Raw genomic sequence first — 222,726 nt, forward strand, 5'->3', positions numbered from 1 at the left:
GGCGCCGATTCTCGCCGCGAAAGATCGCTCGTCACGGGGCCGTGGCACCGGCCGTGAAGCGTTTAGGGGGTCGCCGCGGGGGAAGCGCCACTAGACTCTGGCTGTCCCTGGCCGTGGCCTCGCCCCGGCCTTTCCGTAAGCGAGCTGGACGGAACCGCATGTCTGGGTATGACCGCGTAGTGCAACCCGCGGCCGGTGACGAGGCCCTGGAGAACCACCTGGGTGGGGACGAGGCCAAGAACTACCGGCAGTACGAGCTCGACATGGTCGCCCCGCACGTGGGCCGGTCCATGCTGGAGATCGGCTCCGGGCTTGGCCACTTCGCCGAGTCCTTCCTGCCCCGCCTCGACCGGCTGGTGGTCAGCGATTTCGACCCATACTGCGTGGAACAGCTGCGGAAGCGTTTCGAAGGCCGCGACGACATCGACGTGCTCCAGTTCGGCCTGCCGACCGAGATCCCGATCGGCGAGAAGGTCGACACCGTCGTGATGATGAACGTCCTGGAGCACATCGAGGACGACGTCGAGGCCCTGCGCTCGCTCGCCAAAGTCACCCTCCCCGGCGGCCGGATCGTGATCTGGGTGCCCGGCTACATGCAGCTGTACGGAGACTTCGACCGCAAGGTCGGCCACGTCACCCGCTACACCCCCGCCACCCTGCGCAACACGGTCTCCAAGGCGGGCCTGGACATCGACGTGCTCAAGCCGATCAACTTCCTGGGCGGCATCGCCTGGTGGGCCGCCGTCCGCCGCGGAGGCGTCGGCTACCCCGACCCCCGCCTGGTCAAGATCTACGACCGTACGGTGGTGCCCCTCACCCGTTTCATCGAGCGCTTCGTCCGCCCGCCGTTCGGACAGACCGTCTTCTGCGTCGCCCGCGTTCCCAAGTAACCCCCCGCTCGAACAGCCCGCGATCCCGTGCGGTGCCGCTCCCGGACTTCCGGGGCGGCACCGCACGCGGTTTTTAATGGGTTGCACGCCTCGGCGACAGCACCGTATGTTCGTCCGCATGTGGATCAACTCCTAAGAGCCGGCGTCGATCAGCCTTCGCTGATCCGCCCGCACTCAGCCCTCTGGCCCCGTTCGTCCGACGTGGCAGCTGAGTTGTCCGACCCGGGATCGCGCCGCGTCGTCACATTCTTCGAGGAGTCCTCATATGCGAATTCATCCTGCCCAGAAGGTCGCCCAGAAGCGTGGCGGGAAGTCCAAGACCGCCAAAACTCCCAAGCCTCGCACCCCGCTCCCCGAGCACGTCGTGCCCGCGGCTCCGCGGTACATGCCGCTGCCTCCGATGCCGACGAGGCCGACCCGGCAGCCGCGCCGGATCCCGGGCAAGGGTGGCCGCTGACCCGCGGGCCCTTTCGAGAAAAGCCCCGGTCCCGGGAGGTTCCCTCCCGGGACCGGGGCTTTCCCCGGACCTCATGGGCGCCCCACGGACGCCCCTTCGGTGAACCAGGTCGTCACAGACGCTCGATGATCGTGACGTTGGCCTGGCCGCCGCCCTCGCACATCGTCTGCAACCCGTACCGGCCGCCGGTCCGCTCCAGCTCGTGCAGGAGCTTGGTCATCAGGATCGCGCCGGTGCCGCCCAGCGGGTGGCCCAGGGCGATGGCGCCGCCGTTCGGGTTCACCTTGGCCGGGTCGGCGCCCAGGTCGTTGATCCACGCCAGCGGGACGGGGGCGAACGCCTCGTTGATCTCGGTGACGTCGATGTCCTCGATGGACAGGCCGGCCTTCTTCAGCGCCTTCCGCGTCGCGGGGATCGGCGCGGTCAGCATGTAGACCGGGTCGTCGCCGGTGAGCGCGAGGGTGACGATGCGCGCCCTGGGGGTGAGGTCGTGGTCGCGGACGGCCTGCTCGGAGGCGATCAGGAGCGCTCCCGAGCCGTCGGAGATCTGCGAGGAGGTGGCGGCCGTGATCACGCCGTCCTCCTTCAGCGTCTTCAGCGACGCCATCTTCTCCAGCGTGGTGTCCGGGCGCGGGCCCTCGTCGTCCTCGACACCGTTGATCGGAGCGATCTGGTCCTTGAAACAGCCGTTCGCGATGGCCTTCGAGGCCCGCTGGTGGCTCTCGTACGCGAACCGCTCCAGTTCCTCGCGCTTGAGGCCCCACTTCTGGCACATGAGCTCCGCGCCGCGGAACTGGGAGATCTCCTGCTTGCCGTAGCGCTCCACCCACTTGTCCCCGAAGGGGAAGGGCATGCCCTTCTCCAGGGCGGCGGTGATGCTCGACCCCATGGGGACGATGCTCATGGATTCCACCCCGGCCGCCACGACGAGGTCCTGGGTGCCGGAGAGCACGCCCTGTGCCGCGAAGTGGATCGACTGCTGGGAGGAGCCGCACTGCCGGTCGATGGTCACACCGGCGACGTTCTCCGGGAGGCCCGCCGACAGCCACGCGTTGCGCGCGATGTCCATGCTCTGCGGGCCGAACTGCATGACACAGCCCATGATCACGTCTTCGACCGCGGACGGGTCGACGCCCGTACGCTCGATGAGCGCGCCGAGGGTGTGCGCGGCCAGATCGGTGGGATGGACGGTGGACAGACCGCCCTTCTTCTTGCCGACGGGGGTGCGGACCGCCCCGACGATGTACGCCTCTGCCACAGTGCCTCCTGCTCGCGAACCCGAGCCGCCTACGAAACCGAGCAACATTCGGTTGATAGGAGGTTACAACAGAACCTTCGTCCGTGCCCTGAACGGGAACCGCCCGCGCGACAGCGAGGCCGCACCTTTCGGCACAGGGGAAGGGGCCCGCTCAGGCTCTCCTGCTGCTCGTCATGGTCGCGTAGGCGATGACGTTGTCGGTGTAGTGACCGGTCGCGCGGTTGTAGGTGCCGCCGCACGTGATCAGGTGCAGCTGAGGGGTCGACGACCGGCCGTACACCCGCTCCGTCGGGAACACCGCCTTCTCCGCCTGCTCCAGCCCGCCCACGGTGTAGACGGCGATGATCCCGTCCTTGCGGTGCACCTCGATGACGTCGCCGTTGCGGATCTCGTCGAGACGGCTGAACACCGCGCTTCCGGCGCGCGTGTCCTTGTGCCCGAGCATCACAGCGGGGCCCGCCTCACCGGGAGTGGGGCCCGAGCGGTACCAGCCGACCAGGTTCGGGTCGCCGACCGGCGGCACCTCGATGGCGCCCTCCTTGTCGAGCCCGACGGACTTCACCGGCGCGTTGACCCCGAGCCGCGGGATGACGAGGCGCACCGGGGACGAGGGCTGCATGGCCGGTGCCGCGGGCAGGCTGGGCAGGGGCGGCGGCACGGTCGGTGGCGCCTGGAAGTAGGGGTTCGCCGGCGCCGCGGCCAGGTCGCGGGGCGGCAGCGTGGTGCGCTGGTCGGCCAGGCCGTACTCCTCGGGCGCGGCCAGCATGTAGAGCAGGCCCACCAGCACCGTGACCACCCCGGCGATCCCGGCCAGGATGAGCACCGACCGCATCATCCGTCCGCCGGCGAGAGGCTCCTGTCCGGGCGGCCATCCCTCGTACGGCGAGCCGTACGGAGGGGGGCCGGGCTGCGGGTACGGCGGCTGGACGGGAGGAACCGGCCGATAGTGGGGAACCGGCCCCTGAGAATGCCCGGAGGGCGGCCAGCCGCCCGGAGGTGGGGTGGTCATCCGGCCACCCCGATCAGCCGCGACCGACGGTGCGACGTCGCAGCACGAGCCCGCCGATCCCGGCGAGCGCCACCATCAGCACACCGCTGAACATGATCATCCGAGCGTCGGGGCCGGCGTCGCCGCCGCCGCCGGTGGAGGCGGCGCCCTTGGGAGTCTCGTCGATCTGCTCGTTGGGATCGGAGGACGGCTCGGCGGTCTGGGTCCGGGTGACGGTGAGCGTCGGCCTGGGGGTCGTCGGGGTGGCCGAAGGGGTCGCCGACGGCGAAGGGGTCGCCGACGGACTCGCCGAAGGGCTGGGAGAGCCCGTTCCCACGGTCACCCGCAGCGCGGCGGCGGACGCCTGGGCGGCGTCGGGAAGGTTGCAGTCGAGCAGTTCGACCTCGTCCGCGGTGCCCGTCCCGGCGCCGGTCTTGAGGAGCAGGGTGAACGCGCCGGGCTCGAAGGCGACGACACCCGTCGCGAGGGGGGTCACCGTGACGAGGACGGGAGGCGCGGTGATCGCCTGCCCGGCGACGGGGGGCGCGGCGGTGACCAGGACCTGGCGGAGCTCGGTGGGGAGCGCCAGAACTCCGGTGGGACTCGCACTGATCCGCACCTCCGCGTCGGCGATGAGGCTCGCGCCCGCCGGTGCGGGCGCGGACGGGGTGAGGGTGGGGATGGTGGCCGGCTGGCCGATCTTCCAGGTCGCCACGAGGGGGGCGTTCGTCACCGCCGACGTCGGGCCGGTCAACTCCATCTGGAACGTGTGCGTCGCCGACGGTGTCACCGCACCGGCGAGCGTGCAGGTGTAGGCGACCGGTTTGGGAGCGGCGTACATGGAGGCGAGCGCGGGGAACGCACCGAAGACGCCCGCGCCCACCGTAGCGATCACGGCTGTCTTGGCCGCGACACGCAGCCGCGTCCTGGACTTCAGCACGGTTTCTCCCCGTTCCAGATCGATCGGTCGGCGCACCGGCCGTCCAAGGCTTACAGATTGTGGTCAAGGTTCGGCATAGATCCTACGAACAGAGACCGGGACACGCGAGCAAGTCGGCTAAACGGACACAAATTCCCATCTATCCCACAGCAAACGACACCGTACATGGGTAAAGCGCCCGACGGGGGATCGGACGGGCGCCTACCAGGTGCCGGACGGGGGCGAAGAAGCCTCCCGGGGTCCGACCGAGACACCTGCCTCGCACCCGGCCATCCGATGGGACGGCGGTCCGGCATCGGCAATCAGCGGCTGGATATACAGAAAAGACCAGGTCAAGACTGGTGATATCAGGCCTGAAGATCACCATCCGTGGAGCGTCATCGGGCAGGCTGGAACCTGCGGGAGATCCAATTCGGACGCCCGGAATCACCTCTTGGGGTGCGGAAATATTCCATCAATTCGGACACGGCGATCATCGACCCCTACCGCCCCGCGCCCCGCGCGGGGCGGGCTGGAACAGCATCCGGCGAATCGACCGGCTCCCGTTCGGAGAGGAGCGGACGGATCAGTGATCTCCCCGAGTTCTTCTCCCCACCGGAAGGATTGAGATGAGCACCCCGGTCGCACCGCGGGCGCGTCGCGGGCAGGTGTCCCGTCGGCGGATCCCGACGAGATGGGTCGCCCTCGCCCTCGCGGTGGCCGTCCTGGTCGCCGTCGGGCTCAGCACGCGGTACCGCTCGGTGGAGTCGGTCGCGGCCTCGGGTCCCGGCCCGTTCGACGCGGCCGCGTACGGAGCACGGACCTACGAGGCCATGGTCGTGCCCGTGATCAGGAGGAAGGCCGTCGAACTGCCCGTACTGGTGAAGGCGATGACCACCGACGCGGAGGGGGCCGGGAAGCTGTACGGCGTCCGGCAGGGCAACGGCCCCTACACCTTCACGGTCAAGGGCACCGGCACGGCCGGGGCGGTGAGGTCCGGGCTGATGCCCGTGACCGTACCGGGGCTGCCCCCGGGCACCCGGGTGTCGCTGCAGGTCGGTCCGGTCATCGATGGCACGGCGCTGCGGGACGCGGTCGGATTCATCACCTTCGGACAGTTCCTCAACCAGGTGGAGTACGCCGACGCCGCCACCGCGCTGAACAACCAGGTGCGGGAGAGGCTGCTCAGGCACCTGGACGCACCGCGGCTGAAGGGCAGGAAGATCTCCTTCGTCGGGGCCTTCAGCTTCCTCACCCCCTCCGTCGTGACCATCACCCCGGTCTCGATCAAGGAGGTCTCGTGAAGACCTCCGTCGCCACCGTCCTGAGCGCCCGCGACGTCACCAAGCTCTACGGGGACACGCCCGCGCTCAAGGGAGTCGACTTCGACGTCGCCGCCGGCCGGGTGACCGCGCTGTTCGGCGAGAACGGGGCCGGCAAGTCGACCCTGATGAGGATCCTGTCCGGGAGCGAGCACCCCACCTCCGGCCATGTCGAGCTCGACGGCGAGCCCGTCAGGTTCGCGTCGCCCCGTGAGGCGGCCGACCAGGGCGTCTCGATCGTCCACCAGGGGCTCAGTCTCTGCCCCAACCTGAGCATCCAGGACAATCTCTTCCTGGCCAGGGAGATCTGCGGAGGGGCGTGGGTGATCGACCGCTCGTCCCAGCGGGCCACCACCACGGCGATTCTCCACAGCCTGAAGGAGTATCCGGATCCCGACCTGCCTGTCGGCGACCTGATGCCGGGCGAGCAGCAGATCGTCGAGATCGCGCGGGCGCTCCTCCAGGAGGCCCGAGTTCTGATCATGGACGAGCCCACCTCGGCCCTCACCACCCCTGAGATCGAGGTCCTGTTCCGGGTCATCAAGGAGCTGACCGCGAACGGGGTGGCGGTCGTCTACGTCTCCTCGCACCTGGAGGAGGCGTTGAAGATCGCCGACGACGTCGTCGTCCTGCGTGACGGGCGACTCGTCGCCACGGCGAACGCCGAGAGCGTCTCCGTCCGGTGGCTCCTGGAGCACATGACCGACCGCGACCGGGACGACCTTTTCCCGTACCACGCGCCGGTCAGCGGGCAGGAGGTGCTGAGCCTGCGCGGCCTCGTGGTGGCCGACCCGGCCAATCCCGGCCGTCTCGCGATCGACGACCTCTCCCTCACCGTCAGGGAGGGCGAGATCGTGGGGATCTACGGCCTGACGGGCTCCGGCCGCACCGAGTTGCTGGAGGCGCTCGCCGGCCTGATCCCCTCGCAGTCGGGCGAGATCCTGCTCGGTGGCGTCCCGCTGGAACACGCGGGGATCCGCGACCGCATCGCCCAGGGCGTGGTCCTGGTCCCCGAGAACCGGTGGCGCGACGGCCTCGTCCCGACGATGTCGGTCGGGGAGAACCTCTCCCTGGCCCGGCTGGGCACCTTCGTCCACCGGTTGTTCGTCTCCCGTGCCCGCGAACGGGAGGTCGTCAACCGGATGATCACCGACATCGACGTCGGGAGGGAGGACGCGCGGGCGGCCGTCGCGTCCCTGAGCGGCGGCGACCAGCAGAAGGTGATCATCGGCAGGGCTCTGCTGACCGCCCCCCGGGTACTCCTGCTGGACGAGCCCTCGCGCGGCGTCGGCACCGATGTCAGGGCTGAGATCTTCGAGCTCCTGGCGGCACACGCGGAGCGCGGCCTGGCCGTCGTCTTCACCACGTCGGACGCCGAGGAGGCCCTGCGCGTCCCCGACCGGTTGCTGGTGCTCGCCCGCGGCGTCCTCGCCGGTGAGTTCCGGCGCGGCGAGACGGCCAGGGAGGAGCTGATGAGGGTGTCGGACGGCGCCGCCGTCGACACGGGCGAGGAGACGGCGGAGTGACGTCTCGGGAAACGTCTTCCACGTCGGAGTCCCCGGACCACTCCCCGCCCGAGGCGGTCACGGCCGAGGCACGTCGCTTGTCGCTGGTGAACAACCTGTTCGAGTTACGGGCGCTCATCGCGCTCGCGGTCGTGGTGGCGGTCTTCGGCCTGCTGTCCGACTCCTTCCTCACGGTGCCGAACCTCGTCATGATGACCAAGCATGTCGCGATCACCGCGATCATCGCGCTCGGCATGCTGCTCGTCATCGTCAAGGGCGGCATCGACCTGTCGGTGGGCTCGATCGCCGGGCTCTCCGGCGTCGTCGCCGGCGAGTTGCTCGGAGGGCTCGGCCTCGGGTTCGCCGACGTGGTCGCCTACCCGCCCGTGTGGGGTGTGATCGTGCTCTGCGTCACGGTCGGCATGCTCGTCGGCCTGGTGAACGGCATCGTCATCACCCGCTTCGACGTGGCGCCGTTCATCGCGACGTTCGGCATGCTGTACGTGGCGCGGGGAATCGCGCTGCTGATCTCCAATGGCTCGACCTACCCCGATCTGGACGGCGACCCGCGGCTCGGCAACACCGGCTTCCACGTTCTCGGCAACGGGCGCGCGCTCGGCCTCCCGACGAGCCTGTGGATCATGATCTTCCTCGCCGTCGCCGTCACGCTCGTGCTCGGCAGGACGCCGTTCGGGCGATGGCTGTACGCCGTGGGCGGCAACGAGCGTGCCGCGGAGCTCTCCGGGGTCCCGATCAGGTGCGTCAAGACGGCCGTGTACGTGATCTCCGGCGCCTGCGCCGCGCTCGCGGGCCTGATCATCGCCTCGGAGCTCACCTCGGCGGCACCGCTCGCCGGTGAGATGTACGAGCTCAACGCGATCACCGCGGTGATCCTCGGCGGCGCCGCGCTGAGCGGCGGGCGCGGCACGGTGCGAGGCACCCTCATCGGAGCCTTCACCATCGGCCTCCTCTCCGACGGCATGGTGCTCGTGGGCGTGTCGACGTTCTGGCAGATCATCGTGAAGGGGGTCGTGCTCGTTCTCGCCGTGATTCTGGACCGGGAGCAACAGCGGATCCAACGGCGCGGGGCCACCGTGTCGGCGATGGCCGCCGACAGACGAGCGGGCTGATCCGCCGAGCTCACCCGATCTCGGGAGCCCCGAGCGGGATCGGCGCCGATCTTGGCCCCTCCTTGGCTCCCCGGTGATTCTCGAAGCGACAGGATTGCCGCTTCTTTGGGAATTTCAGATTGGCAGGAAATCCGCCCCTCATCGGGGAATTGACAGGATAAACGCATGGCAGTCGAAGCGTTCGGCAGCGATATCACGCTGCGTATCAACGGTGCCGACCACCCCGTCTCTCTGGACAACCGGGTGACCCTCCTGGACGCGCTACGGGAGCGTCTCGGACTGACCGGGACGAAGAAGGGGTGCGACCACGGGCAGTGCGGGGCATGCACGGTTCTGCTGGACGGCCGCCGGGTGAACAGTTGCCTCACGCTCGCCGTCGCGGTCGCCGGGCAGGAGATCGTCACCATCGAGGGGGTGGCCGCCCTCGCCCCCGGGAGTGATCTGCACCCCGTACAGCAGGCGTTCCTCGACCACGACGGTTTCCAGTGCGGCTACTGCACGCCGGGCCAGATCTGCTCCGCCATCGGCGCGCTCGGCGAGGCGGAACAGGGCTGGCCGAGCCATGTCACCGAGGACGTCGCCGCCGGTGTCGCCTCCAGCCGCGCCCTGGACGCCGAGGAGGTCCGCGAGCGGATGAGCGGCAACCTCTGCCGCTGCGGGGCCTACGCCGGAATCGTCGAAGCCGTCCTCGACGCGGCCGGCGGTGAGAACCGGGAGCCGGTTCTCACCGGGCGGAGCTCAGGGGACGCGCGATGAGACCCTTCACCTACGAGCGCGCCACCGACCCCGATGCCGCCGTCACCGCCCTCCTGGACGGCACCGACGCGATGTTCCTCGCCGGCGGTACCAACCTCGTGGACCTGATGAGGCTCGGCGTGGCGAGGCCCGCGACGCTGGTGGACGTCACGCGACTGCCGTACGACCGCATCGAGCACCGGGCCGACGGGAGCGTGCTCATCGGCGCGATGGTGCGCAACAGCGATCTGTCCGGCGATCGGGGCATCAGGGAGCGTTTCCCCGCGGTCTCCCAGGCGGTGCTGGCCGGGGCCTCGGGGCAGCTGCGGTCGATGGCCACCACCGGCGGTAACCTGCTGCAACGCACACGCTGCCCGTACTTCCAGGACATCACCAAGCCGTGCAACAAGCGCGAACCGGATACCGGCTGTTCGGCGATCGGCGGTGCCGACCACCGCGACCTGGGGGTGATCGGCACCTCCGTCGCGTGTGTGGCCACCCACCCCTCCGACATGGCGGTGGCGATGGCCGCCCTCGACGCCGTGGTGCACATCAGACTCGCGGGAGGCGAGGAGCGGGCGGTGCCGCTCTCCCGTTTCTACCTGCTGCCCGGCGACACCCCTGACCGGGAGACCGTGCTCGACCCCGGTGACCTGATCACCGGGGTCGAGTTGCCACCGCCCGTGGCCGGCGCGGTCATGCTGTACCGCAAGGTCCGCGACCGCTGGTCCTACGCGTTCGCGGTGGTCTCGATCGCGGCGGTGGTCGCGACGGAGGCCGGCGGGTCGCTGCGGGAGATCCGGCTCGCGCTGGGCGGGGTGGCCCCCGTGCCGTGGCGGGCCAGGGAAGCCGAAGGGATGCTGACCGGCCACAGGCCGACCAGGGCACTGCTGCTCGCTGCGGCGGAGGCGGAGTTCGCGGCGGCGCGCCCCCTCCCCGGGAACGAGTTCAAGATCGACCTCGCCGGCGACCTGATCGCGGCGAGCGTGCGCGATCTCACGAGACCGGCGGGGTCCGCGGGGAGCTTCACACGGGAGGAGCGGGGATGACCGTCGACAAGGTGCTCGACAAGGTGGTGGGCGGGGCACCGGCCAGGATCGAGGGACGCGACAAGGTCACCGGCGCGGCCCGTTACGCGTACGAGTACCCCGTGCCGAACGCCGTCTACGTCTGGCCGGTGCAGTCCACGATCGTCCGGGGGCGGGTGCGCTCCGTCGACGGCGCCGCCGCGCTCGCCCTGCCCGGGGTGATCGCCGTACTGGACAGTGGCAACGTCTTTCGGCTGCGTCCCGCGCAGGACGCCGAGCTGGCCGTTCTGCAGTCGGCCGACGTCGCCTACCGGGGGCAGATCGTCGCCGCCGTGGTCGCGACCACCCTGGAGGGCGCCCGCGAGGCGGCGTCGGCGGTGCGCGTGGACTACGAGGAGGACGAGGAGTACGACGTCGAACTGGATCCCGGCGACCCGCGGATCTTCTCTCCGGAGACGGTCAACGCGGGCCTCGCGGGGACGGTCGACCGGGGTGACGCCGAGGGCGCCCTCGCGTCGGCACCGGTCCGCGTGGACGCCGTCTACACGACCCCGACCGAGCACGCCAGCCCGATCGAGCCGCACGCCACGATCGCGTTCTGGGAGGGCGAGACCCTCACGCTCTACAACGCCGACCAGGCACCGTGGAAGTCGGCGACCACGATCGCCCGGCTGTTCGGTCTTCCCGAGAGCGCGGTGAGCGTCGTCGCCGACCACACCGGCGGTGGTTTCGGGTCGAAGGCGGCGCCCCGCCCGCCGACCGTGCTGGCGGCGCTGGCCGCGCGCGCCGTGAGACGACCGGTCAAGGTGGCGATGACCCGGCAGCAGATGTTCGCGCTCGTCAGCTACCGGACGCCCACCGTGCAGCGCGTACGCCTGGGAGCCGAGCGGGACGGCAGGCTGACCGCGGTGTGGCACGAGGCGCTCCAGCAGAGTTCGAAGCTCGTCGAGTACACCGAGCAGACGGTCGCGGCCGGCCGCGTGATGTACGCGGCGCCCAGCAGCCACACCGCTCACCGGCTGCTGCAGCTGGACGTGCCGACCCCCTCGTGGATGCGTGCCCCCGGTGAGGCTCCGGGGATGTTCGCCCTGGAGTCGGCGATGGACGAGCTGGCGTACGTCCTCGGGATGGACCCCGTCCAGTTGCGGATCGTCAACGAGCCTTCGGCCGACCCCGAGTCGGGACTCCCGTTCAGCAGCCGCAACCTGATCGCCTGCCTGCGTGAGGGTGCGGCGCGCTTCGGCTGGGCCGGGCGCGACCCCACGCCCGGCGTCCGCGAGGAAGGCGACCGGCTCCTCGGGACCGGCGTCGCGTCGTCGACCTACCCCGTCTTCACCATGGCCTCCACCGCGACCGCCTACGCCGAGCCCACCGGCAGGTTCGTGCTCGAGATCGCCGCGGCCGACATCGGCACCGGCGCCCGCACCGCGCTGACCCAGGTGGCCGCCGACGAGCTCGGCGTGCCGATGGACCTGGTCACGGTGAGGGTGGGCCGTAGCGTCTTCGGTCCCGCGCCTCTCGCCGGGGGGTCCATGGGCACCTCCTCGTGGAGCTGGGCGGTGAGCAAGGCGTGCCGTGCGCTGGTGAAGGAGCTCGACGAGCGGTCCGGCGTCGTCCCTCCCGAGGGACTGGAGGTGCGGGCGGACACCACCGAGGATCTCGCCGCCGCCAAGCGCCTCTCACGCCACTCGTTCGGGGCACAGTTCGCCGAGGTCAGCGTGAACGTCGACAGCGGACAGGTCCGTGTCGAGCGGCTGCTGGGAGTCTTCGCGGCCGGCCGGATCGTGAACGCCAGGACGGCGCGCTCGCAGTTCCTGGGCGGCATGACGATGGGGATATCCATGGCCCTGCACGAGGCCCTGCGGATGGACCCCCGGTTCGGTGACTTCGTCAACCACGACCTGGCCGGATACCACATCGCGGCGAACGCCGACGTCCGCGGGATCGAGGCCCACTGGATCGACGAGCAGGACGACGAGCTCAACCCGGTCGGTGTGAAGGGAATCGGCGAGGTGGGGATCGTCGGCACCGCCGCGGCGATCGCGAACGCCGTCTTCCACGCGACCGGCTTCCGGCAGCGCGACCTGCCGATCACTCTTGATCGGGTACGGGCGGCCATGCGCGCCGGCTGACGGAAGACCGCACCGAGCGAACCCACCCGCGCGCCGACACCCGGCGCGCGACACCCGACCTGCCGCGCGTCAGCCTCCGCCGCGCAGCTGGTCCCGTATGGCGCGTGCCAGCCCGGGGTCGTCGGCGATGACTCCGTCCACGTTGAGCCTGTACAGGCGCTGCAGCCACCTCTTCACCCCTTCGGCGGCGCGCCCACCGGAGGCGCCGCTCCCGAGATCCGCCCGAAGCCGCGCGAGCCTGCGAACCGTCGTGGCGTGGACGAGGAGCCCTTCCCTCTGTGCGTTCCTGACGAGCGTGACGGGTGACACCGATCTTCCGCTGAGACCTGCGGGACCGATCCGCTTGGTGACCAGACCGATGCCGTCGGCGTACTTGGCGACCTCCCGCAGTCCTGCCGGGGTGACCATGTCGTCGTAGGTGAGCGGGTCACCCGCGCTCGCGAGGTCGTACGGGGCGCCGGTCGCGCCGACGAACTGGATGAGCCGCAGCCGGGTGAGGGAACGCAGGCGCCTGAGATTCCCCGCCTCGAAGGACTGGATGAACGCCGGGTCCCGCTCGTCGTCCCATCCGTAGCGCGCGAAGGTCTCCAGGAGAGGCTCCTCCAGGGGCAGCCCGATCGAGGCGAAGTAGGTGGGGAACTTGGTCTCCGCGTAGACGCCCACCCCGTGTTTCTGCGCGAGCTGGACCACCTCGTCGAGTGTCGGGATGCGTTCCATCCCGTCGTACGCGGTGTTCTCCCGCCGCTCCTTGGAGAAGCGCTCCCTGGCACGGAGGGTACGCAACTCCTCCAGGGTGAAGTCCTCGGTGAACCAGCCCGTGTGCCGGATGCCGTTGATGACCTTGGAGGTCATGCGGTCGGCGAACTCGGGGTGTCCGGCGATGTCGGTGGTCGCCGAGAGCTCGTTCTCATGCCGTGCGACCAGCACGTGGTCCTTGGTCGAGACGAGGTCCGGCTCGATGTAGTCGGCACCCATCGAGATGGCGACCGTGTAGGCGAGAAGCGTGTGCTCGGGCCGGAAGGCACTGGCTCCGCGATGCGCGATGATGATCGGCGCGATCTCGTGGCGGCCGAAATGCCGCGCCTCCGGGTTCGCCGGGGAGCTCACGGACCGCCCGTCCGCGGAACTCGCGGAACTCACGGGCCGCTCGGCCACCGAGTCACCGGATCGCCCGTCCGCGGGGCTCACGGACCGCGTGCCCGTCGAATCGACGTGGTGAAGGGCGCCGATCACGGTCATCCCTATGAATACGGCCAGCACACCGGCCCGCGCCTTGTTCACCCGCGTACACCCCCCGCTCCGGTTCAGCAGGGGGACACATCCGCATAAGCGGCTATACCCGGACTGGAGATGCAATTAACGATCAGAAGCGATTTCTAGCCGAGATAACACCACATGAGCACTTCCTAGGACATTTCACCACATATATCCCGATATTGCTGTCCACAAAAAAAGAGTGAGCGATTGATCACTCACTCCTCGACGAAGAGAAACGCGGGTCGGTTGACGGCTCGGCCTTCCGAGCCCCGACCTCGGATCACCACTCGCCCCGTGACCCGTCTCGCCGGCCCTGTCCCTGCCGATACCCGTACCTGTGCCGATGCCGCCTCATGCCGTGCCCGGCCCACACCGGTCACCCCAACTCCCGGCCCCTGTGCCGCCAGGCACCCGCCCCCTGCCGTCCGCCCCCATGGCCCTCTCGCCATCCGGCCTGCGGACCTCGACGCCGAGACTCCCGCGCCCCCGGTCGCTCCCGGTCCCAGTCGCCGCCGCCCTCGGCGTCCGGGCCCGACCGCGGGGAATCCCGGTCTCCACGGCTCCCGAACCCTCGCCCCTCGCCGCGTTCGCCCTCCGGGCCTCGACGCCAGAAACCGCGATTACTTCGGTGTTTCCACCCCGGATACCGCCGACCGGTCTCCCACGCCCTGTGCCGTCCGCCGTCCGAGTGTCTCGGCCGCCCGAATCCCCAGTTTCCCCTGCGTTCGACGGTCGTCCTCGAACGCTCGGCCGTCCGCCCGCCGTTGCCCCAGTTCTTGGTCGTCCAGCCCCCGGCGTGCTTCGGCGCCGAATGCGCGAAACGTTTGCCACCCCACCCCGTGCGATCGTGCCCCTTCGGGTGTTGTACCGCGCCAAGAGCGGCCACCCCTATGAGTACGGCTACGACCCCGGCCCGCACGATGCTCACCTGGGCACACCCCCACCTTCTGATCATTCGGGGGGATGCCTCTTATCGAACAACTTCCTACCCGGATTGACGGGGAGGCTAACGAGCGGCGAAAACGTCGTGACCCACGGATTCGCGGTGTATCGCGCCCGATCTGGAAAACACCGCGCCCGGACCGCGGGCCGGACACGGTGGACTCAGGCGCGCCGGGTCTTCGACAGGGTCGCGTAGACGATGATGTTGTCGGTGTAGTGGCCGGTCGCGCGGTTGTAGACACCGCCGCAGGTGATCAGCCGCAGCGTCGCCTCACCGGTGTTGCCGTAGACCCGCTTGGACGGAAAGGCCGTCTTGCTGACCTGTTCCACACCGTCGACCGTGAACTCCGCGAGACTTCCGTCGGACCGGGAGACCTTGATCTTGTCCCCTCGGCTGATCTCCTTCAACCTGCTGAAGACGGCGGCGCCCTTCTTGGTGTTCACGTGCCCGAGGACCACCGAGGGCCCCTGCTGCCCGGGGGTCGGGCCGTGCTTGTACCAGCCCGCCTGGTTGGGCCTGCTCAGCGGAGGCGTCTGGATCTCCCGCTTGGAGTCGACACCCAGTGCCATCAGCGGGGCGAGCACGCCGATCTTCGGGATGGCGATCCGCCGGGGCTGCACGCCGTCGCTCTTCAGCGGCTCCGGAGGCATGGTCACCGGCAGTGGCGGCGCCGCCGTGGGCGCGGCCGCCGTGAGCGGGGCGTCCAGCCCGCCCGGCCCCACCGAGGACGGCGTCACTCCCACGGGCTGCTGTCCGGCGGCAGGGACCTCCTGGATCTGGATGTTGCTGTCCGCCGCCTGCGGCACGGGCGGCCCGTACGGCGCGTCCTCTATCGCGGGGGGCAGGTATGCGAGGAGCCCCGCCATGATCGCGGCCACCCCGCCGAGCGACCCCGCCACGAGGAGCCCGGCCATCAGCATGCTCCCCTTGGGCTTGGGAGCGGGGCCGGTGCCGTGATAGGGGTCGGGGCCGCCCTGACCAGGTCCTTGATACATCCGGCGCCTCCTTCAGCTGTCCCTCTGGCCGCGCGCGTGTGCCGCCCGCCGCCTCATCAAGGCCACACCGCCCAGTGCGCTTCCCGTCACCATCGCCGTGCCCGCGCTGAGAAGCCCCAGCCCGGAGCCGCCCTCGGGAGCCTCACCCGTCTGCGCCCCGCCGCTGGGCGTGATGACCACCTGCGGCGCGGTGGGGGTGGGCCTGGTGGGGGTGACGGTGGCGGTCACGGTGAGGGTCGGCTTGGGCGTCGAGGTGGTGGTGCTCCTGGTGGTGTTGTTCGGCCCGGGCGTCTGGTTGCCGGCCCCGGTCTGGGTGCCCGTCGGGGTGGGGGTGGCCGTGCCCGTCGGGGTGCCCGTCGGGGTGCCCGTCGGAGTGGCCGTGGGGCTGCCCGTGGGCGTAGTGCTGGGGGTGACGCTGGGGTCCGGGGAGCCCGTCCCGCTGGGTGAGGGGGACACGCCCCGCTCGGAGATGGTGACGTCCACCGAGACCGGCGCGCTGACGAGCGCGCACGTGGCCCGGTAGTCGGCCGGCGGGTTCTGCAACTGCTTCGTGATCACCCGGAAGGCGTCTACCTGCGCGAACTTACCGGCCTCCAGGTTCGTGACCTGGATGGTGTGCTCGCCGTACTTGAGGCCGTTGAACCTCCACAGCGTGAGCCCGCCCCGGTGCGCGGCGTTCGTCGGCGTGCCGTCGGCGTCCTTCGAGGCGTCGATGAAGGCCGGCGTGGCGTCCTGGCCGTCGATCTTGAAGCCGACCTGCCCCGCCTCCGTGCTGCGCCGGGCGATGTACTCGATCCCGGTGCCGGTGAACGTGAAGGTGGCGAAGGAGTTCACCCTGTCGGTGCGGTGCAGGTCGCGGCCGTAGTCGCCGATGCTGAGCGCCTCGTCGTTCAGCTCGTACCAGTCGGCCGCCGCGTGGTACTTCACCCGGGGGTCGTCGTTGTTGACCATGATCTCGCCGGCCGGGGGCATGAAGTCCACGAACAGCTTCCGGGGAGAGACCTTGAGCGTGCCCGCCTGGTCGGTGTGGGCGGCGTCGGAGATCCCCTCGGGGAGCTTCAGGATGCTGCCCGGCTGCAGCTTGCCCGGCTGGTCGACGACACCCTTCGGCTGCAGTACGCCGATCCAGCTCCCGGACATCTGCACGTTCCCGGTGACCAGGACCTTGCCTCCGGGGCCGAAGTAGTCCGGCGAGCCGAACCTGGCCGGGTCGCCGTTCCTGTAGTTGAGGTCCCAGCCGATGTTGAGCGGCTCCCCGACGGTGAGCGTCGTGGGAATCGACACCTTGGTCCGGAGGTTCACCGTGCTGCCTCCCAGGGCGATCCCCCCGGTGCAGCTGTAGTCGACCACGAGTTCGGCGATGCCGGAGCCGGACGCACCGGAGGCGCCGGAGGGTAGTGCGACAAGCGCGCCACCGAAAAGGCACAGGGCCGAAACCGCGAGGGACCTACGGAGCCCAGATCGCCACCGAACCACCACATACTCCGATCACGAAGGCTGCCGCCAACAGGCATACCCATAGCACACCGAGGGTAGATCGTACGGTTTGAACCATCTTCGGCGCAGCGAGATCGTGGGTGGATTCGAAGACCGTGGCGTACTTGTGATCTGGATATACCTCTACATACCACAGCAAGCCACGCTAACAGCACGATATCGACTGTACCTGCTAGTAACAGAATTGTATTCTGTATCACGAGCCGTCGCGAGTCGCCACGAGTCCCAAGGAGGCACACCATGCAGCGAGACCTCTTCGAGGAGGAGCACCAACTCTTCCGAGAGACCGTGCGCGAGTTCCTGGCCCGCGAGGTCGCGCCTCACCACGAACAGTGGGAGAAGGACGGCATCGTCCCGCGCGAGGTGTGGAAGAGGGCCGGAGAGATCGGGATGTTCGGCTTCGGGGTGCCCGAGGAGTTCGGCGGTGCGGGAATCACGGACTTCCGCTACAACGCCGTGATCGTCGAGGAGGTGATGGCGATCGGCGCGACCGGCCTGGGCTACTCGCTGCACAACGACGTGATGGCCCCGTACTTCGTGGACCTCACCAACGACGAGCAGAAGGCCCGCTGGCTGCCCGGGTTCGCCTCCGGTGAGCTGATCACGGCGGTCGCGATGAGCGAGCCCGGCGCGGGCAGCGACCTGCAGGGCATCAGGACGACCGCGGTACGCGACGGCGATCACTACGTGGTCAACGGCCAGAAGACCTTCATCACCAACGGCATCAACTCGGACCTGGTCGTCGTCGTGGCGAAGACCGACCCGGACGCGGGCGCGCGGGGGATCTCCCTGCTCGTCGTCGAGCGGGGCATGGAGGGCTTCAGCAGGGGCCGCAACCTGGAGAAGATCGGCATGCACGCCCAGGACACGGCGGAGCTGTTCTTCGACAACGTCCGGGTCCCCGCGGCCAACCTGCTGGGCCCGCAGGAAGGGCAGGGCTTCTTCCAGCTCATGGCCAACCTGCCGCAGGAACGCCTCTCGATCGCGGTGATGGCGGTGGCGGCGGCGGAGACGGTCCTGCGGACGACGATCGAGTACTGCAAGAACCGTACGGCCTTCGGCCGGAGTATCGGCGGCTTCCAGAACACCCGTTTCGTCCTGGCCGAGCTGGACACCGAGGTGGACATCGCCCGCCTCTATGTGGACAGGTGCATCCTCGCCCTCAACGCAGGGGAACTCACCGCCGTGGACGCCGCCAAGGCGAAGTGGTGGACCACGGAGCTGCAGACCAAGGTCATCGACCGCTGCCTCCAGCTGCACGGCGGTTACGGCTACATGATGGAGTACCCCGTCGCCAAGGCCTGGATGGACAGCCGCGTCCAGACCATCTACGGCGGCACCACCGAGATCATGAAGGAGATCATCGGTCGCTCCTTCGGCTTCTGAGACCGGCCTCGGCACCCGATCGGAGAGGCCGGGCGCGCAGCCCTGGCTTCGGCCACGCAGGTGAGGCCCGACGCGGGAAGACGATCCAGGACCGGCTCTTCCCGCTCACGGGCCACTCCGGCTCAAGGACACCCGGCTCCTGAGACACCCCGGAACGCCCGGCGAAGAGCCGCAGTCCACGCCCTCGCGGGACTGCGGCTCCCCGCGACCGGCCGGGCCCTCACCCCTCGGTGATGTCCTCGACCTGGGTGGCCACCCCGTCCTTGATCGTCACCTTGGCGAACAGTGCGCCCCTCTTCTTGATCGCCGCCTGCAACTGCTCCATCGAGCAGCTGTACGGGGCCTGTCCCTCCCTGCAGACCAGCCCCCGCGCGTCGCGCACGACCGTGAACGGCAGCAGGAGGGCTTTCACCTCCCGGTCGCTCTCCGAGGTCACGGTGATCCCGTCCGCCCCGCGCAGGGCGATCTTCCCTCTTATCGTGGCGTCGACGTCCCGGCTCCCGGGAACGCTCACGGACGGCAACGGCGTGACGGAATCGTCGGGATCCGTCGACGCGGAGGCGGCCGGGGTCGGCGCGGGGGACGGGGAGAGCGTGGCGGAGGCCACGGGAGACGGAGTGACCGAGGCGGTCACGATAACGGTGGCTGTGACGGTCGCCGGCGTGCCGGAGGCCCCACTCCCACCGGAACATGCGGAAAGGGCTGCGGCCAGGGCTGCTACCAGCAGGGCACGCGTCGCCTTCGAGGTCCTGTTCACGAAAGGTAACGATCCCATGGGTTGGGGATTGCGTTTACCAACCGCGAAGACGGCTTCGGCGCCGCATACTGGTCAACGGAGACTCCCCGAGGTGGTGACGATGGACAGCGGACTGATTCTGCTGATCTTCCTGGCGTTCCTGTTCGCCTGGGGCCTGAACCGGGTGCGGCGTGCCTTCCGGCTCGGCCCGGTCGCGTACATCGGCGTCATGGCCGTGTTCGTCATCGCGATGCTCGCCATCTGGGGACAGACCGTCCGCTGATCTCTCCCCCGGCCCCGGGCGCCTCTCGGACGCCCTCCCGAGCCGTGAATCCTCGAAAGCCCCGTTTACCGGGAGCCCTCCAGCAGCACGCTCGCGACCAGCTCGGGGTCGTCGGTCATCGGCAGGTGTCCGCACCCCTTGAGCAGCTTCACCCGCTGCCCCGACCATCTGGCCGCGCGGACGGCCTGCCGGCGCGGGAGCAGGCGGTCGCGCTCGCCCCAGGCGATCGTGACCGGCACCTTCGGTGGCGCGGGAGGCATCAGCCCCGCGAACGAGGCGAGGGTCTCGTCGAAACCGGAGGCGTCCCCCAGCGCCTGGAACCCGGCGAGCAGCGCCTCGGACGAGATCCTTCTCGGATGGGCGACCATCACACCGGCGCAGAGAAGGCGGCCCAGCGGATCTTCCACGAGGGCGGCGGCCCGCCGGGGAGAAAGGTCGCGAACCGAGGCCCTGCCGGCGCGGAGGACGGCTCGCGCGTACATGAGCTCGCTGCGGTTCCAGAATCCGGCCGGAGAGAGCGCGGTGGCCGAACGGACCACCCCGCGTGAGGCGAGTTCGAGAGCGACGTAACCCCCCAGGGAACTACCCGCCACATGAGGGTCGCGCAGGCCGAGCACATCGAAGAAGGATTCGATCGCGTCCGCCAGGCTTTCCGCCGTGTACGGCGTACCGGGCGGCAGCGGCGGCGAGATGCCGAAACCGGGGAAGTCGACCGCGATCACGTCCCGTTCGGCGGCGAGTCTGTCGAGCATCGGCAACCATGCCTGCCAGTGATGCCCGATGCCGTGCAGCAGGACGAGGGGAGGACCTGTCCCGCGCCGTTCGAACGCCAGCTCCATGCTCCCGAGTCAACCATCGATCGGGAACGGGTGCCAGTCGTGCCGCTTGCGGCTCAGCGCGACCTGGTGGGGATCTCGAACCAGACGGCCTTGCCCTCCTTGGTGGGGCGGGAGCCCCAGCGCCTGGCGAGCTGGTCGACGAGGTAGAGACCCCGCCCGCCCTCGTCGTTCTCCCCCGCGCTGCGGATGCGTGGCAGCCGAAGGTCCTGGTCGAAGACCTCGACCCAGACGGACTCCCTGCCCCGGCGGATCCTGAGCGTGAACTCCTTCTCGTTGACGATCTCGTCTTCGAAGCCCGGAACGTCCCAGGACTCGTCGAACGGCAGCGGGGGGCCGTCCATCGTCAGCTCCCTGCGCGGGATGCTGGCGGTGGCGGCGTGCAGCACGACGTTGGTGACGACCTCGGAGACGAGCAGGCAGGCGAGCTCGGCGCGCTCCTCGGGGACGTTCCAGCCGATGAACGCCTCCGAGGCCATCCGGCGCGCCTCCCCGACCATGATCGGCTGAGCGGGGAAGGTACGCTCCTCGACGGCCAGGTCCTCGGAGGCGGACCTGAGGACGAGGATGGCCATGTCGTCGTCGATCTCACCGGGTACCGCGACGGTGGCGGCGTCGGCGATCTCCTCGACGGAGGCGTCACTGATCTTGATCAGCTTGCCGCAGAGCTGCGCCAGCGCCTCCTCGACGTTGGGCGGCCTGCCGTCGGCGTCGCGGATGGGGCGGCGGTCGACGAGCCCGTCGGTGTAGAGGAGCAACGAGGCCCCGGGGGGCAGCGTCCGCGTCTCCTCCTTGTAGACCAGGTCGGCGTGCATGCCCTTGGCCCGCACTCCCAGCGGCTGGCCGACCTCGCGGATGTCCAGCTCGGTGCAGGTGTCGCCGATCAGCAGCAGCGGAGGGGCGTGACCGGCGTTGGCGAACGACAGCTGCCGCGACCAGGCGTCGTACACGAGGTACTGGCAGGTGACGATGGGCGGGACGCTGATGTCGGTGCCGCTCTCGTCCTGCTCGGGGGTCGCGATGATGCGCGTCCACTCGTCGAGCCTGGCGAGGATCTCCGCGGGCGGCTTGTCGTCCTGGGCGAACGCCCGCAGGGCCGCCCGCAGCTGTCCCATCACCGCCGCGGCCTTGGCGCCCCGGCCCTCGACGTCGCCGATGACGATGCCGACCCGGCCCGCCGAGAGCGGGATGACGTCGTACCAGTCGCCGCCGACCTGGGTCTGGATGCCCTGCCCGTGGCTGACCAGAGGGGCGGCGGGGAAGTAGCGGACCGCGATCTCCAGACCGTCGAGCTGCGGCAGCGCACGGGGCAGCAGGTGCTTCTGGAAGGACTCCGCGGTGTGCCGCTCCTCCTCGAACAGCAGGGCGTTGTCGACGGCGAGGGCGACCCTGGTGGCGATGGCCCCCACGAAGTCGCGGTCGAAGGCGTCGTAGTGCGGGCTGCGCCGGTCGGTCAGATTGGACAGCCCCAGATAGATGAGCCCGAGGGTCTCTCCACGCACGCACAGCGGCGCGACGATGGCCGAGGTCATGCCGATCTCGGCGGCGAGGCGGGTGTTGGCCTCGCCCGGACTGGGATAGTTGGTCTGGGAGAAGTCCTCGACGAGGATCGTCTCCTGGCGGCGCAGCGCGATCTCGGCGTAGTGCCCCACCGGGTAGTGGATCTCCGCCCCGAGCGGCGCCCAGGTGTTGGGCGGCGGGCTCCAGCCCTGGACGTGGGTGGAGACCCTCCGGGTGAGCCGCCCCTCCTCCACCAACTCGATGAAGCAGTGGTCGGCGAACTGCGGGACGAGCATCTCCGCGACGCGCTTGAGCGTCTCCTCGACGTAGAGCGATCCGGCGAGGCGCTCGCCGATCCGCTCCAGCAGGCCGAAGCGGTCCTTCTCCCGCTCGTTGCTGCGCATCGCCTCGCGGGCGGTGATGACGATGCCCGTCACCGCTCCCGAGGGATGCCGCAGCGGCACGGCCTGTGCCCGTACGTAGATGATCGTCCCGTCACCGCGCCTGACGTCGAACGTGCCCTCCCAGACGCCGCCCTTGAGGACGTGCTTGGAGAGCTCGACGGCGAGCGGGTGGTCCTTCTCCATGATGCCCAGGGAGAGCGACTGGTCACGGGGTCCCGAGGTGCCGGGGCGCCCGAACAGCCTTTCGGCGAACGGGTTCCAGTAGAGAAGGTTGCTGAACCTGTCGGTGACCACCACCGCCATCTCGGCGAGATCCAGGACGGAGCCGGCCGTGAGATGATCAGCGGCGTCCTGGGAGACATCCCCCCACCGCTTCATCCGGTGACCGCCCCTCGTGGGCGGGTGTGTGCAAAGCGAACCACGGTTGCTCCTGCAGTCTCGGCCTGGGAGCGGAGGGACTCCCGAACGGGATCCAACCGAGCTAGGGGGCCTCGGTCAGCGTGTGGAGACGAAAACGTGCGCGGCAATCTCTCGCGGGAGATCCGCAAGAAAATTGTCCGCCTCGTCGTCACCTGTCACCCGCACACCGTCGTCGCTCGCCGCGAGCGTCACCTCGCGTCCGGGTTGTATCCCAACTTGCTTGAGTTTAAGCATCACAGCCGGATCGCTTTGCACTTGTTCGCTAATTCGCCGCACGACAACGGGTATATCTCTGGGTCCGGCCATCGCGGCCATCGACGGCAGCGACTCCAGCCTCCCCCCGGGATGGCCGACGACACCGAGCTCCTCAAGGCCCGGGATCGGATTGCCGTGCGGGTCCTCCGTGGGATTGTTGAGCAGACTGATCAGCCTGGCCTCCACGGATTCGGACATGACGTGCTCCCAGCGGCACGCCTCGATGTGCACCTCTTCCCAGGGCAGACCGATCACCTGGGTGAGCAGGCATTCCGCGAGGCGGTGTTTGCGCATGACACGGGTCGCGAGGGTGCGTCCCAGATCGGTCATGGTCAGATGGCGGTCGCCCTCGACGCGAACCAGGCCGTCGCGCTCCATCCGGGCGACCGTCTGGCTGACGGTGGGACCGCTCTGCTGGAGACGCTCGGCGATACGCGCGCGTAGGGGGACGATGCCCTCCTCCTCCAGCTCGAAGATCGTACGAAGGTACATCTCCGTCGTGTCGATCAGGCCGTGTGCGGTCAAGGTTCCTCCCGTCCTCTCTCGATGCTACGTCCATCGCGCGGTGTTCCCGGGAGGGCGGCGCGGGACCTCGGAAGTCTGAGAAGACGACCCTATTGGGAGAACAGCCCACGATGACAAAGAAGGGCAACGCCCGAGGACGCCAAATCCTTCCCTAGCTGCTCAAACGCTGCGCGCGAGCGGACGATATTTTCTGAAGGCCGGGACGGCCAGCCCCACCGCGAGCACGGCCACCGCGCAGGCGATCCCGCCGCCCACCCAGGCCCACGTGGCGCCGAACCACGAGGCGGTGCCGCCGGCCCGCAGATCGCCCAGCCGGGGACCTCCCGCGACCACCACCAAGAACACCCCCTGCATCCTCCCGCGCATGTCGTCGGGTGCGTGGGTCTGCAGGATCGTCTGCCGCCACACCGCGGAGACCAGGTCGGCGGCCCCGCCGAACGCGAGCAGGGCGACCATCAACCACAACTGGTCGGCGAGCCCTGCCGCGGCGACGGTGAGCCCCCACGCGGCGATCACGTACGTGAGCGCCAGTCCCTGGCGCTGGACCCGGCCCACCCAGCCCGACAGCAGGCCACCGAGCACCGAGCCGATCGCGATACTGGCCGACAGCCAGCCGAACGCGATCAGAGAGCCGCCGAACCGCTCGTCCACGATCTCCGGGAACAGCGCCCTGGGCAGCGCGAACGCCATGGCGATGAGGTCGACGACGAACGACATCAGCACGACCGGATGCCCGGAGATGTAGCGCAGACCGTCCACGACCGACCGCAGACCCGGGCGGGTCACCTCTCCGATCGGTTCGAGTTTCGGCAGCCTCAGCGCGGCGTAGAAACCGGCGCCGAACAGCAGCGCGTCGATCAGGTAGGCGGCGGCGAAGCCGCTTCGCGCGAGCACCGCCCCGCCGAGCAGTGGCCCGATGACCGTGCCGAGGCCGCCCGCCAGGAAGTTGAGGGTGTTGGCCGCGGGGATCAGGTCGACGGGGACCAGCCTGGGGATGATCGCGCCTCTGGTCGGCCCGGTGATGGCGAATCCGGTGGCGTGCACGGCCACGGTGGCCAGCAGCAGGCCGACGCTCGTCGAGCCCAGTGCCGCCTGGACGAGGAGCGCGAGCGTCCCCGACCAGGCGATCAGCGCGCCGACGATGAGGAGTCTGCGCCGGTCGACCGCGTCGGCGATCGCGCCTCCCCAGAGTCCGAAGACGATCAGGGGGATCAGGTTGGCCGGACCGAGCATGCCGACCCAGAAGGACGACTTCGTGATGTCGTAGATCTGGGCGCTGACGGCCACCGAGGTGAGCTGGAAGCCGATGAACGACACACCCTGACCGGCCCAGAGCCTCCGGTAGGCGGGTATGGCGAGCGGGCGCGTATCAGCCGCATGCCTACCAACGAAGTTCCCGAAACCCACCCCAACACCCCTCAACCGACACACATGGATATATCAGCACAAAGCGGGGAGGGTGTTCAGGGGGCCAGACGTTCGACGACCCAGGTGGCGCCGGAGCGCCGGTAACGGAGGCGGTCATGCATGCGGTCGGTGCGACCTTGCCAGAACTCCACCTCGGACGGCACCACGCGCAGCCCGCCCCAGAAATCAGGGACGGGCGGATCCTCGGGCCAGCGCTCCGCCAACTCCTCGTAACGGGCGTCCAGCTCGTCCCTGGAGTGCACGACCGCCGACTGCCTCGACGCCCACGCGCCGATCCGCGACCCGTAGGGCCGGGACCTGAAATAGGTGGCCGACTCCTCGCGCGGCAGCCGTACCACCGACCCCTCCACCCGCACCTGGCGACGGATGGAGTGCCAGGGGAACAGCAGGGCGGCACGCGGGTTCTCCGCCATGTCCCGGCCCTTGCGCGACTCGTAGTTGGTGTAGAAGACGAACCCGTTCTCGTCGTAGCCCTTGAGCAGAACCGTCCTCGCCGTCGGCCGCCCACCCGCCGAGGCGGTCGCGAGCACGGTCGCGTTCGGCTCGGGAAGCCCGGCGTCCACGGCGTCGCCGAACCACAGGGCGAACTGGGAGAAGGGGTCGGGGGCGAGATCTGCCTCGATCAGGGGCAGCCCCTGGTACGTGCGGCGAAGGCCCGCCATCGAAGGCGGTCGCGATGTGGCATCCACGGGAAGGTATTCTCCCGTGCCGAGCAGGAAGCCCGCGCGGCGCCCCCCACCTGGGGCGATCGCGTTCCGGCGGGTCCGGCGGCACACCGCCTCGGCCCAGGGGGTTGAATATGACCCGCCGGTATCTCGACATCAAGGCTTTGACTTCAAGAAAGGGAGGCAGCCGAGAATGTCCGACTTCAAACCCGGGCTCGAAGGCGTGGTGGCTTTCGAGACGGAGATCGCGGAACCGGACAAAGAAGGGGGCGCCCTTCGCTACCGGGGCGTCGACATCGAAGAGTTGGTCGGTCGCGTCTCTTTCGGACACGTGTGGGGCCTGCTTGTCGACAACAAGTTCCAGCCGGGCCTGGCCCCGGCGGAGCCCTTCCCCATTCCTGTCCACTCCGGTGACATCCGCGTCGACGTGCAGAGCGCGCTGGCCATGCTGGCCCCCGCGTACGGTTTCAAGCCGCTGCACGACATCGACGACGAACAGGCCCGTGCCGACCTGGCCCGCGCCAGCGTGAACGCCCTGAGCTTCGTCGCGCAGTCCTCGCGCGGCCTGGGGAAGCCGATGGTTCCCCAGAGCGAGGTCGACAAGGGGGAAAGCATCGTCGAGCGGTTCATGATCCGCTGGCAGGGTGAGCCCGACCCCAAGCACGTCAAGGCCATCGACGCCTACTGGACGTCCGCCGCCGAGCACGGCATGAACGCCTCCACCTTCACCGCCAGGGTGATCGCCTCCACCGGAGCCGACGTCGCCGCGGCGCTGAGCGGTGCGGTCGGCGCCATGTCCGGACCGCTCCACGGCGGTGCGCCCGCGCGCGTGCTGCACATGATCGAGGGCGTCGAGCAGCTCGGCGACGCCAGGAAGTACGTCCAGTCGGAGCTCGACAAGGGGCAGCGCCTCATGGGCTTCGGTCATCGCGTCTACCGTGCCGAGGACCCCCGGGCACGCGTGCTCCGCCGCACCGCCAAGGAACTCGACGCGCCGCGTTACGAGGTCGCCGCGGCGCTGGAGAAGGCCGCGCTGGAAGAACTGCACGCCCGCAAGCCCGACCGGGTGCTCGCCACCAACGTCGAGTACTGGGCGGCGGTCATCCTGGACTTCGCCAAGGTCCCCTCCTCGATGTTCACCTCGATGTTCACCTGCGCACGCACCGCGGGCTGGGCCGCCCACATCCTGGAACAGAAGCGCACGGGCAGGCTCGTCCGCCCCAGCGCCGACTACGTGGGTCCGTCCCAGCGCTCGGTCCAGGACGTCCCCGGAGCCGCCGAGGTCATCCACCCCTTCTGAAGTCCCCCTCCTGTACGGCTGTCGCGCGACGTCTCGCGCGGCAGCCGTTGCCGGTCCCGGGTCCCCGAAGAACCCACGGCACACGGCTGCGCCCCCCGGAGCTCACCGGACGTGTCGAGCGCCCCGGAACCCCGAAGAACCCGCGGCACCCCGCGTGATCGTCCCGCCCTGCCCAAAACCCTTCAACGGCTCGTCTCGAAATCCGGACCACGTCCTGGATCGATCCCCGGGCTCAGTAGGCTGGTCAGGTGGCTGACATCGTGATTCCCTCTGACATCAAGCCCGCCGACGGCCGTTTCGGCTGCGGGCCCTCGAAGGTGCGCCCCGAGCAACTCTCGGCTCTCGCGGCCTCCGGGTCCAGTCTCCTGGGCACCTCTCACCGGCAGAAGCCCGTCAAGGCGCTGGTCGGGCGCGTTCGCGCGGGGCTTTCCGAGCTGTTCTCCCTCCCTGCGGGGTACGAGGTCGTCCTGGGCAACGGCGGCACCACCGCGTTCTGGGACATCGCCGCCTTCGGACTGATCCGTGACAGGTCCCAGCACCTGCACTTCGGTGAGTTCTCCTCGAAGTTCGCCTCCGTGGCGGCCAAGGCCCCGTGGCTGGGCGACCCGACCGTGATCAAGTCGGAGGTCGGCACTCACCCCGAGGCCCGCCTGGAGGAGGGCGTCGACGTCTACGCGCTCACCCACAACGAGACCTCGACCGGCGTCGCGATGCCGATCAGGCGCGTGGGTGAGGAGGGCTCGCTCGTGCTGGTCGACGCCACCTCCGGCGCCGGCGGCCTGCCCGTCGAGGCGAGCGAGTTCGACGTCTACTACTTCGCGCCGCAGAAGAGCTTCGCCTCCGACGGCGGCCTCTGGATCGCCCTGATGTCCCCGGCCGCGCTGGCCAGGGTCGACGAGATCGCCTCCAGCGGGCGCTACGTCCCCGAGTTCTTCAGCCTCCCGGTGGCGATCGACAACTCCTCCAAGGACCAGACGTACAACACCCCGTCGGTCGCCACCCTCTTCCTGCTCGCCGAGCAGATCGAGTGGATGAACGGCAACGGCGGCCTCGCCTGGACGACCGCCCGCACGGCCGACTCGGCCCGGCGCCTGTACACCTGGGCGGAGAAGACCTCCTACACCACCCCGTTCGCAGCTCCCGAGTTCCGCTCCAACGTGGTGGGCACGATCGACTTCTCCGACGACGTCGACGCCTCCGCGATCGCGAAGGTCCTGCGGGCCAACGGCATCGTCGACACCGAGCCCTACCGCAAGCTCGGCCGCAACCAGCTGCGCGTCGCGATGTTCCCCTCCATCGACCCCGACGACGTCGAGGCCCTGACCACCTGCGTCGACTACGTCGTCGAGCGCCTGTAGTCCCCGCTTCACCGAGGTCGGGCATCCGTCCTCGTCGGCCCGGCGAGGACGGTCCGCGAGGACTCGCTCCCCTTCTCCCGCCCCGGAAGCCGGATCACCGGCTCCCGGGGCGGGAGCCTAGGGCAGCGCGCTCGGGGTCCCGCCCGCCGAGGCGTGCGCCCGCTCGCCCGCGAGCCGCGCCAGCTCGTGCAGCAGGCGCAGGGCGTCGTCCGGATCCACCCCCTCCGCGAACCGCGAGAGTACGGGAGCCCGATCGGGACTGTTCGCCAGTGCCGCGAGCATCAGCCCCGCCACGTGTTCGTCCCGTGAGCGGCTCGCGGTGTAGCGAAAGGCGTTGCGCACGGGCGCCCTTTCCAGGAGGCCCTTCCTGACGAGGCGCTCGGCGACGGTCTGCACCGTGGTGTAGGCCAGGCTCCGTTCGGCATTCTGGTTCAGCATGTCCTGCACCTGGCGAACCAGCATCGGCTGCTTGCAGCCCCACAGCACGTCCATGATCGCGCGTTCCAGGGATCCCAGGTTCACCCGCGGCCACCTTTCGAGGGTCGCGCCCGGCTGTGATGGCCCTGGAACATGTACGGGCACGCGGCCAGGCAGGTTCACACATGAAATTTTGTCACATTGTCACTTAAATCAACCGATGCTTCCATAGCTGATGAATTACAGCAGAATCTTCTGTTGCGCGTTCACGGAAAAAACTCCCCGGGAATGCGGCCGAAAAGAACTCGCCGCCACCGGGTCCGGCCATCCCGGATGCCGGCCGCGTCCCCGGACAGTCATCGCCCCGCCGACGGACGACCCCCGGAGCGGCTTTATTCGCCCCCGGAGGCCACGAACCACCCCGCCCGGTCCATGAGACCCCCAAGGCGCTACCAAGCGCCACATAGCGCCCACAGCCCCGTACAGCACCCTTCCTCGGTAAAGCCCTCGAAAGTCGGTCGAACAACCCGTCTCCGAGACAGGCCCGATACCTGGAGGTTCGGTAGACGGAGGTGCGGCTTTCCTGAGGTGACTTTCCGGGGAGGCTCCCGAAGCCGGACGCGGCGCGCCTTTGAAAGGTCTGTGTCTCTCAGTAGGCCGGAGTGACGGCCCTGGGGCGCCTGCGGCGCATCACCCAGGCCGCGATGATGCCGCCGATCAGCCCGAACAGGTGCCCCTGCCAGGAAATGCCGTCCTCACCGGGAAGCACGCCCCAGATGATCGAGTAGTAGGCGATCGCCACACCGACACCGATCACGATGTCGAGGGCCCGGCGGTCGAACAGCCCTCGGGCGACGACAAGACCGAAGTACCCGAAGACCAGGCCGCTCGCACCGACCGTGACCGCATACGGCGAGCTGGTGAACCAGACACCAAGCCCGCTGACCAGCACGATGATCAGGCTGGCCCCCAGGAAACGGGCGATCCCGCGCAGCGCGGCGAGGAACCCGAGAATCAGCAGGGGAAGCGAGTTGGCCATCAGGTGGCCGAATCCGGCGTGCAGAAAGGGGGCGAGGAAGATGCCGCCCAGACTGTCGGGATTCCAGGCCCGGATGCCGTAAACGTCGAACTCCCCCGGCAGGACGTAGTCGGCGATCTCGACCACCCACATGACACCGACCAGGAGGACGTTGACGATCGCGGCGCCCAGCGCGCCCGCGGCCAGATCTCCCGCCCTGCGCTTCAGAAGATCGCCGGAGGATCGGCCGGTGGGGGTCGTTCCGGTCGCGTGGTCGTTCATGCACTCTCCTGGCCTTTGGAGCGTCGGCGTGAATGTCAAGTGCCCTCGCCACACCTGTCCACACCTTTACCGTACGCACTCCTGGCCGTGAATGCGCCGGGCGCGACCCCTCGGATCGCGCCCGGCACACGGTTTCCCTTCGATTCCCGCCGCCCCCTGCGCTACTCGCCCTTCCACCGGGGAGCGCGCTTCTCGGCGAAGGCCGCCGCTCCCTCCATCGCGTCCTTGGACGCGAACACCGGGTTGATGATCTCTCCCTGCTTCGCGAACATCTCGTCACGGCTCCAGTCCGCCGACTCCACGATCACGCGCTTGGTCGCGGCGAGCGCCAGCGGGGCGTTGGCGGCGATCCTCCTCGCGAGCTCGACGGCCGTGGCCAGGGCCTCGCCTACGGGCGTGACGTGGTTGACCAGGCCGAGCTCGTACAGCCGGGAGGCGGGAAAGTGGTCGCCGGTCAGGGCGATCTCCATCGCGATGTGGTACGGGATGCGCCGCGGCAGCCGCATCACGCCGCCCGCCGCCGCGACCAGGCCTCGCTTGGGTTCGGGGAGCCCGAACTTCGCCTCCTCGGAGGCGATGATGATGTCGCAGGCCAGCGCGAGCTCGCAGCCTCCGGCCAGGGCGTAGCCCTCGACGGCGGCGATGAGCGGCTTCTTCGGCGGCGCCTCGGCGATACCGCCGAACCCCCTGCCCTCCAGGACCGGGAAGTCCCCGGTCAGGAACCCCTTCAGGTCCATGCCCGAGCAGAACGTTCCGCCCGCGCCGGTGAGGACGTAGGCCGCCACGTCCTTTCGTTCCTCCAGCTCGTCCATCGCGGCCGCGAGGCCCCGAGCCACGGCGCCGTTGACCGCGTTCCTGGCTTTGGGGCGGTTGATCGTGATGACGGCCACGCCGCCGTCGACTTCGACCAGAACCTCGTCAGACACCGGATGACTCCTACTTGGGCTGGAAGCGGATACCACCGTCGAAACGGATCGTCTCGGCGTTCATGTAGTCGTTCTCGATCAACGAGCGGACCAGGTGCGCGAACTCGGAGGCGAGCCCCATGCGCTTGGGGAAGACCACCGGGGCCACGAGCTTGGCCTTGAACTCATCGGCGTTGGGCGAGAAACCGTAGATCGGGGTGTCGATGATGCCGGGGCAGACGGTGTTGACGCGCACGCCGATCGCGGCGAGGTCACGCGCGGCAGGGACGGTCATACCGACGATGCCCCCCTTGGACGCCGAGTAGGCGACCTGGCCGATCTGTCCCTCCAGCGCCGCCACCGAGGCGGTGTTGATCACTACGCCGCGCTGGCCGTCCGCGTCGACCGGCTCGGTCTTCGCGATCGCGGCGGCGCCGATGCGCATGAGGTTGAAGGTGCCGATCAGGTTGACCTCGATGACCTTGCGGTACGAAGCCAGGTCGTGGGGCGAGCCGTCACGGCCCACGGTCCGGCTCGCCCAGCCGATGCCCGCGCTGTTCACCACGACACGCAGCGGCCTGCCGGTCGCCACGGCCGCGTCCACAGCCGCCTGCACCTGGTTCTCGTCCGACACGTCGGTCTTGACGAAGACGCCACCGAGTTCGTCGGCCAGTGACTTGCCGCGCTCCTCGTTGAGGTCGGCGATGACGACGAGGGCACCCTGCGCGGCGAGGTCGCGGGCCGTGGCCTCGCCGAGACCGCTGGCACCGCCCGAGATGATTGCTGCTGCTCCGTTCACGTCCATGTGCGGACCTTAACGCGCAGACCGAATGAAGTTCTACTCGGGGTAGGGTAAAACTCGCCGACGCTAGATCTCCCCAACGGCGCTGCTCACGTCGGGATAGACCTTGATCCGCCGGTCGAGGCCCGTCGTGCGGAGGATCCGGGCCACCGGAGGCTGAGGTGCCGCCAAACAGACCCCGCCGCCCTCGCCCGTGGCCAGCCGCCATGCCTCGATCAGCACGGACAGGCCGCTGGAGTCCATGAAGGACAAGGCGGTGAGATCGAGGACGAGCCGCGCGCCATCCAGCTTGATCGCGTCGCGGACCTCGTCTCGCAGGAAGGGAGCGGTGAACAGGTCGAGCTCGCCCTCGACAGCCACCACCACGGCGTCACCGACGGCGCGGCGAGCCAGCCGTAGCTTCATCAGTCCTCCTCGCGCCCGAAGGGCAGATCCACTTTACTTCGCCCTCACTCCACGCGAGGTCATGCGCGATTGTTCACAGGAAGTTGATGTGACACGAGCCCCGGAGCCGAAGGCGTCGGAGTCAGGGGGCGGCGAAACCGTACGGCAGTTCGAGCCGGTGGGCGGCGAGGAGGCTCGCGTCGGCGAGGATCTCGCGGGTCGGCCCGTCCGCGGCGATCACGCCCCCGGAGAGGATGAGCGAGCGTTCGCACAACTCCAGCGCGTACGGCAGGTCGTGGGTGACCATCAGGACGGTCACGTCGAGCCCTCGCAGGATCTCGGCCAGCTCGCGCCGGGAGGCCGGATCCAGGTTGGAGGAGGGCTCGTCGAGCACCAGGATCTCCGGCTCCATCGCCAGCACCGTCGCCACCGCAACCCGGCGGCGCTGGCCGAAGGACAGGTGGTGCGGTGGCCTGTCGATCGTCTCCAGCATGCCCACGCGCTCCAGCGCGTCCTTGACCCTCCGCTCCAGCTCCTCGCCCGCGACGCCCATGTTCGCCGGACCGAAGGCCACGTCCTCGCGGACGGTCGGCATGAAGAGCTGGTCGTCGGGGTCCTGGAAGACGAGCCCGACCCGCCTGCGGATCTCCCTGAGCGACTCCTTGGCGACCGGCAGTCCCGCCACGGCCACCGTGCCGTGCCCGGCGGTCAGGATGCCGTTGAGGTGCATCACCAGCGTGGTCTTGCCCGCGCCGTTCGGCCCGAGCAGCGCGACCCGCTCACCGCGCTCCACCCGAAGGTCCACGCCGAACAACGCCTGCGTGCCGTCCGGGTACGCGTACGCCAGGCGGCTCACCTCAAGCGAGAGCGGCGCGGGCGGCGGGGACGAGGCCGGCACGGGCCGCGAGGACGGCACTGTCAAACGAACCCCCAGCTCCCGAGTAACACGGCGAGTGCCGCACCCGGCAACATACCGGCGACGAGCCACTGCCGCGAGGCGGCGGAGAGGTCCTGGATCACCGGCATCGCACCGGTGTAGCCCCGGCTGAGCATCGCGAGGTGCACCCGCTCGCCCCGCTCGTACGAGCGGATGAACAGCGCCCCCGCCGACCTGGCGATCACCGGGATGTGCCGCACGTCCCTGGCCACGAACCCGCGCGACTCCCTCGCCACCCGCATCCGGCGCATCTCGTCCAGGATCACGTCCATGTAGCGGAGCATGAACATCGCGATCTGCACCAGCAGCGGCGGCAGCCTCAGGCGCTGGGCGCCAAGCAGTATCAGCCGCGGCTCGGTGGTGGCCGCGAGCAGCACGCTCGCGACCACGCCCAGGGTCGCCTTGGCCAGGATGTTCCAGGCGGCCCACAGGCCGGCGACGCTGAGCGAGAGTCCCATGAAGGTCACCCTCTCGCCGAACCCGATGAACGGGATGGCCAGCGCGAACACCACGAACGGGACCTCGACCACCATCCGCCGCAGCACGAACCCCACCGGGATCCGGGCGAGGGCCGCCACGACGGCCAGGAGCGCGGCGTACAGCCCGAAGGCCCAGAACCACTCGCGCGGAGTGGCGACCACCACCAGGGCGAACCCGGCCACCGCCGCCAGCTTGCACTGGGGCGGCAGCCGGTGCACGAGCGTGTCACCCGGCCGGTGGAGCTGGTGGTGGTGGCCCGATCCCACTAGGCGGACACCTTCTTGTCGCTGTCGTCGGAGCCGGTGCCGTCACCGTGGTCACCCCGGCGGCGCACAGCGTAGAACACCCCGCCGCCGACGGCGAGCGTCACCCCGACGCCGATCACTCCCGCCACGCCCACCGGGATGCCGCCCACGTCCCCGTAGTCGGCGAGCGGCTGCTCACCCAGCGAGTGGTCGGTCGCCTGGTCGCTGAAGCCCTTGTCCTCGGCGACCCACTCCAGGCCGTCGGGCGAGGAGGAGGCGTAGAAGCTGACGACGCCCGCCAACAGCGCCGCCACCGCGATTCCCGCGGGCAGGAACCAGCCGGGACGGCGGGCGGCGACAGGCGCCTTCCGGGTCTCCGAGGTGACGATCACGTCGCCGTCCGCGCCACGCAGAACGAGCGGCGCGACGATCCCGCGGGCGCCGTAGACCAGGTCGGGCCGGATCGCGAGCACGGTGCTGACGGTGACCGCGGTGATCAGGCCCTCCCCCACGCCGATGAGCAGGTGCACGCCGCCCATCGCCGCGGCGACCGTGCCGATCTCGATGGGCGCGGTGCCGCCGATCCAGAACAGCAGGGTGAACGCGAGCGCCGAGGCGGGCACCGAGAGCAGCGCCGCGACGAACGAGGCCACCACCACGACGCCCCTGTTCCGAACGCTCCGGGTGATCAGGAGGAAGACGCCCCACCCGACCAGCACGGCGACGAGGCCCATCAGGGTGATGTTGACGCCCAGCGCGGTCAGTCCGCCGTCCGCGAAGAAGAACGCCTGCACCAGGAGGACGACGGCCACGCACAACACCGCTGTGTAGGGGCCGACGAGTATCGCGGCCAGCGCACCGCCGAGAAGGTGCCCGCTGGTGCCCGCGGCGACCGGGAAGTTGAGCATCTGGACCGCGAAGACGAAGGCGGCGACCAGCCCGGCCATCGGAGCGGTGCGGTCGTCGAGCTCGCGACGGGCGCCGCGCAGGCATACGGCCACACCGGCGGCGGCCACCGCCCCCGCCGACACCGAGACGGCGGCGTTGAAAAAGCCATCGGGTACGTGCACTACAAGCCTCCGAAATGCGGATTTGCCCCTAACTTTAGGCCATGAGCTTGTAGTTGCAAGAAGGTGGCATTAACGCACGATACGTCTGATGAAAGTTCTGGGGCCGAGGGTCCGGACCACCGTGCTGAGCCTGCCCTTCCCCGCCGTGGCGTAGGGCCTGACACTCCACCTGACCGCGCCACGCCACCACGTGCGCGGATGCTCGATCACCTCGGGCACCGCCTCGATCCTGAAGCGCGCGGGCGGCCCACCCAGGGCGAGCTCCAGGTAGGCGTCCCAGGTGCCGGGCCCCAGTCGCCCCATCGCCTGGGAGGCCGTGAACATACCGCCCTCGCCGACCGTGACCGGCTCGCGCCGCTCCCGGCTCGACTCCCGCTCCCGCCAGACCAGAAAGCGCACCGCGTCCGCCGCCGGGGCCTCCGCGCCCACGCTGACCTCACCGTCGAGCACCAGCCGGTGCCCGGCGGCCCAGCGGGCGCGCACCAGCCTCACGCTCCCCGGCACCGAGACCACGTGCCCGCCGATGTCGAGGCTGAGGTTGCCGTACGGGTGGGTGAAGTACGGAAGGGCGACGACGGCGACGACATCGCCCACCACGCGAGGCGCGGGCGGCGCGATCGGCCCCTCCCCTTCGGTGCCCAGACGTGCGAGCCGGGGCACGCCCTCGAAGACGACGCTCACGTGGACGTCCCAGATGCCGGAGGACAGGGTGGTGACGTCGACAGTCCCGGTGAACCCCGCGCAGTCACCGGTCACCGGGACCACGACCTCGTCACAGGGGCCGGCTCCCGTGTGCCGGCGCCGCAGCACCAGGGCGAGATCCCCGCCGGTGATCTCCGGGCAGCCGTAGCGCTCCAACGTGCTCAGCGCCACCTTGCCCGAGATCGCCAGCCGCCCCTCCCGTTCCCGCTCCCAGCGCAGGGCGGTGAGCTCCCGGCGGACCGAGGCCGACTCGATGTGCGCCAGCCGCACCAGGCGGTCGATGTCCTGCAGGGCGGCGATCCGGCTCCGGTCGATCGCCGGGAGCCGCTCACGGACCCCGTCGGTCAGCCACCGCTCGCACATGTCGGCCACCTCGGCGACGATCTCCTTGCGCGCGACCTCCCCGGCGTCCAGGAAGGGCCTGCCGAGGTTGCCGAAGGCGTCCATACGGAAGTGACGCCGTAGAAGGTGGTCACGGAGATCTCCCGGGCGCACGTGGGCGAGCATCAGCTCGACCGGCCGTTTGATCATCCGCAGCCAGGAGACCGGATCGCGGCTCCCCTGCCGCTGCATGATGCTGGTGCCGTCCGGCCGGGCGACCAGGTGGTAGCAGTCGTAGTCGGCGACCACCGAGATCACCTCCGCGTGACAGTAGGCGTGGGTGGTGAAGACGACGTCCTCCCCCACCAGGAGCGTCTCGTCGAAACGGATGGCGTGCCGCTCCAGCATCTCCCTGCGGAAGAGCTTGAAGCAGCTCAGGCTGTTGTAGACCGCGCTGTCGCCGAGCGGCACCCGTTCGGCGTTCTCCTTGAACATCGAGATCGGCACCTTGCGGTCATGCCCGACGATCTTCCCGAGCACGATGTCGGAACCGTTGCGGTCGGCCATCGCGAGCATCCGCTCCAGCGCCTGAGGGCCGAGGTAGTCGTCCGCGTCGCAGAAGAAGACGTATCTGCCGCGCGCATGGGAGAGCCCGACGTTGCGCGGGCGCCCGGCGCCGCCCGACGCCTCCTGTCTGACGACGCGGATCACACCGCGGTGGCAGGAGGCGTAGAGGTCGAGCAGCGCGACACCCCCGTCGGTGGAACCGTCGTCGACGACCACCACCTCCAGGGCGACGCGCTGGATCAGCAGCGAGGTCAGGCATCTGTCGAGATAGGGACCGCAGTTGTGAAGGGGAACGATCACGGTGACGTCGATGTCGGACCGGAGCGCCTCCTCGCTCGTGATGTCATGGCCGCCCCGCTCCATACCCGTGATGTCACAGCCACCCCGCCCCGTGCGGACTCGCTGGAGGATCGTTACTGTCACCGCCGCGCCCCTCGTCGGTCACTCTCCGCTTATCTAGCGTCTCAGTATGTGATGGAGGGCCGTCCGTACGGAGCGAATCCCCAGGGTTGCCCTCCCGATCTGCCGGCGCTGCAGACCCCTGGGGAGCGAAACACCCTTTTCGTGCACCTTGTGCCGCCGCTAGACCTCACTGGACCTCGACGCCGCCCCTGCGGAATTCTCGCGACCGACCCCGGCAGGGTCCTCACGGCCGTCCCCGGCGAGGTCGTCATCTCCCGGGCCTGAATCGTCGTCGTCCTCCCGGGCATGGTCGTCACGACCGCGCGAAGCTCGAACCGCCGCGGACACCCACGCTCGGACCCGACGACGCGGCAGCCAGGCGAGGACATACAGGGCCACCGCCACCACGAACAGCACCCCGAGGAGACGGAGCGGAAGGATGATCAGCACGGTGCTTTGAGTGGAGGTCCAGCCGATACCCGAGATCGACACCGTCGCGCGGCAGACGCACATGAACGGCGGATTCGCCCACCTCGCGGTGACGGTCCTGCTGGCCCCGCGAGGCAGGGTGAAGTCCGGGAACGGCACGTCGTACCCGTTCACGGCGACCTTCAGGCCCCGGGGGGCGAAGAAATCGCGGTGGACGGTCCCGACATTGTCGACGGTGACGGTGAAGTCGACAGGACCACCCGTCGCGAGGCCGCCGGAGGTGGCGAGGTCGCCGAGCCGCACGGACGTGTCGATCGGCCCTGGAACCGTGAGATAGATGGGCGTTCCGATCACCCGGTCGAGTTTGATGTCCTTCCCGCCGGAATCAGCAGGAACAGCAAAGAGCAGGGCCACCTGGTGCCCGCCGTGCTCGGGCCTGGGCGGGGGATCGATCCGTACGGTGACGCTCCGCTCCGCCCCGGGGGCGAGACGGAAGGCCGCCGGCGTGACCCTGAGCCAACCGGCGGCGGAGCGGGGGGTGTCACGCTCGAAGACCATCCTGCCGGTTCGGTCCACCGCGAAGCTCGCCCTGTCGACGACCACCTCGACCGGCGACCGCCCCTTGTTGGCCACATGGAACGACTGGGGCTTGCCGATCTCCTCCGGCCCGACCACCAGGCGTGCCGGGCTCACCGTCAGCGAGAAGTCCGGGGCCGAGCCGGACGTCCCGGAAGCCACGGAACCCATCGCCGACGCCATGTCGCCCGCCAGGAGAAACGCGACGATCACGCACTGAAGTCTTCCGGCCACCGCACATCCCCCTACCGTCGTGGAACGCCACCGGAGTCCGCTCGGGCGGCCATGCCCGCCACCGCACTTACCGTCATCGCGCCCACGAGCACCGCCGGGCCCCCGAACCCCCCGCACCCAAAGGGCACATCAAGATCCTTTTTGAGAATAGTAGTCGTTTGACCACAGATAGCGCAGGCTCCGGGAGGACGTGTCTTTCTCGTGCCCACGGGCACCCCGGCCATCGCGCGACGCGTTTCAGGGTCGCGTTTCAAGGTGAGACCGTGAGCCGAGGGACACACCCCGCCGCCGACGCCGACCTGGCGAAACCTACGAGATCGAATTCCTCGCCGACAATCCGGAGGTTTGGGTGGACCACTGCCACGACCTCGGCCACGCGGCCGACGGCATGACCTACGAGGGGGTCTCCACCTCCTACGAGATCGGCCACAGGACCCCCGACCAGCCGGAATGATCAGGTCGCGGGGATCGAAAGGGGCGCCCCCATCAACCGTCCGGTGGATTCCGAAGGTGCCGCCCACCGATGATTCTCGGAACATGACAGTCATCGAGATCGACGGCCTGCAAAAGAGCTATGGGGGCGGCAAGGCGGTGGACGGTGTCTCCCTGAAGGTGGAGCACGGCGAGATCTTCGGAATAGCCGGTCCCAACGGAGCGGGGAAGAGCACGACCGTGGAGTGCGCGTCGGGGCTGCGGCGGCGGGACGGCGGCACCCTGCGCGTACTGGGGCTGGACCCGGATCGCGACCGGCGCGCGCTGCTGCAACGCGTCGGCGTCCAGCTGCAGGAGGCCGCCCTGCCCGACGCGATCAAGGTCGGCGAGGCGCTGCGGATGTACGCCTCCTTCTACGACAAGCCCGCCGACTGGCGGAAGCTCATGGACGAGTGGGGGCTGGCGGACAGGAGGAGCACCCGCTTCGCGGGCCTGTCCGGCGGCTGGAAACAGCGGCTGTTCATCGCGCTGGCCCTGGTCGGCAACCCGGAAGTCGTCTTCCTCGACGAGCTGACCACGGGCCTGGACCCCTCCGCCCGCCGTACGACCTGGGGCCTGATCCGCGACATGCGCGAGCGCGGGGTCACCGTCGTTCTCGTCACCCATTTCATGGACGAGGCCGAGGCCCTGTGCGACCGCATCGCGATCATCGACCGGGGCCGCGTCGTCGCCGAGGGCGGCCCACGCGAACTGATCGCGAAGGGACGCTCCGATTCACTGGAGGACGCGTACTTCGCTCTGACCGGAGGGGAAACGACGTGAAAGGCATCACACGAGTCATCGCGGTCGAACTCAAACTGATCGTGCGTGATCCGATGTCGGGGTTCTTCGCCCTCGCCTTCCCGGCCATCATGTTGTGGGTCAAGACGCGTACCGGCAAGACCCTTCCCGGCGGGCTGCCGGTCATCGACGCCACGGTGCCGATGCTGAGCGTCTTCGTTATCGGCCTGGCCGGGCTGGTCGTCCTCCCTGCCACGCTGGCGCAGTACAGGGAACGCCGCGTCCTGAAGCGGCTGCGTGCCACCCCCGCCTCGCCCGCGATGCTGGTCGGGGCACAGTGGGCCGCTCACACGCTGCTGGCCGCGATCGGGACGGTGTTGTTGATCGCCATCGGACTGGCCGCCCTCGGACTGTCGGTGCCGGCCGACGCCATGGGCTTTCTTCTGGCGTGGACACTCGGCGCACTGAGCCTTGGCGCCATCGGCCTCTTCATCGGCGCTCTCGTCCCGAACGGCCGCGCCGCGACCGTGATCGGGCTGAGCGTGTTCTTCCCGATGGTATTCCTCTCCGGTGCCATGATCCCCCGCGAGACCATGTCCGGCTCGATGCGCGCCATCGGCGACCTCACCCCCATGGCCCCCGTGGTCGAGGCGATCCGCGCCGCGTGGGAGGGCGATGCGATCGCCCCGGTCACCCTGGGGCTCATGGTGGCGACGGCCCTCGTCATCGGCGGCATCGCCGTCAGGGCCTTCCGGTGGTGACCGGCACCGACCTCGACACCTCACGCTGGGATCGCGCCCGGCTCGCCCTGCCATACGTGTTTCTCCTGCTTCCGACGGTCTTCTCCCTGCTGCGGGACTGGAGGCCGGAGGTGCTGGCACTCGCGGTGCTCGCCGGAGCCTGGCACTGGTTCATGGTGACCTCGCACCCCGCCTGGACCGAACGGCCGATCGCGATGGCCGTCCACTTCGCCGTGACGCTCGGTGCCATCGGGACGTTGATCGGAATCGACACGATGTTCACGGTGACAGGCGTGGGGGCGTTCATCCAGGCCTTCGCCCTGCTGCCCGGCCGGTGGGCGTACGCGGGTGTGGCCGCGACGGCCGGCGTGCTGGTCACCGTCACCCCTCGCCCCGGACGCTCCCCGGCCGAGATGCTCTACGCCTTCCTCGTCGCGACGCTGGTCGCCTCCGCGATCGGCCTGCTGACCCGGATCGTCTCCGACCAGAACGACCAGCGCAAAGCGATGATCCTCCAGTTGAGGAAGACCGGCGCCGCGCTCGCCGCGCTCGCGGAGGAGAACGCGGACCTGCAGGCCCGGCTCCTGACCAGCGCTCGTGAGGCCGGCGTGCTCGGGGAGCGGCAGCGGATGGCCAGGGAGATCCACGACACCATCGCGCAGGGCCTGACCGGCATCCTCACCCAGCTCGAAGCCGCCGACGACGTGCTCGACGACATACCGGCCGTTCGCGCGCGCCTGCACACGGCACGCACCCTGGCCAGGGAGAGCCTGAACGAGGCACGGCGATCGGTCCAGGGGTTGCGTCCGGCACCGCTGGACGAGGCCCAGCTCGCCACCGCCCTTCACGATGTCACTACCAAATGGTCACGAACCACCGGCAAACCCGCCTCCGTGTCGGTCACCGGAGACCCCCGGCCGCTGCACGCGGAGGTGGAGACCACCTTGCTGCGGGTGGCGCAGGAGGCGCTGGCCAACGTTTCGCAACACGCTGCCTCGGCCACCCGGGTCGGACTCACCCTGTCGTACATGGAGGATGTCGTGGTGCTGGACGTGCGCGACGACGGATGCGGCTTCACCCCCGGGGCGGCGGACACCTCGACCGCGAGCGGTTTCGGCCTCATCGCGATGCGCCAGCGAGTCACCCGGCTGGCCGGCGAGTTCGTGATCGAGACGGCCCCCGGCCAGGGAACGGGCATCTCGGCGACCGTCCCCGCCATTCCTCCCGCCGACACGGACGCGGACACAGACGCCGGCGCGGATGCAAACACGGACGCAGACACGGGCCCCGGCTCGTTCGGCCACCGCAGAAACCACCGAAACCACGGAAACGCGGTCTGAGACATGCCGATTCGTATGATCATCGTCGATGACCACCCCGTCGTCCGCGACGGGCTGCGCGGAATCTTCACCGGCGACGACGCCTTCGAGGTCGTCGGCGAGGCGGCCGACGGGCCGGAGGCCCTCGCCGTCGCGCTGCGGACGAACCCCGATGTCGTGCTCATGGACCTGCGCATGCCGAAGATGAGCGGCGCCGAGATCATCCGCCGGTTGCGTGAACAGACGCCCGGCATCCACGTGCTGGTCCTGACCACCTTCGACGACGACGCCGACGTCCTGCCCGCGATCGAGCAGGGCGCCACCGGCTACCTGCTCAAGGACACCCCGCGCGCCGAGCTGCGTGATGCCGTACGGGCGGCGGCCCGCGGCGAGACGGTGCTGTCCCCCTCGGTGGCCGGCGTGCTGGCGCACAGGGTGCGCACGCCGAAGCAACGGGTGCTGAGCCGCAGGGAGATCGAGGTGCTCGGCCTCATCACCCGTGGCGCGACCAACCGCGAGGTGGCCGCGAAACTGTTCATCACCGAGGCGACGGTGAAGACGCATCTGCTGCACATCTTCGCCAAGCTCGGCGTCAACGACCGGGCGGCCGCGGTCGCGGCGGCCTACGAGACCGGCCTGCTCAAACCGGCCGTTTCAGAGTGAGCGTCGATTCCCGACTCCGAGGTTTCGCGACCGAAGGCCGGCCTCGAGGAGCCATCGGGTCATGCGCTGCCCGGTCCGAGGACCCGTCTGGCCGATCTCCATCCCAGCTCCAACACTCACCGACCGATCGCCACCCGGCACGCTACCGAACACCCGCCCCATGACCGCGTAACCGGCCTTTGAGGAGAATCGGCACCACCTTCGCTCCCAAGTGATCACTCCCAAGCCTGAGGCCTGATCGTCGCCCTCCGGCGGAACCCACTCGGACACGAGGTCGTTGCATTCCTTGGTGACCCCGCTGTGGCAGCTCTCATGAAGGAGTCGGACGATCATGAGCTTCTTTAAATCCAAGGACAAGGGACAGGAAATCACCGAGACCATCGAGCAGGCTCGGCAGGCGCACGCGGAAGGACGCAAGGTCTTCGTGTCCCGCCTTCGGATCGACTACAGCGGTTCCGGGGCTTCCACAAGCCCTGAGGCGGCCGATCTGATCGAGGGGATCGAACGTGAGGGGTGGACGCTCAGTCACGTGTCGGAGAGCGTGTACGCGGACTCCATCACACAGATGACCTGCATCTTCCACCACGGACAGCCGTAGAGCTCTGTACGGCGGGCCGACTGGGGGCGATGCACGGCGGCCCGATTCTCGCCGCCGTCCGGTGGCGTTCCTCCACTCGGGCCGATCTACCAGCACGCCGGCCCGCGCTGCGACAGGGGCATCACGGACGTTCGAGGTGGCCATGAAGAAGTCCGGTGGCGATCGCGCGACGCGTTCCACGCCTCGCGCTTTAAGGTGAGACCGTGAGCCGAGGGACGAACCCTGCCGACGCCGGCCTGGCGGTGCTCGTCGGGGTCCTGGTGGGCGTCGCGATGAGCGTGGCGACCAAGCCCGTCCCCGGGTCGCGGCCCCCGACGTGATCGCCTACGGTCTCGCGGCCGTCATCGGCGGCCACGCTGGAGGTATTCGATGATTCACCCTCCCGGTCCGCACCTCGCGCCCCGGCGTACCCCTCTCGACTCAGAGGAGAGTGCCCGGGCCGAGGCGAACTTTGCTTCCCTGGTCGTTCAGAACCTCGTCGCCAACGGGCGGTTCAGGATAACCGCCGACACCCCGGAGATGGTGGAGTTGTGGCAGAGGGTCGCCCGCCACGCGGGTGACATGCTCCAACGGCCCGTGGTCAGCTACGCCAACGGCAGAGACATCGTGATCACCTTCGACCAGGAGGAGACCCCACCGACCGGGATGTCCGCCCGGCACACGAGCGACCACCGGACGTCGTCCACGTAGCCGATCACCCCTGAACGGTGGAAGGTCACCACCGACATCGACCGGGCGGACGTTCGATCACCGTCAACCGCTCGGTGATCAGCCACAGCGCGATCGCGATCTGTACGGCTGTGATGGCTGCCCCATGGCCAGGGTCAGACCAGGCCCTGGTCGGTCCAGACGACGCCCTTGTTGCGGCACAGGCAGAAGGGGTGGCCGATCGGGTCGGTGTAGACCCGCCAGCCATAGCCGTTGGGGCCGATGAAGTCCTGCCGCAGCGTCGCGCCGAGGTCGAGGACGCGGCGCTGCTCGGACTCGATCTCGTCCACTTCGAAGTCGAGGTGGAACTGCTTGGGGTGCTCGCTGTCGGGCCACTGCGGAGCGCGGTAGTCGTCCACCCGGATGAAGGCCAGCTCGACCTCGCCGAACTTGATGCCGGCCCAGTTCTCGTCGCTGTCTTCCTTGATCGGGCGGCCCGTCACCTCAGAGTAGAAGGCTGCCAGCTTCATCGTGTCCGGGCAGTCGATGATGAAATCGGTGAGTTGCAGCATCCCGCGATTTTGCCACAAGCCAGGACCGCGACAAGGCCATCGCGGAGGCCCTGGGCAAGGCACTCAAAGTCGCACGCAAGACGTCCACGAAGAAGACCAGGGGCACGCGGGTGGCACGAAAAGGCAAAAAGTCCGCTTAACGATCAAAGGGCCAGGTCACCGTATGCCGGTTGACCTGGCCCTTTACTGCGAGCCGACGAGGGGAATCGAACCCCTGACCTACAGTTTACAAGACTGTTGCTCTGCCGATTGAGCTACGTCGGCACGGTCGCCAGTCGAGTGTAGTCGGCTCGCTCCCCGTACGTCACCGAGGTATGCCCCGCCGATTGCGAACCGTTAGGAACGGCGGTGGCGGGCGACCTCGTAGAGGGCGATACCCGCGGCTACGCCGGCGTTGAGGGACTCGGCGGCGGCCCGCATCGGGATGCGGACGACCAGGTCACACGCCTCGCGGACCAGTCGGGACAGGCCCTTGCCCTCGGAGCCCACCACGACGACCAGCGGGCCGTCGAGGAGGTTGGCCTCGCCGATGTCGACCGTGCCCTCGCCGTCCAGGCCGATCACGAACAGGCCCGCCTCGCGGTACTCCCGCAGGGTGGCGGTGAGGTTGGCGGCGCGGGCGACCGGCAGGGTGGCCAGCGTGCCGGCCGAGGTCTTCCAGGCCCCGCCGGTGACCCCGGCCGAGCGGCGGGAGGGGATGACCAGACCGTGGGCGCCGAAGGCGGTGGCCGAGCGGGCGATGGCGCCCAGGTTGCGGGGGTCGGTGACGCTGTCGAGAGCGACGATCAGCGGGACCTCCGCACCTTCCTGGGCGATGCGGACCAGGTCGTCGGGGTGGGCGTAGTCGTACGGGGGGATCTGCAGGGCGATGCCCTGATGGATCCCCCCCTCGGTGAGGCGGTCGAGCTTCTCCCTGCCGACCTCCAGCATCGCGATGCCCCGGGTGGCGGCGATGCGGACCGATTCCTTGACGCGGTCGTCGTTGTCGATGCGCAGGGCCACATAGAGCGTGCTGGCCGGGACTCCGGCCCGCAACGCCTCCACGACGGGGTTGCGCCCGCCGATGTGCTCGGGCGCGTCGTCGCTACGCCGGGTGCGGACCGGGGTGCGCGGGGAGGGAGACCTGCCGGTCCTCTCCTCGCGCTCGACCCGCTCGGTGCGCGCCTTGTCCTTGTGCCAGTGCCGCATGTGCGCCGGCGGGGTGGCTCCCCTGCCCTCCAAGCCTCGGCGGACGTTACCGCCCGTGCCCTTGGTCGGACTCTTCTTCTTCGCGGGTCGCCCGGACCCTTTACCCCCACCAGCCATGGTCTATAGCGTACGGCCTGGTTTCACCGCGAGAGTTCCCAGCGCGGGCCCTGAGGGGTGTCCTCGACGTGGATTCCCGCGTGGGAAAGCTGGTCACGGATGCCGTCGGCCGCCGAGAAGTCCTTGCGCGCCCGCGCCGCCTGCCGCTGCTCCAGCGCGACGGCGACCAGCGCGTCGACGGTCGCCCGCATGCCGGTCTCGCCGCCCGAGGAGCGCCACTGCTCCGAGCGCGGGTCGAGGCCGAGGACGTCGAGCATGTTCTGCGTCTCGGCGAGCAGCCTGGCGACCTGCTCCTTGTTGCCCTGGGCCAGCGCGACGTTGCCCTCGCGGACCACCTCGTGCACCACGGCGAGCGCCTGGGGGGTGCCCAGATCGTCGTCGAGGGCGTCGGAGAACGCCTGGGGAAGCGGCGCGTGCGCGTCGACGTCGTGGATGACCTCGGCCGCGCGGGTGACGAAGCCCTCGATCCGCTGGTAGGCCGAGGCGGCCTCGAACAGCGCCTCCTCCGAGTATTCGATCGAGGATCGGTAGTGCGGAGCCGCCAGGTAGTAACGGAGCTCGACCGGGCGAACCTTCTTGGTGACCTCGGGGACGAGCAGGGAGTTGCCGAGCGACTTGCTCATCTTCTCCGCGCCGATCTTGAGCATGCCGTTGTGCATCCAGTAGCGGGCGAAGCCGTCGCCCGCCGCCTGGGACTGGGTCAGCTCGTTCTCGTGGTGCGGGAAGATCAGGTCGACGCCGCCGCCGTGGATGTCGAAGGTGGCGCCGAGATACTTGGTCGCCATGGCGGAGCACTCCAGGTGCCAGCCGGGACGGCCCCGGCCCCACGGGGTCGGCCAGGTCGGCTCCCCCGGCTTCTCGCCCTTCCAGAGCGCGAAGTCGCGCGGGTCTCGCTTGCAGGAGTCGGTCTCGGTGTCGCCCGCGGCTCGCATGTTCTGGAGCTTCTGGTTGGACAGCGAGCCGTATCGGTCGGCGTAGGACATGACGTCGAAGTAGACGTCACCGCCGGAGGCGTAGGCGTGACCGGCGGCGATCAGCCGGTCCATCAGCTCGATCATCTCGGGCACGTGACCGGTGGCACGCGGCTCGACGGTCGGGGGCAGGCAACCCAGCACCTCGTAGGCCCAGGTGAAGGCCCTCTGGTTACGCTCGGCGACGGCGAACCACGGCACGTTCTCGGCTGCGGCGACCCTAATGATCTTGTCGTCGATGTCGGTGACGTTGCGGCAGAAGGTCACCTCGTACCCAGACCTGATCATCCAGCGACGGAGCACGTCGAAGTTGACGCCCGAGCGGATGTGCCCGATGTGCGGGGGAGCCTGCACGGTGGCACCACACAGGTAGATCGAGGCCCGGCCGGGTTCTACCGGGACGAATTCGCGGACGGTGCGTACGCTGGTGTCGTATAGCTGCAGGCTCACGAAGGCAAGGCTAATGCCTCACCTCGCCTCACAAACCGAGTTGCGGGACGTTGAAGACACTCAGCAGAGTGTTTTATGACCACTAGCGGTGAATGTCGCCCGACTAGTCCGTCGAAACAGCACCGTGATAGACCACGCGTTCAGGGACGATCCTGGCGATCAGCCTCTCCACCTCAGGCTTCTCCTCGACCCAGTCCTCACCGCGGTATTTGTGCGACATCTCCTGGATGAGCGCCCCGTCGGGATCGTCGGCGAGGGTGACCGTCCCCCGCACCTCGACATAGCGGTACGGGTCGGCGGGATCGAACACCACGATGGCCGTGCGCGGGTCGCGCGCGAAGTTGAGGCTCTTGCGCCTGCCCCTGATCGTCGAGAACACCACGTCGTTCCCGTCCGTCTTCACCCAGACGACGCTCGCCTGCGGGCTCCCGTCTTCGTTGAGACTCGTCACGGTCGCGAAGTTCGCGGCGTCGAACATCTCGCGTACGGAATCGGACAGTTCTGCCATTTCTTCGCCTCGATCGTTCTCTGTCGCCCTCGGAAAACTTCCCCGATCATGCTAGATGTCGATTCTGTAGGCTCAAAGAGCCATGGACGCCAAATCCCCCGGGGCGACGGGCTCGATCTCCCGCCCGTCCCCGCCCCCGCCACTGACCATCGCCGCCCCCGAGCCGAGCCGGATGGCCGTCGCCCTGCGCCACGCCGGGATCGTCGTCACCGGAGTCGGCGTCGCCGCCCTCACCGCGGCGGCCTGCGTGCTCTCCTTCGAGGATCTACGGGCTCTCGCCGTCGCGGGCAGGGCGACCGCCGACCTCGCGTACCTCTACCCCGCGGCCTTCGACGCCCTGCTCGTCATCGCGATGATCGGCGTACTGCTGCTGAGGGGCGGCTGGTGGCCGGTGCGGCTGCAGGCGGGCGTGATCCTGACGCTGCTGCTCGCCGGCGCGGTCGCCGCCGAGGTGGCCACCGCCATGCGGATGGCGGTGGACGAAGGGCGAGCGGCCGTCGTGGTCGCCGTCGCCCCCTGGGTGATGCTGATCCTGGCCCTGTGGCTCTGGCTCCTGCTGATCAAACACGCCGCCGCCCGGAGGGCCGCGGCCGACGCGGCCCTTTCCGGCCTGTCGTCCGAGCGCGACATCGTGCCGTTCCCCGAGGCGAACCGGGCGGCCACGGAGCGTTCGGGCGCGCCCGACACCGGGGAACGGTGGCAGGGGCAGGCCCCGCCCGCCCATCCTGAGCAGCCTGCCCGCCCCGACCACGGAGGCCACCCGGGTCACCCTGGCCAGCTGGTGCACCACCCCGCGGCCGAGATCATGCTGGACCCGCACGCCGCGCCTCCCCTGGAGACCGCACCGCACCATGACCTTCCGGTGGGCGAGCCGGTGGTCGGCCCCACGGCGGCGCCGGAGACGCCCGAGGTCGCCGACATCCCACAGGACCCTCAGGGACCTGCGGCTCCCCGTCCCGGCAAGCCGATGCGCTGGGGCGACCTGGTCAGGCCCCGCCAGGGCGACCTGCTCGTCCACCCGCCTCGTCCCGCCGTACGGACACCGAGCGAGGAGCCGGAGAGCGAGGGCAGGGTCAGCGAGCGGGTGGAGACCTGGGACAGCGACGCCGACCTCCCACCTGAGCAGGCCGCGGAAACGGACGGTGCGGAGGAGTCCGGTACGGCCGGGACCGGCCCGCGCGCCACGGCACGGCGCGGCACGGACGAGGAGGGCGAGCGCGACGAGGACACCCAGCCGTTCCTCGCCGTGAAGGACCACGAGGGGGACCGGCAGGACCGGCAGGACCGTCCGGCGAATGTCGCCCCGAGGGCCGCGACGAGGACGACCGCGAGGAAAACCGCGGAGAAGGCCCCGGCGAAGGCCACCGAGAGGGCTACGAGGAAGGCCCGAGGGGCGAGCGCCGAGACGTCCGAGGAGACGGCCGTGCGGGCGCCTGTGGCGGCGCGAGAGGCGCGCACGAGCGGAAGAAAGGCAGGGGCGCCCGACCTCGCGCACGGCGCCGAGGCCGCCGAGGCCGGGGAGGAGGCCGCGGCGCGGTCCTACGATGACGAGAACGGCACCGCGGCACCGCCCTCCGGGCGGATGCGCAGCACGCCCGTACCACCGGGCGAGTGAGGAACAGTTAGGAACAGGGGCGGACGCGGGTCACCCGTCGTACGCCCGTCGGGTCAGCTCCGGGGCCTGGGAGGAGCTGACCCGGTCTTCGGGCCGTCGGCTCGGCCGGATCTCCCCCGCGGAGATCGTCGAGCTCGGCTACGTGGTCGGCGTCGTCTCGGTCCCGCCGTACGCGCTGGAGACCCAGACGTTCGAGAACCACGTCTTCGGATGGTGTCCGTTCAGGCCTCGCGGCCGGGCCGCGAGGCCTGAACTCACCCTTCGGATGGAACGAACGGCGCGGCCTTCGGCCAAGACCGCCGTTCGCCACCCGGTGTTGGACCGGCCCGCAGCTATTCGCTCACACATGTGTGAGCGGCGCCCCGCTGCGGACCGGCGATTTGCTCCCCTCCGGGCCCGTGTCCTGGATCGGCCGGAAGCCGATTCGGCACGTTGCCTCGAACCGGCCGGAAACGGCCGAGACCCGCTCGGCATGCCAGACGGAGCCGAGCGGGTCTTCTCCTGGAGCACGGTGACATCGTCGGCACCGTGAGCACCTCCGGACCGGAGGGGGTCCAGTCGAGCCTCGGCGAGGTCACCGGGATCTTCACCCGGGTGTTCGCCTAAACCCTGGAACGCTTGAGACCGGCGACCAGGCCGACACCGACGACAGCCAGACCCACCTGCATGACGAGCTCGATCCAGTCGATACCGCTCGTGGTGGCGACGCCGAGACCCTGGGCGATGGCGGTGCCGATAAGCGCGGCGATGATACCGACGACAACGGTCAGAACCACTCCGATCGCCTGCCTACCGGGAAGCAGGAGACGGCCGAGGGCTCCGATGACCGCGCCGATAACGATTGCCCCGAGAATGGACGCGATAGTCATTTCAACCTCCCAGTGAGGGTGAGACCTTCACTCTCATGGGGAGGTGGCTACCCCCTGGGTCACGGATATGCCTGTCGGCGGCAAAAAATCCGTCAGTGCGTCTTTCTCGCCTGCATCTGGACGACGAGGAGCACCCCCAGCACCGCGAGTGCCAACTGGATGATGTGCTCCCACCAGTTGATCCCGCGCGTGTGGATCAGGCCGAGCGCCCCGGCGATCGCGGTGCCGATAAGCGCGGCCACGATGCCGACGATGAGCGTCAGGCCGATGCTGATGTTCTGGCGTCCTGGAAGAATGAGTCGCGCCAGGGCGCCGATGATGGCGCCGATGATGATTGCGGAGACAATCGAGACGATCATGTCTGGCTCCCCCTGTTACGAGACACGGTCACCAAGGGGTTACCCAGAGCATTCACTGATCACGCTAAAGAAACGATCACGCTGTAAAAAGGGGTGGCCCGTACCGCGCCAGGAAACGGGCCACCGCCTCGATATGGATCGACGAGCATTCCGCGCCGCTCGCCGGAACGTTTTCCACGTTCCGTATAGGAGACGTCCGGCACCCGCTACAGGTTCACCACGATCGCGGTCGCGACGGCGGCCACCCCTTCGCCCCGTCCGGTGAGGCCCAGCCCGTCGGTCGTGGTGGCGCTGACGCTCACGGGAGCCCCCACGGCGGCGCTGAGGGCCTTCTCGGCCTCGACACGCCGGGGAGCGAGCTTGGGACGGTTGCCGATCACCTGAACGGCCACGTTGCCGATCTCGAAGCCCGCGGCGCGCACCTTGCGGGCGGTCTCCTCCAGCAGGGCCGCGCCCGAGGCGCCGGACCACCGGGGGTCGGACGTGCCGAACAGGCCGCCGAGGTCACCGAGACCCGCCGCGGAGAGCAGCGCGTCACAGGCGGCGTGGGCCGCGGCGTCACCGTCGGAGTGGCCGGCCAGGCCGGTCTCACCCGGCCAGTGCAGACCCGCGAGGTGAAGCTCGCGACCAGAAGCGAACGGGTGGACGTCGACCCCGACGCCCACCCGTGGAAATGTCTTGTTCAGGAGTTGAGAACCTCGTCCAGCAGGGCCTCGGCCTTGTCCTCGTTGGTCTTCTCCGCGAGCGCGAGCTCGCTGACGAGGATCTGCCTGGCCTTCGCCAGCATTCTCTTCTCTCCCGCGGAGAGTCCGCGCTCCCTGTCTCGCCGCCACAGGTCGCGAACGACCTCGGCAACCTTGTTGACGTCACCGGACGCCAGCTTCTCAAGGTTCGCCTTGTAGCGTCGTGACCAGTTCGTGGGCTCTTCGGTGTGAGGCATTCGAAGCACGTCGAAAACGCGCTCAAGGCCCTCTTGTCCGACGACATCGCGAACACCCACGAGCTCTGCGTTGTCTGCCGGCACCTGGACGGTAAGGTCGCCCTTGTCGACCTTAAGAACCAGGTAGGTCCTTTCCTCACCCTTGATGGTTCGGGTCGTGATCGCCTCGATCCGAGCAGCCCCGTGGTGGGGGTAGACGACAGTGTCGCCGACCTGGAAAGTCATGTGACAAGTACCCCTTCCGCTGTACTCAAGAGTACCACGTATCCACAGCCTCCCGGAACAGTGAAATCACCATAACTGCAGGTCAAAGCCGCATCTTATGACTTGACAAGTGGCCAAGTGTATGAATCAGAGGGACAAAAAGCGCTTATGACCTGCGCTCCCCGCCTTCGGATGATGAGGCGGGTCGGCGGGAAACCCGGTGAACGTCGCCGATAGGGTTGCCCTTGCCCTATCTCACGCGTGACAAGGAGAACTCGCACCGTGACCCGCAACATCCGCCACCGGGCGATCGTCGCCGCGGCGTTCCTCGCAGCCGCTTCGGCACTGGCCGGCTGCGGTGCCGGATCCGACGCGATCACCAACAAGCCCTACTCGCCGACCGAGGCCCTCACGGTCAAGACGAACGGCATCGACATCTCCCAGGCCTTCTTCCTGGGGCCCGACTCGGGCGCGACGCTGCCGGAGGGTGCGGCCACCCCGCTCTACCTGTCGTTGATCAACACCAACGCGGGCTCCGACCAGCTCGTCGGTCTCGGCGTCGACCCCGCCCTCGGTACGGCGAAGGTGAGCGCGCCCGTGCCGCTCCCTCACAACCAGCGGGTGAGCGTCGGCAAGCCGACCCCAACCATCCTGATCGAAGGGCTGAAGAAGCCGCTCAGGGGCGGCGAGGGCGTCAAGGTGCAGCTGCAGTTCGCCAACGCCGGGATCGTGCAGCTCACGATCCCGGTGATCACCCGCAGCCGCGAGTTCACCGCCTACCCGCAGGCTCCCGGCGCCTCCGCGGCGCCCACGCCGTCGCCCACCCCCTCGGCCACCGCCACCGGCGAGGAGCACTCCTCCGGACACTGATCGCCGCTCCCGGTGAGGGCCTCCGGACACGCCGAGGGGCCGTACGGCGCGGGCACGCCGTACGGCCCCTCGGATCGTCCGGAGGCGAGCGATCATCCCGATGCGGACGTCACCGAAGCCGTCGCCTTCGCGGAGGCGAGTGATCACCCCAAAGTCGGCGTCGCGGAAGCCGGTCGCCTTCGCGGAGGCGACCGATCGTCGCCGGACGGGCGCCTCCGAGGCCGCGGAGAGACTCAGATCTCAGCGGGGTCGAACTTGTACCCCAGCCCCCGGACGGTGAGAATGCAGCGCGGGTTGGACGGGTCGGACTCGACCTTGGCCCGCAGCCGCTTGACGTGCACATCCAGGGTCTTGGTGTCGCCCACGTAGTCGGCGCCCCAGACCCGGTCGATGAGCTGGCCCCGGGTGAGCACCCGCCCGGCGTTGCGCAGCAGCACCTCCAGCAGCTCGAACTCCTTCAGCGGCAGCTGCACCGCCTCACCCCGTACGGCGACGATGTGGCGATCGACGTCCATCCTGACCGGACCGGCGGCCAGCACCGCCGACTCCAGCTCCTCCACGTCGCCCTGGCGGCGCAGCACCGCGCGGATACGGGCCACCAGCTCCCTGGAGGAGAAGGGCTTGGTGACGTAGTCGTCGGCGCCGAGCTCCAGCCCGACGACCTTGTCGATCTCGCTGTCCTTCGCGGTGAGCATGATGACGGGCACGTTGGAGCGCTGGCGGAGCGAGCGGCAGACCTCGGTGCCGGGCAGGCCGGGAAGCATCAGGTCGAGCAGCACCAGGTCGGCGCCGTTGCGGTCGAAGGTCTCCAGCGCTTCCGGCCCGGTGGCGGCCACGGCCACCTCGAAGCCTTCCTTGCGCAGCATGTATGACAGGGCGTCGGAGAACGATTCCTCGTCCTCGACAACGAGCACGCGGGTCACTGCGCGGCCTCCAGGGGGATCGTGGTCGTAGCTGGTTCCGTAACCGCCATGCCGCCGAAGGCGGGCAGGCGGAGGGTGAATGTGGAACCGGAACCTTCCTTGCTCCACACCGTGACCGCCCCGTTGTGGGAGGCGGCCACGTGCTTGACGATGGCCAGGCCCAGGCCCGTGCCACCGGTCGCCCGCGAGCGTGCCGCGTCGACACGGAAGAACCGTTCGAAGATCCGCTCCTGGGCGCTCTCGGGGATGCCGATTCCCTGGTCGCTCACGCTGATCTCGACGGATTCGGTGTTGGGGCCCGCCGCGCGGGCGCTGACCACGACCCGGGTGTGCTCGGGGCTGTAGGCGACCGCGTTGTCGATGAGGTTGCGCAGGGCGGTGACGAGAAGCTCGTCGTCGCCCCATATCCGCAGGCCCTCGACCCCGCCGGCGACGAGGGTGATGTCCTTGGCCGCCGCGGTGGTGTTGCAGCGGTCGATGGCCTCGTGGACCGCCTCGTCGATCAGAACAGGGCCGGGGGTGGGGATGGGCTCGGCGCCCTGGATGCGGGAGAGGGTGATGAGGTCCTGGACCAGGTAGGTGAGCCGGGCCGCCTCGTGTTGCATGCGCCCCGCGAAGCGGGTGACGGCCTCGGGGTCGTCGGCGGCGTCCTGGATGGTCTCGGCCAGCAGCGAGAGCGCGCCCACCGGCGTCTTGAGCTCGTGGCTCACGTTGGCCACGAAGTCGCGGCGAACCGCCTCGACACGGCGGTGCTCGGTCTGGTCCTCGGCGAGGACGAGCACCTGGCCGTGGGAGCCGAGCGGGGCGACCCGCACCGCGAAGCTGGTCGACTCCTGGCCGAACTTGTGGCCGGCCACCTCGATCTCGCTCTCGCGGATCTCGCCGTCCCTGCGCACCTTCCTGGCCAGTGCGAGCAACTCGGCCGCCATGAGGTGATCTCCTTTGACCAGGCCGAACGCGCGGGCCGCCGAGCTGGCGCGCAGCACGCGGTCCTCCTTGTCGAGCACGACCGCCGAGGACGGCAGCACGGCCAGCACCGAGGCGACCCCCTGGGGCAACGCGCCGGGCTCGACGCCGTAAACCGGTGTCATCGCTCTCCGCTGTCCGTGGTTCTGGCGGACGACCATCACGGCCAGCGCTCCCACGACGAAACCGGCCAGTGCGGCCAGGCTCGCCATCAGCTCACTCACGTGGTCCTCCCGTAGGCTTCACGTCCTCGATGGTAGGTCGGGGTTTTCCCGTTGGGGACGGCTAAAGGGGCATGACCACGGGCTTTCCCATAAAGTTCACTTTACGGTCGAGGTTCGTTCACCGTTACCGCCCTACCGTGAGTGGCATGCGCGACGCCTACCACGAAGACCTCGACGCCCTCACCGGACGACTGGTCGAGATGACCCGACTCGTCAGGTCGGCGATATCGCGGGCCACCACGGCCCTCCTGGACGCCGACCTCCACCTCGCCGAGAGCGTCATCTCCCAGGACGAGGAGGTCAACCGGATCTTCGCGGAGGTCGAGGCCACGATCTTCGACCTGATGGCGCGGCAGCAGCCCGTGGCCGTGGACCTCAGAATGATCATCGCGGCGCTGCGGATGGGCACCGACCTGGAGCGGATGGGCGACCTCGCCGAGCATGTGGCCAAGATCGCCAGGCTGCGCCACCCCGACTCCGCGATCCCGCCCGAGGTCCGCTCCACCATCCTGGAGATGGGCCAGATCGCCGAACGTCTCGTCACCAAGACCGGCAGCTGCATCGCCTCGCGCGACGTGGAGTCGGCCCTGGAGCTGGAGTCCGACGACGACGCCATGGACAGGCTGCACCGGAGGCTGTTCAAGATCCTGATGGCCCCCGACTGGAAGTACGGCGTCGAGCCGGCCATCGACGTGACGCTGATCGGCCGCTACTACGAGCGCTACGCCGACCACGCGGTCCGCGTCGCGCACGACGTGGTCTATCTGGTGACGGGCTCCCGTCCCCAGGACACCTCTGTGCTCTGAGTCCCCCGTCGGCCGATCCCCGCCGGTCTTCACGAACGTCTTCATGGAAAAAGGGAAAGAGGGAGGGCCCGCCGGATCCGGCGGGCCCTCCCTCTTTTTACGCTTTTTTGGACTTTTCCGTATTTTTCAGGACATGAGGGCTATTTGCCCTGGTTGGCCACGGCCTCGATGGCGGCCTCGGCCGCGGCGGGGTCGAGATACTGTCCGCCCTTGGTGACCGGGTGGAAGTCGGCGTCCAGCTCGTACCTGAGCGGGATGCCGGTGGGGATGTTGAGCCCGGCGATCTCGTCGTCGCCTATCCCGTCCAGGTGCTTGACCAGCGCGCGGAGCGAGTTGCCGTGCGCGACGACCAGCACGCTCCTCCCCTGCGCGAGGTCGGGCACGATCTGGTCGTACCAGTACGGCAGCATGCGCTCGACGACGTCCTTGAGGCACTCGGTTCTCGGCATCAGCTCGCTCGGCAGGAGCGCGTAGCGTGCGTCACCAACCTGGGAGAACTCGTCGTCGTCGGCGATCGGGGGCGGCGGGACGTCGTAGGAGCGGCGCCAGAGCATGAACTGCTCGTCACCGAACTCGGCCCGCGTCTGCGCCTTGTCCTTGCCCTGCAGGGCGCCGTAGTGGCGCTCGTTGAGCCGCCAGGACCGGGAGACCGGCAGCCAGAGCAGGTCCGCGGCGCCCAGCGCGAGGTTCGCCGTCTGGATCGCCCTGCTCATCAGGGAGGTGTGCACAACATCGGGCCGCACCCCCGCGTCGAGCAGCAGCTGCCCGCCGCGCCGCGCCTCCTCCTCGCCCTTGGCCGAGAGCCCCGCGTCCACCCATCCGGTGAACAGACCCTTCGCGTTCCACTCACTCTCACCGTGCCGAAGCAGCACCAAAGTCGACATGCCGACAAGCTTAGTGGGCGCCTGCTGGACGTTTCCGGACACTCCACCCGCCCCGGGACCGCCCGACGTACCGGGCGACCCGTTCTCGGGACGGCGTCCTCAGCGTTCGGGGTCGGCGAAGCGGGCGAAGGCCTGGAGGTTGGCGAGCGACTCGCCGCGCTTGGCGCGCCACTCCCACTCGCGCCGGATCGAGGAGGCGAAGCCCAGCTCGAGCGCGCGGTCGAAGCCCTCGTCCGAGTAGGTGAGCACGCACCCGAGGAGGCGATCGACCTCCTCGTCGGTGACCGCGGCCAGCGGGACACGGCCCACGAGGTAGACGTCGCCGATCGGGTCGAGGGCGAAGTGCACCCCGTACATGGAGCCGTTCTTGGTGAGGAGCCAACGGTAGAACTCGGCGTGGTTCTCGTCGGGTTGACGGCAGAAGAACGCCTCCACGTGCAGGGCCTGGTCACCGACGATCAACCAGGTCATGGTGGCGAGCTTGTGCTGGCCGGGCAGCCTCACCAGGAAGGCCCCCGGCCTGGGCTGCTCGTAGGAGGCGTCCGCGCTCTTCAGCGCCGCCTCGATCACTTCACGCATGGGCCCAGCTTACGAGCGGCCCTCACGCGCGGGCCGTCCCCGTCTCACGAGCCCCTCGGACGATGTGCCGGCGTCCGGGTCACACCCGCCTCGTGAGCGGCGAGATCCGGAGGCCGCGCCACCCGCCTCGTGAGGCGGGATCCGGAGGCCGCGTCACCACCCTCGCAAGCGGAGTCCGGAGTTCGCGTCGACGGCCTCGCGAGTGGTCCTCACGAGTTGACCGCGACCGGGAGCCGGTGCAGGTTCGCCATCGCCCCGGCGTAGACGTCCGCCAGCCGGGCCGCGGTGGCCGACCAGCCGAAGGCCGCCGCGTGGGCCACCGAGCCCGCCGACAACGTCTCCCGCCACGCGGGCTCGTAGACGAACCTGGCGAGCACCCGCGCCCAGTCGTGGGGGTCGTGCCCCTCGACGAGCACCCCGGACACGCCGTCGCGTACGGCGGTGCGCAGCCCGCCTACGGACGCGGCGGCGACCGGGGTGCCACAGGCCTGGGACTCCAGGGCCACCAGGCCGAACGACTCGTTGTGGGAGGGGACGACGGTCACGTCGGACGCGCGGTACCAGTCGACCAGCTCATGCTGGGGCGCGGGGGGAACGATCCTCACCACGTCGGAGATCCCCAGCGAGGCGGCCACGTCGTTGAGGTAGGAGGGCCTGGCCAGGCCGTTGCCGCTGGGGCCACCGACACAGGCGACGACCAGCCTGGACCTGAGCGAGGGGTCGTCGATGAGCATCCTGGCCGCGGCGCGCAGCAGCACGTCCGGGGCCTTGAGCGGTTGCACCCTGCCCACGAACAGCAGCACGTGCGCGTCCTGCGGCAGCCCGAGCCGGCGCCGGGCCGCCCCCTGGGAGGCGGGCTGGAAGACTCTGAGGCTCACACCGGGGTTGACGACCTCCACACGGGCGGGGGCGGCGCCGTACAGCTGGACGAGCTCCTCGGCCTCGGTCGGGGTGTTGGCCACCAGGCGGTCGGCGATGTCCACGACCTGCTGCTCGCCCAGTACGCGGGCGGCGGGCTCCGGCCTGTCGTCGGCGGCGAGCAGGAGGTTCTTCACCCTGGCCATGGTGTGCATGGTGTGTACCAGCGGCAGGCCCCAGCGTTCCTTGGCCAGCCAGCCCACCTGGCCGGAGAGCCAGTAGTGGGAGTGGATGACGTCGTAGCGGCCCGGCTCGTACATGGCCTCGGCGCGCAGCACGCCCGACAGGAATGCGCAGAGCTGGCCGGGCAGGTCTCCCTTGTCCAGCTCCTCGTACGGTCCGGCGGTGACGTGGCGGACGGAGACACCTGGAACGATCTCCGCGACCGGTGGCAGATCCCGGGATGTCTGCCGGGTGAAGATCTCCACCTCCACCCCGAGTTCGGCCAGGCGTTTCGCCACCTCGACGATGTAGACGTTCATCCCGCCCGCGTCCCCGGTCCCCGGTTGATCCAGGGGAGACGTGTGCATGCTGATCGTCGCGACCCGGTTGACCCGCCGTCGCCTCACCGACACCACCTCCGAGAGGGCTCAACCACCGGATAATCCGCAACATTCCCGACACATGGCCTCTCCGAGTCCGGACGGATGGGTCCCGAGGGCTCCTGGCAGGATGAGGGGCCATGAAGAGGACAGCTGTGGTGACAGGGGCCAGTAGCGGAATCGGCGAGGCGACGGCCCGCAGACTCGCCGCCGAGGGCTTCGACGTGGTGGCCGCGGCGCGGCGCAGGGAGCGGCTCGACGAGCTGGCCGCCGAGGTGCCCGGCATCCGCCCGATCACCCTGGACGTGACGTCGCAGGAGTCGGTGGACGAGCTCGCCGCCTCGCTCGACCGCTGCGACGTGCTGGTCAACAACGCCGGTGGCGCGATCGGCCTGGAACCCGTGGCGAGCGGGAAGGTGGCCGACTGGCAGCGGATGTACGACGTCAACGTGCTCGGCACGCTCCGTGTCACCCAGGCCCTGCTGCCCAAGCTGGTCGCGTCGGGCGACGGCGTGCTGCTGATGCTGACCTCGGTGGCCGGGCTCGTCTCCTACGAGGGCGGCGGCGGATACAACGCGGCCAAGCACGCGCAGACCTCGATGACCGAGGTGCTGAGGCTGGAGCTGGTCGGACAGCCGGTCAGGATCGTCGAGGTCGCCCCCGGGATGGTCCACACCGAGGAGTTCTCGCTGAACCGCTTCCGCGGCGACTCCGCCGCCGCCGACCGGGTCTACGAGGGCGTGCCCGACCCGCTCTCCGCCGACGACGTGGCCGACGCCATCGCCTGGTGCGTGACCCGCCCGGCCCACGTGAACATCGACCGCCTCGTCATCCGCCCCCGGGCCCAGGCCGCCCAGCACAAGGTCCACCGCGTCTGACCGTGCCGAAGCCGATAGGAGAGATCACCAGGGGGACCACGGGGCACAACCGGCTGCGCCGGGCCGACCGCTGGATCGTCGCCGCGCACGGCCGCGCGCTGCGCTCCGCCGTCCGCCCTCTCGTGGTCGACCTCGGGTACGGGGCCTCGCACACCACGACCCTGGAGATGTTCCTGCGGCTGCGCGCGGTCTGCCCCTCGGTCGAGGTCGTCGGCGTCGAGATCGACCCGGCCCGGGTGGCGGCGGCCAAACCGTACGAGCGGCCGGGACTGTCCTTCGCGCTGGGCGGCTTCGAGCTGCCGGTGGCGAGGCCACCCCTGTTGATCAGGGCGTTCAACGTGCTGCGACAGTACGAGGAGGCGCAGGCGTGGGGATACTGGGCGATGCTGTCCGAACGGCTCGCGCCGGGCGGGATGATCGTCGAGGGCACCTGCTCGGAGGTGGGCCACCGCGCGGTCTGGGTGGGGCTCGACCGCTCGGGGCCGCGGACACTCACCATCTCGGCCCGTTTCGACTCCTTCGAGCGCCCCTCCGACCTGGCCGACCGGCTGCCCAAGACGCTCATTCACCGCAACGTCCCCGGTGAGCCCGTCCACGCCTTCCTGCGCGACTTCGACCGCGCCTGGGCGGTCAACGCCCCCCTGAGCTCGTACGGTTCCCGGCAGCGCTGGATCGCCGCCGCGGGAACGCTCGCCGGGACCTGGCCGCTCGCCGAGCGTCCCCCGCTGGGCGGCCGGTCGCGCTGGCGGCTCGGCGAGATCACCCTGCCCTGGTCCGCGGTCGCCCCGCGATGATCGCGAAGTGCGCCCCGGCGACGACGGGGGTGGGATAACACATGGTCAAACGCGTGTGACGCACATCACTCGACAACCCGTAGTACTACCCCTCGTGGTGCGGGAGTTAGGCTTGGATGCGTGAAGGGTCTCGGCGAGCTTGAACGCAGCATCATGGACATCATCTGGGCACAGCCATCCTCTGTGACGGCGCGGGAGGTCGGGCGTCTCATCGCCGACCGCGACCTGGCGCCCACCACTGTGATGACCGTGCTCGACCGACTCACCCGCAAGGGCTTCCTGCTCCGCACCCGCGACGGGCGCGCGTGGCGGTACGCACCGGCGGAGAGCCGCGACGCCTACATCGCGGAGCTTATGCTGGAAGCGCTGGATCTGACCGGTGACCGGTCGGCGGCCCTCACCCGGTTCGCCCAGGCCGTCACCGGCACCGAAGCCGACATCCTGCGCAGGGCCCTGACGGACCTGGAGGAGCTGGAGGAGCTGGAGGACGAGTAGATGACCGCGGCAGCGCTGGCGACGCTCGCCCTGGTCTGCGCGGTCGGCGCCTGGCGGTTCACCCGGGCTCGATGGACCTACCGCGCCCCGCACGTGGCCATCGTCCTGTGGCAGGCGCTCGGGGTCACCTGGGGCCTCGCCGGGACGGGCGCCCTGCTCGGTTACGCGCTCGAGCCCTACGGCGAGGGCGTGCTGCACGGCCTGCACGAGTTCGCGATCTCCGCGTTCGGCGCCGGGGAGGGGCTTCCCAGGCCGTACGACATGCCGAGGATCCTCGCGCTCGTCGCGGGACTGACCGCGCTCGCCGTGCTGATCCTGGTCCTCCTCGCCGCGGGCGCGCAGACGCTCCGCGCCCGCAGGCGCCATCGCACCCTGCTCGCCCTGATCGCGAGGGAGGATCCGGTGATCCCCGGCGTGCGGGTGCTCGACCACCCGGGTGCCACCGCCTACTGCGTGCCCGGCCTGCGCTCCCAGGTGGTGGTGAGCGAGGGGGCGCTGAAGCTGCTCTCCGCCGACGAGCTGAGCGCGGTGCTCGCCCACGAGGCCGCCCACGTGCGTGAGCGGCACGATCTGGTGCTGCTGCCGTTCGCCGCGCTGCGCAGGGCACTGCCCTGGTCGCGCGTGGTCAGGGACGCGCAGGGCGAGGTCGGGTTGCTCGTGGAGATGGCCGCCGACGACGTCGCCCGCCGCGGCTGCTCCGCACGCCGCCTCGCGACCGCCCTGCTGCGCTTCGGCACCGCGGGCGCCGTCCCGGCCCCGCACGGCGCGCTGGGCGCCACGAACTCCGCCGCCGCCGTGATGGCCAGGGTCGAGCGTCTGGTGAACCCGGTCCCGGTCCTGCCGCGCGGGGTGCGCTACGCCATCGTCGCCTTCTCCGTCGCCCTGACGTCCTCGGCGCCGCTCTTGTGGCTAGTCCCGTACTGAAGTCGGCGCCGCTGTTGTGGCCGGTCCCGCATCGAAGAACCCGCATCGGGCTCCTTACCGGGCGCGGCGACCGTCGCACGCACGGCACCGAGACCCCCGTACGAGTGCGGTCCCGCGTTGGGCCTCCGTGAAGGTACGACGGATCCGCATGCCGAAACCGGGGGCCGCCCTGGTGATGCGGCCGGTTTCATCCAGGTTTAACCAAGCTCACCCCAAAGTGCTTGCAAGTGTTAGCCAACCCGTTTGCAATTGCAAGCACCGTGCGGCAGACTCGAACCATGGCACTACCCAAGGTCGGTTCGATCGGTGAGTACATCCGCGAGCAACGCACGCACGCGAAGATCTCCCTTCGGCAGCTCGCCGCGGCGGCAGGGGTCTCCAACCCCTACCTGAGCCAGATCGAGCGCGGGCTGCGCAAGCCCAGCGCCGAGATCCTGAACCAGATCGCGAAGGGCCTGCACATCTCGTCGCAGGCGCTCTACGTCCAGGCGGGCCTCATCGAGGAGCGCGAGCCGGACAGCGACGTGCTGACCGCGATCAGGGCCGACCATCTCATCACCGAGCGCCAGCGCCAGGTGCTGATCGACATCTACGAGTCGTTCCGCAAGGAGAACCAACAGGCCGAGGCCCCGGACGACGACGCGCAGACCTCCCAGAAAGCGCCTCTCGCACCGGAGCCCCGGCGAGGTGACGCGGACTCCTCGTCTGACGACGAGGTGCCGCTCCCGAAGGAATACCTCACCGCGTTGAAGCCCTACGCGGCCCCTCCGAGCAACGGCCACATCACCAAGGAAACCAAGGAAGGTTAACCCATGCCCATCACCACCGAAGTCAAGAAGCTGGCCGAGTCCAAGCCGTTCTACGCCGTCGCCGGGGCCGGCGACTTCGCCGTCGAGAAGCTCCTTGAGCTCCCCGAGCAGATCCACAAGCTGCAGGGCCGCCGTGAGGAGATCCGCGAGGCCGCGAAGGACCTCCCGGAGAGGGCCAGGCAGCTCGCCGGAAAGGCCGAGGTCTACGCCAAGGACTTCCCCGTGAAGGCGCGCGACTACGCCGACCACATCGCGGGCAGGGCCAACGAGCTGTACGAGGAGTTCGCCAGCCGCGGCCGCAAGGTCGTCTCCAAGACCAGCGGCGAGATCGCCCTGGAGCTGGAGGAGGTCTCCGAGGCCGCCGAGCCCGCGATCGCCTCCGCCCGGACGCCCAGGAAGGGCACCCGCACCACGAAGTCGGGCACGTCGGGCACGACGAGGACCTCCAGGACGTCCGGCACGACCAAGAGCTGAGCGAGCCCTTCGCGAAACCTTCTGACCGGTCCGGCGGACCTCACGAAAACCCCAGACCGGCCCCCGCGGACTCGCCACCGCTTCGCGCGGCCGGGCCGTGCACGAGCTCGCGGCCGCCTCCACAAACCCCGTGAGGTGGCGACCGGACGACGCTCCGGTTCCAGGACCCGTTCCGGCACGGCCGGGGCGGGTCCTGTGGCGTCCTGGGACCGTGCCGGGGGCGAGCGAGATCGACGTGATGGGGCGCGAGAACGAACCACCGGCTCTGGCCGGTACGCGGACGCGGGGACGAGCCGTCCCGGCCGGCACGGGCAGGAAACGAGCCACCGGCCCCAGCCGGTAAGAGTCGAGGGCGGCGCGAACGGGACTTTCGGCATTAGGCTGAGGGAGACCGGCGAGGCGAACGTTCTGGAGAGACGATGATCGAAATCCACGGTGCTCTGGACCTGGTCTTCTGGATCCTGGCCGTCGGAGTGTTCGCACTGTCGGGCTGGGCGCTCATCCACGCGGCGAAGACCCCGGCGCGGGCGTTCGCGGCCACCGGCAAGCAGACCAAGAAGCTGTGGCTGGTCATCCTCGGGCTGGCGGCGCTGTTCGGCTTCGCCGCCGCGGTGCAGTATCTCAGCGTCCTGAGCATCTTCACGATCGCGTCCGTCATCGCCTCGGGCATCTACCTCGCCGACGTGCGTCCCGCCGTGGGGGAGATCGGCAGGGGCGGCGGCAACCAGGGGCCGTACGGACCCTGGTGACGCGGGGACGCGCCATGGTGCGGCTCGCACGGGGTCAGGCGACCGGAGTGCGTACCGACCCCGGTGACCGGACCGCGTCATCGGCGGCTTCCTCGACCGCGCCGTGCGACCGGGGTCCGTACGGACCCCGGTGGCCCACCCCCGAGCGGGGGTCCGTCGTGCCCTCGCGGGGAATCGGCTTGCCCGGCGGGATTCCTGCCGGTAGACACGCCGAATGATGTTCGCGCGCAAACCCACACTCCCCGGAGAGCATGTGACGCTCCGGCCGGTCGGCCCCGAGCACGTGGACGGCCTCTGGGAGCTGGTCAACGACCCCGAGACCGTCCGGCTGACCGGCTCGCACGGTAAGCCCGACTACGAAGGACTGAAGGCCTGGTACGGCTCGCGGGGCGACATCGACGACCGGCTGGACCTGGCGATCTGCACCGCCGGTGACGACGCCTACGTGGGCGAGATCGTGCTCAACCAGCTCGACGCCGACAATCTCTCCTGCAACCTGCGCATCGCGCTGATCGGCCCCCGGGCGTACGGGAGGGGCTACGGCAGCGAGGCGATCCGGCTCACCCTCGACCATGTCTTCCGCACCACGCCGCTGCATCGGGTGGGCCTGGAGGTTTACGCCTTCAACGAACGGGCCGCGCACGTCTACCGCAAGCTCGGGTTCGTCCAGGAGGGTGTCTGCCGTGACGCCCTGCACCTAAACGGGGAATGGTATGACTCCGTAATCATGTCGATACTTGCCCCTGACTGGGTTGTCAGGGAAATTTGACATACACAAGGTGATTTTTCGGAAACATCTTTTGACACTTCCGAAACAATGCTAGGTTCAATGGGAGCGCTCCCACCTGTGCGGAATCTTGGTGTGGAGGAAGTTATGACCGATCTACCCACACTTGCCCAGGTCGCAGCAGAGGCAGGGGTTTCCCCCGCCACGGCGTCCCGGGTACTCACCGGTTCAGTCAGAGTCAGCACGTCGGCTCGTAGGCAGGTGCATGACGCAATATCGCGTCTTGGTTACGTAAGGCATCGCGCTCCTCGTGGCGGCTCCGGCCGCCGATCCGACCAGGTCGTGGCCATCGTGGTCTGCGAACCCGCGCACCGGTTGTTCACCGAGCCGTTCTACGCGCGGATGATCACGGCTGCGGAGGAGGTCCTCACCGGGCACGGCGTACCCCTCGCCGTGATGACCGCCACGGCGGCCACCTCCACCATCGCCACGCCACCGCTCGTCGCAGGAGGCATCGACGGCGTCCTGTTGATCGCGGCCCGCGACAGGCATCCGCTCGTGGTGACCCTCGCCGCCTCGGGCATTCCCGTACGGAGTGCGGGCCGTCCCCCAGACGGCATCGACCTCCCCCACGTCGACATGGACAACCGCGACGGCGGTCGGCAGGCGGCGGAACACCTGCTGCTCGGCGGCCGGAAGTCCATCGGCGTGATCGCGGGCCCACCCGCCCTTCCGGCCGCTCGCGACCGGCTCGACGGGTTCCTGCAGACCCTCGCCCTGGCCGGGATGACCAGCGTGCCGGTCGCGTACGGCGACTTCAGCCACGCGTCGGGCGTGCACGGCATGCAGTGGCTGTTGCGCAGGATGCCGCACGTCGACGCGGTCTTCGCCGCCTCCGACGTGATGGCCGCCGCCGCGCTGCAGACCCTGCGGCGTGCCGGCCGCCGGGTGCCGGAGGATGTGGCCGTCATCGGGTTCGACGACTCCCCCACCGCCCGGCGGACCTCACCCACGCTCACCACCGTCCGCCAGCCGGTGGAGGAGTTCTCCGCACTCGCCACCCGGCTGTTGCTGCTCTCCATGGGCTCGGCCGGCTCTCCCCGCGACAATCCCGTACTCCCCACTGAGCTGGTGGTCCGTGAGTCCGCCTGACCAGCACGTCGGGCTTCGCGCGGGAGATGTGCTCACCCGCAGGTATCTGTTGCTGGAGCGCATCGCGTGGGGGGGCATGAGCGTCATTTGGCGTGCCTTCGACCAGTCGCTCCAGCGGATGGTCGCCGTCAAGCTGCTGGACGGCGAGCTGGGCCTCGACCGAGGGGAGCGCGAGCTGATCCGCAGGGAGGCGCGTGCCACCGCGCGCCTCATTCACCCCGACGCGATCGAGGTCTACGACTACGGGGAGACCGTGACCTCGCAGGGGCGCCTCGCCGCGTACGTGGTGATGCGCCTGCTGGACGGACGCCCGCTGGCGGACCGGGTCGCCGAGGGCCCGCTGCCGTGGACGGAGGCGGCGACGATCGCCGCCAGGCTGGCCACCGTGCTGGCCGCCGCCCACGAGCGGGGCATCGTGCACCGGGACGTCACCGCCGAGAACGTGCTGCTGACCTCGACCGGCGCCAAGCTGCTCGATTTCGGCATCGCCGCCTTCATCGGAGAGGACGGCGACGACTGGACCTCCGACTACGGGACGCCTCCCTACGTGGCTCCGGAGCGGCTCACCGGCACGGTCGCGGATCCGGCGAGCGACATCTACGCGCTGGGCGTACTGCTGTTCGAGATGCTCACCGGCGCTCCCCCGTACCCGGAACGGACCTGGGAGGAGATCGAGAACGTCCGCAGGGAGGGACCTCCGCCGCTGGCGGAGGTCCCGGGCATGCCCGCGCGGATCAGCGCGCTCTGCCAGGTCTGTCTGTCGCACCGGCCCGAGGCCAGACCCAAGGCCCATGAGGTGGCCGACGGCCTGACCGCGGCCCTCAGGACACCGGCCACCCCCCTGGCCCCGGCGCACTCGGCGGGCAGGGGTGGGCTGGTGCGCTGGGTGGTGGTCGCGACGGTGGCGGCTCTGCTCGCGGGACTCCTGCTGTGGAGCCGGATCTCCGGCTCGCACAACGAGCAGGTGGCCGGTCCGCAGGGTCGCGGGACGGCACCGCCCACGATGCTCGACCCCACAACCGCCTACCCGCAACCGGGCACGAATCCGCAGCCTTCTCCTACTTCTCCTACCCGAAAGTGGGGTGGGCAGATGGCGGAACCGGCGCCCGGGTCGGAGGCGATCCACTCCTACGCACCGAACCTCAACCAGAGTGTGCGGCACTTCAACGCCGTGCTCGCGAAGGGAGAGGACGAGGGCGAGATCCGCCCGGACGTGGCCCTGGACCTGCGGCAGGTGCTGGCCAACAGCGTCTGGGGCTCCGGCGACCTCGACCCGATCCGAAAAAAGATCGCCGAGCGCAACCGGGAGGGCTCGCTGCCAGACGACTTCCGTCACGCCCTGGAGGCCCAGTTGATGCTCGTGGCGGTCGCGTTGACAGGCTAGAAAACCAACCGGCAGGAAAGTCGAAAAACGCGCCCGGGTCCTCTCGGTTCTTGAATCGAGAGGACCCGGGCGCCGACTTTGGGAGCCTATCGAATTCGCCGTTTCCGACATCGCCGGTGAAACCTCGGGCGAACACCGACGCCCGATCGAGAGGGATTCCCGGCCACCTTTCATCCTTGACAGGATCGGCGCCGCCAAGCGGTCGCCGCCGTTTTCACCGGACGGTCGGAACGCGCTCCATTCGACGGCGGGTCGAGGTCGCACACGCCGAAGGGGATTCACCGACGGTGACCGCCGCCCTGGACGCCGGGTGTGGGAGAGGCGGTCCGGCACGGTGAAACTTTCACGGAACGACAGGTGCGCCGAGGTCGCACAGGGCGAGTTGGGACGGGGTGCGGGCGTGGCATCGGGGCGAACCGGTTCCCACGGTGGTTGACGGGAGCGGGGCGGGCGCCGAACCATGGCGATCGCGTCCGGCCGCACCTTTCGATCGCGAGGTTCCCACCCCGCGAACAGATCACGTCCTTGAAGGGCCCTTCCATGAAAGTCCTGCGTGTTCGCAGGTGGCCGGCGGCGCTCGCGGCGCTCGCGGTCACCTCGGCGCTGGCGGTCGCGCTCGGCTCCTCCCCGGCCGGTGCCGCGGGCGGGACCGGCACCGGCTACCTGCGCACCTCCGGCAACAAGATCGTCGACAGTACGGGGGCGACCGTCCGGCTGACCGGTATCAACTGGTTCGGCATGGAGACCGACAACAAGACCTTCCACGGGTTGTGGTCGAACAACCCGTGGAGAGGCCAGATCGACAAGATGGCCTCGCTCGGTTACAACACCCTCCGCGTACCGTTCTCCAACGACGCGCTCAAGCCCGGCGCGGTCGCCAGCGGCGTGAACGACTTCGTCAACCCCGACCTGGTCGGCAACAGCCCGCTGCAGATCCTCGACAAGGTCATCGCGTACGCCGGAAGCAAGGGCATGCGGATCATCCTCGACCGGCATCGGCCGACCGCCGCCGGGCAGTCGCCGCTGTGGTACGTGCCCGCGACGCCGGAGAGCACCTGGATCAACGACTGGAAGGCACTCGCCCAGCGGTACGCGGGCAACACCACCGTCATCGGCGCCGACCTGCACAACGAGCCGCACGCCGAGGGCACCAACCCGGCCGCGACCGGGGCGTGCTGGGGCTGTGGGGACACCGCCCGCGACTGGCGACTCGCCGCCGAGCGGGCGGGCAACGCGGTGCTCTCGGTCAACCCCAACTGGCTGATCTTCGTTGAGGGCGTGAGCTGCCCGAGCGGGGGCCTGTCCAACGTCTGGGACAACGACCCGAGCAACGACGAGGACTGCGGCTGGTGGGGCGGCAACCTGTCGAAGGCCGGGGAGTTCCCGGTGCGGCTGAACGTGGCGAACCGGCTGGTCTACTCGCCACACGACTACGCCACCTCGGTCTACCGCCAGGCGTGGTTCGACGCGCCGAACTATCCGGCGAACCTGCCCGCGGTCTGGGACAGGTACTGGGGCTACCTCTACAAGCAGAACATCGCCCCGATCATGCTCGGCGAGTTCGGGACCACCATGCAGGCGGCCGTGGACAAGGTCTGGCTCCAGGAGTTGATGAAGTACCTGGGCACCGGGGTGAACGGGATGTCGTTCACCTACTGGTCGTGGAACCCCAACTCGGGTGACACCGGTGGTATCGCCAAGGACGACTGGAGCTCGATCAACCAAGACAAGCAGGACATCCTCCAGCCGTACCTGATCGCACCGGTCGGCGGGGGCGGCACAGGTACACCCACACCGACCCCGACACCGACGCCGGGCTCCGCGGCCTGCGAGACGTCTTACGCGCTCACGAACTCCTGGTCGGGAGGTTTCCAGGCAGCGCTGACCGTGAAGAACACCGGAACCTCGGCCTGGAACAACTGGTCGGTGCGCTGGACCCTGCCGTCCGGGGTGACACTCGGCAGCGGCTGGAACGCCACCGTCACGCAGAGCGGGACCACCTTCACCGCGAAGGCCCCGAGCCACGCGACCAGTCTCGCGGCGGGCCAGTCCGTCGTCGTCGGATTCACCGCCAACGGACCCTCCACCCCCGGCGCGTCCGGCATCACCTGCACCTGACCGCGCACCTTTGATGCACCGTCGATCCCGCACCCGGTCCTGACGCGTCATCTCGTCGGACCATCGAGGGCGTGCCGCCGAGCGGCACGCCCTCTGTTCGTTTCACCCACCGGAGGGCAGCCCCGCCCCGGATCGAGATATTCCGGGAAACAACACGGCCATATCTCTCTAATATGAGCCGATAACCACGCAATAAAGCATCCCGCATGTCGTATAACAGGTACGACACCGCCGATCAGTAGGGTCAGAGAAAATGGCGCATCATCGGCAATGCGTCTGGACGGAGAAATACCAAAAAGAAAAGGAAAGCATTGTGACAAGAGTTGGTCACTCGCATACCGCTTCGCGAAATGCCGCTCGTTCCTGGCAGGCCGGATTCCTGACCGTCGCGTTCACACTGGGCTGTGTCGTCGCGACCCCGCACACGGCGAACGCGGCGACGCCGCCGCTCGGCACCGCCGCGAACTTCGCGGTCCTGGCGGGGACGGTGACCACCAACACCGGCCCCACCGTGGTCACCGGGGACCTCGGGGTGAGCCCGGGATCGGTGGTCACCGGCTTCCCGCCCGGCATCGTGGTCGGTGCCGTCCACGCCGCCGACGCCACCGCCGCGCAGGCCCAACTCGACCTGACCGCCGCCTACGACGACGCGGCGGGACAGCCCGTCGACGCCACCCTCCCGACGGAGCTCGGTGGGACCACCGTGACCCCCGGTGCCTACGACTCCGCCACGGGCGCCTTCGCGATCACCGGGGAGTTCACCCTCGACGGACAGAACGACCCGAACGCCGTCTTCATCCTCAAGACGACCTCCGACCTCGTCACCACCTCCGCCAGCACGGTGAACCTCGTCAACGGCGCCCAGGCATGCAACGTCTTCTGGCAGGTCGGCGGCTCGGCCACGCTCGGCCCCGGCTCCAGCTTCGCCGGAAACATCCTCGCGCTGATCTCGATCACCGTGGCCACCGGCGCGAACGTCGCCGGCCGTCTCCTCGCCCGCGAAGGCGCCGTCACCCTGGACACCGGCATCGTCACGACGGCCGACTGCGCGGTCTCACCACCGAGGGAGACCGCCACCACGCTGGCCACGGCGTGCTCGCGGAGGGGGGCGGGCCGGCTCGTCCTCACCGCGAACGTCATACCATCCGGGCCCACCGCACCCACGGGATCGGCCGAGTTCTTCTCCGACGGGGTGAGCCTGGGTACGGCCCCGATCGGAACGAACGGCCGCACCCTCCTGCCGGTGACCGGCATCGAACCGGGAACCCACCTGCTCGTGGCCGCCTTCCCCGGCAACACGGACCTGGATCCCAGCGCCTCGACACCGCAGCCCCTCGTCGTCGGCCGGAACGCTCTCTGCCCGGCCCAGGCTCAGGCGCAGACGACGGCGGCGGGGAACAGAAAGAACAAGGGTGGCCAGAGCATCAAAAACAGGCAGCACAGCGGCAACGCGATCAAGATAAGGGACCGTAAGCGTGAGCATCACCGCCACCGCTCGTGGGCCAGGTGCTGCCGCCACCCGCGTTAGCGCCCCGCGCCGGAAGCCCATCCGCCGCGTCCGGGCACCCCGTGTGTGTCGTCTCCCGGGCCGTGTCCGGGCACCCGGCGCATCTCGTCTCCCGGACCGTGTCCGGCCTTCCCGTGCCCCGGGACCATCGAGGGCGTGCCGCCTGACGGCACGCCCTCTCGTGATGAGCGGGGGCGTCCTACGGCGATCATTCGGCGCGGGAAATCGTCGGACGTGGACGCTCACGGCAGAGGTGCGAGGCCCACGGACGCCACAGCATTCCCTTGAATATCCACACAAACAATAACATGGCCGTATTTTCATGACGCTCATCGCGGGCAACGCGGCAAAACAATCCGCATGTCGTACGACGACCGCGACGCCAAAGGTCAGTAGTGTCGGAAAAACGGCGCATCATAGGCAATGCGCATGAACGGAGAAATACCAAAAAGAAAAGGAAAGCATTGTGACAAGAATTGGTCACTCACGTATTGTCGCTCGAACTACCGTCCGCTCCTGGCTGACAGGGGCACTCACCGTCGCGGTCACGCTGGGCTGTGTCGCCGCGACCCCGCACACGGCCCACGCGGCGAACACGACGCGTCAGACCGACCCGGTGCACACGGCGACCACAGCGCACCCGACGCCCGAGACGGACGCGATGGCACCGGTGCAGCTCGGCACGGCCACGAACTTCGCGATCCTGGCGGGAAAGACGGTCACCAACACCGGTTCCGGCGTCGTCACCGGCGAGCTGGGGGTGAGCCCGGGATCGGTGGCCACCGGCTTCCCGCCCGGCGTCATGGCCGGTGCCGTCTACACGGCCGACCCCGTCGCCGCACAGGCGCAGATCGACCTGACCACCGCCTACAAGAACGTGGCGGGGCGGCGCGGCACCGCCTCCCTCCCCGCGCAGCTCGGGGGGACCACCGTGAAGCCGGGCGTCTACAACTCCGTCTCGGGCGCTTTCCAGCTCGCCGGGGAGCTGACCCTCGACGGTCAGGGGAACCCGAACGCTCTCTTCGTCCTGCGAGCACCCGGCCTGATCACCGCGCCCGCCAGCACGGTGAGCCTCGTCAACGGCGCCCAGGCGTGCAACGTCTTCTGGCAGGTCGACGGCTCGGCCACACTGGGGGCCGGCTCCGGCTTCGTCGGAAACATCCTCGCGCTGACCTCGATCACCACGGCCGACGGCACGACCGTGAACGGCCGCCTTCTGGCCCGTGAGGGCAGCGTCAGCCTGGAAGACACCACCGTCACACGATCCGCCTGCACGGTCGTGCCGCCGAGGAAGACCTCCACCAAGCTGGCCGCGTTCTGTGATCCGGAAGCACCGGGTCACCTTACCCTCGTCGCGAGCGTCACGTCCTCGGGGCCGGTCCCTCCTGCCGGACCTGTCGAGTTCTTCGCCAACGGGGTGAGTCAGGACAGGACCCAGTCCGACGCCACCGGCCGCGCGACCCTGATCGTGTCCCAGGTACCGCAACGAACCCATGAGTTCGTGGCCGCCTTCGCGGGCACGAACCGACTCGATCCCAGTTCCTCGCCGGTCCTGACCATGGTCGTCGGCCCCAAGGGGGTCTGCCCGGCGTCAACGGTGAGTCCGGCCTCCACCGGCGCCGGCCCCCTCTCCTCGGGCGGCACGGGCAACGCGGGCGACGCGCGCGACGACAAGAAACGTAACCGGAGCACCATTACATATCCGCCCAGGAAAAAAATGTTCAAGGCAAAGAACCGGGAGCGCAACCGTCACCGGCACCCACGGTCCGGACACTATCGCCATCAGCGCTGAAAGACCGGAGGAGAACATGTTATCGACCCCCGAAGACGCCGGAGGATTTGGAGTCTTCGGATGCCTCCGAGAGTCGGAGACCCCTGAAAGGTGAAGCGATCGGCCGGGGTTCGAAAAATGGAGAATTCCCGAGGAGCGACGCCCGGGAATTCCCAGGAGGCACGAAAGCGCACTGCTTTTCCTGTCACGGCTCTTCCTCGTCGCTCGCCTTTCCCGGTCGCCGTCGCCGGCCGGGGTGAGGCCCCATGAGAGCCACCCGCCGCCCGGCGCCGGCGAAGCCGCCCCGCCGGCCGGTGAGGCGTAGCACTTGACGGAGGGAAGGGCAGGCCGTCGCACAGCCCGCCGCGTGCCACCGAACACACCGGACGCGCGGGCCGTCACGCGCCCGCCCGAGACGCCGGGACCCGTGTGGATCGGTGGCCGCCCTGGGCTGCGGGCCCGGGGGTGGAGACACCCGCACAAACAAGCACTCGGCTGGAAAGATCAACAGCTCTGAAACTTTCACGGTTCGGAAAAAAGGCCGACCGGATCACAGCAGCCTGGCGGCATGGGCCGTGAAACATCGACGTAACCGGAGGCACATGCCATTGACATCCCGTTCACCGTCTCCAGAATCCTTTATGGGAGCGCTCCCACCCCCTCTCTCCCTTGCTTGATCCGATGCGGTGTCACCACCAGCGGATTCGCATCGATCCACACTCACGGAGGCCCATTTCATGCATCTGTTCCCCATCAAAGCGGGAGCGCTCCCACGCTTCCGGAGACGGATCACCGCACTGGTGTTACTCAGCCTGGCGGCCGGGACGACCACCGCACTGGCGGCCTCCCCTGCCCTCGCGGCGGTCTCCTGCGATGTGACGTACGCCACCAACGACTGGCAGGGCGGCTTCACCGCCAACGTGACCGTCAAGAACCTGGGTGACCCGCTGACCGGCTGGACCCTCGGATTCGCCTTCCCGACGAGCACCCAGAGGATCTCCCAGGGCTGGAGCGCCACTTGGGCGCAGAGCGGTCAGAACGTCACCGCGAAGAACCTCGACTGGAACGGCAACCTGGCCACCGGCGCCTCGACCAGCATCGGCTTCAACGGCAGCTGGTCGGGTTCCAACCCCAAGCCGACCTCCTTCACGATCAACGGCACCACCTGTGGGGGGACCAACCCCGTCAACCAGCCGCCCACCGCGAGCATCACCAGCCCGGCGGCCGGCGCCACCTTCGCCGCACCCGCGACGGTGGCGATCGCCGCGAACGCGACCGACAGTGACGGCACCGTCTCCAAGGTCGACTTCTACAACGGCACCACGCTGCTGGGCACCGACACCACCGCGCCGTACACCTACAGCTGGGCGAACGTCGCCGCCGGAAGCTACTCCCTCACCGCGAGGGCGACCGACGACAAGGGGGCGACGACCACCTCCAACCCGGTGGGGATCACCGTCAGCGCCAACTCGGACCCCGCCGTGCTCGTCACCCCGGCCACGGTCGCCGTCCCCGAGGGCGGCAACGCCGACCTCGCGGTGAAGCTCTCCCGGGCCCCGTCCTCGAACGTCACCGTGACGACCGCGAGGACGAGCGGTGACACCGACCTCACGGTCGCCTCCGGCGCGTCGCTGACCTTCACCACCTCCAACTGGAACACGGCGCAGACGGTACGGCTCGCGGCGGCGGAAGACGCCGACCAGACCTCCGGCAGCGCGGTGTTCACCTCCAGCGCCACCGGCCACACCTCGGCCACGACGACCGCCACCGAGGTCGACAACGACTCGGGCGGCGGCGACAACGAGTACATCCAGCGCTTCATCACGATGTACAACAAGCTCAAGGATCCGGCGAACGGCTACTTCTCGCCGGAGGGCGTGCCCTACCACTCCGTCGAGACCTTCCTGGTCGAGGCTCCGGACCACGGGCACGAGACCACCTCCGAGGCCTACAGCTACTACCTGTGGCTGGAGGCGGCGTACGGCAAGGTGACCGGCGACTGGACCAAGTTCAACGCGGCCTGGGCCTCGATGGAGAAGTACATCATCCCGGCCACGGCCGACCAGCCGACCAACTCCACCTACAACCCGTCCAAGCCCGCCACGTACGCCGGCGAGTGGGACGACATCAAGCAGTACCCGTCCAAGCTGGACAGCGGCGTGAGCGTCGGCGTCGACCCGATCGCGAACGAGCTCAAGACGGCGTACGGCACCAGCGACATCTACGGCATGCACTGGCTGCTGGACGTGGACAACACCTACGGCTTCGGCCGCTGCGGTGACGGGACCACCAAGCCCGCGTACATCAACACCTACCAGCGCGGTCCTGAGGAGTCGGTCTTCGAGACCATTCCGCAGCCGTCCTGCGACACCTTCAAGCACGGCGGCACGAACGGGTTCCTGGACCTGTTCACCGGCGACAGCGCGTACGCCAAGCAGTGGAAGTACACCAACGCCCCCGACGCCGACGCCCGCGCCGTCCAGGTCGCCTACTGGGCGCACACCTGGGCCACGGAGCAGGGCAAGGCCTCGCAGGTCTCGTCCACGATCTCCAAGGCCGCGAAGATGGGCGACTACCTGCGCTACGCGATGTACGACAAGTACTTCAAGAAGCAGGGTTGCACCAGCACCGGATGCCCGGCCGGAACCGGCAAGGACAGCTCGGCCTACCTGCTGAGCTGGTACTACGCCTGGGGTGGCGCCTACGACACCTCCGCCGGTTGGTCCTGGCGGATCGGTTCCAGCCACAACCACTCCGGTTACCAGAACCCGATGGCCGCGTGGGTGCTGTCCAGCGTGGACGCGCTCAAGCCCAAGGGCGCGACCGCCGTTCAGGACTGGACCACCAGCACCAAGCGACAGATGGAGTTCTACCGCTGGCTCCAGTCGAGCGAGGGCGCGATCGCCGGTGGCGCCACCAACAGCTGGCAGGGCCACTACGCGGCCCCGCCGTCGACGCTGCCCACCTTCTACGGGATGGCCTACGACTGGCAGCCGGTCTACCACGACCCGCCGTCCAACCAGTGGTTCGGCTTCCAGGCGTGGTCGCTGGAGCGGGTCGCGGAGCTCTACTACGCGACCGGTAACGCCGACGCCAAGATCGTCCTGGACAAGTGGGTCAAGTGGGCCACCGACAACACCACGATCAACGCCGACGGGACCTACCAGATCCCCTCGACGCTGATCTGGACCGGCCAGCCCAACACCTGGAACCCGGACAACCCCACGGCCAACACCAACCTGCACGTGAGCATCAGGGACTACACGACCGACGTGGGCGTGGCGGGCTCGTACGCCAAGGTGCTGATGTACTACGCGGCCAAGTCCGGCAACGCCACGGCCAAGACCGTCGCCAAGGGTCTGCTCGACGGCATGTGGCGTAACAACCAGGACGCCAAGGGCGTCTCGGTCGTCGAGACCAAGGCCGACTACAACCGCCTCAACGACCCGGTCTACGTGCCCCCGGGCTGGACCGGCAAGATGCCCAACGGCGACGTGATCAACTCCAACTCGACCTTCCTGTCCATCCGGTCCTTCTACAAGAACGACCCGGACTGGCCGAAGGTGGACGCCTACCTGAAGGGCACGGGCCCCGCCCCGTCCTTCAACTACCACCGGTTCTGGGCGCAGGTGGACGTCGCCGTCGCCCTCGCCGAGTACGGCCGCCTCTTCCCCTGACCACCCGCCCCCCGGGTCCGGCTCTCCCCCGGGCCGGACCCGGGCTCTACCCCCTGAGACCTCGGGGCGTGACGGTACCCCTGACCTGCCGTCACGCCCCGAGCACCACCTCCGAGAGGCGCACCCCCCATGAAGAAGACCCTGGCGGCGCTCGCGCTGCTGGCGTTGGCGGCCGTGCCGGTGACGGTGTCCGCCACCGGCGCCCAGGCCGCGGCGCCCGCCTTCGCGTACGGCGAGGCGCTGCAGAAGTCCCTCTGGTTCTACGAGGCCCAGCAGTCGGGGCCGCTGCCGAGCTGGAACCGCGTCAGCTGGCGTGGCCCCTCCGGGCTCGGTGACGGCCAGGACGTCGGTCGTGACCTGACCGGTGGCTGGTACGACGCGGGCGACCACGTCAAGTTCGGCCTGCCGATGGCGGCCAGCGCGACGATGCTGGCCTGGGGCGCGGTGGAGTACCGCGACGCGTACGCCTCCTCGGGGCAACTCACCCACCTGCTGAACAACCTCAAGTTCGTCAACGACTACTTCATCAAGGCCCACCCGTCGGCGAACGTGCTGTACGGGCAGGTCGGCAACGGCGGCAAGGACCACGCCTGGTGGGGCCCCGCCGAGGCGATGCAGATGGAGCGGCCCTCTTACAAGATCGACGCCTCGTGCGGGGGGTCGGACCTGGCCGGCGAGACGGCGGCGGCGATGGCGGCCTCCTCGATCGTCTTCCGTCCGACGGATCCGACTTACGCCGACACGCTGGTGACGCACGCCAAGCAGCTCTACACCTTCGCCGACACCGTGCGGAAGAAGTACAGCGACTGCATCACCGACGCGTCGGGCTACTACCAGTCGTGGAGCGGCTACAACGACGAGCTGGTCTGGGGCGCGATCTGGCTGTACCGGGCCACCCAGGAGGCCTCCTACCTGGCCAAGGCGGAGTCGTACTACGACAACCTCGGCACCGAGCCGCAGTCCACCATCAAGTCCTACAAGTGGACGATCGCCTGGGACGACAAGTCCTACGGCGCCTACGTGCTGCTGAACAAGCTGACCGGCAAGCAGAAATACCTCGACGACGCCAACCGCTGGCTCGACTTCTGGACGGTCGGCGTGAACGGGCAGCGGGTGAAGTACTCCCCCGGCGGCCACGCGGTGCTCGACAGATGGGGGTCGTTGCGCTACGCGGCCAACACCTCGTTCGCCGCGCTCGTCCACTCCGACTCGATCACCGACGCGACGCGGAAGGCGCGGTACCACGACTTCGCGGTCAGGCAGATCAACTACGCCCTCGGTGACAACCCGCGCAACTCCTCGTACATGATCGGGTTCGGTGCGAACCCGCCGAAGAACCCGCACCACCGCACCGCGCACGGCTCGTGGACCGACCAGATGACCAACCCGGTCGAGACCCGGCACACCCTGTACGGTGCCCTCGTCGGCGGCCCGCCCGACCCCGACGACAAGTACACCGACAAGCGCGACGACTACGTGATGAACGAGGTCGCCACCGACTACAACGCGGGCTTCACCAGTGCCCTCGCCCGCCTGTACCGCGAGTACGGCGGAGCCCCGGCCGCGAACTTCCCCGTCGCCGAGACCCCCGACGGCCCCGAGATCTTCGTCGAGGCCGGGGTGAACGCCACGGGCTCGACGTTCACCGAGATCAAGGCGATCGTGAGGAACCAGTCGGCCTGGCCGGCGCGCGCGCTGACCAACGGCTCCTTCCGCTACTACTTCACCCTCGACGGCAGCACGACCGCGAGCCAGGTCTCCGTGACGTCCGCCTACAACCAGTGCAAGGCGCCGACCGGGCCGACCCTGCTGTCCGGGAAGACCTACTACGTCACCGTCGACTGTTCGAACACCTCGATCGCCCCCGCGGGCCAGTCGCAGCACCGGCGCGAGGTGCAGTTCCGCATCGCCAGCACCGGGACGTGGGACCCGTCCAACGACTGGTCGTACACCGGTATCCCCACCACGCCGGGCGCGACCCCGGTGCGGACGCAGAACATGACGGTCTACGCGGGAACGACGAAGATCTGGGGCAACCCGCCCGGTGACGAGCCTGCGGACACCGTGGCGCCGTCGCGGCCGGGCAAGCCCACCGTCTCCGCGATCACCGGCAGCGGTGCCACCCTGACCTGGACGGCCTCGACCGACAACGTGGGCGTCGTCGGCTACGACGTCTATCAGGGGACGACGAAGGTCGCCACCGCCACCACCACCACGTACGCCCTCACCGGCCTCACCCCCGCGACGGCCTACACCGTCTCCGTGGTGGCCAAGGACGCGGCCGGCAACTCCTCCACCGCCTCGGAAAGCACCGCCTTCACCACGACGACGGCCCCGGAGAACGACACCGAGGCGCCGTCGAGGCCGGGCAAGCCCACCGTCTCCGCGATCACCGGCAGCGGTGCCACCCTGACCTGGACGGCCTCGACCGACAACGTGGGCGTCGTCGGCTACGACGTCTACCGGGGAACGACGAAGGTCGCCACCGCCACCACCACCACGTACGCCCTCACCGGCCTCACCCCCGCGACGGCCTACACCGTCTCCGTGGTGGCCAAGGACGCGGCCGGCAACTCCTCCACCGCCTCGGAAAGCACCACGTTCACCACGACGACGGCCCCGGTGGGCGGCTGTACGGCCACGTACACGGTCACCAGCAGCTGGCAGGGCGCCTTCCAGGGAGACGTCACCGTCACGAACGCGGGCACTTCGGCGATCACCGGCTGGACGGTGACCTGGAAGTTCCCCAACGGTCAGACGATCAGCCAGCTCTGGAGCGGCACGCACACCCAGACGGGCGCGGACGTCTCCGTCAGGAACGCGGCCTGGAACGGGACCCTCGCTCCGAACGCCTCGACGTCCTTCGGGTTCACCGCGACCCAGAGCGGCACCAACGGCGTTCCCACCCCGGTGAACTGCACCACCGGCTGACCTTCGTTCCGACCACCCCCGCACCGACCTCCGACCGTCCGCACCGCGAACCGGCACCCCGATCCGACCGTCTCCACCACCCGCCGGCACCTCGCGCTGACCCCCGACCGTCCACACCGCGAACCGATTCCCGCTCCCTAGCAAGGCGTCCGTCTCTCCCCCACGGACGCCTCCTCGCCCCCGGCCGGGCGCGACGACCCCTCCGCCCGGCCGGGCACCCCCCCAATCGAGGTAGGTCATGCGAATCAAACTGGCGCTGCTCCTGGCGCTCCTTCTCCCGTTCGTCGTCTCCATACCGCCCGCCCACGCCGCCGTGGGCCTCCGCGTGAGCGGTACGCGGATCCTTGAGGCGAACGGCAACGCCTTCGTCATGCGGGGAACCAGCCACGCGCACACCTGGTACCCGACCCAGACCGGCTCGTTCGCGGGCATCAAGTCACTCGGCGCGAACACCGTCAGGGTGGTGCTCAGCGGCGGCCGGTGGACCGCGAACAGCGCCTCCGACGTGGCGAACGTCGTCTCGCTCTGCAAGCAGAACAAGCTCATCTGTGTCCTGGAAAATCATGACACCACCGGGTATGGCGAGCAGGCCGGCGCGTACACCCTCGACCAGGCCGTGGACTACTGGATCAGCGTCAAGAACTCGATCGTCGGCCAGGAGGACTACGTCGTCCTCAACATCGGCAACGAACCCATCGGCAACAACGCGACCACCCCGAACTGGACCCAGGCCACCTCGGCCGCGATCGCCCGGCTGCGGAGCAACGGGTTCCAGCACCTGATCATGGTTGACGCGCCGAACTGGGGCCAGGACTGGAGCTTCACCATGCGTGACAGCGCCTCCACGGTCTTCGCCGCCGACCCGCAGCGCAACACGGTCTTCTCCGTCCACATGTACGGGGTGTTCGACACGGCCGCCGAGGTCACCTCCTACATGCAGGCGTTCCAGACCGCGGGACTGCCGCTGGTGATCGGCGAGTTCGGCTTCGACCACTCCGACGGCAACCCGGACGAGGACACGATCATGGCCCAGGCCCAGGCCAGGGGCATCGGCTACCTCGGCTGGTCCTGGAGCGGCAACAGCGGCGGCGTCGAGTATCTCGACCAGGTGACCAACTTCAACGTCGCCAGCCTCACTCCCTGGGGACAGCGCCTGTTCAACGGGGCGAACGGCATCGCGCAGACCTCCGTCGAGGCCACGATCTACGGGGGCACCACCACCCCGGACACCCAGGCGCCGACCAGGCCCGGCACGCCCACCGCCTCGGACATCACCTCGACCGGTGCCCGGCTGTCCTGGACCGCCTCCACCGACAACCGCGCGGTCACCGGCTACGACGTCTTCCGGGGAACCACCAAGCTCGGTTCGTCCGCGACCAACTCGATCACCCTGACCGGGCTCACCCCGCAGACCGCCTACACCGTCACCGTCGTCGCCCGCGACGCGGCGGGGAACACCTCCACCGCCTCACCGGCGGCGACCTTCACGACCACCGCGACCCCGCCGAGCGGCTGCACCTCGACCTACCAGACGACCAACCACTGGCAGGGGGGCTTCCAGGGCGAGGTCACCATCCGCTGCACCTCGGCCGTCACCGGCTGGCGGACCGTCCTCACCTATCCCTCGGGCGTGAACATCAGCCAGGCGTGGAGCGCCACCCTCTCCGCCGCTCCCCCGGTCTTCACCTTCACCAACGCCGCCTGGAACGGATCCATCCCCGCGGGAGGGTCCACCACCTTCGGCTTCATCGGTAGCTGGTCGGGCACGGGCACCCCGCCCACCCCCGCCATCTCCTAGCCGTACCCCCAGGCGTCCCTGCCCGCGTCTGCGACTCCCGGCCGCAGACCGGACGATGAGACCACCGTCATCGGCGGTCTCACCGCGGCCCCGTGGCCGGTTCACACCGGCCACGGGGCTTTTCGCATCGCGCCCGGATCCGGGCGCGCATGCTCCCGAATCGGGAGGTCCGGTCAGTCGTCGAGCCCGAAGAAGCGGCCGCTACTGTTCCTGTTCGACAGGAAGTTGTGGTTGTTGTTCTGGTTGTTGATCCTTAGCTTGAAGCGCTGGTGGCCACCACCGTGCCGGCCCCAGCCCCCTCCCCAGCCGCCGCAACCGCCGCCGCCGCAACCGCAGCGGCGGCCACAGCCACCGCCCCCCCAGGTCGGGAAGGCCGCCGCGGTGACCGCGGCGGTCGACGCGGCGGCGCTCGCGGCGGCGGTCGCCGCCCCCACGCCGACGACCCCTCCGGTCAGCGCCACGGTGAAGGCGAGCCCGGTGATGACACTCTTGAACTTGGGCATTGCTTTTCCCCTCGAAAGGTTCAATTACCCCGATTACCGACATTTCTGGATCAGTCGGAAATCACCTAGAGATGGATGAATGCAAGCCATCCCGCTTGTCATACTTTCCTGCCATGTCTGCCCATAAACGGTATTTCAATCCTTTTGCACAGCGATTGTCCGCTTATGACAGTTATTAAACTCCGGCAGATGGTTTTATGGTGAAATGTCCTTTATGTTCCATGAGGGCCGACGCCCGTCTGCTACCAGACCTTCCGTCCCCGGTCGGCCGATCCCCGTCCCTCTCAGGAAGGACGCGCGTCGATGCCGTGCCTGTGCAGCGTGGAGACCATCCAGCGCGAGAGACGTACATGGCCGACGAGGGTGGGGTGAACGCCGTCGGGCAGCACCGCTCCGCGCCCCCAGCCCCGGCCGTGCGGGCCGAGGGCCTCGAACGGGTCGAGGAAGGACACCTCCTGCCGGTCGGCGGCGAGCGCGACGGCCTCCCGCACGCCGTAGGCCCACCGGGGTGCCTTCGTCATCCAGATCGGACCGACCAGCACGATCCTGGTGTGCGGCCACCTCCGCCTGGCCAGCTCCACCAGCCGGACGGCCGCGTTCTCGACCCTCGCGGCCTCGACCCGGCGGTCGTTGCGTCCTCCGGAGATGATGAGCATGTCGGGCTCGGGACGCCAGGAGAGCTCCTTGACGAAGGAGTCCTGGAAGGTCCGGCCCACCCTGCCGGGGTTGACGAAGCCCGTCCCCGCGGCGCCCGCGGTGATCAGCTGCCAGCCCAGCTCCCGCGCGACCCGGGCCGCGTAGCCGTCCCATCCTCGTACCGGCCCCGACCCGACCGTGAAGCTGTCACCGACGATCATGACGAGCGGGGCCCGGGACGGCCAGGCGGGCGGGGATTTCGTACCGGCGGTCATCGGCGTGGCCACACCGCTTCCAGTGCTACATCCCGAAATAAGGGAAGAAATCGCTACAAGGAATGCGGCCGCGAACGCCCACGGTCGGCTACGTACGGGCGCGCGCATACCACCTCAGGAAACGTCAGGCTCCCGACATGATTGCAGATGTCCACCGGTGGTGGGGAGGGGTCAGCTGACATCGGAAGGGCCGACGGACCAGGTGTTGCAGTAGGCGATCCTGGCGTACTTCCAGCCATGGTCGAGCCAGGCGGCGTAGCGCTCGCCGCTGCCGTGGTCGCGCCGGGCACCGCCGTTCTGGTCGTCACCGCGCCCGTACTCGGTGCGCAGGACCTCCTGCCAGCGGGCGTTGGTGACTCCCAGCGGGACCCGTACGGTGCGGGCGAAGGCTCCGGCGAGGCACTGCGCCTGGAGTTCGCTGCGGCGGGAGTGGGAGTCCTGGGCGGCACGGGACCTGTTGGAGACCTCCCACCACCAGGCTCCGCCGATACCCGCCATGCTCTGCACGTGGTGCGCGTACTCGTGGGCGAGCACGGTCATGTAGGGCACGTGGTTGGCGGCGGGGTCGAGGGCGCCGCTCTGCTCGATCACATGGCTCAGGCCGATGTACATGCCCCGGTTGGACGGGCAGTAGTAGGCGGAGGCGTTGGCGTCGGGGTATGTCCCGCAGGGTCCTCGCCCCTGACGGGACCAGTAGACCCTGCGCGCCGGGAGGAAGAGCGCGCCGGCCTGGGAGAACTTCGCCGACCACGCCCGGTCCAGGCAGTCGGTGACGGCGTTGAGATAGGAGAGCATCTCGCGGGGCCGGGTCGAGGGCCGCGGGGCACGGCACGAGGTGGGGCGCATCAGGCCCGTGCCGTACAGCGGGTTGCGCTTGAGCCGGGCCGCGGTGTCCGAACGCCGCATCTGGCGGAGGTCGACGGCGGCGCTCCTTCCCGCGGCGTTCCGTTTCGCGGCGACCGGCATGATCTCGGCGTCGCCCAGGGAGCCGAGGTTCAGCTTCTCCGGCGGGGTGAAGTCCGGCGTGGTGATCTCGCTGTCACCCGTCTGCTGGGGGACGGCGCTCCTCGTCGCAACCGGGGCGGTCCCCGGCCCGGCGGGAAGCTCGACATCCTTCTCACCGGCCAGGCTCGCGATCACCACGACCGCGGTGAACGCCGTGGCCAGCACGCCGAGCACGCCGAAGGCCAGCGGGTTCGCCCCCCGTGAGCGCATGCGACCGCCCCTCCAAAGAGTTGATCTACGGGCGGCAATCTAGCGGATATAACCACATATGGGTTTATAAGCGGGAAAAAATGGATACGAGGTGGGCCGTCACAGGTCGGTGGATCTCGCTAAGCTCCCGGCACATGGCGGCATCTTTCTCGCACCGAGCAGCCGGAACCCTGGCCACGACGGCCATCCTCGCGCTCACGCTCGGCACGTCCCTCGCCCTCGCGTCCCCCGCCCTGGCGAGCGGCCCGACCGGAGCGGAGTCCCCCCGGACCGGGCGGACCGGAGCGGAGCCCCCCAAGGCCGGGTGGACCGGGTCGGAGCCCCACTCCTCTCGGACCGGACGGAGCATCGTCCAGGCGGCACGCCCCGCGCAGGCCGTACGCTCCGCGCAGGACGGCAAGGTGACCAGCACGACCGTCCAGCTGGAGCTCCGGCAGGACGGCGTGCTCCACGTCAAGGAGGAGATCGTCTTCGAGGGTGACGCGCCGTCGCGCGACCTCGTCGCCCGGACCCGCTACGACGATCGCAGCGACCGCCTCTACCAGGTCACCGGCCTCAAGGGCGACGCCACGCTGACCGAGGGGACCATCACCCTGAAGGGATCGGGAAGCGCCACCCTGGAGTACGACGTCCAGGGCGCCGTCACACCGCTCGCCGACGCCCAGGAGCTGCGCTGGTACGCGGTGGGCGCCTGGTCCGTTCCCGTGGAGCAGGCCAGGGTCAGCGTGAGCGGGCCGGCCGCGACGCAGAACCTGTCGTGCTTCGCCGGCCCCCTCACCTCGGCGATCGCCTGCACCGAGGCGTCCATGGACCACACGGGCGTCGCCGCCGAGTTCGGGCAGCAGGACCTCGGCGCCGGTGAGGTGCTCACCGTGGTCGTCGGTTACCCCGCCGGCGCCACCAAGGGGGCACCGGTCCTGGAGCGCCGCTTCGAGCTGTCCAACGCCTTCACCCTGAACGCCGTCACCGGCGGCGCGCTGGCCGGCCTGCTCCTGCTGATGCTCGGCGGCCTCGGCCTCCTCTACTGGACCAGGGGCCGCGACGCCCGCGTGGTCGGCCACGAGTCGGGCTCGCTCAGCGGCGTCGAGAACGGCCACTTCGCCCCGCCGGACGGTGTCCGCCCCGGCCAGATCGGCACCCTCATGGACGAGCAGGCCGACGTGATCGACGTGACCGCCACGATCGTCGACCTGGCCGTGCGGGGCTACCTCAGGATCGACGAACAGCCCCGGCAGACGTACGAGACCCCCGACTGGCGGCTCGTGCGGATGCCCGCGGCCCAGGTCGACCCGCTGCTGCCCTACGAGCGGGAGCTCTACGACGCCATCTTCGACGGCCGTGACGCGGTGCTGCTCTCGGAGCTCCAGGGATCGTTCGGAGCCAAGCTGGGCAGGGTCCGCGAGGCGCTCTACCGCGACGTGGTCACGCAGGGCTGGTTCGCCCGCCGCCCCGACACCGTCCGCACCCGCTGGACGACCCTCGGGGTGGTCCTCACCGGGCTCGGCGTCCTCGCCACCGTCGGGCTGGCCTGGCTCACCACGTACGGGGTGCTCGGCCTGGCCCTGATCATCGCCGGTGCCGCCCTCGCCGTAGGCGGCCAGTACATGCCCGCCAAGACCGCGAAGGGCGCGGGCGCCCTCGCCCACACCCTCGGCTTCAGGGAGTATCTGTCCAGCGCCGACCTCGGCGCGGACGTCCCCGAGGCCCAGCGGGTGGAGCTGTTCTCCCGCTACCTGCCCTACGCCGTCATCTTCGACAACGTCGACCGCTGGGCCCGCGTGGTCTCCTCGGTCACCGGCAACGGCCAGCAGGCCGACAACCTGTACTGGTATCACGGCCCGGCCGAGTGGGACCTGTCCAGGTTCGCCGACTCGATGCGGACCTTCACCATGTCCACCTCGGGGGCGATCTCCACCACCCGCCAGTTCCGCTCCCTCTGAGAGCCGCCGCACGCGAACCCGCGGCGACTACCGCACGCGGACCTCGCCCACGGGACGCCCTCCGCCGAGCACGACCCCGGTGGCGAGTTCGTCGAGTCCCGGGGCCTCGAAGCCGAGGGCGGTCAGGGCCGCGACGGTGACCGGGACGCGGGCGCGCTGGCCACCGTCCTCGATCTTGACGGTTCCCGAGCGCCCGTCGGTGAAGACGAAGGCGTCGAAGGCCTCCGCGCCGGCCTTGACCAGCAGCCCAGGGACCGCCCGCATCAGCCTGGCCTCGGGGCGGGTGGTCCCCGACGTCCACTCGGGGTGGGCGCGGAACGCGTCGGCGACGCGACGCTCCGGGGAGTCGGGATCGGCGAGGACGAGGGCGCGGAACGCCCGGGTTACGCCCAGCATCGAGACGAAGAACAGTGGTGCGCCGCAACCGTCCACCCCGCTCGCGGCGACGCGCTCGCCGGTCAGCTCCTCGACCGTGGCGCGCACGGCCCGCTGCAGCGGATGCGCCGGGTCGAGGTAGCCCTCCGGGGGCCAGCCGTTGGCCACGCAGGTGGCGAGCATCGCCGCGTGCTTGCCCGAGCAGTTCATGTAGACCCTGGCCCGGCCCCCTCCTGAGCGCAGCACCTCCTCGCGGGAGGCGACGTCCTCCGGCAGGTCCGCAGGGCAGCCGAGCGCGCTCTCCTCCAGCCCCGCCCCGGCCAGGATCCTCCGTACCCCGTCCACGTGGAACGGCTCCCCCACGTGACTCGCGCACGCCAGCGCGAGCAACTCCCCCTCCAGGGGGAGCCCGGCGCGGACCATCGCGAGCACCTGCAGGGGCTTCATGGACGAACGCGGCGACACCAGGGCGTCCACCGCCCCGTGAACCCTCACCAGCGACCCGTCGGCGGCCACCGCGAGCATCCGCGCCCGATGGGTGGACTCCACGAACCCCGAGCGGACAACCTCGACGAACAATGACTCAGCAGACACCTTTGTCTCCTTTCGCCCGAAGTCTAGGGACGCCCGGGGACACGGGATGATGGGGGGATGCGTGCGGTCGTACAGCGGGTGAGTTCCGCGTCGGTGGTGGTGGACGGCGCGACGGTCGGGGCGATCGACGAACCGGGGCTGCTCGTCCTGGTCGGCGTGACCCATACCGACACGCGCGCCGAGGCGGCCAGGCTCGCCGCCAAGCTCTGGGGCCTGCGGATCCTCTCAGGCGAGAAGTCCTGCTCCGACATCGGCGCGCCACTGCTGGTGGTCAGCCAGTTCACCCTGTACGGCGACGCCCGCAAGGGCCGCCGCCCCACCTGGCAGGCCGCCGCCCCTGGGCCGGTCGCCGAACCGCTGGTGGAGGCGGTCTGCGCCGAACTGCGCGCGCTGGGCGCCCGCGTGGAGACCGGGGTGTTCGGTGCCGACATGAAGGTCGGACTGACCAACGACGGCCCGATCACCCTGATCCTGGACATCTGACCCCCGCGCCCCGAAGACCATGGCCGGGACGCGACGCCGTCAGATGTCGGGGGTCAGCGGATGCGGCGGCGCAGGCTCGGGTCGATCTGGACGTTGCGCCCGGCGTCCGGCGGCACGATGACCTCCTGGGACGCGGCCACTCCTGCGGCCTCCAGCGTGGCGTCCACCGGCACGGTCCGCTTGACCACGGCGAGCGCGACCGGCCCCAGCTCGTGATGGCGCGCCGAACTCCCCACGAAACCGACCTCCACCCCGTCCAGGGTGACCGGCGCACCGTGCTTGGGCAGGGTGTCGACACTGCCGTCCAAGTGCAGGAAGACCAGACGGCGGGGCGGATGGCCCAGGTTGTGGACTCGGGCCACGGTCTCCTGGCCCTTGTAGCAGCCCTTGTTGAGGTGCAGGGCCGAGCCGATCCAGCCCACCTCGTGCGGGATCGTCTTGTGGTCGGTCTCGAACCCCAGGCGGGGACGATGCCCCTCGATCCGCAACGCCTCGTACGCCCAGAGCCCGGCGAGCCCCAGCCCGAGCCGCCCTGCCAGCAGTTCGCGCGGGAGCAGGATGTCCTGCCCCACGGCGACGGCGCCCTCGGGCAGGTCTGGACGCGCCTGCCCCGCCACGGAGACCACGGCGTAGCGATCCGTCACGTCGGCGACCTCGACCCTCAGCATGAACCGCATCTTGTCGAGGAACGCGGCCACCTCCGCGCCGGTGCCCGGCTCGACGTGGGCCCACACCGCCTCGCCGTCGTCGACGAGGACGAGATGGTGCTCCACCCTGCCCTGGGCGTCCAGCAGGAGCGTCTCGGTGGGCTGACCGGGTTTCAGGTCGTCGAGTTTCTGCGAGCTGAGGCTGTTGAGCCAGCTCAGCCGGTCGGGTCCGAAGATCCGGACGACCTCGCGGTTGCTCCGGTCGACCATCGCCTCCCCGGCGAGCAGCGCGCGCTGCTCGGCGAACGGGTCGCCGTAGTGTCCGGCGACGTCGGCGTCGGGGGTCTCGGCCGCGACCGCGCCGGGAGTGTCCAGCAGAGGGCTTCGCATGAACACAGCCTACGAGGCTCCGCCAAAGAGGACGGCGGCGACTCTTCCCACAGACGGGTCCCTGCCTGCGCGACACACCCCGGCGGCTCGGCTCGGCGGCTCAGCGGCTCGGCGGCCGAAGCGCGACGAGTCCCGGCACCGGGGTCCCGCCGGTCCGGCGACGACCTCCTCTGCGGCTCAACGGCACTTGCGGCAGCGGCCGAAGACCGTCAGATGGTGCACATCGGTGAGGAACCCGAGCTTCTGGTCGAGGTTGGCGACGAAGCCCTCCACCAGCTCCGGACTGACCTCACTGATCTCCCCGCAACCACGGCAGACCAGATGCACATGATCGGCCTCGGACGTCAGGTGGTAGGTGGGGGCACCGTGCCCGAGATGGGAGTGGGTGACCATGCCGAGCTCCTCAAGGAGCTCAAGGGTCCGGTAGACGGTGGATATGTTCACCCCGCGAGCGGTCTCCCGCACCCGGTTGCAGATCTCCTCCGGAGTGGCGTGCTCACAGGCCTTGACCGCCTCAAGCACCAGCTGGCGCTGCGGAGTGACCCGGTAACCGCGCGCCCGAAGTTCCTCATGCCACGACGTCTCGGTCATACCAAGAGTCTATGAGGACCCCGGCTCCGCACGCCTACCCCTTCACAGCAAAGATCTTTACGGCACCGGGGGAGAAAAGCCCCCGCCGTTCACCGGATGAGCGGAGGCCCACTCGTGACCGGAGTCGATCAGCCGAACTCGTCGGCCTTCACACCGGCGACGAACGCACCCCACTGCGTGGAAGTGAAGCGAAGCACCGGCCCACTCGGGTCCTTACTGTCACGGACAGCCCTGCCGCCGTCGAACAGGTCTGCCACCTCGACGCAATTGCCGCCCTCGGCACTGCTGCGACGGGCCTTACGCCAGGTGAGCGTCTCAGACTGGGTGTGGTCCACGATCTCCCTCACTTCAGTTGTTCGACCAGGTCCGACAGGTACGACACCGAGGCATCCACTGAGAGCGCGCTCGCGCGTACATGGTCGTACTTGAGCGTATAGCGCTCTATCTCCTCCGGGGACTCGATATAGAGGTCTCCGTTCGCCCCGGTCTCTATGTACACCAATTCTGAATCATCAGGTGTCGCGTAGGCCAGAATCGCGAACGAGCCGGTCATCGCCGCGTGAGCGCCTACGACGTTCGGAAGGACCTGAATCCCGATGTTCGGCCTGGCAGCCATCTCGATCAGGTGATGAAGCTGCTCACGCATCGTCGCCGCACCGCCGACATACTTGGCCAGAGCGGCCTCGTCGATGACCGCCCAGAAGACGGGCGGCTGATCACGGTCCAGGATCCGCTGACGAGCGAGCCTTGCCTGGACGCGTCGTTCGATCATGACCTCATCGAGGACCATACCGCCCTTGAATATCGCCCGCGCGTAGTCGGCGGTCTGCAACAGGCCGGGGACCAGGAGCGCTTCGAATGTTCTGATCCGTGAGGCTTCGGTTTCGAACTCGACCAGGCTGCCACCCAGTTCGGCCTTCATCTCCCCCTCCCACCAGCCACGTTCACGCGCCTGCCGGGCGAGGGTGGTCATTGCCAGGCGTACGACTTCGTCCGTGACTCCGTAGATGTCGAGCAGATCGGTCACATCGCTGACCGTTGGCCGCCTCCACTCGTTCCGCTCGATACGCGTCACTTTGGAAGCGGGCCAACGCAGGAGCTTGGCTGCTGCATCAGCGGTGAGACCAGCCTCTTCCCTCGCCCGACGAAGAGCTGCGGACAGGCGACGACGTCTCACCGTAGGGCTGTAGGTCATGAATGCCTCCTGAAGGGAGAAATCGATCATACGCAAAACGAACATTTGGGTTTTGCTTGTTTTGGTCTTGCAAGTTTGAGTCTTGGGGGTGATTATAGAAGCACTCAACCGCTACGCGGAGTGTAGGACTCATGACTGTGCGAGTAATGCTGTCTGCGGACAGCGTGCGTGAAGCCCATCTCGATTGGCTGATCGGGCTTCTCGAAACGGGCTGCCGATGGACGACGGCCAAGCATTCGGCGCTAATGATCGGCAAGAAAATCTTGGACAGCCCTACCGAAGCCACAAAGAAGGTCACCCCATGACCCCCACGCCCGATCTTGCTGAGGCGACCGCTCACGACCTGCTCGCCGAGAAGTTTCCTCGCTGGACCATCTGGCGCAGCGACACCGAACGCTGGTGGGCCACCCGCCACGCCCCGCTCAGCAGGGCCGAGGAGCAGCAGCCCGGCATCGACCGCACGATCGATGCCGACACCCCGGCCGACCTGTGCCGGCAGCTAACCGAGCAGGCCGCGCTGACCGACAAGTGCAGCGGTTCCACCACCTGAGCCCCCGACTGCCGCTGCCACCGGATGTGCGGTAGTCGGGCCATTTCCCAGCCTGCCATGACAGGCCGGGAACCTCACGCGTCGTAGGGGCCCGTGAGGTGCGGTCCCGCCCCCAGCTTGGAGGGGTGAAAGGGCGGGGCCGCCCAATACGGGGTCGGCAGAGAAGCTCGTACTTCCCGCCCGGCCCCCGCCCGGAAGAAGTCCCACCTTCTACCGGGCCTGGTCTCCGTCCGCCCACGCTCGGGCGGAGACCTCCAGTCGTCCAACGGCAGGTGCCCCCGTGCCTGCCGTTGGATATCCGGTCCCCGCTCGCCCCACGTGCGAGCGGGGACCGGCCTCGACAAGAACGGATCGGCCGGGCGGGTGCCGAAGAGTAAGGCATCGCTCCGTAATCCGCACCCGCCAGGCAGCGAGGAGACCATCATGATCGAGCCGTACCCCGGTGACATCGTCTCGTCGGAGGCGACCGGCCGTCTGTGGTTCGTCCACGGCCACCCCGGCGTCGAACTGTTCCTCACCAGCGCTACCGGAACGTGCGTCGCCATGACCGACGCCATCCGCCTGTACGGCAGACTGATCATCCACTGTCGCCCGACCGAGCACGGTCCCATGACCCGATCGCGCCGGGCCCCCTGAACACGTCACGTCGGCCCCTCGCCGAGCCGCGTCAGGGCAGGTCAGATGACAGGTTCTGGAGAGCCGCGACGGGCCGGGAAAATTCATTTGCCCCGGGGGCGCGGAATTTCGTAACGTACAGGCACGCCGAAAGGAGGTGGTCCGAACGATGGTTGATCATAGTTGGGCTAGCGAGGTGGCTGTCCGCTAGGACGCCGCGACCGGACTCTGTCCGGGCGTCAGGCGACGTTCGGCGAATCCACGACAATCACCGGAACCCCGGGCCGCCGGAGGCGGGCGATCCCGCCTGTAGTCCACCGGCCCCCCTGCCGAGCAGGGGGAAGTGGCCCGGGGTTCTTCCCTTTCCAGGCTCTTCCTTCTCGATCGCCTCTCCCGTTCAGGAGGAGCCGGTGGGCGAGGTCCGACCGGCGCCACCTCGTACGGCGGGGATTCGCCGGTCGGCGCGGCCTCAGTGTTCCCTGACGTTCCCTCAGTGCTCGTTCCCTGACGTTCCCTCAGTGCTCGCCGCGGGCGGGGACGCCGAGGGCTGCGCAGGCGTCACGGTAGAGGCGGACGACCTCCGTGCGGACCTGGGCGCGTTCGGTCAGCGTGGTGCTCCAGGGCACCCGGACCGTGACGTCCCGCCCGCCGACCACGGCGGCGAACTCGATCGCCTCGGCGTCGACGCCGGTCGTCGTCGCACCGGTGGCCTCGGGTTGCCCGCCGAGGCCCTTGCAGATCAGCAGCGCGTCATCGGCGTGGTCGTCGTTCATGTGGCGCTTGATCGCCTCGACCACGTCGGGGGTGAAGGGAGTGCTCATGTCCCAGAGCGTAACCAGCGCCCCACCTCACCCGAGCGCGGGTGCCGGACACCCCGCCTCACCCGCCGTCGGGACGAACCCCACCGGGTGGACCCCATCGGGCCGGCCTCACACCTCGTCGGGTACGAAGTCGCCGACCCTCTTGAGCTCGGCCGAGATGTGGGACTGGAGCGGCTGCCCCATGGAGGCCATGTCGTACGCCCACATCAGGTTGCCGTTGACCAGGCCGTAGAGGCGGTGGCCCGCCGTGTACTCCTTCGCGGTCGCAGTGCGGGCCACTACGTCGGTCTGGAGCTCGATCTTGTTGAAGACCACCTCGCCGACGTAGATCTCCACGATGCCGGTGGGGTGTGACAGGCACACCTCAAGCTGGCGTCCGGGGAGCTGGCGCCAGAAACCGGTCTCGGTGCCCAGCGGGCGGACCTTGCCGCCCGCTTCGTCGAGCAGCCAGGTGCGGCTGCTGTAGGTCAGGAACGGCTTGCCGTTGTGACCGAAGACGATCTCCTGGCCGAAGTTGAAACTCTCGATCGTCGGATATCCCCCGACCCCGGCGCCTTCCCATCGACCCACGAGGAAGGCGATCGGCTCAAGATCGGGATGCAGTTCGGGAACGTCCATGGAAACGAGCCTAGAGCCGCTGCGATATGGTTCGCGCCGGTGACGCCGGGCCACATAGGCTGCGAACATGGCACGATCACTGGTGATCAAGGTTACCGCCGGCGAAGACTCACCTGAGCGCTGCAACCAGGCCTTCACGGTGGCCGCGGCGGCATTGGCGAGCGGGGTTCCCGTCTCGCTCTGGCTGACGGGCGAGTCCGCCTGGTTCGCCCTTCCCGGGAGGGCGAAGGAGTTCACCCTCCCGCACGCGGCCCAGCTCGGCGACCTGCTCGACGCGGTGCTCGCGGGTGGCAGGGTGACCCTGTGCACGCAGTGCGCGGCCCGGCGGGACATCACGGTCGACGACGTGATCGAGGGCGTACGCATCGCGGGCGCCCCCACCTTCGTGGAGGAGGTCCTGGGCGAGGGCGTCCAGGCTCTCGTTTACTGAGACCGCAGGAACGCCCCCACCGGAAGACCTCCGTCAGCGGGGCAGCACCGCCGCCAGGCGCTCCTCGCGAAGCCGGTCGAACCAGGCGTCGTCGATCGGTGGCAGCTGGGCGCCCACCGCCCAGGTGAGCAGCAGGTCGGCGAGGCCGGGGTTGCGGGCGAGCGCGGGACCGTGCAGGTAGGTGCCGACGATCTTGCCCGTGTAACAGCCCTCGGTGCCGTCGCCGTTTCCCGTACCGACCGCCGTACGCGCCAGCGGCCGGATCCCGGCCCCGAGCCTGGTGACACCCATGTGGTTCTCGAAGCCGGTGAGCGTGGAGATGCCCAGTGCCGGGTCCGCCTCCCCCGCCAACTCCCCGACGGCCCGGCCTTGGCCGCGCCCGCTGGAGATATCGATCAGGCCGATGCCGTCGACCGGCTGGCCCTCCTCACCACCGAACGTGGTGCCCATGATCTGGTAGCCCGCGCACACGGCGAGCAGGGCCGCGCCCCGCTGGATGGCCCGGTGCAGGCCGCCGTCGCGCCGGAGCCGCTCGGAGGCCAGGATCTGCGGCCGGTCCTCACCGCCACCGATGAGGTAGATGTCGCCGCTCTCGGGAACCGGGTCGGCCGAGCGCACGTGCACGGTCTCGACCGGGATGCCCCGGCGCTTGGCGCGCTGCTCCAGGACCAGGACGTTGCCCTGGTCGCCGTACGTGCTCAGTAGGTCCGGATAAATCCAGACAAGGCGCAGGGCGCTGTCAGACTGCACGACCGAACTCCGATCGGATCTGCTGGAAGGCGGTGTAGTTGGCGATCACGTCGACCTTGCCCGACGGTTGCGCGGCGAGCGCCTGCTCGAACGAGTTCGCCAGTTGGAACGGCACGTCGGCCACGTCCAGCCGGAGCGCGAGGTCGAGCCGCCGTTCGCCGGTCACGAAGACCGGCCTGCCGCGCAGCACGCGGTAGTCGACGTCCCACAGCCATGAGGTGTCGCGGCCGTCGGGCCCCTGGGCGTTCACCGAGAGGATCACCGGAAGCGAGGCGTCGAGCACGTCGAAAGCCTCCAGCCATCCGGCCGGGTTCTTGGCGAGCAGCAACCGGGCGTGCCGACCGTCGCGTTCCACCGTGGTGTATCGACCGGCGACCGACTTCACCTCGCGCAGCCGGGGCAGGGCCCGCTCGACCGGCAGGCCGAACACCTCCGCGGTGGCGAGCGCGATCGCCGCGTTGGCCCGGTTGGCGCGCCCGGGAAGCTGGATGTCGAGCACCCAGCGCTGCCCGCGCGGGTCGATCACCGCGTCGTCGTCGAGGACCCAGGACGGCTCGGGCCGCCGGAAGGTGCACTCGCGGCAGGCCCAGTCGTTCTCCCCCGCCGTCGAGGTGGCGCCGGCGCCGATGCTGCCGGGCGGGACGTACTCCATGCCCTTGCGGTCGAGGGGGCCGCCGCACTCGGGGCAGCACCAGGAGTCTTCCTTCCACGGCTGTCCCGCCGACACCCAGGTGACCGAGGCCGCGGTGGAGGCGCCCCAGGTCACCAGCGGATCGTCGGCGTTGGCGATCACGTGGGTGTTCTTGCCGGCGAGCGCCCGCCGCCACTTCTGGGCGAGCAGCCAGATCTCACCCGCCCGGTCCATCTGGTCGCGGCTGAGGTTCATCAGGCAGACGACCCCGGCCCCCGTGGTGTCGATCACCTCGGGCAGGTATTTCTCGTCGACCTCCAGCACGCCGTACGGGGCGTACTTGGCCGACGACAGCGCCGAGACGTGCCCGGCGGGCATGTTGGCGCCGAAGGCGTTGGTGGCGACGTCGCCGAGCTCCGACAGCGCGGAGGTGATCAGGCGGGTCGTCGTCGTCTTGCCGTTGGTCGCGCTCACCAGCGCGAGCTTGCGGTCGTGCGCGAGCTTGCGCAGAAGATCGGGCTCCAGGACCAGGCTGACCCTGCCCCCGATCACCGATCCGTCCCCACGCCCGGTGACCCGGGACAGGGTCGCGGCCGTCCGGCCGAGAGCGGTGGCGAGCTGCGCCCGCAGCGGAAGCTGAGTCATGCCGTCTCCTCGCTTGGCGACCCGTCACGGGACGACCCGGCGGCCGACCGGCCCGGCCGCGGGACCGGAATCACCGAATCGTTCATGCCGCAGATCTTAGCCCTGCTTCGGCACCGTCACCCCCGGAGGCACGTCACACGCGCCCCCCGGTGACGGTGAGATAGGGAAGCCTTCGCATCCGGTAAGAAAGAACCGAAAAAAGCCGACAGACAACACCGTCCTCACCCCTCGGTGAAGACGAGTTCCGCCGACTCCGGCGAATCCTCGTCGAAGGGCAGCACGAACCGGCGCGGCCACGACAGCACACTCTCCAGCCAGCCCGCCCCCATGGTCTGGGACACGTGCCGGAGCCGCTCCGCCGGGTCGAGGCCGATGGTGACCGTGAGAATGTCGCGCTCCACGCTCTCTCGCTCGTCATCACCGAGGATCACCCGCCAGGCCAGCTCCCGGTTCCTTTCCACCTCCATGGACAGCGGGTGGTGGCGCAGCGCCTTGGCCCGGTGACCGAGCAGCTCGGTGCCCCCGGCGGGACGGTTGAACAGGGCGTACTCCATGACCGGCGCGGAGCCGCGCGGGTTGGGCGCGGGCTGGCCGTGGGGGAAGAGCCTGTCCACCTCATGCAGCCACCGCACCTGCGGGATCACCCAGGCGGGTCCCGGCCGCTCGCCGGGGTCGCGGTCGGGGCCGAGCAGTCTGGTCGCGACCACGGCGACCTGCTCGGTCAACGTGGTCGGGTCGTTCACGGTCCGCAGCGACCACGCGCGACGGCCCACGCAGCGTTCCACCGCCGTGGCCAGCAGGCACTCGCGCCGTCGCGGCGGGAGATCCGCCCAGAGGCCGGCGAGCGCCCTGGGCACTCCCGGCAGCGGCCGGTTGGTGCAGAACGCCAGCACCAGCGTGTCGGCCCAGATCCGCAGCCAGGCCCACTCGGAGGCCGCGGCGAGCAGGTCCGCCTCGCGCAGCTCGACCAGCGTGCACGCCCGGCCGGTGCGGCACTCCTGCCCGCAGGCCGCCGAGCGACGGCCGCAGATGGGCGGCATCTGGCCGGGAACCGGACGCTCGCGATCCTCTCCCAGCGGCACCTGGACGCGCAACGGCCGGTCCATGCCGTCGGCGAAGACTGCGGCGACACCGGGAGGGAGCGAGACGACCTGCCGGGACTGCTCCTCGCTCAGGTTCGTCGCCGCGCCGACCAGCTGGCGGTCGTCCTCGGCGGGGAGCCGGTGGATCACCTTCAGCGCGGTGTTCTTCACCACGTCGGAGACGAGCTTCGTGGGGATCTGCTCGGCGACCACGATGCCCTCGCCGTACGCGCGGATCTCGGCGAGCATGCCCGCCAGGAGTTCGACGGCGTGCGTGCTGGCCCGCCCCGCGCCCCGGTCGCGCAGCAGCCGGTGCGCCTCCTCGATCACGATGACGTGCTTGAGCCCGCTGCTGCGCTCCTTCCTGGCCCGCATCCGCAGGTGCTCCACGATCCGGATGATCAAGGTGCCCATCAGGAACGCCTTGTCCTCGTCGTTCGCGACGTCCTCGATCGCGAGCACCACGTTGCGCTGGAGCAGGTCACCGATGTCGGCGGGGTGTCCACCCTCGAAGAAACGGCCCGCGGAGCCCACCCGCAGCGACCGCAGCCGCAGTGAGATGAAGCCCTCTACGTCGGCCTGGACCTCCTTGCCGTAGCCGATCTCCTTGATCACATCCATCGCGTGCTGCTGGAGCTGTTCGAGGGTCGGCACGGCAGGCCTGACGGCGGCACCGGGGGCGGCCCAGCCGGTGACCACGTCCCAGCCGTTGGCCTCGTACACCCGCTGCAGGGCGAGCGACATGATCTGCGGGAACGGCTCCTCGGCGTCGAAGGCCGCCATGAACAGGGCTCGGACCATGTCGATGTGGGCCTGGACCGGGTATCCGGGCTCGGGGGCGAGCGGGTTGACGCTGAACGGCACGCTCTCCGGTGCCGACGGATTGATCACGGTCACCGGGGCGAGGGGCTCGATCCTGCCGCCCATGGAGGCGTACTCGGACTTGGCGGGCTCGATCGCGAGCCACGGGATGCCCGCGCCGGTGAGCTGTTCCAGCAGGTGTCTGACGGTCTGCGACTTGCCGGAGCCGGTGGCACCGGTGATGAACGCGTGCCGGTTGAGGGTGGCCAGCGGGACCTTGAACGAGCCGACCGGCCTGTCCTGGCCGTCGAGAATGGATCCGAGCTCGACGGTGAGCTCGCCGGGCACGGTGTCCGCCTCGCTGGTCACGTCGAAGAAGCCCGCGTCGAGGACCCGTACTCCCGGCACCTCCCGGTGCGGCAACCCGGCGAGGGCGGCGAGCGCCCCGGCGGTGGCCGCGAACGGGGAGGCCGCGCCGTCCGCCGGGTCCTGCAGGGTGGTCGCGAGCGCCTCGGCGAAACCGTAGACGGGGCCGGACAGCGCGCTGCGCAGGCGGTAGGGGTGATGGCTCATCTCGGCGGAGCCGACGAGCACCGGGGCGATCTGGCGCAGCTCCTCGGGTCCGGCGGCCCCGGCGAGCACCCGGACGTTCCAGAGCCCGGCCTCGCGAAAGGCGTCCAGCTCCTGCATGCGCCGCTCGGCCCGCTCCGCGTCGTAGCGGGAACGCTCGGAGGCGTCACCGTACTGCCGCAGCACGTTGAGCTGGGTGCGCAGGTGCGCGACCTCGGCGTCGAGCAGGTCGGTCTGCTCGGCCACCACCAGCCAGGCGAACGGCCGGGACATGAGCGTGACCAGCGTCGACTCGAAAAGTGTGGGCCGCCTGATCTCATCGGCGTCCGGCTCTCGGCGTCCGCCGAGCGGAGGTGCCTGACGTCCCGGACAGACGGTCCAGGCGAGGTCGGACAGGTCGCGGAGCCACTCGTCGCCGATCCGGACGCCACGGGCACCGCTGGGGAAGAGCAGCGGTTCCGGACCGCCTGGGACCTGCTCGACCTCGGTGGCGGCCCTGCGGGGCGGGCGCGGCGGGGTGAGCGGCCCCGCGTTGGTGATCAGCTCCAGCGGGGCGCCCGACCCTCGCGAGAGCCAGCCGACCACGAAGGGACGGTTGCGCTGGGCCGTGGAGAGCACCGCGGGCAGGACGGTGACGAAGTCCCACTCGGCGGAGGAACTGCGCGAGGGCGCCGTGATCGCCTGGATTCTGTACCAGGGCCCTGTCAGGGCGTTGGGCGGACGGGAAACACTTGGCTGCATTTGGTCTCCACCCGGGGGACCCGGCTCCAGGCCGGAGGGTTGACGCTTCACGGATCGCTCCGTTGTACCGGCCGACGCATGATCGAGATCGAGGGTAGGTCACCCCCGCGACCACGGTCGAACCTGACTCGGGGCTCGCACCCTGGCATTGACCATCCCATTACGACATACGGACGCCTCGTTGACGCACCCTGCGAAAACGTCGCCGCTCGAACGATCCTCACCTTGAGTTCCCCCCTGAGCAGGCCCCTCGGCGTGGACCGGAATCTCATCAGCGACGGCGCCAGTCGAGCCTCGCCGGAGGCGGGCCGAGGTTGGGCGGCGCGTCCTCGAACGCGCTCGACGCGTGCGGCTCCGGCTTCTTCTCCTGCGCCTGTTCCAGCGCGGCCTCCTTGATCTCGTCGAACTCGCCCAGCGTCGTCTTGGGGAAGGTCAGGATGGCCGGGTTGGCGTCGGCGAGGCGGACCCTGCGGCCCTCGGCGGTGGCGTCGGTGACGATCACCGAGGTGGTGGGGAGCTGCTGGAGCTGATGGGGCTCGACGAGGAACTCCCTGGAGCGGTGCAACACCCGCTCGGTCTCCCCCATCGCCTTGGTCGCGCGGCGGCCCCACTCGGTGGAGGAGGTGATGTCCTCCTTGAGGTCCGTGTGGTTCACGTCGCGCTCCTCGTCGCCCTCCTCCGCCTGGCCGACCGTGGAGACGTAACCGCCGTCCATCCCCGCTCCCGCGGCACTGATCGTCTCGGTGAGCTGGGCGAGCTCCAGGCGGTGCTCGGTGCCGACGTGCTCGCTGGCGATCCGGGCGTCCTCGGCGTTGCCGAGCCGCATGAACGTCACCGCCGCGTGCCCGCGCCCGAGCCGCTCCCGTACGGTCGGGGTGAGCGCGCGGTAGGTGAGCACGAGGCCGGTCCTTGAGGTCTCGCAGGCGTCCATCAGCCGGTCGAGCACGTCGCCACGGAGTTTGTCCGCGCCGGCGACGATGATCGTGTGGTACCACGGCCGCTCGGAGGCGGGCGACTGGCGCAGGATGTGGGTGAGCGCGGTCGCGACGTACGTGCCGAGGACGCGGTTTCCGAACACGCCCGCCTGACGGTCCATCGACACGACCCGCAGGCGCGCGGGCGGCAGGCGCACCGCCTCGGAGCCGAGGGTCTCCAGCTTGCGCAACTGCGACTCCAGTGCCCACGCCCGCTCGATCACCACCCGGTCGCTCACGCCCCGGCCGAACAGCGTGCCGATCCGCTCCAGCTGGGTGGCGGTGATCAGGCCGAACCGCAGGTCCTCGCGGGGGTCGCCGACCTGGGCGAGGGCACGCAGGGCGGCGGTGACCTGGTTGATCGTGGCACTCTCGCCGAGGACCTCCAGGACCCGCTCCAGGATGGCGTTGTCGAACGACAGATCCCTCGTCGTACGGTGCTCCTCGCTCACGCTCACGACGTGGGCGAGAACGTCGGCGAAGGCCTCCGGGGCCAGCGTGGCGCCCAGGTCGAGCCGGGGCAGGTCGACCGGCAGCACCCAGACCAGCGGGTCGTCGCCACCCCTGCGCGCGAGTTCGATCAGGTCCTTGGCGATCGCGCCCTCGGACAGGTCGAGCACGGTCAGGTGGCCGCCGCTGTAGAGACGGGTCGCGCCGAGCAGGGTGATCAGCGCCGACCAGCCGGGCAGGGTGCCTCCGGCCACGTCGATCCGGTCGATCTCGTCGGGCACGGCCACGGCGTACCAGGTCAGCTGGCGGTCGTGACGCTCCTTCTTCTCCGCCCACTCCCGGTATCGGGCGGCGTGCTCCTCCTGGGCGAGGAAGAGCTCCCGGTCGCGTTCCTCCCGCAGCCGGTCACCCGCCATCTCGCGCTCCTTGATGCGCTGGCGTACCGCCCGGTCGCCCTGGTGGACGGCGTAGCTGCAGAACGCCGCGATGCCGCCGGCGGCGATCACCCCGACGGCGGCGAACGACCAGCTGAGCATCTCGGTGAGGCCGAGGACGAGGATCAGGGTGGCGAGCGCGGCCATGAACCCGCGGACGATCTTGACCGGCCGGTTCAGGAGGTCCTCGTTGAGGCGTTCCCTGCGCACCCACTCGGGGTCGAGCGGCTCGGGAGGATTCTCGACGGGCGAGGGTCGCTTAGGAGCCGGACCCGGATCAGGGTGCAACAAGGCGTACTGCCAGCCCAGGTAGATCCGGTCCGCCTGGAGCTGCGCATGCTCGGGATGCACGTCCGCCACGGAACCTCCGCCATCGGGCTCATCGAAAGCCTCGGAGACAGCGTAAGAGTTCGCCATCGTATTCGGGCAGCGTTCCCGTCAATCCGCTCCATTTTCCCCAGGTTTACCACTACTTAAGGGACAGGTGGGGCAGATGGGGCGGACATCAGCGTTTAACATCGTTTCTCATGACTGCCCCTCCCAAGGGTCCCACCGGACGGCGCCCCATCGCGGTCCCGCTCGTCGCTCTGGTGGCGGTCACCGGTCTGGCAGTCACCACCGTCCTCGGCGGCTTCGCCACGGCCTCGGAGAAGCCGCCCAAGCGGCTGGGCCAGGGCTCGACCGTGGATCAGGAACAGTTCACGACCACGTTCGTCGGATCCCGCACCGTGAGCGAGCCCGGCCTGTTCGGCGGCCCGGCCAAGCGTCTCCTGGAGATCGAGCTCCTCGTCGTCAACAAGGGCGAGGAGACCGCCGGCATGGGGGCGCCCTACCAGAAGGGCCTGGTCGGCGGATCCTTCGGGACGTCCCTGCTCAAAGTGACCCCGGAGATCAACGGCAAGTACGGCGCGTCGGTGTTCACCCCCACAGGAGGGGGCGAAAGCAGTCAACTGCACCCGGCCCTGCCGACCAGCGTCGTGGTCCGGTACGAACTGGAGGACGGGCAGCGGCCTCCCAGACAGCTCACGATCGACGTCGGCACGTACGAGTGGCGTGAAGGGATCACCCTCGCGCCGGGCTGGTTCCTGGTCACGGAGGACGACGAAGGCGACGAGGGCAGGGAGAAGCCCGTGGTGACGGCCCAGGTCACGCTGCCCGTCATGCCGGGGGGAGCGCGCTCGTGAACGTCTCCTCCCGTCCCCGCACCGCCGGTGCCGTACTGGCCGGGATCTCGCTCGCGGCCTCCGCCGTGGGACTGCAGGCCTTCGGCGCGGAGATCGCCGACCACGACGCGCCCCTCACCTCGACCGGCGCCTTCAACGAGGAGGTCACCGGCTCCCGGATCTCCGCGCGGGTCAAGGCGGTCTACGCGGCCAAGGCCATCGCGACCAGGAAGGCGAGCGGCGAGCAGGAACGCGTGACCGCCAAGGGGATCTTCATCATCGTCGAGGTGGGCGCCACCGCGACCTGGGAGCCGCAGCGGTTCGGGCCTCCCCGGCTGCTCACGGCCGGCGGGCGCCGTTACGTGGCCTCCGACAGGGTGGACCAGACGCTGACCATCACCCACCCTTACATCCAGCCGGGCTGGTGGACCGAGGGCGTGACGGTCTTCGAGATCCCGCCCGGGGAACTCCCGGACTCCCGGATCCTGCTCGCCCCCTCGTCGGGTTTCATCGTCGAGCCGAACGGACCCGAGATCGAGATAGACCTGGGCCTGGATGAGACGGCCGCGCGGCAACTCACCTCCACCGCGAAGGACGTCTACGAGTTGGCGAGCAGGAACTGATGGGGACGCCGCACCGGGGAGTCTCCGAGGACGATCAGGACCGCACCTGGTCCGCCTCGCGGGAGGAGCGGCCCGCACACGAGGAACGGCCCGTGCACGAGGAACGGCACGCGCGAGAAGATCGGCACGCGCGGGAGAACCCCTCGACGGGAAACCCGCCCATGATGGAGAACCGGCCCGCATGGGAGAACCGACTCGCGCCGAAGAACCGGCCCGTACGACAGGAACGGCCCGCCCAGGAAGGTCATACTTCCGCACCGCCTCACGATCCCTACCGAGGCAGCCCCTGGCCCACCGCCCTCGGCACCTGGCCGGTGCCTTCCACCGACCGGCAAACGCGTACCGGACAGACCCAGGAACCTCCGGCCGCACCCCCGGCCCCCGCCCGGAACCGTCCCACCCCACCTCAGCGTCGGCAACCTCCGGGCGGCCAGTGGACTCCCGCTCCCCTGCGGATATTTCCTGACGAACAGGTCTGGCCTCCCAAGCCGCCCGCGGAGGAGCCGGCGGAGGTCTCGACCCAGCCGTTCCCCTCCCTCTCCGCTCCCCCGCTTCCCCGCTCCTCCGCCACCCGAACGGGAACGGCTGCAGCCGTCGCCGTACCGGCCGACGGCGTGCCCGCCGGAGAACCGTCCGCACCGAAGACCCCGCCGAGGCGAGGCCGCCGTACGACACTGCGGGTCGGCGGGGCGATCGTGGCCGTCGGACTCGGCATCGTGGCCTCCACCTGGAGCGGTTACACCGTCTACAGGACCGGCAACCCCGCCGACAGGATCTACACCGTCGCCGCCGGGGGTGACATGACGCTGATGCACGTGTCGTGGAAGGCCTCGGTCGAGCAGGTGGACGACCTGCCCGGCCAGAAGCCCCTCCCGCCCGACCGCCAGTGGCTGAAGATCAAGGTGACGAGGACCGCGCTGGACGCCGAGGGCGTCAGCCTGCGTGGTGATCCCGAGGTCGAGGTGAGGCACTCCGACGGTCGCGTGTGGAAGGTCCTCCCCGAGAGCGACGACATCCCCGACGAGGTCAAGGACCACAGGGTCGGCACCGCCTACTCCTACGACATGATCAGCGTGGTGCCCAGGCATCTGGCCGGGCAGGTCGAGGTCCACGTCCGTCCCGCCACGTTCCACGTGGTGGAGAACCAACCCGTGGAGGACATCCTCAAGAAGGCGGCGACGGAGAAGGACCCCGTCCAGGACCAGGTGCTGCGCTTCAGGCGGTGAGCGTCTTCCCCGCCTCACGGCCGCGTGTGGCCGCGATGTCGAACGTGGCCGCCAGCAGGCAGACGGTCAGCGTCAGCACCACCAGCTCCCTGACGAACTCGACCGGCCCGGCCAGTGCCAACCAGACGAACGGGTCCTCGTTGCCGATCAGCATCCGCACACCCCGGTCCGCGTAGTCGGTCACCACGCGGATCGCGACATAACAGAGGCACAGGGCGCCGAACAGCACGGGACCACCCCTCGCCGCGAGCCGGAAGGCGTTCACCGGGGGAACCCAGCGCTCCTGGAATCCGGCCGTGGCGTGGGCCATCGTGCTCCGGGTGAGATCGTGGCTCCGCTCCACCCTGGTGGCCACGTTGTCGAGCCTGGTTCCCCGTACGACGGCCCGGGTGTCCTCGGCGAAGGCGCCGTAGACGAGCGAGGCGACCGTGAGCCAGGTGAGCGGGACGATCAGCCCGTCGACCACATGGGGCCAGGTGTCCCCGACCGCGTTCCAGAAGGGCTTCCACCACGGCAGTGCCTCACCCGCCGCCTCGGCCCATTCCTTGAACGTCACCACGACGACCCGCTGGTCCAGCCAGTCCGCCCGCGCCTCCGCGAAGGCGAGGAGGGCGTTGATGCTGTAGAAGGCGAAGGCCAGCTCGAAGAAGGTCGCGAACACGCCGCTGCCCCTGCCCTTGCCGTTGACGTGCCGCCGGCCGAACAGCACCCTGAGCAGGTACGCGACCACGGCGACCCCGATGGAGACCCGAACGTCCAGCGTGGAGAGCCCGGTGCCGCCCTCTATCTCGTTCCCCGCGAGGCTCGATGCGAAGTCCTGGTCGACCCGCCTCGCGGTGTCGACGGCGATGAACTCCCTGGCGTCCGCGGTGTGGAACCCCCAGGCGAGGTAGATGGTGGCGAAGAGCAGGGTGGCACGGTTCAGCGCGCCGAACATGCTCTCGTCCGCCTCGCCCGCCTCCCGCCGCACCCGGATCTCCCGGAGCGCACCGCGCACCGCGTGCAGCATGCCGACCATGACCACGAGTTCGTTCAGCACGATCAACGTGAAGACGAACATCGTGATGACGAGCCGCACCTGCCGGTGGTCACCGTGGGAGACCTCGCTGGCGGCCACCATCAGCAGTTCCCTGACCACCCTGCCCACCGAGAACCAGAGGATCAACGTGAGGGCACAGGCGCCGAAGATCTTGAGTGTGTGCATGGGCAGCGAGACCGCGGAGAGCGAGGCGGGCCTCCGGTCGACTGCCGGCGACTGTGTGGGTATGACAGGCGTTTCAGGCACCGACGCATGCTAACGACTCCCCTGAAGGAACGCAGCCCGGCCGACGAGGCCGAAACGCCGGTCGAATAAACGACCGCCCCCGTTTGTTGCAGCGGCAATGAAGCGCATGGAAGTCTGGGCCGACATGGCCTGCGCGTGGGCCTACATCGGCAAGCGACGCCTGGAGCAGGCGAAACTCGGCGAGGACGTGGAGATCGTCTGGCGCCCGTACGTCATCGATCCGATGGCTCCGGTGCCGTCGGAGCCGCTGGAGGAGGAGCTTCGCGACCAGGTCGCCGAGGGCGCCCTGCGAGCCCTGACCCCGCCCTCGAACCCGACCCCGCCCTCGCCCCTGACTTCGGCTTCCACCCCGACCGCGGTTCCGGCTTCCACTCCGGTCGCGACGACGGCTCCGGCCCTGGCGGGGAACCGGCCCGGTGACGGCGGGCGACGGGGCGCCGTGTGGCGGGCGAACACGTTCGACGCCCACCGGGTGATCGCCCTCGCCTACGAACAGGGCGGGGCCGCGCTCCAGGACACGGTCGTGGAGCGGATCCTGCGCGCCCACTTCGTCGAAGGTTCCGACATCGGGAACCGCGCCACCCTGGCGGCGCTCGCCGCCGAAGCCGGTCTGGACGGCATGGCCGAGGCTCTCGACCGCGGCGACGGCGCGGACGAGGTTCGTTCCTGGCTGCTGCGCGGAAAGGCCGAGGGCGTCACCACCTCGCCGACCTTCGTGGTCGGCGACACGGCCGTCACGGGCGCGCAGCCGCCGGAGGTCCTCGCCGATCTGGTACGGCACGCCGTTCCCCGGCGGGAACTCCCCGACGAGGTCAGGTGGCTGCGCCAGGCCGAGACCCTGCTGGATGCGCGGGACCCCCTCGGCGCCCTGCGAACGCTGCGCCCGCTACTGGCCGATCATGGCGACGACCCCGCCGTCCGGCTGCTGGCGGCCCGCGCCTACTTCGGCTCCGCCCAGTTGGGCAGGGCGAGGGAGACGCTGGAGGCGCTTCTGGAGCGCACCCCCGGTGACCACTACGCCCGGTTCCTGCTCGGCAGGACCCTCGAACGCGCCAACCGGCACCCCGAGGCCCTGCCGCACCTGCGTCTGGCTGCGGCCATGTCCCCGGATCCCGACTACGTCGACGCCGTCGACCGCGTCGAGAGCCGGCTCGCCGTCTGACGCGAGAAAGTGGAGGTTCGCCCTCTTCCCCGAGGGTGAACCTCCGGGAACAACCGCCTGACGCGACCCCCGGGGACTGACCTCCGGGAACATCGGCCCCGGAACGGGCGACCCTCCGGAACAGCCGGTCCGCGGAACCGGCGGACCGCCGTGGACGGCGAGCCTTCCGCGCGTCCGGCACAGCGAAAAGGACCGGCCCTCCCGAGGGAACGCCGGTCCTTTCAACGTGCTGGTTCTTACCGTTCTTGCCGGTCGAGCAACGTACCGGTTCTCGCTGTGGCGAGGTCGGCCCCGAAGGGTCAGACGGCCACGGCGAGCTGGGTGACCTCACCCAGGCGGGCCTGGGCCGGGATGTCCTTGGTGACCCCGCCGCCCGCGATGATGCGGACGGTCCAGTCACCGGGGGCGGCGAAGAAGCGGAAGACTCCCTCCTCGGACACCACGACCTCACCGGTGAACTCACCGGAGTGGTCGAGCAGACGGGCGTAGGCCGTGCCCGCGCCCGTTACCACGCCCTGGATGACGGCCTGGTTCGCAAGATCGATCCCGGCCGGAAGGGCAACCGTCTGTTCCGGAGCAGCGCATCCCTGAGTCATTATCGGGCCTCTCCCAGTTCGATCGGCACGCCGACCAGCGAGCCGTACTCAACCCATGAACCGTCGTAGTTCTTGACACCGGCCTGGTCGAGGAGCTCGTGCAGCACGAACCACGTGTGAGCCGAGCGCTCCCCGATGCGGCAGTAGGCGATGATGTCCTTGCCGAAGTCGACGCCCGCGCCCTCGTAGAGGGACTTGAGCTCCTCGTCGGACTTGAAGGTGCCGTCGTCGTTGGCAGCCTTGGACCACGGGATGTTGCGGGCGGTGGGTACGTGGCCGACACGCTGAGCCTGCTCCTGCGGAAGGTGCGCGGGGGCGAGCAGCTTGCCGGTGAACTCGTCGGGCGAGCGCACGTCGACCAGGCTGAGCTTGCCGATCGCGGCGACGACCTCGTCACGGGAGGCACGCAGGGACCGGTCCTGCTCCTTGGCCTTGTAGGTCGTGGCGGGGCGGCTGGGCACCTCCTTGACCAGCTCGCGGGACTCAAGCTCCCACTTCTTGCGGCCACCGTCGAGAAGCCTGATGTTCTCGTGGCCGTACAGCTTGAAGTACCAGTACGCGTAGGCGGCGAACCAGTTGTTGTTGCCACCGTAGAGAACCACGGTGTCGTCGTTCGCGATGCCACGGGCGGACAGCAGCGCCTCGAAGCCCTCGCGGTCGACGAAGTCACGGCGGACCGGGTCCTGCAGGTCCTGCTTCCAGTCGACCTTCACGGCGCCACGGATGTGGCCCTTGTCATATGCGCTGGCGTCCTCGTCCACTTCAACGAGGACGACACCGGGGGTGTCGAGGTTGGCCTCGACCCAGTCGGCGTCGACCAGGACGGCGGAGCGGCTCATGGTGATCCTCCAGGATCATCGTGCGGCGGGTAGTAAACGGCGAATGATCAAAAACATCTCGCAGCCGAGACAGAAACTAAAAGCGGCATTGAGAAAAGCGGCGAAAAGTGCCGCTGCGACGGCGCCGAGGGCCAACGGCGTGATCTGTGCGACGTATCCGACCAAGCCCACCAGTGCGAAAGCGAGTCCGACCCCCTGCGCGAAGCGCGGCGGGGCTGCGTCCTCGAGTTCCTTCGGCGGACTCTTCACTATCCCTTTGAAAATCATCCCGTACGGCGAGGTGCCGAGAACGCCCTGTGCGAACACGACGGCCTGCGCGACCAGCAGCCATGCGTTCCCCGTCACGAGGACGAGTGCGAGCACAACGGTGGTCACAACCGCGGAGAAACGGAGAGCTCGGGAATCAACCTGCATCGCTTGATGCTCCTGAAGGGTTGTGCAGATCGGTGCGGCTCGACGGCCGCTTGAGATCGCCCTTAGGAAATGCGACAGAGCGCGGTGGTCACGCGGCAGAAATCAACCGCGCGCCGCTTCGTGAGCAGCTCTGTCGTGGAGTTCATGTCCATGACATTACCCCGGCGTCCCGCCATCTGTCACATCCCTGTCCAATTTCTGAGACATGATCGTTCAATGGCCGATAGGGTGCCCCGCTCATTCGCCCACCGCCAGACCGAGGGCGCCGATGACGTCGGCTTTCCTGGGTTGGCCCGAGGCACGCTTGACGACCTGCCCGGACGCGTCGAGGACGAGGACGGTGGGGGTGCGCAGAATGTTCAGTGATCGGACCAGGTCGAGGCGGGACTCCGCGTCGATCTCCACGTGCGCGACGCCGGGCACCATCTCGGCCACCTCGCCGAGGATCCGCCGGGTCGCCCGGCACGGCTGGCAGAAGGAGGTGGAGAACTGCACGAGCGTGGCCCGCTCCCCCAGCTCCGCGTGGATGTCGCCGGACGTGAGCCGCTCCACCTCGTCCGTCACCTCTCGCGCCACGCCGTCTCGCCGCCGCATCGCCACCCCCGTGAGCGTGGCGAGGGCGATGGTGACGACCACCACCGTCGAACCTGTCACGGAACACGACAACAGGCGCACGTCCCAGGCCATTCCCTCGCCGCCCCAACGGTTTCGGCCGGTGGGAGCCGTGAGCACCGCCGCCCCGGCAGGCTCGGCGGACGGAAACCGCGAGCAGCACGTCAACGGGTTCAACGGCGACGGGGATCGCGAGCGCGACCCCCGGCAGGCTCAACGGGTGAAGATCCCGAACGCGACCCCCGACATGTTCAGCGGGTGGGGATCGTGAGCAGTACCCGTCCGCCGGCGGTGGTGATCTCGAAGGCCGTGATCCGTTCCGGCGGGATCGTGGTGGTGGCCGTGAAAGAGCCCGACCTGTCATAGGCGGCCCGGTTGACGACCCAGTTGCCCGCCGTCTCCCTCAGTCCGCCTTCCCCGATCACCTCCAGCCGACAGCGCGTGCCCTTGGCCACCCCGGTGAGCACGACCTTGACCGTGGTCGCCCCCTCGCCCGCGGACGCGGTCACCACCGCCCGGACCGTACCCGTGTCGTCCGCTCCCTCGAACCGCAGCTCGCTCGGGGCGAGCAGGATCTCCGGCGCTGGACTGGACACCGGGGAACGGGAGGCCTTCGCCCTGGCGTCGCCGTCGGGCGCGGCCGAGTCCGAGAAGGACCGGGTGCTCTCCTGACTGCCGGCGGCGTCGGCCGGAGCCCCGCCCTCGGTGTCCTCCTGGGCGTCACCGGCGTCCCCGGCGTCCTCGGCCGACGACCGGGGCGCCGACGCGGTGGTGGTCTCCGGAGGTGACTGGGTGACGGCCCACAGGGTCCCGCCGCCGAGCCCGACCACCAGGACCGAGGCGGCGAGCGAGAGCATCAGGCGGTTCGTACGGTGCCGCCTGACCTTGGCGCTGAGCAGCCGGTCGAGCACCACCGTGGGCGGGCTCGCCACCTGCGCCACGTCGCCCTCGGACACCCTGCCGAGGAACGTCACCACCCCGGACAGCTCCTCCAGCTCGGCCCGGCACTCGGCGCACTCGGCGAGATGGGCCTCGACGAGCACCCGCTCGTCCGCCTCCAGGGCACCGAGCGTGTAGACGCCGAGCGATATCCGTACTTCTTCACAGGTCATCATGGCGCGAGCCCCCGCTCCTCCAGCGCCAGCTTGAGCGCCCGAAGCGCGTAATACGTGCGCGATTTAACCGTCCCTGCGGGGATGCCGAGCGACTCGGCGGCCTCCTTCACGGATTTCCCCTGGTAGTAGACCTCGGCCAGTACCTCGCGGTGCTCGGGCCTCAGCGCGGCCAGCGCCTCGGCGATCGCCCACGACTCGACGGCCCGCTCCAGCTCGTCGTCGGCGGGCACCACGGCGAGCGCCTCGTCCCCCGTCTCCGGGGGGCGCGCCTTGCGCGCGCGATGCTGGTCGACGACGAGATTGCGTGCCACCGTGAACAGCCACGCGCGGATGGAGCGGCCGGCGAACGCGTCGGGATGGCGCCAGGCCCGCAACAGCGTTTCCTGCACGACATCCTCCGCTCTCCCCGAGTCGCCCGTCAGCCGCAGCACATAGCCGTACAGTGGCCCGCCGTGCTCGTCGAAGAGCGCCCTCACGAGTTGCTCGTCGGCGGTTCCGGCTTGGCTCACATCCTCACGACGTACGGCGGGACGATCCGGTTCAGGCACGGGCCACGTTCAGCCTCGGAGGGGTACGTCGGAGGCCTCGCCCGAGATGCGCAGCCCTTCCGGCACGGCCTTCACCTCGGTCAGCTTGAGGTTGTACGGCAGCTTCCCGATCGGGATGCGGTAGTTGATGAACCGCTCGGGGTTGGGGACGGGGATACCGCCGCCCAGGGTCACCTTCCCCGGGGTGAGTTGCAGGCCGCCCTCGGCGATCTCGACCTTGAGATCCGCCTTCACGGGCACCTTCTGCCCCAGCACGGTGATCTCCCCGCTGAGGTTGAGCGCGTCACCCGCGACCTCGACCTTGATCCCGCGAGGTGCCCTCTGGTTGATCGTCTCCACCGGGACGACCACCGCCCCCTCCACGCGCTCGGCGCGCATGTCCACCTGCCGTGGACGGAGCACCAGGTCTTCCAGCGGGGCCGTGACACCGCGCAGGGTGAAGTCGACGCTCGACAGGCGGATACCCGAGACGGTCATCGCGCCCGCGGCGACGTTGACCTCCTCGTAGCGCCCGGCGATCGCCTGAGTGAGGAAGGGGATGCCCTCGATCGTGACCTCGGGTGGGGCCGAGAGGTCGTACTTGGCCGTCGCCTGCGTGGCGATCTCGCGCTGGACACCAGCGACGGCGACCCTGTCGAGGATCACCACGAGAACGAGAAGTAGGAGGAGAAAACCGATCAGCTTGCGCATTCGACTCCCTTTTCGTTCTCCGGCCCAAGGGGTGCCATTGGCGTGACCTCCCCCGGCAATCCTGTCCGAAACGCCGCGCCGACGGTAGCTTCCACCCCCCTCAGCCGCCCGCGAACGGGGGAAGCACCTCGACCGTCGCCCCGTCCGTCAGGATGATCGTCTCGTGGGCCCTCCTGCCCACCGGATCCCCGTTCACCAGGAACGACGACAGGGTCAGCACGCGAGCCAGCCTGTCACGGTTCGATGTGATTTTCGTCATCAACTCGGCAAGGTTCGCGGCCTCCGAACGCTCCTCGGCGACCCCCGCCGCTTCCTTTGCCGCAGCCCAATATCTGACAACGACCAACGCCATCTGTGAATCAACTCCCCAAACACACGTAGGGTTACCGCACCATTACGGCGAATTCACCTGGAGAACGGGTGTTCACCAGGTGGACGTTCGCTGGACGCTACGGCCTTGTGGGTTATCCTCACCTACTACGGGACCTGGGCAACGTAGCCCCCGGGTCCTTACGTGTTTGTACGGCTATCGCCGACATGACGCGGGAAGGAGGCATCGTGAGCAATCTCCTGCTGCTCACCAACGCCCTTGAGCCCTCGACTGAGGTGCTTCCGGCGCTGGGGCTACTGCTGCACTCGGTACGGGTCGCGCCCGCGGAGGCATCCGCCCTGCTCGACGCCCCGCCCGCCGATGCGATTCTGGTGGACGCGCGCCGCGAGCTCGTCCAGGCCAAAAGCCTGTGCCGGCTGCTGCGCACCACGGGCGTCGCCTGCCCCCTGGTGGTGATCGTCACAGAGGGCGGTCTCGCCGGGCTGACCGCGGAGTGGGGCACCGACGACGTCATCCTCGACACCGCCGGACCCGCCGAGGTCGAGGCGCGGCTCAGGATGGCCGTGGGCAAGCTCAACCTGTCCGCCGCCGAGGAGGTGCCGGACGAGATCCGTAACGGTGACCTGTCGATCGACGAGGCCACCTACACCGCGAGGCTCCGCGGCCGCGCGCTGGACCTGACCTTCAAGGAGTTCGAGCTCCTGAAGTATCTGGCGCAGCACCCCGGCAGGGTCTTCACCCGCGCCCAGCTCCTCCAGGAGGTCTGGGGATACGACTACTTCGGCGGCACCCGCACCGTGGACGTCCACGTCCGGCGGCTCCGCGCCAAGCTCGGCGCCGAGTACGAGGCGCTGATCGGCACGGTACGCAACGTCGGCTACCGGTTCGTTCCCGAGCGCGGCAACGAGGCCGTCGAGGAGCGCGAGCCCGTCCGCCACTAGGGATCCCGTTCTCCCTGGAGCTCCCAGGACTTCCAGGAGTCACCGGGAACGGCCCTGGCACGTTCCCGCCCCCCCGCGACGGCTCTCGCGAGGGCGGGAGTCAGGTGCCCTCGCGCCCGGGCGTCCCGGCCTTGCCCGGTGTGACGAGTCCGGACTCGTAGGCGAAGGCGACGCGTGTCCAGCGGGCGCTCGGGGGACCCCGAACCGGACAGCCCGCCGTAGGTGCCCCCGACGATCCCGGCCAGCACCACGGCCGCTGTCAGCGCGTCGGTCCTCCTGGTCCTCACCCTGACACGGTAGGTCACCGCACCCGCCTCGCCGACCCCCGCGAGGAGGAGGTCACCCGTACATCCCCTGACGTACGCCGCCCCTCCACAGAAGTGCGGAATCTCGAAAGAGAGGCCCACCGGACGCGTCCGGTGGACCTCTGCCGCGTGTCACATCCTCACGGGTGCGTCACGCCTCACGACGTACCGCGACCTCCGCGGCGCGGCGCGCCTTTCGCCCGCGTTACGGTTCGCACCCGCGTCAGGGAACGATCGTGATGTGGTTGGGCACCGGCGGCGTGATCGACGGGTTCGCCGCGAAGTAGGCGGCGAAGGCGTCGATGTCCAGCGGGCCGCTCCACAGGTCGGTGCCGTCCCTGAAGGCGAGGAACGCGTCACCGCCGCCGACGAGGAAGTTGTTGGCCGCGACCCTGATCGTCTGGGTGTCCGTCACCGCGACACCGTCGATCTTCATGTCGGAGACCTTCGAACCCCACGGCGCGCTCGCGCTGTAGGTGTAGGTGAAGTTCGACGACGGCTGCAGGATCTTGGTGAACGCCTGGGCGTTGGGACCGCCGACGAACTGCTGCTCCAGAACGGTCTTGAGCTGCGCACCGGTGAGCGTGACCACCTGCATGAGGTTGTTGAACGGCTGGACGGTGAACGCCTCGCCATACGTCACCACGCCGTCTCCCTCACCGGCGGGCGAGCCCGCGTAGTTGAGGCTGGCCCGCACACCGCCCGGGTTCATCAGCGCGATCTCGGCGTTGCCGCCGGTCCTGGTCGAGACGAGCTGGGCGTCCGCGATGAGGTTGCCGAGGGAGGACTCCCCCGAGGCCACGGCGGTGTTGGTGATGTCCGCGGTGATCCTGCCGATCGGCCGGTTCGCCACCGTCGCGACGCGGTCCTTCCACGTCTGGACGAACGTGGCGATCTCCGCGTCGGGGGTGACGGTCCTGGTCACGACCTGGTTGTCGGCCACGACCGTGGAGCGCACGACGTCGCGGGTCTTGACGTCCACCTGGAAGTCGACCTTGGTGATGACCCGGCCGAAGGAGCCGCCCTGGCTGTAGAGACGGTTGCCGCCCCTGGGGTCGGCCACATTGCACAGGTACGCCTGGTGGGAGTGACCGCTGAGGATCATGTCGATCTCGGCGTCGACCTGCGTGGCGATCCGGTTGCCCGCGCCGGGCTGGGCGCTGCACGCGTCGGGCGACTGGCCCGCGGTGACCTGGTCGCCCTCGTGCACGAGCACGACCTGGGCCTTGACTCCGACGATCTGGAGAAGCTTGGACGCGACGTTCGCGGCCTTCACCTCGTCGATGAACTCAAGGTCCTTGATGCCCTCGGAGGTGACGATGTCCGGGGTGGTCTTGGTGACGAGGCCGATGAAGCCGATCGGCACGCCGTTCATCCAGCGGATCGCGACCGGGGGCAGCGCGGGGATGCCGTAGTCCTTGAGGAGGTTGCGCAGCGAGGCGCTGTTCGTCCCGCCCAGCGCCTCCAGCGCCTGCTTCTCCGCGCCCTTCGCCGGCCGCTTGAAGATGACGTTCGCGCCGATGTAGCTGTACTTCGCGCCCTTCCACCTACCGGCGGGCGAACAGCCGTCCACCGGGTGGCAGCCACCGTTCATGATGCGCCTGAGCTCGGCGTACCCCTCGTCGAACTCGTGGTTGCCCACGGCGGAGGCGGTGACGCCGACCTTGCCGAGGAACTCCACGGAAGGCTCGTCGTGATAGGCCGCGGAGATCAGGGGGGTGGCGCCGATCAGGTCGCCCTGGGCGACCTTCAACGTGTTCTTGTCGGAGAGCTGCTTGAGGTGGGTGGCGACGTACGCGGCACCGCCCGCGTCGACCGTCGCGCCGGTCTCGTCGACCATGCGGCCGGATGAACCGGTCGGTGGCTCAAGGTTGCCGTGGAAGTCGTTGAGGGAGAGCAGGCGGACCGGCACCGTCTTGGCGGGCTTGGCGGGCTTGTTGCCCGCCTCTGCCGGTCCAATCGCGAGCACGAGACTGGTCCCGGCGAGCACACCCGCCATGACCAACCGCTGGAAGGAACGAGACGTCATGGACCACGACACTAAAGGGACTATCTGTGCAGGGAATGGCCTAGAGGTAACGATTCCCCCGGCGAGCGCATGGCGCCTTTTGCCAGTCCCCGGTGAGCTCGGGAAGGACCTGCCCGCCTAGAGTCCACACCATGAACGTGCGTGTGGAGTACCGGGGAGCGCTCGGCGACCAGGAGGTGTCCGACGTTCTCGCGGTGGTGGAGGCGGCCACCGAGGCCGACAAGGTCAGACCGCTCAACGAACATGTCATGCTGCACCTGCGCTACGGCGGCGACGAGCGGGCCGGAGCCGTGCTGCTGTACGTCGGGGACGACCTCGCGGGCTACGCCCACGTCGACCCGACCGACCCCGTCGAGGGCCCCAGCGGGGAGCTGGTCGTCCACCCGGCGTTCCGCGGGAGGGGATACGGGCGCCGGCTGCTGGAGTCCGTGCTCGACCACACCGGCGGGCACCTGCGCCTGTGGGCGCACGGCGGGCATCCGGCCGCCGAGGCCCTCGCCCGGTCGGCGGGTTTCGACAGGATCAGGTCCCTGTGGCGGATGCGCCGCTCCCTGTCCTCCGACATCCCCGGCTTCGAGCTTCCCGAGGGGGTGCGGCTGCGCACGTTCGAGCCCGGCGCCTCCGACCGGGAGGCGTGGGTGGCGCTCAACGCCAGGGCGTTCGCCCAGCACCCCGAGCAGGGGGCGTGGACGATCGAGGATCTGGAGCGGCGTGAGCGGGAACCCTGGTTCGACCCGGCCGGATTCTTCCTCGCCGTACGTCCGACCGGCGACGGCGACCGGCTGGTGGGCTTTCACTGGACCAAGGTCCACGGCGACGGCGACCACGCGCACGATCCTCTCGGCGAGGTGTACGTCGTCGGAGTCGACCCCGCGGAGCGGGGAGGCGGCCTGGGCAGGTCGCTCACCCTCGCGGGCCTGGCCTACCTGCGGTCGCGGGGCCTGAGCCAGGTGATGCTGTACGTGGACGAGAGCAACCCCGCGGCGATCCGCCTGTACGAGGGGCTGGGCTTCACCCGCTGGGACGTCGACGTGATGTACCGGAAGTAGGGACATCCCTCGCGTGACACCCGGGGGGCGGAGGCGTCCCCCGGGCACCTGGGGTGCCCCCGAAGGCAGGACGCGCCGGACCGAGGGCACCCCGGTCCGGCGCGGTCGCCCGAGGACTACTCGATCATCCAGTGGAGCACGAAGTAGGACAGCGCGGCGACGAACGCGGAGGCCGGGATCGTGAGGACCCAGGCGGTCACGATGTTGCCCGCGACGCCCCAGCGCACGGCCGACAGGCGCTTGGTGGCGCCGACGCCCATGATCGCGCTGGTGATCGTGTGGGTGGTCGAGATCGGGGCGCCGAAGCCGATGGCCGCCGTGTAGAGCACGGTCGCGGCGGCCGCCTCCGCGGCGAACCCCTGCGGCGGGTCGAGCGCGATGATCCGGCGTCCCAGCGTCCGCATGATCCGCCAGCCGCCCGCGTACGTGCCGAGCGAGATGGCCGTGGCGGCGGCGAGGATGACCCACTGGGGAATCGGGTCACCGTCGTTCTGGTAGCCGCCGACCACGAGGGCGAGGAAGATGACCCCCATGGTCTTCTGCGCGTCCTGGAGGCCGTGCCCCAGCGCCATCGCCGCCGCGGACACGGTCTGCGCGTGCCGGAAGCCCCGGTTCGCCTTCGAGGGCTGGGCGCGCCGGAACCCCCACAGAATCCCGATCATGATCAGCCCGGCGAGGCTGAAGCCGACCAGCGGAGACAGGATCATCGGAATGACGACCTTCTCCACCACCCCGTCCCAGTGGACGACGCTCGCCGAGGCGAGCGCGGCACCGACGAGGCCGCCGATCAGCGCGTGACTGCTCGAGGAGGGAAGGCCGAAGTACCACGTGACCATGTTCCAGGTGATCGCACCGATCAGACCGGAACCGACGATGACGAGACCGTGGCTCCCCTGCGGAGCGTCGATGATGCCCTTGCCGACTGTCGCGGCCACCTGCGTACCGAGATGCGCACCCAGGAAGTTCATCGCCGCGGCCATGAACAGCGCGGCCCTCGGCGTCAGTGCGCGCGTCGAGACGGAGGTCGCGATCGCGTTCGCGGCGTCGTGAAAGCCGTTGGTGTAGTCGAACACCAACGCCACGACCACCACGCTGATGACGAGTGCGAGCGTGAGATCCACTTAGCTTTCCTTGACCGCGATCGACTCGATCGTGTTGGCCACGTGCTCGAAGGCGTCGGCGGCCATCTCAAGCTGATCGATGACCTCCTTCATCTTGAGGACGGTCAACGCGTCGTACTCCCCGCCGAAGAGCTTGGCGAGAAGGCGGCGGTAGACCTGGTCGGCCTGGTTCTCCAACCGGTTGATCTCGATCCAGTACTCGTTGAGGTTCTTCATCGAACGCAGCCGTGGCATCGCCTCGGCGGTGAGCTCCGCGGCGCGCTCCAGGACCTCGACCTGCCGGACGACCTCCTTGGGGAGGTGGTCGATCTGGTACAGGACGATGAGGTCGGCGGCCGCCTCCATGTAGTCCATGACGTCGTCGAGGTTCGAGGCGAGGCGATAGATGTCCTCACGGTCGAAGGGGGTGATGAAGCTCTCGTTGAGTCGATTCATGATCGCGTGAGTACGCTCGTCGCCGGCGTGCTCACATGCGCGCATCTTCTCAGCCAGGGCTTCCCTGTCCGATCCGTCACTGATGATCTCTACCAGCAGGCGGGACGCTGTGACGAGGTTGTTCGCCGAGTCGGCGAACAAGTCGTAGTAGCTGTCCTCACTAGGTGTGAGACGCAGACGCACGTCGTTCTCCAGATGTGCGGGGATGGTCCGCAGAGAAGGGTAAGGGTTACCAGCGGAAATACGAACTTCACCCGCTAGACATGCACTCTTCCCGATGTCGCTACCCAGTGACACACGGCTTGAGGCAGCCTTGAGGGCATCTTTCCGATGACCGTTTTTGCTGGTTTTCGGCCACAGTATGACGAAGACAGGCCAAGTATGGGACTTCTTCGCCCCTGAACGCCATCCGGCATCTTCCCCAGGTTCACGTCGGAAACCTCCGCCTCTGACGTACTTCCCGGGCGGTTCACCGAGATCACCAGAGGCCGTCGCCCCGTCGAGAAACCTCGGAGTGATTTCCGTCACGGCCACCCGCCGAACCGCGTTGTCGCTGCTCACAGCAGCCCTGACCGCAGGACTGCCCCCTCGGCCTCTCGCCCTCACGAGCCCCGGGACACTCCCGCTCTCCAGTGGATTCATCCCGTCAAAACAGCCCGTCCCGACAGGAAAGTTCACTTTGAATTCACTGTCAGTTCATCTTTGTCGGGAGCCCGCTCCGGAGTCCTCAGATCGGTGTCCGGTGGAAGTTGAGGTAGGAACGACTCGGCGTCGGGCCCCGCTGCCCTTGGTAGCGGGATCCGTACTTCTCCGAACCGTAGGGATACTCGGCCGGAGAGCTGAGCCTGAACATGCAGAGCTGACCGATCTTCATACCGGGCCAGAGCTTGATCGGCAGTGTCGCGACATTGGAGAGCTCCAGCGTGACGTGCCCGCTGAACCCCGGATCGATGAACCCGGCCGTCGAGTGCGTCAGCAGCCCGAGCCTGCCCAGCGAGCTCTTGCCCTCCAGCCGCGAGGCGATGTCGTCCGGCAGCGTGACGACCTCGTACGTGCTCGCCAGCACGAACTCCCCCGGATGCAGGATGAACGGCTCACCCTTGTCCGGCTCGACCATCCGCGTCAGATCGGGCTGCTCGACCGCCGGATCGATGTGAGGGTATCGATGGTTCTCGAAGACCCGGAAGTAGCGGTCCAGGCGCACGTCGACGCTGGACGGCTGGATCATCTCCGGCTGGAAGGGATCGATCCTCACCCTCCCGGCCTTGATCTCAGCGGTGATGTCACGATCGGAAAGCAGCACGTGTTGGAACCTACCAACTCGGAACCCGCCGACGCCGAAGCCGTGAAGCCCGTCCTGCGAATCTTGCTTCCCTTCAGGGGCGAGAGCCGCCCAACTTTCCGCTAGAGTGGTGACGCGCGGTACGCCGCACGCGGGTGTAGTTCAATGGCAGAACATCAGCTTCCCAAGCTGACAGCGCGGGTTCGATTCCCGTCACCCGCTCCAAGACTGAAGGCCCAGGTCAGGATGCAAATCCGAACCGGGGCCTTAGTTGTTTTCGGAGCGCTTTCGATCTTCCGTGCCCGTTACGTGCCCGATGCCGGTGGATCTTCTTTCTTGAGAGCGGCTTCGGCGAGCTTTCCCATGCCGTCGGCGATCATCTGATCCCGTCCGTTCTCGGTGTGCAGATAGATCAGCGCGGCCCGCGTGGTCGAGTGCCCCATCCGGTTCATCAACTCCCGCAGCGTCGCACCCGACTGCGAGGCGAACGTGTTGCCCGTATGGCGAAGGTCGTGGAAGTGGACGCCGGAGAGGTTCGCCCCCTTCAGCGCCTTGGCCCAGATCCGGCTGAAGGCCGGCCGCCGCAGCATCGCGCCCTTCGCGCCGAGGAAGACGAACGCCTCGTCATGCTCGTCGGTGTACGTGTCGAGGTGCGCGCGAAGCTCCGAGACCACCACCTCGGGAAGAGCGACCGTCCGCGTACCGGCCACGGACTTGGGCAGGCCGACGGTCACCGATCCGTCCTTGAGTTCGGTGGTGGAGGCCACCACCCGGACCGTCCGGGCGTCCAGGTCGAGGTTCTTGCGCCGGAGCGCCGCCAGCTCACCCCACCGCAGACTGCCGAACGTCGCCAGGAGCACCAGCGCCCGGAACCGCGGTTCGATCGCACCGGCCAGCGTGAAGACCTGTTCCATGGTGAGCGTCGGACGCTCGGGCGACTCCTCCTTACCGCCGCTCTTGATCTGGCACGGGTTCGACTTGATCATCTTGTCCTCCACCGCCGTGTTCATGATCGCCTTGAGCAGCCGGTACGCCTTGGCGACGGTGACCGGTCCGACTCCCTCGTCCAGGAGCGTCTTGCGCCACTTGCGCACGTGAGCCGCCTTGATCTCACTCACGGCCAGGTTGCCGAAAGTCGGGACCAGGTGCAGGCGGAGCAGGCCCTCATAGAGCTGGACCGTCTTGGGCCGCAGGCCGGGACGTTCGTTCACCCAGTCGGAGCCGTACTCCTTGAAGGCCACCTTGCCGAGGTCCGGATTGCTCCAGTCCCCCGCGAGGATCTCGGCCTCCTTCTTGGTCAGCCAGACCTCAGCGTCGCGCTTGGTCGCGAAGGTCTCCGGAGCCGCCCTGTCGATGTCATCCGGTCCCCGGTAACGAGCCTGGAACCGACCGGAGGGCAGTTGCCGAACGCGCCCGAAACGCCTCTTTGTCGGTTTGCGCCGGGGACCTTCCCCGGGAGCGGCAACAGCGGTCTTGACCATTACGCGGCCCTCCTGCGTCGTGTGGTGGTGATCGGTTCGACCAGCCCGGCAGCGATGAACGCCTCAAGAGCCGCTTCGGGGATGCGGACGTTGCGCCCGACGTGGATGAAGGCGATCCGGCGTTCCTCGATCAGGCGACGGGGGAAGCGGACCGAGGTGTTCAGCCGTTCGGCGACCTCTTCGACGGTGAGCAACCGACCTTGAGCGAGTTCCGGGAGAGGCGAGGCGGGCTCTTGCCCTGTCTTCCTGGTCATGCCGCCACCTCCAGTCCCGGAGTTGCCGAAAGATCTGGAACAGAGATGCCGTCCGCTCTGGCTTGGAGTTCGATCAGGCGTGCGCGGGTGCGCTGGCGATTGGCGACCTCACGCAGCAGCCGTTTGGCCAGCGGGGTCCGGTTGGGATCCTTGGGCGAGACCGGCCGCCAGACGTAGCGGTGCGGGTCGGTCACCGTCTCGTCGGGCAGGCCGAGCATGTCGAGCACCCAGGCCCGGCGATCCTGCTTGTGCTCGCGCAGGGTCTTGTTCGACCACTTACGGGAGACCAGGACGCGACGGCCCGCGTAGCCGAGGTGTTCGGCCTTGTGTGCCTTGCCCTTACACCGGCCCGGCATCATGCCCGCCTTGGCCCCCTTGGGTTGCACGCCGTACCGCAGCCAGTTCGGGCAGGTCGGCGAGCAGGGTTCGTAGCGCAGCGCTTCGACCATCCGAGTCGCGTGGTCCCGGCGAGCGTGGTTGTCCGGGTCATCAGGGTCGAGGGGGTCACCGAGGCTCTTGGTCAGATACTTCGACAGGTAGCCGATGCACTGGTCAGCGTCCGGTGATCCGGCGAGCACGCCCTGAACATCGACCTGAGCACCGAAGCGAACCACATGCAGGGGTTCGGCCCCCTCGCCGGTGCCGAGCAGATCGAGCGCCTCGTCCCAGGTGGGCAGGAGTTCCCCGGTGGCCGGGTCGAGGTAGTCGCCGGCCTGCCCGTCCGGGTAGGGCTCAGCCCGTTCGGCCCGCTCGCTCCAGACCGGCAGACGGTCACCGTCGAAGCGGACCTCATCGACGGACGGCCACCACACCTGGTGGTAGGTCGCGGCGGCGATCGCCTTGACCTCCGCACGCGGCATGGTCCCGCGGATCGCCATGTGCAGATGAGGAGCGAGCCGCTTCTGTGGTTCGACGGAAGCGAAGTACTGCACGTCATAGCCCGCCACCCGCCGTAGGTTCTGCACGAACCGATCGACCAGCTTGGAGAAGTGCAGGGCATCGCGAGCCGCCGCCGCGTAGTCATACGTGCTCGGGTTGACCGGAACGCCGTTGCGAACGCGTCCGTACGAGGGAAGGGTCAGCGTGACGAACAGGGACGGTCGGTAGACCTTGCCGTCGGAGGCGATGAAGGTCCGCCCCAGGGTCGTGTTCTGCTTGGCCCGCTTGGGCAGGTCCGGCGCATCCTGGCGCCGCCTCGTGGAACGGGAGCGCTTGGGAGTTGATCGGCCACCCAGGACGTTGCCCCGCATCCCAGCGACGTTGATCTCCGCATCGATCCCGGCGATCGCCTCGTCCCAGTCGGCGACCTCTTCCCCGTTGTGTTCGGCCGCATCCCGCTTGGCCTGCACGTCGGCCCGGAACTCGATCAGCCACCGCTGCTCTTCGGTGGAGGGGTTGGGTTCGGCGACCGGTTCATGGTCGAGGTGCCAGCCTTCCCGGCACTGCGCCCGGCGGAGCTGGCGGTTGCGGTTGGCGCACGGCGGACACTTGGCTTCCTGGGTGGCGCCGCAGGGGATGTTGAACGACTCGGTCAGGCCGGTGTGAGTGTCGAGGCGCCGCAGTTCGATCGGCCGGATGCACACACCGTTGTTCTTGGCGACCTCGATGGCGACGTCCAAGGCGAGGGGCAGGGTGTCACGGACGAGGCGGGGCAAGGTGCGGTCGGAGCCATTCGGCGAGGGGATGGGGGTATCGGTCACATGGCCTCCTCTCGGTTGACCACGTCGACGGAGATCCGGCAGGCATCGCTGTAGGGGTCTTTGAGGAGGTGAGCGGTGTCGAGATCGACAATCACCGTCACCTCGCGTTGAACGTCCGCAGCCGCCGAAAGGGAAGGCCGTCGATCTCGGACGGGGTGCCGTGAACGGTGATTCTCATCAGGCCACCTCACCCGTCAGCGGCAGCGTGTCAGCGGTGAACACGGCGACCATGTCGCGGATATCGGCATCGGAGACGTAGCCGGCACGGGCACGCATCGGCTCAGGTGAGGTCTCCAGACGGGCGTAGGCGATGCCCGCGCCGAGGTCCGGCTGAGGTGAGATCAGGTCGGCCAGCGCGCCCCGATCCCGAGCACCGTCACCGAGGACCATGTCCACCTGTTCGGACTCGTCCAGCCGTAGCGCGATCTTGTCGGGGAACAGGTTGCGGATGCTCAGCACGTCCTTGCGCGGGTCCTGCAACGCCGCCAGCACGCCGACCCCCACCGCACGACCTTGCGTGGTCAAGGTCGCCAGCGCCGCCGAGATGCGGAGCTTGAGCCCCTTGTCGGACTGGTAGGCGGTCAGGAACGCCACCTCGTCGACCACCACCAGGACGAACGGGTCATCGACGGTAGGAACGTGGTTGCGCTGGACTCCGGCGAACCGGCCCGCCCGCTCCTGCATGATCTTCACGGCTGCTTCCAGCAGATCGGCGCACGTGGCCGGGTCGGCGGCGTAGCGGTCGAACAGGTCACGGCCGAAGGACAGCTCCATCAGCTTGGGATCCAACGCCCAGATCTGCACCAGACCCGCACGGGCGGCAGGCAGCAGGCCCCGGATGGTGGACCAGATGATCGAACCCTTGCCCGCCCCGGTGGCTCCGGCGACCAGGACGTGAGTGCCGTGAACCTTGAGCCGCCACGGGGTGCCGTCCTCCTGCTTGCTGACCTCGACCGGCCCCACCGACGCCACGGCGGGAATCGGGAGCGCGGGTAAGGGGACGGCCAGCGGGTCGCGCCGAGGGAAGGCCAGCAGCAGACGACCCGACCGGGCGACGGTCACCCGGCACGAGGTAGCACCGAATCCATGGGCGAGGTGCTCGATGCGGTCGGACCAGTCCTTGACCGACTGTCCGGCGAGCATCTTCACCGTGACCAGGTCCGCCCACGAGGTGCAGGTGACGCGGACGAGGTGGGGCAGGTAGTCACGGTCCCGCAGGTGACGGCCGAGACCGGAGACGATCATCACCGGTTGCCAGTGCCGCCGGTAGATCCACACCCGTCGCCACCAGGCCAGTAGCCGCCAGCCCACCAGACGCAGGAACGAGGCTCGATCGACCAGCCGCCACGTGGTGAGAGCGACGGGCACCAGGATGAGAAGCGCGATGCCCCATTGCCAGCCGTACAGCCAGCTCAGCATGCCGGGAGCGACGGCGACGGGTGAGGCGATCGGGTAGCGCCACAGCAGCCGCACGGCACCGGCCAGCAGTCGCCAGGTGAAGATGACGATGGTGACGACGGCAGGGGTCTTGAGGACGGCCGGGCGGAACACCACAGCCGTGTCGGGGGTCGTGGAGACGAGGTGTTGCGCCTCGTCACCGGGCAGTTTTTTGAACATAGGCTTGAGCCCTCTCTTGATTCGCTGTCTGGGGAGACGAGGGGCCGCCGGAATGCCAGTTCCAGCGGCCCCGCTTACGTGTCAGGCCGCTTTGCCCTGGTCGGACTCGTTGGCCGGGACGGTGAACTTGCTCTCGACCGAGCGGGCGAACTGGTCGGCCTCGTGGGCGAGCTGGCGGGCGAACTCGACATCGGAGGCCGTCACGAGGTCACCGGCCGAGGTGGTGACCAGGAGCGAGACGGCACCGAAGTCGAGCGCCAGGACCGGGGGGCGCGCCAGGTAGGGGTGGTTGGTGGCGCGGGCACCACGGCCGGTGTTGAGAGTGATGGTGCTGATGCGGTGAGTCCTGCGACGCGTCATCAGGCGACGTCCTTTCCAGTGGTGGAGGTGTGCTTGGCAGGTGCGGGAGCGGAGGCGCCGGGACCGGTGCGCGGGGCACGCATCTCGCGAACCTTGATGGAGTAGGCGAGGCGTCCGGCGCCGTTGACATACGGGGTGGCGGTGACGTGGTCGAACTCGACCGGGGTGAAGGGCAGATCCGGCATGGGGGCCGGCGGAACGGGCTGGACCGGAGAGAGGATCTTGACGGCCACGGTCTTCTGTCCGGGCTTGACGGTCGGGTCGGCGTCCATGACCGCGACCTGCCAGACGAGTTCTCCGGTGGTCTTGTCGCGGGACTGGACGAAGCGGCCGTTGGTGGAGGCGTCGAAGTCCTTGACCGCCTCGACCTCTCCGACGACGTAGCAGCCGTGCGGGAAGACCTGGGCGAAGGTGACGGGGATGGGTCCTTGCAGAGCCATGATGGCACTCCTCTTGTCAACTGACAGACACTTAACCTATCAAGTGCTTTGAGAGTAAGAGATGCGACTTGGTAGGTCAAGTGCCTAAGGACGTTTGTCGTGGAAGGCAGCCACGAAGCAGCAACAACTCGATGTCACTTGGCCACCGCCCCCATGCTCATCTCATAGATCCGAGCAAGAATTCAGATCATGGAATCAGAGGCGCCGAAGTCGCGAGTCTGGAGCGGTGTCCTCTTGGTCGTCCTGACCTTGGTCTGGTTACTGGGCTCTCCATACCTGTTTGCCAGGGGGATCTTAGCCACTTGGGACCGCCCCTTTGTCGACCACGAACGAGCCGCAGGATTGATGGCAGCTGCCGGAATCATGATGGTAGTGACACCTACGGCAGCGAGTGTTGTCGCGTGGCAGACCAACCGGAAAAACGCCCCCTGGTTGTTCGGTTTCGGGGCGATTCTCTCCCTGGCGATCGTTTTGGCGTACATCGGGAGCAATTAGGACAGTCCGGCTCTATCGTCCTGCACGCCGACGCCGTCCGCTTACTGCATTGAGCACAGCAGCGGACGGCGGGCAAGAAGCAGCTTTCCAGGAGAAGATCAGGCGATCGGATAGGCATCTTCCAGCTCATGCCGATCAGCCGGGAGAAGCACCTCCGCCACGACGAGGGCGTGACCGGCCGCATCACGCACCGCCGCGTACACGCACAGCAGCGGGACGTTCTTCGGCATACCCAGTCGCTTGGCCTCCTCGGTCGTGGGCATGCGCGCGACGATCTGTTCCACGATGTGGTCGAAACGCACCCCCTTGCGCGACCGGAGATGCTCGCGAAGCCCTTCGGGCAGCGGGTCGGCGCTGGTCAGGTCGGTGCCCTCGGACAGCTCCAGCGGCAGCCACACCGAGACGATCTCGGTCGGTTCACTGGCCCGGCTGACCAGGCGACGCCGCAGGAACGCCTTGCTCTTTGGGGCGATGTCCAGCAATGCCGCGATGCGGTTGGGTACGGCCAGCGCCGCCGCCTCCACCACCTCACCGTCGGAGGCACTTTCGGGACCGGTCAGGTACGCCTGTCCGGGACGAGGCTGTTCCATGGAGGTCATCGCCGGGCGACCGCGCACGAAGCGTCCCTTGCCCTGCTGGGAGTCGATCCAGCCCTGTTCGCGTAGCACGCGCAGCGCGGCGACCACGGTGGGCCGGGAGACGCCGAACTCGTTGATGAGCTGGTTCTCACTAGGCAGGAGTGAGCCCGGAGGATAGTCCCCCGACTCGATACGCCGTTGAAGTGCCTGCACAAGCTGGGCGTACTTCGGAGGCACGGACTCTAGTGACATTACGACCGTCCATCACCCGACAGGTTGTTTTACCAAGTCAGAGCGTAACCTGGCTTTCCCTCGCCTGTCACGTCACGGGCAGACAAAGGGAACAAGGGTAAAGAAGATCCCGGCAGGCAGAGAGAGGGAAGAAGGACGCTGCGGCTGCGTGGGGTGGGCCGCGCGTCGCTCTGCTGCCTGCCGGGTGTCGAGGAGCGCGACGGAGTAGTGGTGACGCTCTCCAGCACCCTCCGTACTGGAGGACACCGCCCCGCCGCGCCCGCCTATCGACCGGCGTAGTCGGCCAGAACCTTGGCCGCGCCCGTCACGTCGTTGATCGGGTGGCGCCTCTCGGCCGACTGCCAGGAGTAGTAAGCGCCGCCGTAGCCGACGAACACCCACACCGGCAGGCCCACCCGCGGACGGTGCACCATCAGCGCACTGTCGTTGTCGCGTAGCTCAGCGCGGACACCGAGCCGGAGCAACTCATCTCGCAGGAGGGTGAGGGCAAGGGCCTCGTCCTGCTGGTGTTCCTGCTGGAGGTGATCCGCAGCGGTCTGCATGATCGGATTCATCTCACGTTCCTTTCGACCCGGCCGGTTGCGAGGCAGTCGAGACATTCCTGTTCTCCCTGCGTCTCTTGGTCTCCGCTGCTCTCGCCGACGAGAAGGGCACGGCGCGAGCTGCGCAGCTTGGTTCCACGTCCCCGGCACGCGGGGCAGGGGCGTGTCTCGCTGGTCTCGTCTGGCCGGGTCACCGTCGCCATCTCCTCGGATTGATCCGCACTCCCTGCGGCGGAAGGCGGGCTGACGTACCGTGTTGCTTGATGGCAAGTCCACCGGCAATCCAAGATCGTCAGGACCCCCAAACGGCCCCCCTGAATTCCCCCTCTTGAGCCCCCAGCCGGGAGGAAGGCCTTAGATGCCCGACAACATCCCTAACGTCCAGCTCCGAGCGTGGCGCAATGAGCACCGCCTGACGCGCGTCGAGTTGGCCGACCGGATCAATGCGACACCGATCGGTATCAAGGAGTCCCTGGCCTGCGACGAGGAACGCATTCGACGCTGGGAGGCCGGAGAGGTCAGGTGGCCCCATTCTCCGTACCGGATCGCCATCACCCAGTTGACCGGACTTCAACCCGAAGACCTGGGATTCCGGCCGAACAGACGCGGGGCCGGCCAGCTCATCGAGGCCACCAGCATCATTCCCATGGACGCGTTGCGAGCCGAAGCCGACCTGTACGGCACCATGGAACTCGCCCAGGAGCTCCAGGCGTCCGACGTCGGAACCGGCACGCTCGAAGCACTCGCCGAGGCCGTCGATCTGCTCTGCCGCGCCTACCCCGTCGTTTCGGCCGCCACGTTGCGCGACCGGACCCAAAAGCGTCTCGCTCAGGTCAACGGCCTACTCGGCGGACGAATCACCCTCGCCCAGCACCGCGAACTCCTCGTCATCACAGGATGGCTGACGGCCTTGCTCGGGTGTGTTCACTACGACCTGGGAGAGCGCGAGGAAGCCGAGACCGCCCGCCGCGCCGCCTACGAGATGGGCCGCCAGGTCGGACACGGCGAACTCATGGGCTGGGCACACGAGATGTCCGCCTGGTTCGCCCTGGTCGAAGGCCGCTATGAAGACGTCGTGACCTCTGCCCGCATGGGCCAGGCTGTCGCCGGCCAATCCAGCGCCCAGGTTCAGCTCACCCTCCAAGAGGCCCGCGGACTGGCCCGAATCGGCGACCGCCGCGAAGCGGACAAGGCCCTTACTCGCGGAGCCGATGCCCTGGCGAAGCTCCCACTTCCTGGTAACCCGGATCACCACTTCGTGTTCGACCACGCCAAGTGGGTCTTCTACGCCGCCACCGCATACACCTGGCTCGAAGACAACGACCGCGCCGAAGAACACGCCCTTGAGACGATCCAGATGCACACCCGCCCGGATGGCACCTCCAACGCTCCCATGCGCGTCGCGGACGCCCATATTGATCTCGGTATCGTCCACGCCCGACGTGGCGACCTGGACGCCGCAGTGGAACAGGGCATGGCCGCCTTCGATATCGATCGCAAGTCCCTTACCGATCTCGTCAACCGGGCCGCAGACCTGGACCGCGTCCTTCGCCAGCGCTACCGGCGTGAAGCACTCAGCGAGGAGTTCCATGAGCGGTTCGTGACCGCGCGCCGCGCTCTGAGCACCCGCCGTTTAGAGCTTCTAGATTAACAATCTAGCTCAATTAAAAATTGAACTTAAGTCATTAACCTGGACACCAACGCGTCTTAGCGGAGAGAAGCATTGATTAACTTTCTTCGCAGCCGAACACGCCCCCACTAGGGAGAATCATTTTTTCTGGATGGCTCGCAATCCATTGAAGGATTAGATGCAAAACTTCTTTCTCCGCGAAGAAGCGCCCTGCCAGCAACAAGCATTGCATGAATCTCTCTCGCCGTGACAGGAATCGAATGCTCCCCTCTGCGACGAACAATGGAAATCATTCCGCGCTGATATTTTCCGTCAAAGAACGCACCTTGCACCAAGAAAGGCTTACGCTCCTCTGGCTGAGGAGGAACGAGGAGGCATAAGACCTCTCCACCATCTACCGAAACACTCTCGATCCTCAAGCGCTCTATTGGCGGATGAACGTGTGCATCCAGAGATTGATGATAGTTCTGCACTCTTTTACGGTCTATCGGCAGAGGAGCCATCTTCCGCAAGACATCACACCCATCCTCCTTTTCTGATCGTATCCCTAATATTAATATACCTCCATATTCGGAGTTGGCAAATCTAGCCACATCCTCAGCAAGCTCGCACTGCCACTGCTTATCCCGCTTCATCTCATATGGGGCCGATTTAACCTCTAGCCACTCGTTTTCAGGAATACCTAAAATCCGCTCGACCTCGCCAGACCGAACCAGCTCGTAGACTGTTCGCGGGTCGGCGAATGAATTACTAAAGAAAAATGTTGCATAGTTCAGCTCTTTCCGAACAGCGCATATCTGGGAAACACTTAAGCTAGATGGACAGACAGCCTGGACAGCCCATGCATACAGTCCAGGATCTCCGGTGAGGAGTACAGCCTCAGACGCCTTAACTCCTTCAGATCCACTGAGTCGGCATCCATACCCTTCCAGAATCGAGCCAATTCTACTTACTAGTGCCCGCAAAGGGATCTCTCTAGCGGATCTCACTGCCATCTCAAAAGGAAATTCATCGCCCCGCAAGAAGTCAACAAAGACCATAGGGCTCTCCTCCCACGGAAGGGGCACCACATCATCGATACAAAGATTTATGGCCCCATTATTCAGGCTCGCCGACTTCTCCGAAATCTCCTTTCCGGAGGCCGAATCGAGATACTCAAATATTGCATCACGGAATGATCCCAGTGAAGCAGTTGATGCATCATTGCTAGATATTTCAAAATCAACCCCTCCCACCGTCCATACAGTTAAGTTGCCAGCATCAGTTTGAATTTCTACACTCCGCCATGGGCGAACTCCATCTGGTCTACCCGTCACACCACCAGTATGGCGGAGCATCCCTGCGATGTCTTCCCCTCTGAGATCATTCGGACTGCCTTAGATCCAAAGACGGATGCATGAATGAGTGGACAGTGCACTGCCGAATTGTTCTTATGGGTTATCAAGGCGGCGGCACGGCGCGCCGCCGCACGGCCCTCCCACCGCCCGCCGTCCGGGCGTGCGGCGTGGGCGCCGGTCCCGAACGGCGGCGAGAATCGGCCCGCCCGCCGCACCGTACGCACGCCGTACCCAACCTGCCCGCCGCACCTGGGCCGCGCCGCCGCCCATAAGGTCGCTTCGGCTTCATATCAGCGTCGGTCGCTCCGCTTCCGTCTGGCGGCCTATCGTCGTCATGGCTTACGATCGCTCACCATGTTTGGCCCCCGGATTTTTCTGATACTGGGTTCGCTCGCGCTTCTCATCGGCGGGTGCCAAGCCGCAGGCAGCGCCGCAAGATACGCCCCTGGACGGCCCATCGTTTTCGCCCTGGTCGGCATCGGCCTGATGCTTGGCGCGCTCGCCATGGCAATCATCGAACAGCAAGAAAAAAAGCAAGAGCCTCCGGCGGGGGCACTCCGGCTCCAGGATGATCGCCAGGAGCAAGAGCCAGGTTCGTAGTGGCTGGGGGCTGGATCTTCCCGTCGCCGTCGTCCCAGGACAAGCCGAGCAGACCAGGGCCAGGGGTCAAGGTCGTTCGTCCGGTGGGGCACTCCACCTTGACCCCTGGCCCTGGCCCGCTCCCCGGAGGGTGGGACGACGGCGACGGGAAGATCCAGCGGGCGAGGTATGTGCGTCTGCACGGGGTTCTCTGGCCGTGCCCGTTGCGTGCCCATCAAGAGGGTCACCAAGGGGGAATCACGGGGACTCACGGGCAAGGCGAAACCACCTCTGACCTGGAATGCAGCAGCTCACAGGGTCGCGTACCGAGATCTTGTAAACTGTAGGTCAGGGGTTCGATTCCCCTTCTACGTGCACCTATGGCATTTCGCCGGCCGGGGCTCTCGGAGTCGGAGACAGCTCATCCTCGGGCTATTAACCAGGGTGACGAGGGGTCAACTACGGGCACTCACGGCTGGCCCGAGGCTGTCCTTGACCAGGGGCTCCAGTGCCCAAAGTCCGTGATCATTGCGATTTCCAAGCTTTGGGGTTCAGTAAGTACTGGAGGAATTGACTCGTAGTTTTCAGCACGGCGGGGTCATGCTGCGGCGCGGGCCATATTTGAAGGTAGTAGCCATTTATGGACCAGCTCTCCATATCCCCTTGGGTGTGATACCGCAAGCGGTATGTTCCGGGACCAGCAGGCAACGGAGGAAGGCTGTGCGCCTTTTCATCGTCCCAATCCGTCTGCCATCCCGCCAGGAGGAGCTCGCCCGACGTGGACTCGAAACTGATCTCCACGATGTCTTCGTAGCCGTCAAAGTGGGCACCCGGATCCCGATCGGCGACAGCCACCGTGAAGGACACCTCCCCGCACTGAGCGGCGATATTCAGGCAGGCGATGCCTTTACCCTCCACTTCGATGAGCCCAATGGAGTTAGTCGGGGAGTCATCTAACCCAACGTCGGCCTCGTAGTCCTCCCGATCCAGGAGATAGACCGAACCGCAGTCCTCCACCTCCACCTCCATCTGCTTGGTGTGCACGACAGGGGTCTCATCTCTGCTCATGGGCGGGAAGCATAGAGTCCGTCAGCGACAATTTCGGCTATCAGGGCAGCGCCACCGGGCTGCCCGCGAGCGATGGATATCGAGCGGCTTCCGTGCCAGATCCGTGCCAGAACAGGCAGGGAACCACGGTCAACCAGGGGGACTCACGGGGACTCGACCCGCCCTGACCTGCACTCCCGTTTTCCCAGTTCAGGGCAGCAAAGTCAGTAGATGATTCCCAAGCTGACAGCGCGGGTTCGATTCCCGTCACCCGCTCCACGTTCGAAGGCCCGGCTCAAAAATGTGATCTAGAGCCGGGCCCTTCCTCGTTCCCCTGGCGCTGGCGACTCCCGAGCAAGCCTCTCACGGCTGAAGACCGCTACCGCGGAAGGAACAGCGGAAGCCTACGGTCTGAGCCTCGAAGTTGCCGCCTGCGACTTATGCGTTCGTGAGCTGTCGGTGATGCACCGTTAGGGGCTCAATTTCAGTGGTGTCGTCGTCGACGACAAGCTCGACGCGGAACCGCACCCCCATTGCCGCACCGAGGCGCAGCAGTGTCGCTATATCCGGAATGCCACCACCGCCCTCGATGCGAGACAGGGCGGGCTGGGACATCCCGGAGCGCTCCGCTACGACCTTCTGAGACAAGCCTCGGCGCTTACGGATTTCACGCAACTGGTCTCCAAGCTCCAGGTCACGGCCCGCCTGCTCGTACTCGGAGTGGGGCTGCGCATCCGCCTCCATCGCGCGCAGACGCTTCGCCTTGTAGGTCTCCCAACGGCTGTGCCCCATCATGCGCTCCTCTCGAACACGTGCGTGGTGGTTAGGTCATGCTCTACCTCACACCGCTTCTTAGCAGCGATCGCTCGGTCGATGTCGGCGGCCTGCGTCCCGTCCTGTGTCTTGCGGAAGACCGTCAGGACCACGATCACCTTGTTGGATGGCTTCCAGAAGGTCAACCGCCAGGTCGTGCGGTCGAGAGCAACACGCAGCTCGTGCACCCCTTCGGCATCCTTCAGCTTCTTCACGTGATCCCCATCAGGGATGCCACCGGTGACGAGGTAGTCGTCTACGTTCCGCATGACCCGCTGATAGAGCAGAAAGGAAAGTCCGTCCAGCCAAGACTCCACCTCCGGCTCCAGGTCGATCTCCCACTGAGACATACCATCAATAGTATATGCACTCGATGGTAACCCGCGGCGGAGATGAGCACCAGGCCTGACCTCGTGTCCACTTCTCGATCTTGGTTGCCATCCCAGATCAGCCGCTATGCCCTCAGCTGAGCCCTTGGCCTAGCTGAGGCGATAGTTGGCCCCGCCGACCGTCTGCTAGGCCTGTACGGGGTTGAGGTCAAGGGGATTCGCCTGCGTAGTGGTTCGCCGTCCTGGTAGGCCATCGCCATGGCACGTGGAGACTTCACCGATCACGCTGGCGCATGACCCCGTGCCCGTTGCGTGCCCGTCAGGAGGGGGATCAAGGGGGAACCACGGGGAATCACGGTCACTTGACCCGCTCCCCCGCAGGTCAGCATCTTCCCAGCTCAGCGACCAGATGCGATAGAGACTTCCCAAGCTGACAGCGCGGGTTCGATTCCCGTCACCCGCTCCATGCTTTGAGATCCACTCAGACGAGCACTTCAGGCAGCAATGCGAACGCCGACACATGTCGAGGCCGAATCAGGGTGAAGTCACGGCGATCGATCGTGGCGATCTGGGTAACACCGAGACGTTCCGCGATGGCGACTACGGACACGTCAGCAGGGTCGAGGCGAGCATCCTTGTAGAGCCGGACGAGCTCGGCCATGCGCCGCACGTCGGCAGGAAGCAGATCGACCAACTCGAACTCTTCAATCACGTGATCAAGGAACTGCGCGTGTACTGCGGAGCCCATATGCCTGTTGATGATCCAACCAGCTTCAATAAGGACCGTCGAAGGCAGCAGCAGTGGTCCCTCCAGCTCCTCCAGGAGGCGCAGGCATGAGGCGTGGTGCTTGTCATCTCGATCAACGATGGCGACCAAAGGTCCGGTGTCCAAGAGCGTGGCGTTCACACTGACCGATTGAACCGCTCCGCCAGCAGATCTTCGACCCGTTCCGACAGATCGCCCTCCCCAGATGCGCCGATACCGGCAATCGACAACCGACGACGGCGACCAGACTCATCCGGCTGATCCTCTGCGGCCTCGGCCAGTTCCGGATCTGTCTTCACCAGGCGCAGTAGACGACGCGCCTGGTTCGGCGAAAGCCGGTCCACCAGGTGGTGAAGCTCCTCATGCGCATGTCCAGCGGTCATGAACACGAGTCTACGCAAGTGGTTCCGCTTGCGGCAGCAGCGCGTACACGCCAACGGCCACGAGCCAACCAGTCACTGTCCTTTAAAGTGTCAAGGGATCTCTCGACATCGAGATTTCGTGCCAGATGCGTGCCGGAACAGGCGGGGACTCACGGTCAACCATGGGGACTCACGGGGACTCGATCCACCCCGACCTGCACCCCTGTTTTCCCAGCTCAGGGCAGCAAGGTCAGTAGACGATTCCCAAGCTGACAGCGCGGGTTCGATTCCCGTCACCCGCTCCACGCTCGAAGGCCCAGGTCAGAGGATAGTCCTCGACCCGGGCCTTGATTGTTTCGTAGGTCGTTCCGATCTTCTCGGGCCATCCACGGGCCATTAGCTCGTGATCAGCCCGCAGGGACCATTGCCCCGGCCATACCGTCCCCCTCCTCGTCCTCTCGCTCTCCGAGCCGCCTGTCGATCGCGTCCGTGATCGCCTTGTCGGCCCCGCGTACGGCATGCTGGTAGATCATGGCTGCTCGGACGTTGTCGTGCCCCATCCGGGCCATCAGATCCTTGAGCCCCGCGCCAGACTCCGCGGCGAGCATGTTGCCCGTGTGGCGAAGGTCGTGGAAGTGCAGGCCAGGCAGCCCCATCTCCTTGACCACATCAACCCAACGGGTACGGGTGTTGAAACCGCTACGGCGCAGCGGGCCGCCCTTCGCTCCCGGGAACATCAGCGCGTCGGGTCCGTCCTTGACGTAGATCTTCAGATGATCGCGCAGCGCCGGAACGATCGCCTTAGGGATGCCCACAGTGCGACGGCCGGCCTTGGACTTGGGAGGACCCAGAACGAGCCCGCCCGTCGAACGCTCGATGAAGGCCGCCCGGATGCGAACCGTCCCGGCGTCGAGATCGACATCCGTACGACGAAGTGCGCTCACCTCTCCCCATCGCAGGCTGGCGAAGGTGGCGAGGAGCACCAGGGCGCGGAACCGTCGATCCTGCGTGCAGTCGGCCCGGCCGTCCATGCCCAACTTCCACAGCGCACCATCCGCCGCACCTCGCGTGGCGAAGGTCTCGGGATGCGTACGCATCTCGCCGTTCCGCTGGTATCACAGACGGTAAGAGCCGGTGCTGAGCTTGCGTACGTTGCCGATCGGACGACGGCCCACCCGATCCGCGAGATCGAAGACTTGGTCGACCGTGAGCACGGGGCGCTCTCCGGCCTGCTCGTCGCCGGCCCCGCGGATCCGGCACGGGTTGCGCTGGATGATGTGGTCTTCTTCAGCAGCCGTCATGAGAACGGCCCGGAGCAGGCGGTACGCCTTGGCCGCCACACTGATCGAGACCCCGTTGCCGAGAAGATCAGCCCGCCACTGCCGGACCATCGCCGTGGACAGCTTGCCGACCGCGACATTCCCGAGCGAGGGCGTGATGTGCTTCTTGAGCAACCACCTATAAAGATCAACAGTGCGGGGACGAAGCCCGGGACGCTGAGAGATCCACGTCTCGGCGTAGTCCTTCACCTTGACCTTGCCTCGGTCGGGGTCGGTCCACTCTCCTCTGATGATCTGGGCTTCGATCAGCGACAGCGCCCGCTCGGCATCGGACCTCCGCTCGTAGGTCTCGGTACCGCTCCGCATCTGTCCATCAGGCCCGGGATACCGAATCTGATAGCGGCCGGACTCACGCTTGCGGATACTGCCGAAACGACGGCGGCTCTCCTTGCCGGCCATCAGGCCACGCTCCTTGTCACGTCATGGGTCGACATCGGCGGGACGGTTCCGGCCACCACATAGGCGACCAGTGCGGACTCTCGAATGCGGACGTGACGGCCGACCTTCACGAACTCGATACGCCGTTCCGCGACCAGGCGACGGACGAAGCGGACGGATGTGTGCAGCAGGTCCGCCGCTTCAATGACGGTGAGAAGTTGATCCAACTGTCCCTCCCTCATGCCGCCGGACGAGTTGCCGAAAGATCAGAGCTCGGCTGTCCCTCTGCTCTGGCCTGTAGTTGCTGCAGGGTGGCGCGCCAACGTTGGCGTTCCGCCACCGAACGCAGCAGCCGCATGGCGATCGGCGGCACGTTGGCATCGCCATTCGGGACGGGCCGCCAGGTGTAGCGGTCGGGGTCGGTGGCCGTCTGGTCGCCGCCGAGGCCGAGGGCTTCCAGAACCCAGGTGCGGCGGTCCTGCTTGTGTTCGGTCAGGGTCTTGTTCGACCACTTCCGCGAGACCAGGACGCGGCGGCCCGCGTACGGGTGTCGCCGATGGACTTGGTGAGGTACTTGGACAGGTACCGGATGCACTGGTCGGCGTCCGAGGTGCCGGCCAGCACACCCTGGACCTCGACTTGGGTACCGAACCGGATCACGTGCAGCGGTTCGGCGTCCTCGTCGGCGTCGAGCTGGTCGAGCGCTTCATCCCAGGCCGGGAGGATCTCCCAGGTCACTGGGTCGAGGTAGTCGCCGGCCCGCTGGTCGACATCCCCGGCCTCCTGGTCGCGTTCGACCCACACCGGCAGGTGCTCACCCTCGAAGACGACCCGGTCTGCCTTGGGCCACCACACCTGGTGATACGTGGCAGCGGCAACAGCCTTGATCTCCGCACGCGGCATCGTGCCCCGAACCGCCATGTGCAGGTGCGGAGCCAGCCGCTTCTGCGGCTCCACACTGGCGAAGTACTGCACGTCGTACCCCGCCACGCGGCGAAGGTTCTGCACGAACCGATCCACCAGCTTGGAGAAGTGCAGCGCGTCCCGGGCGGCCTGCCGGTAGTCGTAGGTCTCCGGGTCGACCGGTGGTCAGCCGGCCTACTCGGCCCGCCTCCGCATCCGCGCGGCGCAGCCCACCGCCACCTCGACGGCCCGCCACGCCGGCATCGTCAAGGACTTCAAGCATGCATGGCAGGCCATGGACATCGACGCCCTCATCGGCCTGCTCGCCCCCGACGCCACCCTCGTCGCCGACGGCGGCGGCGTCGCCGGTGCCGCGCTGCGCCTGATCGACGGCGCCGAGCGGATCGTGCGCGCACTGCTCAATCTCGCCGGCAGTCAAGTAACAGAGCCGCTATCGAACCACGTGCGGGCGTACTTGACGTGAAACGGCACGTCGTCGCGGTGGAGGTCGCATTCCTCGATGTGCTGGCGGTCCCTGCTTGCCGTGGTCGTCCGACGCCGCTCCGCCCGTCTGGGTCGGCCTGGGCGGGGGATGCGGCGGGCAGCAGGCGGCCGGCACCGGCGGTAAGAACCCCACGTGACCTGGTAATTCCCGTCCCTATGGTCGCTTTGATGCTTGCGCAGTGCTGACAAGGACGAGACTTTCATCCAGGGCTCGCATAATTTCCGTCGGTTCACGCAAAAGCTTGGGTGCAATTGAGGCTATCTTTCGCCGGGACTGGCGGTTAGTGTCTGCATTCGAGACCCGGACATTTGTGATATATAGCCCCGTCTCCCCCAGTTCGCACCATCCCCCCACATCTCACAACGAGGTGAACCTTTGTCTGTGCTGCCCTCGTCTCGTCGGAGCGCTCAACCAGGCCTGATCACGCTGGGCCTCGCCGGCGCGCTGACCATCCATTCGGGCTTCGCCTCTCCCGCGAGTGCGGTCGCCCCCGCCCCGAACGGGGCCGTGCCCCACGCGTCCACAGCGACCGGACTAAGGAGGATCAAGTGAGATTGCGACAGCAAAGGTCGCGCCACCGGCTGATCCGGAAGGGGAGAGGTGTCGCGGGCCTGGCCCTGGGCGTGCTTCTCTCCGTCTCGTTGGCAGCGACACCCTCGCACGCTGCCGACGAGCAGCTCAACGAGGGGCTGGTGCACCACTTCGCCCTCGACGAGACCAGTGGGACGACGTTGGTCAACTCGGGTAGCGCGGGCTCGGCGGCGAACGCCACGCTCGTCAATCCGGAGAAGGCGACCTTGACCGGCAACGGAGTCAGGTTCAACCCCGACTCCTACGCGAGCGCCCTCGACGGTGCGTACGTGACGCTGCCGAAGGACATCACCGCCGACATGTCGAACCTCACGGTCGACTATGACGTGTGGATCGACCCGGCGAACGTCGGCGAGCACCAGATGTGGGGCTTCGGCAGGAAGTCCGGCTCGTGCGACGTCGACACCGGCGCCCAGGGCTCCATCTTCGCGTCGAACACCCAGCGGTTCCGCGTCGCGGTGGGCTCGGCGAACCTCCAGCAGAACCGGGTCCGCATGACCGAGGGAGCCTGGACGCACGTCACCTACACCCAGTCCCTGAACGCGAACGGCACGAGCTGGACCGGCACGCTTTACCTCGACGGCGTGCAGCACGCGACGTCAACGAACCTGACCACGCCGCCGTCGGTGAACGCCGCGGGGACCAACTGCAACTTCCTCGCTCGCTCGCAGACGTCGGGCCACTACTCATTCCGCGGAACGCTCCGGGACTTCCGGGTCTACGACAGGGCAGTGAGCCCCGAAGAGACACTCGCCCTGGCGAAAAAGACCGTCTCCAATGGCGTTAACGCCGACGCCGCCGCCATCGACCTCGGCCTGACCAGTGCGATCGTACGCGACATCGTTCTGCCCAAGGTGGGCTCCGTGGCGGGCTCGGCCATCACGTGGACGAGTTCGGACCCGTCGGTCGTCGAGGTCTACACCCCGCCGGCCGTCCCCAGCGCACGCAAGGTCGCGGTGACCGGCAAGATCACCCGACCCGCGCAGGGGCAGCCCGACGCGACGGCCACGCTCACGGCGACCGTCCGCAAGGGCGCCCAAGAGGTCACCACACGGGAGATCCCCATTGTGGTGAAGGCCGAGTTCGACGACGCGCAGGCGGTCGACCGTGACGCGTTCGACCTGGCCCTGTACGCCACCGACGACGTGCGCGGAAACATCGACCTTCCGGCCGGCGGCGAGTTCGGATCCACGATCACCTGGAAGTCGACCACCGACCTCGTCACCCCGACGGGTGAGGTGACCCGCCCGGCCTTCGGTCGTGCGGATGTCACCGCCACCCTGACGGCGACCATCACCAAGGGTTCGGCCTCGAAGACGAAGTCGTTCCCGGTGACCATCACCGCGAAGCCCCGTTCCGAGAAGCACGAGCGGTACTTCATGGGGTACTTCAAGGGCGAGGGGATCGCCGACGGCGAGCAGATCATGTTCGCGACGTCCAACGGAAACACCGCTCTGGACTGGACCGGTCTGACCGGGGGCTGGCCGTCGCTCGTCTCCCAGCTGGGCGACCAGGGGCTTCGTGACCCGCACATCGTCCGCTCGCCCGACGGCGACACGTTCTACATGATCGCCACCGACCTGAACTGGTACGACCAGGGCGGATACGCGATCAACGACACCCAGTACATCGAGGTGTTCGAGTCGAACGACCTGGTGAACTGGACTCCTCAGCGGCACGTGAAGGTCGCGCCCGACAACGCGGGCAACGCCTTCGCACCCGAGTCGCTGTGGGTCGAGGAGATCGGCGCCTACGCCGTGTTCTGGGCGCAGTCGCTGTGGAACGACCCCGTGAACCGCACCGGTCAGGGGAACGCGCAGATGTGGTACGCCACAACGCGCGACTTCCAGACCTTCTCCGCTCCCAAGGTCTGGCAGGACCCGGCCCCGCTGTCGCGGATCGACACGACCGCGATCCGGGTCGGTGACCACTACTACCGTGTGACCAAGAACGAGGCCGGCAACCAGGGTTCGGACATCTTCTCGGAGAAGCACACCGACTTCCTGGACAGCAACATCAACAACTGGACGTCGCTCGCTCCGGCTCTGGGGCGCACGACGTGGGTCGCCAACCAGGGGTACGAGGGGCCGGTCATCTTCAAGGCCAACCCCGGTGACACCTCCTGCCCCGGCCAGTTCTACCTCTGGGGTGACCGGTACACCAACGGTGGTGGGTACCAGGCCGCGTGCCACGAGAACATCGAGGCTCCGACCTGGAACGCCAAGCCGCTCACGATGACCAACGCGGGCGTCGTCCGTCCGCGTCACGGCACCGTGATCCCGCTCACCGTCCGTGAGTGGAACGACATCCGCGGGATCCCGAACAGCGACGTCACGACCACCACCAAGGTGGCCGTCGAGCCGTACGCGAGCGGGGCCCAGACGACCACGGCCACCGCCACCGTCGAGGCCGCTGACGGGTTCGAGACCGGCGGTCAGGTGCGGTTCAGCGTCGGCTCGTGGTCGGAGCTCGCCCACCTGAAGGACGGCGCGGCCACGGTCACGCTGCCGGAGGGTCTGCCTGCGGGTACCCGGACGGTCAAGGCCGAGTACCTCGGCTTCGACTATCTGAAGGCGTCGGAAGCTGCGGCGTCGTTCACGGTGCCGGGCGCTCCGGAGCTCGCGCTGACCGTGACCGCCACCACCCGCTGCGTGGGCACCACGGCGTACGTGGCCGTGACCGCGGTCAACGACGCCGCCGTGCCGGCGAACGTGACGCTGACCACCCCCTACGGTTCGAAGGCCGTGGCCGACGTCGCCCAAGGCAAGCAGGCCTACCAGTCCTTCAGCACCAGGGCCGGGCAGATCGCCACGGGCAGTGCGACCGTGACGGCGACCGCGACGATCGATGGCCGGCAGGTCACCTCGACCTACAACCCCTCCTACACCGCCATCAACTGCGCCTAACCCGACCGGCCACGGCGCATTCCCGCTACTGAACCGGGGCCGGTCGCGTACCGGTCGGCCCCGTCCCCATAGATCGATGTCGCATGAAGACCCGGTGACCGGAACAATCCACACCGATCACCGGGTCGCGACGATCCCCCATAGCGCGTCGCAGCAGAGCGGCGTCGCAGACATCCGCAGAGCTCCCGATCATGCCGCGTTGCTGGAACTCATCGGCAACCAATGACTCCAGGCGAGCAGGCGCGATGGGCGCCCAGACCAGCGGTTCATCACGCCGCTGCACGAGCAAGCGTTCCGCGAACTGCCAGTCTGGCGCCAAATGGCAGCAACTGGCAGCCCGCTCACCGTCCGTGAGTGGAACGACATCCGCGGGATCCCGAACAGCGACGTCACGACCACCACCAAGGTGGCCGTCGAGCCGTACGCGAGCGGGGCTCATACGAGCCCGGGCGGTCTACCGGGCAGCCGGCGGGGCTCTACTACGCCTTGATATGTCACGATGCTGACATGCAGCTTGATCAAAACCTTGTTGACGCGGCCATCGCACAGATAGATCGGCGATGGCCCCCTGGTGAGCAGGGCGGCGCTGCGGCCGTCTACTTGAACGATGGGCAAATCCTGACCAGCGTCGGCCTGGACAACCTCAACGGCGGAGTATCCCTATGCCACGAGACCGGCGCCTTCTGCCAGGCCTACACACTCGATAAGAAGATCACCGCCTCCGTATGCGTATATCGGGACCCCGAACGTGAGCGCGTCCTCGTCCTTCCTCCGTGTGGCATCTGCCAGGAGCGTCTGGCCTTGTGGGGACCTGACGTCCAGGTCGGTGTACCCGACGACTCCAGCGCGACGGGATGGAGGGCTCGCACTCTTCGCGACGTGAACCCGTTCTACTGGGGACCGCAGTTCACCGAAGACGGGACCTGGCCGGCCCCTGAAGTCCACTTCTCCTGACCGACGCAAGTACGGCCCGCAGTGACAGAGTCCTGGCCGATACCCCTCACCAGCCGGTGATCGCCGCGCCATTAGAGGATGTCTGAAAAGTCCATTAATGGGGTATGTCGACCATGTAATGACCCGTGTCGGAGCGCGGGAGGTCGTCGATGACCGAGAAGCGTGCCACATACCCGACCGACCTGAGTGACGTCGAGTGGGAGGCTCTTGCTCCGTCGATCCCGCCAGTCAAGCTGGGTGGACGTCCGGCGGCGCATGAGCGGCGTGAGATCGTCAACGCGCTGGCGTACCGGCTTCGGGCCGGGTGTGCCTGGAGGCTGCTGCCGCACGACTTTCCACCGTGGCAGACGGTCTATCACTACTGGCGGCTGTGGCGGATCGAGGGCCGTTGGCAGGAGATTCTGACCGTGCTGCGGGAGCGAGAACGCACCCGGCAGGGCCGACTCTCGCAGCCGAGCGCGGGCATCTTGGACAGCCAGAGCGTCAAGACCACCGAAAAAGAGGGCTGCACGGCTACGACGGCGCCAAGAAGGTGAACGGCCGCAAACGACACCTGCTCGTCGACACCCTGGGCATCGTGCTCAAGGCCCAGGTGAGTGCGGCCAACGTCGACGACCGCGTCGGCGCCACCCTCCTCTTGCACGACATCCGGCACGACTTCCCGCGGCTTGGCCATCGCTGGGCCGACCAGGGCTACCGTGGCCCATTCCTGGAATGGGCCCGCCGGGTTGCCGGCATCACCGTGCAGGTGGTCGCTCGCCGCGACGGCGGCATGCGGCATACCTGGGCACCTGTGGGAACACCGCCCCGGATCGTGCCTCGGTTCGCCGTCGTCCCGCGCCGTTGGGTCGTGGAAAGAACCTACGCCTGGCTGGGCCGCTACCGCCGCTTGGCCAAGGACTACGAGTACCTGCCGGCCACCTCGGAAAACACCATCTACCTGGCTATGGGCTTCACCCTGCTCCACCGGCTCACCCGAGCACCAACCTAACGACTTTTCAGACACCCTCTAGCGGGCCATTAACCAGGGTGACGAGGGGGCAACCACGGTCACTCACGACCAGCCCAACACCCAGGTCAGCCGCCCCACAAGGCGTGATTGATGCACTTCCCAAGCTGACAGCGCGGGTTCGATTCCCGTCACACGCTCCACACTCAAAGGCCCAGCTCAGGGATGATTCCCGATCTGGGCCCTGTTTTCAGCGTCGTTCGGCTCGGCTGTTCCCACTTCGGTGATCTGCGGCTCCGGAAATACCTCAGAAGATCAGCTCGCCTCACGCAGGGGTTGGAACTGAACGCTCAGCCGCATCTCCAGAGCCTCCGCGAGCCGCTCCAGCATCGGGATGGTCGGCATCGTCCCGCCTGCCTCAAACCGCGCCACCGCAGGTTGCTTCAACCCCGCGCGCTCGGCCAGCTCACTCTGGGTCAAGCCGAGCTGCTCACGGCGCAGCCGTACCGCCTCACCCAGCTCGAACCGGATCCTGGCGGCCTCGTACGCCGCACCCGCCCCTGGACGGCTCATGATCTCAGCCCGCTTGGCACCCCAGCTCTTGCGCTCACCCATACCGCTCACTCCTCATCCACCGTGTGAGCCTCGGCGCTACACCGCTGCATGGCCCGCCACGCCCGCTCGATCTCAGCGGACTCGCGCATCCGCTGCTTGCGGAACACCGTCAGCATGATGATCCGCCGACCCGGTGCGATCCAGTAGGTGATCCGTACCGCCTCCCGGTCGAGGTGGAAACGTAGCTCACGTAACTTGCCGCGGAGCTGACGAGTGTAGGGCTCATCCAGCAGGACACCACGATCGGCCAGCAGGTCGACATAGAACGCCGCCGTCTCCTGCCTCTCTTGATCAAGCGTGTCGAACCACTCATCGACCTCTGGCTCCAGTTCCACCTCTCCCCGATTCATAACACGGACGTTATAGCGACGGCAAGTATCACGTCCGGGAAACGCTCCTGTTCTTCCTGTCGAGAAAGGTCCGCACCGGGACGCTCCCCAGCACACTCCGCCCCCGAGGGCAGTCGTCCGGCTTCCCACGCAACGTTGATCACGTGCCGGATCCGTACCAGAACAGGCGGGGAACCGAGGTCACTCACGGGGACTCACAGTCAACCGTTCCCACGCTGACCTGCATCTGAGGTTCCCCCTTAGCCCGGACACCGGCGGTGTGTCATCAGGCTCAGTAGGCCCGGCTCTGGCGGACTCCGCCCCGCCATATCTCCACGGTACGAGGGGAGGGCCAATAGTGTGCGACCGCTGTCAGCCTTGGCCTCACGAGGACCCGGCGACCTTCGAGGCACTGTTCAAGGCCGCGGCTGGCGACGTGCTCGGTATCCTCGGCACCCCAGATGCCTGCGCCGGGCGAGAGGCGGAGACCTGTGCGGTGGCCACCCACCGCCTCTACGGTCATGAAGACCGTCTGCACCGCGTACCGGATCCGGTTGGTGATCGATCCGCCGTACGCGTCGGTGCGAAGGTTGGCGGTGCTGGAAAGGAAGTGGGCGATGAGGTACCCGTTCGCGCCGTGCAGTTCCACACCGTCGAAGCCGGCGTCGACGGCCCGGCGGGCGGCCTCGGCGTAGGAACGCGCCTGCTCGGGCACTTCGGCGGTGTCCAACGTCCGCGCTTGGGCCTGGCTCCGTCAGGTGTTGAGGCAAGTCGGCGGATCGGTAGACCTCCGACGCCGTTCGGGCGGCAGTTCACCCACCGGCGCAACGGTGTGCGTCCCGCTGCCTGTACAGCGCCACACGGCGATCCCGTCTTCCGGTTCGACGCGCAGGCCCCGGTTGTGCACCGGACAGACGGGCCACGCCCTCCAGAGCACCTCCATGACCACTTCCTGGGTGGCGTCGGCCACGGCCCCGAGCGGCTCAGCCCGGGGACTGATGCCGTTGCCCTGGCAGATGCCCTCGAACTCCACCCATGCCATGCCCATGCTGTCCCAGTCAGGGACGATCACCCGAAGAGTCCCGGTGATCCCCGAAGCACGGAGGTCACGTTCCACGTCCTTCAGTGCCTCCTCCATCGACACCAACAGACCCGGCTCCAGAGCGAAGCTCGGCATGAAGCCGATCCCGCCGAGAAGGGCTTCACCCAGCCGGGCCAGGTCGGCGGTCGTCAACTCGGTAGCGAGACGTTCGAGGAGTTCCCGCGTGACAGGAGTGGACGCGCCCCAGTCCTCCATCAGGCAGGCCAACTCGATGAGGGGTTCGACGTCGAGACCACCGTCGCGCAACGCTGTGTAGATGCGGACGCCCAACTCGTCGACGGCCTGGCGGAGCTCATCGGCCTGCTCGTAGGGATGCATGCCGCAGTGTCTCCTTCCTCGAAGACCCCGGCAAGCGAGATTTCACCCGTCATCGATGGACGTTCGAGGGCATGGCCGCGTTCGGCATCGACCGCCGCCCCCTCACCGACCTTGTCAATCGAGCCGCTGAAGCCGATGACCTGGACTTTCTCGAAAACATTTTGGTGGAGGCGGTCAACCGGCTCCCGGAAAGAAACCTCTCTCGGGAGCGGATCCTCTCCGATCCCGTCGCCCTTTCCGACCTTGAAGGCTCAGATCGCCCAATGAGTCCGGAGATCTGAGCCGGGGGCATCAAGGTCGATGGTCAGGTCTGCTTCAGGAACCCACCGTCCACGGCGAAGTCCGCGCCGGTCGTGCTGGCCGAGCGAGGTGAGGCGAGCAGGGCGACCACGTCGGCGATCTCCTGAGACTCGACCAGACGGCCGGTCGACAGCTTCATCATTTCCGGTGCCACCTGGTTGATGACGCTGTCGCGGTCCGTTCCGACCTGGGCGGCGATGATGTCGGCCGCTCCGCCGCTCTCCGTCCACCATGCCGTACGCACCGGCCCCGGGGAGATGGTGTTCACTCGGATGCCCTGGGGTGCGAACTCCTCGGAGAGGGCCTTGGTCAGGTTGTTGAGACCCGCCTTGGCCGCGCTGTAGTCGACGTTCACGGGAGCGGGCAGGCGGGCGCTGCCCGAGGAGACGTTGACGATCGAGCCTGCGCCACGGGCGAGCATCGGCGGGATGGCCGCCCGAATGGTACGCACGACCGAGAACAGGTTGAACTCGAACATCACCCGCCAGTCTTCGTCGGTGGGGGTCAGGAACGAGAAGCGCGGCAGGGCCACGCCGGGCGGCGGTCCGCCGGCGTTGTTCACCAGGATGTCGAGCCCGCCGAACTCCGACACGGCCTGTTCCACGATCCTCACGGGAGCCTCGGGGTCCATCAGGTCGGCCCGAACATGGATCAGGTCACCGCTGAGCGCCTCCAACTCGGGGGTGCTCTTCCGCGAAGCCGCCACGACACGGACGCCTTCGGCGAGGAGGGTGCGAGTGACGGCCAGACCGATGCCCTTGGAAGCACCGGTGACGACCGCGACCCGACCGGAAAGCTGGAGATCCATATCGTCTTCCCTCGTTTTGGTTTCCATCCGACAAAGCGGATGGTTCTCTTCGCCGAAGACGTTACGAGTCGTCATGTGACGAGGGGTGGCGCAATTCGGACGAGCAATTCTGGCGGAAATCAGACGCGGCATTCATATATTCGCGCGTGCTTTACGAGCAGACGCGTGGCCCATCGTTCGGCGAGCGGACCGGGCCAAGAGGGCACGGTTGTTCATCTCGACAGCAGGACCGAGCGCGCTCTTGAGATGTTCTTCACGTACGCCGTCGCAGGCGAGGCACCGCGAGGAACGACTGCTCGGATCATCAAGCCTTCCTGGTGGCAACGGCTGAGGTCACGAGCCTGATGGCCGGGGCCGTCGGCTGAGCTTGCTCAGGCCTGCGGTTTGCGCCAGACGATGCTGTAGCGCCACAGAAGGTGACGGCGATACCGGGAACCGGGCAAGGTCTCGGCGGCCAGGGCTCGCATCTGCGGGTACGTCAGCGGCGGTGGCCACACCATGGGGGACGGATGCTCCCAGTGACCCTTCATGGCGCGATGGAGGGCACCGACGGCGACACCGGCCAGTTCGCGTGGCAGGTCGTTGGGCATGACGCTACGGGCGAGGCCGACGATGACCAGGGCACCACCGGGGCGCAGCAGCTCGCGCATGCGGGCCAGCCCGGCGGCGGCGTCCATGTGATGAAGGGTGGCCACGGATGCGATGACATCGAAAGAGGCGGGCTCGAAGGGGTGGGTGAGGAAATCACCGAGGATGTAGTCGACGTCGTCAGGGTGCTCGCGGGCCTGGTCGATGCTGGGCGCGTCGAGGTCGATCGCGGTGACACTCGGCACGGTCCGCCGCAGTTCGCGGGCGAGCGTGCCCTCGCCACAACCGACGTCGAGGGCGCGCTGGGCACCGCCAGGGATCGCGCGCAGGATGTGGGGATGGTGATGGATGTTGTGGTTCCATCGCCTGCGGTTCTTCACGGTCATGTGTTCATCCTGCCGAACAGCCGTCGACGGATTCCCTGAGACGGCGATTCCGGAGCGGCACTGTTGATCGTGCCTTTTCGTGCCAGAACAGCCGGGGAACCACGATGACTCATGCAGGGCACGCACGCCACCTAATTGTGTCCGTTCGGATACTCGCCGTAGCGGCACGCGGCAACAGAATTGGGGGTCGACGCGGAAACGCATTCGGGGGCCGAGAAAAGCGCCGCGCACGACGGAGGGGTATGCAAATGAGTGATGCCGAGATCGCGCGTAAAGTGTTGAGCGTCTACGCGGACTCAAAGGTCGCCAATCCCATCGACGAGACGGCCGACCAGGAAAAACTCAGGGCTGCCGGCGAAATCGAAAAGAAAATCGCGCTCGTCAGGCCTTCGGACGGTGCCAGCCTGCTCCCGAGCAAGATCAAGGAGTGGAAGACCACCTCCGACTACTGGATTGCCGGCGGCGAAATAGTCGCGACTGCCCTCAAAAAGGACTCCACCCGGCCCCTGACCTGCATCCTGTTCGCCCATCTGTGCGTCTACGCGCTCAAGACCACCGCGCCGCGCTTCACCGTCCCCATTGAGGTCGTCGAGATGAAGGGAGGCACGGGCGGTTTCGACAACCACTACGTCCTCGTGGCCGGCCGCACGAGCGGAACCATCAACGGCAAACTTTCCGAGTGGAACAAGGACGCCTTCGTCATCGATCTCTGGGGCCACTGCCAAGGGCTCGGTGACGTGGCCGCCCAGCCTCCTGCCATCATCGTGAGCGGCATGAACGACTACACGCGGACGACCATCGCCACCGTTCCGGCCTGGGGCGTCTAGAGCCGGAGATCGTCGAGCAGGCGGAATCCGCCGGCGTCGCCCTGGCTCAGGCGCTCGACGGCTGAGCACCTGCGGACCCGCCTGTTCAACGATCCCTGCACACCCCTCGTCCACTCCTCGTCGTAACCTGCGGCGTGGATGGCGCACGGGTTCGATTCCCGCCACCCGCTCTCATCCGAAAGCCAGGGCAGGACGGAACCACCTCCGGCACCATGAGCGGGCGGCCCTTCCGAACCCGGGGCGAGTCGAAGCCTCCGTGGTTCGGGGCGAGGTGGTTCAGGGTGAGGTGGGCTCGTTCGGAGGGCTCGTCTGGTCGCGGGCCGCGATGGCCAGGGCGATGAAATCGCGGAAGCGCGCGAACTCCGCCTGATCCATCTTCAGCCTCACCCCGCCCACCACCTGGCCCTCGCCTCGCCTGGCGCCGAGCCGAACCTTGAACCCGTCGCCGTGTGGTTGGACGTCCACCCCGAGAAACGCCACGTGGTAGCGGCTGCTCTCGGACAGGCCCCGGTGAAAGATTTCGAGGGTCCTGCCGTCCTGCACCAGGATGTGGTCGCCGACCTGAAACTCCGCCGCCATAGCTCCCACTTCGAAACCGGGTGGACAACAGTGTCTCGACTGTCCCACACGGTCGATGGCTCATGCCGAATTCGTGGCGTACGTATCGGCTCGTCCTCGAAGTCCGGCAGGACCGGCCTGTCATCGAGGTCCTCGACCGGCTCGGGGTGCTCCGGGGTCGACTCCGGCTAACCGCGCGGGGCGTACATGATGACCAGCACACCGAGTATGCATATGGCGGCCCCGATGACGTCCCAGCGATCGGGCTGGAACCTGTCCACCACCATGCCCCATCCCAGCGAGCCCGCGACGAACACGCCGCCGTAGGCGGCGAGGATGCGGCCGAAGTTGGCATCCGGCTGGAAGGTGGCCACGAGCCCGTACAGGCCCAGGGCGATGAATCCGGCGCCGATCCACAACAGCCCACGTTGTTCTCTCACGCCCTGCCAGACCAGCCAGGCCCCGCCGATCTCGGCGAGCGCGGCCACCACGAACAGGAGAAGAGAACGTGCGACAGTCACGACTGCGAATGTAGAGGATCGCCTTCGGCGTGTTGGCGCCTCCCTTCGCCCCGGCAGCCGCAGCCGGTTTCGCCCGCGCATCCGCCGGTCTGCTTTCTCCCGCGCAGGAACCACACCAGCCCCCAGGCCGACGCGGCCACGCCCGCCAGGATCAGGGCCACCGTCGGCATGACGCCGGTGAGCGCGACGGCCCCGGTGCCCCCGATCACCCCGGCGGCGAGCAGCACGGGAAGCGCGCAACACGCGGCACAGGCCACCGCGGCCAAGCCCGTCAGGCCGGCCGGGAACAAGCGCTTACGACGGTCGGGATCAGTCGAGGTCGGCATGTCGGCTCCCGTCCTTCAAGAGGTCGGCATGTCGGCTCCCGCCCGCCAAGAGGTCGGCATTCCGGCCCTCGTCCGCCAGGCCGGGGAACGGCAGTGGGCAGCACGCACTTTCCGCGCACGCCACCAGGTTGTCGCATCCGGCGTCCATCGCCTGGATCAGCGTCTCGCGGATCGTCCCAAGGTCTGCGATCTTCTGTTCCACCTCGGCGAGCTTGGCCGTCGCCCGTGCCCGCAGGCCGCCGTCCGGCCTGCCGTGACGGTGGGCGGTCGCCTCGACCAGGTCGGCCACCTCCTCCAGGGTGAAGCCCAGCCGTTGCGCCACCTTGATCACGCGCAGGACGGTCACGGTCTCCGGCGGATAGAGCCGGTGCCCTCCGTTGCTGCGTCGTGGCTCTCGCAGCAGGCCCCGCCGGTGGTAGTAGCGCAGCGTCTGGGTGTTGACCCCGGCCGCTTCCGCGACCTCTCCGGTGCGTAGCCATTCCCCGTTCATGACGTGACCGTCCGGGGAGACATCTCGGTCGCCCGGACCGCCAGGCCGTCGAGCACCCTCGTGTGAACCTCGGGGACCTCGACGTCCATGGCCAGTCCCTCACGGCCGGGGGTGAGGGTGAAGGTGAAGAAGGCGCAGCAGCCCGTCTCCCGGGCCGTCAGGTCACGCGCGGTCTCCTCCACCCGTGCTCCGGCATCGAGCGTGAGCCGTAGGTGTGTCGGCCCCACCCGTTCCACTCCGCGTAGTGCGGAGGCGAACAGTTCGTCGAACTCCGCCACCCTCAGCGGCCGTTTCTCGGTCGGAAGCGTGCATTCGGCCGGTGCCCATTCCATGAGCCCTCCAAGTATCGGGAGCGATCCCTACCGATCCGACGGTAAGCCTGTACCTCGGTACAGGATGCAACCCCGAACGGGCGCCCCTTCCCCACCGCCCACCCCGGGAGGCCGCGTGCTAGTCTCTGCGCCCCCATCGATCGATCAAGAAGATGTCGAGAATGGGAGCGGTATGACCGTTCGCCGCACCGACACGAGAAGGGCGGAACATGACCGTCGTGAAGGACGTCGAGGCCCGCGGCACGCAGCACTGCGAGACGACGGCGCTGGGAGTGCTGTTGCGGCATGAGGGGCTCGATCTCTCCGAGCCGATGCTGTTCGGGCTGGGCTCCGGCCTGTCCTTCATCTACTGGGACAGCAAGGCCATGGCGTTCCCCTTTCTCGGAGGCCGTGTCAAGCCTTTCGAACTCACCAGGAACCTGGCCGCCAGGCTGGGGCTGGCATTGACGGTCGAGGAGACCACCTCGGCGCGCAAGGCGTGGGAGAACGTGGCCGCCCCCATCGACGCCGGTCGTCCGGTCGGCCTCCAGCTCGACTGCTACCACCTGGACTATTTCCGGTCCAAGGTGCACTTCGGCGGTCATGTCGTCGCGATGTACGGCTACGACGAGCACGACGTCTATCTCGTGGACACCGACCAGCAGGGAGGAGCGGTGCGCAACAACCGGGCCGGCCTCGCCAGGGCGCGTGCCGAACGCGGCCCGATGACCGCCAGGAACCGATCCTTCACCGTCACCGCGCCGGCTCGCCCGCTCTCCTGGCAGGAGCAGATCATCCCCGCCGTCAGGGACTGCGCCGACGCCTTTCTCTCCGCCCCCATCTCGAACGTGGGGCATCGCGGTATCGAGAAGGCCGGCAAAAAGGTGCCCGGATGGCTGCTACGGGCCGGGGAGCCGAAGCAGGATCTGCCGCAGGCCGCCCTTCTCATGGAGAAGGGCGGCACCGGCGGCGCCCTGTTTCGTGCCCTTTATCGCGACTTCCTCGACGAATGCACCCGGCTGATCGACAACGACGACCTCCGCACCGGTCACCGGCTGTACGCCGAGGCCGCCGTCCTGTGGACGGACGCGGCCACCTTGATCACGAAGGCCGGAGAGAGCGGCGACGCGGAATACCTCAGGCAGGCCGGCGCCATCCTCCACGATCTTTCGCGCATCGAGAAGGACGCCATGCGGGTCCTGCGTCGGCTGTAGCCGAAAACGGCTCACGGCGCACCTGCGGGAAACGGTCCTCGGCATACCTGGCAGGGCCCCGGCACGTTGAGGGTCTACGGAGCTCATCGGCCTGCTCGTAGGGATGCATGCCGCAGTGTCCGGACTACTGAAAAAGCTCGGACCGGTCCGATCGCGATCACGAACCTGTGTACAACCGCTCCAGCCCCACCAACTGCACCCGTCCACCGCTGCGCGCCGCCGCGTCCTGCAACGCCGGCATGAACCCCATCCCGCTGAACAGCAGCAGCCGCCCCGGCGCCTCGCCCTTGGCCGCGAGGAGCGCCGCCACCCGCTCAAGCCTCTCCAGGTGCCCGAGCCCCACAACGTCCCCCCACTTGGCCTCCCCAATGGCCAGTAGTGCGCCGTCAGGGCTGTGGACAGCGACGTCCACCTCATGGCCTGTACGGCTGGTGACATCGTGAACAACCCCCGACTGGACACTTCCCGCCATATCACCCAGCGTCTCCTCGGACGCGAAGCCTTCACACCACACCCGACACATTCGCTCGTACACCGGCCCCGCGACGTTACTGCGAAAGCGAGGCTGAGCGGCACGCCAGATCCGCTCGGTACGCCCCTCCCGCGCCCTTTCCAGCTGCGCCCAGTAGGGGCGCATGATCGCGTGATAGAAGCGGACGAGCGGCTCGGTGATCCGATACTCGGAGCGGTTCCGGCGGAAGGCGTCCGGGTCGGCCACGAGGAGGCCGGCGTCCTCCAGAACGGTCAGGTGATGAGAAATGTCGACGGCTTTGCGCTCGATTCTGCTCGCGATACCACTGCGGGTCGCATTGCCCTCGGCGACCGCGGCCAGAACCGTGTGATAAAGGCCGGTGTCGCGCAGCGCCGGGTCCTCGGCCAGCAGGAAACGCACCTCGCGGAAAAGAGGGCTGGCCGGGTTGAGAACGTACTCCACGACCCAGCGGTCGAAGTCGGCCAGACCCGCCGGGGCGATCCCGGCCAGATATTCGGTGCGGTAGGCGGGGGTGCCGCCGACGACGAAGTAGACCAGGGCCGCCAGTCGAGGCTCGGCCGTCAGCCCCCAGAACTCGGCGGCCAGCCGAAAGTTGAAGGTGGGCACCACCAGTTCCAACCCGGCCCGCCCGCGCAGTGGCGCCTGCCCGGAGAGCAGGCCGCCCATGAAGGAGATCGACGACCCGCACAGCAGCAGACGCGACCGTGACGCCCCCCGCTGCTTGCGGCGCGGCGACAGAGCCTTCTGGATGACCGAAGGCAGGTCCTTGGCATCACGCACCAGGTAGGGGAACTCGTCGAGAACGACGGGAACGGTCCGTTCATCCCCCAAGGAGAGCAGGCCGTCGATTCCCTCCTCCCAGTTTTCGAACCTGACCCGTCCCGGTGTCCCGGCGAACGCGGAGACGGCCTCCCCGAGCTGGCGCAGCGCCTCCGCCCTGGGCACGGCCTCGGTGGCGGCGTAGTAGAAACCACCGGTCGCCTCACAGACGGCTTCCAGCAGGAACGTCTTGCCCTGCCGGCGTCGTCCGGAGACCACCCCGAGTGTGGCCCCCTGGGAGTCGTTGGCGACGAACCGCGAGAGCTGCTCCCACTCCCACTCGCGGTCGAACATGTCCGACGGCCGCGGCAGCGACATCTTGACCTTCTCTTTTTAGGAGTACAGTACTTAAAAGTGTACTCCTAAAAACGCGCGCACGAGCACCATGCGGTTGACACACTTCCCAAGCCGACAGGCGCGGGGTCGATCCCCGTCGCTCACTCCAGGCGCGAAGGGCCAGGCCAGAGGTCATGTCTCTGCCGAGACCCCATCATTTCCAAGGCCATCGGCTGAGCCTGCCCAGTCCTGCGGTTTGCGCCAGAGGATGCTGTAGTGCACCAGAAGGTGACGGCGACACCGGGGCCACAGACGAATTGGAGGCCGACGCGGAAACGCATTCGGGGACCGAGGCCGCCGTCCTGTGGACGGACGTGGCCACCTTGATCACGAAGGCCGGAGAGAGCGGCGGCGCGGACCGTCTCCAGCAGGCCGGCGCCACCCCCCACGATCTTTCGCGCATCGAGAAGGACGCCATGCGGGTGCTGCGTCGGCTGTAGCCGGAAACGGCTCATGGGGCGCCTGCCGGAAACGGTCCTCGGCACACCCGGCGGCAGGCCCTTCGCGACCCCGTCCCCGACATCGCCCGCCCTCCCCTGGGAGGACGAGCGATGTCGCCGCACAGCGCGACAGGGGAAAAGCCTTCACGGCGAATCGCACCCACTTCCCGCACACCTGAATTCAAAAAAGAATATGACAATGGGACGGCAGACATATTTCGCCGACCGACAGATAATGTCCGATATGCATTGATGTGGGAACTCGGCTTTATTTACAATAAGGAAGGTTCTTCCGTTCGTCCTGGCGGAGCTTTCCGCGGGGTCTCGGCGGAGTTCGATTTCCAATGCATGGAGAGTGGTATGACGGCTTCATCCGGCACCCGCGGCGGGCTCGACCTGAGCGGGCGGGCCTGCATCGTCACCGGAGCCGCGCGGGGCATCGGGGCGGCCGAGGCTCGGCTGCTGGCGCGGCGCGGGGCGGCGGTGCTGTGCGCGGACCTCGCGGACAGCGGACCGCTGGCCGAGGAGATCCGGAACGCGGGCGGCACCGCCGTGGCCTGGCAGGGAGACCTCGCGGAGAAGGGCGCGGCCGAGGACGTGCTGGAGGCGGCGGAGGGGTTCGGGGTGCCGGTGTCGGTGCTGGTGAACAACGCCGGGATCGTCAGGGACCGGATGGTCTTCAATCTGGACGACGACGACTGGGAGGCGGTGCTCGCGGTCAACCTGACCGCGCCCTTCCGGCTGTGCCGGGCGCTCGCCCGATACTGGCGGGCGCGACCGGGGAGCGGGCGCCGGATCGTGAACACGAGCAGCGAGTCGGGCCTGTACGGCAACGCGGGGCAGGGCAACTACGCGGCGGCCAAGGCCGGGCTGGCCTCGCTCACCCTGACCATGGCGGCCGAGCTGGGCCGGTACGGGGTGTGCGTCAACGCGATCGCGCCTCGGGCGCGGACCCCGATGAGCGAGGCGGCGTTCGGCGGCCTGCCCGACGGGGCACTGCCCGCCGAACAGGTCGCGACCGTGGTGGCCTGGCTGGCCGGTCCCGAGGGCGAGGACGTGACGGGACAGGTCTTCGTCGTCGCCGGGAACACGGTGCGGCGGATGCGAACCTGGTCGCCGGTGCGCACGGCCCTGCAACCGGCCGACTGGTCGGCGGAGTCCGCCGCGCGGTTCCGCGACGGGCTGTTCGCGGGGGACGAGACCCGGTACGAGCCCGCTCCGATCGGCGTCCTGTTCACCGAGGGGTCCGGCGAAGGGCTCGGCTGAGCAGGCACGGACCGAGAGGTTCCGATCCCCGGCCAAGAGGACCTGGCCTCCGGCTGAGCGGGCACGGACCAGGGGATCTCCGCCGCCGGTCGTACGGACACGGACCGGGAGATCGCCACCCGCCGCGCCCGCCCTGTCCCGACAGGCCGGCGCGGGCGGACGGTGGGAGAGGTCAGGTCCCATCTCGGCCGGAGGCGGTGGTGCCGGGGATGAGGGAACTGCGAACCTCGTTCTCGATGAGCTTCCAGATGTGGTCCACGTACCGGGTGAACTTCTCGCCGCGCTTGGTGTGCAGGTCACGTGGGCGAGGGATGTCGATCAGGATCTCCTCCCTGACCCGCCCGGGGTGTGCGGCCATCACGATCACCCGGTCGGCGAGCAGTACGGCCTCGTCGAGCTGGTGGGTGATGAACACCACGGTCTTGCGGTGCCGGGTCCAGATGTCCAGCAGCTCGGTCTGCATCACCTCGCGGGTCTGCGCGTCCAGCGCGGCGAACGGCTCGTCCATCAGCAGCACGGTCGGATCGACCGCCAGGGCACGCGCCAGGTTGACCCGCTGGCGCATCCCCCCGGACAGCTCGTGCGGGTAGTGGTCCTCGAAGCCGCGCAGGCCGACCAGCTCGATGCACTCGCGACTGCGCGCGTCCGTGGCGGCCGAGCGGGACCCCCGCAGGTCGAGGCCGAACCTGACATTGGCCAGCACGGTCCGCCAGGGGTAGAGCGAGTCCTGCTGGAACACCACGGCCATGTCCCCTCGGCGGGGGTCGGGTGGGCGGCCCGACACCCGGACCTCGCCTGCCGCCGGGGCGATCAGGCCGTCGATGGTCTTGAGCAGCGTGGTCTTGCCGCAGCCGCTGGCGCCGACCACGCAGACGAACTCGCCGTCCTGCACGGTGAGGCCGACGTTCTCGAGGACCGGCGTGTACGCGCCGGCCCGCTCGTAGCCGACCGACAGCCCGTCGATCTCCAGCAGCGGGGCCCCGGACCGCGAGGGGGGCGGGGGGTCGTCGGCGGGGCGACGGCGCGGATACCCGAACATCAGGTCTTCCTCTCGGTCACGGCTGCCCTGAGGCCGGCGGGGGCGAGGACGGGAAGGAACGGGCGTCGACCGCGGCGAGCGACTCCAGGGCGAGCCCGTGTGCGAGGCCGAACCGCAGCTCGCGCCGGATCAGCATGGTCAGGCAGGCGCGGGTGTAGCGCAGGGTGAGGGTGGTGTTGCCGGCGAGCTGCCGGGCGAGTTCCCAGGCGCGCTCCAGCAGCCGCTCCTGCGGCAGCACCTCGGCGACCAGGCCGAGTTCCAGCGCCTCGTGGGCGTCGATGGTCCGGCCGGTGAGCAGAAAGTGCCTCGCCCTGTTCATCCCGAGCAGCCAGGGCCAGACGATGTGCACGCCGTCGCCCGGCACCACCCCGGCGACCACGTGCTGGTGGTCGGCGAAGGCGGCCGTCTCGGAGGCGAGCACGATGTCGGAGAGCAGCGCGAGTTCGGCGTGCTCGGTGGCGGGGCCGTTCACCGCGGCGATCACCGGGACCTCGATGTCGAGCAGGTCGAAGAGCATGTGCCGCCCCTCGTGGGCGATCCGGTCCCAGCCCAGCGGGGTGGTGTTGCGCCGCTCGAAGGCCATCTCGGTCAGGAAGTCGGGGCCGGTGCCGGTCAGGATGACCACCCGGTTGTCCGGGTCGGTGGCGATCTGCCGGAACGCCTCCGGCAGTTCGCGGTGCGCCCGCTCGCTCCACTTCAGCGATCCGCCGTCGGTGTGCAGCGAGACCTGCAGGATGCCGTCGTGCCGTTCCATCGCGACGTCGGCGAACCGGTCGCGGTACTCCTCGAACCTGCTCACCGGCCCGGCACCCCCGCCTCGCGGCTCTCAGGGCGGCGGCCGTCGGGCGCCCAGGGCCGGTAGCCCGGCTCCAGCGGCACCTCGAAGGTGGCCATCAGGGTGGTGAGGGCGCGCCAGATCGCGATCACGTAGCAGATCTCGACGACCTCGCCGTCGTTCGCCAGCTCCGACCTCAGGTCGCCCAGGGTCTCCGGGGAGATCCGGTCGTCGCGCACCATCTCGTCCACCGCGCGCATCACGGCGCGCTCGGCGGACCCGAACCCCGGATGGTCCGCGCCCTCGCGGACGCCGAGCACGTCGGAGGGGCGCTTGCCCGGCAGGTCGACGTCGACCGTCGGGGAGTAGTGGTGTGCCCACAGGTACTCGGAGCCGGTGACCCAGGCCACCCGCATGATCGCGAGTTCGCGCAGCCGGGTGGCCTCCGGACGGACGGTGAGCCGCCCTTCCCACAGGATCCGGTCGTTGATCTCGTTCTCCACCCGGGCGGACTGCGGGGAGTTCATCAGCAGGCGGTAGAAGTGGATCCGCGACATCTCCTCGCGCATCCCCACCTCGACCGCGATCCGCGCGGCCTCCTCCACGGGGAGCATCGGAATGAGCCCCCGGGGTTCGTCGGTCGGCATGGCCGCCCCTTTCTGGTAGGCGTTCGGCACGGGCGGGATCACGGACGGTCCTTCTTCCACGGCGCGGCACGATGTTCGAGCCATTCGAAGAGCTTTACGAGCAGCACACCCGTGACGGCGAAGATGAGCACCCCGGCGAGCAGGGCGTCGGTCTGGAAGTACTGCGAGGAGACGAGGATCCGGTAGCCGAGACCGCTCTGCGAGCCGAAGAGCTCGCCGACCACGACACCGATCAGCCCTCGTCCGATGCCCATCCGGATGCCCGCGATCAGGAACGAGATCGCGGTCGGGAACCGGACCTTGGTGAACAGCTGGAAGCGGCTCGCGCCGAAGGACCGGGCCGCCTCCAGGAGTTGCGGGTCGGTCACCCGGATACCCGCGTCGGTGTTGATCGCGATCGGCAGCACCACCAGCATGAACACCAGCAGTACGGTCTTGGTCTCGCCGATGCCGAACCACAGGATGAACAGCGGCGCGAGCGCGACGATCGGGGTGGCGTAGAGCCCGTTGATCAGCGGGTCGATGTAGTCCTTGGCCCGGCGGCTCGTCCCCAGCAGCAGGCCGAGCAGGACGCCGCCCACCAGGCCGGCCGCGAATCCCTTGGTGAACTCACCCGTGCTGACCAGCATGTCCTGCTGGAGCGTCCCGTTCTGCCACATCGTCACGATCGCGGCGGCGGTGCTGATCGGGCCGGCCAGGAAGAGCGGGTTGTCCACTACGTACTCGGCGGCGACGTGCCACACCAGGAGGAAGCCGAGGAAGCTGAGCGTGGCGCGGCGCCCGCGCGGTCCCGCGCCCTTCCCCGCGCGCCGGGCTCGCCATCGTGCCGGCCACCGTCCCCCGCCCGGCCGCCGCCCCGCTTCCCGGGCGGCGGTCGGGCCGGTGCCGGACTCGCCGGAGACCGGTCGGCTCATGCGGGCTGCTGGCCTTCCGGGAGCACTCCCTTGGGTCCCGGTCCGTTCTTCACCGAGTCCGGCAGTTCCTCGTACGCGGCCTTGACGTGGGAGTTGTCGACCAGGCCGGCCACGTCGTCGGGCGCGGAGGCCTCCAGTGAGCCGCCGGACTTCATCAACGCGACCGTACGCGGGACCACGGTGGCGGCGATCGCGCCGTCGCGCGGGTAGGCGCCGGCGGTCACCCAGGTGTAGGAGGCCTCGGCGACGCTCCGCTCGACCTGCGCGTTCTTCGCCAGCAGGTCGATCGCCTTCTCCTTGTTGGCCGGGTCGTACAGGTAGGCGATCGAGGCCAGGTAGCCCTTGAGGAAGGCGCGGGCGGCGTTGGGGTTCTCGCTCACCCAGGTCCGCATCGCGTTGATCCCGAAGAAGGACAGGTCCTTGTACTCGGGCACCTGCTGCAGGTCGTAGAGAATCTTGTAGCCCTGCTTCTCCAGCAGGGTGGAGGTGGGCGGGAGCACCGCGATGCACTTGATCTGCCCGGACTTCAGCGCGGCGAGCGCCGGCCCGGCGTTGAGGTTGACGTTGGTGAGCTTGTAGTCCTGACCGAGTTTCAGCTGTCCGCCGTGCTCCATCATCTTGGACAGGTACAGCGCGTCGCCGATGCCCTCGGGGTTCTGCGCGCCACAGGTGGCGCCCTTGAGGTCGGCGAAGGAGGTCACCTCCGGCGGCACGACCAGATACTCGGGGTAGGACCGGTAGCCCTCGGCGACCGCGATGACCCGGGGGTCCTTCTGGTGGGCGAGGATCGCGGCGTCGTACACGGTGGAGGTGAACTGCACCGAACCGCCGATCATGGCGGCGAGCGCGTTCGGGCTGGACTGCGAATAGATCATCGAGACGTCGAGACCGTACTGGCGGAAGACGCCGAACTCGACGCCGACCTGGATGGCCCAGTTGCCTGCGTTGGGGGTGACCCCGCTGAAGGTCACCTTCTGCGTTTCAAGAGTCGCCTCGGGTGCGGCCGAGCCGCCCTGAGGTGCGGGGGCGGCGGGTTCTTCTCCGGAGCCGCACGCCGCGACCGTCAGAAGCAGGCACAGGGCGGCCGCGGAACGGAGGAGGGTGAGGGGGGCGCGCATGGGGGGCATCGAATCTCCTTGCCGGAATTCGGGATGCTGCGGTGCCCCGACCTCACCCCGGGGCCGTTATCCCCGCCGTTACCGGGTGGGGGTGACGGGCAGAACGATCGCCGAAGGGTGCTCGGCGTCGTGCAGGATCGTCTGCATCGCGACCCGCAGGTCCCGGTGCGAGGCCGCCGTGCCGTCGGCGGTGTTGGGATGCCTGTCGTACTTGGGAAACGAGCTGCTGGAGACCTCCAGCCGGATCCGGTGTCCCGGCAGGAAGACGTTCCCGGTGGCGATCAGGTCCACCTCGACCCGGATCGGCCCGTCCCCCGCAGCCGTGACCTCCGCCGCGGTGATCCGCCGGATGCCGTCGCAGAGCAGGTACGCCCGGCCGTCGGGGTGGACGTCCACCAGTTTGGCGGTCACGTCGGTGGCCGGGGCGGTGGTGCGCAGGTACAGCACGGCGTGCACCGGGCCGATCACCTCGACCGGTTCGCTCAGCGGGTCTCCGCTGTATACCAGGACGTCGTCGCGGTCCTCGACCGCGCTCTGGTCCATCGGGCCGGAGTTGGCGGCCGGGTTGGGCAGGTAGACGGCGCCGCCTCGGGTGGGCACCGGGTGGCGCGGGTCGTACAGGAAGGCGTCGTACGGCTCGTCGCCGCGCGGCGGCTCGGTGCTCAGCCGGCCGTCCCCGTGCCGGGAGTTGGCCGTTCCGCCGCCGCGCAGGTACCACTGGGTGGGGCGGGCGCGGGCGAGCGGCCACTCCTGCTCGTCGCGCCACTCGTCGGCGCCCATCACGAACACGCGCACCGGCGGCAGGTCGGGGCCTGGGCCGTCGGCGAGGTGCCGCCCGAACCAGGCGAGCTGGATCCCCTCCAGGTCCATCCCGACGGGGAAGCGCCGCTCAGGGCCGCAGGAGTCGCCGAACAGCGCGGGCGCCCACTGGGTCCACGGGCCGATGACGAGGCGCTGCGCCTCGGCGGCCGGGCCGCCCGCGTCCTTGATCGCCTGGTAGGCGGCGAGGTTGCCGTCCAGGTGCACGTTGTACCAACCGGCCACGTGCAGCACGGGGAGGTCGGTCTCCGCCAGCGCCTCGCGGGCGCTGAGCCGGTCCCAGTACGGGTCGCCAGGGGGGTGGGCGAGCCACTCCCCGTAGTGCGGGGCGACGCCGTCCAGGGCGGGCACGTCGGAGAGCGGGAGAGCACGGAAGGCGGCGTCCGGGTCGCGCAGGGCGCGCGCCAGGGCGCCGGAGGCCGTCCGGTGGGCGTCCGCGCCGTCACGGACGACGGCGCGGCGGAGCTGGTCGGGGGCGAGGTTGGCGAGGCTCCACCAGAGGTTGAAGCCGAGCTGGAACGCGCCGCCGCGCCAGACCCAGCCGCCGTCGAACTCGGACGCGGTGAAGTGCGGCACGATCGTACGCAGCCCGGGCGGCCGGCGCCGGAGCGCCTGCCACTGCGGGACGCCGTTGTTCGACGCCCCGTACATGCCGACCCTGCCGTTGGACCACGGCTGCGCGGCGGCCCACTCCACGCAGGCGGCGGCGTCCGCGCCCGAGTCCTCGAACGGGCGGAACGGCTCGTCGCCGCCGGAGCGGAACCGGCCGCGCGCGTCCACCACCACGACGGCGAACCCCTCGTCCACCGCGCGCTCGGGGTTGATCACACCGTAGACCGAGGCCCAGTTCGACTTGTCGTAGGCGGTGTACTGGAGCAGCACCGGCCGCGGGCCGAAAGCCGGGTCGCGGTAGACGTCGGCGCGCAGCATCACCCCGTCGGGCAGCGGGATCCGCACGTCCCGCTCGCGCAGGACCGGGGGCCGCATCAGTCCTCGCCCGCGGTGGCCCGCACCACGCGGGTCTCCAACGCGCCGAGCCCGTCGATCTCCAGCCGGACCACGTCGTCCGGCCTGATCCAGCGGTCGATCTCGATTCCCGCGCCGGTGCCGACCGTGCCGGAGCCGAGCAGGTCGCCCGGCAGCAGGGTCTCCCCCGCCGACGCGTGCGCGACGATCTGCTCGATCGACCAGTGGATCGTCGCGGCGGACCCCTCCGACCACAGCTCGCCGTTGACGAAGGCCCGCATCCCCGCGCCGAAAGGCCGGGGGATCTCGTCGGCGGTGACGAGGTACGGCCCGGTGGCACAGCCTCGGTCGAAGCCCTTGGTCTTGGCCGGTCCGACCCGGGTGCCCATCTCGCGGCCCTGTACGTCGCGGCAGGACAGGTCGTTGAAGATGGTGAGCCCGGCGATGTGCTCCCAGGCCCGCTCCGGCGGGATGTCCCGGCCGCGGCGGCCGATCACGATCGCGAACTCCAGCTCGTAGTCGAGCTTCTCGGTGTAGGCGGGCCACTGGCCGGGCTCGTCGGGGCCGAACACCGAGGCGCTGCGCGTCACGTAGTGCGACGGGGCCTCGTACCACTCCTGCGGGACCTCGCGGCCGAGGTTGCGCAGGGCGTTGACCATGTGGTCCTCGAAGGCGAAGAAGTCGCGCACGGTCGGCGGCCGGTCGACGGGGGCGAGCAGGCGGACCGCGTCGCGCCGGTAGGCGTGCGCGCCGAGCGGGCCCGACCGTCCCAGCGCGGCCTCGGCGTCGCCCAGCGCGTCGAGCAGCCGCCGCGCCTCGGCCTCGGCGCGCCCGCCCGACCCCAGCAGGGCGACGGTGCTTCCGGGAAAGGTCGCGCGGGCGAGCTCGGAGGCACGGCCGGCTTCTCCGCCATCGGCGAGGATCTCCGAGGCGAGGAGCGCGGCGAGGTCGACGACGATCGGTGCGTCGAGTGCTCCGACCGCGGCTCCCGCGCGTACCTCGGCGTCCGGCCAGCCATGCGGTGTGAAGCGGCAAATCCTCATGGGAACCCTCCGTCGATCGCGACCGAATGGTCGTTCCGTTGTGAAGTGCGGTTTATTGCGGGAGCCGTTACTCCGTCGTTACGGATCACGGGGAACGGCCCGGTAACTGGCCGCCCCTTTTGATATGGGCAGTGAATTCGGTCTGTGACTGCTGAGGAGTAAGACAGTGGGCGTCAAGGCGATCGTTCAGCTGTACCCGGTCATCCCGGTCGAAGGCGGCGCCGCCGGTCGCGCGGCCCGGCGACCGCTCGGGCGCGATCGGGATGAGTTCCAGAAGATCATGCGAGACTGGGCAAGGATCGCCAAGGCCGCAGAGGACCTGGGGTACTGGGGCATCGCCGGCATCGAGCATCATTTCCACTCCGAGGGCTACGAGGTCTCCCCGTCCCCCGGGGTGATCAACGCCTGGCTGGGCGCGCACACCAGCCGGATCAACATCGGCACCAACGGCTACGTGCTGGGCACCCAGGACGCCATCCGGGTGGCCGAGGAGTGCGCCGTGCTCGACCACATGCTCGAAGGCCGCTTCTGGGCCGGGGTGAGCCGCGGCTACCAGTCGCGCTGGACCGACGTGCTCGGCCAGCATCTCGGCACCCAGGCCACGCTGTCGGACGGCGGCGCGGCCGACAAGGCCAACCGGGGGATCTTCGAGGAGCAGGTCGAGCTGATGCTCAAGGCCTGGACCCAGGACTCCTTCGACTTCAACGGCTCCAAGGTCCAGGTCCCCTTCCCCTACGACACCGGCATCACCACCTACCCGGCCACCGACACCGCGTCGCGGATGGGCGCGACGGACGAGGTCGACGAGAACGGCGCCATCCGGAAGATCTCGGTCACGCCGCCGCCGTACCAGCGGCCGCACCCGCCGGTGTTCGTGGCGTCCTCCAGCTCGGAGGAGTCGGTCCGCTACTGCGCGCGCAACGGCTTCGTGCTGACCAGCTTCTCGCCCGCTTCCCGCACCGAGGAGTTCGCCCGCGTGTACGCCGAGGAGGCGGCCGCGGTCGGGCACCCGCTGCCGCTGGGCGCCAACCAGGCCCCGGTGCGCTGGCCGCACATCACCGACTCCCAGGCGGCGTTCGACAAGGCTCTGATGGACTACGACGCCGAGATCTACGAGCACTTCTACGCGAAGTTCTTCAAGAAGAAGATGGCGATGGGCGACGACGTGCTGCAGGCCGTCAAGGATTCAGGGCTGTTCCTGGGCGGCACCGTCGACCAGGCGCGGGCCCAGTTCTCCGCGGAGTGGGAGCGGGTCCCCTACGAGTACTCGGTGCTGATCTGGCACTGGGCGCAGCAGCCCGCCGACGACGTGATCCGCGAGATGGAGCTGATGGCCACCAAGGTCTACCCGGAGATCGGCGGCATGGCCGGTCCGGAGGAGCGTCCGCTGGCGCAGTGGGCCACGATCTGACCCGGCGCCCGCGTACGACCGCCGCCGCCCTCGACCCGGGGCGGCGGCGCGGTGCGCCCGCCGTCCGGTGACGGCGGGCGCACCGGGTAACGCCACCCGTAATGCGGTGGCGCTATCAATATGAACCTCAACTACCAATCTCAGATGCCAGCGGACGAAAGCACGCTCGCACGCGTGCGCGTCCGCCGCCCGTCTCGCCGTTTCGCGAGGAGTCGTCGTGTTCGAGTTCTTCCCAGGCGACCATGCCTGGTCGTCAACGGTGAACCTGGCCCTGATGGCCGGCGGTTCACTCGGCGACATGGAGTGCTGGCTGGGCCCGCTCCGCGACCTGCCGGCGGCGGCCCCCTCGGCGGTGGACCCGCCGCTGACGAGGTTGGATGCCTGGGCCGCCGCCTGGGCGGGGATGGCGCACCGGCAGGAGGAACTCGCCGCCCGGGACCTGAAGGCCGGGTACCCGACGACGGCGGGGGCGCGCTACCTGCGCGCCTCGGTGTACCACGCGAGCGGGCAGCGGGAGATCCCGCTGGGGCCCGCGAAGTCGGAGAGCTACGCCGCGGCCCTGCAGGCGTTCGGGAACGCGATGGAGTGCGCGGCCCTGCCGCTTGAGCGCGTCCACATCGACTCCCCCGACGGCATGATGCCCGGCTACCTGATCGCGCCGGACGCCGGTGACCCGCGGCCGGTGGTGATCGTCTACGGCGGTCTGGACCTGACCAAAGAGCTGATGTACGCCGTGATGGGCACCGCGTTCGCCCGCCAGGGCGTCACCTGCCTGGTCATCGACACCCCCGGCACCGGGGAGATGGTCCGGCTGCGCGGCGTGCCCTCGCGCCCGGACTACGAGGTGCCCACCGCGGCGATCATCGACTACCTGGAGACCCGGCGTGACGTGGACGCCCGGCGCGTGGCCGTGCTCGGTATCAGCTTCGGCGGGTACTACGCGGCCCGCGCGGCGGCGTTCGAGCCGCGGGTCTCGGCCTGCGTCTCGTGGGCCGGCAACTGGGACTGCGGCGCGGTGTGGAGACGACGCTGGGACGACCGCTCCGGGTACGAGCCGGCGTCGTGGTTCCTGCCCTGGGTGCTCGGCACACCGAGCGTGGAGCGGGCCCTGGAACGGCTGGAGGAGTGGACGCTCGCGACCGTGTGGCCGCAGGTGACCCAGCCCCTGCTCATCGTGCACGGGGAGGACGACCGGGAGATCCCGGTCGCCGACGCGCGCCGCGCCTTCGAGGCGGCCGGGGCGGAGGACAAGACGCTGCGCGTGTTCGCCTCCGGGGAGGGCGGCGCCGAGCACATGCAGACCGACGACCCGGACCCGACCCTGCGGCTGATCGCCGAGTGGCTGTCGCTGCGGATACCGGCGGAGGCGGGCGACCTGCCCGTGGGGACGAACCTGCGGGCACCCTCGCCGCAGGCGGTCTGACCGCCGGGCCTCCGGCCTCAGGCATCCGAGACACCGACGGCCTCTTATCCCAGGCATCGGAAACACCGACGGAGAAGCGCCCCGCCACCTCGGGGCGCTTCTCCGTCTGTCCGGCCGGGTCTGCGTCGGCCGGGTTCTCACCGGTCGGGTCCGCGCCGACCAGGTCCGTGCCGGTCGGGGCCGCGCCGGCCGAGTCTGTGCCGCCGGTCCGCGCCGACCAGGTCCTCACCTGTCGGGGGCCGCGCCGACCGGCCCTGCTCCGGCCGGGGTACGCCCCGGCCGGGTACGGTGCGCGAGCCCGCGTCAGCCCGCGGGACGCCAGAACGGCAGGGACGCCTCATCGTTCAGCGGGACGAAGTCGACCTCGACCCGCATCCCGATCCGGACCTCGTCCACCTCGCAGCCGATCACGTTGCCCATGATCCGCGGCCCCTCGTCGAGTTCGACCACGGCGACCGCGTACGGGGTCCACTGGCTGAAGGGGAACGCCCCGTTCTGCCGCACCACGGAGAAGGTGTGCACGACGCCCCTGCCCTCGGTGGTCAGCCAGCCGGGCACGGCGCCGCACTCGACACAGATCTGCCGGGGGTAGAACTGCCGGTGGTTACACTCCGGGCACTCCTGCACCAGCAGCTCGCCGCGCAGCGTGGCCTCCCAGTACGGCCGGGTGGAGGCGTCGAGCAGCGGTACCGGACGGCCCTCCATCGGGGGCGCGTCAGCGGGTGTGGTGACGTTCGTCATGCCTTGTCCTTTCCGAGGATCACGGTGCCCATCGCCGACAGCCAGCCGCCCGAGCCGCACGCCAGGGCGACCTCGGCGCCCTCGACCTGCGCCTCGCCACCCTGACCGCGCAGCTGCCTGGTGGCCTCGATGAGCAGGAAGATGCCGCGCATGCCGGGGTGGCAGGAGCTGAGCGCGCCGCCGTCGGTGTTCAGCGGCAGGGCGCCGCCGAGCTGCAGCGCGCCGGAGGCCGCGAACGGTCCTCCCTCGCCCTTCTTGCAGAACCCGAGGTCCTCCAGCATGAGCAGCGCGGTGATGGTGAAGCTGTCGTAGAGCTGCACCGTGTCGACGTCGTCGGGGGTGAGGCCCGCCTGGGCGAAGGCCTCCTTCCCGCTGCGCTCCGCGGCGGTGCGGGTGTAGTCGGGCATCTGGCTGATGTTCCAGTGCGTCTGCGCCGACGCGGCGCCCAGCACGTACACCGGCGGCTGGCGCAGGTCGCGGGCCCGCTCGGCGGTGGTCACGATCACCGCGCCGCCGCCGTCGGAGATCACGCAGCAGTCCAGCAGGTGCAGCGGGTCGGCGATCATGCGGGAGTTGACCACGTCCTCGACCGTCATCGGCTTGCGGTACTGCGCGTTCGGGTTGAGCGCGGCGTGCGTGCGGCAGGCCACCGCGATCGCGGCCAGCTGCTCGGAGGTGGTGCCGTACTCGTGCATGTGCCGCTGCGCGGCCATCGCGTAGGCGCCGATCAGCGAGTTGCCCCAGGGCGACTCGAACTGCAGGACGCCGGGAACCGCCTCGCCGGGCTTCTTGGCGCCGAAGCCGGGGTTGGTGCCCGACTTGGTGTACAGGTCGGAGCCGTAGACGATGAGCACGTTGTCGCACAGGCCGGCCCGGATCGCGGCGGCCGCGTGCTGGACGTGCAGCTCGAAGCTGGAGCCGCCGACGGCGGTGCCGTCGAAGTAGCGCGGGTTGATACCCAGGATCTCGGCCATGGTGCCGGCGTTGTCGGGCTGCGCGAAGTCTCCTTGGGCGCACATGAACCCGTCGATCTCGCTCTTGGCGAGGCCGCAGTCGGCGAGTGCCCGCTGCGCGGCGAGCACGTGGTGCCCGACCGCGTCGAGATGCGGAGCCTTGGGGTAGTCGCTCAGGCCGATCCCGGCGATGACTGGCGTGCGGTCAACCATGGGTGTGGTCTCTCCTCGTGAGGGTGGTCAGCGGTTGGGAGCCGGCTCGCGCGGGAGGCCGAGGATGCGTTCGGCCATGATGTTGCGCATGATCTCGTCGGTGCCTCCGGCGAGGCGCAGGGACGGTGCGCTCAGCATGAGCTCGGCCCAGACGTAGGTGCCCCACTCGCCGGTGTCGGCGGTCATGCGGGCTCCGAGGACGCGGCCGGCGAGCGCGCCGATGGCGCGTACGTTCTCCGAGTCCATCAGCTTGATGATCGAGGCCTCGGCGCCGGGTTCGCCCCCTGCCGCGCGGGCGGCGGCACGCGCGGCGGTCCACCGGATGATGTCGCGCCGGATCGCGATCCGCGCGAACTCCGCCCGGATGCCGGTGTCGCCTTCGAGGCCGAAGTGCCGGATCAGGCCGAGCAGCCGCTCGACCGGGTCGGAGGCGGGCGGGGAGGTCCGGTAGCCCATGGACGCCCGCTCGTTGCCGAGCGTGGTCATCGCCACCTTCCAGCCGTCGCCCGGCTTACCGAGCACATGGCTGTCGGGGACGAACACGTCGTCCACGAACACCTCGTTGAACGCCTCGCCGCCGGTCATCTGGCGCAGCGGACGGATCTCCACGCCTGGGTCGTGCATGTCGATCATCAGCATGGTGAGACCGCCGTGCTTGGAAGCCTCGGGGTCGGTGCGGACCAGCATCTCGCCGATGTCGCTGTAGTGGGCGCCGGAGGTCCACACCTTCTGCCCGCTCACCCGCCAGCCGTCGCCGTCGCGGACCCCTCGGCTGCGGACCCCGGCCAGGTCGGAGCCGGCCTCGGGCTCGGAGAAGAGCTGGCAGGCGAGCAGGTCGGCCCGGTACAGCGCGCGGAGGTATTTCTCCTTCACCTCCGGGGTGCCCCAGGCGAGCAGGGTCGGCGCGACGATGTGGTGGCCGACGACGAAGCAGGCCTCCGAGGGCAGCTCGTAGTCGGCGGCCACCTCGTCGAACAGCTCCTGGAAGCGCGCCTCCCGGCCGCCGCCGCCGTACTCGGCCGGGCCGGTGAGCCAGCCGAAGCCGGCGTCGAAGAGCTCGCGGCGGAAGGCCGTCGCGGCCTCCACCATCCGCAGTTCCTCCTCGCGGGTCGGCTCGGCGCCGGAGCTCAGCTCGTCGGAGCCGACGCCCCAGCCCTCCTGCGCCTCGGGGAGCGGCTTGGCGTGCGCGTCGAGGAACGCCCGGACGGCGTCCTGGAACGCGGCGTCGCCGGTGGGTGGGTTTTCTGTCTGGTCGCTCACGCTTGCTCCCGCAGCAGACGGTGGAGCACCTTGCCGCTCGCGTTCTTGGGCAGGGTGCCGGTGTGGATTCGGATCTCGTCGGGCACCTTGTACTTCGCGAGGCGGTCCCGGCAGAAGCCCTGGATGCCCTCGGGCGTGGCCTCGGCCGCGGCCGTCTCGGTGAGGACGACGTGGGCTCGCACGGTCTGGCCCCAGTGCGGGTCGGGGACGCCGACGACGGCGCACTCGACCACGCCGGGGTAGGAGGACAGGACCGTCTCGATCTCGATCGGGTAGACGTTCTCACCACCACGGATGATCATGTCGTCCTTGCGGCCCGCCAGGTACAGGTAGCCCTCCTCGTCGAGGTAGCCGAGGTCGCCGCCCTTGAACCAGCCGTTCACCACCACCTCGGCGGTCTTCTCCGGGCGGCCGTGGTAGCCGCTCATCACCATGTCGCTGCGGGTGACGATCTGGCCGACCTCGCCGGTCGGCACCTCCCGGTCCTCGGTGTCCCAGATCCGCAGGTCGATGTTGTAGCCGGGGCGCCCCACCGAATTCAGCAGGTGCGGGTGCCCGTTCAGCGCGCGCAGATGGTCCTCGGGGGTGAGCACGCTCTGCATGCCCGCCTCGGTGCCTGCGCCGAAGCCGTTGTAGAAGTCGCAGTCCATCACCGCCATCGCCCGCACCAGCAGGTCGGGCGACATCGGCGCGGCACCGTAGAAGACCGACCGCAGCGCGGCGAAGTCGGCCGGGGCCACGTCCGGCTCCCGCAGCAGCGCGCTGATCATGGTCGGTACCAGGAACACGTCGGTGAGGCCCTTGCGGCACCACCTCAGCAGCTCCGCCGGGTCCCACTGCGGAATGATCAGTGACGTCGAGCTTCTCTGGATCGCGTTGAGCACCAGGCCGAGCCCGGCGACGTGGTACAGCGGGGAGGCCGAGTAGCGGAACTCGTCCCGCAGGAAGCGGTACTCCAGGACCGCGTTGGAGACCATCGTCTTCCACATGCGGTGCGACTGCATCACGCCCTTGGGCAGGCCGGTCGTGCCGCTGGTGAAGGCGAGCGCGACCACGTCCTCGTCCTCGACCGCGGCCGGTGTCGGGTCGCCGGCGGCGCCGAGCGCCAGGATCTCCTCCAGCGGGACGGTCCCCTCGACCGCCGTGCCGCGGCCGATCACGTGCGCCAGCTGCGGCAGCTCCGGCCGGGACCGCAGCACGTCGGGCGCGTACCGTTCGCCGACGAAGATCCAGGACGCCTCGGCGGTGCGCAGCAGGGTCGTGATCTCGGCGGGCGACAGCCGGTAGTTCAGCGGCACCGCCACCGCGCCGAGCTTGAACAGGGCGAGGAGGATCTCCACGTACTCCGGCGAGTCGGTGTCCAGGATCGCGACCCGCTCGCCCTGCCGCAGGCCCGTCTCCTGCATGCCGCGGGCGAGCCGGTGCACCCGGTCGCGAACCTCGGCGAAGGTGCGCGAGCCTTCGGCGGTGACGAAGCACTCCCGGTTCGGGGAGCGCCGCGCGGCCATGTCGATCCACTCCCCGATCCGGATCCCCGACAGGCGCTGCCCGGTCAGCGGGACCGGGCGGGTGCGCTGCTCGGTCATCTCACTTCCCCAGCATCTCGGCGAGGAGCTCCATCTCGGCCATGCTGTTGCCCGGCACCTGGTAGCCGGTGTCGTCGAAGATCTCGGTCAGGTGGTCGCGGACGTCCTCGGCGCTGAGGGAGTCGTTGACGTAGCCGCGGGTCATGCCCACGAACACCCTGGCCACCCGTCCGGCGCCCGCGCTGAGCACCTCGCCGGACAGCTCGCACGAGTCGTGGCACAGGTAGGCGACCACGGACGAGACCAGCGCGGGGTCCATCTTGTCGGCGATCGGGTTCTCGAAGCCCTCGGTCATCCGGGTGAGCGCCACCGGGCCGATCGCGTTCGCCTTGATGTCGTACTTGCGGCCCTCGATCGCGAGCACCTTGATCAGCCCGATCAGGCCCATCTTGGCCGAGGCGTACGACGCCTGGCCGAAGTTGCCGTAGAAGCCGGCCGAGGACGAGGTCACCACGACGCGTCCGAAGCCCTGCTCGCGGAAGACCCGCCAGGCCGGGCGGGTGACGTTGAAGGCGCCCTTCAGGTGCACGTCCAGCACCGGGTCCACATCGTCGGGGCCGGTGTTGTGGAAGGTCTTGTCGCGCAGGATGCCCGCGTTGTTCACCACGACGTCCACCTGCCCGAACGCGGAGAGCGCGGTCTGGATCAGGGCCTCGCCGCCCTCGGGGGTGGCGACGGAGTTGACGTCGGCCACCGCTGTGCCGCCGAGCGCCTCGATCTCCTTCACCACGATCGCCGCCCGGCCGCTCTCGACGCCGTCCCCCGACAGGGACGTGCCCATGTCGTTGACGACGACCCTCGCGCCGCGGCGCCCCAGTTCGAGAGCGTGGGCCCGGCCGAGCCCTCCGCCCGCTCCCGTGACCACGGCGACCCGGCCGTCGAAGCTAAGATCCACGGTGACTTCCTCCTCTGGCTGTGGCCCCATACCGGTGTCGGCTCGGCATCGGTAGGAACGATCGCCCATGGGGAGTTACTGTGGGCGTTACGGCTCTCGCCGCTCATGCCGAGTGCACATGCCCCTTCTAACGTCCTGGCCATGAGCGGACTTCAACAACTGGCCGACGCGACCGCGGCGTTCACCGGCCTCGCCGAGGAGCACGAGGAGTTCCGGGACAGCGTGCGGTCGTTCGTGGAGCAGGTCTCCCCGGAATCACAGGTACGCCGCCTGATGGACACCGAGCCGGGTTACGACCCGCGGGTGTGGCGGCAGATGGCCGATCAGCTCGGCCTGCAGGGAATCGCGATCCCCGAGCGCTTCGGCGGCTCGGGGGCCTCCTTCCTCGAACTGGGTGTGGTGCTGGAGGAGACGGGCCGTGCCCTGCTGGGCGGGCCGTTCTTCGCCACCGTGGTGCTCGCCGCCAACGCCCTGCTCCTGTCCGGCGACGAGCGTGCGCAGGAGGACTTCCTGCCGGGGATCGCCGCCGGTGACACGATCGCCTCGGTGGCGATCACCGAGTCGTCGGGGTCCTGGTCGCCCGGCGACATCGCGCTGCGGGCGTCGCACGAGGACGACGTCTGGCGGTTGTCGGGAACCAAGTCGTTCGTACTGGACGGGCACGCGGCCGATCTGGTGCTGGTCTTCGCCCGAACCGACGCCGGGCTCTCGCTGTTCGCCGTCTTCGGGGAGGCGTCCCGGCTGACCAGGACGCAGCTGCCGACGATGGACAGGACGCGTCGGCAGGCGGTGCTGGAGTTCGACCGTACCCCGGCCCGGCTGATCGGCGAGGAGGGCGCCGCGGGCCCCGTGCTGGAGCGCCTGCTGGACCTGGCCGCGGTCGGCCTCGCCGCCGAGCAGGTCGGCGGCGCCCAGCGGTGCCTGGAGATGTCGGTCGAGTACGCCAAGGTGCGCAGCCAGTTCGGCCGGCTGATCGGCTCCTTCCAGGCGATCAAGCACAGGTGCGCGGACATGCTGACGGCGGTCGAGTCGGCCCGGTCGGCGGCGCACTACGCGATGTACGCGGCCGGGGAGGACCTGCCGGAGCTCCCGGTGGTCGCCGCCCTGGCCAAGTCCTACTGTTCGGAGGCCTACACCATGGTCGCGGGCGAGAACATCCACGTGCACGGGGGCATCGGGTTCACCTGGGAGCACCCGGCACATCTGTACTTCAAGCGGGCGGCGTCCTCGGCGCTGCTCTTCGGCGACCCCGACCATCACCGGGCCCGGTACGCCGACGGGGTGGGACTGTGAGCGCGCAGCCGGTCATCGCGGGCGACGACCTGCGCAGCGTGATGGCCTGCTTCGCCACCGGGGTGGTCGTGGTGACCGCCTCGGGGACGGACGGCCCGGTGGGGATGGCGGTGAACTCGTTCGTCTCGGTGTCGCTGGACCCGCCGCTGGTGCTGTTCTGCGCGGCGCGCACCTCGACCACCTGGCCGGCGATCCAGGCCGCCGGGCACTTCTGCGCCAACGTGCTCACGGCCGACCAGGAAGGGCTGGCCAGGCAGTTCGCCCGCCGCGGCGACCGGTTCGCGGGCGTGTCGCACAGCCCCGGCAGGACCGGCGCCCCCGTGCTGAGGGACGTGCACGCGCACGTGGAGTGCACGATCGTCGAAACCTATGAGGCCGGCGACCACACCCTGGTGCTCGGCCGGGTGCTGGAGCTCGCCGCCGACGACGAGGCCGCGCCGCTGCTCTTCTACCGCAGCGCCTACCGGCTGTTCTGACCAAGATCCCGATGGACTCGACGAAGGAGTGACAAGTGGTTGCCGCGATCCGCAATGCCGAGTGGTGCGCCTGGTTCCCTGAGGACTACCGGTGGTCGTACAACGTGATGCTGGTGTTCGCCGTGGTGCCGACCGGCGGTGCCGAGGTCGGCGAGATCGACCGGGTCTGCCGGCGGCTCGCCGGTCACGTGGGTGACGACGAGCGCTGGTTCCGCGAGTGGGGCGCGATGGGCGACCACGTCCGGGGCCTCGCGGAGAAGGCCGAGGCGCGGGGTGACCGCCGCGCGGCCGTCGCGCACTACCGCCGGGCCACCAGCTACTACTTCGCCGCCGAGCGGTTCCGTTTCCCCAAGGACGAGGAGGCACTGACCTCCTACCGGGCGATGACGGACTGCTTCCGGCTCGCCGCCGAGCTGGACGACCGGTACACGATCGAGCACGTGGAGATCCCGTACGAGGACACCGCGCTGCCCGCGATCTTCATCTCCGCAGCCTCCTCTCCCGACGACCGGCGGCCCGCGGTGCTGTTCATGAGCGGGTTCGACGGCAACAAGGAGCACAACTGGTTCCTCGGCGCCGAGGACCTGATCGCCCGCGGCGTCTCGGTGCTGTCGCTGGACAGTCCCGGCGTCGGCGAGGCCGTACGCTTCCGCGGCATTCCGCTGCGGCACGACTACGAGGTGGCCGGCGGCGCGGCGATCGACTGGCTGGAGGGCCGCTCGGACGTGGACGCCGACCGGATCGGCGTGATGGCGCTGAGCCTGGGCGGCTACTACGCCTCGCGCTGCGCCAGCATGGAGCCCCGGTTCAAGGCCTGCGTCGCCTGGGGCGCGATCTGGGACTACCACCGGATCTGGAGCGAGCGGATCGAGGCCGCGTACGCCAAGCAGCTGCCGGTCCCCGGTGAGCACCTGGTCTGGTCCACCGGGACCTCCTCCAACACCGAAGCGTTGCGGTTGCTGGAGGATTTCCGGCTGGCCGACGTGGTGCCCCGGATGACCTGCCCGTTCCTGCTCGCGCACGGTGAGGACGACCAGCAGGTGCCGGTGTCGGACGCCCACCTGCTGTACGACGCCTGCGGCTCTGCGGACAAGACGCTGCGGATCTTCACCAACGAGGAGGGGGCCGCGCAGCACTGCCACATGGACAACCTGTCGATCGCGGTGCCCGAGATCAACGGCTGGCTCGCCGACCGGCTCGGCGCCTCCGCCGGATAACGGCCCTGCGAAGGCGCAGGTTCGGATAACGACCGGCTTAACGGCGGGCGGCCTAGCGTGCTCCTGTCGGAGAGCGGTCGCTCCACCCACGATCCACCACGACCGCCGTGCCCGGCACGACCCATCTGGAGATTTCGATGACCACTGGTAAGCCCCGCCCGCTCATCTCGGTCGACTCCCACGTCGTGGAGCCGAAGGACCTCTGGCTCAAGCGGCTGCCGCAGCGCTTCCAGCACCAGGCACCCCAGGTCCAGTCCACCGACAAGGGCGACTTCTTCATCGTGCCCAACACCGGAATGTCGCCCAAGCCGGTCGGCACCGAGGGCGCCATGATCAACACAAAGATCAACAGTGTGATCACCAAGCCCACCGGCTACCGCTTCGAGGACCAACGGCCCGGCGCGTACGACCCGGTCGCCCGGCTGGAGGACCAGGACAGCCAGGGCATCCTCGCCGAGATCGTCTACCCGGGCTGGCTGATCGTGCACAGCATCCCCGACTTCGAGCTCAAGGTCGCCTGCGTGCGCGCGTACAACGACTGGCTGTTCGAGGAGTTCTGCTCGCACAACCCCGACCGGCTGATCGGCGCGGTCGCGCTCCCCGTCGGCCCCGGCCCCGTCGAGCCCGCGATCGAGGAGGCCAGGCGCTGGGCCGAGCGCGGCGCCAAGACCTTCCTGCTCCCGCAGGCGGTCCCCGGCATGGCCTGGGGCGACGACCACTGGGAGCCGCTGTGGTCGGTCCTTGAGGAGATCGGGCTGCCCGTCGGGTTCCACCAGGCCGCCGGTCAGGTGGCCATGTTCAACGACAAGACCACCCCGGGCGTGTTCTGGACCACCGCCGTCGGCAACAAGATCAGCCTGGGCTGGGTGTTCATGCAGCTGGTCTACGGCGCGGTCCCCGAGCGCCACCCGAACCTGCGGTTCATCCTGGTCGAGGGCGGCATCGGCTGGATCGCCTTCCAGCTCAACACCATGGACCACCTGTTCACCGACCACCACCGCTGGACGATCCCCGAGCTGGCGATGAAGCCCAGCGACTACTTCAACCGCAACTTCTGGGCCACCTTCGAGGACGACCGGCCGGGCATCCTCACCCTGCCCATGCTGGACGAGAAGCGGCTGATGTGGGCCGGGGACTACCCGCACACCGAGGGCAACTTCCCCTACTCGCAGGAGCAGGTCGCGCACGACTTCCAGGGCATCGAGGAGTCGGTGGTCTCCGCGATCACCCACGACAACGCGATCGACCTGTTCGGCCTCTCGCTGCCGAGGCTCGTCAAGGCCTGACGGTGGCGCCCCAGACCGTCAGGGCCTGACCGTGCCCCTGCTCGTCAGGCCCTGACGGCGCTCCTTGCTCGTCAAGACCTGACGGTCTCCGGCCCTTCGGCGGCCCGTCAAGGCCCGACGGTCTCCCGGCCCGTCAAGGTCTGACGGGCACGTCCGGATCCGGCGGCGGTCGTCACGACCGCCGCCGGACCGCTTCCCCGGCCCGCGTCCACGGCCCGAGCGACGTGCTCGGAAGGCCGCGGGGTCAGCTCCCGCGCAGCTCGCTGACGAGCTGCCGGGTCGTCGGCGTCGGCCCCACTCCGAGCTCGGCCAGGGCCTTGGTGAGCCGCTGGAACTCGGCCAGCACCGCGTGCGGCGCGCCCAGCGCCCCCTCCACCTGCATCCGTACGCAGTAGGCGGACTCGCAGAACGGATCCCGGTTGATCGCGAACGAGGCCGCCCGCCTGGCACGCTCCAGATAGCCGAGCGACAGCGCCACCTCGGCGGCGTCGACCGCCGCGTTGACGATCATCACCTCCAGCTCGTGCCGGCGCTCCTCGGCCCACTCCAGCTCGCTCTCCGGCAGGTAGGGCCCCTCGACCAGCTCCAGCGTCGACTCGATCCGCTCCAGCCGCTCCACGCCGCGCAACCCGTACGCGTCCTTGATCATCCGTTCGAAGCGCAGGTCGGTGCTGTCCACGTACAGGCCGTCGGCCCAGCGGACGTGGCTCTGCGAGGTCCTGGCGAGGTTCACCCCGGTCGCCTGGCGCAGCTTGTGCACCACCTGGCGGAAGTAGTTGCCGCCTCGGCGCGGATCGGCGTCGGGGAAGAGCCGCTCCTGCAACCGGTGCCGCTCCACCCCCTCGGGGTGCAGCGTGAGGTAGGCGGCCAGCTCCAGCACCTTGGTCCGGCGCGAGCAGCGCGGCACACCGTCCACGATCAGGTCGAGCACCGGGCCGTGCGTGTGCACGTCGACGACGATCACCCGCTCGGAGGCCGCGACCGGCTGGCGCTTGCGCGCCTCCGGTGGCTGGTGGCCGACCAGCTGACGCCAGCGGGTGCCGCCGACGTCGTTCTCGATCTGGCGGCGCAGCACCCCCGGCACGTCGTTCAGCGCGTTCTTCAGGATGAACAGGCAGCCGATCGCGTTCGCGGTCTCGTAGGCGAGCTCGACCGAGGCCGACGCCGCCTCGGCGTTGCCCAGCCTGGCCTCTGCCTCGGCCAGGTAGGTGGCGGCGAAGGGCAGCATCAGGGTGCGGCCCGCCGCCCGCATCGCCTCGGTCGCGCTGCGCAGCACCCGCGCGGCGTCCTCCGGCCGGTCGATCCGCAGGTAGGCCAGGCCCTGGAAGGTCTGGCCCCACTCGGCGTAGCAGCGGTTGCCGCTCGCGGCCGAGCGGCTGATCGCGTCGGCCAGGGTCATCCGGGCGTCGTCCACCCTGCCCAGGGTGAGCTGCAGGACGCCGACCACGACCTCGAAGCAGGGCTCCCAGCCGAACCGGGTCCTGCGGCTGTGCTCGACCGCCGACTCGGCGGCCCACAGCGCCTTCTCCGTCTGCCCCTCGGCCCACAGCAGCCACGCCTCGTGGAAGAACCACAGGTCGGTGTGCGCGCCGAACTTGATCGTCTCGGGAACCTCGTCCAGCAACTCGCGGGCGAGCGTCAGCTCGCCGCGCCAGACCAGGGCGAGCAGCGGGTGCGGGGTGCGGAAGAACGAGCGCGGCGGCCAGTCGCCCTCCTCCGGCAGCATCCGCAGCAGCTGGTCCAGCCGCCCCTGCACCAGCAGACCCCAGGAGTACACGCGCTCGCTGTCCACCCAGTCCCTGCCGGGCGGGGAGGCGACCGGCTCGCGGCCCGCCACCGCCTCCAGTTCGTAGCGGACCGCCTCGGCCCTGAAGTCGCCCTCGTAGTTGCGGATCAGCTCAAGCGCCTGCGCCGGGCGCCACTGCATGGCGTATCCGACGAACGCGACCGCGCCGGGGTCGGACTTGGCCACGTCGCCGAGCACGCCCTCCTGGTGCAGCCTGCCGATCAGCGCCTGCGCCTCGGGGATGCGCCGCACCCCGTACAGCGCGCGCAGCAGGGCACCGAGGAGGACCGGCCGGGACTCGACCACCTGGATGCCGAACGTCTCCAGCCAGCGCAGCAGGACCCGCCAGTCGGCGCGGGCGGACAGCGCGGCGACGGCGCTCTCGGCCACGTCCGCGGCCTTCTCCACCTCCCCCGCCTCCAGGTAGGTCTCGACCGCGTCCTCGTGCATCCCGGTCTCCTCCAGGAGCCGGGCGTAGCGGCTCTGCAGGCCGGGCAGCTCGCCGGGCAGCCGCGCCTGCAGCTGCTCGCGCAGGTACTGGCGGAACCGGGGGTGGTAGACGAGCGCGCGGTCGGCCTTGGTCGCCGGCAGGTGCCGCGAGCCGAGCGACTGCCACAGCCGGTAGCCTTCCTCGCCGCAGAGGGCGACCGCGGCCCGCGCGGTGACGATGGCCGGGATCGAGGTGCGGAGCAGGAAGTCCTGCTCCTCCTGCGGGAGGCGGGCCAGGATCTCCCTGGAGACGAAGCCGGCCAGCGCGTCCGGCCCGTTCTCGGACTTGAGGCCGGGGACGATGTCGAAGGCGACGGCGGCGATCCAGCCCTTGGTGGCCTCCATCAGCGGCGCCGGGTCCCGTCCGTCCTGGCCGTGCGCGGCGAGCAGCGTGCGGGCCTCGTCCATGTCGAGGGCGAGGTCCTCGCCGCTCATTCTGGCGATCCTGCCCTGCATCATCATCCGGCCGATCGGGCCGCTCAGGTCCTCGCGGCTCAGGATGACCGTACGGACACCCGGCGGCAGGTAGTCGAGGAAGATACCGAGTACGGCGAGCGCCTCGTCCGCGTCCACCAGCCACTCGCAGTCGTCCAGGACGAGCAGCAGGGACGTGTCGGCGACGCTCTCGGCGAGCATCGCGGCCACCTCGGTCGTCGGGAAGCCCTCCGCCAGGGCGGACTCCACCGTCCTGGGCGCCTCGGGATTCAGGCCGGACAGCGCCTCGGCCAGGTAGACCATCAGCCGGGACGGGCTGCGGTCGCCGGCGTCGAGCGTGAGCCAGGCCAGCGGCCAGCCGAATCGCGTGGCGAACATCCGGGTCTGCACGGTCTTGCCCGAGCCGGCCGCAGCGAAGATCACAATCGTCTCGTGAGACTCCAGGAAGGCGGCGAACTGTTCGTCCAGCCGGTCCCTGGTGATCGTCCCACGCGGCAGTCCAGGGGGTTGGACTTTGTGACTCAAGATCATGCCAGCCTCAGTTCACCAGAACGTAGCTTCACGGCAACTCCACAGAAACCCCCGTCGAGTGAAACCGCACTTCAATCAAGTGCTATGGCAATACTTATGTCAAGAGTCTTGCCGTTTTTAATACCCTTTTCGACACATTGTGGGCTTTATTGATCACTGCGACCTAAGTAACGGATAGTGAGGATCGCCGTCGGCTTCCAGCGGTCCCCGCCCGTTGATGCTGCGCCGCCGGGCGTCACCTCGGCCATCACCCGGGCCACCGCCGTGACGCCCCCCGATCCGGCCCCGGGCCCATAACGGTGGTGGTAACGCCGGGTGGGGTGAGGTGACCGTAGAGCCACCCTTCCCGTACGCGAACGGAGCCCCTCGGTGTTCTACTACTTCCCGGACAACTACATGTGGTCGTCGGCCTTCAACCTCGCCCTGATGGCGGGCGGCTCGCTCGGCGAGATGAACCGGTGGCTGTCGCCGCTGCGCGAGGGCGAACCAGACAACGAGGCCTGGGGCAAGGCGTGGGCGGGGATGGCCGAGCAGCAGGAGACGCAGGCCGCGGAGGACCTCTCCGCCGGGCTGCGCCGCAGCGCCGGCCTTCGCTACCTGCGCGCCTCGGTCTACCACGCCAGCGGTGAGCGGCAGATCCCCCCGGGCCCTGAGAAGAGCGCGAGCTACCAGGCCTCGCTGGACGCCTTCGAGAAGGCGATCGAGCTGGTGCCGCTGAACGTGGAGCGGATCGAGGTGGACTCGCCCGACGGCGTACTGCCCGGCTACCTCATCCCGGCCAGGACCGCCGAACCCGCCCCGGTCGTGATCTTCTACGGCGGCTTCGACGTCACCAAGGAGTTCCTCTACGGCTTCATCGAGGAGGAGTTCGTCCCCCGGGGCATCAGCTGCCTGGTGATGGACAGTCCCGGCGTGGGCGAGCCGCTGCGGCTGCGCGACGTGCCCTCGCGTCCCGACTACGAGGTGCCGACCGCTGCCGTGATCGACTACCTGGAGACCCGCTCCGACGTGGACGCGAGCCGGATCGGCGTGATGGGGATCAGCCTCGGCGGCTACTACGCGCCGCGGTCGACCGCGTTCGAGCCCAGGATCAAGGCCTGCGCCGCCTGGGGCGGCATCTGGGACTGGGGCGCCACCTGGGAGAAGCGCTGGGCGACCCGGTCCAAGACCGTGTCCGTGCCGTGGTTCCAGCTGCCCTGGGTGATGGGTACCGACACCATGGAGGCCGGCCTGGAGCGCGTCAGGCAGTGGACGCTGGTGGACGTACTCCCCAAGATCACCCAACCGCTGCTGATCGTGCACGGCGAGAACGACCGCCAGGTCGCGGTCGAGGACGCGCACAAGGCCTACGCGGCGGCCGGTTCCGCGGACAAGACGCTGCGGATCTTCACGGTCGCCGAGGGCGGCGCCGAGCACTGCCAGACCGACGAGCCCGACCCGGCCCGCCAGCTGATCGCCGACTGGTTCGGCCAGCGCTTCGGCACCCTGCCGGCGCAGGACTGACCCGCCGCCGTCCACGAGTTCGCCAGGATTTCGTGAGAATGAGGAGACATCGGCATGAGTAGTGACACCGGCGGCGTGTCCGCACGCAAGGTGACGCTCGACGACGTGCACGCACTGTGCGACCGGTACCGGAACTGGGGCAAGTGGGGCCCGGACGACCAGCTCGGCACACTCAACTACATCGAGCCGGAGATGATCGTCGCCGCGGCGGGGCTGGTCCGGCAAGGCAAGATCATCTCCTGCGCGCTGCCCTACGACGGCAACGGCCCCCAGAACGGCTGGGGCGGACGGGTCAACCCGCTGCACTTCATGCTGCAGGACGGCGGCGACGCGGCCATCGGCGCCCAGGACCACATGGCCCGGCTGAGGTACGCCGACGACGCGATCTACATGCCCCTGCAGTCGGGCACCCAGTGGGACGCGCTGTCGCACGTGTTCTACGACGGCAAGATGTACAACGGCTACGGGCAGGAGCACGTCTCCAGCACCGGGGCGGAGAAGAACGCGATCCACCTGATGACCGAGAAGGTCGTCGGACGCGGTGTGCTGCTGGACATCCCCCGCCACCGCGGCGTGCCCTGGCTGGAGCCGGGTCAGGGGATCGACAGCGCCGAACTGGCCGCGTGCGCCGAGGCCCAGGGGGTCGTCGTCGGCCGCGGTGACTTCGTGCTGGTCAGGACCGGTCACATGGCGATGTGCCGGGAGCAGGGCGCCTGGGGCGGTTACGCCGCGGGCGACGCCCCCGGCCTCACCCTGGACTCGGCGCACTGGATCTGCGGGAACGAGATCGCCGGGGTCGCGACCGACACCTGGGGCATGGAGGTGCGGCCGAACGAGCTGGAGGAGATCTTCCAGCCGGTGCACATCGTGCTGCTGGTCAACGCGGGACTGCTGATCGGCGAGATCTTCGACCTGGAGAAGCTGGCCGAGGACTGCGCGGGCGACGGCGTGTACGAGTTCATGTTCGCCGCGGGGCCGCTCCCGTTCACCAAGGCGGTCGGTTCTCCCCTCAACCCGATGGCGATCAAATGAACATCGACGAACTCGACCGGCTCCCGGTCGCCTGGGAGCCGGACCCCGCCGACTTCCCCGCCACCCCGCTGGGACGGATGGCGGCCAGGCACGGAATCACCACCTTCGAGGAGGTGGCGGCCCGCGCCGCCGCCGACCCCGAGTGGTTCTGGGGCGCCGCCGCCGACGACGTGCTGCGCTGGCGGCGGCCGTACGACAAGGTGCTCGACCTGTCGGACGGCCCGCAGTTCCCGCACTTCTTCAAGGGCGGCGGGCTCAACTGGGCCGACTACGCGGTGGACCGATGGGTCGAGGAGAACCGCGGCGACGACGAGGCGATCGTCTGGGAGGGCGACGACGGCTCGGTCCGCACCGTCACCTACGGCGAACTGAAGGAGCAGATCGACCGGGCCGCGGGCGCGTTCACCGCGCGCGGCGTCGGCATGGGCGACGTGGTCGCGCTGTACCTGCCGATGGTGCCCGAGGCCGTGGTGGTCGTACTGGCCGCCGCCAAGATCGGCGCCGTCGTGGCACCGTTCTTCAGCGGCTTCGGCCCCACCCCGGTGCGCGAACGGCTGCTGGACTCCGGCGCCAAACTGATGGTCACCGCGGACGGCTTCGAGCGCCGAGGCAAACTCGTCCCGATGAAGGAGACCTTCGACGAGGCCGCCGAGGGCCTGTCGGAGCTGCGCACCGTACTGGTGGTGCGTCGGCTGGGCCGGGACGCCCCGATGGCCGCGGGCCGCGACGAATGGTGGGACGAGGCGCTCGCCGCGGCCGAGCCCGTCGAGGAAACCCCGGTCCTGGACGCCGAGACCCCGTGCATCCTGCTGTACTCCTCGGGCAGCACCGGCCGGCCCAAGGGCTGCCTGCACACCCACTCCGGCCTGCCGTTCAAGTTCGCGCAGGAGGCGAGGCACGGGTACGGCATGGACAGGGGCGACCGGCTGCTGTGGCTCACCGACATGGGCTGGGTGATGGGCGTCTACACGATCACCGCCGCCCTCACCAACGGCGCCACCGCCGTGCTGTACGAGGGCACCGCCGACCATCCCACGCCCGACCGGCTCTGGTCGCTGGTCGAGCGGCACCGGGTGACGGTGCTGGGCGTCTCCCCCACCCTGGTCAGGATCCTGGCGGGCCTGGGCGACCAGTGGCCGGACGCGCACGAACTGCCCGACCTGCGGGCGATCTGCAGCACCGGCGAGCCGTGGAACCTGGAACCGTGGTGGTGGTGCTTCCGCCACGTGGGCAAGGGGCGGATGCCGATCGTCAACATGAGCGGCGGCACCGAGTGCGGCGCGTCCATCGTGAGCGGCTCGGTGCACCGGCCGATCAAACCCGCCGGGTTCTCCGGCCCCACCCTGGGCATGGCGGCCGACGTGTTCGACCCCGACGGGCGCTCGATCCGGGGCGAGGTGGGCGAGCTGGTGGTACGTGGTCCGTGGCCGGGCATCACCAAGGGGTTGTGGGACGGCCCCGAGCGGTATCTGCGGACGTACTGGAGCCGCTACCCGGGCACCTGGCAGCAGGGCGACTTCGCCTACGTCGACGCCGACGGGCACTGGTTCCTGCTGGGCCGCTCCGACGACACCATCATGCTGGCCGGCAAACGGGTCGGCCCCGCCGAGATCGAGTCGCTGCTCGTCGACGACCCCGAGGTGGTCGAGGCGGCGGCGGTCGGCGTCCCCGACGAGCTGAAGGGCGAGGCGCTGGTCTGCTTCGTCGTGCTCGCCGAAGGCGCCGACCCGGCCCTGGTCCTGCCCAGGCTGGAGGCGTCGGTGGTGGCGAGGGAGGGCAAGGCGACCCGGCCCAAGGCGGTGCACGCGGTGCCCGCTCTGCCGAAAACGCGCAACGGGAAGGTGATGCGACGGGTGGCGCGGGCGGTCTACATCGGGGCGGACCCGGGCGACGTGACCGCGCTGGAGAGCCCGGAGCCGCTGGCCTCGCTGCCACGGCAGGCGAGCACCGTCTGACCCGCGCCGACGGCGCCCCCGCGAGTCGCGGGGGCGCCGTCGGCGTCACGCGTACCGAAGCACCCTGCCGGTCGCGGGTGCACCGGTCGCGGCTCGCGGTCGCCCGTCATACCGAAAGGCGCCCCGGCCGGTCAGCCGGGGCGCCGTGGTCGCGGCCGGTCAGCCGGCCGGGGCGAGGAGGGCGCGCTTCTCCGCCACGATCTCGGCGAGGGCCTCCTCCAGCGGCCAGCGCGTCTCGTAGCCGTAGTCCCGCCGGAAGTACGTGTCGTCGAAGTTCATCGGCCAGCGGTGGTCGGCGTCGGCGGGCTCGATCCTGGCGCCGGGGATCAACCCGCGCGCGATCTCCGCCATCTCCCCGACGCTGCGGTAGTCGCCGCGCACGTGGTAGGCGTTGTGCAGGGGCTCGGGCCCCTGGCTCGCCCGGACGAACGCGTCGGCCGTGTCGTGGATGTACACCATGTTCATCATCGACCCGGAGTGGAACGCGGGCCGCCCCGTCTCGCCGGCCAGCGGCTTGGTGACCAGCTCGTCGATCAGTCGGCGGGCGGTGCCGATCAGGCAGGCGGCGCCGTAGGCCAGGCCGATCCTGATCGAGGTGTTCACCACGCCCAGCGAGCTCCGGTAGTACTCGCCCATCGTCTCGCCGAAGACCTTGCTGCCCTCGTACACGTCGCCGGCGTGGATCCTGGCGTCCTCGGTGATCGGCTCCCCCGCGCCGTACTCGGCCGGGTCGAACAGGGCGGCGCTGCTCGCCAGCACCGTGCGCTCCACGCCGAGCAGCCTGGCCGCCTCCAGCACGTTGTAGGTGCCGACGATGTTCGACTGGATGCACTGCCCGCGCTGCGCCGCCGACCGGTCGTGCAACTCGGCGGCGAGGTGGATGACCCGATCCACCCGGTGCGTGCTGACCAGGTCGGCGACGAGCGCGAAGTCGGTGACGTCCCCCTCGACGAAGGTGAGCGCGTCCGGGGCGCCGGACGGCTCGGCCGCCCACTCGGGCCGCCGGTCGAGCGCGACGACCCGGTGGCCGTCGCGCAGCAGCCGGTCGACGACGTACGAGCCGATGAACCCGGTCGCGCCGGTGACCAGATAGGTCATCGTGATTACTCCTGACTTTCAAGGGGTTGAGGAAGTGCGGGGAGAGGGGGCGTCACGCGGTGCTCGGGCGGTATCCGGCGTCGACCTGGAGCGCGGCACCGGTGACCGAGCGGGCGTCGTCCGAGGCCAGGTAGGCGAAGGCCGCCGCGACCTCCTGTGGATCGATCATCCGGCCGAGCGCCGTCTTGGCCGCGTACCTCGCCTCCAGGCCGTCGTCCGCCGCGCCCGCCGCCGCGAAGATCGCGGTCTTCGCCGGACCCGGCACGACCGCGTTCACCCGCACCCCGTCGGGGCCGTAGGCGAGGGCGAGCGAGCGGGTCAGGTGCACCACGGCCGCCTTGGCCAGCCCGTACGCCGGGGCACCGGGGGTGGGCCACAGCGCCGCAGCCGAGGCCGTGTTCAGGATGACGCCGCCGCCGCGCGGCCGCATGGACGCGAGGGCCGCGCGGCAGCCGTACCAGACCCCGGCCACGCAGATCCGCCACAGGCGCTCGAAGTCCTCGTCCGCGCCGTCGGCGTCGATCGGGCCCCCGGCGATGACGCCGGCGTTGTTCACCGCGATGTCGCACCGGCCGAAACGGTTCACGGCCGCCGTGAAGGCGGCCTCCACCTGCTCGGCGCTGCCGACGTCCGTGCGCTGGAACACCACCCGCTCTCCCGAGGGGTCGATCTCGGCGGCGACGGCGGCGGCCGACTCGGCGAGGTCGGCGAGCACCACCGAGGCGCCCTCGGCGAAGAAGCGTTCGACCGTGGCGCGTCCGATGCCCGAGCCGCCGCCGGTGACCACTGCCGTACGGCCGTCCAGCCGCCCGGTCACAGGGCCGGTCACAGGGCCGGTCACGAGGCACCGCCCGACAGGCGCAGGTGCTTGTCCAGGAAGGCCCCGGCGATCTCGGCGGTGGTGTCCACCAGTGGTCCCATCGGCCCGCCGTGGCCGCCCTCCGGCGGCAGGTGCAGCTCCTTCGGCTCCCCGGCCCGCGCGTACACGGCCCGGGAGTGGTCGGCGGAGATCACCGTGTCGTCGACCGGGGTGATCAGGCACAGCGCGCGCGGCGCGATGGCGGGCGCGAGGCTCTCCGGCGAGAAGTCCAGTGCCAGCCGGGCGTTCTCCAGCGGATATCCCTCGGGGTAGACCGACCGGATGAACGCGGCCTCGGCGTCGAGGGCCGGGCTCGGCGGCAGCGGCATCAGCACCGACAGCGGCACCCGCTCACCCGCCCCGGTGCGCGCACCCTCCGCGTCGCCCTCCCCCGACCCGGTACGCGCACCCTCCGCGTCGTCCCCTCCGGACCCGTTGCGCGCCCGCTCCGCGTCGTCGCGCTCCAGCCGCGCCAGCAGTGCGGGCAGGTCCGCACCGTGCAGCTCCTCCAGCCAGCGCCGCCCGTCGGCGAGCGGGACCAGCGAGAGGCACGCCTTCAGCCGCTCGTCGGCGGCCGCGGCGGCGACCGCGATCGCCCCGCCGAAGCTGGCGCCCATCACGCCCAGCGCCGAGCCGTCGATCTCCGGCCGTCCGGCCAGGTAGGTCGCGGCGGCGGAGACGTCGCGTACCTGCTCGGCCGGGTCGCAGCGCAGCCGGGCGCCCTCGCTGTCGCCGAAACCGCGGTGGTCGATGGCGAGGACGGCGTACCCTCGCTGGGCGAGCCGCCCGGCGAGCGGCAGCACACGGAAGTTCACCGCGCCGCTCCAGCCGTGGCTCGCGACGAGGGCCGGTACCGCCCCGGCCCGCTCCCTCGGCGTCACCAGGACGCCGCGCAACCGCAGGCCGTCGCTCTGGAAGTGGACGATCTCGGCGTCGACCTCGGGGCCGCCGGAGAGGTTGAGCTGGATGCCGTCGTCTGCCGACACGATCACGTGGCAGGACCCCCGTTCGGATGGTTCCGGTACTCGGCTGGTTTCCGGTACTCCGCGCCACGTAACGCGACCCCCCATTACCCGCCGCGTTACGCCGTGCGCGGGTGCGACCGGGTGCTCTCGACCGGGTGTAGTGAGGGCGGGAGAAAGGAGCCCGGCATGGGCAAGGGACCGCTGCCGATCGAGGCGGACGAACTGTACGACTACCTGCTGACGCGCAAGAGCCTGCACCTGGCCACGCTGAACCCCGACGGCTCACCGCATCTGGCCACGATGTGGTTCGGCCTGATCGACCATGACATCGTGATGTGGACCCAGCGGAGCTCGGTGAAGGCGCGCAACCTGCGGAACGACCCCCGGATCACCTGCCTGGTGGAGTCCGGCGACGACTACTCCGAGCTGAAGGGCCTGACCGTGTCGGGCCGGGTGGACCTCGTCGAGGACGACGAGACCATGCTGCGCATCGGCGAGGCGATCATCTCGCGCAACTACACCGAGGCCAACAGGCCCGACTACCGGAAGATGGCGCTGTCGGGCCTGCGGGTCGGCATCGTGGTCCGCCCCGAGCACTGGTCGAGCTGGGACTTCGCCCGGACGGTGAAGCGCCGCTAGGACCGCTCGGCCGGCCGAGGTCGCCCGGCCGCGAAACCACTCAGCCCCTCGGAACCGGGGCCGTCGCGAGGGCGGGCAGCAACTCGCCGAGCACGGCGGCCCCGTGCCGGTCCGACTCGTCAAGCGGGTGCAGGATCAGGTCGGTGACGCCGAGACCGGCCAGTTCGGCCAGTTGCTCGGCACAGGACTCGACGTCCCCGTAGACGGTGGCCTCCCTGCCGTGCTCGGGGCCTCCGTAGAAGGCGGAGAACCAGGCGTCGACCGTCCGCTCGGCCCGGGAGCGCCGCGGCTCGACGAGCAGGTACACCCGCTTGGCCACGGCCAGTGTCTCCCTGGCCCGCCCCTCCTCGGCGAGGACCTCGTCCAGCCGGGCGGCCAGCTCGGCGAACCGCGCGGTGGGCTGCCGTCCGGCGGCGACCCAGCCCGACCCGAGCCGCGCCGCCCGGCGCAGCGCGGGGACCGACCCGCCGCCGACCCAGAGCGGGGGCGGCGCGATCGGACGCGGGCTGATCCCGACCCCGGTGAACGGCCAGATCGGGCCTTCGTGGTCGACCTCGTCCTCGGTCCAGAGCCGGCGCACCGCGGTGAGGAACTCGTCCAGCACCGCCCCCGGCCCCCAGTCGTCCAGTCGCAGCGAGGGAAACAGCCGGCGGTCGCCGCTGCCGACCCCGACGACCAACCGGCCGTCGCCGCCGAGCCGGTCGAGGCTCGCCAGCTCCTTGGCAGCGGTGATCGGGTTGCGCCCGGGGGCGACCAGCACCGCGACCCCCAGCCGTACCCGGGAGGTGTGCGCCGCGGCGAAGCCGAGCATGCCGACCGGCTCCGGCGTCGGCGTCCGGCCCGCGAGCTGGTCCAGGGTCCACAGCGCGTCGATCGGCGAGGCGTCGGCCTCGCGCAACCAGGTCGCGATCTCCTTGGGGGCGGTGCCGGCGGCGAAGCGCAGCGGCAGGTTGAGCCCGATCCGCGGTCGTGCAACGGCGGACACTCGTGCCTCCTCGGCGACGGCGTCTCGCCGTCGCGAAACGGTGGCGGCCAGCGTGTCCGGGCGCACGTTACCCACGACGTTACGAACCACGTCCGTAACCCCGGGGTAAACGACGACGCGCGAAGATCATGATCACCGAGCAGGAGGGACAAGCATGGCAGTCGAACGCTTCCCGGTCGAGGGGGGCCACATCATGATGTTCGCGCGGGCCATAGGCGACCTCGACCCCGCCTACCACGGCGCGATGACCGGTGCTCCCGCGATCGCCCCGCCGACCTTCATCTGGGCGGCCGATCACTACGACCCCGACAGCGCGGTCCGCCCGAAGCCGGGCGAGCCGTGGGTCGGGTCGGGGAGCACGCCGTCGGGGACGGGCGGTCCCGAGCCTTCCGACCTCGGTCTGCACGCCGAGCAGCGGTTCGAGTACCACCGGCCTGTGCGCGAGGGCGACGTGCTGAGCTCGGTGGAACGCCCCGGCCGTACCTGGACCAAGGAGGGCCGGCGCGGCGGTGTGCTCACCTTCGCCGAGCGGGTCACCGAGTACCGCGACCAGGACGGCGAACCGGTCGTCACCTCGACCCTGGTGACGGTGCGGACCGCCCGTCCGGTCGGAGCGGGCGAATGAGCGCCGCCTCCCCCGCCGCCGCGAACAGCGCGGCGAACAGCGCAGTGGACGTCGCGGCGAACAGCGCAGTGGACGTCGCGGCGAACGTCTCGGTGGACGTCTCGGTGGGCCAGACCAGGGAGCTGACGCTGGTCAGGGACCTCACCCGGACCAGGATCGTCCAGTACGCGGGCGCGTCCGGCGACTTCAACCCGGTGCACACCGACGAGCGGTTCGCGGTGGAGGCCGCCGGTTACCCGTCGGTGTTCGCGCACGGCATGCTCACGATGGGCATGGCCGGCCGGGTGATCACCGAGTGGTTCGGCCCCGAGTCGCCACTCCGGTACGAGGCACGGTTCCGCACCCCGGTCTTCCCCGGCGCGACACTGACCGCGCGGGCCGAGGTCGAGTCGGTGGACGGCTCCGCGGGAACGGCCACGGTCACGCTGACCGTGACCGACCAGCACGGCGCGGTCGTGATGACGGGCACCGCCGTGGTACGCACATCCGCCGCCGGTGGCACCGGCTCCGAGGACAAGTGACGGCCGCCGCACCGCGCGCCGACGAAGGAGAGGAAACCGTCATGCCTGATGGGAACGAGCTGATCGGCCGCGTCGGCTTCGGAAGCGGCACGATGATCGCGCAGGGGTACGGCGCGGTGGACGAGGAGTCCGCCAGGGGCGCCGTCGACGCCGCGTACCTGGCCGGGGTGCGGTTCTTCGACACCGCGCACTTCTACGGCTCGGGCCGGTCGGAGGCGATCGTCGGCGAGATGCTGGAGGGCCGGCGCGAGGAGGTCCGGCTGTGCACCAAGGGAGGCGTGCGCTACAGCGACCCGACGAACCTGCTCACCCTGGTCTGCGACTCCTCCTACGACGCGCTGCGCCGGTTCATGGACGAGTCGCTGACCCGGCTGCGCACCGACCGGGTCGATGTGTACCTGCTGCACCAGTTCGACCCGGCGCTCACCCCCGAGCAGCAGATGGAGAACCTGCAGCGGCTCAAGGACGAGGGCCTGGTCAGCGACGTCGGCTTCTGCAACTTCGGCGCCGAGGCGAGCCGAAGGGCCCTCGCCACCGGCATCCCGTCCGCGGTCGAGTACAGCTTCAGCCTGCTCGACCACCGCTACCTGACCGAACTGTCGGACGCCGGGGCGCGCGGCGGGCTGCGCGTCACCTACGGCTCGTACGTACACGGGCTGCTGTCGGAGAACTTCCGCCCCGACCACGAGTTCGAGCCGGAGGACTGGCGCGGTCGCAGCCGGCGCGAGGGCCGCTCGGGGACGTCGGGCAACGTGTTCTTCGCCGGGGACGCCTTCGCCGCCAACGTCGCGATCGCCGGGCGGCTGCGGGAGCTGGCCGGGTCGCTGGGCCTCTCGCTGGCCGCGTTCACGCTCGCCCTGACCGTGCGGGAGCCGTACTCGGACGTCGCGCTGTTCGGCTGCCGCAACGCGGCCGAGGTGGCGGACGGGCTGAGCGGCCTCGCGGTGGAGCTCGACGAGGAGGTGCTCGCCCGGGTGGCGGAGATCCTGTCGGCCGCCAACCGGCCCACCGAGAACCTGCTGGGTCTTTGAATCGGCCGAGTCCGTCTTGAATCGGCCGAGTCCGTCTTGAATCGACCGTTGCCGTCCGCGAATCGGCCGAGTCCGTCCTGATTCGACCGTTGCCGTCTGTGACCCCGTGACTCCGCCCGCCCAACGTAACGCGCACGTTAACGAGACCTCCGCAGTATCTGGTCCTGCCGGCGCTTCGCCGTCACGTTCCAGGTGGCTCCCCGCAGCGGAGCCGGCGATATGAGAGGTTCAAATGCGAAAGAGCAAACTCGGAATAGCTGTTCTCGGGGTGGCCATGCTGGCGACGGCGTGCGGCTCCGGCGGTGACGAGGGAAGCACCGCGCAGTCGGGCGGCCTGCCCGCCACCATCAAGATCGGTGTTCCGCTGGACGTCAGCGGCGCCGCGGGCATCGCCGGTGTGGGGACCAGCGAGCGCGACGGCGTGCGACTCGCGACCAAGGAGATCAACGACACCGGTTTCCTGGGCAGCTCGAAGATCGAGCTGGTGGAGATCGATACGAAGGCGGACAAGCAGGAGGCCGTGCAGGCGGTGCTCAAGCTCGCCTCCGACCAGGTCGACGCGGTCGTCGGCTTCACCCTCACCCCGTCGTTCCTCGCCGCGGGGCCGCAGCTGCAGCAGAACGGCATCCCGACCATGGCGGTCGGCCTCTCCTCGGGTGGCGTCACCGAGATCGGCGACTACATGTTCCGTCTCTATCCCGACATGGCCAACGTGATGCCCCCGGCCGACAAGGAGTTCGCCGCAGCGTTCAGCGGCCTCAAGTCCGCGGCGTACCTGTACCAGAGCGACTCCGAGGCGGCCAAGAACGTCATCGGCAAGCGTCAGGAGGCGCTGGAGGGCGCCGGTCTCCAGACCCTGGGCACCGAGACCTTCGTCGGCACCGACACCGACGTGCGGGCCCAGCTGACCAAGCTCAAGCAGCTGAACCCCGACGTGCTGGTCACCATGCCGCTGCCCGGCATGATGAGCACGATCTACCTGCAGCTCGACGAGATCGGCTTCGACAAGCCGGTGTTCATGGCACCGGACGTCAGCGACGCCACCATGGAGCAGGCCGGCGAGGCCATGCAGTGCTTCGTGTACGTGACGGCCTGGAACGGCCAGAGCAGTGAGGGCAACAACAGCCACTTCCTGGACTACTGGAAGCAGAACGGCGCGCAGCGCTCCGCCACCGTCTTCGAGGCGGCCGGCTACGCGTCGCTGTGGTCGATGGCGCACGCCTTCAAGAACGCCGGCAGCAACGACAAGAAGGCCGTCCGGGACGCGCTGGCGGCCCTGAACGGCCTGGACACCCCGTTCGGCAAGATCGGCTTCACCCAGAACCGGGCCGCCGACGTCAAGGGCACCAAGCTCCAGATCGTGGACAGCAAGATCACCCTGTTCGACGACCAGAAGTCCCCCAGCTGCGCGCGCTGACCCGCGCCCCCGCCCCGACCGACCCGCCGCCCCGACCCGCCGCCCCGGCACGCCGCACCACGGTGTGCCGGGGCGGCGTCGTTGGCGGGTGCCCCTGTCGCCCATTACGGAGGAGACCTCGCGATGACCTTCAAAATCGACCACCTCGTCCACGCCAACGTGGTCTGCAGCGACTTCGACCGGTCGCTCGACTTCTACACCCGCCTGCTCGGCGCCCGGATCCTCGGGCAGCCGTTCGAGTTCGACGCCGGAGACGACTTCCGTACGATCCTGGACGTCACAGGGCCGGTCCGCTGCAAGGCGGCCCTGCTCAGCTGGAGCTCCCGGGACACCGACACCTATCTGGACCTGCTGCACTTCACCGACGACGGCGGCGCACCGGCGCCGCGCACGGCCAAGGACGCGGGGCTCGCCCGCCTGGGGCTGCGGGTCGAGGACATGGACACCACGATGGCCTGGATCACCGAGCACGGCATCCCCGTGGTCGGCGGGCCGGTCACCCTCGTCCCCATGCCGGGCCGCGAGCGGCGCGTGGTCACCATCCTCGACCCGGACGGGACGCTGCTGAACCTGATGGAGTTCTCGGGGTCCTCGGCGTCCCCGGCCGGGAGCGGGCGCGGATGACCGGCGCCGCCGCCCCGCGCGGGGCACCGATAACGGCCGCGGCCATACCCCCGCCGGGCTCTCCGGTTCACGTAACGCCGGTGTTAACGAGGAAACGCAACGCTGGCCCCGATCTCGTCATACCGCGGACAGCCAGGGCCGAGGCCGCGAGAGGGAACGGAGGATGGTGTGCAACAGACCATTAACGGCTTGGCCTTGGGGAGTACCTACGCCCTGTTGGGCGTGGGCGTCACCCTGGTCTGGGGTGTCCTCAACCTCCTCAACTTCGCCCATGCGCAGATCCTGACCTGGGGCACCTTCGCCGCCCTGGCCGCGCTGCGCCTGGGCGTCCCCGTACCGGTCGCGATCCTGGTGGGCATGGTGGCGGCCGGTGTGCTGTCGGTGCTGATCGACCTGGCCGTCCTCGCGCCGCTTCGCGGTCGCAAGGCACCGGAGTTCTCCTTCGTGGTCGCGACGATCGGCGTCTCGCTGGTGCTCACCACGGTGCTGCGCACCTACACCGACGCGCAGACCGAGGCGTTCCCCCGTCAGGGTTTCCCGGTCGGCGCCTTCGACTTCGCCGGCCAGAACGTGCCCCGGCTCCAGGTGGTCATGTTCGTGATCGCCGTGGTGGCGATGGTGGGCCTCGCGTACTGGCTGAACCGGACCAAGTCCGGCCGGTCCGTCCGCGCGGTGGCCCACGACCGGGAGACCGCCGAGTTGCTCGGTGTGAACAGCCAGCTCGTCTTCTCGATCTGTTTCTTCGTCGCCGGCGCGCTCGCCGCGGTGGCGGGCATCTTCGTCGCCGCCTCGGCGGCGCAGGTGTCGTACTCGTCCGGCGACGGGCTGCTGCTCATCGCCTTCGCGGTGATCATCCTCGGTGGCATGGGCTCGGTGAAGGGCGCGATCATCGGCGGTCTCGTCCTCGGTGTGGTCGAGGTCTACGCCACCACCTACGTCTCCAGCTCGTTCAGGGAGATCATCGCCTTCGCCGTCATCCTCGCGATGCTGGTCGCGCGGCCGTCCGGGTTCTTCGGCAAGAAGGAGGCCGCCCGTGTTTGAGTGGCTCGAACCGCTCCAGCTGTTCCGGCTGGACACCGCACTCATCCTCACCCTGCTCGTGATCAGCGTGCACATCACGTTCCGGGTCGGCATCATGTCGCTCGCCCCGATGGGGTTCGCCGCGGTCGGCGGCTACACCGCGGCCCTCATCGCGACCAAGTCCGAGCTGCCGTTCGCGATCGGCCTGCTCGTCGCCACGGTGCTGGCGGGCATGATCGGCGCGCTGTTCGCCCCGCCGGTGCTGCGGTTGCGCGGCATCTACATGGCCCTGGGCAGCCTGGCCCTCGCCCAGGCCATCGTGGTGCTGATCCGGATCAACGACTACACCAACGGTCCGAACGGCATCGCGGGCATCCCGATCGAGGTCAAGACCGAGTACCTGGTCGTCGCGCTGCTGGTGGCGTTCGTACTGCTGGAGCTCAGCCACCGCTCCCACTTCGGCCGGGCCGCCAAGGCGGTGCGGCTGGACGAGCGCACCGCGGAGGGCATGGGCGTGAACGTGTTCCGCGTCCGGTTCGTGAGCTTCACCGCGGCCGCCGCCGTCGCCGGGTGCGCGGGCGCCCTGGAGGCGCACCGCACCACGGTGATCAGCCCCGACCAGTACGGCTTCGCCACGCTGGTCATCGTGTTCACCTACGTGCTGGTGGGCGGCAACGGGCACTGGGCAGGGCCGATCCTGGTCACCTGGGGGCTCACGATCCTGCGCGACTCGCTGCACTTCGCGGGCTCCAACTGGGAGGACGTGATCTACGGCGTGCTGCTCGTCGTGATCCTGCTGGTCGCGCCGAACGGCCTGTCCGACCGCTCGCTCTACCGGGGCCTGCGGCGCCGCTGGCGCGGCAGACGGGACCAGCCCGCGCCCACCGTCCAAGACCCTGCTGAGAAGGTGGCGAGCCGATGACCGCGCTGCTGGAGTTGTCCGGAGTCAGCAAGCATTTCGGCGGCATGAAGGCCGTGAACGACGTCTCCTTCTCCGTGGGAGAGGGCGCCATCTACGGCCTGATCGGTCCCAACGGCGCGGGTAAGACCACGGTGGTCAATCTGATCAGCGGCTACCTGAAGCCCACCGCCGGGCGGATCACCCTCGCCGGGTCCGATCTCGCCGATCTGCGCCCGCACCGGCTGGCCGCCGCGGGCATCGCCCGCACCTACCAGAACCTGAAGCTCTTCGACGAGAGCACCGTCCTGGAGAACGTGCTGATCGGCCGGCATCTGTCCTTCAAGGGCCGCCGCTGGCAGCTCGGCCGGGTGCGCAGGCGTGAGGAGGCCGAGCAGCACGAGGTGGCGCGGCGGTTGATCGACCGGGTCGGCCTCACCTCGGTGATCGACGTGGACGTGGCCGAGCTCTCCTACGGCATGCGGCGGCGGGTCGAGATCGCCAGGGCGATGGCCACCGAGCCTCGGCTGCTGCTGCTCGACGAGCCGACCGCCGGGATGAACCGGGCCGAGTCCGACGACATCGGCCGGCTCATCCAGATGATCAACGACGAGGGCGTGACCGTGCTGCTCGTCGACCACAACGTGCGACTGGTCACCGAGGTCTGCCACCAGGTCGTCGTCCTGGACTGGGGCAGCGTGCTCACCGAGGCCGGCCCGCACGAGGTGTGGCAGGACGAGCGGGTCAAGACGGCCTACCTCGGCGTCAAGGAACGTCGCACAGCGGACACCGTGGAGGCACCGGATGCTGGTCGTTGATTCCCTGGTCACCCGTTACGGCGCCGTCGAAGCGCTGCACGGGGTGAGCCTGGAGGTCGGTGCGGGCGAGGCCGTGGCCCTGGTCGGGCCGAACGGCGCGGGCAAGACGACCCTGCTGCGTACGATCTCCGGCCTGGTACGGCCGACGGCCGGGAGCGTGACGATCGACGGCAAGGCGACCGGGCGCCGCGCCGCCTACCGGGTCGCCCGGCTGGGCGTCAGCCACGTGCCCGAGGGCCGGGCGATCCTGTCCCCCCTCACCGTGAAGGACAACCTGCTCATGGGCGGCAGCCGGCTGCCCGGCTCCGAGGCCGGCGAGCGGATGGACGAGATGATCGAGCTGTTCCCCGTGCTGGGACGGCGGATCGACTCCCTCGGGGGCGTGCTGTCCGGCGGCGAGCAGCAGATGCTCGCGATCGCGCGCGGGCTGATGGCCCGCCCGCGGCTGCTCATGATCGACGAGCCGTCGATGGGGCTCGCCCCGCGCATCGTGGGCGACGTGCTGGACGCGCTGCACCGCGTGGTCGCCACCGGCACCGCGGTGCTGGTGGCGGAACAGAACGTGGGCCTCGCGCTGGAGGTGGCCGACCGGGCGTACGTGATGGTGGTCGGGGACATCGTGGCGTCCGGGCGCAGCGAGGACATGGACGAGAACAGCCTGCTGGAGACGTACCTGGCCTGAGGTCTTCCCCTCTTTCCGGCGTCCCGCTGGTCCGGCCTCCCCCGGCCCGGATCACCGGGATGTACGAGGGCGGCGCCCTTCCCGGCTTCCTGGCCATCCGGCCAGGAAGCCGGGACGTACGAGGACGACGCCCCGTACACCGAGAGAAGCGGCCGGGCCGGCGGATGAATCCGCCGGCCCGGCCGCTTCGGCTCGTACCTCAGCGTCAACCTGTGCTCTCCGGATCGGCTCGTGCCTTTGGTTCGGCTCGCGCCCTCCGACCAGGCCGGCACCCTTCGGTCAGACCTGTGTTCTCCGGCCTGGCCCGTGCCCTGTGGTCTGGCTCGCGCCCTCCGGTTCGGCACGCGCCCCGGGGCCCTACAACCGCTCGATGATCGTGACGTTCGCCTGGCCGCCGCCCTCGCACATCGTCTGCAGCCCGTACCTGCCGCCCGTACGCTCCAGCCGGTTGAGCATCGTCGTCATCAGCCGCGCGCCGGTCGCCCCGAGCGGGTGGCCGAGCGCGATCGCCCCGCCGTCCGGGTTCACCTTGGCCGGGTCGAACCCGGTCTCCTTCAGCCAGGCCAGCACCACCGGCGCGAATGCCTCGTTGATCTCCACGGTGTCGATGTCGTCAGGGGTGAGCCCGGTCCGCTCCAGTGCCCGCTTGGTCGCCGGGATCGGCGCCGAGAGCATCATCAGCGGGTCGTCGCCCATCACCGTCATGTGGTGAACACGCGCCCGCGGTGTCAGCCCCAGATGCTTCACCGCGCGCTCCCCGGCGATCAGCAGGGCGGCCGAGCCGTCGCTGATCTGGCTGGCGCAGGCGGCGGTGATCCGGCCGTCGGGCAGCAGGGTGGGCAGCGACCTGATCTTCTCCCAGTCGGGCTCGCGCGGGCCGTTGTCGGCGGACAGGCCGCCCAGCGGCGCGATCTCCGGCTCGAACAGCCTCTCGGCGTTCGCGCGCAGGGCACGGGTGTGCGACTCGACCGCGAACCGCTCCATTTCGTCGCGCGAGATGTCCCAGTGTGTCGCCATCATCTCGGCGCCCCGGAACTGGCTCACCTCCCCCTTCCCGAACCGGCTCGTCCACCCCTCGGAGGTGGAGAACGGGTCCTCGAACCCGAGTGCCCTACCGGAGTCGGCCGCCGACATCAGCGGCACCATGCTCATGTTCTGTACGCCGCCGGCCACGACCAGGTCCATCGTGCCGCTCATCACGGCCTGGGCGGCGAAGTGCACGGCCTGCTGCGCCGAGCCGCACTGCCGGTCGATGGTGACCCCCGGCACGTGGACCGGGAAGCCTGCCGCCAGCCAGCAGGTGCGGGCGATGTCGAAGGACTGCGGGCCGACCGAGTCCACGTTGCCGAACACCACGTCGTCGACGAGCGCGGGGTCCACCCCGGCCCGCTCGATCAACGCGCGAATGGCGTGCGCTCCCAGGTCTGCCGGATGGATCGTGCTCAGCGCCCCGCCGCGCCTGCTCACCGGAGTGCGGACGGCGTCGATGATGAATGCTTCAGCCATGCCGCCGACCGTACGGACGAAACGTTAACCGGCCGTACGCCGCCCGATCGGGCGGCGTTACCCCGCCCCTGTCCCCTGACGCCGGATCGGCCGCCCGCACGTCTCGCGTCGTCACGCGTCGTCACGCGTTGTCGCGCGTTGTCGCGCGTGCGCGTCGTCGACCGCACCGCGGCCCTCGCCCTTGCCCTGCCCGGCTTGGCGAGGGCGAGGGCGAGGGTCAGACGACGGACCGGGCGACGAGGTCGGCGATCTCCTCCGGCGAGCGGCCCAGCTCGGCCAGTACGTCGGCCGTGTGCCGCCCCAGCTCGGGCACCGGGTCCATCCGCGGCTCGGCCCCGTCCAGGGAGATCGGCGGCAACAGCGCCCGGATGGGGCCACCGGGTGTGCCGACGTCCCGCCATCGGTCACGCTCGCGCAGCACCGGGTGGTCCAGGAAGTCGGCCACCGTGTTCACCCCGGCGTTCGCGACCCCGGCCTGATCGAGCAGTTCGGCGGCGTCGGCGCCGTCCAGCTCGGCGAAGCGCGCGTCGACGATGGCCTCCAGCGTGTCCCGATCGGCCACCCGCAGCGTGTTGGTGGCGAAACGCGGGTCGGTCGCGAGCTCGGGATCCTTGAGGAACACCGCGCAGAACCGGATCCACTCGGCCTCGTTCTGGATGGAGAGCAGCACGGTCCGCCCGTCGCGGGCGGTGAACGGTCCGTACGGGGCGATGGTGGCGTGCCGGGCGCCGGCACGCGGCTGCTGGCGCCCGCTGCCCGCGGTGTAGTTGGCCGGCTGCCCCATCCACTCGGCGAGCGCCTCGAACAGCGACACCTCCAGCGTGGCCCCCCGCCCGGTGACCTGCCGCTGGTACAGGGCCGTCAGCACCGCGCTGAAGCCGTACATCCCGGCGGCGATGTCGGCCACCGAGACGCCGACCCTGGCGGGCTCGTCCGCCGACCCGGTCAGCGAGACCAGCCCGGCCTCGCATTGGACCAGCAGGTCGTACGCCTTGCGCCCGGCCCACGGGCCGTCACCACCCCACCCGGTGATGCCGAGCACGATCTTGCGTGGGTCCCGCTCCCTGACGGCGGCGGCGGCGAGCCCGAGCCGGTCGGCGGCGCCGGGGCCGAGGTTCTGGACGAGCACGTCGGCCCGGTCCACCAGCTCGTGCAGGATCTCCCTGCCGTGCGGGGACTTCACGTCCAGGGTGACCGACTCCTTCGAGCGGTTCAGCCAGACGAAGTAGCTGGACTGGCCGTGCACCGACTCGTCGTAGCGGCGGGCGAAGTCGCCGGAGCCCGGTCGCTCGATCTTGATCACGCGGGCGCCGAGGTCGGCGAGCTGGCGGGTCGCGAACGGCGCGGCGACCGCGTGTTCCAACGTCACGACGGTGATCCCGGTCAGCGGCAGCACGGCTCCCCCTCGGTTGGTCAATATAAAATATAGAGTTTTACTCTAGGGCATCAGGGTGATCAGGCTTTACTCGGGGATGCCTTCTGATCAGCCGATTCATGACCGGGGACGTGAACTGAGAGAAAATATCCTAAGAGGTCCCTGACGGGGTCTCGCTGTCCACGGTCTGCCGATCGAACTGCCTGGCCAGCAGGTCGCCGGAGTTCACGATGTGATCGTGCATCGCCCTGCGCGCGGCCTCCGCGTCCCCGGCCCGCAGCCCGGCCAGGATCCCGGCGTGGTCGTGCAGGGTCGCCTCGGGCCAGCCCTCGATCGCGGAGTAGAAGCGGGTGGGGATGTAGCGGCCGGTCAGGCCGAGCACCCAGGTGATCTTTCTGGCGCCCGCCACCAGGTTGATGTGCCGGTGGAAGGCGTGGTTCCTCTCCTCAAGCAGAGTGAGGTCCTTGCGGTGCGCAGCGGCCAGCAGTTCGTGGTGCAGCGCTTCCAACTCGGCCAGATCCTCCGGCGTCACCCGTACGGCGGCGCGGGCCGCGAGCTCACCCGAGATCAGCGCGTGCGCCTCGAACAGGTCGCGGACGTCCTGACCGGTCAGCGGCGCGACCTGGAATCCGCGGCGGGGCAGCAGCTGCAGGAAGCCCTCCACCCGGAGCACGTGCAGCGCCTCGCGGGCCGGCGTCGCGGAGATACCCAGTGCCTGGCCCACCGCCTCCGGCCGGACCGAGTCGCCCGGGCGCCACCGACCCGACATGATCATGCTGCGGATGTAGGAGGCGGCCGCGTCGCTGAGCTGGGGACGGTCCGCCTCGGAGGTCCGGGGCGGACCGTCCGTCGGGGCCGTTCCCGCGCCCTCGGTCATTCTGCCGCTCAACGCACGACCTCTCGCCTCGATCGGGACTTCTTTTCTTCGCGTCCCACCTGCGCCGACGATCCTAGGTGGATACGAAGGGCCACGACACGGCCTCGATGGGCGGACACTGGACGGGCCGGGGCACGGAAGACCCACGCGGGGAGTGTGAACCGCCGGGGCATGGCGCGGCGCAACGCTTCCGGCCCCCGCACCTCGACCGCGTGGAGGCGCAGCGCGTCCGACCGGCTCAGCTCGCCGCGCCGGACCTCGACCATGCCGCGCAGACCGGCGGTCACCGTCACGGTCACGGCGTGGCCGGGGTCCGTGTGACAGACGTCCACCTCGTCACATGAACCGAGACCTGGCCGTCGGCGGTCAGGTCGTCGTTCTCTCCTTCGGATCGGTCAGGCCGGTCATGACCAGGTCGGCGAGTTGCCGGTACGCCTCGGCGGCGTCGAGGCCGGTGCTCGACTGGATGGTCCCGCGCTGGATCGCGCCCATGATCTCGGCCGCGACGGCTCCCACGAACGACGCGTGCACCGGGCGCAGCGCACCCGCCCGCACTCCCTCGGTCACCAGGGCCTGCACCCGCCTGGCCGCGTACCGGGTGTTCTCCTGATACACGTCGTTGGCCGGGCCGAAGTCGGCCACGTCGGCGAAGAACCTGGCCGAGGCCGGTTGGAGCTCCGAGGCGACGGCCTCCAGATAGATCACCAGTCGTCGCGCCGGGTCGTCGGAGGCCGCAACCCGGGCCTCGATGCGTTCCGCCGTGTTCTTGAAGAACGAGCGCACGGCCGCGACGACGATCTGCTCCTTGCTCGGCGCCACGGCGTACAGGGTGGTTCTCGAACACCTCAGCCGTTCCGCCAGGTCTCCGATGCCGAACGAGGAGAATCCCTCACCGAGGAACAGCTCTCGAAGCTGGACCAGCATCTCCTCGCGGCGCATGCGAGCCTTCCCTGGAATCGGCATGAGGCCGACTCTACGACAGAGTACCGAAACTGATACCGTGGTACTCATATCGGTTTCTGGAGGATCCCATGCCCGCGTCACGTGTCATGCCCACCAGCGAGAGCGCCGACCTGATCACCCTCGTCCGAGACCTCGCCGCCAAGGAACTCCTGCCCAGAGCCGCCCAGGCCGAGGCCGACGAGGAGTTCCCGCGCGAGGTCTTCAGGACCCTCGGCGCCGTCGGCCTCCTCGGTCTCCCCTACCCCGAGGAGTACGGTGGCGCGGGCCAGCCGTACGAGGTGTACCTGCAGGTGCTTGAGGAAATCGCGGCGGTCTGGTCGAGCGTCGGCGTCGGCGTCAGCGTGCACGCCCTGTCGTGCTTCGGGCTCGTCAGGTTCGGTACCGAGGAACAGCGGCGAGAGTGGTTGCCGGACATGCTCGGCGGCGACCTGCTCGGCGCGTACAGCCTGAGCGAGGCGCACGCGGGCTCCGATCCCGCCGCGATGAGCACCCGCGCCGTACGGGACGGCGACGACTACGTACTCGACGGCGCGAAGGCGTGGACGACCCACGGCGGGCACGCCGACTTCTACCAGGTGATGGCGCGGACCTCCGACGACCGCAAGGGCATCTCCTGCTTCCTCGTCCCCGCCGACGCCGAAGGCCTGAGCGCCGACCCGCCCGAGCACAAGATGGGCCTGACCGGATCGGTGACCGCGACCATACGCCTGGACCACGTCCGCGTTCCCGCCGGACGCAGGATCGGCGCGGAGGGCGACGGCCTCAAGATCGCACTGGCCGGCCTCGACTCCGGCCGGCTGGGCATCGCGGCGGTCGCCACGGGGCTGGCCCAGGGGGCGCTCGACCAGGCCGTGGCGTACGCGAAGGAGCGGCAGACCTTCGGCAAGCCGATCATCGAGCACCAGGGCCTCGCGTTCCTGCTCGCCGACATGGAGGCGGCCGTCCAGAGCGCCCGCGCGACGACACTGCACGCCGCGCGCCTGAAAGACCGAGGGCTCCCGTTCGGCAGGGAGGCCTCCATCGCCAAGCTGGTCGCCACCGACAACGCCATGAAGGTCACCACCGACGCCGTTCAGGTCCTCGGCGGTTACGGCTACACCCGCGACTTCCCGGTCGAGCGCTACATGCGCGAGGCGAAGGTCATGCAGATCTTCGAGGGCACCAACCAGATCCAGCGCCTGGTCATCGGCCGCGCACTCGCCGGGAACCCAGGCGGGACGATCACCACCGCCGACGGGGAGCGGAGCTGAAGAAGAGCGGCGGGCCGGTTTCCCACCGGCCCGCCGCTCTTCTTCAGCTGGTTTTCGGCGAGTTTCCAGCGACTAGGAGCGATCCCGCCGCTGCGGGGAGCGGGATGGGTCACATCTCCGCGGTCGGGGTGGCCTGCTCACTGGTCGGGGTGGCCTGCTCCGCCGTCGGGGTGGCCCTTTCCGCACTCTGGCGGATCCGCTCGATCTGCGCCTGGGTGACGTTGAGGGTGCCGAATTCCTTGACCGCCTGGTAGTAGGTCCATGCGAGGCTGTTGCAGGTGCCCCTGGGAATGGTGGAATATCCCGCGCAGACCTGCTTCATGTCGAAGTAGAACGCGTCGTCGATGCGCGCCTTGTTCGCCGGGAACTGGCTCACCGCCTTGTAGTTGCGGTAGCCGAAGTCGTGACGTCGGCACGACATTCTGAAGTCGAAGCCGAGCGGCTGGTCAGGGCTGGCCGAACACAGGTCGGTCGACCAGTCGAAGTTGTAGTCCGCCCAGCTTCCCTGGTTCTGCCAGGCGGAAACCCAGCTCGCGGCACTCGCCGCCGTAGGCTGGCTGAAATTGGAAAGTGCGGCGAGTTTTTGCTGCAACGTCACCGCGTAGGCGGGCAGGGTTAATCCGAGTAGTACGGCGAAGGAGAGGGAGACGGTTGCGAGGGCGCGCTTGACCATGGACTCTGCCTTTGTCCGGGGGGTACCTCTCGCGGCAGGATGCCGCCACGGCCTAACAATGAGGCGAAATATCCTGTGACGCCGAGACAGATCTTCGTAAAGATCTGCGCCGATATTCGTTAACGGCGGCTCTTTACAGCTTTTACAGCTTCAAGTAAGAGCGAGTGGTGTCGAGGCGTTCCTCGCCCTCGTGGCCGACCACGGCGGGCCGACGTGCCGACGCTCGACCAGACCACCACGTGCACGACGTCGGTCCGGTAGAGCCGGTTCTTCGGCCGAGCGGCCCTTTCCCGGCGGTCCCCGCTTCCGGTGATCCCTGCCAGGAGAGGCCGGCCTTCGTCATCGCGGATGATCGCCGATAGCTGAACCGAGTGAGCGAGCGTGTGGCGGCGACGGCGGTGAGCCACAATCACCTCATGACGGCACCACTGACCGGCGCGGTCCAGCTCCCCGACGGAATCTGGGTGCGCGGCCGAGGGCTGCGGAACACCGCCCCCACCGGCCCGGCCCCCGACTTCGCGCTCTATCTCGGCTCCGCGCGCCTCCGGCAGCGCCACCAGAGCGATCTGCCATGGCCGCACGAATGGATCCGCTGGCCGGACTTCCTGCTGCCCCTGGACCGGCACGCGGCCGCCCGCTCCATCGTCCACCTGCGCGACCAGGCGCGATCGGGGCTCTCCGTCGAGGTCGCCTGCGGCGGCGGGGTCGGCAGGACCGGCACCGTCATGGCCTGCCTCGTGACCCTCACCGGCCTGCCCCCTCGGGAGGCCGTCGAGTGGACGCGTGCGCACTACCACCGCCGCGCGGTCGAAACCCCCTGGCAACGACGGTGGGTGACGTGGTTCTCCGCCCAACCGGAGGCGTGATCCCACGAGACCGCCGTACGCCCGTGACGGACGTACGGCGGCTCGCCGAAGGGTCGGACACCCGCTCGTCACGGACGTACGGCGACTCTCCGAGGATGACGCCCGTAACGCCCCTTGCCCGTCACGGACGTACGGCGACCCCTGTCAGGTGAGGAGACCGTCCCCGATCCAGCCGCCCGGTGAGCAGCCGGGCGGGATGGCGAAGACGGCCGAGCCGATCGGGGTCGTCCACTCGTTGAGCAGGTCGGCCTCGGCCAGCCTGCGCTGGATCGGCAGGAACTGCCGGGAGACGTCGGCCTGGTAGGAGGCGAACAGCAGCCCGGAGTCGGCGTGTCCTTCCGAGGTGAGTCCCTCGTCGTAGTTGTAGACCCTGCGGAAGATCCGCAGGTTCGGGTCGGCGACATGGGCCCGGCGGATATGGGCCTGCTCGGAGATGACGGGGAAACCGATCGCGTTGAGCTTCTCGAAGTCGGCATCGTCGTGCTCGTCGCGCCCGGTGAGCGGGGCGCCGTTGTCGAGGCGGCGGCCCACGGTGAACTCCTTGCCGATCCGGTCCACGGCGTCCCAGGTCTCCATCTCCGCCCGGATGCGCCGCAGCACCAGCGTGGTGCCGCCGCGCAGCCACTGTGGGCCGTCGCTCACCCACACGGCCCGGTCGAACTCGGGAGTGCCGGGTACGGGGTTGACGGTCCCATCCAGCTGGCCCATCACGTTGCGCTGGGTCAGCCCGGCGGGCTGGGTGTACGCGCCGCGCCGGAACCCCCGCTGGATCCAGCGGACCTTCGCGAAGGAACGGGCGTCCTTGACGACCATGCGCAGGGCGTGGGCCAGAGTGAGTGCGTCGTCGGCGCAGATCTGCAGCAGCAGGTCCCCGCCGCTCCACTCCTTCCTGAGCTTGTCGATCGCGAAGGCGGGCAGCGGTGCCGCCGCCTCCGGAGCGCGGTCGGTCAGGCCGGCCGCCGTGAGGAAGCCGGGACCGAACCCGAAGGTCACGGTGAGCCGGGCGGGCAGTACGGCCAGTTCAGGCTCGGTGTCGGCCAGGGCAGGCCTGCCCTGGGTGAGCCGCCGGGCGTCGTCGGTGAGCAGCCGCATCATCCGCACGAGCGCCTCGCGGTCGATCTGCGGCCGTAGGTCCAGTCCGACGAACACCCCGTACGTCTGGGGCGCCGTCGCGATCCCGGCCTGGTGGACACCGTCGAAGGGCTCCGTCGCGGCACCCGCGGAGCCTTCGGGGCCTCCGGACGCCGTAGCGGCCCGAGGATCGGCTTGGAGGGCGACCGGGGGGACAGCCTGGTCGGGGGCGCACCCGGCGAGGGCGCCGACCGCGGTGGCGGCGCCTCCCGCGAGCAGTCCCCTACGGCTGAGTCGGGGGTCTGGCATCAGAATTCTCCTCCGTTTCCCGCTCAGCCGTCGCTCTCGCCCATGTGCATGTCCCCGTCGCCGTCGCCCTTGTCGGCTTTGTCCCCTCCCATGTCCATGCCGGGCTGGTAGTCCTCCTTGCCTCCGGCGAAGTCCTTGCCGACCGCGGTGAACTCCACGGTCCGGCCGTCCTTGAGGGTGAGGGTGAAGGGGATCTGCGCGCCGGGCTTCACCGCTTCGGTGACGCCCATCAGCATGATGTGGTCACCACCGGGCTGGAGCTGGTGGGTGCCCTTCGGAGGGATCACGATCCCACCCTCCTTGGGTCGCATGATCATCTTTCCCTTGGAGTCGACGACCTCGTGCAACTCGATCACCGGCGAGATCGGCGAGACGCCGGAGACGATCGTCACCTCGGCGTCGGTGTTGTTGACCAGGGTGCCGAACGCGGCACTCATCCCCTTCTTCGCGGTCTTCACCCACGGATCGGTGACCGTCAACACGGAGGCGACCGCGGAAGGCGTTGCGGAAGAGGGCGCGGAAGGGGTCGCGGCGGCGGGTGCGGCGGTGCCGGGGGCGGCGGCCGGTTCCGGGGCGCCCTGGGAGCCACATCCGCCCAGGACCATCACGGCCGCGACCAGAAGTCCCGCGGGGGTGGTCCGGCGAACTCCGTTACGGGTGAATCCAGTGATTCCGGCACGGGTGATACGACGAGCAGGCACGTTGACGCCTTTCTTCTGGCCGGATCGGCAGGCCGCGGCCGAACGCCGCCTCGATATGGCCATGCCGGACACGCGGCCGGGATTGTCACGCTGGTACAGGTCCGCCGAGCAGCGGAAAGGCCGCATCGGCGCAGGACCGCGCGTACGGTGCGTACGGCGGTTGGGAACGGGTCAGGCCCTCGGATGACCCGCGCGGTCAGCCGAAGGTGGCGGTGACGATCCGGGGTGGGCCGCGCCGGCTGACGACGTGGCGCAGCACGGCGGAGCGGAGGGCTCCCGGCTCGATCGCGCCCGCGGTGAGGAAGGACGTGTACGCCGGGGTCACGACCGCGACGAGCACGCGGCACAGCCGGACACCGAGCCGTCGCAGCAGCCCCCAGAGCACCGCCTCGCCGCGCGCCAGCCACAGAGCGGTGAGCCCGACGGCCCAGCCGTGCGCCACCAGCATGCCCAGGCCGGGCAGCAGTCCCGAGTGGACGTGCCCGATCATCTCGGCGGGGGACGCGGCGTGCGCGAGGGAGAACAGCACGTGCACCCCCGCCTGCACGCCCGCCAGCAGCGGCAGGATCACCGCGAGCGTCCGTTCGCGCCCCGACACCGCGAGGGCCGCGAAGAAGGCGAGAGCCAGCGCGGCGGCCGCGCTCGGCACGGAGACCGAGCCCCCCGCGAGGACGTGCGCCAGCACGCTCAGCCCCAGGCAGACCGCGGCGAAGGCGGCCGCGCGGGCGAGGCGGAAGGGCAACGTCGCGGGCATGATGGGGAAATCATCCCACGCCACCCCGGCGGTGCGAAGTTCGAGACCCATGGGCGATTCACACCCTCGCCACGTCCGAGATCCACAGGCGATCCGGGGTCAGAAAAAATCTTGAAAGAAAATCCGGCCGCCGTGTCGAATCGGTCCGTGCTCGTTCGAAGCGTGGTCAAAGGGCCGGAGGAACTCCAGAGGAACACCGAAACCGGCCAGGACGCGTGAGGAGAGTGCCATGACCCGGCAGATGACAGGAACCGCGAACACCGTGGCCCGCGACCCGCGAACGAGCGTCACCAGGTCGCTCCTGGTCTGCGGCGTCATCGCCTGACCTCGCCCGCCACCCGGCCAGACCGTTCGAAAAACAAGATCAAGGAGAGACACGATGCGATACATGGTCACCCTCAAGGTCACCCACCAGCCCGACACCCCGCCGCCCGCCGAACTGATGGAGGCGATCATGAAGCTCGGCGAGGAGGCCACCAGAGCGGGCGCGCTGCTCGACAACGGCGGGCTGGCTCCGAGCACCGAGGGGGCGCGGGTCGAGCTCACCGGAGGCAGGATGAACGTCACGGACGGCCCGTTCGCCGAGGCGAAGGAGCTGATCAGTTACGCCCTCTACCAGGTCCGGTCGAAGGAGGAGGCCGTCGAGTGGACCTCCCGCTTCGTGAGGCTCCACCGCGACCACTGGGAGGGCTGGGAGGGCGAGGCCGACATCCACCGCGTCTTCGGCCCCGAGGACTTCGCCGCCCCCGCCTGAGGCCGTCCTCTCCGACGCCCCGGCGAGAATCCCGTGAGGGGATTCTCGCCGGGGCGGAGGACAAGGTGGTTGGATCGGGCGACATGACGGTTGTAGATCCTCGTCGGGTCATCGAGGCGGTCTGGCGGATCGAGTCCGCGAGGGTGATCGCGGGGCTCGCCCGGATGGTGCACGATGTCGGCCTGGCGGAGGAGCTCGCACAGGACGCCCTGGTCATCGCGCTGGAACAGTGGCCAGTCGCCGGTGTGCCCGACAATCCCGGTGCCTGGCTCATGCTCACCGCCAAGCACCGGGCGATCGACCTGCTGCGCCGCAGGAACCGGTACGAGCGCAAGCTCGAAGAGGTCGGCCGGGACATGGAGATCCGCCAGGAGTCGGCAGAGGCCGAGCTGGACGACGCCCTCGACGACCACATCGGCGACGACGTGCTGCGCCTCCTCTTCACGGCCTGCCATCCCGTACTTTCCACGGAAGGACGAGTGGCGCTCACCCTCCGCCTGCTCGGCGGCCTGACGACGGAGGAGATCGCACGCGCCTTCCTGGTGCCCGAGCCGACCGTCGGGCAGAGGATCTTCCGGGCCAAGCGCGTCCTCGCCGACAGGCGGGTACGGATCGAGATGCCCACCCCGGCCGAGTTGGGTGACCGGCTCTCGTCGGTCCTGGAGGTCGTCTACCTCGTCTTCAACGAGGGATACTCGGCGACCGCCGGTGACGACTGGATGCGCCCCTCGCTCTGCGAGGAGGCGCTGCGCCTGGGCCGGATCCTGGCGGGTCTCATGCCCGAGGAGTCCGAGGTGCACGGCCTCGTCGCCCTGATGGAGATCCAGGCGTCCCGCACACGCGCCAGGACGGGACCCGGCGGCGAGCCGGTCCTCCTCCTCGACCAGGACCGGGGTCTGTGGGACCGGCTGCTCATCCGCCGCGGGTTGGACTCGCTCGCCCGAGCCGAGGCGCTCGGCACGCTGGGCCCGTACGGTCTGCAGGCCGCGATCGCCGCCTGCCACGCCCGCGCGCTGTCCGCCGGCGACACGGACTGGGAGCGGATGGCCGCCCTCTACCGGGTGCTCGCCCACGTCGCCCCCTCGCCCGTGGTGGAGCTGAACCGTGCGGTCGCGGTGGACATGGCGTACGGTCCCGAACGCGGCCTGGAGATCGTGGACGGGCTGGTGGCGGAGCGCGCGCTCAGGAACTATCCGCTGCTGGCGGCGGTACGGGGTGATCTGCTCGCGAAGCTGGGCCGCCTCGACGAGGCGCGCACGGAGTTCGAGCGGGCCGCCGGGCTCACCCGCAACGAGCGCGAGCGGACCCTCTTCCTCGCCCGCGCGACCGCCACGGACAGCTGACGGGCAGCCGTCGTACTCACCAGTAACTAAGTAGCGGCGCTCACGACCCGGGAACCGATCGTCCCGAAGATGATGTGCATGACACGACCGGTGAAAAACACGACGACGACCGCTTTCTACGCGCAGGCCGTCATCTCCTTCGGGCTGTCGGTGGCGGCCCTGGGGATCGGTATCGCCTACCTGCCGGTGACCACCTGGGTCCGGTCCTTCATGGGACTCGGGCTGCTCTATGTGGTGACCTCGACCTTCACGCTCGCCAAGTGCGTCCGGGACAGGAACGAGGAGGCCGCCGTCGTCAGCCGCGTCGACCAGGCCAGGCTGGACAAGCTGCTGGCCGAGCACGACCCCTTCAAGAACGACTGACGGCGACGATGTCGTGGTGACCGCATACGTTTCAGTGTTCGGCGTGCCCGTATTGTTCCGCGCGGGCCTGGTCGGGTGAGGCGGTCCGGGGCTCGGCTCCCGGACCGGGGAGCACGTCGACGTCCGCGGCGTTCATCGGCCGGTCGCACACCGCGCAGCGCAGTTCGACGTGGCCGATCTCGCCGCAGGCGTGGTGGCGGTAGAGAACCGGCGGGCCGGCCTCGCCCGCCGTCCACCGATCACCCCAGCGCACCATCACCAGGAGCAGGTCACACAACTCCAGCCCCTTTGTCGTGAGCTCGTACTCATGGCGAGGCGGTCGGCTCGAATACTCCCGCCGCTCCAGCACACCGTTCTCGGCCAGCCACTTGAGCCGCTCGGCGAGCACCTTGCGGGAGATGTCCAGGCTCTGCTGGATCTGGTCGAAGCGGTTGATGCCGACGTAGACGTTCCGCAGGATCAGCGGTGACCACGGCTCACCGATGACATCCAGCGTGCGGGCGATCGAGCAGGCCATGTCGCCGAATCGGGTTCGCTGCATGGGGGCAGTCTAGGCGAGAGGGTTCCCTGAAGAAACGGTCTCCTGTTATCGTTCTCTTGTCGGTTCCTTTAGGGAACTTACTGGAGGGAGAGCATCATGAACCGTCCTCAGGTCGTATCGGCCCAGGAGTGGCAGGCAGCGCGGGAAGCGCTGCTGGTCAAGGAGAAGGAGAACACCCGTGCGCAGGACGCGCTCGCCGCCGAGAGGCGCAGGATGCCGATGGTCCGGATCGGCGGCGAGGGCAGGGCCGACGGAGGGTACGTGTTCGAGGGCCCGGACGGGCAGGTGAGCATGCTCGACCTGTTCGACGGGCGGCGCCAGCTCATCGTCTACAGCTTCATGTGGCTGGGTGCCGACACCTTCTGTTCGGGGTGTTCGATGTTCACCGACAACATCGGACACCTGAGCCACCTCCACGCCCGTGACACCTCGGTGGTGCTGATCTCCCGCGGCCCGATGTCCGAGATCACACCGTTCAGGGAGCGCATGGGCTGGACGATCCCGTGGTTCTCCTCGCTGGGCAACGACTTCAACGACGACATGGGAGCCGGCGACGGGTTCGCGCTCAACGTCTTCCTTCGCGACGGCGACACCGTCTATCGCACCTACTCCACCACGAGGCGGGGAGTCGAGCGGCTCGGCAGCGGCTGGACCTTCCTCGACCTGACACCGTTCGGCCGGCAGGAGACCTGGGAGGACTCCCCGGAAGGCCGGCCTCAGACCTCGCCCCACACGTGGTGGCGTCTGCACGACGAGTACGAGGTCTGAGCACCAACCGATCGATCACCGCCCGACGGGCGGCCAGGAAGGACCCCGAATGACCGAGACGATCCCCGTCGCCGAACTTCTGTTCGGCGAGGCCGACGCGACACCGTTCAGCACGGACGAAGCGACGGTCAAACCGTGGGACGAGGCGCGGGTGTGTCTTGAGTCCGCGCCGAAGGCCTGGCTCTCCACTGTGTGGCCCGACGGTCGCGCGCACGCCGCGCCCGTACTTCCGGTGTGGGCCGGTGGCGCCCCCTGGATCACCACCCGCCCGAACTCCCGGAAGGGCAGGAACCTCGCGGTCAACCCTCACTGCGCCATCACCGCCGCCGGCGAAAACCTCGATCTCGTGATCGAGGGTAACGCGACCCGGGCGCGGGAGGAGGCCGAGCTTCGGCAGGTGGCCGCCGCCTTCAAGGCCAAGTACCACTGGGAGCTCATGGTGCGCGACGGCTCCGCCTACAGTGACGACCTTCCCGGCTCACCCGAGTACGGCTTCTACCGGGTCACGCCCACGCGCGCCTTCGGTTACGGTTCGGACGGCAGGACGGCGACGCGCTGGCGGTTCGAGTGACCGGGACCGACAGACCTCACACCCGTTCGCGCCCCGCCCGCCGCCCGCACCCGCGCGTTCGCGGCCATCGGCGGGCTCTCGGAGCGCACCGTGGAGTTCGCCGACCTACCGCCGCGACACTCGGTCCTCCGGCGGTGGCCGCCGCGCCGGCGGCACTCGGGGCCGCCCCGTCGGCGGCCGGGTGAGACCCACTCCCCTCAGGACGCCGGAGATTCGCGGATCTCGGCCAAGGAGAGCCTCATGGCGTCGGCGGCACGCGTGAACCAGTCGGAGATGGCGGCCAGTTCGTCCGGGCCATAGCTCTCGAAAAGCTCGGTGAGCCGCCGATAGGTGGGTTCGTACGCTGTCGCGATGCGGGCGGCCGACTTCTCTTCCGGGACGATGCGGACACGGCGGCGGTCACGGGGGTCGGCGACGCGCCGGGCGTAGCCCGCGCTCTCCAGGCGGTTGACCACCCCGGTGACGGCCCCGGTGGTGAGACCGGCCAGCTCGGCGAGACGTCCCGCGGTGAGCGCCTCCTCTCCCGCACCGAGGACGAAGCCGAGACACGTCAGATCCGTGACGTTGATCCCGAGGCGCTCGGCGATCGTGTGCTGCCCCACGAGGCTCAATGCGATCAACCGGTCCATCCGGGCGAGGACCTCCGGCGGCGAGACGACGGCTTCGGATTTGCCTTCCACCACAAAATCCCCTTACTATCTAAGAAGCTTAGCTCATGAGATAAATTATACAGGCCGACCCAACCTAGCGCCCGCCGCCCCTGCGATCCGCCACGACCCCCAGGGACGGTGCTTTCCGATGGAGGAGACGTGGGGATCAGAAAAGACCTCGCGGAATTGACCGCGATCCACGAAGAGCACGACATGGGACACACCGTGGCGGGCTGGACCGGCTCGATCGTCTGCATCATCGGCTTCGCGATCTCCGGGGTGGCGATGACCGCCGCCAACGTCCTCTTCTTCTGGATCGGCGCGGGGGTCGTGATCCTGGGCGGTGCGCTGGGGTGACTCCTCCACCGGCTGGGCTTCGGCAAGGAGATCGGGCCGCGACCGGTGTCGGAGCGCGGCATGCGTCGCCGCCCGGCACCGAGAACACCTGAGGCGGGGGAGGTTCCCGGAGAAGCGGCACGATCCCGTACGGAACCTCACGCCTCCGTCCGCCCGGCCCAGCCCGTGACAGTGGCCCAGGCCGCATCGGGCACGCCCCTCAGCCTCTGACCAGGCCGCACCCCCTATCTGAGCCGACAGGCCGGTCCCTCGAACGAGGGACCGGCCTGTCGGTTTTCCAAGCCTCTCTGCTTCCGGGCCACTCGCCCGTTTCCAGCCTCTCCAGCTCACCCGGACCCGGCCCGGTCAAGTCCGCGAGGGGAGGCGCCCGTCCGAGCGAGGGTCCGACGGGCCAGGGTGTCGGGCGCTCATCCCACATCCGCCAGATGGGACGAAAGCATGCAACTATAGTGTAATTCTCCTACCGGGGCCGCCCAGGCCGCATACCTGGTAAGACGGAGGGAACGCCCGCCCTGTGAACTGCGGGTCTAAGGAGCCTTTCCATGTCACCCGAAGGTGTGAACACGCTCTCGATCTCGGCCGACGTACGCGGAAACGCCATCGTGGTCCGTCTGATCGGCGAGCTTGACTACGACTATGCGCCGATCTTGCGGAGGAATCTCACCCAGGCCTGGAGCCAGGGAACCGGCAACCTGTCATCCAGACTCACACCGCCCACGGCACCCGGCATACCATCGGAGCTTCCAGCGTCCCGGACACCCGACGCGCCGTCCGACCCCGCGGCCCCCTCGTCGCTCGACACACCACCGGGGTTGCCGACACCCTTGGCACCCGGCGCACCCTCCGAACTTCCGACGCCTCCGGCACCGTCGCCCATCCCGGCTCCGCTTCTCACCGAGACGCCGCTCCTCCCTGAGACGTCACTCCTCTCAGGCTCGCCTTTCCTCCCCGAGACACCACTCCTCCCGGAAACCCCTTTCTTTCCGGAGAAATCGCTCTTCCCGGAGTCCCCTCTTCTCCCGGAGACACCACTGCTCGCGGAAGGCTCGCTCACCCCGAAAGATCCGCACCCTTCGGGCCCGCCTCCACCGCTGTCGCCCGAACCTCCCGCACCGTTCTTCCCCGGGAGCCCGCCTCCCCCCGCCCCGGGAAGCCCGCCACCGGTCTTCCCCGAGGAGCCCTCTCCCCTTCCTCCGGACACGCCACCGTCGGACGGGCCGTCTTCGACCCCCACGATGACCTTGTCTTTCCCCCCGCCACCTGCTTCTTCCTCCCCTGAGGCGTCCCCGGCGGCGGGAGCCGAGGTCGCGCCCCGGCTCATCCTCGATCTGGAAGGGCTCACCTTCTGCGACTCCACCGGGCTCGCGGAGCTGCTGTGGATCCTGCGCAAGAGCCAGGAGACGCGGACCCGCCTGGTGCTGGCCGGAGCGAGCCGGACACTGCGTCACATGATGGCCGTCACCGGGCTCCTCGCCCACTTCACGATGGCCACCTCCGTGGAGACGGCCCTCGCGGGAGAGGAACTCGGGGCGGCGGAAGGACACTGACGTGAGGGGTGGACTCCGGGGCACCCCTCAGCCACCCCCACAAAAGGCGCAACCCTGGAGGAGCCTCCACGGACGTCAGAAATCTGAGACGTATATCGTTAAAAAGCACTCATTCGCCTGACAAATAAGTCAATATCTTCTTACGGGAAAATCCACTATCCCTCGAAAGTGGGGTCCCGATGCGGAGGATGTCACCGCGGATGACCGCGGAAGCACTGCCCGAGACCCTGGACGGGCTGCCCGTCAAACCCGGGGAATTCCTCGCCCTCGTGTCCGTGGACTTCACCGGGACCTACCAGGTCTACCTGGCGGCCAAGGACGAGCGGATCAAGATGACCCGGCTGTCCATGAGCCTGCTCGCCGCCCCGTTCGCCGCCGCGGTCGCACTGGCCAGCGCGAAGGTGGTCAGCCCGGCGATGCTCACCACCTGGCACAGCGTGCCCTGGCACCTGTTCGCGATGACCGCCGCGTTCGGGCTGCTCAGCGTGCTGCCCTTCCTCCGGCTGATCGAGGCGGTCAACGCGCACATGAGGACCGCGCGGGCGCTCAACAACTTCCGCCTGCTCTACACGGTCCACCTCAAGGACCAGTTCGCGGCCCTCGGCTGGACTCCCAACCTGCCGGTGGATCCCCGCTATCCGGAGACGTACGCGCCACTCGCCTGGCCGGGGATCAACGTGATGATGCTCGCCCTGGTCAACAGCTCCTACATCGCGGTCGGCGTGCTCGGGATGATCGGGACCGCACCGACCGTCGCCCTGCTCCTGGTGGTCATCGGACTGCTCGCGCTGGTCCACTATTTCGTCTACTACGTCCGCGCCAATGTTTCCCGGCAACGCCGGCTCCCACACAATCCCTTCCATTTCCCCAACGTGGAGACCTGAATGCCCGACCTCCTCAGATTCGCGTCTTGTGGGGAGACGTGGATCTGGCTGATGCGACATGTGACACACAACGGCGGGCCCGCCCTGGACGACCGCGGCCCGATCATCGAGGCTCCGGCGGTGCTCTTCGAGGTCGCCAGCCTGGCCTGGGACGATCCGGTCCTGAAAAGCTACGGCGAGGCCGGAAAGATCCCGCTGTACTCCAGCAAGTTCAGCGAGCGATCGGTCGTCCCACCGTTCAAATACAGTTACGGAGGGCGACTCCGCCAGTTTCTCGGCGTCGACCAACTCGGCTGGATCACCGACGTGCTGCGCGCCAAGCCGTACACCAAGAGCGGCTGGATCTCGCTCACCGCTCCCGGCGAGTCTCCCGACGCGGTGCCCTGCCTGACCAGCCTCGCCTTCAGGCTCCGTGCCGGGAGGCTGGTCATGACCGCCGCCTTCCGGTCGCAGAACGTCTACACGTCCTATCTGAACTACGTACCGCTGCGCGGCATCCAGCGCGAGGTCGCGGACGGCCTCACGGTCGGCTGCGGATCGATGAGGGTCTTCGTCGACGTGCCGCACATCTACGCCGCGGACGAGGCGACGGTCGGGGAGATCCTCCGGCTGTCGGAGGATGACGGGCCCGGCGAGAGAGTCCCGGGCCCCGATCATCGGATCTGCCCCGTTCCCTGACCGCTCCACGACCGTGTCCTGAGCGCCGGCCAGGACACGGTCGTGATCCTTTTCACCTCACCTGAAGCGGCGCAGCCGCAGGCTGTTGCTCACCACGAACACCGAGGAGAGCGCCATCGCACCCCCGGCGATCATCGGGGTGAGCAGGCCGAACGCGGCCAGCGGGATGGCGGCGACGTTGTAGGCGAAGGCCCAGAACAGGTTGCCCCTGATCGTGCGCAGCGTGCGGCGGGACAGTCTGATCGCGTCGGCGGCCACCCGCAGGTCGCCCCTGACCAGGGTGAGGTCGGAGGCCTCGATCGCGACGTCGGTGCCGGTGCCCATCGCCATGCCGAGATCGGCCTGGGCTAGCGCGGCGGCGTCGTTCACCCCGTCGCCGATCATGGCCACGGTGCGGCCCTCGGACTGGAGCCGCTTGACGACCTCCACCTTGTCGGCGGGCAGCACGTCGGCGATCACGTCCTCGACGCCGACGGCCTCGGCGACCGTACGGGCCACCGTCTCGTTGTCGCCGGTGAGCAGGATCGGACGCAGGCCGAGCGCGCGCAGCGCGGCGACCGCCTCGGCCGAGGTGGGCTTGATCGCGTCGGCGACGGTGAGCACCGCGCGGGCCTTCCCGTCCCAGCCGACCGCGATCGCCGTCTCCCCGCGCGTCTGTGCCCGCTCCAGCTCCTCCTCCAACTCCGGTGGCAGGTGCTGCGACCAGTCGGCGAGCAGCTGGGGCCGCCCGACGAGGACGGCGTGCCCGTCGACGACGCCCTGGACGCCGAGGCCCTCGATGTTCGCGAAGTCCTCGACCTCGGCGGTGGAGTCCGCCGCGCGGGCGACGGCGCGGGCGACGGGATGCTCGGAGGCGCCCTCCAGGGCTCCGGCCAGCCGGAGCACCTCCTCGCGCTTCTCACCGGCGGCGGGGAAGACGTCCTTGAGGGTCATCGTGCCCGACGTCACGGTGCCGGTCTTGTCCAGGACCACGGTGTCGATGCCGTGGGTCGACTCCAGCGCCTCCGGACCCTTGATCAGGATTCCCAGCTGGGCGCCCCGGCCGGTGCCGACCATCAGCGCGGTCGGCGTGGCGAGGCCCAGGGCGCAGGGGCAGGCGATGATCAGCACCGCCACGGCTGCGGTGAAGGCCGCGGCGGCGCCTGAGCCGGTACCGAGCCAGAAGCCCAGCGTGGCCACGGACAGCGCGATCACGATCGGCACGAACACCGCGGAGATCCGGTCGGCCAGCCGCTGCACGGCGGCCTTGCCGTTCTGCGCGTCCTCCACCAGCCTGGCCATCTGGGCGAGCTGGGTGTCCGAGCCGACCCTGGTGGCCCTGACCACGAGCCGCCCCCCGGCGTTCACGGTGGCGCCGACCACCGCGTCATCCGGCCGTACCTCGACGGGGACCGACTCGCCGGTCAGCATGGACGTGTCCACGGCCGAGGAGCCCTCCTCGACCACGCCGTCCGTCGCGATCTTCTCCCCCGGCCGTACGACGAAGAGGTCGCCCGCCTTGAGCGCACCGACAGGGACGAGTTTCCCCGAGGCGAGCGTGACCTCCTTGGCGCCCATCGACATCAGCGCGCGAAGCGCGGAACCGGCTCGGCGCTTGGAGCGCGCCTCGAAGTAGCGGCCCGCGAGGATGAAGGTGGTCACCCCGGCGGCGGCCTCGAAGTAGATGTTTCCCGAGCCCTCGCCCCCGGACAGGGTGAACTCGAAGCCGTGTCGCATGCCCGGCATGCCAGCCGTGCCGAAGAACAGCGCCCAGAGGGACCAGGAGAAGGCGGCGATCGTCCCCATCGAGACCAGCGTGTCCATGGTCGCGGCGCCGTGCCGCAGGTTGGTCCAGGCCGCCCGGTGGAAGGGCCACCCTCCGTAGACCACGACGGGACCGGCCAGGGCGAGGGAGAGCCACTGCCAGTTGTCGAACTGAAGCACCGGGATCATCGCCATCGCGATGACCGGCACCGAGAGCACGACGGAGGTGATCAGGCGCTGCCTGAGAGGGGTGAGCCCGTCCCGCTCTCCCTCCTCCTCACCGGCCGCCCCTTCCGTCTTCTCGGACGCCGGAGGCGCGGGCGGCTCGGCGGTGTATCCGGCCTTCTCCACCTCCGCGACGAGGTCGTCGGGGGTGATGTCCGCGGGGTAGGTGACCTTCGCCTTCTCGGTGGCGTAGTTGACGGTCGCGGTCACGCCGTCCAGCTTGTTGAGCTTGCGCTCGATGCGGGCCGCGCAGGAGGCGCAGGTCATGCCGCCGATGGCGAGTTCGATCTCGCCGCGGGCGGATGCTTCGCCGGTGGTCATGGACATCACGACCTCTCCTCGTCCCTTGCCTCGTGTCCTGGCCGTCGTGCGTGGCCCGGGGTCGTCACCGGACGGCCCGCGGGGGCGAAACCCTCGTCGCCGTCCGGGAGCGGGCCCGTCCACCGTCCCGGCACGTGATGGGTGTGCCCAGACATATGTCTCTCCTCGTTATGAGAACGCGTAACCCCTATGGGGTATTTCACGGTTGGTGGCTGTGCCCGTGGCCGTCGCCCGACGAGGCTCCGCCATCCTCGGGGTCCGGGCTGGTGGCGGCGGTGAACGCGGCGGTGCGCACGGTCCCGCCGTGCTTGAAGTCCAGGTAGAGCCCATAGGTCCCCGCGCTCGGCACCTCGGCGTAGAAGGTGATGTTCGGGCCGGACGTGGTGCGCCCGTCACCGGGTTCGCCGTCGGGGTGCACGTGCAGATAGGCCAGGTCGCCGTCACGCAGCGCGACCAGGTGCCCGTACGCGGCCAGGTAGGGCTCCAGATCGGTGACCGGCTCGCCGTCCTTGGCGACCGAGAGCGTGAGCATGCTCGTACGGCCGGGAATGAGATCGCCCTTCAGGGTGACGGTGTAGTCGCCCACGGTGGCGGTCTCGGCCGGGACCGCGAGCGGTTTCGGCCGGTAGTCGCCCGCCACCGACAGGTCCATGCCGAGGGTCAGCGGCCCCGCGCCCTCGGGGGCGAAGTCGGCGAACGCGCGATACTCCCCTGCGGCGGGAAGCTTGAGCGGGACCGACCACACCCCGCCTCCCAGCTGGGTGGGATGCAGGTGCTGGAAACCCGTCAGGTCGCGGCGCACCATGATGAGGTGCAGCTTCTTGTCGTGCTGCGTGGTGAAACCGGTGACGGGGGAGCCGTCGGGGCCGATCACCGTGAAGCGGAAGTCGGTCCGCTTGCCCACCTTGACCTCGTCGGTCTCCGGCATGAGCATGTATCCGTCCTGGGAGACCTGGAGCCCCGCGGGAACGGCCGGCGCCTTCGCGGCCGTCGCGTGCTGATGGGCTCCGTGCTCCGAGCCCTCACCCTCGCCCCGCTCGGCACCGGCACCCTGAGAGCTCTGGGCCTCCGCGTCTCCGATCGGACCGGCCATCCGGCCCGCCCCCAGGGCGCCGCCGAACACCACGGCCAGCACCAGCGCGTACGCCCCCACCTTGAGCGCGCCGTTCATCGTGATCACCCCTCTCAGATACCCATAGGGGGTATCCTCTCGCTCGCCTACAGTGCCACACCACCACCCTTTTGGGCAACCCCTGGGGGGTATACCTGACGCCGGTCTCCAGGTCACAGGATGACCGATGCACAGGGGGATGAAGGGACTTACCGGAATTCTGAGAATCCTGAGGCCTCCGGAAGATCGCGGGCAGGCCCCATCCCACCCCGGGCGTCCCTTGCCTCCCCCAAGCCCCCCGGAACGCCTCCCCGGGCCCCGAGGCGCCGTCCCATCCCTCCGGGCTCCTCCGGGACGCCTCCCCGTTTCCGCCGGTGGGCGGGTCCGGCGTGAGCACCTCCTTCGATCCCCGGCGGAGCGCGTCCTCGCGGGGCGTCGGGGTGCGGATCAGGACGGCAGACGCCGGACACGCTCCGAGGACGGGTCGTAGAGAGGTTCCGCGGTGACGGCGGCGCCCACCCAGGTCCCGGTGACACCGACCTCGACCCGGTCGCCGGGGGCGGTGCCCTCGGGCAGGTAGGCGTAGGCGATCGAGCGATCGACGCGGTGGCCGTACCCGCCACTCGTCACCCGCGAGGCGGGCAGCCCACCGACACGGACCGGCTCCCCGCCCAGGCAGACCTGGCGGGGGTCGTCCAGGACCAGGCAGAACAGACGTCGCACGGGACGAGTGCCGGCCGATCGGTCGCCGGACGAGTGGTCGACGGTCGAGTGGTCGGCGGCGGGACGGGCATCGGCCGGGCTGTCTTCAGCGAGACGGTCGCCGGACGAGCGGTCGTCAGCTGGACGGTCGCCGATGAGGCGGCGGGCGGATTCCAGGGCCGCGCGGCCGATGAAGTCCTTGTCACGGGCGACCGCGAACCCCAGGCCCGCCTCATAGGGGGTGGTCTCCGGGGTGATGTCCATGCCCCAGACGCGGTAGCCCTTCTCCAGGCGCATCGAGTCGATCGCGCGGTACCCGGCAGGCCGCATGCCGTACGGCGCTCCGGCCTCCATGAGCGTGTCCCACAGCGTCAGCCCGTACTCCGACGGGCAGTACAGCTCCCAGCCGAACTCGCCCACGAACGTCACCCGCTGGGCCAGCACCGGGACGTTCCCCACGCTGATCTCCCTCGCCCTCATGTAGCCGAAGGTGAGGTCGTCGCCGGACACGGAACCGAGGATGTCGAGCGCCCGCGGACCCCACAGGCAGTAGCAGGCGTGGGCCGAGGTGACGTCTCGAACGTCGAGACCCCGGCCCCTGAGCCAGGCGGCGTCGTGAACGCCGAAGGCGGTGCCGGTGACCAGACGGAAACGGTCGTCCGCCAGGCGGGTGACGGTCAGGTCGGCCTCGATGCCGCCGCGCCCGTTGAGGAGCTGGGTGTAGACGATCGAGCCGACGGGCCTGTCGATCTGCCCGGCGCACGCCCGCTGCAACCTCTCCAGGGCTCCGGGCCCCGAGACCTCCAGCTTGGAGAACGAGGTCTGGTCGAACAGGCCCGCGGCGTCGCGGGTGGCCAGGCACTCCTCGCGTACGGCGGGCGACCAGATCCGGCCCGCCCAGCCGTGAGGGCGAGGGCTCCGGCCGTCCGGGGCGTCCACGGGAAGAGTCTCACCCGCCCCGGCCGGGCGCCCGCCGGGTTCGTACCAGTTGACCCGCTCCCAGCCGGACTTCTCGCCGAACACCGCCCCCAGCTCCACGTGCCGTACCCAGGCGGGAGAGCGGCGGAGAGGGCGGGCGGCGGTGCGCTCCTCGCCGGGGTAGACGATGTCGTAGTACTTCGAGTACGAGTCCAGGGCCTTGGCGCGAGTCCACGATGCGGAACGGGCATGGGATCCGAAACGCCTCAGATCCATACCAAACATGTCATACTCCGGCGACCCGTCCACGATCCATTCGGCCATCACCTTGCCCACGCCTCCGGCGGCCGCCAGGCCGTGGACACAGAATCCGGCCGCCGCCCACAACCCGCGGACCGGGGTCTCACCGAGCAGGAACTCACCGTCCGGGGTGAACGCCTCGGGCCCGTGGACGACCTTTGTGATCTTGCTGTTGGCCAGGGCGGGAACCCTTCGCACCGCCGATTCCCACGATTCCCGAAATTTCGGCATATCAGGGGGAAAGAGGGTCCGAGGCTCCTCCAAAGGAGCGGCCGTGTCCCATATCTCAGGATTCCTGATATATCCGCCTACCAAAATGCCGGCGTTCTCTTCCCGGAAATAGACAATGTTGTCCGGATCCCGCACTGTAGGCATGGACGAAGGAACCCCGAATGGCTCGGTGACCACGTATTGATGCTTTATCGGCACAACCGGAATGTCCACCCCGGCCGTCCGTCCGACCCGCCCACTCGCCGCGCCCGCCGCGACGACCACGGTCTCCGCCTGGACCGACCACTCCTCGGCGTCGCCGGAGCCCTCGGCCCCCGACGCGAGGCGCACCCCGGCGACCGTGCCGTTCTTCACGTCGATCCCCGTCACCCTGGTACCGGTGTATATCCGCACGCCCAGCTTCCGCGCCCCCGCCGCCAGCGCCCTGGCCAGCAGTGCCGGGTCCAGCCAGCCGTCCCCCGGCAGCCAGAGCGCGGCCCGCACGTCGTCGGCGCGCAGCAGCGGGAGCATCTCCTTCGCCTCGGCGCCGGAGATCATCTCCAGGCCGAGCCCGTAGGTCTCCCCGGCCCCGGCGAGCCTCAGCGACTCCTCCACCCGCTCGGGCGTGGTCGCGAGGCGGAGGCCGCCGACCCCGCGCCATCCCGGGTCCAGCCCGGTGAGCTCGGCGAGTTCGGGGTAGAGACCGGCCGAGTACATGATCATCTTGGTCTGTGTGACGGTCGAGCGGAGCTGGCCCACGAAACCGGCCGAGTGCCAGGTGGTTCCCTCGGTGAGCTCGTGCCGCTCGACGAGGATCACCTCGCTCCAGCCGAGCCTCGCGAGGTGGTAGGCCACGCTGCAACCGGCCACCCCGCCGCCGATCACGACGGCTCGCGCGGATCTGGGAAGTTTCACGGCAGGGAACCCCTCTGTAACAACTAGTCCACAGAATCGGATCAATGGTATGAAGGTAGGCCAAAGGAGGGCGGCATGCCAGATCCTCTAGCGGACGTCCGAGAATGGGCTGGTCAGCCCATAACCGAGACTCCGATCAAGGGTGGACTCAGCCACCGGATCTCACGGCTCACCACGGCCGACGGGCAGCGCTGGTTGCTGCGCGTGCTGGATCCCCGGGTGTCGGAGGCCGGCCTGGGCATACCTCTCGACCAGGAGATCGCCAACACGGTCCACGCGGCGGACGCCGGGGTCGGACCCAGGGTGCTGCACCGGCTGCCGGGCGCGCTGGTGCTGGAGTATCTCGACGGTGTCACCCTGGACGCCCACGCCGTACGGACGATTCCCGGCCCCGTCGCGGCGGCCTGCCGCCGGCTGCACGCCGGACCTCGGTTCGTCAACGACTTCTCCATCTTCCGCAAGCTCGACGAGTTTCTCGCCCCGTGCCGTACCCACGATCTGAGCACACCCGACGGCTACCGGGATCGCCTTCCCGCGGCGGCGGAGATCGAAAGGGCGCTCGCCGCCGATCCGCTGCCCACGGTGCCGTGTCACAACGACCTGCTGCCGGAGAACTTCATCCGCTGCGGCGGTGAGGTGAGGATCGTCGACTACCAGCTCTCGGGGAACAACGACCCGGCCTTCGAACTGGGCGACATCGCCGCCGAGGCGGACTACGACCCGGACCTGACCACCCGGCTCGCCCGCGCCTACTTCGGCACCGACGACCGGAGACTCGCCTCCAGGGTCCGGCTCAACCTGATCATGTCCAACCTGACCTGGACACTCTGGTTCTCCGTACACCACGGGCTGCTCAAGGAGCAGGCCGCCGACGCCGACTTCGACTACGAGGCCGAGGCCGCCGACAAGTTCTCGCAAGCCGTACGAGACCTGGACGACCCCGGGTTCGGACGGCTCGTCGACGACGTCCGGGGCGCGAGCTCCGGATTCCCACCCCCCGCATAACCCCCCAAGGAGGCTTGAGTGACCAAGCCAACGTCGGTCGACGAGGACGCGAAGCGACTCGCCGAACTCGGTTACAAGCAGGAACTCTCCAGAACCTGGAGCGGCTTCTCCAACTTCGCCATCTCCTTCTCGATCATCTCCATCCTGGCAGGCTGCTTCACCACGTTCGGCCAGGCGTGGAACAACGGTGGACCCATCGCCATCTCGTGGGGGTGGCCGCTGATCTCGATCTTCATCCTGATCATCGGGCTGTGCATGTCGGAACTGGTCTCGGCCTATCCGACCGCCGGTGGCATCTACTGGTGGGCCGCCAAGATGGGCAAGCCGATCCACGGCTGGTTCACCGGGTGGTTCAACCTCGTCGGCCTGATCGCCGTGACGGCCTCGGTCGACTACGGCTGCGCGACCTTCCTGAACATCACCCTCAACCGGTTCTTCCCCGCCTGGGACCCCAGCCTGACCAACGCGTTCATCCTGTTCGCGGTCATCCTCACCCTGCACGGCATGATCAACATCTTCAGTCACCGGTTGATCTCGACGCTGCAGAACGTCTCGGTGTGGTGGCACGTCTTCGGCGCGGCGGTCGTCGTACTGATCCTGATCTTCGGCCCCGACTCGCACCAGTCGATGTCGTTCGTCTTCACCGAGACGATCAACAACTCCGGCTTCTCCGACTCGTCGTACTGGTTCTACGTGCTGCCGCTCGGCTTCCTGCTCACCCAGTACACGATCACCGGGTTCGACGCGTGCGCCCACGTGTCGGAGGAGACCCAGGGCGCCTCCACCGCCGCCGCCCGAGGGCTGTGGCAGTCGATCTTCTACTCGGCGATCGGCGGCTGGATCCTGCTGCTCGCCTTCCTGTTCGCGGCGACCGACGTGGACGCGGTGAACGAGGCGGGCGGCTTCGTCGGCGCCATCTTCGACAGCGCGCTCCCCGGCAACCTGGCCACGGCGATCTTCACGATCTCCACCATCGGCCAGTTCTTCTGCGGGATGAGCTGCGTGACCTCGATGTCCCGGATGACCTACGCCTTCTCCCGCGACGGCGCCATCCCCGGCTGGCGCCTGTGGTCGAAGGTGGACGCCAACCGGACCCCCGTCAACGCGATCGTCTTCGGCTGCGCGGCCGCGCTCGTCCTCACCCTGCCCGCGTTGTACGAGGCCCCCGGCGGTCTGCCGCTCGCCTTCTACGCGGTCGTGTCGGTGGCGGTCATCGGCCTCTACATCGCCTTCGCGATCCCGATCTGGCTGCGGCTGCGGATGGGTGACCGGTTCGAGCCGGGCCCCTGGACGCTGGGGTCGAAGTACAAGGTCATGTGCTGGATCGCGATCGTCGAGATCGTCATCGTCTCGATCTACTTCATCATGCCGCTCGTTCCGGCCGCCGTGCCGTTCAGCGACGACTTCACCTGGACCGCGGTCAACTACGCGCCGATCGTGGTCGGCGTGATGGTGCTGGCCGTGGGCCTGTGGTGGGTGCTGTCGGCGAGGCACTGGTTCACCGGCCCGCGCCGCACGATCGACATGAACGAGGCGTTCGACCCGACCGGCACGGCCGGCGGGGAACCGACCGGCTGACCGCCCCGCGGGGCCTCCCGCCGACCGGCCCCGGAGAAGACCGGAAAACGAGCCCCGCACCGCGAGGCCATCGCACCGACCGTTCCCGGAGAGGACCGGGAAACGAGCCGACCGGCCCTGGAGAGGGCCGGTCAGCTCGCCTCGAAGGCCTCCGCCACCGCCGCACGGACCCGATCCATCGTCGTGGCGGCGGGGGTCCCCGTTGAGGTCGTGAACGTCATGCCCTTCGCCATGGCGGCGGCGGGGATCTCCCGCCCCATGGACGTCATGTCCACGTCGGGCATGCCGCAGGCCACGGCCCAGTTCCACGGGGTCAGGTCGCCGTCGACGTTGAGGGCGAACCCGTGACTGGTGACACCGCGGCTCTGCCGCATGCCGATCGAGACGATCTTGCGTCCCGTCTCGGCCGTCCACACGCCGGTGAGCAGTTCCGAGCCCGGCGGGGTGTCGCGGCGCTCGGCCGGGACGCCCAGCGCGCCGAGCGCGCCGACGAGCCTCAGCTCGACCTCGCGGACGTAGTCGACGATCCCCTCGCCCTCGCCGAGCTTGACGATCAGGTATCCGACCAGCTGGCCGGGGCCGTGGTAGGTGAGCTGCCCGCCGCGACCCGTGCTCACGACCGGGATGCCGTGAGCGGGGTCGGGCAGGTGCTGCTCAGGGGTTCGCCTGCCCACGGTGTACACCTGCGGGTGGCTGAGCAACCAGAGCGTGTCGGGGCGCTCGTCGCGCTGCCGCTGACCGACCATGTCGGTCATCCGCTCCATCGCCTTCTCGTAGTCGACCAGGTCGTCCTGGACCAGGGACATTGGGCGTCGCCTCATGCCCCCAGCTTAATTTCACCGGGACGCGCCGTGACCCGGGGTCCGGAACACCGGCCCGCGCCCTAGTAGCGGGCTGCGGGCGCCTTGGGGACGAAGATCCACATCAGCACGTAGGCGACCCACAGGGGCCCTGGGATGAGTGAGAGCAGCAGCCAGAACACCCGGACAAGGGTGGGCGGCATGTTGAGACTGTCCGCGATCCCGCCGCAGACTCCGGCGATTATCTTGTGATTTCTCGAACGGTACACGTTGCCTCTCTCGAATCGATGTTCTTCGTCCTTTCAAACGAACGACCGGAACCCATCCGTTCCCGAGACATCCCTGAGAAAACCCTGTCAGGGTCGGCTTGATAACTTTTTTCGCACCCGAACGTCGGCACATCTAGGCGAAACAGGTTGATCACGGTACGTTCCGCCATGTACCTAATAGGGGATTCCCCTCCGTTCCACCCCGAGGAGCGCTATGCGCCTGAGGTTACGACGCAGCCTGGTCCAGACCGCCGCCCTGGTCACGGCCCTCGCCCTCCCTCTCGCCCTCACCGCACCGGCGAGCGCGACCACCGCGACCACGTCCACGGACGTCACGGACGTCCTCGCCAACGTCTTCGCGACACAGATCAAGGGCAGCAACGTCAAGAAGCACCTGGACAAGTTCCAGCAGATCGCGACCGCCAACGGCGGCAACCGCGCCGCTGGCTCTCCCGGTTACGACGCCTCCCTCGCCTACGTGCAGGACAAGCTGCGCAAGGCCGGATACAAGACCTCCACGACCGACGTCGAGTTCCCGCTGGGCTGGGAGGAGGCGAGCCCCTCCGTCCTGCAGCAGACCGCTCCCGTGGCGAAGACCTACACCAACCCCACCGACTTCGTCACCGTCGTCTCCTCCAGCGGAGGCGACGTCACCGCGCAGGTGCAGGTCGTCGACGCCGTCATCCCGGTGCCGGCCACCCCGAACACCTCGACCGCGGGTTGCGAGGCCTCGGACTTCGCCGGGTTCGTTCCCGGGCGGATCGCGCTGCTCCAGCGCGGCACCTGCCCGTTCATCGACAAGGCCACCAACGCCAAGGCGGCCGGCGCGGCCGGTGTGATCTTCTTCAACGAGGGCCAGCCCGGCAGGACCGACCCGCTCCTCTTCGACATCCTCGAGTGGCGCTTCGGCTTCCCCATCGTGATGGCGAGCACGGCCGTCGGCCTTGACCTGGCCGCCAGCCCGAACACCACCGTCCGCCTCAAGGTCGACGCCGAGACCGAGGTCGGCCGTACCAAGAACCTGATCGCCGACTCCCGCTGGGGCAAGTCCGGCGAGATCGTCGCGGTCGGCGCCCACCTCGACAGCGTGCCCGAGGGCGCGGGCATCAACGACAACGGCTCCGGCAGCGCCGCCATTCTGGAGACCGCGCTGAAGCTGGCCTACGTGCCGACCAAGTACAAGGTGCGCTTCGCCTGGTGGGGCGCGGAAGAGCTCGGTCTGCTCGGCTCCGAGCAGTACGTCGAGGGCCTGTCCCAGGCGGAGAAGGACAAGATCAGGCTCTACCTGAACTTCGACATGATCGCCTCGCCCAACGACGTCACCTTCCTGTACGACGGTGACGACTCCGACGTCGAGGGCTCCCCGGCGGGACCGGCCGGCTCCGCACAGATCGAGAAGCGCCTTGAGGCGTTCTACACCAAGCGCAAGCTGCCGTTCCAGGGCACCGACTTCAACGGCCGCTCCGACTACGGCGCGTTCATCGCCAACGGCATCCCGGCCGGCGGCATCTTCACCGGCGCCGAAGGCATCAAGACCCCCGAGCAGGCCGCCAGGTTCGGCGGAACCGCAGGCGTCGCCTACGACCCCTGCTACCACGCCGCCTGCGACGGCATCAACAACATCAGCGCCGCCGCGCTCGACCGCAACTCCAAGGCCGTCGGCTACACCACCGCGTACTTCGCCTACGACCTGAAGGGCATTCCCGACCGCAACGCCGCGACCAAGGCACTCTCCAGGTCCGCGGCGACGACCACGGCGGACCACCACCACGGTGAGGTCGCCCGCTAGGGATTCGCTCCGCAAGCGCACCACCACGCTGTACGGCGCGCACCCGCCACGGGTGCGCGCCGCTCGGGGACCCCCCACACCCCTCAAACCCGAGGAGCATGATGCGCAATCTGTGGACCATGGGCATGGCGGCGATCCTGGCCATCCCGTTGGCGTTCACCGCACCATCGGCGTCGGCCGCCGTCCCACCGGACATCTCGCTGACCGCCGTGAAGGCACACCTCACGCAGCTCCAGTCCATCGCCACCGCCAACGGCGGCAACCGCGCCCACGGCCGCCCCGGCTACCTCGCCTCGGCGAACTACGTCAAGGGCCTGCTGGACGGCGCGGGATTCACCACCTCCCTGCAGTCCTTCACCTACAACGGCGCGACCGGAT

Annotated in this window: 222 protein-coding genes, 2 tRNA genes and 2 pseudogenes (1 of these 226 cut by a window edge); 98 read left to right on the forward strand and 128 right to left on the reverse strand. The window is 69.0% G+C overall.

Annotation, left to right across the window (positions count from 1 at the left end; all coding sequences use genetic code 11):
- Nucleotides 1–158: 158 nt before the first annotated feature.
- Together ACIBH4_RS09415 and ACIBH4_RS09420 are read left to right on the forward strand one after the other, a co-directional pair.
- Nucleotides 159–890, forward strand: a complete 732-nt coding sequence (locus tag ACIBH4_RS09415; protein ID WP_362762912.1) for a methyltransferase — start codon at nt 159–161, stop codon at nt 888–890.
- A 265-nt stretch (nt 891–1,155) separates the two neighbouring features.
- On the forward strand, nt 1,156–1,347 hold the full coding sequence (locus ACIBH4_RS09420) for a hypothetical protein (RefSeq protein WP_362762909.1): 192 nt from the start codon (nt 1,156–1,158) through the stop codon (nt 1,345–1,347).
- Between the two features lie 112 nt (nt 1,348–1,459).
- On the opposite strand, the gene ACIBH4_RS09425 is transcribed toward ACIBH4_RS09420, so the two are convergent.
- The 3 genes from ACIBH4_RS09425 to ACIBH4_RS09435 form a co-directional block, all read right to left on the reverse strand.
- The gene (locus ACIBH4_RS09425; RefSeq protein WP_362503115.1) at nt 1,460–2,605 is read right to left on the reverse strand and encodes an acetyl-CoA C-acetyltransferase; all 1,146 of its coding nucleotides are present in this window, start codon (nt 2,603–2,605) and stop codon (nt 1,460–1,462) included.
- A gap of 151 nt (nt 2,606–2,756) precedes the next feature.
- The gene (locus ACIBH4_RS09430) at nt 2,757–3,614 is read right to left on the reverse strand and encodes a class F sortase (RefSeq protein WP_362503118.1); all 858 of its coding nucleotides are present in this window, start codon (nt 3,612–3,614) and stop codon (nt 2,757–2,759) included.
- Between the two features lie 13 nt (nt 3,615–3,627).
- Nucleotides 3,628–4,533, reverse strand: a complete 906-nt coding sequence (locus ACIBH4_RS09435; protein ID WP_362762908.1) for a hypothetical protein — start codon at nt 4,531–4,533, stop codon at nt 3,628–3,630.
- 608 nt (nt 4,534–5,141) lie between these two features.
- Here ACIBH4_RS09435 and ACIBH4_RS09440 point away from each other — a divergent pair.
- From ACIBH4_RS09440 to ACIBH4_RS09465, 6 genes are all read left to right on the forward strand, one after another.
- Entirely contained in the window at nt 5,142–5,816 is a 675-nt protein-coding gene (locus ACIBH4_RS09440; RefSeq protein WP_362503123.1) for a DUF2291 domain-containing protein, read from the forward strand.
- On the forward strand, nt 5,813–7,360 hold the full coding sequence (locus ACIBH4_RS09445) for a sugar ABC transporter ATP-binding protein (RefSeq protein WP_362762905.1): 1,548 nt from the start codon (nt 5,813–5,815) through the stop codon (nt 7,358–7,360). Before ACIBH4_RS09440 ends, ACIBH4_RS09445 begins: the two co-directional genes overlap by 4 nt.
- A complete protein-coding gene (locus ACIBH4_RS09450; RefSeq protein WP_362762903.1) occupies nt 7,357–8,469 on the forward strand; it encodes an ABC transporter permease in 1,113 nt (370 codons plus the stop codon). The genes ACIBH4_RS09445 and ACIBH4_RS09450 overlap by 4 nt, the downstream gene beginning before the upstream one ends.
- Nucleotides 8,470–8,634: 165 nt before the next feature.
- The gene (locus ACIBH4_RS09455; RefSeq protein WP_362503132.1) at nt 8,635–9,225 is read left to right on the forward strand and encodes a 2Fe-2S iron-sulfur cluster-binding protein; all 591 of its coding nucleotides are present in this window, start codon (nt 8,635–8,637) and stop codon (nt 9,223–9,225) included.
- Nucleotides 9,222–10,253: a xanthine dehydrogenase family protein subunit M gene (locus tag ACIBH4_RS09460; RefSeq protein ID WP_362762900.1), complete on the forward strand. Its 1,032-nt coding sequence runs from the start codon at nt 9,222–9,224 to the stop codon at nt 10,251–10,253. Before ACIBH4_RS09455 ends, ACIBH4_RS09460 begins: the two co-directional genes overlap by 4 nt.
- Nucleotides 10,250–12,364 (forward strand): xanthine dehydrogenase family protein molybdopterin-binding subunit, encoded by a 2,115-nt coding sequence (locus tag ACIBH4_RS09465; RefSeq protein WP_362762897.1) that lies wholly within the window; start codon nt 10,250–10,252, stop codon nt 12,362–12,364. Before ACIBH4_RS09460 ends, ACIBH4_RS09465 begins: the two co-directional genes overlap by 4 nt.
- 69 nt (nt 12,365–12,433) lie before the next feature.
- On the opposite strand, the gene ACIBH4_RS09470 is transcribed toward ACIBH4_RS09465, so the two are convergent.
- The 3 genes from ACIBH4_RS09470 to ACIBH4_RS09480 all read right to left on the reverse strand — a co-directional run bounded on the left by ACIBH4_RS09470 (nt 12,434) and on the right by ACIBH4_RS09480 (nt 16,909).
- The gene (locus tag ACIBH4_RS09470) at nt 12,434–13,471 is read right to left on the reverse strand and encodes a glycerophosphodiester phosphodiesterase family protein (protein WP_362503141.1); all 1,038 of its coding nucleotides are present in this window, start codon (nt 13,469–13,471) and stop codon (nt 12,434–12,436) included.
- Nucleotides 13,472–14,725: 1,254 nt separating this feature from the next.
- Entirely contained in the window at nt 14,726–15,559 is an 834-nt protein-coding gene (locus tag ACIBH4_RS09475) for a class F sortase (RefSeq protein WP_362762894.1), read from the reverse strand.
- Nucleotides 15,560–15,571: 12 nt separating this feature from the next.
- Nucleotides 15,572–16,909: a hypothetical protein gene (locus ACIBH4_RS09480; RefSeq protein ID WP_362762892.1), complete on the reverse strand. Its 1,338-nt coding sequence runs from the start codon at nt 16,907–16,909 to the stop codon at nt 15,572–15,574.
- A 387-nt stretch (nt 16,910–17,296) separates the two neighbouring features.
- Between ACIBH4_RS09480 and ACIBH4_RS09485 the strand changes: the two genes are divergently transcribed.
- Nucleotides 17,297–18,442 (forward strand): acyl-CoA dehydrogenase family protein, encoded by a 1,146-nt coding sequence (locus tag ACIBH4_RS09485; protein ID WP_362762890.1) that lies wholly within the window; start codon nt 17,297–17,299, stop codon nt 18,440–18,442.
- A 220-nt stretch (nt 18,443–18,662) separates the two neighbouring features.
- Here the strand turns inward: ACIBH4_RS09485 and ACIBH4_RS09490 are convergent, their stop codons facing one another.
- A complete protein-coding gene (locus ACIBH4_RS09490; RefSeq protein ID WP_362503153.1) occupies nt 18,663–19,199 on the reverse strand; it encodes a hypothetical protein in 537 nt (178 codons plus the stop codon).
- Between the two features lie 100 nt (nt 19,200–19,299).
- Between ACIBH4_RS09490 and ACIBH4_RS09495 the strand changes: the two genes are divergently transcribed.
- Nucleotides 19,300–19,461: a hypothetical protein gene (locus ACIBH4_RS09495; RefSeq protein WP_350943219.1), complete on the forward strand. Its 162-nt coding sequence runs from the start codon at nt 19,300–19,302 to the stop codon at nt 19,459–19,461.
- 65 nt (nt 19,462–19,526) lie between these two features.
- Here ACIBH4_RS09495 and ACIBH4_RS09500 read toward each other — a convergent pair whose 3' ends face one another.
- The 5 genes from ACIBH4_RS09500 to pdxH all read right to left on the reverse strand — a co-directional run bounded on the left by ACIBH4_RS09500 (nt 19,527) and on the right by pdxH (nt 25,518).
- Nucleotides 19,527–20,300: an alpha/beta fold hydrolase gene (locus tag ACIBH4_RS09500; protein ID WP_362503156.1), complete on the reverse strand. Its 774-nt coding sequence runs from the start codon at nt 20,298–20,300 to the stop codon at nt 19,527–19,529.
- A gap of 53 nt (nt 20,301–20,353) precedes the next feature.
- Nucleotides 20,354–22,579 (reverse strand): SpoIIE family protein phosphatase, encoded by a 2,226-nt coding sequence (locus ACIBH4_RS09505; RefSeq protein ID WP_362503159.1) that lies wholly within the window; start codon nt 22,577–22,579, stop codon nt 20,354–20,356.
- A 117-nt stretch (nt 22,580–22,696) separates the two neighbouring features.
- Entirely contained in the window at nt 22,697–23,401 is a 705-nt protein-coding gene (locus ACIBH4_RS09510; protein WP_350943215.1) for a metal-dependent transcriptional regulator, read from the reverse strand.
- Nucleotides 23,402–23,560: 159 nt separating this feature from the next.
- Nucleotides 23,561–24,832 carry an MFS transporter gene (locus tag ACIBH4_RS09515; RefSeq protein ID WP_364231103.1) on the reverse strand — a complete coding sequence of 424 codons (1,272 nt, stop codon included), beginning with the start codon at nt 24,830–24,832 and terminating at the stop codon, nt 23,561–23,563.
- A gap of 32 nt (nt 24,833–24,864) precedes the next feature.
- Nucleotides 24,865–25,518: a pyridoxamine 5'-phosphate oxidase gene (gene pdxH, locus ACIBH4_RS09520; protein ID WP_362503166.1), complete on the reverse strand. Its 654-nt coding sequence runs from the start codon at nt 25,516–25,518 to the stop codon at nt 24,865–24,867.
- Nucleotides 25,519–25,687: 169 nt separating this feature from the next.
- Between pdxH and ACIBH4_RS09525 the strand changes: the two genes are divergently transcribed.
- Both ACIBH4_RS09525 and serC read left to right on the forward strand, forming a co-directional pair.
- Complete coding sequence (locus tag ACIBH4_RS09525; RefSeq protein ID WP_362503169.1) at nt 25,688–26,794, forward strand: citrate synthase 2; 1,107 nt, start codon at nt 25,688–25,690, stop codon at nt 26,792–26,794.
- Between the two features lie 248 nt (nt 26,795–27,042).
- Complete coding sequence (gene serC, locus ACIBH4_RS09530) at nt 27,043–28,152, forward strand: phosphoserine transaminase (protein ID WP_362503172.1); 1,110 nt, start codon at nt 27,043–27,045, stop codon at nt 28,150–28,152.
- 117 nt (nt 28,153–28,269) lie between these two features.
- On the opposite strand, the gene ACIBH4_RS09535 is transcribed toward serC, so the two are convergent.
- The 10 genes from ACIBH4_RS09535 to ACIBH4_RS09580 form a co-directional block, all read right to left on the reverse strand.
- Nucleotides 28,270–28,674: a BlaI/MecI/CopY family transcriptional regulator gene (locus ACIBH4_RS09535; protein ID WP_362503175.1), complete on the reverse strand. Its 405-nt coding sequence runs from the start codon at nt 28,672–28,674 to the stop codon at nt 28,270–28,272.
- A 544-nt stretch (nt 28,675–29,218) separates the two neighbouring features.
- Nucleotides 29,219–29,869 (reverse strand): rhomboid family intramembrane serine protease, encoded by a 651-nt coding sequence (locus ACIBH4_RS09540; protein ID WP_362503178.1) that lies wholly within the window; start codon nt 29,867–29,869, stop codon nt 29,219–29,221.
- 161 nt (nt 29,870–30,030) lie between these two features.
- Nucleotides 30,031–30,795 (reverse strand): crotonase/enoyl-CoA hydratase family protein, encoded by a 765-nt coding sequence (locus tag ACIBH4_RS09545; RefSeq protein WP_362762885.1) that lies wholly within the window; start codon nt 30,793–30,795, stop codon nt 30,031–30,033.
- Between the two features lie 10 nt (nt 30,796–30,805).
- Nucleotides 30,806–31,579: an SDR family NAD(P)-dependent oxidoreductase gene (locus tag ACIBH4_RS09550; protein ID WP_350943205.1), complete on the reverse strand. Its 774-nt coding sequence runs from the start codon at nt 31,577–31,579 to the stop codon at nt 30,806–30,808.
- A 63-nt stretch (nt 31,580–31,642) separates the two neighbouring features.
- Nucleotides 31,643–31,981, reverse strand: a complete 339-nt coding sequence (locus ACIBH4_RS09555) for an STAS domain-containing protein (RefSeq protein WP_350943203.1) — start codon at nt 31,979–31,981, stop codon at nt 31,643–31,645.
- Nucleotides 31,982–32,102: 121 nt separating this feature from the next.
- Nucleotides 32,103–32,858, reverse strand: a complete 756-nt coding sequence (locus tag ACIBH4_RS09560) for an ABC transporter ATP-binding protein (RefSeq protein ID WP_362762882.1) — start codon at nt 32,856–32,858, stop codon at nt 32,103–32,105.
- A gap of 20 nt (nt 32,859–32,878) precedes the next feature.
- The gene (gene cbiQ / locus ACIBH4_RS09565) at nt 32,879–33,643 is read right to left on the reverse strand and encodes a cobalt ECF transporter T component CbiQ (protein ID WP_362762879.1); all 765 of its coding nucleotides are present in this window, start codon (nt 33,641–33,643) and stop codon (nt 32,879–32,881) included.
- On the reverse strand, nt 33,643–34,692 hold the full coding sequence (locus ACIBH4_RS09570; RefSeq protein ID WP_362762876.1) for an energy-coupling factor ABC transporter permease: 1,050 nt from the start codon (nt 34,690–34,692) through the stop codon (nt 33,643–33,645). Before ACIBH4_RS09570 ends, cbiQ begins: the two co-directional genes overlap by 1 nt.
- 69 nt (nt 34,693–34,761) lie before the next feature.
- Complete coding sequence (locus ACIBH4_RS09575; RefSeq protein WP_362503194.1) at nt 34,762–36,705, reverse strand: glycosyltransferase family 2 protein; 1,944 nt, start codon at nt 36,703–36,705, stop codon at nt 34,762–34,764.
- 159 nt (nt 36,706–36,864) lie between these two features.
- Entirely contained in the window at nt 36,865–37,923 is a 1,059-nt protein-coding gene (locus tag ACIBH4_RS09580) for a hypothetical protein (RefSeq protein ID WP_362503196.1), read from the reverse strand.
- A gap of 307 nt (nt 37,924–38,230) precedes the next feature.
- On the opposite strand from ACIBH4_RS09580, the pseudogene ACIBH4_RS09585 reads away from it, so the two are divergent.
- The 7 genes and pseudogenes from ACIBH4_RS09585 to ACIBH4_RS09615 all read left to right on the forward strand — a co-directional run.
- A pseudogene (locus tag ACIBH4_RS09585) lies at nt 38,231–38,377 on the forward strand (multicopper oxidase domain-containing protein); the annotation flags it as partial.
- An 83-nt stretch (nt 38,378–38,460) separates the two neighbouring features.
- A complete protein-coding gene (locus tag ACIBH4_RS09590) occupies nt 38,461–39,177 on the forward strand; it encodes an ABC transporter ATP-binding protein (protein WP_362503199.1) in 717 nt (238 codons plus the stop codon).
- The gene (locus ACIBH4_RS09595; protein ID WP_362503202.1) at nt 39,174–39,896 is read left to right on the forward strand and encodes an ABC transporter permease; all 723 of its coding nucleotides are present in this window, start codon (nt 39,174–39,176) and stop codon (nt 39,894–39,896) included. The genes ACIBH4_RS09590 and ACIBH4_RS09595 overlap by 4 nt, the downstream gene beginning before the upstream one ends.
- Nucleotides 39,893–41,215 carry a sensor histidine kinase gene (locus ACIBH4_RS09600; RefSeq protein ID WP_362503205.1) on the forward strand — a complete coding sequence of 441 codons (1,323 nt, stop codon included), beginning with the start codon at nt 39,893–39,895 and terminating at the stop codon, nt 41,213–41,215. Before ACIBH4_RS09595 ends, ACIBH4_RS09600 begins: the two co-directional genes overlap by 4 nt.
- Before the next feature lie 15 nt (nt 41,216–41,230).
- On the forward strand, nt 41,231–41,857 hold the full coding sequence (locus ACIBH4_RS09605; protein WP_362762873.1) for a response regulator transcription factor: 627 nt from the start codon (nt 41,231–41,233) through the stop codon (nt 41,855–41,857).
- A gap of 331 nt (nt 41,858–42,188) precedes the next feature.
- Entirely contained in the window at nt 42,189–42,455 is a 267-nt protein-coding gene (locus ACIBH4_RS09610; RefSeq protein WP_362503211.1) for a hypothetical protein, read from the forward strand.
- A 369-nt stretch (nt 42,456–42,824) separates the two neighbouring features.
- Complete coding sequence (locus ACIBH4_RS09615) at nt 42,825–43,145, forward strand: hypothetical protein (RefSeq protein ID WP_362503214.1); 321 nt, start codon at nt 42,825–42,827, stop codon at nt 43,143–43,145.
- Nucleotides 43,146–43,279: 134 nt separating this feature from the next.
- Here the strand turns inward: ACIBH4_RS09615 and ACIBH4_RS09620 are convergent, their stop codons facing one another.
- The 5 genes from ACIBH4_RS09620 to ACIBH4_RS09640 all read right to left on the reverse strand — a co-directional run bounded on the left by ACIBH4_RS09620 (nt 43,280) and on the right by ACIBH4_RS09640 (nt 46,909).
- Nucleotides 43,280–43,675: a VOC family protein gene (locus ACIBH4_RS09620; RefSeq protein ID WP_362503217.1), complete on the reverse strand. Its 396-nt coding sequence runs from the start codon at nt 43,673–43,675 to the stop codon at nt 43,280–43,282.
- A gap of 191 nt (nt 43,676–43,866) precedes the next feature.
- Nucleotides 43,867–43,939: transfer RNA gene (locus tag ACIBH4_RS09625), tRNA-Thr, on the reverse strand.
- A 72-nt stretch (nt 43,940–44,011) separates the two neighbouring features.
- On the reverse strand, nt 44,012–44,980 hold the full coding sequence (gene rlmB, locus ACIBH4_RS09630) for a 23S rRNA (guanosine(2251)-2'-O)-methyltransferase RlmB (RefSeq protein ID WP_350943169.1): 969 nt from the start codon (nt 44,978–44,980) through the stop codon (nt 44,012–44,014).
- Between the two features lie 23 nt (nt 44,981–45,003).
- Nucleotides 45,004–46,401, reverse strand: coding sequence for a cysteine--tRNA ligase (cysS, locus tag ACIBH4_RS09635; RefSeq protein ID WP_362503220.1), 1,398 nt, complete (start codon nt 46,399–46,401; stop codon nt 45,004–45,006).
- 103 nt (nt 46,402–46,504) lie between these two features.
- Nucleotides 46,505–46,909 (reverse strand): PPOX class F420-dependent oxidoreductase, encoded by a 405-nt coding sequence (locus ACIBH4_RS09640; protein WP_362503223.1) that lies wholly within the window; start codon nt 46,907–46,909, stop codon nt 46,505–46,507.
- Nucleotides 46,910–46,991: 82 nt separating this feature from the next.
- Here ACIBH4_RS09640 and ACIBH4_RS09645 point away from each other — a divergent pair, with 82 nt between their 5' ends.
- Nucleotides 46,992–48,524, forward strand: a complete 1,533-nt coding sequence (locus ACIBH4_RS09645; RefSeq protein ID WP_362503226.1) for a hypothetical protein — start codon at nt 46,992–46,994, stop codon at nt 48,522–48,524.
- A gap of 602 nt (nt 48,525–49,126) precedes the next feature.
- Here ACIBH4_RS09645 and ACIBH4_RS09650 read toward each other — a convergent pair.
- The 4 genes from ACIBH4_RS09650 to ACIBH4_RS09665 all read right to left on the reverse strand — a co-directional run bounded on the left by ACIBH4_RS09650 (nt 49,127) and on the right by ACIBH4_RS09665 (nt 50,917).
- Nucleotides 49,127–49,393, reverse strand: coding sequence for a GlsB/YeaQ/YmgE family stress response membrane protein (locus ACIBH4_RS09650; protein ID WP_362503229.1), 267 nt, complete (start codon nt 49,391–49,393; stop codon nt 49,127–49,129).
- A 92-nt stretch (nt 49,394–49,485) separates the two neighbouring features.
- Nucleotides 49,486–49,752, reverse strand: coding sequence for a GlsB/YeaQ/YmgE family stress response membrane protein (locus ACIBH4_RS09655; protein ID WP_350943160.1), 267 nt, complete (start codon nt 49,750–49,752; stop codon nt 49,486–49,488).
- Nucleotides 49,753–49,958: 206 nt separating this feature from the next.
- Entirely contained in the window at nt 49,959–50,417 is a 459-nt protein-coding gene (ispF, locus tag ACIBH4_RS09660; protein ID WP_350943159.1) for a 2-C-methyl-D-erythritol 2,4-cyclodiphosphate synthase, read from the reverse strand.
- A gap of 17 nt (nt 50,418–50,434) precedes the next feature.
- A complete protein-coding gene (locus ACIBH4_RS09665) occupies nt 50,435–50,917 on the reverse strand; it encodes a CarD family transcriptional regulator (RefSeq protein ID WP_030924410.1) in 483 nt (160 codons plus the stop codon).
- 261 nt (nt 50,918–51,178) lie between these two features.
- Here ACIBH4_RS09665 and ACIBH4_RS09670 point away from each other — a divergent pair, with 261 nt between their 5' ends.
- On the forward strand, nt 51,179–51,766 hold the full coding sequence (locus ACIBH4_RS09670; RefSeq protein ID WP_362503235.1) for a copper chaperone PCu(A)C: 588 nt from the start codon (nt 51,179–51,181) through the stop codon (nt 51,764–51,766).
- Nucleotides 51,767–51,999: 233 nt separating this feature from the next.
- On the opposite strand, the gene ACIBH4_RS09675 is transcribed toward ACIBH4_RS09670, so the two are convergent.
- Both ACIBH4_RS09675 and ACIBH4_RS09680 read right to left on the reverse strand, forming a co-directional pair.
- Nucleotides 52,000–52,689 carry a response regulator transcription factor gene (locus ACIBH4_RS09675; protein ID WP_329089757.1) on the reverse strand — a complete coding sequence of 230 codons (690 nt, stop codon included), beginning with the start codon at nt 52,687–52,689 and terminating at the stop codon, nt 52,000–52,002.
- Nucleotides 52,686–53,870 (reverse strand): sensor histidine kinase, encoded by a 1,185-nt coding sequence (locus tag ACIBH4_RS09680; protein WP_386208610.1) that lies wholly within the window; start codon nt 53,868–53,870, stop codon nt 52,686–52,688. The genes ACIBH4_RS09675 and ACIBH4_RS09680 overlap by 4 nt, the downstream gene beginning before the upstream one ends.
- Nucleotides 53,871–54,025: 155 nt before the next feature.
- Between ACIBH4_RS09680 and phoU the strand changes: the two genes are divergently transcribed.
- Entirely contained in the window at nt 54,026–54,685 is a 660-nt protein-coding gene (gene phoU, locus ACIBH4_RS09685; RefSeq protein WP_362503239.1) for a phosphate signaling complex protein PhoU, read from the forward strand.
- A 140-nt stretch (nt 54,686–54,825) separates the two neighbouring features.
- On the opposite strand, the gene ACIBH4_RS09690 is transcribed toward phoU, so the two are convergent.
- From ACIBH4_RS09690 to mshA, 3 genes are all read right to left on the reverse strand, one after another.
- The gene (locus ACIBH4_RS09690; protein WP_350943156.1) at nt 54,826–55,569 is read right to left on the reverse strand and encodes a phosphoglyceromutase; all 744 of its coding nucleotides are present in this window, start codon (nt 55,567–55,569) and stop codon (nt 54,826–54,828) included.
- Nucleotides 55,570–55,668: 99 nt separating this feature from the next.
- Complete coding sequence (locus ACIBH4_RS09695) at nt 55,669–56,148, reverse strand: YbjN domain-containing protein (protein ID WP_350943155.1); 480 nt, start codon at nt 56,146–56,148, stop codon at nt 55,669–55,671.
- Nucleotides 56,149–56,357: 209 nt separating this feature from the next.
- A complete protein-coding gene (gene mshA, locus ACIBH4_RS09700; RefSeq protein ID WP_362503244.1) occupies nt 56,358–57,641 on the reverse strand; it encodes a D-inositol-3-phosphate glycosyltransferase in 1,284 nt (427 codons plus the stop codon).
- 107 nt (nt 57,642–57,748) lie between these two features.
- On the opposite strand from mshA, the gene ACIBH4_RS09705 reads away from it, so the two are divergent.
- From ACIBH4_RS09705 to ACIBH4_RS09780, 16 genes are all read left to right on the forward strand, one after another.
- On the forward strand, nt 57,749–58,486 hold the full coding sequence (locus tag ACIBH4_RS09705; RefSeq protein WP_362762870.1) for an SDR family NAD(P)-dependent oxidoreductase: 738 nt from the start codon (nt 57,749–57,751) through the stop codon (nt 58,484–58,486).
- A 2-nt stretch (nt 58,487–58,488) separates the two neighbouring features.
- Nucleotides 58,489–59,280, forward strand: a complete 792-nt coding sequence (locus ACIBH4_RS09710) for a class I SAM-dependent methyltransferase (protein ID WP_362503251.1) — start codon at nt 58,489–58,491, stop codon at nt 59,278–59,280.
- 120 nt (nt 59,281–59,400) lie between these two features.
- The gene (locus ACIBH4_RS09715) at nt 59,401–59,775 is read left to right on the forward strand and encodes a BlaI/MecI/CopY family transcriptional regulator (RefSeq protein ID WP_362503254.1); all 375 of its coding nucleotides are present in this window, start codon (nt 59,401–59,403) and stop codon (nt 59,773–59,775) included.
- The gene (locus ACIBH4_RS09720; RefSeq protein ID WP_362762867.1) at nt 59,776–60,699 is read left to right on the forward strand and encodes a M56 family metallopeptidase; all 924 of its coding nucleotides are present in this window, start codon (nt 59,776–59,778) and stop codon (nt 60,697–60,699) included.
- Between the two features lie 278 nt (nt 60,700–60,977).
- The gene (locus tag ACIBH4_RS09725; RefSeq protein ID WP_350943146.1) at nt 60,978–61,508 is read left to right on the forward strand and encodes a helix-turn-helix domain-containing protein; all 531 of its coding nucleotides are present in this window, start codon (nt 60,978–60,980) and stop codon (nt 61,506–61,508) included.
- A 3-nt stretch (nt 61,509–61,511) separates the two neighbouring features.
- Nucleotides 61,512–61,982 carry a hypothetical protein gene (locus ACIBH4_RS09730; protein WP_362762864.1) on the forward strand — a complete coding sequence of 157 codons (471 nt, stop codon included), beginning with the start codon at nt 61,512–61,514 and terminating at the stop codon, nt 61,980–61,982.
- Between the two features lie 419 nt (nt 61,983–62,401).
- Nucleotides 62,402–62,731 (forward strand): DUF2516 family protein, encoded by a 330-nt coding sequence (locus ACIBH4_RS09735; RefSeq protein WP_362503263.1) that lies wholly within the window; start codon nt 62,402–62,404, stop codon nt 62,729–62,731.
- A gap of 253 nt (nt 62,732–62,984) precedes the next feature.
- The gene (locus ACIBH4_RS09740) at nt 62,985–63,500 is read left to right on the forward strand and encodes a GNAT family protein (RefSeq protein WP_362503266.1); all 516 of its coding nucleotides are present in this window, start codon (nt 62,985–62,987) and stop codon (nt 63,498–63,500) included.
- Nucleotides 63,501–63,605: 105 nt separating this feature from the next.
- Nucleotides 63,606–64,610 (forward strand): LacI family DNA-binding transcriptional regulator, encoded by a 1,005-nt coding sequence (locus ACIBH4_RS09745; RefSeq protein ID WP_362503269.1) that lies wholly within the window; start codon nt 63,606–63,608, stop codon nt 64,608–64,610.
- The gene (locus ACIBH4_RS09750) at nt 64,597–65,994 is read left to right on the forward strand and encodes a serine/threonine-protein kinase (protein ID WP_362503272.1); all 1,398 of its coding nucleotides are present in this window, start codon (nt 64,597–64,599) and stop codon (nt 65,992–65,994) included. Before ACIBH4_RS09745 ends, ACIBH4_RS09750 begins: the two co-directional genes overlap by 14 nt.
- A 540-nt stretch (nt 65,995–66,534) precedes the next feature.
- Nucleotides 66,535–68,112 (forward strand): cellulase family glycosylhydrolase, encoded by a 1,578-nt coding sequence (locus tag ACIBH4_RS09755; protein ID WP_362503275.1) that lies wholly within the window; start codon nt 66,535–66,537, stop codon nt 68,110–68,112.
- 313 nt (nt 68,113–68,425) lie between these two features.
- Nucleotides 68,426–69,640 (forward strand): ice-binding family protein, encoded by a 1,215-nt coding sequence (locus ACIBH4_RS09760; protein WP_362762858.1) that lies wholly within the window; start codon nt 68,426–68,428, stop codon nt 69,638–69,640.
- Between the two features lie 445 nt (nt 69,641–70,085).
- Nucleotides 70,086–71,411 carry an ice-binding family protein gene (locus ACIBH4_RS09765; protein ID WP_362762855.1) on the forward strand — a complete coding sequence of 442 codons (1,326 nt, stop codon included), beginning with the start codon at nt 70,086–70,088 and terminating at the stop codon, nt 71,409–71,411.
- Between the two features lie 716 nt (nt 71,412–72,127).
- Nucleotides 72,128–75,067, forward strand: a complete 2,940-nt coding sequence (locus ACIBH4_RS09770; protein ID WP_362503284.1) for a glycoside hydrolase family 48 protein — start codon at nt 72,128–72,130, stop codon at nt 75,065–75,067.
- A 129-nt stretch (nt 75,068–75,196) separates the two neighbouring features.
- Nucleotides 75,197–77,998, forward strand: coding sequence for a glycoside hydrolase family 9 protein (locus ACIBH4_RS09775; RefSeq protein ID WP_362503287.1), 2,802 nt, complete (start codon nt 75,197–75,199; stop codon nt 77,996–77,998).
- A 238-nt stretch (nt 77,999–78,236) separates the two neighbouring features.
- Complete coding sequence (locus ACIBH4_RS09780) at nt 78,237–79,796, forward strand: cellulase family glycosylhydrolase (RefSeq protein ID WP_362503290.1); 1,560 nt, start codon at nt 78,237–78,239, stop codon at nt 79,794–79,796.
- A gap of 173 nt (nt 79,797–79,969) precedes the next feature.
- Here ACIBH4_RS09780 and ACIBH4_RS09785 read toward each other — a convergent pair whose 3' ends face one another.
- From ACIBH4_RS09785 to ACIBH4_RS09795, 3 genes are all read right to left on the reverse strand, one after another.
- The gene (locus ACIBH4_RS09785; protein WP_362503293.1) at nt 79,970–80,299 is read right to left on the reverse strand and encodes a hypothetical protein; all 330 of its coding nucleotides are present in this window, start codon (nt 80,297–80,299) and stop codon (nt 79,970–79,972) included.
- Between the two features lie 284 nt (nt 80,300–80,583).
- Nucleotides 80,584–81,222, reverse strand: a complete 639-nt coding sequence (locus ACIBH4_RS09790) for an SGNH/GDSL hydrolase family protein (protein ID WP_362503296.1) — start codon at nt 81,220–81,222, stop codon at nt 80,584–80,586.
- A gap of 159 nt (nt 81,223–81,381) precedes the next feature.
- On the reverse strand, nt 81,382–82,425 hold the full coding sequence (locus tag ACIBH4_RS09795; RefSeq protein WP_362503299.1) for a neutral zinc metallopeptidase: 1,044 nt from the start codon (nt 82,423–82,425) through the stop codon (nt 81,382–81,384).
- A gap of 134 nt (nt 82,426–82,559) precedes the next feature.
- Here ACIBH4_RS09795 and ACIBH4_RS09800 point away from each other — a divergent pair, with 134 nt between their 5' ends.
- A complete protein-coding gene (locus ACIBH4_RS09800) occupies nt 82,560–84,365 on the forward strand; it encodes a DUF2207 domain-containing protein (RefSeq protein WP_362503302.1) in 1,806 nt (601 codons plus the stop codon).
- 27 nt (nt 84,366–84,392) lie between these two features.
- Here ACIBH4_RS09800 and ACIBH4_RS09805 read toward each other — a convergent pair whose 3' ends face one another.
- A complete protein-coding gene (locus tag ACIBH4_RS09805; RefSeq protein ID WP_362503305.1) occupies nt 84,393–85,334 on the reverse strand; it encodes an asparaginase in 942 nt (313 codons plus the stop codon).
- Nucleotides 85,335–85,391: 57 nt separating this feature from the next.
- Between ACIBH4_RS09805 and dtd the strand changes: the two genes are divergently transcribed.
- Complete coding sequence (gene dtd / locus ACIBH4_RS09810) at nt 85,392–85,817, forward strand: D-aminoacyl-tRNA deacylase (RefSeq protein WP_350943120.1); 426 nt, start codon at nt 85,392–85,394, stop codon at nt 85,815–85,817.
- Nucleotides 85,818–85,870: 53 nt separating this feature from the next.
- Here dtd and ACIBH4_RS09815 read toward each other — a convergent pair whose 3' ends face one another.
- The 4 genes from ACIBH4_RS09815 to ACIBH4_RS09830 all read right to left on the reverse strand — a co-directional run bounded on the left by ACIBH4_RS09815 (nt 85,871) and on the right by ACIBH4_RS09830 (nt 88,670).
- Nucleotides 85,871–86,854, reverse strand: a complete 984-nt coding sequence (locus ACIBH4_RS09815; protein WP_362762852.1) for a glycine cleavage T C-terminal barrel domain-containing protein — start codon at nt 86,852–86,854, stop codon at nt 85,871–85,873.
- A 177-nt stretch (nt 86,855–87,031) separates the two neighbouring features.
- Entirely contained in the window at nt 87,032–87,445 is a 414-nt protein-coding gene (locus ACIBH4_RS09820; RefSeq protein WP_362503312.1) for a Fur family transcriptional regulator, read from the reverse strand.
- A 128-nt stretch (nt 87,446–87,573) separates the two neighbouring features.
- Nucleotides 87,574–87,792, reverse strand: a complete 219-nt coding sequence (locus tag ACIBH4_RS09825; protein WP_362503315.1) for a DUF397 domain-containing protein — start codon at nt 87,790–87,792, stop codon at nt 87,574–87,576.
- The gene (locus tag ACIBH4_RS09830; RefSeq protein ID WP_362503318.1) at nt 87,789–88,670 is read right to left on the reverse strand and encodes a helix-turn-helix transcriptional regulator; all 882 of its coding nucleotides are present in this window, start codon (nt 88,668–88,670) and stop codon (nt 87,789–87,791) included. Before ACIBH4_RS09830 ends, ACIBH4_RS09825 begins: the two co-directional genes overlap by 4 nt.
- Before the next feature lie 116 nt (nt 88,671–88,786).
- On the opposite strand from ACIBH4_RS09830, the gene ACIBH4_RS09835 reads away from it, so the two are divergent.
- From ACIBH4_RS09835 to ACIBH4_RS09845, 3 genes are all read left to right on the forward strand, one after another.
- A complete protein-coding gene (locus tag ACIBH4_RS09835) occupies nt 88,787–88,945 on the forward strand; it encodes a hypothetical protein (protein WP_362503321.1) in 159 nt (52 codons plus the stop codon).
- Nucleotides 88,942–89,190, forward strand: a complete 249-nt coding sequence (locus ACIBH4_RS09840; protein WP_362762846.1) for a hypothetical protein — start codon at nt 88,942–88,944, stop codon at nt 89,188–89,190. Before ACIBH4_RS09835 ends, ACIBH4_RS09840 begins: the two co-directional genes overlap by 4 nt.
- A 423-nt stretch (nt 89,191–89,613) precedes the next feature.
- Nucleotides 89,614–89,826, forward strand: a complete 213-nt coding sequence (locus ACIBH4_RS09845; RefSeq protein WP_362503327.1) for a hypothetical protein — start codon at nt 89,614–89,616, stop codon at nt 89,824–89,826.
- Nucleotides 89,827–90,320: 494 nt separating this feature from the next.
- Here ACIBH4_RS09845 and ACIBH4_RS09850 read toward each other — a convergent pair whose 3' ends face one another.
- Nucleotides 90,321–90,626, reverse strand: a complete 306-nt coding sequence (locus ACIBH4_RS09850; protein ID WP_362503330.1) for a DUF2470 domain-containing protein — start codon at nt 90,624–90,626, stop codon at nt 90,321–90,323.
- A gap of 108 nt (nt 90,627–90,734) precedes the next feature.
- Complete coding sequence (locus tag ACIBH4_RS09855; protein WP_362503333.1) at nt 90,735–91,244, reverse strand: FABP family protein; 510 nt, start codon at nt 91,242–91,244, stop codon at nt 90,735–90,737.
- Nucleotides 91,245–91,311: 67 nt separating this feature from the next.
- On the opposite strand from ACIBH4_RS09855, the gene ACIBH4_RS09860 reads away from it, so the two are divergent.
- Nucleotides 91,312–91,674, forward strand: coding sequence for a DsrE family protein (locus tag ACIBH4_RS09860; protein WP_362503336.1), 363 nt, complete (start codon nt 91,312–91,314; stop codon nt 91,672–91,674).
- A gap of 33 nt (nt 91,675–91,707) precedes the next feature.
- Here the strand turns inward: ACIBH4_RS09860 and ACIBH4_RS09865 are convergent, their stop codons facing one another.
- The 4 genes from ACIBH4_RS09865 to ACIBH4_RS09880 form a co-directional block, all read right to left on the reverse strand.
- Entirely contained in the window at nt 91,708–92,424 is a 717-nt protein-coding gene (locus ACIBH4_RS09865) for a glutamine amidotransferase (RefSeq protein ID WP_362503339.1), read from the reverse strand.
- Nucleotides 92,414–93,700 carry a MurT ligase domain-containing protein gene (locus ACIBH4_RS09870; RefSeq protein WP_362503342.1) on the reverse strand — a complete coding sequence of 429 codons (1,287 nt, stop codon included), beginning with the start codon at nt 93,698–93,700 and terminating at the stop codon, nt 92,414–92,416. Before ACIBH4_RS09870 ends, ACIBH4_RS09865 begins: the two co-directional genes overlap by 11 nt.
- Before the next feature lie 221 nt (nt 93,701–93,921).
- Nucleotides 93,922–96,894 carry an ATP-binding protein gene (locus tag ACIBH4_RS09875; RefSeq protein ID WP_362503345.1) on the reverse strand — a complete coding sequence of 991 codons (2,973 nt, stop codon included), beginning with the start codon at nt 96,892–96,894 and terminating at the stop codon, nt 93,922–93,924.
- 271 nt (nt 96,895–97,165) lie between these two features.
- Entirely contained in the window at nt 97,166–99,103 is a 1,938-nt protein-coding gene (locus tag ACIBH4_RS09880; RefSeq protein ID WP_362503348.1) for a hypothetical protein, read from the reverse strand.
- A 176-nt stretch (nt 99,104–99,279) separates the two neighbouring features.
- Between ACIBH4_RS09880 and ACIBH4_RS09885 the strand changes: the two genes are divergently transcribed.
- From ACIBH4_RS09885 to ACIBH4_RS09895, 3 genes are read left to right on the forward strand one after another with little or no spacing between them, the layout of a single operon-like run.
- Nucleotides 99,280–99,936, forward strand: coding sequence for a hypothetical protein (locus tag ACIBH4_RS09885; protein WP_362503351.1), 657 nt, complete (start codon nt 99,280–99,282; stop codon nt 99,934–99,936).
- Nucleotides 99,933–100,538, forward strand: coding sequence for a hypothetical protein (locus ACIBH4_RS09890; protein ID WP_362503354.1), 606 nt, complete (start codon nt 99,933–99,935; stop codon nt 100,536–100,538). The genes ACIBH4_RS09885 and ACIBH4_RS09890 overlap by 4 nt, the downstream gene beginning before the upstream one ends.
- A complete protein-coding gene (locus ACIBH4_RS09895) occupies nt 100,538–101,764 on the forward strand; it encodes a hypothetical protein (protein ID WP_362503357.1) in 1,227 nt (408 codons plus the stop codon). Before ACIBH4_RS09890 ends, ACIBH4_RS09895 begins: the two co-directional genes overlap by 1 nt.
- Here the strand turns inward: ACIBH4_RS09895 and ACIBH4_RS09900 are convergent.
- Nucleotides 101,754–103,049: a hypothetical protein gene (locus tag ACIBH4_RS09900; RefSeq protein WP_362762840.1), complete on the reverse strand. Its 1,296-nt coding sequence runs from the start codon at nt 103,047–103,049 to the stop codon at nt 101,754–101,756. The two genes, ACIBH4_RS09895 and ACIBH4_RS09900, sit on opposite strands and share 11 nt — an antisense overlap.
- A gap of 106 nt (nt 103,050–103,155) precedes the next feature.
- Between ACIBH4_RS09900 and ACIBH4_RS09905 the strand changes: the two genes are divergently transcribed.
- Nucleotides 103,156–104,211 (forward strand): DsbA family protein, encoded by a 1,056-nt coding sequence (locus tag ACIBH4_RS09905; protein ID WP_362762837.1) that lies wholly within the window; start codon nt 103,156–103,158, stop codon nt 104,209–104,211.
- 299 nt (nt 104,212–104,510) lie between these two features.
- Here ACIBH4_RS09905 and ACIBH4_RS09910 read toward each other — a convergent pair whose 3' ends face one another.
- The 5 genes from ACIBH4_RS09910 to ACIBH4_RS09930 form a co-directional block, all read right to left on the reverse strand.
- Nucleotides 104,511–104,807 (reverse strand): DUF1416 domain-containing protein, encoded by a 297-nt coding sequence (locus ACIBH4_RS09910; protein ID WP_362503367.1) that lies wholly within the window; start codon nt 104,805–104,807, stop codon nt 104,511–104,513.
- Nucleotides 104,807–105,646 (reverse strand): sulfurtransferase, encoded by an 840-nt coding sequence (locus ACIBH4_RS09915; protein ID WP_362503370.1) that lies wholly within the window; start codon nt 105,644–105,646, stop codon nt 104,807–104,809. The genes ACIBH4_RS09910 and ACIBH4_RS09915 overlap by 1 nt, the downstream gene beginning before the upstream one ends.
- 15 nt (nt 105,647–105,661) lie before the next feature.
- A complete protein-coding gene (locus tag ACIBH4_RS09920) occupies nt 105,662–106,060 on the reverse strand; it encodes a DUF4395 domain-containing protein (RefSeq protein WP_362503373.1) in 399 nt (132 codons plus the stop codon).
- 62 nt (nt 106,061–106,122) lie between these two features.
- On the reverse strand, nt 106,123–106,236 hold the full coding sequence (locus ACIBH4_RS09925; protein ID WP_362503376.1) for a putative leader peptide: 114 nt from the start codon (nt 106,234–106,236) through the stop codon (nt 106,123–106,125).
- A 61-nt stretch (nt 106,237–106,297) separates the two neighbouring features.
- Nucleotides 106,298–106,714 (reverse strand): TlpA family protein disulfide reductase, encoded by a 417-nt coding sequence (locus ACIBH4_RS09930; RefSeq protein WP_399171811.1) that lies wholly within the window; start codon nt 106,712–106,714, stop codon nt 106,298–106,300.
- A 70-nt stretch (nt 106,715–106,784) separates the two neighbouring features.
- Here ACIBH4_RS09930 and ACIBH4_RS09935 point away from each other — a divergent pair, with 70 nt between their 5' ends.
- Nucleotides 106,785–106,943, forward strand: coding sequence for a hypothetical protein (locus ACIBH4_RS09935; RefSeq protein WP_362503379.1), 159 nt, complete (start codon nt 106,785–106,787; stop codon nt 106,941–106,943).
- Here ACIBH4_RS09935 and ACIBH4_RS09940 read toward each other — a convergent pair.
- The 4 genes from ACIBH4_RS09940 to ACIBH4_RS09955 all read right to left on the reverse strand — a co-directional run bounded on the left by ACIBH4_RS09940 (nt 106,924) and on the right by ACIBH4_RS09955 (nt 109,377).
- Nucleotides 106,924–107,787: a zf-HC2 domain-containing protein gene (locus tag ACIBH4_RS09940; RefSeq protein WP_362503382.1), complete on the reverse strand. Its 864-nt coding sequence runs from the start codon at nt 107,785–107,787 to the stop codon at nt 106,924–106,926. The two genes, ACIBH4_RS09935 and ACIBH4_RS09940, sit on opposite strands and share 20 nt — an antisense overlap.
- A complete protein-coding gene (locus ACIBH4_RS09945; protein WP_350943074.1) occupies nt 107,784–108,296 on the reverse strand; it encodes a sigma-70 family RNA polymerase sigma factor in 513 nt (170 codons plus the stop codon). Before ACIBH4_RS09945 ends, ACIBH4_RS09940 begins: the two co-directional genes overlap by 4 nt.
- Nucleotides 108,297–108,344: 48 nt before the next feature.
- Nucleotides 108,345–109,025, reverse strand: a complete 681-nt coding sequence (locus tag ACIBH4_RS09950; protein WP_362503386.1) for a DUF2993 domain-containing protein — start codon at nt 109,023–109,025, stop codon at nt 108,345–108,347.
- A 100-nt stretch (nt 109,026–109,125) separates the two neighbouring features.
- Complete coding sequence (locus ACIBH4_RS09955; protein WP_362503389.1) at nt 109,126–109,377, reverse strand: MoaD/ThiS family protein; 252 nt, start codon at nt 109,375–109,377, stop codon at nt 109,126–109,128.
- A 206-nt stretch (nt 109,378–109,583) separates the two neighbouring features.
- Between ACIBH4_RS09955 and ACIBH4_RS09960 the strand changes: the two genes are divergently transcribed.
- Nucleotides 109,584–110,297 carry a response regulator transcription factor gene (locus ACIBH4_RS09960; RefSeq protein ID WP_362503392.1) on the forward strand — a complete coding sequence of 238 codons (714 nt, stop codon included), beginning with the start codon at nt 109,584–109,586 and terminating at the stop codon, nt 110,295–110,297.
- Here the strand turns inward: ACIBH4_RS09960 and ACIBH4_RS09965 are convergent.
- On the reverse strand, nt 110,294–110,584 hold the full coding sequence (locus ACIBH4_RS09965; protein ID WP_362762834.1) for a hypothetical protein: 291 nt from the start codon (nt 110,582–110,584) through the stop codon (nt 110,294–110,296). The genes ACIBH4_RS09960 and ACIBH4_RS09965 overlap by 4 nt on opposite strands.
- A 241-nt stretch (nt 110,585–110,825) precedes the next feature.
- Complete coding sequence (locus ACIBH4_RS09970) at nt 110,826–112,631, reverse strand: bifunctional metallophosphatase/5'-nucleotidase (protein WP_362503394.1); 1,806 nt, start codon at nt 112,629–112,631, stop codon at nt 110,826–110,828.
- Between the two features lie 131 nt (nt 112,632–112,762).
- On the opposite strand from ACIBH4_RS09970, the gene mshD reads away from it, so the two are divergent.
- On the forward strand, nt 112,763–113,680 hold the full coding sequence (gene mshD / locus ACIBH4_RS09975; protein WP_362503397.1) for a mycothiol synthase: 918 nt from the start codon (nt 112,763–112,765) through the stop codon (nt 113,678–113,680).
- Nucleotides 113,681–113,796: 116 nt separating this feature from the next.
- Here mshD and ACIBH4_RS09980 read toward each other — a convergent pair whose 3' ends face one another.
- From ACIBH4_RS09980 to dcd, 3 genes are all read right to left on the reverse strand, one after another.
- Nucleotides 113,797–114,801, reverse strand: coding sequence for an inorganic phosphate transporter (locus ACIBH4_RS09980; protein WP_362503400.1), 1,005 nt, complete (start codon nt 114,799–114,801; stop codon nt 113,797–113,799).
- A complete protein-coding gene (locus tag ACIBH4_RS09985; RefSeq protein WP_030924556.1) occupies nt 114,802–115,419 on the reverse strand; it encodes a DUF47 domain-containing protein in 618 nt (205 codons plus the stop codon).
- A 544-nt stretch (nt 115,420–115,963) separates the two neighbouring features.
- Nucleotides 115,964–116,539 carry a dCTP deaminase gene (gene dcd, locus ACIBH4_RS09990; protein WP_362503403.1) on the reverse strand — a complete coding sequence of 192 codons (576 nt, stop codon included), beginning with the start codon at nt 116,537–116,539 and terminating at the stop codon, nt 115,964–115,966.
- Nucleotides 116,540–116,669: 130 nt separating this feature from the next.
- Here dcd and ACIBH4_RS09995 point away from each other — a divergent pair.
- Nucleotides 116,670–116,743, forward strand: a tRNA-Gly gene (locus ACIBH4_RS09995).
- Between the two features lie 80 nt (nt 116,744–116,823).
- On the opposite strand, the gene ACIBH4_RS10000 is transcribed toward ACIBH4_RS09995, so the two are convergent.
- The 8 genes from ACIBH4_RS10000 to ACIBH4_RS10035 all read right to left on the reverse strand — a co-directional run bounded on the left by ACIBH4_RS10000 (nt 116,824) and on the right by ACIBH4_RS10035 (nt 124,249).
- Nucleotides 116,824–117,999, reverse strand: coding sequence for a site-specific integrase (locus ACIBH4_RS10000; protein WP_362762831.1), 1,176 nt, complete (start codon nt 117,997–117,999; stop codon nt 116,824–116,826).
- A complete protein-coding gene (locus tag ACIBH4_RS10005; RefSeq protein ID WP_362503450.1) occupies nt 117,999–118,253 on the reverse strand; it encodes an excisionase family DNA-binding protein in 255 nt (84 codons plus the stop codon). The genes ACIBH4_RS10000 and ACIBH4_RS10005 overlap by 1 nt, the downstream gene beginning before the upstream one ends.
- On the reverse strand, nt 118,250–119,953 hold the full coding sequence (locus ACIBH4_RS10010) for a replication initiator (RefSeq protein ID WP_362762828.1): 1,704 nt from the start codon (nt 119,951–119,953) through the stop codon (nt 118,250–118,252). The genes ACIBH4_RS10005 and ACIBH4_RS10010 overlap by 4 nt, the downstream gene beginning before the upstream one ends.
- A gap of 177 nt (nt 119,954–120,130) precedes the next feature.
- Nucleotides 120,131–121,570, reverse strand: a complete 1,440-nt coding sequence (locus ACIBH4_RS10015) for an FtsK/SpoIIIE domain-containing protein (protein ID WP_362762826.1) — start codon at nt 121,568–121,570, stop codon at nt 120,131–120,133.
- 81 nt (nt 121,571–121,651) lie between these two features.
- Entirely contained in the window at nt 121,652–121,930 is a 279-nt protein-coding gene (locus tag ACIBH4_RS10020; protein ID WP_362503458.1) for a hypothetical protein, read from the reverse strand.
- Entirely contained in the window at nt 121,930–122,370 is a 441-nt protein-coding gene (locus tag ACIBH4_RS10025) for a plasmid replication, integration and excision activator (RefSeq protein ID WP_362503461.1), read from the reverse strand. Before ACIBH4_RS10025 ends, ACIBH4_RS10020 begins: the two co-directional genes overlap by 1 nt.
- Before the next feature lie 593 nt (nt 122,371–122,963).
- On the reverse strand, nt 122,964–123,695 hold the full coding sequence (locus tag ACIBH4_RS10030; protein ID WP_362503464.1) for a GntR family transcriptional regulator: 732 nt from the start codon (nt 123,693–123,695) through the stop codon (nt 122,964–122,966).
- A 263-nt stretch (nt 123,696–123,958) separates the two neighbouring features.
- Nucleotides 123,959–124,249, reverse strand: coding sequence for a hypothetical protein (locus ACIBH4_RS10035; RefSeq protein WP_362762824.1), 291 nt, complete (start codon nt 124,247–124,249; stop codon nt 123,959–123,961).
- A gap of 346 nt (nt 124,250–124,595) precedes the next feature.
- Between ACIBH4_RS10035 and ACIBH4_RS10040 the strand changes: the two genes are divergently transcribed.
- Nucleotides 124,596–125,888 carry a hypothetical protein gene (locus ACIBH4_RS10040; RefSeq protein ID WP_362762821.1) on the forward strand — a complete coding sequence of 431 codons (1,293 nt, stop codon included), beginning with the start codon at nt 124,596–124,598 and terminating at the stop codon, nt 125,886–125,888.
- A gap of 107 nt (nt 125,889–125,995) precedes the next feature.
- Here the strand turns inward: ACIBH4_RS10040 and ACIBH4_RS10045 are convergent, their stop codons facing one another.
- A complete protein-coding gene (locus ACIBH4_RS10045) occupies nt 125,996–127,183 on the reverse strand; it encodes an ATP-binding protein (RefSeq protein ID WP_362503470.1) in 1,188 nt (395 codons plus the stop codon).
- Between the two features lie 375 nt (nt 127,184–127,558).
- On the opposite strand from ACIBH4_RS10045, the gene ACIBH4_RS10050 reads away from it, so the two are divergent.
- Complete coding sequence (locus tag ACIBH4_RS10050; protein WP_362503473.1) at nt 127,559–127,804, forward strand: hypothetical protein; 246 nt, start codon at nt 127,559–127,561, stop codon at nt 127,802–127,804.
- Between the two features lie 504 nt (nt 127,805–128,308).
- Here the strand turns inward: ACIBH4_RS10050 and ACIBH4_RS10055 are convergent.
- The 9 genes and pseudogenes from ACIBH4_RS10055 to ACIBH4_RS10095 all read right to left on the reverse strand — a co-directional run.
- On the reverse strand, nt 128,309–128,851 hold the full coding sequence (locus tag ACIBH4_RS10055) for a hypothetical protein (RefSeq protein WP_362762818.1): 543 nt from the start codon (nt 128,849–128,851) through the stop codon (nt 128,309–128,311).
- 417 nt (nt 128,852–129,268) lie between these two features.
- The gene (locus tag ACIBH4_RS10060) at nt 129,269–129,625 is read right to left on the reverse strand and encodes a helix-turn-helix transcriptional regulator (RefSeq protein WP_362503479.1); all 357 of its coding nucleotides are present in this window, start codon (nt 129,623–129,625) and stop codon (nt 129,269–129,271) included.
- Nucleotides 129,622–129,993, reverse strand: a complete 372-nt coding sequence (locus tag ACIBH4_RS10065; RefSeq protein WP_362503482.1) for a type II toxin-antitoxin system RelE/ParE family toxin — start codon at nt 129,991–129,993, stop codon at nt 129,622–129,624. The genes ACIBH4_RS10060 and ACIBH4_RS10065 overlap by 4 nt, the downstream gene beginning before the upstream one ends.
- Nucleotides 129,994–130,453: 460 nt before the next feature.
- On the reverse strand, nt 130,454–130,879 hold the full coding sequence (locus ACIBH4_RS10070; protein ID WP_362503485.1) for a PIN domain-containing protein: 426 nt from the start codon (nt 130,877–130,879) through the stop codon (nt 130,454–130,456).
- A complete protein-coding gene (locus tag ACIBH4_RS10075; protein ID WP_362503488.1) occupies nt 130,876–131,121 on the reverse strand; it encodes a hypothetical protein in 246 nt (81 codons plus the stop codon). The genes ACIBH4_RS10070 and ACIBH4_RS10075 overlap by 4 nt, the downstream gene beginning before the upstream one ends.
- 386 nt (nt 131,122–131,507) lie before the next feature.
- On the reverse strand, nt 131,508–132,197 hold the full coding sequence (locus ACIBH4_RS10080; protein WP_362762815.1) for a site-specific integrase: 690 nt from the start codon (nt 132,195–132,197) through the stop codon (nt 131,508–131,510).
- Nucleotides 132,198–132,215: 18 nt separating this feature from the next.
- Nucleotides 132,216–132,839 (reverse strand): N-terminal phage integrase SAM-like domain-containing protein, encoded by a 624-nt coding sequence (locus ACIBH4_RS10085; RefSeq protein ID WP_362762812.1) that lies wholly within the window; start codon nt 132,837–132,839, stop codon nt 132,216–132,218.
- Entirely contained in the window at nt 132,839–133,045 is a 207-nt protein-coding gene (locus tag ACIBH4_RS10090) for a helix-turn-helix domain-containing protein (protein WP_362503493.1), read from the reverse strand. The genes ACIBH4_RS10085 and ACIBH4_RS10090 overlap by 1 nt, the downstream gene beginning before the upstream one ends.
- An 11-nt stretch (nt 133,046–133,056) precedes the next feature.
- Nucleotides 133,057–133,904, reverse strand: a pseudogene (locus tag ACIBH4_RS10095) (replication initiator); the annotation flags it as partial.
- Between the two features lie 112 nt (nt 133,905–134,016).
- Here ACIBH4_RS10095 and ACIBH4_RS10100 point away from each other — a divergent pair.
- The 5 genes from ACIBH4_RS10100 to ACIBH4_RS10120 all read left to right on the forward strand — a co-directional run bounded on the left by ACIBH4_RS10100 (nt 134,017) and on the right by ACIBH4_RS10120 (nt 139,668).
- Nucleotides 134,017–134,205 (forward strand): hypothetical protein, encoded by a 189-nt coding sequence (locus tag ACIBH4_RS10100; protein ID WP_362762809.1) that lies wholly within the window; start codon nt 134,017–134,019, stop codon nt 134,203–134,205.
- A 569-nt stretch (nt 134,206–134,774) separates the two neighbouring features.
- Nucleotides 134,775–137,723, forward strand: a complete 2,949-nt coding sequence (locus ACIBH4_RS10105; protein ID WP_362762807.1) for an immunoglobulin-like domain-containing protein — start codon at nt 134,775–134,777, stop codon at nt 137,721–137,723.
- 76 nt (nt 137,724–137,799) lie between these two features.
- On the forward strand, nt 137,800–137,949 hold the full coding sequence (locus ACIBH4_RS10110) for a hypothetical protein (protein WP_362503502.1): 150 nt from the start codon (nt 137,800–137,802) through the stop codon (nt 137,947–137,949).
- A gap of 281 nt (nt 137,950–138,230) precedes the next feature.
- Complete coding sequence (locus ACIBH4_RS10115; RefSeq protein ID WP_362503505.1) at nt 138,231–138,677, forward strand: cytidine deaminase; 447 nt, start codon at nt 138,231–138,233, stop codon at nt 138,675–138,677.
- A gap of 149 nt (nt 138,678–138,826) precedes the next feature.
- Nucleotides 138,827–139,668 (forward strand): IS5 family transposase gene (locus ACIBH4_RS10120; RefSeq protein WP_362503508.1). Its coding sequence is split into 2 segments (ribosomal slippage): nt 138,827–139,175 and nt 139,175–139,668, totalling 843 coding nucleotides; the frame shifts between segments, so codons are not numbered across the junction.
- A gap of 273 nt (nt 139,669–139,941) precedes the next feature.
- Here ACIBH4_RS10120 and ACIBH4_RS10125 read toward each other — a convergent pair.
- The 4 genes from ACIBH4_RS10125 to ACIBH4_RS10140 all read right to left on the reverse strand — a co-directional run bounded on the left by ACIBH4_RS10125 (nt 139,942) and on the right by ACIBH4_RS10140 (nt 141,990).
- Nucleotides 139,942–140,241 carry a helix-turn-helix transcriptional regulator gene (locus ACIBH4_RS10125; protein ID WP_343976147.1) on the reverse strand — a complete coding sequence of 100 codons (300 nt, stop codon included), beginning with the start codon at nt 140,239–140,241 and terminating at the stop codon, nt 139,942–139,944.
- A 5-nt stretch (nt 140,242–140,246) separates the two neighbouring features.
- Nucleotides 140,247–140,576: a type II toxin-antitoxin system RelE/ParE family toxin gene (locus tag ACIBH4_RS10130; RefSeq protein WP_362503513.1), complete on the reverse strand. Its 330-nt coding sequence runs from the start codon at nt 140,574–140,576 to the stop codon at nt 140,247–140,249.
- Nucleotides 140,577–140,862: 286 nt separating this feature from the next.
- On the reverse strand, nt 140,863–141,300 hold the full coding sequence (locus ACIBH4_RS10135) for a hypothetical protein (RefSeq protein WP_399171825.1): 438 nt from the start codon (nt 141,298–141,300) through the stop codon (nt 140,863–140,865).
- 24 nt (nt 141,301–141,324) lie between these two features.
- Nucleotides 141,325–141,990: a hypothetical protein gene (locus tag ACIBH4_RS10140; protein WP_362503516.1), complete on the reverse strand. Its 666-nt coding sequence runs from the start codon at nt 141,988–141,990 to the stop codon at nt 141,325–141,327.
- Between the two features lie 71 nt (nt 141,991–142,061).
- On the opposite strand from ACIBH4_RS10140, the gene ACIBH4_RS10145 reads away from it, so the two are divergent.
- On the forward strand, nt 142,062–142,271 hold the full coding sequence (locus tag ACIBH4_RS10145) for a hypothetical protein (RefSeq protein ID WP_362503519.1): 210 nt from the start codon (nt 142,062–142,064) through the stop codon (nt 142,269–142,271).
- A gap of 23 nt (nt 142,272–142,294) precedes the next feature.
- On the opposite strand, the gene ACIBH4_RS10150 is transcribed toward ACIBH4_RS10145, so the two are convergent.
- Complete coding sequence (locus ACIBH4_RS10150) at nt 142,295–143,098, reverse strand: SDR family NAD(P)-dependent oxidoreductase (RefSeq protein ID WP_362503522.1); 804 nt, start codon at nt 143,096–143,098, stop codon at nt 142,295–142,297.
- A 371-nt stretch (nt 143,099–143,469) separates the two neighbouring features.
- Nucleotides 143,470–144,072: a class I SAM-dependent methyltransferase gene (locus tag ACIBH4_RS10155; protein ID WP_362503525.1), complete on the reverse strand. Its 603-nt coding sequence runs from the start codon at nt 144,070–144,072 to the stop codon at nt 143,470–143,472.
- A gap of 248 nt (nt 144,073–144,320) precedes the next feature.
- Here ACIBH4_RS10155 and ACIBH4_RS10160 point away from each other — a divergent pair, with 248 nt between their 5' ends.
- Entirely contained in the window at nt 144,321–144,899 is a 579-nt protein-coding gene (locus ACIBH4_RS10160) for a hypothetical protein (RefSeq protein WP_362503528.1), read from the forward strand.
- Between the two features lie 276 nt (nt 144,900–145,175).
- Here ACIBH4_RS10160 and ACIBH4_RS10165 read toward each other — a convergent pair whose 3' ends face one another.
- The 5 genes from ACIBH4_RS10165 to ACIBH4_RS10185 form a co-directional block, all read right to left on the reverse strand.
- Complete coding sequence (locus tag ACIBH4_RS10165) at nt 145,176–145,478, reverse strand: hypothetical protein (RefSeq protein ID WP_362503531.1); 303 nt, start codon at nt 145,476–145,478, stop codon at nt 145,176–145,178.
- A gap of 167 nt (nt 145,479–145,645) precedes the next feature.
- Complete coding sequence (locus ACIBH4_RS10170; protein ID WP_350942990.1) at nt 145,646–145,978, reverse strand: YnfA family protein; 333 nt, start codon at nt 145,976–145,978, stop codon at nt 145,646–145,648.
- Complete coding sequence (locus ACIBH4_RS10175) at nt 145,975–146,304, reverse strand: hypothetical protein (protein ID WP_362503534.1); 330 nt, start codon at nt 146,302–146,304, stop codon at nt 145,975–145,977. Before ACIBH4_RS10175 ends, ACIBH4_RS10170 begins: the two co-directional genes overlap by 4 nt.
- The gene (locus ACIBH4_RS10180; protein WP_362762805.1) at nt 146,288–146,794 is read right to left on the reverse strand and encodes a MerR family transcriptional regulator; all 507 of its coding nucleotides are present in this window, start codon (nt 146,792–146,794) and stop codon (nt 146,288–146,290) included. The genes ACIBH4_RS10175 and ACIBH4_RS10180 overlap by 17 nt, the downstream gene beginning before the upstream one ends.
- Complete coding sequence (locus ACIBH4_RS10185) at nt 146,791–147,126, reverse strand: hypothetical protein (RefSeq protein ID WP_362762802.1); 336 nt, start codon at nt 147,124–147,126, stop codon at nt 146,791–146,793. Before ACIBH4_RS10185 ends, ACIBH4_RS10180 begins: the two co-directional genes overlap by 4 nt.
- Nucleotides 147,127–147,335: 209 nt before the next feature.
- On the opposite strand from ACIBH4_RS10185, the gene ACIBH4_RS10190 reads away from it, so the two are divergent.
- Entirely contained in the window at nt 147,336–148,319 is a 984-nt protein-coding gene (locus tag ACIBH4_RS10190; protein ID WP_362503543.1) for a BtrH N-terminal domain-containing protein, read from the forward strand.
- 157 nt (nt 148,320–148,476) lie between these two features.
- On the opposite strand, the gene ACIBH4_RS10195 is transcribed toward ACIBH4_RS10190, so the two are convergent.
- Complete coding sequence (locus ACIBH4_RS10195; protein ID WP_362503546.1) at nt 148,477–149,949, reverse strand: ATP-binding protein; 1,473 nt, start codon at nt 149,947–149,949, stop codon at nt 148,477–148,479.
- A gap of 332 nt (nt 149,950–150,281) precedes the next feature.
- Here ACIBH4_RS10195 and ACIBH4_RS10200 point away from each other — a divergent pair, with 332 nt between their 5' ends.
- Together ACIBH4_RS10200 and ACIBH4_RS10205 are read left to right on the forward strand one after the other, a co-directional pair.
- Nucleotides 150,282–150,407: a hypothetical protein gene (locus ACIBH4_RS10200; protein WP_362762799.1), complete on the forward strand. Its 126-nt coding sequence runs from the start codon at nt 150,282–150,284 to the stop codon at nt 150,405–150,407.
- Between the two features lie 360 nt (nt 150,408–150,767).
- Nucleotides 150,768–151,673: an SDR family NAD(P)-dependent oxidoreductase gene (locus tag ACIBH4_RS10205; RefSeq protein WP_362503552.1), complete on the forward strand. Its 906-nt coding sequence runs from the start codon at nt 150,768–150,770 to the stop codon at nt 151,671–151,673.
- A gap of 172 nt (nt 151,674–151,845) precedes the next feature.
- Here ACIBH4_RS10205 and ACIBH4_RS10210 read toward each other — a convergent pair whose 3' ends face one another.
- From ACIBH4_RS10210 to ACIBH4_RS10240, 7 genes are all read right to left on the reverse strand, one after another.
- On the reverse strand, nt 151,846–152,712 hold the full coding sequence (locus ACIBH4_RS10210; RefSeq protein ID WP_362503555.1) for an ABC transporter ATP-binding protein: 867 nt from the start codon (nt 152,710–152,712) through the stop codon (nt 151,846–151,848).
- A 16-nt stretch (nt 152,713–152,728) separates the two neighbouring features.
- Nucleotides 152,729–153,511, reverse strand: coding sequence for an enoyl-CoA hydratase/isomerase family protein (locus ACIBH4_RS10215; RefSeq protein ID WP_362503557.1), 783 nt, complete (start codon nt 153,509–153,511; stop codon nt 152,729–152,731).
- Nucleotides 153,508–154,176, reverse strand: a complete 669-nt coding sequence (locus tag ACIBH4_RS10220; RefSeq protein ID WP_362762797.1) for a hypothetical protein — start codon at nt 154,174–154,176, stop codon at nt 153,508–153,510. Before ACIBH4_RS10220 ends, ACIBH4_RS10215 begins: the two co-directional genes overlap by 4 nt.
- Complete coding sequence (locus ACIBH4_RS10225; RefSeq protein ID WP_362762794.1) at nt 154,173–155,048, reverse strand: ABC transporter permease; 876 nt, start codon at nt 155,046–155,048, stop codon at nt 154,173–154,175. The genes ACIBH4_RS10220 and ACIBH4_RS10225 overlap by 4 nt, the downstream gene beginning before the upstream one ends.
- Entirely contained in the window at nt 155,045–156,175 is a 1,131-nt protein-coding gene (locus ACIBH4_RS10230) for an ABC transporter substrate-binding protein (RefSeq protein WP_362503566.1), read from the reverse strand. The genes ACIBH4_RS10225 and ACIBH4_RS10230 overlap by 4 nt, the downstream gene beginning before the upstream one ends.
- A gap of 69 nt (nt 156,176–156,244) precedes the next feature.
- On the reverse strand, nt 156,245–157,972 hold the full coding sequence (locus ACIBH4_RS10235) for a CocE/NonD family hydrolase (RefSeq protein ID WP_362503568.1): 1,728 nt from the start codon (nt 157,970–157,972) through the stop codon (nt 156,245–156,247).
- A complete protein-coding gene (locus ACIBH4_RS10240) occupies nt 157,972–158,994 on the reverse strand; it encodes a fumarylacetoacetate hydrolase family protein (protein WP_362762791.1) in 1,023 nt (340 codons plus the stop codon). The genes ACIBH4_RS10235 and ACIBH4_RS10240 overlap by 1 nt, the downstream gene beginning before the upstream one ends.
- Before the next feature lie 166 nt (nt 158,995–159,160).
- On the opposite strand from ACIBH4_RS10240, the gene ACIBH4_RS10245 reads away from it, so the two are divergent.
- Both ACIBH4_RS10245 and ACIBH4_RS10250 read left to right on the forward strand, forming a co-directional pair.
- A complete protein-coding gene (locus ACIBH4_RS10245; RefSeq protein ID WP_362503574.1) occupies nt 159,161–160,405 on the forward strand; it encodes an LLM class flavin-dependent oxidoreductase in 1,245 nt (414 codons plus the stop codon).
- 217 nt (nt 160,406–160,622) lie between these two features.
- Nucleotides 160,623–161,828 carry an alpha/beta fold hydrolase gene (locus ACIBH4_RS10250; protein ID WP_362503577.1) on the forward strand — a complete coding sequence of 402 codons (1,206 nt, stop codon included), beginning with the start codon at nt 160,623–160,625 and terminating at the stop codon, nt 161,826–161,828.
- Nucleotides 161,829–162,131: 303 nt separating this feature from the next.
- On the opposite strand, the gene ACIBH4_RS10255 is transcribed toward ACIBH4_RS10250, so the two are convergent.
- The 5 genes from ACIBH4_RS10255 to ACIBH4_RS10275 are packed head-to-tail and all read right to left on the reverse strand — an operon-like array spanning nt 162,132 to nt 167,476.
- Nucleotides 162,132–162,569 carry a Zn-ribbon domain-containing OB-fold protein gene (locus ACIBH4_RS10255; protein WP_362503580.1) on the reverse strand — a complete coding sequence of 146 codons (438 nt, stop codon included), beginning with the start codon at nt 162,567–162,569 and terminating at the stop codon, nt 162,132–162,134.
- Nucleotides 162,566–163,735 carry an acetyl-CoA acetyltransferase gene (locus ACIBH4_RS10260; protein WP_362503583.1) on the reverse strand — a complete coding sequence of 390 codons (1,170 nt, stop codon included), beginning with the start codon at nt 163,733–163,735 and terminating at the stop codon, nt 162,566–162,568. The genes ACIBH4_RS10255 and ACIBH4_RS10260 overlap by 4 nt, the downstream gene beginning before the upstream one ends.
- Before the next feature lie 27 nt (nt 163,736–163,762).
- Nucleotides 163,763–164,995, reverse strand: a complete 1,233-nt coding sequence (locus ACIBH4_RS10265) for an acyl-CoA dehydrogenase family protein (RefSeq protein WP_362503586.1) — start codon at nt 164,993–164,995, stop codon at nt 163,763–163,765.
- Complete coding sequence (locus ACIBH4_RS10270; RefSeq protein WP_362762788.1) at nt 164,992–166,581, reverse strand: AMP-binding protein; 1,590 nt, start codon at nt 166,579–166,581, stop codon at nt 164,992–164,994. Before ACIBH4_RS10270 ends, ACIBH4_RS10265 begins: the two co-directional genes overlap by 4 nt.
- 1 nt (nt 166,582) lies before the next feature.
- Entirely contained in the window at nt 166,583–167,476 is an 894-nt protein-coding gene (locus ACIBH4_RS10275; protein ID WP_362503592.1) for an SDR family NAD(P)-dependent oxidoreductase, read from the reverse strand.
- Nucleotides 167,477–167,617: 141 nt separating this feature from the next.
- Between ACIBH4_RS10275 and ACIBH4_RS10280 the strand changes: the two genes are divergently transcribed.
- The 4 genes from ACIBH4_RS10280 to ACIBH4_RS10295 all read left to right on the forward strand — a co-directional run bounded on the left by ACIBH4_RS10280 (nt 167,618) and on the right by ACIBH4_RS10295 (nt 171,748).
- The gene (locus ACIBH4_RS10280; protein WP_362503596.1) at nt 167,618–168,769 is read left to right on the forward strand and encodes an acyl-CoA dehydrogenase family protein; all 1,152 of its coding nucleotides are present in this window, start codon (nt 167,618–167,620) and stop codon (nt 168,767–168,769) included.
- Nucleotides 168,766–169,245 carry a flavin reductase family protein gene (locus ACIBH4_RS10285; protein ID WP_362762785.1) on the forward strand — a complete coding sequence of 160 codons (480 nt, stop codon included), beginning with the start codon at nt 168,766–168,768 and terminating at the stop codon, nt 169,243–169,245. Before ACIBH4_RS10280 ends, ACIBH4_RS10285 begins: the two co-directional genes overlap by 4 nt.
- Nucleotides 169,246–169,280: 35 nt before the next feature.
- Nucleotides 169,281–170,462 (forward strand): alpha/beta hydrolase, encoded by a 1,182-nt coding sequence (locus ACIBH4_RS10290; protein ID WP_362503602.1) that lies wholly within the window; start codon nt 169,281–169,283, stop codon nt 170,460–170,462.
- 137 nt (nt 170,463–170,599) lie between these two features.
- A complete protein-coding gene (locus ACIBH4_RS10295; RefSeq protein ID WP_362503605.1) occupies nt 170,600–171,748 on the forward strand; it encodes an amidohydrolase family protein in 1,149 nt (382 codons plus the stop codon).
- A 244-nt stretch (nt 171,749–171,992) separates the two neighbouring features.
- Here the strand turns inward: ACIBH4_RS10295 and ACIBH4_RS10300 are convergent, their stop codons facing one another.
- Nucleotides 171,993–174,989 carry a BTAD domain-containing putative transcriptional regulator gene (locus tag ACIBH4_RS10300; protein WP_362762782.1) on the reverse strand — a complete coding sequence of 999 codons (2,997 nt, stop codon included), beginning with the start codon at nt 174,987–174,989 and terminating at the stop codon, nt 171,993–171,995.
- Between the two features lie 369 nt (nt 174,990–175,358).
- Between ACIBH4_RS10300 and ACIBH4_RS10305 the strand changes: the two genes are divergently transcribed.
- From ACIBH4_RS10305 to ACIBH4_RS10315, 3 genes are read left to right on the forward strand one after another with little or no spacing between them, the layout of a single operon-like run.
- Nucleotides 175,359–176,492, forward strand: coding sequence for an alpha/beta fold hydrolase (locus ACIBH4_RS10305; protein WP_362503611.1), 1,134 nt, complete (start codon nt 175,359–175,361; stop codon nt 176,490–176,492).
- Between the two features lie 54 nt (nt 176,493–176,546).
- Nucleotides 176,547–177,524 carry a cyclase family protein gene (locus ACIBH4_RS10310; RefSeq protein WP_362503614.1) on the forward strand — a complete coding sequence of 326 codons (978 nt, stop codon included), beginning with the start codon at nt 176,547–176,549 and terminating at the stop codon, nt 177,522–177,524.
- The gene (locus ACIBH4_RS10315; protein WP_362503617.1) at nt 177,521–179,479 is read left to right on the forward strand and encodes an AMP-binding protein; all 1,959 of its coding nucleotides are present in this window, start codon (nt 177,521–177,523) and stop codon (nt 179,477–179,479) included. The genes ACIBH4_RS10310 and ACIBH4_RS10315 overlap by 4 nt, the downstream gene beginning before the upstream one ends.
- 159 nt (nt 179,480–179,638) lie before the next feature.
- Here ACIBH4_RS10315 and ACIBH4_RS10320 read toward each other — a convergent pair whose 3' ends face one another.
- Genes ACIBH4_RS10320 through ACIBH4_RS10330 form a run of 3 tightly spaced genes read right to left on the reverse strand, consistent with a single transcriptional unit; the run spans nt 179,639 to nt 182,428 of the window.
- Nucleotides 179,639–180,577 carry an NAD(P)-dependent oxidoreductase gene (locus ACIBH4_RS10320; protein WP_362503620.1) on the reverse strand — a complete coding sequence of 313 codons (939 nt, stop codon included), beginning with the start codon at nt 180,575–180,577 and terminating at the stop codon, nt 179,639–179,641.
- Nucleotides 180,578–180,629: 52 nt separating this feature from the next.
- Nucleotides 180,630–181,418 (reverse strand): SDR family oxidoreductase, encoded by a 789-nt coding sequence (locus ACIBH4_RS10325; protein WP_362503623.1) that lies wholly within the window; start codon nt 181,416–181,418, stop codon nt 180,630–180,632.
- Nucleotides 181,415–182,428 (reverse strand): alpha/beta fold hydrolase, encoded by a 1,014-nt coding sequence (locus tag ACIBH4_RS10330; RefSeq protein ID WP_362503626.1) that lies wholly within the window; start codon nt 182,426–182,428, stop codon nt 181,415–181,417. Before ACIBH4_RS10330 ends, ACIBH4_RS10325 begins: the two co-directional genes overlap by 4 nt.
- 159 nt (nt 182,429–182,587) lie before the next feature.
- Between ACIBH4_RS10330 and ACIBH4_RS10335 the strand changes: the two genes are divergently transcribed.
- Nucleotides 182,588–183,040 carry a TIGR03618 family F420-dependent PPOX class oxidoreductase gene (locus tag ACIBH4_RS10335; protein ID WP_362503629.1) on the forward strand — a complete coding sequence of 151 codons (453 nt, stop codon included), beginning with the start codon at nt 182,588–182,590 and terminating at the stop codon, nt 183,038–183,040.
- 40 nt (nt 183,041–183,080) lie between these two features.
- On the opposite strand, the gene ACIBH4_RS10340 is transcribed toward ACIBH4_RS10335, so the two are convergent.
- A complete protein-coding gene (locus ACIBH4_RS10340; RefSeq protein ID WP_362503632.1) occupies nt 183,081–184,025 on the reverse strand; it encodes an LLM class flavin-dependent oxidoreductase in 945 nt (314 codons plus the stop codon).
- Nucleotides 184,026–184,179: 154 nt separating this feature from the next.
- Between ACIBH4_RS10340 and ACIBH4_RS10345 the strand changes: the two genes are divergently transcribed.
- The 9 genes from ACIBH4_RS10345 (at nt 184,180) to ACIBH4_RS10385 (ending at nt 191,661) form a co-directional block, all read left to right on the forward strand.
- Nucleotides 184,180–184,650 carry a MaoC family dehydratase N-terminal domain-containing protein gene (locus ACIBH4_RS10345; RefSeq protein WP_362503635.1) on the forward strand — a complete coding sequence of 157 codons (471 nt, stop codon included), beginning with the start codon at nt 184,180–184,182 and terminating at the stop codon, nt 184,648–184,650.
- Nucleotides 184,647–185,171: a MaoC/PaaZ C-terminal domain-containing protein gene (locus ACIBH4_RS10350; RefSeq protein ID WP_362503637.1), complete on the forward strand. Its 525-nt coding sequence runs from the start codon at nt 184,647–184,649 to the stop codon at nt 185,169–185,171. The genes ACIBH4_RS10345 and ACIBH4_RS10350 overlap by 4 nt, the downstream gene beginning before the upstream one ends.
- A 41-nt stretch (nt 185,172–185,212) precedes the next feature.
- Nucleotides 185,213–186,202, forward strand: coding sequence for an aldo/keto reductase (locus ACIBH4_RS10355; RefSeq protein WP_362503640.1), 990 nt, complete (start codon nt 185,213–185,215; stop codon nt 186,200–186,202).
- A 232-nt stretch (nt 186,203–186,434) separates the two neighbouring features.
- Nucleotides 186,435–187,619: an ABC transporter substrate-binding protein gene (locus ACIBH4_RS10360; protein WP_362503643.1), complete on the forward strand. Its 1,185-nt coding sequence runs from the start codon at nt 186,435–186,437 to the stop codon at nt 187,617–187,619.
- A gap of 123 nt (nt 187,620–187,742) precedes the next feature.
- On the forward strand, nt 187,743–188,243 hold the full coding sequence (locus ACIBH4_RS10365) for a VOC family protein (RefSeq protein ID WP_362503646.1): 501 nt from the start codon (nt 187,743–187,745) through the stop codon (nt 188,241–188,243).
- A 189-nt stretch (nt 188,244–188,432) separates the two neighbouring features.
- On the forward strand, nt 188,433–189,284 hold the full coding sequence (locus ACIBH4_RS10370) for a branched-chain amino acid ABC transporter permease (protein ID WP_362503649.1): 852 nt from the start codon (nt 188,433–188,435) through the stop codon (nt 189,282–189,284).
- Nucleotides 189,277–190,185 (forward strand): branched-chain amino acid ABC transporter permease, encoded by a 909-nt coding sequence (locus ACIBH4_RS10375; protein WP_362503652.1) that lies wholly within the window; start codon nt 189,277–189,279, stop codon nt 190,183–190,185. Before ACIBH4_RS10370 ends, ACIBH4_RS10375 begins: the two co-directional genes overlap by 8 nt.
- Nucleotides 190,182–190,979: an ABC transporter ATP-binding protein gene (locus ACIBH4_RS10380; protein ID WP_362503656.1), complete on the forward strand. Its 798-nt coding sequence runs from the start codon at nt 190,182–190,184 to the stop codon at nt 190,977–190,979. The genes ACIBH4_RS10375 and ACIBH4_RS10380 overlap by 4 nt, the downstream gene beginning before the upstream one ends.
- Nucleotides 190,966–191,661, forward strand: a complete 696-nt coding sequence (locus tag ACIBH4_RS10385) for an ABC transporter ATP-binding protein (RefSeq protein ID WP_362503659.1) — start codon at nt 190,966–190,968, stop codon at nt 191,659–191,661. The genes ACIBH4_RS10380 and ACIBH4_RS10385 overlap by 14 nt, the downstream gene beginning before the upstream one ends.
- Nucleotides 191,662–192,018: 357 nt before the next feature.
- On the opposite strand, the gene ACIBH4_RS10390 is transcribed toward ACIBH4_RS10385, so the two are convergent.
- The 4 genes from ACIBH4_RS10390 to ACIBH4_RS10405 form a co-directional block, all read right to left on the reverse strand.
- A complete protein-coding gene (locus ACIBH4_RS10390; RefSeq protein WP_362503662.1) occupies nt 192,019–193,167 on the reverse strand; it encodes an acetyl-CoA C-acetyltransferase in 1,149 nt (382 codons plus the stop codon).
- A 217-nt stretch (nt 193,168–193,384) separates the two neighbouring features.
- Nucleotides 193,385–194,563, reverse strand: coding sequence for a CaiB/BaiF CoA-transferase family protein (locus ACIBH4_RS10395; protein ID WP_362503665.1), 1,179 nt, complete (start codon nt 194,561–194,563; stop codon nt 193,385–193,387).
- Between the two features lie 130 nt (nt 194,564–194,693).
- Complete coding sequence (locus ACIBH4_RS10400; RefSeq protein WP_362503668.1) at nt 194,694–195,431, reverse strand: GntR family transcriptional regulator; 738 nt, start codon at nt 195,429–195,431, stop codon at nt 194,694–194,696.
- Between the two features lie 354 nt (nt 195,432–195,785).
- Nucleotides 195,786–196,382: a TetR/AcrR family transcriptional regulator gene (locus tag ACIBH4_RS10405; protein ID WP_362503671.1), complete on the reverse strand. Its 597-nt coding sequence runs from the start codon at nt 196,380–196,382 to the stop codon at nt 195,786–195,788.
- 68 nt (nt 196,383–196,450) lie between these two features.
- Between ACIBH4_RS10405 and ACIBH4_RS10410 the strand changes: the two genes are divergently transcribed.
- Nucleotides 196,451–197,632 (forward strand): acyl-CoA dehydrogenase family protein, encoded by a 1,182-nt coding sequence (locus tag ACIBH4_RS10410; protein WP_362770355.1) that lies wholly within the window; start codon nt 196,451–196,453, stop codon nt 197,630–197,632.
- Between the two features lie 109 nt (nt 197,633–197,741).
- Here the strand turns inward: ACIBH4_RS10410 and ACIBH4_RS10415 are convergent, their stop codons facing one another.
- Complete coding sequence (locus ACIBH4_RS10415; RefSeq protein ID WP_362503677.1) at nt 197,742–198,305, reverse strand: phospholipase; 564 nt, start codon at nt 198,303–198,305, stop codon at nt 197,742–197,744.
- A gap of 416 nt (nt 198,306–198,721) precedes the next feature.
- Here ACIBH4_RS10415 and ACIBH4_RS10420 point away from each other — a divergent pair, with 416 nt between their 5' ends.
- Nucleotides 198,722–199,171 carry a protein-tyrosine phosphatase family protein gene (locus tag ACIBH4_RS10420; RefSeq protein ID WP_362764958.1) on the forward strand — a complete coding sequence of 150 codons (450 nt, stop codon included), beginning with the start codon at nt 198,722–198,724 and terminating at the stop codon, nt 199,169–199,171.
- A gap of 144 nt (nt 199,172–199,315) precedes the next feature.
- Here the strand turns inward: ACIBH4_RS10420 and ACIBH4_RS10425 are convergent, their stop codons facing one another.
- The 3 genes from ACIBH4_RS10425 to ACIBH4_RS10435 all read right to left on the reverse strand — a co-directional run bounded on the left by ACIBH4_RS10425 (nt 199,316) and on the right by ACIBH4_RS10435 (nt 202,057).
- Complete coding sequence (locus ACIBH4_RS10425; protein WP_362764955.1) at nt 199,316–200,551, reverse strand: Dyp-type peroxidase; 1,236 nt, start codon at nt 200,549–200,551, stop codon at nt 199,316–199,318.
- A gap of 23 nt (nt 200,552–200,574) precedes the next feature.
- Nucleotides 200,575–201,252, reverse strand: a complete 678-nt coding sequence (locus tag ACIBH4_RS10430; RefSeq protein WP_362503686.1) for a copper chaperone PCu(A)C — start codon at nt 201,250–201,252, stop codon at nt 200,575–200,577.
- Between the two features lie 196 nt (nt 201,253–201,448).
- Nucleotides 201,449–202,057, reverse strand: coding sequence for an MFS transporter (locus ACIBH4_RS10435; RefSeq protein ID WP_362503689.1), 609 nt, complete (start codon nt 202,055–202,057; stop codon nt 201,449–201,451).
- Nucleotides 202,058–202,385: 328 nt separating this feature from the next.
- On the opposite strand from ACIBH4_RS10435, the gene ACIBH4_RS10440 reads away from it, so the two are divergent.
- The 3 genes from ACIBH4_RS10440 (at nt 202,386) to ACIBH4_RS10450 (ending at nt 204,466) form a co-directional block, all read left to right on the forward strand.
- Nucleotides 202,386–202,760: a YciI family protein gene (locus ACIBH4_RS10440; protein ID WP_362503692.1), complete on the forward strand. Its 375-nt coding sequence runs from the start codon at nt 202,386–202,388 to the stop codon at nt 202,758–202,760.
- 83 nt (nt 202,761–202,843) lie between these two features.
- Nucleotides 202,844–204,103 carry an RNA polymerase sigma factor gene (locus ACIBH4_RS10445; RefSeq protein ID WP_362764952.1) on the forward strand — a complete coding sequence of 420 codons (1,260 nt, stop codon included), beginning with the start codon at nt 202,844–202,846 and terminating at the stop codon, nt 204,101–204,103.
- Nucleotides 204,104–204,181: 78 nt separating this feature from the next.
- Nucleotides 204,182–204,466, forward strand: coding sequence for a YiaA/YiaB family inner membrane protein (locus ACIBH4_RS10450; RefSeq protein ID WP_362503698.1), 285 nt, complete (start codon nt 204,182–204,184; stop codon nt 204,464–204,466).
- A gap of 31 nt (nt 204,467–204,497) precedes the next feature.
- Here ACIBH4_RS10450 and ACIBH4_RS10455 read toward each other — a convergent pair whose 3' ends face one another.
- Nucleotides 204,498–205,007, reverse strand: coding sequence for a helix-turn-helix domain-containing protein (locus ACIBH4_RS10455; RefSeq protein WP_362764949.1), 510 nt, complete (start codon nt 205,005–205,007; stop codon nt 204,498–204,500).
- 96 nt (nt 205,008–205,103) lie between these two features.
- Between ACIBH4_RS10455 and ACIBH4_RS10460 the strand changes: the two genes are divergently transcribed.
- Nucleotides 205,104–205,775: a DUF899 domain-containing protein gene (locus ACIBH4_RS10460; protein WP_362764946.1), complete on the forward strand. Its 672-nt coding sequence runs from the start codon at nt 205,104–205,106 to the stop codon at nt 205,773–205,775.
- 49 nt (nt 205,776–205,824) lie between these two features.
- Nucleotides 205,825–206,346 carry a pyridoxamine 5'-phosphate oxidase family protein gene (locus ACIBH4_RS10465; RefSeq protein WP_362503707.1) on the forward strand — a complete coding sequence of 174 codons (522 nt, stop codon included), beginning with the start codon at nt 205,825–205,827 and terminating at the stop codon, nt 206,344–206,346.
- 197 nt (nt 206,347–206,543) lie between these two features.
- Here ACIBH4_RS10465 and ACIBH4_RS10470 read toward each other — a convergent pair whose 3' ends face one another.
- Nucleotides 206,544–207,026 carry a MarR family transcriptional regulator gene (locus ACIBH4_RS10470; RefSeq protein WP_362503710.1) on the reverse strand — a complete coding sequence of 161 codons (483 nt, stop codon included), beginning with the start codon at nt 207,024–207,026 and terminating at the stop codon, nt 206,544–206,546.
- 129 nt (nt 207,027–207,155) lie between these two features.
- On the opposite strand from ACIBH4_RS10470, the gene ACIBH4_RS10475 reads away from it, so the two are divergent.
- Nucleotides 207,156–207,353 carry an HGxxPAAW family protein gene (locus tag ACIBH4_RS10475; RefSeq protein ID WP_362503713.1) on the forward strand — a complete coding sequence of 66 codons (198 nt, stop codon included), beginning with the start codon at nt 207,156–207,158 and terminating at the stop codon, nt 207,351–207,353.
- A 634-nt stretch (nt 207,354–207,987) separates the two neighbouring features.
- Here ACIBH4_RS10475 and ACIBH4_RS10480 read toward each other — a convergent pair.
- On the reverse strand, nt 207,988–208,407 hold the full coding sequence (locus tag ACIBH4_RS10480; protein WP_362503716.1) for a hypothetical protein: 420 nt from the start codon (nt 208,405–208,407) through the stop codon (nt 207,988–207,990).
- Nucleotides 208,408–208,588: 181 nt separating this feature from the next.
- On the opposite strand from ACIBH4_RS10480, the gene ACIBH4_RS10485 reads away from it, so the two are divergent.
- The 3 genes from ACIBH4_RS10485 to ACIBH4_RS10495 all read left to right on the forward strand — a co-directional run bounded on the left by ACIBH4_RS10485 (nt 208,589) and on the right by ACIBH4_RS10495 (nt 210,462).
- The gene (locus ACIBH4_RS10485) at nt 208,589–208,900 is read left to right on the forward strand and encodes an STAS domain-containing protein (RefSeq protein ID WP_362503719.1); all 312 of its coding nucleotides are present in this window, start codon (nt 208,589–208,591) and stop codon (nt 208,898–208,900) included.
- A 200-nt stretch (nt 208,901–209,100) separates the two neighbouring features.
- Nucleotides 209,101–209,784: a hypothetical protein gene (locus ACIBH4_RS10490; protein ID WP_362503722.1), complete on the forward strand. Its 684-nt coding sequence runs from the start codon at nt 209,101–209,103 to the stop codon at nt 209,782–209,784.
- Nucleotides 209,785–209,835: 51 nt separating this feature from the next.
- Nucleotides 209,836–210,462 (forward strand): hypothetical protein, encoded by a 627-nt coding sequence (locus ACIBH4_RS10495; protein ID WP_362503725.1) that lies wholly within the window; start codon nt 209,836–209,838, stop codon nt 210,460–210,462.
- A gap of 57 nt (nt 210,463–210,519) precedes the next feature.
- Here ACIBH4_RS10495 and ACIBH4_RS10500 read toward each other — a convergent pair whose 3' ends face one another.
- The 3 genes from ACIBH4_RS10500 to ACIBH4_RS10510 all read right to left on the reverse strand — a co-directional run bounded on the left by ACIBH4_RS10500 (nt 210,520) and on the right by ACIBH4_RS10510 (nt 216,907).
- Entirely contained in the window at nt 210,520–212,751 is a 2,232-nt protein-coding gene (locus ACIBH4_RS10500; RefSeq protein ID WP_362764968.1) for a heavy metal translocating P-type ATPase, read from the reverse strand.
- Between the two features lie 199 nt (nt 212,752–212,950).
- Nucleotides 212,951–213,922, reverse strand: coding sequence for a hypothetical protein (locus ACIBH4_RS10505; RefSeq protein ID WP_362764966.1), 972 nt, complete (start codon nt 213,920–213,922; stop codon nt 212,951–212,953).
- A gap of 387 nt (nt 213,923–214,309) precedes the next feature.
- Complete coding sequence (locus ACIBH4_RS10510; RefSeq protein ID WP_362764943.1) at nt 214,310–216,907, reverse strand: FAD-dependent oxidoreductase; 2,598 nt, start codon at nt 216,905–216,907, stop codon at nt 214,310–214,312.
- A gap of 75 nt (nt 216,908–216,982) precedes the next feature.
- On the opposite strand from ACIBH4_RS10510, the gene ACIBH4_RS10515 reads away from it, so the two are divergent.
- Nucleotides 216,983–217,912 carry a phosphotransferase gene (locus tag ACIBH4_RS10515; RefSeq protein ID WP_362764941.1) on the forward strand — a complete coding sequence of 310 codons (930 nt, stop codon included), beginning with the start codon at nt 216,983–216,985 and terminating at the stop codon, nt 217,910–217,912.
- An 18-nt stretch (nt 217,913–217,930) separates the two neighbouring features.
- Nucleotides 217,931–219,490, forward strand: a complete 1,560-nt coding sequence (locus ACIBH4_RS10520) for an amino acid permease (RefSeq protein ID WP_362503734.1) — start codon at nt 217,931–217,933, stop codon at nt 219,488–219,490.
- Nucleotides 219,491–219,621: 131 nt separating this feature from the next.
- Here the strand turns inward: ACIBH4_RS10520 and lipB are convergent, their stop codons facing one another.
- Nucleotides 219,622–220,311 carry a lipoyl(octanoyl) transferase LipB gene (lipB, locus tag ACIBH4_RS10525; RefSeq protein WP_362503737.1) on the reverse strand — a complete coding sequence of 230 codons (690 nt, stop codon included), beginning with the start codon at nt 220,309–220,311 and terminating at the stop codon, nt 219,622–219,624.
- 62 nt (nt 220,312–220,373) lie between these two features.
- Complete coding sequence (locus tag ACIBH4_RS10530) at nt 220,374–220,559, reverse strand: PspC domain-containing protein (RefSeq protein ID WP_350942895.1); 186 nt, start codon at nt 220,557–220,559, stop codon at nt 220,374–220,376.
- Between the two features lie 214 nt (nt 220,560–220,773).
- On the opposite strand from ACIBH4_RS10530, the gene ACIBH4_RS10535 reads away from it, so the two are divergent.
- Complete coding sequence (locus tag ACIBH4_RS10535; RefSeq protein WP_362503741.1) at nt 220,774–222,348, forward strand: M28 family metallopeptidase; 1,575 nt, start codon at nt 220,774–220,776, stop codon at nt 222,346–222,348.
- Between the two features lie 98 nt (nt 222,349–222,446).
- A protein-coding gene (locus tag ACIBH4_RS10540) for a M28 family peptidase (RefSeq protein ID WP_399171851.1) crosses the window boundary here: on the forward strand, nt 222,447–222,726 show its 5' end (the start). It continues 1,226 nt past the right edge of the window; 280 of the gene's 1,506 nt are visible here — the first part of the coding sequence; it begins with the start codon at nt 222,447–222,449; the stop codon falls past the right edge of the window.

Origin of the sequence: Streptosporangium sp. NPDC050284 (genome assembly GCF_044459525.1) — a bacterium.
Classification (GTDB): domain Bacteria; phylum Actinomycetota; class Actinomycetes; order Streptosporangiales; family Streptosporangiaceae; genus Streptosporangium.

What these genes read in the sequence shown, in the direction of transcription:
- ACIBH4_RS09415 (WP_362762912.1), top strand. Translation starts at nt 159, where the DNA reads ATGTCTGGGTATGACCGCGTAGTGCAACCCGCGGCCGGTGACGAGGCC.
- ACIBH4_RS09420 (WP_362762909.1), top strand. Translation starts at nt 1,156, where the DNA reads ATGCGAATTCATCCTGCCCAGAAGGTCGCCCAGAAGCGTGGCGGGAAG.
- ACIBH4_RS09430 (WP_362503118.1), bottom strand. Translation starts at nt 3,614, where the DNA reads ATGACCACCCCACCTCCGGGCGGCTGGCCGCCCTCCGGGCATTCTCAG.
- ACIBH4_RS09440 (WP_362503123.1), top strand. Translation starts at nt 5,142, where the DNA reads ATGAGCACCCCGGTCGCACCGCGGGCGCGTCGCGGGCAGGTGTCCCGT.
- ACIBH4_RS09455 (WP_362503132.1), top strand. Translation starts at nt 8,635, where the DNA reads ATGGCAGTCGAAGCGTTCGGCAGCGATATCACGCTGCGTATCAACGGT.
- ACIBH4_RS09460 (WP_362762900.1), top strand. Translation starts at nt 9,222, where the DNA reads ATGAGACCCTTCACCTACGAGCGCGCCACCGACCCCGATGCCGCCGTC.
- ACIBH4_RS09465 (WP_362762897.1), top strand. Translation starts at nt 10,250, where the DNA reads ATGACCGTCGACAAGGTGCTCGACAAGGTGGTGGGCGGGGCACCGGCC.
- ACIBH4_RS09475 (WP_362762894.1), bottom strand. Translation starts at nt 15,559, where the DNA reads ATGTATCAAGGACCTGGTCAGGGCGGCCCCGACCCCTATCACGGCACC.
- ACIBH4_RS09485 (WP_362762890.1), top strand. Translation starts at nt 17,297, where the DNA reads ATGCAGCGAGACCTCTTCGAGGAGGAGCACCAACTCTTCCGAGAGACC.
- ACIBH4_RS09495 (WP_350943219.1), top strand. Translation starts at nt 19,300, where the DNA reads ATGGACAGCGGACTGATTCTGCTGATCTTCCTGGCGTTCCTGTTCGCC.
- ACIBH4_RS09500 (WP_362503156.1), bottom strand. Translation starts at nt 20,300, where the DNA reads ATGGAGCTGGCGTTCGAACGGCGCGGGACAGGTCCTCCCCTCGTCCTG.
- ACIBH4_RS09505 (WP_362503159.1), bottom strand. Translation starts at nt 22,579, where the DNA reads ATGAAGCGGTGGGGGGATGTCTCCCAGGACGCCGCTGATCATCTCACG.
- ACIBH4_RS09525 (WP_362503169.1), top strand. Translation starts at nt 25,688, where the DNA reads ATGTCCGACTTCAAACCCGGGCTCGAAGGCGTGGTGGCTTTCGAGACG.
- ACIBH4_RS09540 (WP_362503178.1), bottom strand. Translation starts at nt 29,869, where the DNA reads ATGAACGACCACGCGACCGGAACGACCCCCACCGGCCGATCCTCCGGC.
- ACIBH4_RS09550 (WP_350943205.1), bottom strand. Translation starts at nt 31,579, where the DNA reads ATGGACGTGAACGGAGCAGCAGCAATCATCTCGGGCGGTGCCAGCGGT.
- ACIBH4_RS09555 (WP_350943203.1), bottom strand. Translation starts at nt 31,981, where the DNA reads ATGAAGCTACGGCTGGCTCGCCGCGCCGTCGGTGACGCCGTGGTGGTG.
- ACIBH4_RS09590 (WP_362503199.1), top strand. Translation starts at nt 38,461, where the DNA reads ATGACAGTCATCGAGATCGACGGCCTGCAAAAGAGCTATGGGGGCGGC.
- ACIBH4_RS09605 (WP_362762873.1), top strand. Translation starts at nt 41,231, where the DNA reads ATGATCATCGTCGATGACCACCCCGTCGTCCGCGACGGGCTGCGCGGA.
- ACIBH4_RS09610 (WP_362503211.1), top strand. Translation starts at nt 42,189, where the DNA reads ATGAGCTTCTTTAAATCCAAGGACAAGGGACAGGAAATCACCGAGACC.
- ACIBH4_RS09615 (WP_362503214.1), top strand. Translation starts at nt 42,825, where the DNA reads ATGATTCACCCTCCCGGTCCGCACCTCGCGCCCCGGCGTACCCCTCTC.
- ACIBH4_RS09620 (WP_362503217.1), bottom strand. Translation starts at nt 43,675, where the DNA reads ATGCTGCAACTCACCGATTTCATCATCGACTGCCCGGACACGATGAAG.
- rlmB (WP_350943169.1), bottom strand. Translation starts at nt 44,980, where the DNA reads ATGGCTGGTGGGGGTAAAGGGTCCGGGCGACCCGCGAAGAAGAAGAGT.
- ACIBH4_RS09640 (WP_362503223.1), bottom strand. Translation starts at nt 46,909, where the DNA reads ATGGCAGAACTGTCCGATTCCGTACGCGAGATGTTCGACGCCGCGAAC.
- ACIBH4_RS09645 (WP_362503226.1), top strand. Translation starts at nt 46,992, where the DNA reads ATGGACGCCAAATCCCCCGGGGCGACGGGCTCGATCTCCCGCCCGTCC.
- ACIBH4_RS09650 (WP_362503229.1), bottom strand. Translation starts at nt 49,393, where the DNA reads ATGACTATCGCGTCCATTCTCGGGGCAATCGTTATCGGCGCGGTCATC.
- ACIBH4_RS09655 (WP_350943160.1), bottom strand. Translation starts at nt 49,752, where the DNA reads ATGATCGTCTCGATTGTCTCCGCAATCATCATCGGCGCCATCATCGGC.
- ACIBH4_RS09665 (WP_030924410.1), bottom strand. Translation starts at nt 50,917, where the DNA reads ATGACTTTCCAGGTCGGCGACACTGTCGTCTACCCCCACCACGGGGCT.
- phoU (WP_362503239.1), top strand. Translation starts at nt 54,026, where the DNA reads ATGCGCGACGCCTACCACGAAGACCTCGACGCCCTCACCGGACGACTG.
- ACIBH4_RS09690 (WP_350943156.1), bottom strand. Translation starts at nt 55,569, where the DNA reads ATGTCGACTTTGGTGCTGCTTCGGCACGGTGAGAGTGAGTGGAACGCG.
- ACIBH4_RS09695 (WP_350943155.1), bottom strand. Translation starts at nt 56,148, where the DNA reads ATGCGTGAAGTGATCGAGGCGGCGCTGAAGAGCGCGGACGCCTCCTAC.
- ACIBH4_RS09705 (WP_362762870.1), top strand. Translation starts at nt 57,749, where the DNA reads ATGAAGAGGACAGCTGTGGTGACAGGGGCCAGTAGCGGAATCGGCGAG.
- ACIBH4_RS09720 (WP_362762867.1), top strand. Translation starts at nt 59,776, where the DNA reads ATGACCGCGGCAGCGCTGGCGACGCTCGCCCTGGTCTGCGCGGTCGGC.
- ACIBH4_RS09725 (WP_350943146.1), top strand. Translation starts at nt 60,978, where the DNA reads ATGGCACTACCCAAGGTCGGTTCGATCGGTGAGTACATCCGCGAGCAA.
- ACIBH4_RS09730 (WP_362762864.1), top strand. Translation starts at nt 61,512, where the DNA reads ATGCCCATCACCACCGAAGTCAAGAAGCTGGCCGAGTCCAAGCCGTTC.
- ACIBH4_RS09735 (WP_362503263.1), top strand. Translation starts at nt 62,402, where the DNA reads ATGATCGAAATCCACGGTGCTCTGGACCTGGTCTTCTGGATCCTGGCC.
- ACIBH4_RS09745 (WP_362503269.1), top strand. Translation starts at nt 63,606, where the DNA reads ATGACCGATCTACCCACACTTGCCCAGGTCGCAGCAGAGGCAGGGGTT.
- ACIBH4_RS09755 (WP_362503275.1), top strand. Translation starts at nt 66,535, where the DNA reads ATGAAAGTCCTGCGTGTTCGCAGGTGGCCGGCGGCGCTCGCGGCGCTC.
- ACIBH4_RS09770 (WP_362503284.1), top strand. Translation starts at nt 72,128, where the DNA reads ATGCATCTGTTCCCCATCAAAGCGGGAGCGCTCCCACGCTTCCGGAGA.
- ACIBH4_RS09775 (WP_362503287.1), top strand. Translation starts at nt 75,197, where the DNA reads ATGAAGAAGACCCTGGCGGCGCTCGCGCTGCTGGCGTTGGCGGCCGTG.
- ACIBH4_RS09780 (WP_362503290.1), top strand. Translation starts at nt 78,237, where the DNA reads ATGCGAATCAAACTGGCGCTGCTCCTGGCGCTCCTTCTCCCGTTCGTC.
- ACIBH4_RS09785 (WP_362503293.1), bottom strand. Translation starts at nt 80,299, where the DNA reads ATGCCCAAGTTCAAGAGTGTCATCACCGGGCTCGCCTTCACCGTGGCG.
- ACIBH4_RS09795 (WP_362503299.1), bottom strand. Translation starts at nt 82,425, where the DNA reads ATGCGCTCACGGGGGGCGAACCCGCTGGCCTTCGGCGTGCTCGGCGTG.
- ACIBH4_RS09800 (WP_362503302.1), top strand. Translation starts at nt 82,560, where the DNA reads ATGGCGGCATCTTTCTCGCACCGAGCAGCCGGAACCCTGGCCACGACG.
- dtd (WP_350943120.1), top strand. Translation starts at nt 85,392, where the DNA reads ATGCGTGCGGTCGTACAGCGGGTGAGTTCCGCGTCGGTGGTGGTGGAC.
- ACIBH4_RS09815 (WP_362762852.1), bottom strand. Translation starts at nt 86,854, where the DNA reads ATGCGAAGCCCTCTGCTGGACACTCCCGGCGCGGTCGCGGCCGAGACC.
- ACIBH4_RS09820 (WP_362503312.1), bottom strand. Translation starts at nt 87,445, where the DNA reads ATGACCGAGACGTCGTGGCATGAGGAACTTCGGGCGCGCGGTTACCGG.
- ACIBH4_RS09830 (WP_362503318.1), bottom strand. Translation starts at nt 88,670, where the DNA reads ATGATCGATTTCTCCCTTCAGGAGGCATTCATGACCTACAGCCCTACG.
- ACIBH4_RS09835 (WP_362503321.1), top strand. Translation starts at nt 88,787, where the DNA reads ATGCTGTCTGCGGACAGCGTGCGTGAAGCCCATCTCGATTGGCTGATC.
- ACIBH4_RS09840 (WP_362762846.1), top strand. Translation starts at nt 88,942, where the DNA reads ATGACCCCCACGCCCGATCTTGCTGAGGCGACCGCTCACGACCTGCTC.
- ACIBH4_RS09845 (WP_362503327.1), top strand. Translation starts at nt 89,614, where the DNA reads ATGATCGAGCCGTACCCCGGTGACATCGTCTCGTCGGAGGCGACCGGC.
- ACIBH4_RS09850 (WP_362503330.1), bottom strand. Translation starts at nt 90,626, where the DNA reads ATGAGCACTCCCTTCACCCCCGACGTGGTCGAGGCGATCAAGCGCCAC.
- ACIBH4_RS09855 (WP_362503333.1), bottom strand. Translation starts at nt 91,244, where the DNA reads ATGGACGTTCCCGAACTGCATCCCGATCTTGAGCCGATCGCCTTCCTC.
- ACIBH4_RS09860 (WP_362503336.1), top strand. Translation starts at nt 91,312, where the DNA reads ATGGCACGATCACTGGTGATCAAGGTTACCGCCGGCGAAGACTCACCT.
- ACIBH4_RS09870 (WP_362503342.1), bottom strand. Translation starts at nt 93,700, where the DNA reads ATGACTCAGCTTCCGCTGCGGGCGCAGCTCGCCACCGCTCTCGGCCGG.
- ACIBH4_RS09875 (WP_362503345.1), bottom strand. Translation starts at nt 96,894, where the DNA reads ATGCAGCCAAGTGTTTCCCGTCCGCCCAACGCCCTGACAGGGCCCTGG.
- ACIBH4_RS09885 (WP_362503351.1), top strand. Translation starts at nt 99,280, where the DNA reads ATGACTGCCCCTCCCAAGGGTCCCACCGGACGGCGCCCCATCGCGGTC.
- ACIBH4_RS09895 (WP_362503357.1), top strand. Translation starts at nt 100,538, where the DNA reads ATGGGGACGCCGCACCGGGGAGTCTCCGAGGACGATCAGGACCGCACC.
- ACIBH4_RS09905 (WP_362762837.1), top strand. Translation starts at nt 103,156, where the DNA reads ATGGAAGTCTGGGCCGACATGGCCTGCGCGTGGGCCTACATCGGCAAG.
- ACIBH4_RS09910 (WP_362503367.1), bottom strand. Translation starts at nt 104,807, where the DNA reads ATGACTCAGGGATGCGCTGCTCCGGAACAGACGGTTGCCCTTCCGGCC.
- ACIBH4_RS09915 (WP_362503370.1), bottom strand. Translation starts at nt 105,646, where the DNA reads ATGAGCCGCTCCGCCGTCCTGGTCGACGCCGACTGGGTCGAGGCCAAC.
- ACIBH4_RS09920 (WP_362503373.1), bottom strand. Translation starts at nt 106,060, where the DNA reads ATGCAGGTTGATTCCCGAGCTCTCCGTTTCTCCGCGGTTGTGACCACC.
- ACIBH4_RS09925 (WP_362503376.1), bottom strand. Translation starts at nt 106,236, where the DNA reads ATGGCGGGACGCCGGGGTAATGTCATGGACATGAACTCCACGACAGAG.
- ACIBH4_RS09940 (WP_362503382.1), bottom strand. Translation starts at nt 107,787, where the DNA reads ATGATGACCTGTGAAGAAGTACGGATATCGCTCGGCGTCTACACGCTC.
- ACIBH4_RS09950 (WP_362503386.1), bottom strand. Translation starts at nt 109,025, where the DNA reads ATGCGCAAGCTGATCGGTTTTCTCCTCCTACTTCTCGTTCTCGTGGTG.
- ACIBH4_RS09955 (WP_362503389.1), bottom strand. Translation starts at nt 109,377, where the DNA reads ATGGCGTTGGTCGTTGTCAGATATTGGGCTGCGGCAAAGGAAGCGGCG.
- ACIBH4_RS09970 (WP_362503394.1), bottom strand. Translation starts at nt 112,631, where the DNA reads ATGACGTCTCGTTCCTTCCAGCGGTTGGTCATGGCGGGTGTGCTCGCC.
- mshD (WP_362503397.1), top strand. Translation starts at nt 112,763, where the DNA reads ATGAACGTGCGTGTGGAGTACCGGGGAGCGCTCGGCGACCAGGAGGTG.
- ACIBH4_RS10000 (WP_362762831.1), bottom strand. Translation starts at nt 117,999, where the DNA reads ATGGTCAAGACCGCTGTTGCCGCTCCCGGGGAAGGTCCCCGGCGCAAA.
- ACIBH4_RS10005 (WP_362503450.1), bottom strand. Translation starts at nt 118,253, where the DNA reads ATGACCAGGAAGACAGGGCAAGAGCCCGCCTCGCCTCTCCCGGAACTC.
- ACIBH4_RS10015 (WP_362762826.1), bottom strand. Translation starts at nt 121,570, where the DNA reads ATGTTCAAAAAACTGCCCGGTGACGAGGCGCAACACCTCGTCTCCACG.
- ACIBH4_RS10020 (WP_362503458.1), bottom strand. Translation starts at nt 121,930, where the DNA reads ATGACGCGTCGCAGGACTCACCGCATCAGCACCATCACTCTCAACACC.
- ACIBH4_RS10025 (WP_362503461.1), bottom strand. Translation starts at nt 122,370, where the DNA reads ATGGCTCTGCAAGGACCCATCCCCGTCACCTTCGCCCAGGTCTTCCCG.
- ACIBH4_RS10030 (WP_362503464.1), bottom strand. Translation starts at nt 123,695, where the DNA reads ATGTCACTAGAGTCCGTGCCTCCGAAGTACGCCCAGCTTGTGCAGGCA.
- ACIBH4_RS10035 (WP_362762824.1), bottom strand. Translation starts at nt 124,249, where the DNA reads ATGAATCCGATCATGCAGACCGCTGCGGATCACCTCCAGCAGGAACAC.
- ACIBH4_RS10040 (WP_362762821.1), top strand. Translation starts at nt 124,596, where the DNA reads ATGCCCGACAACATCCCTAACGTCCAGCTCCGAGCGTGGCGCAATGAG.
- ACIBH4_RS10050 (WP_362503473.1), top strand. Translation starts at nt 127,559, where the DNA reads ATGTTTGGCCCCCGGATTTTTCTGATACTGGGTTCGCTCGCGCTTCTC.
- ACIBH4_RS10055 (WP_362762818.1), bottom strand. Translation starts at nt 128,851, where the DNA reads ATGAGCAGAGATGAGACCCCTGTCGTGCACACCAAGCAGATGGAGGTG.
- ACIBH4_RS10060 (WP_362503479.1), bottom strand. Translation starts at nt 129,625, where the DNA reads ATGATGGGGCACAGCCGTTGGGAGACCTACAAGGCGAAGCGTCTGCGC.
- ACIBH4_RS10065 (WP_362503482.1), bottom strand. Translation starts at nt 129,993, where the DNA reads ATGTCTCAGTGGGAGATCGACCTGGAGCCGGAGGTGGAGTCTTGGCTG.
- ACIBH4_RS10075 (WP_362503488.1), bottom strand. Translation starts at nt 131,121, where the DNA reads ATGACCGCTGGACATGCGCATGAGGAGCTTCACCACCTGGTGGACCGG.
- ACIBH4_RS10080 (WP_362762815.1), bottom strand. Translation starts at nt 132,197, where the DNA reads ATGCGTACGCATCCCGAGACCTTCGCCACGCGAGGTGCGGCGGATGGT.
- ACIBH4_RS10085 (WP_362762812.1), bottom strand. Translation starts at nt 132,839, where the DNA reads ATGGCCGGCAAGGAGAGCCGCCGTCGTTTCGGCAGTATCCGCAAGCGT.
- ACIBH4_RS10100 (WP_362762809.1), top strand. Translation starts at nt 134,017, where the DNA reads ATGGACATCGACGCCCTCATCGGCCTGCTCGCCCCCGACGCCACCCTC.
- ACIBH4_RS10110 (WP_362503502.1), top strand. Translation starts at nt 137,800, where the DNA reads ATGTCGCATGAAGACCCGGTGACCGGAACAATCCACACCGATCACCGG.
- ACIBH4_RS10115 (WP_362503505.1), top strand. Translation starts at nt 138,231, where the DNA reads ATGCAGCTTGATCAAAACCTTGTTGACGCGGCCATCGCACAGATAGAT.
- ACIBH4_RS10125 (WP_343976147.1), bottom strand. Translation starts at nt 140,241, where the DNA reads ATGGGTGAGCGCAAGAGCTGGGGTGCCAAGCGGGCTGAGATCATGAGC.
- ACIBH4_RS10140 (WP_362503516.1), bottom strand. Translation starts at nt 141,990, where the DNA reads ATGCATCCCTACGAGCAGGCCGATGAGCTCCGCCAGGCCGTCGACGAG.
- ACIBH4_RS10145 (WP_362503519.1), top strand. Translation starts at nt 142,062, where the DNA reads ATGGCCGCGTTCGGCATCGACCGCCGCCCCCTCACCGACCTTGTCAAT.
- ACIBH4_RS10150 (WP_362503522.1), bottom strand. Translation starts at nt 143,098, where the DNA reads ATGGATCTCCAGCTTTCCGGTCGGGTCGCGGTCGTCACCGGTGCTTCC.
- ACIBH4_RS10155 (WP_362503525.1), bottom strand. Translation starts at nt 144,072, where the DNA reads ATGACCGTGAAGAACCGCAGGCGATGGAACCACAACATCCATCACCAT.
- ACIBH4_RS10160 (WP_362503528.1), top strand. Translation starts at nt 144,321, where the DNA reads ATGAGTGATGCCGAGATCGCGCGTAAAGTGTTGAGCGTCTACGCGGAC.
- ACIBH4_RS10165 (WP_362503531.1), bottom strand. Translation starts at nt 145,478, where the DNA reads ATGGCGGCGGAGTTTCAGGTCGGCGACCACATCCTGGTGCAGGACGGC.
- ACIBH4_RS10175 (WP_362503534.1), bottom strand. Translation starts at nt 146,304, where the DNA reads ATGCCGACCTCGACTGATCCCGACCGTCGTAAGCGCTTGTTCCCGGCC.
- ACIBH4_RS10180 (WP_362762805.1), bottom strand. Translation starts at nt 146,794, where the DNA reads ATGAACGGGGAATGGCTACGCACCGGAGAGGTCGCGGAAGCGGCCGGG.
- ACIBH4_RS10185 (WP_362762802.1), bottom strand. Translation starts at nt 147,126, where the DNA reads ATGGAATGGGCACCGGCCGAATGCACGCTTCCGACCGAGAAACGGCCG.
- ACIBH4_RS10190 (WP_362503543.1), top strand. Translation starts at nt 147,336, where the DNA reads ATGACCGTCGTGAAGGACGTCGAGGCCCGCGGCACGCAGCACTGCGAG.
- ACIBH4_RS10195 (WP_362503546.1), bottom strand. Translation starts at nt 149,949, where the DNA reads ATGTCGCTGCCGCGGCCGTCGGACATGTTCGACCGCGAGTGGGAGTGG.
- ACIBH4_RS10205 (WP_362503552.1), top strand. Translation starts at nt 150,768, where the DNA reads ATGACGGCTTCATCCGGCACCCGCGGCGGGCTCGACCTGAGCGGGCGG.
- ACIBH4_RS10210 (WP_362503555.1), bottom strand. Translation starts at nt 152,712, where the DNA reads ATGTTCGGGTATCCGCGCCGTCGCCCCGCCGACGACCCCCCGCCCCCC.
- ACIBH4_RS10225 (WP_362762794.1), bottom strand. Translation starts at nt 155,048, where the DNA reads ATGAGCCGACCGGTCTCCGGCGAGTCCGGCACCGGCCCGACCGCCGCC.
- ACIBH4_RS10230 (WP_362503566.1), bottom strand. Translation starts at nt 156,175, where the DNA reads ATGCCCCCCATGCGCGCCCCCCTCACCCTCCTCCGTTCCGCGGCCGCC.
- ACIBH4_RS10235 (WP_362503568.1), bottom strand. Translation starts at nt 157,972, where the DNA reads ATGCGGCCCCCGGTCCTGCGCGAGCGGGACGTGCGGATCCCGCTGCCC.
- ACIBH4_RS10240 (WP_362762791.1), bottom strand. Translation starts at nt 158,994, where the DNA reads ATGAGGATTTGCCGCTTCACACCGCATGGCTGGCCGGACGCCGAGGTA.
- ACIBH4_RS10255 (WP_362503580.1), bottom strand. Translation starts at nt 162,569, where the DNA reads ATGACGAACGTCACCACACCCGCTGACGCGCCCCCGATGGAGGGCCGT.
- ACIBH4_RS10260 (WP_362503583.1), bottom strand. Translation starts at nt 163,735, where the DNA reads ATGGTTGACCGCACGCCAGTCATCGCCGGGATCGGCCTGAGCGACTAC.
- ACIBH4_RS10270 (WP_362762788.1), bottom strand. Translation starts at nt 166,581, where the DNA reads ATGACCGAGCAGCGCACCCGCCCGGTCCCGCTGACCGGGCAGCGCCTG.
- ACIBH4_RS10280 (WP_362503596.1), top strand. Translation starts at nt 167,618, where the DNA reads ATGAGCGGACTTCAACAACTGGCCGACGCGACCGCGGCGTTCACCGGC.
- ACIBH4_RS10295 (WP_362503605.1), top strand. Translation starts at nt 170,600, where the DNA reads ATGACCACTGGTAAGCCCCGCCCGCTCATCTCGGTCGACTCCCACGTC.
- ACIBH4_RS10300 (WP_362762782.1), bottom strand. Translation starts at nt 174,989, where the DNA reads ATGATCTTGAGTCACAAAGTCCAACCCCCTGGACTGCCGCGTGGGACG.
- ACIBH4_RS10310 (WP_362503614.1), top strand. Translation starts at nt 176,547, where the DNA reads ATGAGTAGTGACACCGGCGGCGTGTCCGCACGCAAGGTGACGCTCGAC.
- ACIBH4_RS10315 (WP_362503617.1), top strand. Translation starts at nt 177,521, where the DNA reads ATGAACATCGACGAACTCGACCGGCTCCCGGTCGCCTGGGAGCCGGAC.
- ACIBH4_RS10320 (WP_362503620.1), bottom strand. Translation starts at nt 180,577, where the DNA reads ATGACCTATCTGGTCACCGGCGCGACCGGGTTCATCGGCTCGTACGTC.
- ACIBH4_RS10335 (WP_362503629.1), top strand. Translation starts at nt 182,588, where the DNA reads ATGGGCAAGGGACCGCTGCCGATCGAGGCGGACGAACTGTACGACTAC.
- ACIBH4_RS10345 (WP_362503635.1), top strand. Translation starts at nt 184,180, where the DNA reads ATGGCAGTCGAACGCTTCCCGGTCGAGGGGGGCCACATCATGATGTTC.
- ACIBH4_RS10350 (WP_362503637.1), top strand. Translation starts at nt 184,647, where the DNA reads ATGAGCGCCGCCTCCCCCGCCGCCGCGAACAGCGCGGCGAACAGCGCA.
- ACIBH4_RS10355 (WP_362503640.1), top strand. Translation starts at nt 185,213, where the DNA reads ATGCCTGATGGGAACGAGCTGATCGGCCGCGTCGGCTTCGGAAGCGGC.
- ACIBH4_RS10360 (WP_362503643.1), top strand. Translation starts at nt 186,435, where the DNA reads ATGCGAAAGAGCAAACTCGGAATAGCTGTTCTCGGGGTGGCCATGCTG.
- ACIBH4_RS10365 (WP_362503646.1), top strand. Translation starts at nt 187,743, where the DNA reads ATGACCTTCAAAATCGACCACCTCGTCCACGCCAACGTGGTCTGCAGC.
- ACIBH4_RS10380 (WP_362503656.1), top strand. Translation starts at nt 190,182, where the DNA reads ATGACCGCGCTGCTGGAGTTGTCCGGAGTCAGCAAGCATTTCGGCGGC.
- ACIBH4_RS10385 (WP_362503659.1), top strand. Translation starts at nt 190,966, where the DNA reads ATGCTGGTCGTTGATTCCCTGGTCACCCGTTACGGCGCCGTCGAAGCG.
- ACIBH4_RS10390 (WP_362503662.1), bottom strand. Translation starts at nt 193,167, where the DNA reads ATGGCTGAAGCATTCATCATCGACGCCGTCCGCACTCCGGTGAGCAGG.
- ACIBH4_RS10405 (WP_362503671.1), bottom strand. Translation starts at nt 196,382, where the DNA reads ATGCCGATTCCAGGGAAGGCTCGCATGCGCCGCGAGGAGATGCTGGTC.
- ACIBH4_RS10410 (WP_362770355.1), top strand. Translation starts at nt 196,451, where the DNA reads ATGCCCGCGTCACGTGTCATGCCCACCAGCGAGAGCGCCGACCTGATC.
- ACIBH4_RS10415 (WP_362503677.1), bottom strand. Translation starts at nt 198,305, where the DNA reads ATGGTCAAGCGCGCCCTCGCAACCGTCTCCCTCTCCTTCGCCGTACTA.
- ACIBH4_RS10420 (WP_362764958.1), top strand. Translation starts at nt 198,722, where the DNA reads ATGACGGCACCACTGACCGGCGCGGTCCAGCTCCCCGACGGAATCTGG.
- ACIBH4_RS10425 (WP_362764955.1), bottom strand. Translation starts at nt 200,551, where the DNA reads ATGCCAGACCCCCGACTCAGCCGTAGGGGACTGCTCGCGGGAGGCGCC.
- ACIBH4_RS10435 (WP_362503689.1), bottom strand. Translation starts at nt 202,057, where the DNA reads ATGGGTCTCGAACTTCGCACCGCCGGGGTGGCGTGGGATGATTTCCCC.
- ACIBH4_RS10440 (WP_362503692.1), top strand. Translation starts at nt 202,386, where the DNA reads ATGCGATACATGGTCACCCTCAAGGTCACCCACCAGCCCGACACCCCG.
- ACIBH4_RS10445 (WP_362764952.1), top strand. Translation starts at nt 202,844, where the DNA reads ATGACGGTTGTAGATCCTCGTCGGGTCATCGAGGCGGTCTGGCGGATC.
- ACIBH4_RS10450 (WP_362503698.1), top strand. Translation starts at nt 204,182, where the DNA reads ATGACACGACCGGTGAAAAACACGACGACGACCGCTTTCTACGCGCAG.
- ACIBH4_RS10455 (WP_362764949.1), bottom strand. Translation starts at nt 205,007, where the DNA reads ATGCAGCGAACCCGATTCGGCGACATGGCCTGCTCGATCGCCCGCACG.
- ACIBH4_RS10460 (WP_362764946.1), top strand. Translation starts at nt 205,104, where the DNA reads ATGAACCGTCCTCAGGTCGTATCGGCCCAGGAGTGGCAGGCAGCGCGG.
- ACIBH4_RS10465 (WP_362503707.1), top strand. Translation starts at nt 205,825, where the DNA reads ATGACCGAGACGATCCCCGTCGCCGAACTTCTGTTCGGCGAGGCCGAC.
- ACIBH4_RS10485 (WP_362503719.1), top strand. Translation starts at nt 208,589, where the DNA reads ATGACCTTGTCTTTCCCCCCGCCACCTGCTTCTTCCTCCCCTGAGGCG.
- ACIBH4_RS10490 (WP_362503722.1), top strand. Translation starts at nt 209,101, where the DNA reads ATGACCGCGGAAGCACTGCCCGAGACCCTGGACGGGCTGCCCGTCAAA.
- ACIBH4_RS10495 (WP_362503725.1), top strand. Translation starts at nt 209,836, where the DNA reads ATGCGACATGTGACACACAACGGCGGGCCCGCCCTGGACGACCGCGGC.
- ACIBH4_RS10500 (WP_362764968.1), bottom strand. Translation starts at nt 212,751, where the DNA reads ATGACCACCGGCGAAGCATCCGCCCGCGGCGAGATCGAACTCGCCATC.
- ACIBH4_RS10505 (WP_362764966.1), bottom strand. Translation starts at nt 213,922, where the DNA reads ATGAACGGCGCGCTCAAGGTGGGGGCGTACGCGCTGGTGCTGGCCGTG.
- ACIBH4_RS10515 (WP_362764941.1), top strand. Translation starts at nt 216,983, where the DNA reads ATGCCAGATCCTCTAGCGGACGTCCGAGAATGGGCTGGTCAGCCCATA.
- lipB (WP_362503737.1), bottom strand. Translation starts at nt 220,311, where the DNA reads ATGAGGCGACGCCCAATGTCCCTGGTCCAGGACGACCTGGTCGACTAC.
- ACIBH4_RS10535 (WP_362503741.1), top strand. Translation starts at nt 220,774, where the DNA reads ATGCGCCTGAGGTTACGACGCAGCCTGGTCCAGACCGCCGCCCTGGTC.